The sequence below is a fragment of the Bacillus sp. FSL M8-0025 genome (genome assembly GCF_037975475.1).
Lineage (GTDB): Bacteria > Bacillota > Bacilli > Bacillales > Bacillaceae > Bacillus > Bacillus subtilis.
Genome location: NZ_CP150258.1, coordinates 1,773,432 through 2,004,117 on the forward strand (window position 1 = coordinate 1,773,432; position 230,686 = coordinate 2,004,117).

Annotated in this window: 164 protein-coding genes, 1 tRNA gene, 9 pseudogenes and 1 riboswitch (2 of these 175 only partly in view); of the genes and pseudogenes, 96 read left to right on the forward strand and 78 right to left on the reverse strand. The window is 42.8% G+C overall.

Annotation, left to right across the window (positions count from 1 at the left end; all coding sequences use genetic code 11):
• From pksL to MKX38_RS09125, 4 genes are all read left to right on the forward strand, one after another.
• Window positions 1-7,192, forward strand: the 3' portion of a protein-coding gene (pksL, locus tag MKX38_RS09110; RefSeq protein WP_339189225.1) for a polyketide synthase PksL. The gene continues 6,437 nt to the left of window position 1, outside the view; 7,192 of the gene's 13,629 nt are visible here — the last part of the coding sequence; the start codon falls outside the window, past its left edge; it ends in the stop codon at window positions 7,190-7,192.
• A gap of 15 nt (window positions 7,193-7,207) precedes the next feature.
• The gene (pksM, locus tag MKX38_RS09115) at window positions 7,208-20,002 is read left to right on the forward strand and encodes a polyketide synthase PksM (RefSeq protein ID WP_339189227.1); all 12,795 of its coding nucleotides are present in this window, start codon (window positions 7,208-7,210) and stop codon (window positions 20,000-20,002) included.
• Between the two features lie 67 nt (window positions 20,003-20,069).
• Window positions 20,070-36,536, forward strand: coding sequence for an amino acid adenylation domain-containing protein (locus MKX38_RS09120; protein WP_339189406.1), 16,467 nt, complete (start codon window positions 20,070-20,072; stop codon window positions 36,534-36,536).
• A 14-nt stretch (window positions 36,537-36,550) separates the two neighbouring features.
• Window positions 36,551-44,188, forward strand: coding sequence for a beta-ketoacyl synthase N-terminal-like domain-containing protein (locus tag MKX38_RS09125; protein ID WP_339189229.1), 7,638 nt, complete (start codon window positions 36,551-36,553; stop codon window positions 44,186-44,188).
• 44 nt (window positions 44,189-44,232) lie between these two features.
• Here MKX38_RS09125 and MKX38_RS09130 read toward each other — a convergent pair whose 3' ends face one another.
• The 4 genes from MKX38_RS09130 to aprX all read right to left on the reverse strand — a co-directional run bounded on the left by MKX38_RS09130 (window position 44,233) and on the right by aprX (window position 48,379).
• Window positions 44,233-45,450 carry a cytochrome P450 gene (locus MKX38_RS09130; RefSeq protein ID WP_167408166.1) on the reverse strand — a complete coding sequence of 406 codons (1,218 nt, stop codon included), beginning with the start codon at window positions 45,448-45,450 and terminating at the stop codon, window positions 44,233-44,235.
• Window positions 45,451-45,680: 230 nt separating this feature from the next.
• A complete protein-coding gene (locus MKX38_RS09135; protein ID WP_003231786.1) occupies window positions 45,681-46,037 on the reverse strand; it encodes a hypothetical protein in 357 nt (118 codons plus the stop codon).
• Between the two features lie 78 nt (window positions 46,038-46,115).
• Window positions 46,116-46,940, reverse strand: a complete 825-nt coding sequence (locus MKX38_RS09140) for an MBL fold metallo-hydrolase (RefSeq protein ID WP_080481022.1) — start codon at window positions 46,938-46,940, stop codon at window positions 46,116-46,118.
• Window positions 46,941-47,050: 110 nt separating this feature from the next.
• The gene (aprX, locus tag MKX38_RS09145; protein ID WP_009967303.1) at window positions 47,051-48,379 is read right to left on the reverse strand and encodes a serine protease AprX; all 1,329 of its coding nucleotides are present in this window, start codon (window positions 48,377-48,379) and stop codon (window positions 47,051-47,053) included.
• A 224-nt stretch (window positions 48,380-48,603) separates the two neighbouring features.
• Here aprX and MKX38_RS09150 point away from each other — a divergent pair, with 224 nt between their 5' ends.
• The 3 genes from MKX38_RS09150 (at window position 48,604) to MKX38_RS09160 (ending at window position 50,346) form a co-directional block, all read left to right on the forward strand.
• Window positions 48,604-48,837: a hypothetical protein gene (locus tag MKX38_RS09150; RefSeq protein WP_014476869.1), complete on the forward strand. Its 234-nt coding sequence runs from the start codon at window positions 48,604-48,606 to the stop codon at window positions 48,835-48,837.
• A gap of 279 nt (window positions 48,838-49,116) precedes the next feature.
• Entirely contained in the window at window positions 49,117-49,824 is a 708-nt protein-coding gene (locus MKX38_RS09155) for a poly-gamma-glutamate hydrolase family protein (RefSeq protein ID WP_003245758.1), read from the forward strand.
• A 69-nt stretch (window positions 49,825-49,893) separates the two neighbouring features.
• A complete protein-coding gene (locus MKX38_RS09160) occupies window positions 49,894-50,346 on the forward strand; it encodes an OsmC family protein (protein WP_339189234.1) in 453 nt (150 codons plus the stop codon).
• A 13-nt stretch (window positions 50,347-50,359) separates the two neighbouring features.
• On the opposite strand, the gene ebrB is transcribed toward MKX38_RS09160, so the two are convergent.
• From ebrB to MKX38_RS09175, 3 genes are all read right to left on the reverse strand, one after another.
• Entirely contained in the window at window positions 50,360-50,713 is a 354-nt protein-coding gene (gene ebrB, locus MKX38_RS09165) for a multidrug efflux SMR transporter subunit EbrB (RefSeq protein WP_003245163.1), read from the reverse strand.
• A 13-nt stretch (window positions 50,714-50,726) separates the two neighbouring features.
• Entirely contained in the window at window positions 50,727-51,044 is a 318-nt protein-coding gene (gene ebrA, locus MKX38_RS09170; protein WP_009967307.1) for a multidrug efflux SMR transporter subunit EbrA, read from the reverse strand.
• Window positions 51,045-51,180: 136 nt separating this feature from the next.
• Window positions 51,181-51,456: a hypothetical protein gene (locus tag MKX38_RS09175; protein WP_029317825.1), complete on the reverse strand. Its 276-nt coding sequence runs from the start codon at window positions 51,454-51,456 to the stop codon at window positions 51,181-51,183.
• An 88-nt stretch (window positions 51,457-51,544) separates the two neighbouring features.
• On the opposite strand from MKX38_RS09175, the gene MKX38_RS09180 reads away from it, so the two are divergent.
• From MKX38_RS09180 to MKX38_RS09220, 9 genes are all read left to right on the forward strand, one after another.
• A complete protein-coding gene (locus MKX38_RS09180; RefSeq protein ID WP_003231769.1) occupies window positions 51,545-51,958 on the forward strand; it encodes a YmaF family protein in 414 nt (137 codons plus the stop codon).
• Window positions 51,959-52,057: 99 nt separating this feature from the next.
• The gene (gene miaA / locus MKX38_RS09185) at window positions 52,058-53,002 is read left to right on the forward strand and encodes a tRNA (adenosine(37)-N6)-dimethylallyltransferase MiaA (protein WP_003245569.1); all 945 of its coding nucleotides are present in this window, start codon (window positions 52,058-52,060) and stop codon (window positions 53,000-53,002) included.
• 39 nt (window positions 53,003-53,041) lie between these two features.
• Window positions 53,042-53,263 carry an RNA chaperone Hfq gene (hfq, locus tag MKX38_RS09190; RefSeq protein ID WP_003221097.1) on the forward strand — a complete coding sequence of 74 codons (222 nt, stop codon included), beginning with the start codon at window positions 53,042-53,044 and terminating at the stop codon, window positions 53,261-53,263.
• A 195-nt stretch (window positions 53,264-53,458) separates the two neighbouring features.
• Entirely contained in the window at window positions 53,459-53,731 is a 273-nt protein-coding gene (locus MKX38_RS09195) for a YmzC family protein (protein ID WP_014479841.1), read from the forward strand.
• A gap of 81 nt (window positions 53,732-53,812) precedes the next feature.
• On the forward strand, window positions 53,813-54,043 hold the full coding sequence (locus MKX38_RS09200; RefSeq protein WP_003245262.1) for a hypothetical protein: 231 nt from the start codon (window positions 53,813-53,815) through the stop codon (window positions 54,041-54,043).
• A gap of 243 nt (window positions 54,044-54,286) precedes the next feature.
• Window positions 54,287-54,679, forward strand: coding sequence for a class Ib ribonucleoside-diphosphate reductase assembly flavoprotein NrdI (nrdI, locus tag MKX38_RS09205; protein WP_003231758.1), 393 nt, complete (start codon window positions 54,287-54,289; stop codon window positions 54,677-54,679).
• On the forward strand, window positions 54,639-56,741 hold the full coding sequence (gene nrdE / locus MKX38_RS09210; RefSeq protein WP_014479842.1) for a class 1b ribonucleoside-diphosphate reductase subunit alpha: 2,103 nt from the start codon (window positions 54,639-54,641) through the stop codon (window positions 56,739-56,741). The genes nrdI and nrdE overlap by 41 nt, the downstream gene beginning before the upstream one ends.
• 17 nt (window positions 56,742-56,758) lie before the next feature.
• Complete coding sequence (nrdF, locus tag MKX38_RS09215) at window positions 56,759-57,748, forward strand: class 1b ribonucleoside-diphosphate reductase subunit beta (protein ID WP_003231754.1); 990 nt, start codon at window positions 56,759-56,761, stop codon at window positions 57,746-57,748.
• Between the two features lie 49 nt (window positions 57,749-57,797).
• The gene (locus tag MKX38_RS09220; protein ID WP_003245105.1) at window positions 57,798-58,418 is read left to right on the forward strand and encodes a hypothetical protein; all 621 of its coding nucleotides are present in this window, start codon (window positions 57,798-57,800) and stop codon (window positions 58,416-58,418) included.
• 63 nt (window positions 58,419-58,481) lie between these two features.
• Here the strand turns inward: MKX38_RS09220 and cwlC are convergent, their stop codons facing one another.
• Window positions 58,482-59,249: a sporulation-specific N-acetylmuramoyl-L-alanine amidase gene (cwlC, locus tag MKX38_RS09225; protein ID WP_326248383.1), complete on the reverse strand. Its 768-nt coding sequence runs from the start codon at window positions 59,247-59,249 to the stop codon at window positions 58,482-58,484.
• Window positions 59,250-59,889: 640 nt separating this feature from the next.
• On the opposite strand from cwlC, the gene spoVK reads away from it, so the two are divergent.
• The 10 genes and pseudogenes from spoVK (at window position 59,890) to MKX38_RS09275 (ending at window position 68,495) form a co-directional block, all read left to right on the forward strand.
• On the forward strand, window positions 59,890-60,858 hold the full coding sequence (spoVK, locus tag MKX38_RS09230; RefSeq protein WP_339189237.1) for a stage V sporulation protein K: 969 nt from the start codon (window positions 59,890-59,892) through the stop codon (window positions 60,856-60,858).
• A gap of 132 nt (window positions 60,859-60,990) precedes the next feature.
• A complete protein-coding gene (gene hflX / locus MKX38_RS09235; RefSeq protein WP_029317828.1) occupies window positions 60,991-62,253 on the forward strand; it encodes a GTPase HflX in 1,263 nt (420 codons plus the stop codon).
• 17 nt (window positions 62,254-62,270) lie between these two features.
• Window positions 62,271-63,536: an aminotransferase class I/II-fold pyridoxal phosphate-dependent enzyme gene (locus MKX38_RS09240; RefSeq protein WP_029317829.1), complete on the forward strand. Its 1,266-nt coding sequence runs from the start codon at window positions 62,271-62,273 to the stop codon at window positions 63,534-63,536.
• Between the two features lie 109 nt (window positions 63,537-63,645).
• Entirely contained in the window at window positions 63,646-64,053 is a 408-nt protein-coding gene (gene glnR, locus MKX38_RS09245) for a transcriptional repressor GlnR (RefSeq protein ID WP_041351964.1), read from the forward strand.
• A 58-nt stretch (window positions 64,054-64,111) separates the two neighbouring features.
• Window positions 64,112-65,446: a type I glutamate--ammonia ligase gene (glnA, locus tag MKX38_RS09250; RefSeq protein ID WP_003231737.1), complete on the forward strand. Its 1,335-nt coding sequence runs from the start codon at window positions 64,112-64,114 to the stop codon at window positions 65,444-65,446.
• A gap of 323 nt (window positions 65,447-65,769) precedes the next feature.
• A complete protein-coding gene (locus MKX38_RS09255; RefSeq protein WP_229762308.1) occupies window positions 65,770-66,063 on the forward strand; it encodes a hypothetical protein in 294 nt (97 codons plus the stop codon).
• A 226-nt stretch (window positions 66,064-66,289) separates the two neighbouring features.
• A pseudogene (locus MKX38_RS09260) lies at window positions 66,290-66,634 on the forward strand (hypothetical protein).
• 130 nt (window positions 66,635-66,764) lie between these two features.
• The gene (locus tag MKX38_RS09265) at window positions 66,765-67,016 is read left to right on the forward strand and encodes a hypothetical protein (RefSeq protein WP_181217086.1); all 252 of its coding nucleotides are present in this window, start codon (window positions 66,765-66,767) and stop codon (window positions 67,014-67,016) included.
• A gap of 183 nt (window positions 67,017-67,199) precedes the next feature.
• On the forward strand, window positions 67,200-67,634 hold the full coding sequence (locus MKX38_RS09270) for an SMI1/KNR4 family protein (RefSeq protein WP_080262658.1): 435 nt from the start codon (window positions 67,200-67,202) through the stop codon (window positions 67,632-67,634).
• Between the two features lie 69 nt (window positions 67,635-67,703).
• A complete protein-coding gene (locus tag MKX38_RS09275; RefSeq protein WP_339189244.1) occupies window positions 67,704-68,495 on the forward strand; it encodes a hypothetical protein in 792 nt (263 codons plus the stop codon).
• A gap of 53 nt (window positions 68,496-68,548) precedes the next feature.
• On the opposite strand, the pseudogene MKX38_RS09280 reads toward MKX38_RS09275, so the two are convergent.
• A pseudogene (locus MKX38_RS09280) lies at window positions 68,549-68,837 on the reverse strand (hypothetical protein).
• Between the two features lie 186 nt (window positions 68,838-69,023).
• On the opposite strand from MKX38_RS09280, the gene MKX38_RS09285 reads away from it, so the two are divergent.
• From MKX38_RS09285 to xynB, 9 genes are all read left to right on the forward strand, one after another.
• Complete coding sequence (locus tag MKX38_RS09285) at window positions 69,024-69,560, forward strand: GNAT family protein (protein WP_080529355.1); 537 nt, start codon at window positions 69,024-69,026, stop codon at window positions 69,558-69,560.
• Between the two features lie 78 nt (window positions 69,561-69,638).
• The gene (locus MKX38_RS09290; RefSeq protein ID WP_339189248.1) at window positions 69,639-70,541 is read left to right on the forward strand and encodes a CPBP family intramembrane glutamic endopeptidase; all 903 of its coding nucleotides are present in this window, start codon (window positions 69,639-69,641) and stop codon (window positions 70,539-70,541) included.
• 193 nt (window positions 70,542-70,734) lie between these two features.
• Entirely contained in the window at window positions 70,735-70,980 is a 246-nt protein-coding gene (locus tag MKX38_RS09295; RefSeq protein ID WP_236833398.1) for a UPF0715 family protein, read from the forward strand.
• 542 nt (window positions 70,981-71,522) lie between these two features.
• Window positions 71,523-71,753: a helix-turn-helix transcriptional regulator gene (locus tag MKX38_RS09300; protein WP_003231687.1), complete on the forward strand. Its 231-nt coding sequence runs from the start codon at window positions 71,523-71,525 to the stop codon at window positions 71,751-71,753.
• A complete protein-coding gene (locus MKX38_RS09305; protein ID WP_339189251.1) occupies window positions 71,750-72,388 on the forward strand; it encodes a DUF3885 domain-containing protein in 639 nt (212 codons plus the stop codon). The genes MKX38_RS09300 and MKX38_RS09305 overlap by 4 nt, the downstream gene beginning before the upstream one ends.
• Window positions 72,389-72,656: 268 nt before the next feature.
• Entirely contained in the window at window positions 72,657-72,821 is a 165-nt protein-coding gene (locus MKX38_RS09310; protein WP_003231681.1) for a hypothetical protein, read from the forward strand.
• A 129-nt stretch (window positions 72,822-72,950) separates the two neighbouring features.
• Window positions 72,951-73,421 carry a hypothetical protein gene (locus tag MKX38_RS09315; RefSeq protein WP_339189254.1) on the forward strand — a complete coding sequence of 157 codons (471 nt, stop codon included), beginning with the start codon at window positions 72,951-72,953 and terminating at the stop codon, window positions 73,419-73,421.
• An 858-nt stretch (window positions 73,422-74,279) separates the two neighbouring features.
• Complete coding sequence (locus MKX38_RS09320) at window positions 74,280-75,671, forward strand: MFS transporter (protein WP_003245259.1); 1,392 nt, start codon at window positions 74,280-74,282, stop codon at window positions 75,669-75,671.
• 30 nt (window positions 75,672-75,701) lie between these two features.
• Entirely contained in the window at window positions 75,702-77,303 is a 1,602-nt protein-coding gene (xynB, locus tag MKX38_RS09325; RefSeq protein WP_339189257.1) for a xylan 1,4-beta-xylosidase, read from the forward strand.
• A gap of 136 nt (window positions 77,304-77,439) precedes the next feature.
• On the opposite strand, the gene MKX38_RS09330 is transcribed toward xynB, so the two are convergent.
• Window positions 77,440-78,594, reverse strand: a complete 1,155-nt coding sequence (locus MKX38_RS09330) for a xylose repressor (protein ID WP_089172556.1) — start codon at window positions 78,592-78,594, stop codon at window positions 77,440-77,442.
• A gap of 247 nt (window positions 78,595-78,841) precedes the next feature.
• On the opposite strand from MKX38_RS09330, the gene xylA reads away from it, so the two are divergent.
• The 3 genes and pseudogenes from xylA to MKX38_RS09345 form a co-directional block, all read left to right on the forward strand.
• Window positions 78,842-80,179 (forward strand): xylose isomerase, encoded by a 1,338-nt coding sequence (xylA, locus tag MKX38_RS09335; protein WP_185184374.1) that lies wholly within the window; start codon window positions 78,842-78,844, stop codon window positions 80,177-80,179.
• Between the two features lie 150 nt (window positions 80,180-80,329).
• On the forward strand, window positions 80,330-81,829 hold the full coding sequence (gene xylB, locus MKX38_RS09340; protein ID WP_339189260.1) for a xylulokinase: 1,500 nt from the start codon (window positions 80,330-80,332) through the stop codon (window positions 81,827-81,829).
• A 104-nt stretch (window positions 81,830-81,933) separates the two neighbouring features.
• Window positions 81,934-82,099: pseudogene (locus MKX38_RS09345) on the forward strand (glycoside hydrolase family 11 protein); the annotation flags it as partial.
• 213 nt (window positions 82,100-82,312) lie between these two features.
• Here the strand turns inward: MKX38_RS09345 and yncB are convergent.
• Window positions 82,313-82,948 carry an endonuclease YncB gene (gene yncB / locus MKX38_RS09350; protein ID WP_015252020.1) on the reverse strand — a complete coding sequence of 212 codons (636 nt, stop codon included), beginning with the start codon at window positions 82,946-82,948 and terminating at the stop codon, window positions 82,313-82,315.
• Window positions 82,949-83,361: 413 nt separating this feature from the next.
• Here yncB and MKX38_RS09355 point away from each other — a divergent pair, with 413 nt between their 5' ends.
• Window positions 83,362-84,777 carry a sugar porter family MFS transporter gene (locus tag MKX38_RS09355; RefSeq protein WP_339189262.1) on the forward strand — a complete coding sequence of 472 codons (1,416 nt, stop codon included), beginning with the start codon at window positions 83,362-83,364 and terminating at the stop codon, window positions 84,775-84,777.
• Between the two features lie 101 nt (window positions 84,778-84,878).
• Here MKX38_RS09355 and alr read toward each other — a convergent pair whose 3' ends face one another.
• On the reverse strand, window positions 84,879-86,063 hold the full coding sequence (gene alr, locus MKX38_RS09360; RefSeq protein ID WP_015713988.1) for an alanine racemase: 1,185 nt from the start codon (window positions 86,061-86,063) through the stop codon (window positions 84,879-84,881).
• 463 nt (window positions 86,064-86,526) lie between these two features.
• Between alr and MKX38_RS09365 the strand changes: the two genes are divergently transcribed.
• Entirely contained in the window at window positions 86,527-86,988 is a 462-nt protein-coding gene (locus MKX38_RS09365) for a DUF2691 family protein (protein ID WP_029317844.1), read from the forward strand.
• Between the two features lie 29 nt (window positions 86,989-87,017).
• Window positions 87,018-87,452, forward strand: coding sequence for a dUTP diphosphatase DutA (gene dutA, locus MKX38_RS09370; RefSeq protein ID WP_003245820.1), 435 nt, complete (start codon window positions 87,018-87,020; stop codon window positions 87,450-87,452).
• Between the two features lie 641 nt (window positions 87,453-88,093).
• Here the strand turns inward: dutA and cotU are convergent.
• A complete protein-coding gene (cotU, locus tag MKX38_RS09375) occupies window positions 88,094-88,354 on the reverse strand; it encodes a spore coat protein CotU (protein WP_174223660.1) in 261 nt (86 codons plus the stop codon).
• A gap of 402 nt (window positions 88,355-88,756) precedes the next feature.
• On the opposite strand from cotU, the gene MKX38_RS09380 reads away from it, so the two are divergent.
• Window positions 88,757-88,921, forward strand: coding sequence for a hypothetical protein (locus MKX38_RS09380; RefSeq protein WP_326227758.1), 165 nt, complete (start codon window positions 88,757-88,759; stop codon window positions 88,919-88,921).
• A 274-nt stretch (window positions 88,922-89,195) separates the two neighbouring features.
• Window positions 89,196-90,035, forward strand: coding sequence for a thymidylate synthase (locus tag MKX38_RS09385; RefSeq protein WP_339189268.1), 840 nt, complete (start codon window positions 89,196-89,198; stop codon window positions 90,033-90,035).
• A 122-nt stretch (window positions 90,036-90,157) separates the two neighbouring features.
• Here MKX38_RS09385 and MKX38_RS09390 read toward each other — a convergent pair whose 3' ends face one another.
• The 5 genes from MKX38_RS09390 to tatAC all read right to left on the reverse strand — a co-directional run bounded on the left by MKX38_RS09390 (window position 90,158) and on the right by tatAC (window position 92,557).
• Window positions 90,158-90,445 (reverse strand): hypothetical protein, encoded by a 288-nt coding sequence (locus MKX38_RS09390; protein ID WP_327842773.1) that lies wholly within the window; start codon window positions 90,443-90,445, stop codon window positions 90,158-90,160.
• Between the two features lie 42 nt (window positions 90,446-90,487).
• The gene (locus MKX38_RS09395) at window positions 90,488-91,207 is read right to left on the reverse strand and encodes a YrpD family protein (protein WP_339189273.1); all 720 of its coding nucleotides are present in this window, start codon (window positions 91,205-91,207) and stop codon (window positions 90,488-90,490) included.
• A 159-nt stretch (window positions 91,208-91,366) separates the two neighbouring features.
• Window positions 91,367-91,723 carry a YoqO family protein gene (locus MKX38_RS09400; protein WP_017697367.1) on the reverse strand — a complete coding sequence of 119 codons (357 nt, stop codon included), beginning with the start codon at window positions 91,721-91,723 and terminating at the stop codon, window positions 91,367-91,369.
• Window positions 91,724-91,968: 245 nt separating this feature from the next.
• The gene (locus tag MKX38_RS09405) at window positions 91,969-92,193 is read right to left on the reverse strand and encodes a hypothetical protein (protein ID WP_014476919.1); all 225 of its coding nucleotides are present in this window, start codon (window positions 92,191-92,193) and stop codon (window positions 91,969-91,971) included.
• Between the two features lie 175 nt (window positions 92,194-92,368).
• Window positions 92,369-92,557, reverse strand: coding sequence for a twin-arginine translocase TatAC (gene tatAC, locus MKX38_RS09410; protein ID WP_003231634.1), 189 nt, complete (start codon window positions 92,555-92,557; stop codon window positions 92,369-92,371).
• A 78-nt stretch (window positions 92,558-92,635) separates the two neighbouring features.
• Between tatAC and MKX38_RS09415 the strand changes: the two are divergent.
• Window positions 92,636-92,795 (forward strand): annotated as a pseudogene (locus MKX38_RS09415) (hypothetical protein).
• A gap of 16 nt (window positions 92,796-92,811) precedes the next feature.
• On the forward strand, window positions 92,812-93,210 hold the full coding sequence (locus MKX38_RS09420) for a hypothetical protein (RefSeq protein ID WP_327842776.1): 399 nt from the start codon (window positions 92,812-92,814) through the stop codon (window positions 93,208-93,210).
• A gap of 64 nt (window positions 93,211-93,274) precedes the next feature.
• On the opposite strand, the gene MKX38_RS09425 is transcribed toward MKX38_RS09420, so the two are convergent.
• Window positions 93,275-93,709, reverse strand: a complete 435-nt coding sequence (locus MKX38_RS09425) for an SRPBCC domain-containing protein (protein ID WP_327842777.1) — start codon at window positions 93,707-93,709, stop codon at window positions 93,275-93,277.
• A gap of 149 nt (window positions 93,710-93,858) precedes the next feature.
• On the opposite strand from MKX38_RS09425, the gene MKX38_RS09430 reads away from it, so the two are divergent.
• The 10 genes from MKX38_RS09430 (at window position 93,859) to pghL (ending at window position 102,984) form a co-directional block, all read left to right on the forward strand.
• The gene (locus MKX38_RS09430) at window positions 93,859-93,981 is read left to right on the forward strand and encodes a hypothetical protein (protein ID WP_327842778.1); all 123 of its coding nucleotides are present in this window, start codon (window positions 93,859-93,861) and stop codon (window positions 93,979-93,981) included.
• A gap of 37 nt (window positions 93,982-94,018) precedes the next feature.
• Entirely contained in the window at window positions 94,019-94,207 is a 189-nt protein-coding gene (locus MKX38_RS09435) for a hypothetical protein (RefSeq protein WP_327842779.1), read from the forward strand.
• 295 nt (window positions 94,208-94,502) lie between these two features.
• Window positions 94,503-96,062, forward strand: a complete 1,560-nt coding sequence (locus tag MKX38_RS09440; RefSeq protein WP_327842780.1) for a spore germination protein — start codon at window positions 94,503-94,505, stop codon at window positions 96,060-96,062.
• Between the two features lie 29 nt (window positions 96,063-96,091).
• The gene (locus MKX38_RS09445) at window positions 96,092-97,183 is read left to right on the forward strand and encodes a spore germination protein (protein WP_327842781.1); all 1,092 of its coding nucleotides are present in this window, start codon (window positions 96,092-96,094) and stop codon (window positions 97,181-97,183) included.
• Entirely contained in the window at window positions 97,173-98,387 is a 1,215-nt protein-coding gene (locus tag MKX38_RS09450) for a Ger(x)C family spore germination protein (RefSeq protein WP_003245832.1), read from the forward strand. Before MKX38_RS09445 ends, MKX38_RS09450 begins: the two co-directional genes overlap by 11 nt.
• Window positions 98,388-98,533: 146 nt before the next feature.
• The gene (locus MKX38_RS09455) at window positions 98,534-99,340 is read left to right on the forward strand and encodes a hypothetical protein (protein WP_339189279.1); all 807 of its coding nucleotides are present in this window, start codon (window positions 98,534-98,536) and stop codon (window positions 99,338-99,340) included.
• Between the two features lie 4 nt (window positions 99,341-99,344).
• Window positions 99,345-99,962 carry a DUF4166 domain-containing protein gene (locus MKX38_RS09460; protein ID WP_015252008.1) on the forward strand — a complete coding sequence of 206 codons (618 nt, stop codon included), beginning with the start codon at window positions 99,345-99,347 and terminating at the stop codon, window positions 99,960-99,962.
• Window positions 99,959-101,599, forward strand: a complete 1,641-nt coding sequence (locus tag MKX38_RS09465; RefSeq protein WP_339189282.1) for a YndJ family protein — start codon at window positions 99,959-99,961, stop codon at window positions 101,597-101,599. The genes MKX38_RS09460 and MKX38_RS09465 overlap by 4 nt, the downstream gene beginning before the upstream one ends.
• A gap of 87 nt (window positions 101,600-101,686) precedes the next feature.
• Window positions 101,687-102,001, forward strand: a complete 315-nt coding sequence (locus MKX38_RS09470) for a hypothetical protein (protein WP_026113726.1) — start codon at window positions 101,687-101,689, stop codon at window positions 101,999-102,001.
• 224 nt (window positions 102,002-102,225) lie between these two features.
• Complete coding sequence (gene pghL, locus MKX38_RS09475; RefSeq protein ID WP_024573198.1) at window positions 102,226-102,984, forward strand: gamma-polyglutamate hydrolase PghL; 759 nt, start codon at window positions 102,226-102,228, stop codon at window positions 102,982-102,984.
• Between the two features lie 26 nt (window positions 102,985-103,010).
• Here the strand turns inward: pghL and MKX38_RS09480 are convergent, their stop codons facing one another.
• Complete coding sequence (locus tag MKX38_RS09480) at window positions 103,011-103,460, reverse strand: YndM family protein (protein WP_003245454.1); 450 nt, start codon at window positions 103,458-103,460, stop codon at window positions 103,011-103,013.
• A 207-nt stretch (window positions 103,461-103,667) separates the two neighbouring features.
• Between MKX38_RS09480 and fosM the strand changes: the two genes are divergently transcribed.
• Window positions 103,668-104,087 (forward strand): FosM family fosfomycin resistance protein, encoded by a 420-nt coding sequence (fosM, locus tag MKX38_RS09485; RefSeq protein WP_014479937.1) that lies wholly within the window; start codon window positions 103,668-103,670, stop codon window positions 104,085-104,087.
• A pseudogene (locus MKX38_RS09490) lies at window positions 104,011-104,350 on the forward strand (hypothetical protein). The gene fosM and the pseudogene MKX38_RS09490 overlap by 77 nt, the downstream one beginning before the upstream one ends.
• Before the next feature lie 286 nt (window positions 104,351-104,636).
• On the opposite strand, the gene lexA reads toward MKX38_RS09490, so the two are convergent.
• Window positions 104,637-105,254, reverse strand: a complete 618-nt coding sequence (lexA, locus tag MKX38_RS09495; RefSeq protein ID WP_003238209.1) for a transcriptional repressor LexA — start codon at window positions 105,252-105,254, stop codon at window positions 104,637-104,639.
• A 149-nt stretch (window positions 105,255-105,403) separates the two neighbouring features.
• On the opposite strand from lexA, the gene yneA reads away from it, so the two are divergent.
• The 6 genes from yneA (at window position 105,404) to MKX38_RS09525 (ending at window position 109,765) form a co-directional block, all read left to right on the forward strand.
• Window positions 105,404-105,721 (forward strand): cell division suppressor protein YneA, encoded by a 318-nt coding sequence (gene yneA, locus MKX38_RS09500; protein ID WP_015252003.1) that lies wholly within the window; start codon window positions 105,404-105,406, stop codon window positions 105,719-105,721.
• Between the two features lie 18 nt (window positions 105,722-105,739).
• Window positions 105,740-106,393, forward strand: coding sequence for a recombinase family protein (locus MKX38_RS09505; RefSeq protein ID WP_015383764.1), 654 nt, complete (start codon window positions 105,740-105,742; stop codon window positions 106,391-106,393).
• A 63-nt stretch (window positions 106,394-106,456) separates the two neighbouring features.
• On the forward strand, window positions 106,457-106,690 hold the full coding sequence (locus MKX38_RS09510) for a DUF896 domain-containing protein (protein WP_003231595.1): 234 nt from the start codon (window positions 106,457-106,459) through the stop codon (window positions 106,688-106,690).
• A gap of 168 nt (window positions 106,691-106,858) precedes the next feature.
• Window positions 106,859-108,862: a transketolase gene (gene tkt, locus MKX38_RS09515; RefSeq protein ID WP_014476936.1), complete on the forward strand. Its 2,004-nt coding sequence runs from the start codon at window positions 106,859-106,861 to the stop codon at window positions 108,860-108,862.
• Between the two features lie 152 nt (window positions 108,863-109,014).
• Window positions 109,015-109,461 carry a sporulation inhibitor of replication protein SirA gene (gene sirA / locus MKX38_RS09520; RefSeq protein WP_003231591.1) on the forward strand — a complete coding sequence of 149 codons (447 nt, stop codon included), beginning with the start codon at window positions 109,015-109,017 and terminating at the stop codon, window positions 109,459-109,461.
• Window positions 109,462-109,546: 85 nt separating this feature from the next.
• Entirely contained in the window at window positions 109,547-109,765 is a 219-nt protein-coding gene (locus MKX38_RS09525; protein ID WP_003221221.1) for a YneF family protein, read from the forward strand.
• A 73-nt stretch (window positions 109,766-109,838) separates the two neighbouring features.
• Here the strand turns inward: MKX38_RS09525 and ynzD are convergent, their stop codons facing one another.
• Complete coding sequence (gene ynzD / locus MKX38_RS09530; protein WP_010886518.1) at window positions 109,839-110,012, reverse strand: aspartyl-phosphate phosphatase YnzD; 174 nt, start codon at window positions 110,010-110,012, stop codon at window positions 109,839-109,841.
• 219 nt (window positions 110,013-110,231) lie between these two features.
• On the opposite strand from ynzD, the gene ccdA reads away from it, so the two are divergent.
• From ccdA to MKX38_RS09545, 3 genes are all read left to right on the forward strand, one after another.
• Window positions 110,232-110,939 carry a cytochrome c-type biogenesis protein CcdA gene (gene ccdA, locus MKX38_RS09535; protein ID WP_003231585.1) on the forward strand — a complete coding sequence of 236 codons (708 nt, stop codon included), beginning with the start codon at window positions 110,232-110,234 and terminating at the stop codon, window positions 110,937-110,939.
• Between the two features lie 88 nt (window positions 110,940-111,027).
• Window positions 111,028-111,390: a response regulator gene (locus MKX38_RS09540; protein ID WP_003245707.1), complete on the forward strand. Its 363-nt coding sequence runs from the start codon at window positions 111,028-111,030 to the stop codon at window positions 111,388-111,390.
• A 78-nt stretch (window positions 111,391-111,468) separates the two neighbouring features.
• Window positions 111,469-111,960 carry a CcdC family protein gene (locus MKX38_RS09545; RefSeq protein ID WP_010886519.1) on the forward strand — a complete coding sequence of 164 codons (492 nt, stop codon included), beginning with the start codon at window positions 111,469-111,471 and terminating at the stop codon, window positions 111,958-111,960.
• Between the two features lie 30 nt (window positions 111,961-111,990).
• On the opposite strand, the gene yneK is transcribed toward MKX38_RS09545, so the two are convergent.
• From yneK to sspO, 4 genes are all read right to left on the reverse strand, one after another.
• The gene (yneK, locus tag MKX38_RS09550) at window positions 111,991-112,419 is read right to left on the reverse strand and encodes a DynA interaction protein YneK (RefSeq protein WP_003231580.1); all 429 of its coding nucleotides are present in this window, start codon (window positions 112,417-112,419) and stop codon (window positions 111,991-111,993) included.
• Window positions 112,420-112,653: 234 nt separating this feature from the next.
• On the reverse strand, window positions 112,654-113,046 hold the full coding sequence (gene cotM / locus MKX38_RS09555) for an outer spore coat protein CotM (RefSeq protein WP_015251997.1): 393 nt from the start codon (window positions 113,044-113,046) through the stop codon (window positions 112,654-112,656).
• 80 nt (window positions 113,047-113,126) lie between these two features.
• Window positions 113,127-113,273, reverse strand: a complete 147-nt coding sequence (locus tag MKX38_RS09560; protein WP_003221237.1) for a small acid-soluble spore protein P — start codon at window positions 113,271-113,273, stop codon at window positions 113,127-113,129.
• Between the two features lie 31 nt (window positions 113,274-113,304).
• Window positions 113,305-113,451, reverse strand: coding sequence for an acid-soluble spore protein SspO (gene sspO, locus MKX38_RS09565; protein ID WP_003244839.1), 147 nt, complete (start codon window positions 113,449-113,451; stop codon window positions 113,305-113,307).
• A gap of 227 nt (window positions 113,452-113,678) precedes the next feature.
• Between sspO and acnA the strand changes: the two genes are divergently transcribed.
• The 7 genes from acnA to MKX38_RS09600 all read left to right on the forward strand — a co-directional run bounded on the left by acnA (window position 113,679) and on the right by MKX38_RS09600 (window position 118,513).
• Window positions 113,679-116,408, forward strand: coding sequence for an aconitate hydratase AcnA (gene acnA / locus MKX38_RS09570; RefSeq protein WP_003231573.1), 2,730 nt, complete (start codon window positions 113,679-113,681; stop codon window positions 116,406-116,408).
• Window positions 116,409-116,479: 71 nt separating this feature from the next.
• Complete coding sequence (locus MKX38_RS09575; RefSeq protein WP_029726674.1) at window positions 116,480-116,992, forward strand: redoxin domain-containing protein; 513 nt, start codon at window positions 116,480-116,482, stop codon at window positions 116,990-116,992.
• 80 nt (window positions 116,993-117,072) lie between these two features.
• Entirely contained in the window at window positions 117,073-117,198 is a 126-nt protein-coding gene (locus tag MKX38_RS09580) for an FbpB family small basic protein (protein WP_003244964.1), read from the forward strand.
• 64 nt (window positions 117,199-117,262) lie between these two features.
• Complete coding sequence (gene sspN, locus MKX38_RS09585; protein WP_003231569.1) at window positions 117,263-117,409, forward strand: acid-soluble spore protein SspN; 147 nt, start codon at window positions 117,263-117,265, stop codon at window positions 117,407-117,409.
• Window positions 117,410-117,445: 36 nt separating this feature from the next.
• On the forward strand, window positions 117,446-117,697 hold the full coding sequence (gene tlp, locus MKX38_RS09590) for a small acid-soluble spore protein Tlp (RefSeq protein WP_003231568.1): 252 nt from the start codon (window positions 117,446-117,448) through the stop codon (window positions 117,695-117,697).
• Between the two features lie 84 nt (window positions 117,698-117,781).
• Window positions 117,782-118,198 carry a YbgC/FadM family acyl-CoA thioesterase gene (locus MKX38_RS09595; RefSeq protein WP_003231566.1) on the forward strand — a complete coding sequence of 139 codons (417 nt, stop codon included), beginning with the start codon at window positions 117,782-117,784 and terminating at the stop codon, window positions 118,196-118,198.
• 15 nt (window positions 118,199-118,213) lie between these two features.
• A complete protein-coding gene (locus tag MKX38_RS09600; RefSeq protein ID WP_003231564.1) occupies window positions 118,214-118,513 on the forward strand; it encodes a hypothetical protein in 300 nt (99 codons plus the stop codon).
• Between the two features lie 30 nt (window positions 118,514-118,543).
• Here the strand turns inward: MKX38_RS09600 and MKX38_RS09605 are convergent, their stop codons facing one another.
• Entirely contained in the window at window positions 118,544-118,831 is a 288-nt protein-coding gene (locus tag MKX38_RS09605; protein ID WP_003231562.1) for a HesB/YadR/YfhF family protein, read from the reverse strand.
• 87 nt (window positions 118,832-118,918) lie between these two features.
• Window positions 118,919-119,500, reverse strand: a complete 582-nt coding sequence (gene plsY, locus MKX38_RS09610; protein ID WP_003231560.1) for a glycerol-3-phosphate 1-O-acyltransferase PlsY — start codon at window positions 119,498-119,500, stop codon at window positions 118,919-118,921.
• A 169-nt stretch (window positions 119,501-119,669) separates the two neighbouring features.
• Between plsY and MKX38_RS09615 the strand changes: the two genes are divergently transcribed.
• The 3 genes from MKX38_RS09615 (at window position 119,670) to parC (ending at window position 124,868) form a co-directional block, all read left to right on the forward strand.
• Window positions 119,670-120,077 (forward strand): CoA-binding protein, encoded by a 408-nt coding sequence (locus MKX38_RS09615; RefSeq protein WP_003245606.1) that lies wholly within the window; start codon window positions 119,670-119,672, stop codon window positions 120,075-120,077.
• A 399-nt stretch (window positions 120,078-120,476) separates the two neighbouring features.
• Window positions 120,477-122,444 carry a DNA topoisomerase IV subunit B gene (gene parE, locus MKX38_RS09620; RefSeq protein ID WP_095843723.1) on the forward strand — a complete coding sequence of 656 codons (1,968 nt, stop codon included), beginning with the start codon at window positions 120,477-120,479 and terminating at the stop codon, window positions 122,442-122,444.
• Between the two features lie 3 nt (window positions 122,445-122,447).
• Window positions 122,448-124,868 (forward strand): DNA topoisomerase IV subunit A, encoded by a 2,421-nt coding sequence (gene parC, locus MKX38_RS09625; RefSeq protein WP_029317859.1) that lies wholly within the window; start codon window positions 122,448-122,450, stop codon window positions 124,866-124,868.
• A gap of 45 nt (window positions 124,869-124,913) precedes the next feature.
• Here the strand turns inward: parC and MKX38_RS09630 are convergent, their stop codons facing one another.
• Window positions 124,914-125,039 (reverse strand): hypothetical protein, encoded by a 126-nt coding sequence (locus MKX38_RS09630; RefSeq protein WP_003231548.1) that lies wholly within the window; start codon window positions 125,037-125,039, stop codon window positions 124,914-124,916.
• Window positions 125,040-125,064: 25 nt separating this feature from the next.
• A complete protein-coding gene (locus MKX38_RS09635; RefSeq protein ID WP_003245190.1) occupies window positions 125,065-125,418 on the reverse strand; it encodes a hypothetical protein in 354 nt (117 codons plus the stop codon).
• A 510-nt stretch (window positions 125,419-125,928) separates the two neighbouring features.
• Here MKX38_RS09635 and MKX38_RS09640 point away from each other — a divergent pair.
• The 3 genes from MKX38_RS09640 (at window position 125,929) to MKX38_RS09650 (ending at window position 129,460) form a co-directional block, all read left to right on the forward strand.
• A complete protein-coding gene (locus MKX38_RS09640; protein ID WP_021479777.1) occupies window positions 125,929-127,326 on the forward strand; it encodes an alanine/glycine:cation symporter family protein in 1,398 nt (465 codons plus the stop codon).
• A 302-nt stretch (window positions 127,327-127,628) separates the two neighbouring features.
• Window positions 127,629-129,128, forward strand: a complete 1,500-nt coding sequence (gene eglS / locus MKX38_RS09645; protein WP_338381960.1) for an endo-1,4-beta-glucanase EglS — start codon at window positions 127,629-127,631, stop codon at window positions 129,126-129,128.
• A 68-nt stretch (window positions 129,129-129,196) separates the two neighbouring features.
• Complete coding sequence (locus MKX38_RS09650; protein WP_003231535.1) at window positions 129,197-129,460, forward strand: YnfE family protein; 264 nt, start codon at window positions 129,197-129,199, stop codon at window positions 129,458-129,460.
• A 258-nt stretch (window positions 129,461-129,718) separates the two neighbouring features.
• Here the strand turns inward: MKX38_RS09650 and xynC are convergent, their stop codons facing one another.
• Both xynC and xynD read right to left on the reverse strand, forming a co-directional pair.
• Window positions 129,719-130,987: a glucuronoarabinoxylan endo-1,4-beta-xylanase XynC gene (gene xynC, locus MKX38_RS09655; RefSeq protein WP_038827855.1), complete on the reverse strand. Its 1,269-nt coding sequence runs from the start codon at window positions 130,985-130,987 to the stop codon at window positions 129,719-129,721.
• 130 nt (window positions 130,988-131,117) lie between these two features.
• The gene (gene xynD, locus MKX38_RS09660) at window positions 131,118-132,659 is read right to left on the reverse strand and encodes an alpha-L-arabinofuranosidase (protein ID WP_339189293.1); all 1,542 of its coding nucleotides are present in this window, start codon (window positions 132,657-132,659) and stop codon (window positions 131,118-131,120) included.
• A gap of 594 nt (window positions 132,660-133,253) precedes the next feature.
• Between xynD and MKX38_RS09665 the strand changes: the two genes are divergently transcribed.
• From MKX38_RS09665 to MKX38_RS09675, 3 genes are all read left to right on the forward strand, one after another.
• The gene (locus MKX38_RS09665) at window positions 133,254-133,700 is read left to right on the forward strand and encodes a GtrA family protein (RefSeq protein ID WP_167408187.1); all 447 of its coding nucleotides are present in this window, start codon (window positions 133,254-133,256) and stop codon (window positions 133,698-133,700) included.
• 6 nt (window positions 133,701-133,706) lie between these two features.
• Window positions 133,707-134,600 carry a UTP--glucose-1-phosphate uridylyltransferase GalU gene (gene galU, locus MKX38_RS09670; RefSeq protein WP_014479952.1) on the forward strand — a complete coding sequence of 298 codons (894 nt, stop codon included), beginning with the start codon at window positions 133,707-133,709 and terminating at the stop codon, window positions 134,598-134,600.
• Between the two features lie 72 nt (window positions 134,601-134,672).
• Entirely contained in the window at window positions 134,673-135,269 is a 597-nt protein-coding gene (locus tag MKX38_RS09675) for a DedA family protein (RefSeq protein WP_003231529.1), read from the forward strand.
• A 49-nt stretch (window positions 135,270-135,318) separates the two neighbouring features.
• Here MKX38_RS09675 and nrnB read toward each other — a convergent pair whose 3' ends face one another.
• The 20 genes and pseudogenes from nrnB to MKX38_RS09775 all read right to left on the reverse strand — a co-directional run bounded on the left by nrnB (window position 135,319) and on the right by MKX38_RS09775 (window position 189,299).
• A complete protein-coding gene (nrnB, locus tag MKX38_RS09680) occupies window positions 135,319-136,518 on the reverse strand; it encodes an oligoribonuclease NrnB (protein WP_015251991.1) in 1,200 nt (399 codons plus the stop codon).
• A gap of 169 nt (window positions 136,519-136,687) precedes the next feature.
• Complete coding sequence (locus MKX38_RS09685) at window positions 136,688-138,223, reverse strand: acyl-CoA carboxylase subunit beta (RefSeq protein WP_339189297.1); 1,536 nt, start codon at window positions 138,221-138,223, stop codon at window positions 136,688-136,690.
• Window positions 138,224-138,233: 10 nt separating this feature from the next.
• On the reverse strand, window positions 138,234-139,016 hold the full coding sequence (locus MKX38_RS09690; protein WP_029317866.1) for an enoyl-CoA hydratase: 783 nt from the start codon (window positions 139,014-139,016) through the stop codon (window positions 138,234-138,236).
• A 20-nt stretch (window positions 139,017-139,036) separates the two neighbouring features.
• A complete protein-coding gene (gene ldeG / locus MKX38_RS09695) occupies window positions 139,037-139,936 on the reverse strand; it encodes a hydroxymethylglutaryl-CoA lyase (protein ID WP_029317867.1) in 900 nt (299 codons plus the stop codon).
• 14 nt (window positions 139,937-139,950) lie between these two features.
• A complete protein-coding gene (locus MKX38_RS09700; protein ID WP_014479957.1) occupies window positions 139,951-140,172 on the reverse strand; it encodes an acetyl-CoA carboxylase biotin carboxyl carrier protein subunit in 222 nt (73 codons plus the stop codon).
• 14 nt (window positions 140,173-140,186) lie between these two features.
• Window positions 140,187-141,521, reverse strand: a complete 1,335-nt coding sequence (locus tag MKX38_RS09705; RefSeq protein WP_003231523.1) for an acetyl-CoA carboxylase biotin carboxylase subunit — start codon at window positions 141,519-141,521, stop codon at window positions 140,187-140,189.
• A gap of 9 nt (window positions 141,522-141,530) precedes the next feature.
• Window positions 141,531-143,180: an AMP-binding protein gene (locus MKX38_RS09710; protein WP_338381955.1), complete on the reverse strand. Its 1,650-nt coding sequence runs from the start codon at window positions 143,178-143,180 to the stop codon at window positions 141,531-141,533.
• A 43-nt stretch (window positions 143,181-143,223) separates the two neighbouring features.
• Window positions 143,224-144,366, reverse strand: coding sequence for an acyl-CoA dehydrogenase (locus MKX38_RS09715; RefSeq protein ID WP_014479960.1), 1,143 nt, complete (start codon window positions 144,364-144,366; stop codon window positions 143,224-143,226).
• A 90-nt stretch (window positions 144,367-144,456) separates the two neighbouring features.
• Window positions 144,457-144,762, reverse strand: a complete 306-nt coding sequence (locus MKX38_RS09720) for a DUF5367 family protein (protein ID WP_014479961.1) — start codon at window positions 144,760-144,762, stop codon at window positions 144,457-144,459.
• Window positions 144,752-144,903 (reverse strand): annotated as a pseudogene (locus tag MKX38_RS09725) (hypothetical protein). Before MKX38_RS09725 ends, MKX38_RS09720 begins: the two are co-directional and overlap by 11 nt.
• Before the next feature lie 84 nt (window positions 144,904-144,987).
• On the reverse strand, window positions 144,988-146,520 hold the full coding sequence (locus MKX38_RS09730) for a glycoside hydrolase family 10 protein (protein ID WP_339189300.1): 1,533 nt from the start codon (window positions 146,518-146,520) through the stop codon (window positions 144,988-144,990).
• 135 nt (window positions 146,521-146,655) lie between these two features.
• Window positions 146,656-147,048 carry a DUF1360 domain-containing protein gene (locus tag MKX38_RS09735; RefSeq protein ID WP_014476970.1) on the reverse strand — a complete coding sequence of 131 codons (393 nt, stop codon included), beginning with the start codon at window positions 147,046-147,048 and terminating at the stop codon, window positions 146,656-146,658.
• A 107-nt stretch (window positions 147,049-147,155) separates the two neighbouring features.
• Entirely contained in the window at window positions 147,156-150,995 is a 3,840-nt protein-coding gene (gene ppsE, locus MKX38_RS09740) for a plipastatin non-ribosomal peptide synthetase PpsE (RefSeq protein WP_339189412.1), read from the reverse strand.
• Between the two features lie 7 nt (window positions 150,996-151,002).
• A complete protein-coding gene (ppsD, locus tag MKX38_RS09745; protein ID WP_339189302.1) occupies window positions 151,003-161,805 on the reverse strand; it encodes a plipastatin non-ribosomal peptide synthetase PpsD in 10,803 nt (3,600 codons plus the stop codon).
• A 24-nt stretch (window positions 161,806-161,829) separates the two neighbouring features.
• Window positions 161,830-169,497, reverse strand: coding sequence for a plipastatin non-ribosomal peptide synthetase PpsC (gene ppsC / locus MKX38_RS09750; protein ID WP_339189304.1), 7,668 nt, complete (start codon window positions 169,495-169,497; stop codon window positions 161,830-161,832).
• Between the two features lie 16 nt (window positions 169,498-169,513).
• Window positions 169,514-177,196 carry a plipastatin non-ribosomal peptide synthetase PpsB gene (gene ppsB / locus MKX38_RS09755; RefSeq protein WP_339189305.1) on the reverse strand — a complete coding sequence of 2,561 codons (7,683 nt, stop codon included), beginning with the start codon at window positions 177,194-177,196 and terminating at the stop codon, window positions 169,514-169,516.
• 24 nt (window positions 177,197-177,220) lie between these two features.
• Window positions 177,221-184,906 (reverse strand): plipastatin non-ribosomal peptide synthetase PpsA, encoded by a 7,686-nt coding sequence (gene ppsA / locus MKX38_RS09760; RefSeq protein WP_339189307.1) that lies wholly within the window; start codon window positions 184,904-184,906, stop codon window positions 177,221-177,223.
• A gap of 381 nt (window positions 184,907-185,287) precedes the next feature.
• The gene (gene dacB, locus MKX38_RS09765; protein ID WP_339176614.1) at window positions 185,288-186,763 is read right to left on the reverse strand and encodes a D-alanyl-D-alanine carboxypeptidase/D-alanyl-D-alanine-endopeptidase; all 1,476 of its coding nucleotides are present in this window, start codon (window positions 186,761-186,763) and stop codon (window positions 185,288-185,290) included.
• A 33-nt stretch (window positions 186,764-186,796) separates the two neighbouring features.
• Window positions 186,797-187,774: an aldose 1-epimerase gene (gene galM / locus MKX38_RS09770; RefSeq protein WP_029727240.1), complete on the reverse strand. Its 978-nt coding sequence runs from the start codon at window positions 187,772-187,774 to the stop codon at window positions 186,797-186,799.
• Between the two features lie 133 nt (window positions 187,775-187,907).
• The gene (locus MKX38_RS09775; RefSeq protein ID WP_339189310.1) at window positions 187,908-189,299 is read right to left on the reverse strand and encodes an MATE family efflux transporter; all 1,392 of its coding nucleotides are present in this window, start codon (window positions 189,297-189,299) and stop codon (window positions 187,908-187,910) included.
• 285 nt (window positions 189,300-189,584) lie between these two features.
• Between MKX38_RS09775 and iseA the strand changes: the two genes are divergently transcribed.
• A complete protein-coding gene (iseA, locus tag MKX38_RS09780) occupies window positions 189,585-190,130 on the forward strand; it encodes a DL-endopeptidase inhibitor IseA (RefSeq protein ID WP_004399558.1) in 546 nt (181 codons plus the stop codon).
• A 93-nt stretch (window positions 190,131-190,223) separates the two neighbouring features.
• Here the strand turns inward: iseA and MKX38_RS09785 are convergent.
• The 3 genes from MKX38_RS09785 to MKX38_RS09795 all read right to left on the reverse strand — a co-directional run bounded on the left by MKX38_RS09785 (window position 190,224) and on the right by MKX38_RS09795 (window position 191,440).
• Window positions 190,224-190,296, reverse strand: a tRNA-Arg gene (locus tag MKX38_RS09785).
• A gap of 52 nt (window positions 190,297-190,348) precedes the next feature.
• The gene (locus MKX38_RS09790; protein WP_003231473.1) at window positions 190,349-190,894 is read right to left on the reverse strand and encodes a site-specific integrase; all 546 of its coding nucleotides are present in this window, start codon (window positions 190,892-190,894) and stop codon (window positions 190,349-190,351) included.
• A 315-nt stretch (window positions 190,895-191,209) separates the two neighbouring features.
• Window positions 191,210-191,440, reverse strand: a complete 231-nt coding sequence (locus MKX38_RS09795) for an excisionase family DNA-binding protein (protein ID WP_003231472.1) — start codon at window positions 191,438-191,440, stop codon at window positions 191,210-191,212.
• 184 nt (window positions 191,441-191,624) lie between these two features.
• Between MKX38_RS09795 and ggt the strand changes: the two genes are divergently transcribed.
• Complete coding sequence (gene ggt, locus MKX38_RS09800; protein ID WP_339189311.1) at window positions 191,625-193,388, forward strand: gamma-glutamyltransferase; 1,764 nt, start codon at window positions 191,625-191,627, stop codon at window positions 193,386-193,388.
• Between the two features lie 101 nt (window positions 193,389-193,489).
• Here ggt and yofA read toward each other — a convergent pair whose 3' ends face one another.
• On the reverse strand, window positions 193,490-194,347 hold the full coding sequence (gene yofA / locus MKX38_RS09805; RefSeq protein WP_339189313.1) for a LysR family transcriptional regulator YofA: 858 nt from the start codon (window positions 194,345-194,347) through the stop codon (window positions 193,490-193,492).
• A gap of 127 nt (window positions 194,348-194,474) precedes the next feature.
• On the opposite strand from yofA, the gene MKX38_RS09810 reads away from it, so the two are divergent.
• A complete protein-coding gene (locus MKX38_RS09810) occupies window positions 194,475-195,464 on the forward strand; it encodes a zinc-binding dehydrogenase (protein ID WP_069322618.1) in 990 nt (329 codons plus the stop codon).
• Between the two features lie 56 nt (window positions 195,465-195,520).
• Here MKX38_RS09810 and gltD read toward each other — a convergent pair whose 3' ends face one another.
• Together gltD and gltB are read right to left on the reverse strand one after the other, a co-directional pair.
• On the reverse strand, window positions 195,521-197,002 hold the full coding sequence (gene gltD / locus MKX38_RS09815; RefSeq protein ID WP_014479972.1) for a glutamate synthase small subunit: 1,482 nt from the start codon (window positions 197,000-197,002) through the stop codon (window positions 195,521-195,523).
• A gap of 16 nt (window positions 197,003-197,018) precedes the next feature.
• On the reverse strand, window positions 197,019-201,581 hold the full coding sequence (gltB, locus tag MKX38_RS09820; RefSeq protein ID WP_339189317.1) for a glutamate synthase large subunit: 4,563 nt from the start codon (window positions 201,579-201,581) through the stop codon (window positions 197,019-197,021).
• Window positions 201,582-201,727: 146 nt separating this feature from the next.
• Between gltB and gltC the strand changes: the two genes are divergently transcribed.
• Entirely contained in the window at window positions 201,728-202,630 is a 903-nt protein-coding gene (gene gltC / locus MKX38_RS09825; protein ID WP_004399246.1) for a glutamate biosynthesis transcriptional regulator GltC, read from the forward strand.
• A 50-nt stretch (window positions 202,631-202,680) separates the two neighbouring features.
• On the opposite strand, the gene proB is transcribed toward gltC, so the two are convergent.
• The 4 genes from proB to MKX38_RS09845 all read right to left on the reverse strand — a co-directional run bounded on the left by proB (window position 202,681) and on the right by MKX38_RS09845 (window position 206,210).
• Window positions 202,681-203,796 carry a glutamate 5-kinase gene (gene proB / locus MKX38_RS09830; RefSeq protein ID WP_317680679.1) on the reverse strand — a complete coding sequence of 372 codons (1,116 nt, stop codon included), beginning with the start codon at window positions 203,794-203,796 and terminating at the stop codon, window positions 202,681-202,683.
• Window positions 203,793-204,686, reverse strand: a complete 894-nt coding sequence (gene proC, locus MKX38_RS09835) for a pyrroline-5-carboxylate reductase (protein ID WP_080530059.1) — start codon at window positions 204,684-204,686, stop codon at window positions 203,793-203,795. Before proC ends, proB begins: the two co-directional genes overlap by 4 nt.
• Before the next feature lie 147 nt (window positions 204,687-204,833).
• Complete coding sequence (rtp, locus tag MKX38_RS09840) at window positions 204,834-205,202, reverse strand: replication termination protein (protein ID WP_003220337.1); 369 nt, start codon at window positions 205,200-205,202, stop codon at window positions 204,834-204,836.
• A gap of 291 nt (window positions 205,203-205,493) precedes the next feature.
• Window positions 205,494-206,210, reverse strand: a complete 717-nt coding sequence (locus MKX38_RS09845; protein WP_032721974.1) for a 3-ketoacyl-ACP reductase — start codon at window positions 206,208-206,210, stop codon at window positions 205,494-205,496.
• 152 nt (window positions 206,211-206,362) lie between these two features.
• Between MKX38_RS09845 and MKX38_RS09850 the strand changes: the two genes are divergently transcribed.
• The 3 genes from MKX38_RS09850 (at window position 206,363) to MKX38_RS09860 (ending at window position 208,086) form a co-directional block, all read left to right on the forward strand.
• Window positions 206,363-206,668, forward strand: coding sequence for a DUF948 domain-containing protein (locus tag MKX38_RS09850; protein ID WP_032721975.1), 306 nt, complete (start codon window positions 206,363-206,365; stop codon window positions 206,666-206,668).
• A gap of 70 nt (window positions 206,669-206,738) precedes the next feature.
• Window positions 206,739-207,509, forward strand: a complete 771-nt coding sequence (locus MKX38_RS09855) for a hypothetical protein (protein WP_339189325.1) — start codon at window positions 206,739-206,741, stop codon at window positions 207,507-207,509.
• Between the two features lie 43 nt (window positions 207,510-207,552).
• Window positions 207,553-208,086 (forward strand): GNAT family protein, encoded by a 534-nt coding sequence (locus MKX38_RS09860; RefSeq protein WP_339189328.1) that lies wholly within the window; start codon window positions 207,553-207,555, stop codon window positions 208,084-208,086.
• A gap of 156 nt (window positions 208,087-208,242) precedes the next feature.
• Here the strand turns inward: MKX38_RS09860 and MKX38_RS09865 are convergent, their stop codons facing one another.
• The 6 genes and pseudogenes from MKX38_RS09865 to MKX38_RS09890 form a co-directional block, all read right to left on the reverse strand.
• Entirely contained in the window at window positions 208,243-209,748 is a 1,506-nt protein-coding gene (locus MKX38_RS09865) for an arylsulfotransferase family protein (protein WP_339189414.1), read from the reverse strand.
• A pseudogene (locus MKX38_RS09870) lies at window positions 209,737-210,564 on the reverse strand (lipase family protein); the annotation flags it as partial. The gene MKX38_RS09865 and the pseudogene MKX38_RS09870, both read right to left, overlap by 12 nt.
• A 24-nt stretch (window positions 210,565-210,588) precedes the next feature.
• Window positions 210,589-211,419, reverse strand: coding sequence for a lipase family protein (locus MKX38_RS09875; protein ID WP_029318086.1), 831 nt, complete (start codon window positions 211,417-211,419; stop codon window positions 210,589-210,591).
• A gap of 189 nt (window positions 211,420-211,608) precedes the next feature.
• Window positions 211,609-212,853: an MFS transporter gene (locus tag MKX38_RS09880; RefSeq protein WP_110109404.1), complete on the reverse strand. Its 1,245-nt coding sequence runs from the start codon at window positions 212,851-212,853 to the stop codon at window positions 211,609-211,611.
• A 93-nt stretch (window positions 212,854-212,946) separates the two neighbouring features.
• Window positions 212,947-214,410 (reverse strand): FGGY-family carbohydrate kinase, encoded by a 1,464-nt coding sequence (locus tag MKX38_RS09885; RefSeq protein WP_339189330.1) that lies wholly within the window; start codon window positions 214,408-214,410, stop codon window positions 212,947-212,949.
• Between the two features lie 17 nt (window positions 214,411-214,427).
• Complete coding sequence (locus MKX38_RS09890; protein ID WP_251232975.1) at window positions 214,428-215,462, reverse strand: 2-hydroxyacid dehydrogenase; 1,035 nt, start codon at window positions 215,460-215,462, stop codon at window positions 214,428-214,430.
• 84 nt (window positions 215,463-215,546) lie between these two features.
• Window positions 215,547-215,638, reverse strand: a riboswitch (SAM riboswitch).
• Window positions 215,639-215,785: 147 nt separating this feature from the next.
• Between MKX38_RS09890 and MKX38_RS09895 the strand changes: the two genes are divergently transcribed.
• A complete protein-coding gene (locus MKX38_RS09895) occupies window positions 215,786-217,828 on the forward strand; it encodes a molybdopterin oxidoreductase family protein (RefSeq protein WP_339189331.1) in 2,043 nt (680 codons plus the stop codon).
• Window positions 217,829-217,894: 66 nt separating this feature from the next.
• Window positions 217,895-218,189, forward strand: a pseudogene (locus MKX38_RS09900) (hypothetical protein).
• A 374-nt stretch (window positions 218,190-218,563) separates the two neighbouring features.
• Here MKX38_RS09900 and MKX38_RS09905 read toward each other — a convergent pair.
• Together MKX38_RS09905 and MKX38_RS09910 are read right to left on the reverse strand one after the other, a co-directional pair.
• Complete coding sequence (locus MKX38_RS09905) at window positions 218,564-218,968, reverse strand: UPF0715 family protein (protein WP_339189332.1); 405 nt, start codon at window positions 218,966-218,968, stop codon at window positions 218,564-218,566.
• Window positions 218,969-219,056: 88 nt separating this feature from the next.
• A pseudogene (locus MKX38_RS09910) lies at window positions 219,057-219,174 on the reverse strand (hypothetical protein); the annotation flags it as partial.
• A gap of 68 nt (window positions 219,175-219,242) precedes the next feature.
• On the opposite strand from MKX38_RS09910, the gene MKX38_RS09915 reads away from it, so the two are divergent.
• Window positions 219,243-219,365, forward strand: a complete 123-nt coding sequence (locus MKX38_RS09915) for a hypothetical protein (protein ID WP_014477000.1) — start codon at window positions 219,243-219,245, stop codon at window positions 219,363-219,365.
• A gap of 42 nt (window positions 219,366-219,407) precedes the next feature.
• The gene (locus MKX38_RS09920) at window positions 219,408-219,701 is read left to right on the forward strand and encodes a YozQ family protein (protein WP_212059604.1); all 294 of its coding nucleotides are present in this window, start codon (window positions 219,408-219,410) and stop codon (window positions 219,699-219,701) included.
• Window positions 219,702-219,816: 115 nt separating this feature from the next.
• Here the strand turns inward: MKX38_RS09920 and MKX38_RS09925 are convergent, their stop codons facing one another.
• Window positions 219,817-221,502, reverse strand: coding sequence for a methyl-accepting chemotaxis protein (locus MKX38_RS09925; protein WP_339189333.1), 1,686 nt, complete (start codon window positions 221,500-221,502; stop codon window positions 219,817-219,819).
• 324 nt (window positions 221,503-221,826) lie between these two features.
• On the opposite strand from MKX38_RS09925, the gene hpaB reads away from it, so the two are divergent.
• Entirely contained in the window at window positions 221,827-223,278 is a 1,452-nt protein-coding gene (gene hpaB, locus MKX38_RS09930) for a 4-hydroxyphenylacetate 3-monooxygenase, oxygenase component (RefSeq protein WP_021481406.1), read from the forward strand.
• Window positions 223,279-223,314: 36 nt separating this feature from the next.
• Here the strand turns inward: hpaB and exlX are convergent, their stop codons facing one another.
• Window positions 223,315-224,013, reverse strand: coding sequence for an expansin ExlX (gene exlX / locus MKX38_RS09935; protein ID WP_003231419.1), 699 nt, complete (start codon window positions 224,011-224,013; stop codon window positions 223,315-223,317).
• Window positions 224,014-224,282: 269 nt separating this feature from the next.
• On the reverse strand, window positions 224,283-224,960 hold the full coding sequence (locus MKX38_RS09940) for a YoaK family protein (protein ID WP_038429085.1): 678 nt from the start codon (window positions 224,958-224,960) through the stop codon (window positions 224,283-224,285).
• A 172-nt stretch (window positions 224,961-225,132) separates the two neighbouring features.
• Between MKX38_RS09940 and MKX38_RS09945 the strand changes: the two genes are divergently transcribed.
• Window positions 225,133-226,170: a polysaccharide lyase family 1 protein gene (locus MKX38_RS09945; RefSeq protein ID WP_339189335.1), complete on the forward strand. Its 1,038-nt coding sequence runs from the start codon at window positions 225,133-225,135 to the stop codon at window positions 226,168-226,170.
• Between the two features lie 255 nt (window positions 226,171-226,425).
• A complete protein-coding gene (locus MKX38_RS09950; RefSeq protein WP_151262286.1) occupies window positions 226,426-227,106 on the forward strand; it encodes an SOS response-associated peptidase in 681 nt (226 codons plus the stop codon).
• A gap of 332 nt (window positions 227,107-227,438) precedes the next feature.
• Here MKX38_RS09950 and MKX38_RS09955 read toward each other — a convergent pair whose 3' ends face one another.
• From MKX38_RS09955 to MKX38_RS09975, 5 genes are all read right to left on the reverse strand, one after another.
• Window positions 227,439-227,744, reverse strand: a complete 306-nt coding sequence (locus tag MKX38_RS09955; RefSeq protein WP_004399414.1) for a membrane protein — start codon at window positions 227,742-227,744, stop codon at window positions 227,439-227,441.
• A 214-nt stretch (window positions 227,745-227,958) separates the two neighbouring features.
• A complete protein-coding gene (gene oxdD, locus MKX38_RS09960; protein WP_003231409.1) occupies window positions 227,959-229,137 on the reverse strand; it encodes an oxalate decarboxylase in 1,179 nt (392 codons plus the stop codon).
• Between the two features lie 122 nt (window positions 229,138-229,259).
• Window positions 229,260-229,748 (reverse strand): YdhH/YoaO family protein, encoded by a 489-nt coding sequence (locus MKX38_RS09965; protein WP_004399262.1) that lies wholly within the window; start codon window positions 229,746-229,748, stop codon window positions 229,260-229,262.
• A 24-nt stretch (window positions 229,749-229,772) separates the two neighbouring features.
• Complete coding sequence (locus MKX38_RS09970) at window positions 229,773-229,928, reverse strand: hypothetical protein (protein ID WP_119123063.1); 156 nt, start codon at window positions 229,926-229,928, stop codon at window positions 229,773-229,775.
• Window positions 229,929-229,967: 39 nt separating this feature from the next.
• Window positions 229,968-230,686, reverse strand: the 3' portion of a protein-coding gene (locus tag MKX38_RS09975) for an N-acetyltransferase (RefSeq protein WP_003231406.1). It continues 37 nt past the right edge of the window; the window shows 719 of its 756 coding nt (coding positions 38-756); the start codon falls outside the window, past its right edge; it ends in the stop codon at window positions 229,968-229,970.

Genomic DNA, 230,686 nt, shown 5'->3' on the forward strand with positions numbered 1-230,686 from the left:
CGGGCAGAACAAATTTATGTCCAGCAAAGGCCGATGTGAAAGCTTCGGACAGGGCGGAGACGGCTATGTGCCGGGGGAAGGCGTTGGAGCAGTGCTTTTGAAGCCATTGTCTAAAGCAGTTGAAGATGGTGATCACATTTATGGAATCATTAAGGGGACAGCCATCAACCACGGGGGAAAAACAAACGGGTACTCAATTCCCAATCCGAATGCCCAAGCAGATGTCATCAAAAAGGCGTTTGTGGAAGCGAAGGTTGATCCGCGGACAGTCAGTTACATCGAAGCCCACGGCACGGGAACCTCTCTCGGTGATCCTATTGAAATCACAGGGCTGTCCAAAGTGTTTACGCAAGAAACCGATGACAAACAATTTTGTGCAATAGGGTCAGCCAAATCAAATATCGGGCACTGTGAGAGTGCGGCAGGTATCGCAGGAGTAACGAAGGTATTGCTCCAAATGAAATACAGGCAGCTTGCGCCTTCCCTGCATTCAAACGTGCTGAACCCGAATATTGATTTCCTTAACTCGCCGTTTAAAGTACAGCAAGAGCTAGAAGAGTGGAAGAGGCCGATCATCAGTGTCAATGGCAAAGACATCGAATTACCGAGAATCGCAGGAGTCTCTTCATTTGGTGCCGGAGGTGTGAACGCCCATATTTTAATAGAAGAGTATGCTCCGGAACCTGTGGAGGAGCGTTTACCAGCGAGGAAACAGCCGGCTGTCATTGTGCTCTCAGCAAAAAATGAGGAAAGACTTCAGAAACGCGCGGAGCGATTGCTGCATGCCATTCGTGAACAAACATATGCTGAAGCAGATTTACACCGAATTGCCTATACACTGCAAGTCGGACGGGAAGCGATGAACGAACGGCTGGCGTTCGTTGCGGAATCGATGCGGGAGCTTGAAGAAAAGCTGAATGAATGTATCTCCGGAACAGAAAATCGTGAATATGTCTATCGCGGACAAGTAAAGCGCAACAAAGAGGCCATTGCTGCTTTTGCTGCTGATGAGGATATGTCAAAAACAATTGAGGCATGGCTGCAAAAAGGAAAATATGCGAAGGTTTTAGACCTGTGGGTAAGAGGTTTGCGAATCGACTGGAGCACGCTATATCAGAATCAAAAACCGCGGCGCATCAGTTTACCTGTCTATCCTTTCGCAAGAGATCGCTATTGGATAGACGTACATGCAATGGCTGAGGAAAAAAGAACGGAGGAGCCATTCGTTCCGGTACAGCCTGTCCTTCCAAAGCCGTCTGTAACCAGAGAAGCCAGCAGCAAGCCTGCCAATATTACGTTACAGCCTTTAATGACCAATCAGGATCGTTTAGAGCGTGTTCCATCAGATACAGAAACAGAGACGATCACTGCGGAAGCCTTGTGCGATGAACTGACAGCGGGCTTAGCGGAAGTGCTGTACATGGACCAAAACGAGATTGATCCAGACGAAGCATTCATAGATATCGGTATGGACTCGATTACCGGGCTCGAATGGATAAAAGCAATAAATAAACAGTATGGCACATCACTAAATGTCACAAAGGTATATGATTATCCGACCACACGTGATTTCGCTGTTTACTTAGCACACGAGTTAAGCACACAAGCTGGGGAGAAAAAACAAACGGAGACGTACACGCCGATCAGACAAAAAACAGCGGTACCTGCTGCTAAACCGGCTAATATATCTCTGCAGCCGTTAGAACATCATCAGCCAGTGCAAGAGGAAGCTGAAGAAACGATTCAATATGCAGCGGCAGAAATATCTGCATCAAGACAATATGCTGTAGCAATTGAAACGCTGCATGAAAACTTGAGGGAAAGCATAGCAGACGTGTTATACATGGAGCCATACGAGGTGGATATTGACGAAGCGTTCATAGATATCGGAATGGACTCGATTACCGGACTCGAATGGATAAAAGCGGTGAACAAGCAATACGGAACGTCTTTTACGGTAACCAGGGTATATGATTATCCAACGATACGTGATTTTGCTGAAATGCTAAAGTCCGAGCTTGGAACTCATCTTGATAGAAAGATAGAGCATACTGACTCTTTCGAAGCAGCCCAGCAAAAGCCAGCAGCACCATCTCATCCAAAGCCGGCAGAACGGCCCCTTCAGCCTGTTCAACATCCAATAAAGAAAGAACATGAGAAGAAAACGGTTCCTGTTCATCAAGACCGCCCGGAGGATGCGATAGCGATTGTCGGGATGTCGGGAAGATATCCGGGCGCTCGTAATGTAAGAGAGTACTGGGATAACCTGGTTCATGCGAGAAATGCCATTCGGGACATTCCAACATCACGGTGGGATGTTGACAAATACTATGATCCTGTCCTCAACAAAAAAGGGAAAGTCTATTGCAAATCAATGGGGATGCTTGATGATATTGAACATTTTGATCCGTTGTTTTTTAATATTCCGCCGTCAGAAGCTGAACTGATGGACCCGCAGCATCGAATCTTTTTGCAGGAAGGCTATAAAGCCTTTGAGGACGCTGGGTACAACGCCCGAACTTTAAATGAGAAAAAATGCGGTGTATATCTCGGCATTATGAGCAATGAATACGGGGTCATACTGAACCGGCAGGCAAGAGCAAATGCCACCGGGAACAGCTTTGCGATCGCTGCGGCGCGTATTCCATATTTTCTTAATTTAAAAGGGCCTGCGATTCCTATTGACACCGCTTGTTCATCTTCATTGGTCGGCACACATTTAGCGCGGCAGGCACTTATAAACAAAGAAATTGATATGGCGCTGGTCGGCGGGGTCAGCTTATACCTGACGCCGGAATCTTACATCAGTATGTGTGAGGCCGGCATGCTTTCACCTGATGGACAATGTAAAGCATTTGACAATGGCGCGAATGGTTTTGTGCCCGGCGAGGGTGCGGGTGCGCTGGTTCTGAAAAGGCTGAAAGATGCAGAAGCGGACCGTGACCATATTTATGGCATCATCATTGGCTCGGGTATTAATCAGGACGGGAAAACAAACGGAATCACGGCACCGAGTGCAAAAAGCCAAATGGACCTGGAAAGAGACATATATGAAACATACGGCATACATCCTGAGAGTATCAGTTATGTCGAGATGCATGGCACAGGAACAAAACAAGGCGATCCAATTGAATTAGAAGCTCTGTCCACCGTATTTCAAGAAAAAACAGACAAAAAGCAGTTTTGCGCAATCGGTTCCGTCAAAAGCAATATTGGCCATACATCCGCGGCGGCAGGAGTAGCCGGGGTTCAAAAAGTGTTATTATGCATGAATCATAAAACACTTGTGCCGACATTGAACTTCACGACACCGAATGAGCATTTTGAATTTGAGCATTCTCCTTTATACGTAAATACGGAGCTTAAGCCTTGGGAAACGGGTGATGGAAAACCGCGGAGAGCATGTGTGAGCTCTTTCGGATATAGCGGAACGAATGCCCATATCGTGATAGAGGAATATCAGCCTGAAAAGAGGAGCGATCCATTAACAAAGCAGCACCGCTCAGCATTATTTGTACTTTCAGCGAAAAAAGAGAAGCAATTGAAGGCCTATGCGGAAGCAATGAAAGATTTCGTAACTTCCAATGAAGATATCGATCTGGAGGATATGGCATACACACTTCAGACGGGCCGGGAAGCAATGGATTATCGCATGGCGTTTTTGGCGGATTCGAGAGAAATGCTGATCAAAGCTTTAGATGATTATTTGGCTGAAATGCCGAACGGCAGCATATTTGCTGCTCACGTGAAAACGAAGAAGAGCGAAATCAAGCTGTTTGAAACGGATCATGATGCCAAAGCATTGCTGCAAACATGGATAGAGAAAAAAAGGCTGGAGAAAGTAGCAGAGCTATGGGTGAAAGGGCTGCAGATAGATTGGAACAAGCTTTATGGGGAATACACGCCTCGCCGAATCAGCCTGCCTGCTTATCCGTTCGCGGAAGAGTATTACTGGCTGCCAACTCAAGAAGGCGAACCCGAAACCATTGCTACAGCAATGCCTCAATTCGAACTGATGCCAAAGCGCTGCTTTCTGCGTAAACAGTGGCAGCCTTGTCCGATTGAACCGGCAGAAATGACGAATCAAACCGTCGCCATTTTGGCAAATGAGGAGACAATGGCATTAGCGGAAGAGCTTTCGACGTATTTCTCGACATACCGTATATTTGACAGCCAAGAGCTGGATCGGGTATCTGCTGCTGACTATGAACACGTTGCTGGAGCAATCGATCTGATCGGGTGCGGAACGAGCCATGAGCATTCTATGGGCTGGATAAACTGGCTCCAAAAGCTGATCGAGCAAGGACGTGCAAGCAAGCATCATTTGACGGTCTTGGGTGTAACAAAGGGGCTGGAGGCCTACGCAAATGAGGGTGTTATTTTGTCTGGTGCTTCACGGGCCGGTTTATACCGCATGCTTCAAAGTGAGTACAGCCATCTTACTTCAAGACATGCAGATATGGAATGCGAAGCCTCTCATGAGGAGCTGGCCAGACTGATTGCAGTTGAATATTATGCCAAGAGCACAGAATCAGAAGTCTGTTATCGAAACGGACAGCGATATCGCGCATATTTGACAGAGCAGCCAGCAGAAGCCGCTCTAAGTCATAAGCAAGTATCGTTTTCAACAGACAAAGTCCTGCTCATTACAGGCGGGACAAGAGGTCTCGGCTTGCTGTGTGCGCGGCATTTTGTGAAAACATACGGCGTTAAGCGGCTGGTCCTTATCGGCCGTGAAGAGCTTCCACCGCGTGACCAGTGGAATTCGGTAAAAATTTCCTCGCTTGCCGAGAAAATAAAAGCCGTTCAAGAGCTAGAAGACATGGGTGCGCAAGTTCAGGTGCTGTCTCTGGATCTCACAGACAGGGTTGCTGTCGAACAGAGCCTGAAGACAATACACGAAACAATGGGGGCGATTGGCGGAGTCATCCATTGTGCCGGGATGGTGAACAAACAAAACCCGGCTTTTATCAGAAAATCACTAGAAGAGATCGGACAGGTGCTTGAACCGAAAGTCGAAGGTCTGCAAACGTTGTTTGACCTGCTTCAAGATGAACCATTGGCGTTTTTCACCTTGTTTTCATCAGTATCAGCGGCCATCCCTGCACTAGCAGCAGGACAAGCTGATTACGCGATGGCAAATGCTTTTATGGATTATTTTGCGGAGGCTCATCAAGATAAATGTCCCATTGTAAGCATTCAGTGGCCAAACTGGAAGGAGACCGGTTTAGGCGAGGTGCGAAGCAAAGCTTTAGAACAAACTGGATTGATCAGTTTGACAAACGACGAGGGATTACAGCTGCTTGACCAGATTCTATCAGACAGACAGTATGCTGTCGTGCTGCCGGCAGTACCAGATACAAACGTTTGGAAGCCGGATAAGCTGATGCAGCCGTCAATGCCTGTCGAAGCTCTCTCGCATCCTGAGACGAAAGAGCAAACCAGCACTCGCAACCTGTTCCCTGAAACAGTCGACTGGCTCGTAACTCTTTTTTCAGATGAACTGAAAATAGCTGCAGAAGACTTTGAAACGGATGAACCTTTCCAAGAATACGGAATCGACTCGATTATATTGGCCCAGCTGGTACAGCAGATGAACCAACAATTAAATGGAGATATTGATCCGTCAATTTTGTTTGAATACCCGACAATAGAATCCTTTGCACACTGGCTCATTTCGAAATATGACATATCAGCTGTTTTACAGCCATCTGTTCCTGAGAAACAGACACCTTTCAAGCCGCAATCAGCAATGAAACAGAAGCCGGTGCCAGAACAGCGGCCGCAACAGATAAGCCATGAAAAAACGGCACTTCTTGCTGAGGACATCGCTATCATCGGTCTTAGTTGCAGGTTCCCAGGAGCGGAAACCCTAGAGGAATACTGGGAACTAATACGTGATGGACGGTCTGCGATTGCGCCTGTTCCGCCTGAACGATTCGGGAACTCCAGCTCAAATTACGCGGGCCTCATTGATGAAATGAACCAATTTGATCATGATTTCTTCATGATGTCCGAAAACGATGTCAGAGCGATGGACCCTCAAGCTTTGGCTGTATTGGAGGAAAGCTTGAAGCTGTGGTATCACGCCGGTTATACAGAGAAAGAAGTGAAAGGCATGAGGGCTGGTGTTTATATAGGAGGCCGCAGCCAGCACAAGCCTGATCCGGCCAGTCTTTCAAAAGCAAAAAATCCGATAGTCGCTGGCGGACAAAACTATTTAGCGGCTAACATCTCACAATTTTTTGACTTGAAGGGACCGAGTATTGTCCTGGATACCGCTTGTTCCTCTGCACTGGTGGGGCTGAATATGGCCATTCAGGCTCTGCGAAGCGGAGATATTGAGGCAGCGGTTGTAGGCGGCGTCAGTTTGCTTGATGCTGATGCGCATCGAATGTTTCATGAGCGCGGACTTTTATGTGACAAACCGTCATTCCATATTTTTGATAAGCGGGCAGACGGTGTCATTTTAGGAGAAGGCGTGGGCATGGTTCTCGTCAAAACCGTCAGCCAAGCGCTTGAAGACGGAGATTCCATATATGCAGTCATTAAGGCTGCAGCAATTAATAATGATGGAAGAACGGCTGGCCCATCATCTCCGAATCTCGAGGCACAAAAGGACGTCATGCTGTCAGCGCTTGAAAAAAGCGGCAAAAAGACTGAAGAGATCAGCTATCTCGAAGCGAACGGATCGGGGTCGGCAGTAACAGATTTACTTGAATTAAAGGCAATCCAGTCCATTTACCGTTCTGAATCAAAGGCTCCGTTAGGGCTGGGATCGGTGAAACCTAACATCGGCCATCCATTATGTGCAGAGGGGATTGCGAGCCTGATTAAAGTAGCTTTAATGCTGAAGCATAGACAATTGGTTCCATTCCTGTCAGGTAATGAAAATATGCCGTATTTTGATATAGAAAAGACAGATTTGTATTTCAGCAGATCGCAAGCCGAGTGGAAGGAGACAACGCCGGCTGCGGCAATTAATTGTTTTGCAGATGGCGGAACGAACGCCCATCTCATTATAGAAGCCTGGAATGAATCGGTTGCTCGTCCAATTAGAAGAAAACCTCTGCCTTTGCCGGAATTAAATAGGCAGCCCGTTTTAATCAAACCATCAGCTCAAAACGTGCAGGAAAAAGTGCATTCAGACACAGGGGCTTCTAAAGATATGTTTTGGAAAACTTTCAAATAAGAGAGGAGTGGGAAAATGATAACTGAACAACTGCACATTTCATTAAATAATCCAATCATGTCCAACCACAAGGTATATGGACAAGCGTTATTACCCGGCCTTGCTTATATAGATTTAATCTACCAAGTATTCCAGGAACATGGTTATGCATACCAAGAGCTTGAATTAAAAAACCTGACCATTTTTTACCCTTTGATCGCAGATGAGTCATATGACATTGCCCTGACCATTCACGTGTCTGAAAGAAAGGAAGGGACATGGTCCATCATCATCGACGGACAAAAACAGCATGGAGAATCACTATCTGACAAGAGACAATATGTGACTGCTGACATGCATCGTAATGAGCAAACCGCTTTTGCCGAATCAATAGACCTTAATCAGTGGAAAAGTACAGCTGACAGGATTCTGAATTTAGATGAAATCTATGAACAATGCCGTTCTCAGGAGTTAGTCCATACCGGCATGATGAAGGCAAAAGGGCGGATTTATGAAACCAAAGAGGGTGCTTTAATTGATTTAGCAGTTGGACAGGAAGCCCTGCGCCATTCTGAAGCTTTTCTGTTTCATCCGACGCTTATTGACGGCAGCGGCATAGGTTCAAGCTGCCTGATCTCAGATCAAACGATGTACCTGCCATTGTATTATGAATCGTTTTCTGCTTCAGAACGATTGCAAAAAGGATGTACAGCACGGATCCTCTCCTCATCTGTGCGCCAAAAGAAAGAACTCACTTATATGACGATTGAATATTTTAATTCATCAGGACAAAAAGTGGCCGAGCTGAAACAATTTGCAGGCAAGTCTGTACGGAATATGTCAGCCTTTCATTCTCCAAAAGAAATTCAAGAAAAAAGAGCTGCTGTCTCTCAGAACATCAGTCGGGACTATCCCGCATTTGAAATGTATTTGCGTCAGCTGCTTGCTAAGCAGCTTGAAAGGCCGGCAGAACAAATGGATATCCACGCTGGGTACTATGAGCTAGGCTTGGATTCTCCGTCATTGCTTACCGTGGTTCAGGAAATTGGAGATAAGGTTGGAGCGGATCTTGCTCCGACACTGCTGTTTGAATTTACAACAATTGCAGAACTAGCTGCTCATCTTGCTGATCAATATTCAATTGGAGAGGCGGACGATGCTGTCCGCCAATCTCCTTCACCAATGAAGGATTCTCCTGATGGTGTTACCTCTTCACCAGAGATCGGTGAGGACATTGCCATTATCGGAATGGCGGGACGCTATCCTAAGGCAAAAAACATACAGGAATTTTGGGAACATCTTAAAGCGGGTACCGACTGCATCACAGAGATTCCAAACTCACGCTGGGAATGGAAAGAAAACAATGGACTGGATTCACCTGCAGGCAAGCCACTCTCGAAATGGGGCGGGTTTATCGAGGAGGCTGATTGCTTTGATCCTCAATTTTTCAGAATCTCTCCGCGTGAAGCGGAAATGATGGACCCTCAGGAACGGTTATTTTTAGAGACATGCTGGGAAGCTATTGAAGATGCGGGTTATACACCAGAGACAATTGCTGCACCGCAGGGAGAAAATAAAAGACAGCATGTCGGTGTGTTTGCCGGCGTAATGCATAAGGACTATTCCCTTATAGGGGCTGAAGCTCTATCAGAACACAATCCATTTCCTTTATCGCTGAATTATGCGCAAATCGCCAACAGGGTCTCTTACTATTGTAATTTCCACGGCCCAAGCATGGCGGTGGACACGGTCTGCTCTTCCTCATTAACTGCGGTTCATCTGGCAATAGAGAGCATCCGGAATGGAGAATGCGAGGCCGCGCTTGCCGGAGGCGTCAATTTGTCACTGCATCCGGCTAAATATATCAGCTATGGCAGTGTAGGGATGCACTCAAGTGACGGCTATTGCCATACTTTCGGCAAAGGCGGGGATGGCTACGTATCTGGAGAAGGTGTCGGCACAGTATTGCTAAAACCGCTGCGAAAAGCTGAACAGGACGGTGACCGAATCTATGCTGTCATCAAAGGCAGTGCGATAAATCATGTAGGAAAAGTAAGCGGAATTACAGTACCGAGCCCGGTAGCTCAAGCTGATGTAATCGAAGCATGTCTAGAAAAAACAGGAATTGATCCGCGCACCATCAGCTATGTTGAAGCCCATGGCACTGGCACCTCATTGGGAGATCCGATTGAAGTACAGGGGTTAGTAAAAGCTTTCAGCCGCAATACGCAGGACAAGCAATTCTGTTCAATCGGTTCTGTGAAATCAAATATTGGCCATGCTGAAGCTGCAGCCGGCATTAGCGGCTTAACGAAGACTGTCCTGCAGCTGCATCATAAAACCTTGGTGCCGTCATTACATTCAGAAGAGCTGAATCCTTATTTGAAGCTTGATCAAACCCCATTTTTTGTCCAGCATGAAACAAAGGAATGGGAGCAGCCATCTTTTACAGAAAACGGGGTGGACGTCACATATCCCCGCCGTGCCGGTTTAAGTTCGTTTGGCGCTTCAGGATCAAATGCGCATCTTATTTTGGAAGAATATATTCCGGCAGAGAGCCATTCAGAGACGATTTTAACGAAAAATGAAGAAATAGTGATACCTTTGTCTGCGAGAAACAAAGATCGTCTGCAGGCTTACGCTCTTAAACTTCTTGATTTTCTTAGCGAGGACGTCAATCTTTTAGCGTTAGCTTATACCATGCAGGCAGGACGGGTTGAAATGGAGGAGCGTGCGGCCTTCATTGTAAAAGACATAAAAGATTTAACGGCTAAACTTCGGGCGTTTGCCAATGGAGAAGAAGAGATCGAGGGCTGCTGGACCGGACAAGCCAAGGAGAATCAGGAGGCGGCTGGGCTAGCATCGGTAAATGCGCTGAATAACAATTTGACAACAGACAGTGAAATGATGGAAATGGCGAAAGCATGGGTTCAAGGACAGCGGGTCACCTGGGACGACCTATACGGCGATCGCAAGCCGCTTAAAATCAGTGTTCCGACCTATCCGTTTGCAAGGGAGCGCTACTGGATCCCGGTTCCTGAAATGAAAACCAGCACTGTGAATCATATCTTACATCCGCTGGTGCACCGCAATACATCAGACTTTACTGAGCAGCGCTTTAGCTCTGTATTTACAGGCACGGAATTTTTCCTGTCAGATCATGTTGTACAGGGACAGAAGATTTTGCCGGGCGTTGCCTATTTAGAAATGGCAAGGGAAGCAGCGGAAAAAGCTGCAGGCGATCTGGACGGCGAACAAAGAGTGGTGTCGCTTAAAGACATTGTGTGGGTGCGTCCTATCACGATAGAAAGTGAACCAAAAGAAATACATATTGGCCTTTTTCCTGAGGATAACGGGGACATTTCCTTTGACATTTATAGCAGCTCTGAACATAAAGAAGAAGCCCTGACGATACACTGCCAAGGCCGCGCTGTCATTTCAGATGAAGCGAACACTTCCATTTTAAACCTTTCATCAATACAGACAGAATGCAGCCTGGACACAGTGACGTCAGAACAATGCTATGCAGCGTTTCGAAAGATTGGGCTTGACTATGGAGAGGGCTATCAAGGGATTGAAAAAGTCTATGTCGGCAAAGATCAATTGCTTGCAAAAATCTCGTTACCCGCTTTTCTAAAAAACGACAAGCAGCATTTTGCGCTCCACCCGAGTTTGATGGATTCCGCGTTCCATGCCACAGTCGGTTTTATCGTTAGCTCAGTCAATGCCGCTGGACAAGCTCAGACGCTGTCTCTTCCATTTGCGTTACAGGAGGTTGATATTTTCAGCCCATGTCCAGAGAAGATATGGTCTTATATTCGATACAGTTCAGACAGTAAAGCGGAGGACAAAGTCAGAAAGTATGATATTGATTTATGTGATGAGAACGGACATGTTTGTGTGCGAATGAAGGGTGCCTCGATGCGGGCACTTGATGGAGAGCAGCATTCAAAGCCGCAACTATTAACTGATTCTCAGCTGACCGGGCATACGATGATGATCCCTGTCTGGGAACCAGTCTCTTCAGATACGGAGGATAATGCTTCGTTTGCTGGTACACGAGTTGTTTTATGCGGTGCTGCTGAAGCTGATCGGGCATTAATAAAGCATCATTATCCGCAAGTATCCTTTATCGATATCCGGCCTGCAGATGACATTGAGGGAATAGCGGACAAACTGCAAGCGTACGGAAGCATTGACCATGTCTTGTGGATTGCCCCGTCAGACCTGGAGAATAGTGATAGACAAGGAGAAGCTGTTCTTCACTTATTTAAGCTTGTGAAAGCATGCCTGCAATTAGGCTATGGCGAGAAACAACTTGAATGGTCTCTTGTGACCGTCCAAGCGCAGCCGGTTACGCAACATGAAGCAGTACAACCCGCTCATGCAAGCATTCATGGGCTTGCCGGCACAATGGCAAAGGAATATCCACACTGGAAAATCCGTCTTCTCGATCTTGAAAAAGGCTGCACATGGCCGGTAAATCACATGTTTTCGCTCCCAGCTGACCGCCTTGGCCATGCTTGGGCCTATCGTAATCAGCAATGGCATCAGCAGCAATTGATCCCATATCGGCACTCACTGTCAGGCGACACGCTGTATAGGAAAGGCGGAGTCTATGTGGTCATCGGAGGAGCCGGGTATATCGGAGAGGCGTGGAGTGAGTACATGATCCGCCGCTACCAAGCGCAAATCGTTTGGATTGGGCGAAGTCAACTTAATGCTGCCATCCAGTCAAAAATAGACCGACTTTCGGCGCTTGGCCCTGAGCCTTTCTACATTGCAGCCGATGCAGCCGATAAGCATTCATTGCAGCAGGCTTATGATCAAGTGAAAAAACGCCATCCTCATATTCACGGGATTGTTCACTCTGCGATGGTTTTATTTGAGCAAAGCCTGGAAAAAATGAAGCCGGAAGAATTCACCGCTGGACTGGCGGCGAAGATCGATGTCAGTATTCGGATGGCCCAAGTGTTCCGCCAGGAGAATGTAGATTTTGTTTTATTCTTCTCTTCGCTTGTAGCCCATATCAAAAATGTGAAGCAAAGCCATTATGCCTCTGGCTGTACATTTGCAGATGCTTTTGCTCACCGGCTTTCTCAGAGCTGGGCATGCCCTGTAAAAGTCATGAACTGGGGATATTGGGGGAATAGTGAAGCGGCTGAGGATGAACATTATGTACAACTCATGAATCAAATCGGCTTAGGTTTAATTGAGCCTGCGGAGGCTATGAAGGCGCTGGAAGCACTGCTTTCTGGGCCAGTCAGCCAAACAGCTTTCATTCATACGACAAAGCCTGTAGCAGTCGAAGGCGTGAATCAGAATGAATTCATCACTCTTTATCCAGAGCAACCTTCAGCAGATGCAGAGAGCCTGATGGAGCGTCTGCCGACTACGGGACGATTTCAAAGAGTGACACATGAAGAGCTTGATGATCTTCTTTACAGGCTGTTGTTAGGACAGCTGCAAACAGCCGGGCTGTTTGATGGTTATACATTATCGGTTGAACGTCTTCAACAATATAAGACTCGTGAATTTTATGGAAAATGGATTCGGCAAAGCAGCGAATTTCTCTTGCAGCATGGCTATCTTAAGAAAGTTGGAGATTCATTGGTGAGGAAGGACCAAGCAGAGGATATCGAGCTGCTTTGGCTAGAATGGAACGCGAAAAAAGAAAAGTGGCTTAAAGACAGCGAGACAAAGGCGATGGTTGTATTAGCAGAGGCCATGCTGAAAGCATTACCGGATATTTTGACAGGGAAAGTCCCTGCAACAGATATCATGTTCCCGCATTCCTCGATGGAACTTGTGGAAGGCATTTATAAGCATAACCAAGTGGCAGACTATTTTAATAAAGTGCTTGCCGATACATTATTAGCTTATCTGGATGAACGTCTGAAGCACGACCCTGAGGCATCGATTCGCATTATGGAAATAGGCGCAGGCACAGGCGGCACGAGTGCCGGAATCTTTGAAAAACTGAAACCATATCAAAAGCACATCAATGAATATTGCTATACAGATCTGTCTAAAGCATTTTTGCTGCATGCAGAAAAGGAATATGGGGCGGAAAATCCGTACCTGACATATCAGCTTTTTGATGTGGAAAAACCGATTGATCAGCAGGAATTTGAAGCGGGAGGCTATGATGTCGTCATTGCCGCTAATGTCCTTCACGCAACAAAAAATATCCGTCAAACACTGCGGCATACAAAAGCGGTAATGAAAAACAACGGAATGCTGCTGCTGAATGAAATGGCGGGAAACAGCCTGTTCCCTCACATCACCTTTGGTCTTTTGGAAGGCTGGTGGCTGTATGAAGATCCTGCAGTGCGGATTCCCGGCTGTCCAGGCTTACATCCTGACAGCTGGAAAGCGGCACTTGAAAGCGAAGGCTTTGAATCTGTCTTTTTCCCGGCCGAGGCGGCACATGATCTGAGTCACCAAATCGTCGCAGCCTCAAGCAACGGGCTGGTTCGACGTATGATGAAAAATGTGATCTTGCCGGAGAAGGTTGTTTTACAAGCATCTAATCAGGAGCCAGCCTACATTCATACCATAGATTCAGAGGAAGCTGGACAATCAAAACATGCTCTCCTAAGAGAAAAAAGCACAGAATATATGAAAAAACTAATCGGGGAAACGTTGAAAATTCCTGCAAGCAAAATTGAGTCAGCTGAACCGCTTGAAAAGTACGGGATTGATTCTATCGTCGTTGTCCAGCTGACAAATACATTGCGTAAAGAATTTGACCATGTAAGCAGCACTTTATTTTTCGAGTACCAGACCATTGACGCATTAGTTGATCATTTCATCAAAACAAAAACAGAAGCGCTGATGAAATTAACAGGTCTTGACCGTCAAGTTCAACAACAGACACCGGCCGAAAGCAGAACCCAATCCTCACAGAAACCTGATCAGGCCGCTAAAAGAACACGGCGCTATCGCAAGCTTGGCTTCAGCGGGGAGAAAGAAACACCGACAAACACTCTTGCAAGTCGTGACGTTGCCATTATCGGCATTTCTGGACGCTATCCTCAGGCGGAAACAGCAGAAGACTTTTGGAACAACCTAAAAGAAGGAAGAAATTGTATTGAGGAAATTCCGAAAGATCGCTGGGATTGGAAAGCTTATTACGATAAAGAAAAAGGAAAAGAAGGATCAATTTATACGAAATGGGGCGGATTTATCAAGGATATGGACAAGTTTGACCCATTATTCTTTCAGATTTCTCCGCTTGAGGCAGAAAGAATGGACCCTCAGGAGCGATTATTTCTGCAAACCGCTTATGCAAGTATTGAAGACGCGGGATACACGCCTGACTCGCTCTGTTCAAGCAGAAAAATCGGCGTCTTTGCCGGAGTCATGAACAAAAATTATCCGACCGGCTACGGCTATTGGTCTATCGCCAACAGAATATCCTATTTACTGAATTTCCAAGGCCCGAGTCTTGCAGTCGATACAGCCTGCTCATCCTCCCTGACAGCGATTCATTTAGCGCTGGAAAGCATTTATAGCGGATCGAGTGATTGTGCCATTGCCGGCGGTGTCAATTTAGTTGTCGACCCGGTTCACTATCAGAATTTATCTGTCATGAATATGCTCTCTGCTAGTGATACATGTAAATCATTCGGCGATGATGCAGATGGATTTGTCGACGGTGAAGGCGTAGGCGCCATTGTGTTAAAGCCGCTGCAGCAAGCAATAGCGGACGGTGACCATATTTACGGTGTGATAAAGGCAAGTGCCATTAATAGCGGAGGAAAAACAAATGGATACACGGTTCCAAATCCTCATGCACAGGCACAGGTAATTAAAGAAGCAATGGAGCGCGCCGACATTCCTGCCCGAACCATCAGTTATTTAGAGGCGCATGGAACAGGCACTGCATTAGGAGATCCGATTGAGATAGCGGGGTTAACAAAAGCATTTGAGAAAGATACGCAGGAGAAACAGTTTTGTGCGATCGGCTCCAGCAAATCAAATATCGGCCATTGTGAAAGTGCAGCCGGAATTGCAGGGCTGACAAAAATACTTTTTCAGTTTAAATATGGCCAAATTGCACCGTCATTGCATGCTCAGCGGTTGAATCCGAACATCGAGTTCAGCCATACGCCATTTGTCGTTCAGCAGCAACTTGGTGAATGGAAACGCCCGGTGATTGGCGGGCAAGAGGTGCCTAGGCGCGCTGGCTTGAGCAGTTTTGGCGCCGGAGGGTCCAATGCCCATATCATCCTGGAAGAATATATTCCAAGAACGGGGGCGCAAACGCCGAAAGACCATCCTCCAACGCTGATTGTGCTGTCGGCCAAAAACATGGAACGCTTGCAAGAAAAAGCGGAACAGCTGCTTACAGCCATCAAACAAAAAAGGTACCGCGAAACAGACCTGATCAGGATTGCCTATACCTTGCAAACAGGCCGTGAAGCAATGGAGGAACGGATGGCCTTTATAGCAGAATCACTAGAGGATCTTGAGAGAAAGCTGAACGATTTTATCGAAAACAAAGCAGACAGCCTGTATCTGGATCGCATCGATGATAACAAAAAAGCGTTAGCAGTCTTATCAGCGGATGAGGATACGGAAAAAATCATAGAAGCATGGATGAGCAAAGGGAAATACACGAAACTGCTGGACCTTTGGGTGAAAGGCTTGTCTTTCGACTGGGGCATGCTGTACGGCACCCAAACGCCTGTCCGGATCAGTCTTCCGGCATATCCATTTGCAAAAGAACGTTACTGGGCACCAGGCGCGGCAAAGGCTCCGGCGTCTATAGAACAGGATCATGATCAGCAAACAGAAGAACCTTTCAAGGTTATGACTTTTCAAGAAGTGTGGAAAGAAGAGCCGGCGACTCTCACATCGAAACGTATCAAAACGCTCATCTGTTTTCTGACTGAAAGAGAAAAGCAAAACGCATTTGCTTCAGCCTTGAAAAACGTTGATCAAGACACTAAGGTCATTTTTATATCACAGGGCGAAGTGTACAGCAAACAGTCTGAATATAGCTACCAGATTGTGCGGCAAGAACCCGTTACTTTTGAAAAGGCCTTCCAGAGCATTAAAGAAGAACTTGGAGAGCCAGATGCAATCCTCTATATGTGGCCTATGGAAGACAAGCGCTGTATAAAGGACCATTCCTGTATTGTTTACCTATTACAAGGTATGTCCGCAGCAAAGCTTCATCCTTCACGGCTGCTGCTGGCAGGATGTTTTGAAGATAGTCTTGACCGAAGTTATCTGGAATCATGGATTGGCTTCGAACGTTCACTCGGGCTTGTCCTTCCGCACACAAAAGTGACTGGAATCTTTCAGCCCGCGGAACAAGGATCGATGGATGATTGGACACGTAAAGTCTGGGCAGAATTACAGGCTTCAACTGAACAAACGGTTTTGTATCAGAATCTGAAACGATATGTAAATCACATTGAACAGACAACGATACAACCGGACAACAGCAAATTGAAGTCTGGCGGTACTTACCTGATTACAGGCGGTGTAGGAGGGCTTGGTTATTTATTTGCCAAGCATTTGGCCAAAAACTATGCCGCAAACCTGATTTTGACAGGGAGGTCGCCTTTTAATGATGAGAAGCAAAAGCAAATAAAAGAATTAAAGGATCTAGGCGGCGAAGCGATGTATGCAGAAGCAGATGTGTCTGATCCTATCGCAATGGGAGACTGCGTAAAAAGAGGGAAAGACCGATTCGGTGCCATCAACGGTGTTATTCATGCAGCCGGAATCGAGAGCGACTCTGCTATTTTTGACAAAAAGATCGAAAGCTTCCAGCGCATCATTGAACCGAAAATCAACGGCACGATAGCGCTTGATGAATGGCTTAAAAATGAAGACCTTGATTTTATGTGTTATTTTTCTTCTTCTTCTGCGGTTTTAGGGGATTTTGGATGTTGTGATTATGCGATTGGCAATAGGTTTCAGATGGCTTACGCACAATACAGAAATGAGCTGCATAACGGTAAAACGTTTGTCATCAACTGGCCTGTGTGGAAGGATGGCGGAATGAAGATCGGTGATGAGGAAACAACGGATATGTACCTGAAATCAAGCGGCCAACGCTTCCTAGAAGCCGAGGAAGGTATCCGTATGTTTGAGCACATCCTAGCTCAGCAGGATGCTCAGCATCTCGTGATAGCCGGTCAGCCCAGCCGTGTCAGCAGATTTTTAGGAATGACTGAACCAGCTATTCCAGAACCGGCCACTCAAGCCCCTCTAGCACAAGAAAACAAGGATGAGGTAAAAACACTAAGCATTGAAAAGCGTTTAGAACACGACTTGAAAGAGCATATTCACACATTGCTTAAGATTTCAAAGGACAAGCTGAATTTGAACAAAAATTGGGCCGACTTCGGATTTGATTCGATCTATTTGGCTAAATTCTCGAACGTGTTATCAAAGCATTTCAACATCGAAGTGACACCGGCTTTATTTTTCGGCTATTCAACTTTACAAGAATTGATCAGCTTTTTCTTAACCGATCATAAAGAGCTGATTGAAGCATTTTACCGGGATGATGCATCAGAGGCGCAAAAGCCCCCTGAAGCTTATGCAGTAATTCCTGTAGCTCCAGAACCGGAAACCAGTAAACAAAGCATTCGGCAGGTTCACGATGAGCCTATTGCCATTATCGGCATGAGCGGCAGGTTCCCTCAAGCTGATTCGGTCCATGAGCTGTGGGATAATCTGAAAAACGGTAAATCGTGTATCTCTGACATTCCGGGCGAACGCCGGGACTGGGGGAGAGCTAACAGAGATCCAGAAAAAGCAGTGCCAAGGTGGGGTGCATTTTTGAAGGACATAGACCGGTTTGATCCGCTGTTTTTTCAAATATCGCCTAAAGAAGCCGAAAGCATGGATCCGCGCCAGCGCATTTTTCTAGAGGAAGCATGGCACACGTTTGAAGACGCCGGCTATATGGGAGATCGGATAAAAGGAAAATCCTGCGGTGTTTATGTAGGTGTGGAAGAAGGGGAATATGCGCATCTAACCGGAGATACGGATTACATTAACGGAACACAAAACGCCACATTGTCTGCGAGAATCGCATACACATTGGATTTAAAAGGGCCTAATATGGCTTTGACAGCAGCATGTTCATCTGGACTGGTGGCGATTCACCAGGCATGTTCAGCTCTGCGTCAGGGGGATTGTGAAATGGCTTTAGCCGGCGGCGTCAGCTTGAATATTTCTCACATGTCTTTTGAGGCGCTGACAAGGGCCGAAATGCTGTCTCCGAACGGACAATGCAAAGTGTTTGACCAGGATGCCAATGGTCTTGTGCCAGGTGAAGCGGTGGCTGCTGTTCTCTTGAAACCATTATCAAAGGCAATTGAAGATAAAGATCATATTTATGGCTGCATCAAAGCCAGCGGCGTGAATTACGATGGCAAAACCAACGGCATTACTGCGCCAAATCCTTTTAGCCAGGCAGAATTGATCGAAAACATTTATGAAAAAAATGAAATCAATCCGCTCGATATTCAATATGTGATGGCGCACAGTACCGGCTCGAATCTTGGTGATCCGCTTGAGGTCCAAGCGTTAACGAGCGTGTTCAGCAAATATACGAAGCAGAAGCAATTCTGTATGATCAGCTCAATTAAACCTTTAATCGGACATACATTTGCAGCGTCAGGAACGGTTGCTTTAATCAGTATGCTGATGGCTATGAAAAACCAGATCATTCCGGCCACTCATCACTGTGAATCGGAAAACCCGTATATTCCGTTTAAAGAAAGCCCATTTGTGCTTTGCAAAGAAAACCGTTCGTGGATCAGGAAAAATCAGAAGCCGAGGATGGGAACGATCAGCACGACTGGAATCAGCGGCACCAATGCACATGCAGTCATTGAAGAATACATTCCGGAAGATCAGCCGTCCACACAGCGGCATCAAGGGTCACCGCAGGTAATCATGCTTTCAGCCCAAAATGACGATCGGCTTCAGGATGCTGCCTGCCGCATGATTGCGTATCTGGAGCAGAATCATAACCTTTCTTTACCTGATATGGCATATACGCTTCAGGTTGGGAGAAAAGCCATGGAAGCAAGGCTCGCGATCGTTGCAAACAATCAGAAGCAATTGGTGCGAAAATTGAAGGAATATGTGGAAGCAATGAAGAATGGTGGGGTATCAGGCCAACAGAGATCCCTTTATACAGGATATACAGAAGGGATATTAGAAGAACAAGATGAAGCAGTTCTGCAGGCTCTCGCAAAGGAAAGAAATTTGGAAAACATCGCGGAATGCTGGGTGAAAGGATATCAGATTCCTTGGGAACTCCTTCATGATGGCGATCACGTTCGAATGGTTTCTTTACCTGGTTATCCATTTGCAAGGGAGCGGTATTGGGTTTCGTCAGGCACCCAGCAATCAGTGGCCGTTAAACAGCATTCACAAGATATGAAAACAGAGATTGACGAGCCGAATGGCAAAACCCATATTCAAAAGATCATTGTTCAATTTTTAGCACGAGAATTGGGCATATCTGAGGATCGAATCAATTTCAAAAGAAACTTTTTGGATTATGGGATGGATTCAATTCTTGGCCGGAAATTGATGCGGCATATCGAAAAAACCACGCAGCTGAAGATGGCCGGTCGGGAAATCCTTGAATGTCAGACAGTCCAAGCTCTATCTGACCATTTGGCCTTAAAAGCGGAAAAACAAAATCATAGCGCAGCAGCACATCAAATAAAGGACACGTATACAGACGAGCAAATCATCGGATTAATGCAAGAGGTGGCGCTAGGGAAATTGGATTTTAAGAGTGTGCAAAACATCATAGAAGGGAGTAAATCGTATGAATCATAAAGAAATTCTCGATGCCTTCAGATCAGGAGAATTAACCATTTCTGAGGTGGAAGAACATCTTAAAGGCATGAAGCGGCAGTTGAAAAGCCCGCTTTCAGAAGGGCAAAAAGGGCTGTGGATGCTTCAAAAAATGTCTCCTGGGATGAGTGCATATCATATTCCTTTATGCTTTCGCTTCAGCAAACCAATACATGCAGAGACGTTCAAGAAAGCCCTTCTGTTTGTACAGAGACAATATCCGATCTTAGCCAGTGTGATTCAAGAAGAAAATGGCATTCCATTTCAATCGGTTCAGTTATCAAAGGATCTTTATTTTGTGGAAGAGGATATATCAGCAAAGAAATCAGCAGATATCTTTCCTTTTCTAAAAGAAAAAGCAAAAGAACCTTTCCAGTTGGAAGCTGGTCCGTTATGGCGCACACACCTTTTTCATCGGTTAGAAGAATGCATTGTTCTTATAACAATTCACCATATCATATTTGATGGTGTGTCGATGCTGACATTGATATCGGCGCTATTCGAAGCGTATCAACAATTGCTGAATGGGATTGAGCCCTTGCAGCAGCCATTAACAGCTGATTATTACGATTTTGTCGATTGGGAAAAACGGATGCTGACTGGCAGAGAAGGGGAAGAGCATCTCGCTTACTGGAAAGAACAGTTGTCTGGGAGTCTGCCAGTTCTTGATTTGCCTGCTGACCGTCCGCGGTCTTCAGCACGAAAATTCAAGGGGCAAGCTTATAAAAGCTTGCTCCCCCATCACCTGAGCAATCAAATTAAATCGTTTGCCCGCACCAATCATGTGAATGAATCGGTTGTGTTTCTCTCCATTTACAAAGTGTTGCTGCATCATTATACAAAACAAAAGGATATCATTGTTGGCGTTCCGACAATGGGTCGGCAAGAAGACAGATTTGAAACCCTAATCGGTTATTTTATCAATATGATGGCTGTTCGGAGCAAGAATATCGGATCTCAGCCATTAACAGCATTTATTCGGGAACTGCAGCTGACAGTGGCTGACGGCCTGGATCATGCGGCGTTTCCGTTCCCTGCATTGGTAAGAGAGCTGAATGTAGACCGCTCGGCCGCGGATTCTCCGGTTTTTCAAACAGCTTTTCTGTACCAAAACTTTTTTCAGGCAACAGGCTTGCAAAAAGTGCTCGAACCGTATCAAACGCTTGGCATCGAATATATTGAAGACATTCGGCAAGAGGGTGAATTTGAGCTGGTGCTCGAAATATATGAGCAAGAAAATGAAACAGTGCTTCATCTTCTGTACAACCCTGATTTGTACGAACTGTCCTCCATTGAAAGCATGATGGAGAACTATATGAAGCTCGCGCAGCACATGATGGAGGACCCGTCTTTGCCGCTTGAAGCTTACTCTTTGCAATTAAATCAAGAACAAACTAGTTTGCTGGAACAATGGAATGCGACAGGGACAAACATCGCAAATGAAAAGTGTATACATGAGGTGTTTGAGGAAAAAGCGAAACAAACCCCTGATGCGGTTGCTGTGATGTTTGAAGACAGATCACTTACATATAAAGAAGTAGATGAAAAAAGCACATCTGTGGCAGTCTACCTTCAACATCAGGGTGTTGGACCTGAACAGCCCGTTGGCATTTGTGCAGAGCGTTCGTTTGATATGATCATCGGAATTTTAGGAATACTGAAAGCTGGCGGAGCGTATGTGCCGTTAGATCCAAGTTTTCCGCAAGAACGATTAAAGTACATGCTCAAAGACAGTCAGGCATCCATTGTCCTCACCCAACCTAACGTTCATGATAGGATCAGCGGATTAACTGGCAGCCATGTAAAAGCGATCAATATCGAGTTAGCTTGCCGAAACGGTTATACAGACCAGCAAAGCAGCGGTTTAAAGCGGGAAGTAAAACCGGAACACCTCGCTTATATTATTTATACATCGGGAAGCACCGGAGAGCCTAAAGGGGTTATGGTAGAGCATCGGAGCATTATGAATACCCTGAATTTTCTTGAATCTCACTATCCTGTAACGGCTGAGGATGCATATTTATTGAAGACGAACTATGTGTTTGATGTATCGATCTCAGAATTATTCGGATGGTTTATTGGAGATGGCCGTCTAGTGATTCTTCCGCCTAATGGGGAGAAATCACCGCAGCTTTGCATGGATTATATTGAAACATATAAAGTGACTCACATTAATTTTGTGCCGGCCATGCTGCATGTTTTTTTAGAAATGGCGAAAGACAACAAGCGATTCACAGAGGATGGTCCGCTGAAGTATATGATGGTTGCAGGTGAAGCCTTCCCTAAAGAATTAGTGAAAAAGGCGGTATCGCTCTTTACAAACTGCCGTGTTGAAAATATATACGGACCGACGGAAGCCTCCATTTACGCTGCGTATTTTGGATGCGGAAAAGCAGATATCGCAAGTCACCATACACCGATTGGAAAGCCTGTCTCCAACACGAAAATTTACATTGTGGACCAGCATTTGAAGCCTGTCCCGATCGGAAAGCCTGGTGAGATTTGCATCGCTGGAGCCGGTTTGGCAAGAGGCTACTTTAAAAAGCCGGGGCTTACGGCTGAAAAATTTATTGATAATCCCTTTGAACCAGGGACGAAGCTATATAAATCGGGTGATTCAGCAAGGTGGCTTCCTGACGGCAACATAGAATACTTGGGACGGATTGACAGCCAAGTCAAAATACGCGGTTTTCGCGTCGAGCTGGGCGCAATAGAAACAAAGCTGAGTGAATTTCCGGGCATTTTAGATCAGGCGGTAGTAGTGAAGCAGCTTGAGGGCCATCAACAGCTCGCTGCTTATTATACAGAGGAAAGCGGACATGCCTCTGCCAATCCAAAAGATTTGCGCCTTCATCTAAAATCGAGTCTGCCTGAATATATGATACCTTCACACTTTATCCGCTTAGATGAGCTTCCATTATCGCCCAGCGGAAAAGTGAACCGTAAAGAATTAGAAAAACGCGAGATCGTGTTCAACAGAAGGAAACCAAATCACTTGCAATTAACGGAAATAGAGGATCAGGTGCTGCGCATTTGGGAGGAAACGCTCAAGGTCAGCGGATTTGGGCCGGAAGACGGATTTTTCGATGCGGGCGGCGATTCGCTTCTGGCTGTAGCTGTGGCTGAACGAATCAAAAAAGAATTCGATTGTGAGTTTCATGTTACTGAGCTGTTTGAGTATTCCACGATCCGTGCAATCAGTGAATACATTTTGGAGATGAAAAACTCAGATCTAGCCGGGACACAAAATGAAGATGATCATGATGACAAAAAAGATGGAAAATACCCGAAACAGAAGATTCCCCCTTATTTTGACGACAGTGTTGCGATTGTGGGGATATCTTGCCAGTTCCCGGGTGCGAAAAATCATCATGACTTCTGGAACCACATCAAAGAAGGCAAAGAAAGCATACGATTCTTTTCTGAAGAAGAGCTTCGCGCAAATGGAGTTCCCGAAGAATTGATACAGCATCCTGACTATGTGCCTGTGCAATCTGTGATCGAAGGGAAAGACTTATTCGATCCCGGTTTCTTTCAAATCTCGCCAAAAGATGCTGAGTATATGGACCCTCAGCTTCGCCTCTTATTGCTGCACTCCTGGAAAGCGATTGAAGATGCAGGATATGTGGCTAAGGAGATTCCGGCAACAAGTGTATATATGTCTGCAAGCAGCAATTCATATAGAACGTTATTGCCGAAGGAGACAACAGAAGGACATGAATCACCGGATGGCTATGTCTCTTGGGTTTTAGCCCAAAGCGGAACCATTCCCACAATGATCTCACATAAGCTCGGATTAAAAGGGCCAAGCTATTTTGTTCATTCTAACTGTTCTTCATCACTAGTCGGTTTATATCAAGCATACAAAAGCCTGACATCGGGCGAATCACAATATGCGCTTGTCGGAGGCGCAACATTGCACGCACAATCAGCGATCGGCTACGTGCACCAAAACGGGTTGAATTTTTCAAGCGACGGGCATGTGAAGGCGTTCGATGCTTCGGCGGACGGAATGGCCGGAGGTGAAGGCGTAGCAGTCATCCTGCTGAAAAAAGCTGTGGATGCCGTAAAAGACGGAGACCATATTTATGCCATTATGCGCGGAATAGGCATCAATAATGATGGGGCAGAGAAGGCAGGCTTCTATGCGCCAAGTGTAAAAGGCCAAACAGAAGTGATACAGCATGTATTGGATACAACCAAGATCCATCCTGAAACGGTCAGTTATATTGAAGCGCACGGGACGGGAACGAAATTAGGCGATCCTATTGAAATGTCTGCTCTAAATAAAGTGTACAAGCAATACACCGACAAAACACAATTTTGCGGAATTGGTTCAGTGAAAACGAATATCGGCCATTTGGATACAGCTGCGGGGTTAGCCGGATGTATTAAAGTTGCGATGAGTTTATACCATAATGAACTTGCACCGACCATCAACTGTACGGAGCCGAATCCGGATATAAAGTTTGAAAGCTCTCCTTTTTATGTTGTCCGTGAACGAAAATCGTTAGAGAAACACGCAGGTGTCCATCGGGCGGCTCTGAGCTCATTCGGCCTTGGCGGAACTAACGCCCATGCAATATTTGAGCAATATGAAAACATTTCTGATGCAGGTGCCGAAAACGAAGGCAATCAGCCTTACATCATTCCTATATCAGCAAAAAATAGTGAACGGCTCCAAGTATACGCGAAGGAAATGCTGTCCTATATCAGTCAAGACGAGCAAAGGCATTTCTCTTTAAGAGATATTGCATATACCTTCCAAGTCGGCCGTGAAGCAATGGATAACAGGATCGTTTTTATAGTGAACGATCTGGAAGAGTGGAAACATCAGCTGGAAGCTTTTGTGACTGGAAAGCCGCTCGCAGAAGGCTGTATTCAAGGAGAAAAAACGAGAATGACATCCGCTGAACAGCTGCTTGGAAATGCTGAAGCAGATGATATGGCTTCATCGCGGATATCAAAAGAAGAATTGAGAAAGCTTGCCGAGATGTGGGCAAATGGCTTTCACGTTGAATGGCGCAGGCTCTATCCAAATATAAAGCCACGCCGCATCAGCTTGCCGACATACCCTTTTGCCGAAGAACGATACTGGCCTGAAAGCAGCACCGGCGCTATCACAACAATTGAACCATCTCGTTTGCATCCTTTGGTGCACCATAATACATCGGTTCTGTCAGAGCAGCGTTTCAGCTCCATTTTCACAGGACAAGAGTATTTTATTGCCGAGCATATCATTAAAGGCATGGCGATTTTGCCGGCGGCGGTCACGCTTGAAATGGCAAGAGCCGCTATAGAACAAGGAATTGGCGGATTGGAGGATCATGAAACTGGAATCAGGCTGAAAAATGTCGTGTGGGTTCGCCCGGTTGTAGCAGGAAGTGAGCCGGTTCAGGTAAATATCGGACTTTACGATGAAGATGGCGGACATATTGCTTATCGGATGTATGGTGATCCGGAATCCGCTGATGCAGAACCAGTTGTATATAACCAAGGTAAAGCGGAATTGATTCAGTTAAAGCGAGAAAAAGCACTGGATCTTTCTAAGATCAAGAAACAATGTGATCAAAGCAAAATGGATGCTGCCTCGTTTTATGAAGGGATGATCGGCGCCGATTACGGTCCAGGTTACAAGAGTGTAGAGGCCGTATATAAAGGCGACGGCCAGCTGCTTGCCAAATTATCACTGCCAGAATCTGTTGCACATACGTTGGGCGATTATGTTCTTCATCCAAGTGTAATGGACGGGGCGTTACAGGCGGCTGAATATTTGCAAAATGTCGTCAGAGCGGAACTTTCAGACACTGAAGACTTTAAGGCAGCACTGCCATTTGCACTGGAGGAACTTGAGGTTTTTCGTCAGTGCGTTTCTGACATGTGGGTTTATGTTCAATTCAACTCGAAAAACAAACCAGGAGATTTGATACAGAAAGTCGATATTCACCTATGTGATGAGCATGGCATGATCTGTGTGCGGCTGAAAGGATTTTCGACGAGAGTGATGGAGGCAGATATACAAACCGAACCATCAAAAATCAACGCTGAAACTTTATTGCTTCAGCCCGTTTGGCAAGAACAAAAGGCTGCTAACAGCTTAGCTGCAAAAAAATATGCAGAGCATCTCGTATTCCTATGTGAATATGATCATGAGACGAGAAAACAAATTGAAGCAGCCATCGAGGATGTCCATGTATACAGCCTGGAAGCAAGGCCTTCTTCAGTAGATGGGCGTTTCCATTCTTATACAGAACAAGTGTTTAAAAAGGTACAAGAGATCATTCGTACGAAACCGAAAGACGGCATTCTCGTTCAGATCGTGACCTCTGCCGAGGGAGAACAGCAATTGTTTTCAGGGTTGACAGGACTGCTGAAAACAGCTTGTCAGGAAAATGCCAAACTAACCGGCCAAATGATTGAAGTCAGCAGTGAAGAAAGTGGAGAAAGCATTGCTGGCAAACTGTTAGAAAATCAAATGAGCAGCGATTCATATGTCAAATATCAAAACGGGACACGGTATATTGCTGATTGGCGTGAAATCAAACAGGCAAAAGGAGACGGCAGCAAACCGTGGAAAGACAATGGCGTTTATCTCATTACAGGAGGTGCCGGCGGACTAGGTCATATTTTTGCAAAGGAAATTGCGGAACAAACGAAAAATGCGACAGTCATTCTGGCGGGCCGCTCACCTCTTAGCGAAAGCAAAAGCAAAAAGCTGAAAGAGCTTCATAGCAAGGGGGCTGACATCACCTACCGGCAAACAGATGTTACCAATAAAATTGAAGTCTATCAGCTCATTGACGACATTCAAAAAAGATATGGCCGTCTGAACGGTATTCTTCATAGCGCCGGAATCATCAAGGACAGCTACCTGGTTAATAAACAGGTAAAAGATCTGCACGATGTACTGGCGCCTAAAGTAAAAGGGCTTGTTTATCTAGACGAAGCGAGCAAGGATTTGCCTTTAGACTTCTTTATTCTCTTTTCATCTCTTTCAGGAAGTTTAGGGAGCATTGGCCAGTCTGACTATGCGGCAGCCAATGTATTTATGGATATGTATGCAGGCTATCGAAATAGGCTTGCCGACCTCAGCCAGCGGCATGGGAAGACGCTTTCTGTAAACTGGCCTTTATGGAGAGATGGAGGCATGCAGGTCGATCAAGAAACTGAGAAAAGGCTTGTACAACTTGCCGGTATTGTTCCTATGAGGGCAGAAAAAGGAATTCAGGCATTATATCAAGCACTTCATTCAGAAGCAAACCAAGTAATGGTGATCGAAGGCGATGTGCAGAAAATAAAACAAAACATGCTGGCCAAAAACGCCTCAGCACCTATGGAAAAGAAGGAAGCAGAACACATGACTGAACAAATAAATAGCATTGATACAGACAGTTTGCTGGATAAAGTAAAGGCGATGTTAAAGCGAGAGATCGCCAAGCTGTTAAAGGTCAAGCTTGAAACGATTGATGATCATGCCGAGATGACGGTGTATGGTTTTGATTCTATCTCCATGACTGAATTCACCAACCATATCAATCGCGCCTATCAGTTAGAGCTGACGCCAACCGTATTTTTTGACCACCCGACGATTCATGCGTTTGGCAAGCATTTGTCAGAAGAATATCAATCGGTATTTGCGAAGACATTTGCTGTGCGCGCTGTATCGGCTCAGATTCAGCCTGCCGCGAAACAGGAACAAGCCGTGCGTGCCAAAGCTAAAAGACGCAGAAAGCAGCAAGTCATGCTGCCAAACGCCATACAGAGTGATGCTGGGCCTGAGCCAATTGCCATTGTGGGCATAAGCGGGATTTTCCCTATGGCGAAAGACGTTGAGGCGTACTGGAACATCTTAAAAGAGGGCAAAGACTGCATGACGGAAATCCCGAAAGATCGCTGGGATTGGCGTGAATATGAAGGTGATCCGGCGAAGGAAGTCAATAAAACGAACGTGAAATGGGGCGGCTTTATTGACGGTATTGCAGATTTTGACCCATTATTCTTTGGCATTTCCCCGCGTGAAGCTGAACAAATGGAACCACAGCAGCGCTTACTGCTGACTTACGCCTGGAAAGCGATCGAAGATGCAGGATATTCGGCGAAAAGGTTGTCAGGCACAAAGACCGGCGTCTTCATCGGAACGGGAAATACAGGATACAGCTCTCTTCTATCTAAAGCGAACTCGGCAATAGAAGGATCAGCGGCAGCCAATACGAGCCCATCGGTCGGTCCGAACCGGGTCAGTTATTTCCTTAATCTGCACGGGCCGAGCGAACCGATTGATACAGCGTGCTCAAGTTCACTAGTGGCGATCCACCATGCCATCTCTTCAATTGAGGAAGGCACTTGTGACATGGCATTAGCCGGCGGTGTAAATACGATTATCCTTCCTGAGGTGTATATCAGCTTTGATAAGGCGGGAGCACTGAGCAAAGAAGGAAAATGCAAGACGTTTTCAAATCAAGCCGATGGTTTTGCGCATGGGGAAGGTGCCGGCATACTGTTCCTGAAAAAATTAAAAGCGGCTGAAGAAGCGGGAGACCACATTTACGGAGTCATAAAAGGCAGTGCAATCAATCACGGCGGCCGTGCAGCCTCTTTAACGACTCCCAATCCGAAGGCGCAGGCTGATGTTATTCAGTCGGCATATCAAAAAGCGGGAATCGATCCGAAAACCGTGACCTACATTGAAGCCCACGGAACCGGGACGGAGCTTGGAGACCCGGTTGAAATTAACGGTTTGAAATCAGCTTTTAAAGCATTGGGTGTAAATGAGGGAGACACATCAGCCAATCCTTACTGCGGTTTAGGTTCTGTAAAGACAAACATTGGCCACTTATCGCTGGCAGCCGGTGCAGCAGGAGTTATTAAAATATTATTGCAGCTTAAGCATAAAACCTTAGTGAAAAGTCTGCATTGCGAAACCGTGAATCCATACATTCAGCTGAAAAACAGTCCGTTCTATATCGTACGGGAAACGGAAGAATGGAAAGCGCTGAAAAATGAACGGGGAGAAGAGCTTCCTCGCCGGGCAGGTGTCAGTTCATTTGGAATCGGCGGGGTAAACGCCCACGTGATTATCGAGGAATATATTCCGGAAGCATCCGATGAGAATATACCATCCATCACGCCGGAACATCCGGGTATCTTCGTTTTATCGGCTAAAAATAAAGCGCGGCTAAAAGAACATGCACAGCAACTGGCAGATGCGCTTGATAAGCAAACATATAGTGACGTAAATCTCGCCCGAATCGCTTATACACTGCAAGCCGGACGGGATGCGATGGAAGAACGTCTCGGGATTATTTCCGGTTCCATTGAGGATTTACAGCAAAAGTTAAAAGACTTTGCAGCGGAGAAAAGCGGTGTGGAGGATGTATTTAAAGGCAGGATTGATAAAGGCACACTCCAAATGCTGACAGAGGACGAAGAGATTCAAGAAGCCGTCGAGAAATGGATGGAACGGGGAAAGTATGCAAAATTGCTTGAATTATGGGTAAAAGGGCTTGATGTAGACTGGACGAAATTGTATGGCGAGAATCTGCCAAAGCGCATCAGCTTGCCGACGTATCCTTTCGCAAAAGACCGTTATTGGACCTCTGATCATATTGAAAAAAGCGGCAGCATTGATGCAAATAAAGCAGCCTCCCGCCTTGGCGGAGCCGTGCTGCATCCATTAATGCATCAAAACACATCGAATCTCTCGGAACAAAGGTTTAGCTCTATTTATACGGGAGAAGAGTTTTTCCTTGCTGATCATGTTGTGAAAGGCCAACGGATTTTGCCGGGAGTGGCTCATCTTGAATTGGCGCGGGCAGCTGTTGAGCAGGCCGCAGAGGTACAAGGTGTACCGTGTACCATGAAGCTAAAGAATGCGGTGTGGGTGCGGCCTATTGTTGTAGAGGATCAGCCGCAACAAGTACACATTAGGCTTTTACCGGGGGAAAATGGTGAGATCTCTTATGAAATCTATGGTCATTCAGACGTTACTGGCGAACAGTCAATCGTCTACAGTCAAGGCAGCGCGATATTGAATCCTGCTGAAAATCTGCCGACGGTTGATTTGCAATCTCTGCGGGAACAGTGTCAGGAAAGCCATTTCAGCGTAAACGAAGTATACGACACCTATCGAATGATTGGATTTGAATATGGTCCTGCTTATCGCGGAGTGAAAAAAATCTATACAGCTGAACAATTTGTTTTGGCAAAATTGTCATTGCATCCGTCAGCTGCAGATACGCTCAGCCAATACAAAATGCACCCTGGGCTGATGGATTCTGCTTTGCAGGCGTCAAGCATTTTGACAGGCGCCGGGGATAACCAGCTGACACTGCCTTTTGCGGTCCAGGAGCTTGAAGTCTTCGGAGCATGTTCGTCAGAAATGTGGGTATACGCAAGATACAGCCAAGGCAGCAAGGCAACTGATAAGGTGCAAAAACGCGATATTGATATTTTAGATGAGAGCGGCAATGTTTGCGTACGGATGAAAGGATTATCTTTCAGAGCAGCAGAAGGCGGCTCTGGATCGGCGGAATCTGATCAAACGCTGGCAACCCTGATGTTTGAAGAAAAATGGGTGCCTAAGGATTTTAAAAAAGATAGTCCTGAGCCTCATTACGAACGGCACATTGTCATGCTTTGCGACATGAATGGCCTCTCAAAAGATCGCATTGAATCAAGAATGACAGGAGCGGAATGCATCGTTTTGGAGTCATTCCGCGAAGGACTTGCAGAGAGGTTCCAAGATTATGCCGAACAAGCGCTTGAGACGGTCCAGGGTCTTCTCAAAAGCAGACCTCAGGGCAATGTTCTGATCCAGCTGCTTACCTCTGCACAAAGAAAGCAGTACTCATTCTCAGGGCTATCGGCGCTCCTTAAAACCGCCGGCCTGGAGAATAAAAAACTAATCGGCCAGACGATTGAAATCGATTCACATGAAAATGTTGAAAGTGTAATAGAAAAACTGAAAGAGAATAAAAGGCACACAGAAGATCAGCACATCAAATATGAAAAAGGCAAACGGTACATCAATGATCTGGATGAAATGCAAATAGATGATCGGGAAATAAGCATGCCGTGGAGAGATAAAGGTGTATACCTCATCACGGGCGGCGCAGGAGGACTTGGGTTTATTTTTGCAAAAGAGATTGCTCGCCAAGCCGAACAGCCTGTGCTCATTCTGACAGGCAGATCCGCGTTGAATGCGGATCAGCAGGCGGAGCTTAACGAACTTCAGCAATTAGGGGCTCGCGCAGAATACAGGCAGGTTGACGTGACACAAACGGAAGCAGCCTCCGAGCTTATCACAAGCATTACGTCTGATTACGAAGACTTGAATGGTGTCATTCACAGCGCTGGGCTGATTAAAGATAACTATCTTATGAGCAAAACCAATGAAGAGCTGACACAAGTTCTCGCTCCTAAGGTGAAAGGGCTTGTGAATGTGGATGAGGCAACCGAGCATCTTGCGTTAGATTTCTTTATCCTCTTTTCTTCAATATCAAGTGTTGCCGGCAGTGCGGGACAGGCCGATTATGCAATGGCTAATGCATTTATGGACAGTTATGCTGCTTATCGGAATGCGCTTGTAACCGCCATGTACAGGCACGGACAAACGTTGTCAATCAATTGGCCGCTCTGGAAAGAAGGCGGCATGCGCGCGAATAAAGAAATTGAAAACATGACGTTGAAAAACACAGGTGTGACTCCAATGCGGACCGAGACCGGCATTCAAGCGCTGTATAAAGGTTTGGTATTTGGCAAAGATCAAGTCATCGTCATGGAAGGATTCAAAGACATGATGAGGGAAAAGCTGACTCAAAAGCCGTCTTCTGATGATGTACCAATGAAAACAGTGCAAGTACCGGTGACATCTGAAGCAAGAATGGATCAAGGGAATATGTTCGATCACATTCAAGAAGTTTTAAAGCAAACAATCTCTCAATTGCTCAAAATCAAACCTGAAGAGATTGACCAGGACATGGAGTTTAATCAATATGGATTTGATTCGATTACGTTAACTGAATTCGCAAATACACTGAATGAGAAGTACAAGCTGGATCTTACGCCTACGATCTTCTTTGAGCACGCAACTGTTTATGCATTTGCAGGGTATCTGTCAGAAGAATATCCAAATGCTTTTACAGCTCAAACGCCTGCCAAAGCTGAGGTGCTGATGCAGCCTGTCGAACAGAATATAAAAAATATGACGTTTTCGACTGAAAACCGCTTTGTAAAACCTTCGGTAACACCAATGCAAAAGGAAGCTGATCACAAGCCTGAGCCTATTGCGATTGTGGGAATGAGCGGCGTTTTCCCAAAGGCAAAAGACGTTGAGGAATATTGGAAGAACCTGTCATCGGGCACAGATTGTATTACAGAGGTTCCAAAAGACCGCTGGGATTGGCAGGAGTATTACGGAGACCCTCTGAAAGAAGCGAATAAAACAAACGTCAAATGGGGCGGTTTTATTGATGAAGTAGCTGACTTTGATCCATTGTTCTTCGGCATATCTCCGCTGGAGGCTGAGCAGATGGAGCCTCAGCAGCGCCTGTTAATGACCTATGCGTGGAAGGCGGTAGAAGAAGCGGGACACTCAGCGAGAAGCCTGGCAGGAACTAAAACGGGCATCTTCATCGGGACAGGAAACACAGGGTACAGTTCACTTCTGTCAAATGTAGACATCGAAGGCTCAGCGGCTGCGAATATGAGTCCTTCTGCAGGACCGAATAGAGTCAGTTATTTCCTGAACATTCATGGACCGAGTGAACCGATCGACACTGCGTGCTCAAGCTCTTTGGTCGCCATTCATCATGCGGTTTGCGCCATTGAAAATGGAAACTGTGAAATGGCGATTGCGGGAGGGGTCAACACGGTCGTAACTCCGCAAGGCCATATCGCCTATGATAAGGCCGGGGCGCTGAGCAAAGAAGGAAGATGCAAAACATTTTCTGACAAAGCCGATGGATTCGCAGTCAGTGAAGGTGCCGGCATTCTCTTTCTGAAAAAGCTGACAGCGGCTGAACGAGACGGTGATCATATTTACGGTGTCATTAAAGGAAGTGCGGTAAACCACGGTGGCCGCGCAAATTCTCTAACGACTCCTAATCCGAAAGCTCAGGCGGATGTCGTAAAAACAGCATATGAAAAAGCGGGAATTGATCCAAGAACCGTAACTTATATTGAAGCGCATGGGACTGGAACCGAGCTGGGCGATCCAGTAGAAATCAACGGCTTAAAAGCGGCATTTAAAGAGCTGTATGAAAAAACGGGGGACCCGGCTGTTCATGGCAGCCATTGCGGACTTGGATCAGCGAAAACAAACATCGGTCACTTATCGCTTGCGGCCGGTGTGGCGGGTGTCATTAAAGTGTTATTGCAGCTCAAGCATAAAACGCTTGTCAAAAGTCTGTACAGTGAAACTGTTAATCCATATATCAGACTGGATGACAGCCCGTTTTATATTGTGCAGGAATCGAGAGAGTGGCAGGCGCTTCGGGATGAAGCCGGCCGAGAGCTGCCGCGCCGCGCAGGCATCAGTTCGTTCGGGATAGGCGGCGTCAATGCCCACGTGGTCATTGAGGAATATATTCCGAAAGAAACAACCCATCCTGCAACAGCATCAGCTGTGACAGCACAGCACCCGGGCATCTTTATTTTGTCGGCAAAGGATGAAGATCGTCTGAAAGACCAAGCCCGTGAATTAGCAGACTTTATCAGCAAGCGATCTATCACTGCTCGTGACCTCACTGATATTGCTTATACACTCCAAGAGGGGCGTGATGCAATGGAGGAGAGATTAGGGATCATCGCTGTCTCGACTGGGGACTTGCTGGAAAAACTGAACCTCTTTATAGAAGGGGGCACCAATGCGAAGTACATGTACAGAGGCAGAGCAGAAAAAGGTATCGCACAAACATTGAGATCAGATGACGAAGTACAGAAAACGCTCAACAATAGCTGGGAGCCTCACATATATGAAAGACTGCTTGATTTATGGGTAAAAGGCATGGAAATAGGCTGGAGTAAACTGTATGACGGCAAACAGCCGAAACGCATCAGCCTCCCTACCTATCCATTTGCGAAAGAACGCTACTGGATAACGGATACGAAAGAGGAGGCAGCCGCCCATCAAACAGCTTTAAAAACAGTCGAATCAGCAGCTTTGCATCCATTGATACATGTCAACACATCTGATTTGTCAGAGCAGCGTTTCAGCTCGGCCTTTACAGGTGCTGAGTTCTTTTTCGCCGATCATAAGGTGAAGGGAAAACCGGTTATGCCGGGCGTGGCATATCTTGAGATGGTTCATGCTGCCGTTACAAGAGCAGTGAGAAGAACCGAAGATCAACAATCTGTTATTCACATCAAAAATGTTGTGTGGGTGCAGCCGATTGTGGCGGATGGCCAGCCTGTTCAAGTGGATATCAGTCTAAATCCCCAGCAGGACGGCGAGATTGCTTTTAACGTCTATACAGAGGCTGCACACAATGATCGAAAGATACATTGTCAAGGCAGTGCTTCAATCCGTGGGGCAGGAGACATTCCAGTCCAGGATATCAGCGCGCTTCAAGACCAATGCAGTTTAAGCACACTCTCACACGACCAGTGTTATGAATTGTTTAAGGCGATCGGCATTGACTACGGACCTGGTTTTCAAGGGATAGATCGGCTTTACATCGGCCGCAATCAAGCCTTGGCAGAGCTTTCTCTGCCTGCTGGTGTAACTCACACACTGAATGAATTCGTTCTTCATCCAAGTATGGCCGACTCTGCTTTACAAGCGTCGATCGGGCTAAAGCTGAATTCCGGTGACGAGCAGCTTTCTCTGCCTTTTGCGCTGCAAGAGCTAGAAATATTCAGCCCGTGTACAAATAAAATGTGGGTGTCTGTGACATCTCGTCCTAATGAGGACAAAATACAGAGACTGGATATTGATTTGTGTGATGAACAAGGCCGAGTGTGTGTAAGAATCAAGGGGATTACCTCAAGGCTGCTGGAAGAAGGCATACAATCGCCAGACGGGCCGACATCACTAGGAAACTCCAAAGCAACTCTTAACGGAGCGCTTCTTATGGCGCCGATATGGGATCGAGTGCAGCTGGAGAAGAGGAGCATTTCGCCTGCTGATGAGCGTGTTGTCATCCTCGGAGGGGATGACAACAGCAGAAAAGCTGTTCAAAGGGAGTTTCCGTTTGCCAAGGAGCTGTACATTGAGCCGTACGCATCAATTCATAGAATTACAGGCCAGCTTGAAGCACTCGGATCGTTTGACCACATCGTGTGGATGTCTCCTTCTCGTGTGACAGAGTGCGAAGTCGGCGATGAAATGATTGAAGCCCAAGATCAAGGCGTCATTCAAATGTATAGGCTCATTAAGGCAATGCTTTCTTTAGGCTATGGACAGAAGGAGATAAGCTGGACGATCGTGACGGTGAACACACAATATGTTGATCAGCATGATATTGTCGACCCGGTCGATGCCGGGGTGCACGGCCTGATCGGTTCAATGTCAAAAGAATATCCAAATTGGCAGACAAAGCTGATCGATGTTAAAAAATACGAAGACCTGCCGTTATCTCAACTCCTTTCCTTGCCTGCCGATCAAGAAGGGAATACGTGGGCCTATCGAAACAAGATTTGGCATAAGCTTCGTCTAATTCCAGTACACAACAATCAACCGGTGCACACGAAGTATAAGCACGGAGGTGTTTATGTTGTCATAGGCGGAGCTGGCGGTATTGGTGAGGCGTGGAGTGAATATATGATCAGAACATATCAGGCGCAGATCGTTTGGATTGGCAGAAGGAAAAAGGATGCAGCCATTCAAAGCAAGCTGGACAGACTTGCACGTCTAGGGCCAGCCCCGTATTACATTCAAGCAGATTCGGCTAACCGAGAGGAATTAGAACGCGCGTATGAAACAATGAAACAAACGCATCGTGAAATCAACGGCATCATCCATTCTGCGATTGTCTTACAAGACCGAAGCCTGATGAATATGAGTGAGGAATGTTTCAGAAACGTTCTTGCTGCAAAGGTTGATGTAAGCGTGCGAATGGCCCAAGTTTTCCGGCATGAACCACTGGATTTTGTTTTGTTTTTCTCTTCCGTACAATCGTTTGCAAGAGCTTCCGGACAAAGCAATTACGCTGCGGGCTGCAGTTTTAAGGATGCTTTTGCACAGCGGCTTTCTCAAGTATGGCCTTGTACAGTAGCCGTGATGAATTGGAGTTATTGGGGAAGCATTGGTGTTGTTTCATCACCGGATTACCAAAAGAGAATGGCTCAGGCAGGCATAGGCTCAATTGAAGCCCCTGAAGCAATGGAAGCTTTGGAATTGCTGCTCGGGGGACCGCTGAAGCAGCTAGTAATGATGAAAATGGCAAACGAAACGAATGATGAAGCGGAACAGACAGACGAAACGATTGAAGTGTACCCGGAAACTCACGGCTCCGCCATTCAAAAGCTGCGAAGCTATCACCCGGGTGACAGCACAAAGATTCAACAACTGTTATAGGAGGGGAAGCGCCAATGCTGAACACAGAAGACATTCTCTGTAAAATGCTTTTCGCACAATTACAGTCCATAGGGTTTTTCACAGAAAGTAAATCCCAGCCGGTATTGGAGAATTTCTATGGCAGATGGTTTGAAGAAAGCCAATCGATTTTAGAACGGCATCAATTTCTCAAGCGAACGGAGAACGGATATGTTCCAACACGCTCAATAGGCACCATGAGCGAGCTGTGGAAAGAATGGAATGAACAAAAATTTGACCTGCTTCAAGACAATAATATGAAAGCCATGGTGACATTGGTGGAGACAGCACTTAAAGCCTTGCCGGAGATTCTGACCGGCAAGGCGTCAGCCACCGATATCCTGTTTCCGAATTCATCTATGGATTTAGTAGAAGGGGTCTATAAAAACAATCAAGTCGCAGACTATTTTAATGATGTTCTTGCAGATACGTTAACAGCCTATCTGCAAGAACGCCTGAAGCAAGAGCCTGAGGCGAAGATTCGAATATTAGAAATCGGAGCTGGGACCGGCGGGACAAGCGCGGCTGTTTTTCAAAAATTGAAAGCATGGCAGACACATATAAAAGAATATTGTTATACAGATATGTCTAAAGCTTTTTTAATGCATGCAGAAAATAAGTATGGTCCTGACAATCCATATTTGACATATAAACGATTTAATGTCGAGGAGCCGGCGTCTGAACAGCATATTGATGCGGGAGGCTACGACGCGGTCATCGCGGCAAATGTGCTTCATGCCACAAAAAATATCCGGCAGACATTGCGAAATGCAAAAGCAGTTTTGAAAAAAAACGGGCTGCTCCTTTTAAATGAAATTAGTGATCATAATATATATTCGCATTTGACGTTCGGCCTTTTAGAGGGCTGGTGGCTGTATGAGGATCCTGATCTCCGCATACCGGGCTGCCCGGGCCTGTATCCGGATACTTGGAAAACGGTGCTTGAGAGTGAAGGATTTCGCTATGTTTCCTTTATGGCTGAACAATCGCATCAGCTCGGCCAGCAGATCATTGCCGCTGAAAGTAACGGAGTCGTCCGTCAAAAGAAGAGAACGGGGGCAGAAGAAGATCCAAGCCATATACAAATGAATGCTGAAATCGATCATTCACATGAAAGCGATTCTCTCATCGAACAAACGGCACAATTTGTGAAGCATACGCTGGCAAAATCAATCAAACTATCACCAGAACGTATTCACGAAGATACGACATTTGAGAAGTATGGAATTGATTCGATTTTGCAGGTGAATTTCATTCGTGAATTAGAAAAAGTGACGGGAGAGCTTCCAAAAACCATTTTATTTGAACATAACAACACAAAAGAACTCGTCGAATATTTAGTAAAGGGGCATGAAAATAAGCTCCGGACAGCATTGTTAAAGGAAAAAACGAAGCCTGCAAAAAATGAAGCTCCACTTCAACCAGAGCGTACAGATCCTAATAAGCCATTTACTTTTCATACACGCCGCTTTGTTACAGAGCAGGAAGTCACGGAAACTCAGCTAGCAAATACCGAACCACTAAAAATAGAAAAGACAAGTAATTTGCAAGGAACACATTTTAATGATTCTAGTACAGAAGATATCGCAATAATCGGGGTAAGCGGGCGCTATCCGATGTCTAACAGTTTAGAAGAGCTTTGGGGGCATTTAATCGCCGGAGACAATTGTATTACAGAGGCACCGGAATCCAGATGGCGCACATCTTTATTGAAAACATTATCAAAAGATCCAAAAAAGCCGGCAAATAAGAAACGCTATGGCGGATTTTTACAAGATATAGAGGCATTTGACCATCAGCTTTTTGAGGTGGAGCAAAACCGGGTGATGGAAATGACACCTGAACTCCGTTTATGTTTAGAAACCGTCTGGGAAACGTTTGAGGACGGCGGCTATACGCGAACCCGGCTGGATAAATTGCGGGATGATGACGGAGTAGGTGTTTTTATAGGGAATATGTATAACCAGTATTTTTGGAATATCCCATCTTTAGAGCAGGCAGTCCTCAGCTCAAATGGGGGAGACTGGCACATTGCAAATCGCGTTTCCCACTTTTTTAACCTGACCGGACCGAGTATCGCTGTCAGCTCAGCATGCTCTAGTTCATTAAACGCCATACATCTTGCGTGTGAAAGCCTGAAATTGAAAAACTGCTCAATGGCGATTGCTGGGGGTGTCAATTTAACACTCGATCTCTCTAAATATGATTCTTTGGAGCGTGCCAATCTGCTGGGAAGCGGCAATCAAAGCAAAAGTTTTGGCACAGGAAACGGGCTTATTCCCGGGGAGGGCATTGGAGCTGTCCTGTTAAAACCGCTTTCGAAGGCAATGGAAGATCAGGATCATATTTACGCTGTGATCAAAAGCAGTTTTGCCAACCATAGCGGCGGAAGACAGATGTATACAGCTCCGGACCCCAAGCAGCAAGCAAAGTTAATTGTCAAGTCGATTCAGCAGTCGGGCATTGATCCAGAGACTATCGGCTATATTGAATCGGCGGCAAATGGTTCGGCGCTGGGCGATCCTATTGAAGTAATTGCCTTAACAAACGCGTTTCAACAATATACAAACAAGAAACAGTTTTGTGCGATAGGCTCTGTCAAATCCAATCTGGGGCATTTAGAGGCGGCTTCCGGTATTTCTCAGCTGACAAAAGTGCTGCTGCAGATGAAGAAAGGGACGCTGGTGCCGACAATTAACGCGATGCCTGTCAATCCAAATATTAAGCTGGAGCACACGGCTTTCTATCTTCAGGAACAAACAGAGCCATGGCATCGCTTGAATGATCCTGAAACTGGAAAACAATTGCCGCGCAGAAGCATGATCAATTCCTTCGGAGCGGGGGGAGCCTATGCCAATCTTATTATAGAAGAATATATGGAGATGCCTCCTGAGAAAGAACATATCGCTCCCCGCCAGCAGGAATTCACTGCCGTTTTTTCAGCCAAAACAAAATGGAGCCTGCTTAGCTATCTAGAAAATATGCAATTGTTTTTAGAGAAGGAAGCTTCTCTGGATATTGAACCCGTTGTACAGGCTTTACACAGGAGAAACCATAATTTAGAGCATAGGGCTGCATTTACAGTGACATCGACTCAAGAGCTGATCGAAAAACTAAAGGTGTTCCGAACATCAAGAGAAAGCTCACTCCAGCAAGGCATCTATACATCATTCGATTTACAGCCATGTGCGGAATCAGCATCTAAGGATAGAGAAATAAACGCAGCAGAGCAATGGGCACAAGGGGCATCGATTGCTTTTAAAGAAGCTGATATAGGGAACCGAACAGGCTGGGTTCATCTGCCTCACTATGCATTTGACCATAATACATCATTTCATTTCGATGTATCGTCTATCAATGAGAAATCGTCAGATGTTGAAGACAATATTAATCAGCCGGTCATTCAAGATCAATTCACTTATGATGAGCCTTACGTTCAAGGACACGTCTTCAACAATGAACGGGTGCTTGTCGGTGCCACATATGGCAGTCTGGCCATTGAAGCATTTTTTAACCTGTTCCCTGAGGAAAACAGCGGCCGTATCAGCAAATTAAGTTATACCAGTCCAATTGTCATCAAACAAGGCGAGACCATTGAACTTCAGGCAAAGCCGCTGCAAAAAGATCAAGTCATAGAACTGCAAATCATGTATCGCGAGCCGTCCTCTGGTTTGTGGAAGCCTGCCGCAATCGGACAATGCGGAATCGGTTCTTTTGAGCCGAAAAAAGTCAATATCGAGAACGTTAAGCATTCATTAACTAAGCTTCATCACATCGATCAGATGTATAAAACCGGAAACGGTCCTGAATGGGGAGAGTTATTTAAGACAATTACTCATCTCTACAGAGATCACAAGTCTATACTGGCAAAAATTCGCCTGCCCCAAAGCGGGCTGGCAAACGGGCACCATTACACTGTAAGCCCATTGATGACAAACAGCGCGTACTTGGCTATCCTCAGTTTCTTAGAGCAGTTTGACATGACAGGCGGCTTCCTGCCGTTTGGAATCAATGATATCCAGTTTACAAAGCAAACGATAAAAGGGGATTGCTGGCTTTTGATTACATTGGTTAAGAATACAGGTGACATGCTGCTGTTTGATGTAGATGTGATCAATGAGTCGTCAGAAACAGTGCTGCACTACTCGGGCTACTCGCTTAAACAGCTTCGTATTTCGAATCAAAGAGGAAATCAAAATAAGGCCATCAAAGCCAGCAATCTGAAAGATCGTATCAGAAGCTATGTAACAGATAAACTGGCAGTATACATGGCCGATCCGTCAAAATTGTCAATTGCAAAAGCGCATATCATGGATTTTGGAATTGATTCTTCTCAATTGGTTGCACTGACAAGGGAGATGGAAACAGAGACAAAGATCGAATTAAATCCGACTCTGTTTTTTGAATATCCGACTATTCAAGAGTTAATCGACTTTTTTGCGGACAAACATGAAGCATCTTTTGCTCAGCTGTTTGGTGAAGCTCATCAGCAGGAAGAACGCCCAGCTCAAATCGAAAACCAAATGAAACAGATTCCGGCATACGAGACGAACACGGATAAAACAATCGAACACGCGGCAGACGGCATAGCCATTATCGGCATGTCGGGACAGTTTCCGAAAGCAAACAGCGTAACGGAATTTTGGGATAACCTTGTCCAAGGAAAGAACTGTGTCTCTGAAGTGCCGAAAGAACGCTGGGACTGGCGCAAATATGCCGCAGCCGATAAGGAAGGGCAATCAAGCCTTCAATGGGGCGGTTTTATAGAAGGAATAGGTGAGTTTGATCCCCTGTTTTTTGGCATATCGCCTAAAGAAGCGGCGAATATGGACCCACAGGAGTTTCTGCTCTTGATACATGCATGGAAGGCGATGGAAGATGCAGGCTTAACAGGGCAGGTTGTATCCAGCCGCCCGACAGGAGTATTTGTCGCAGCCGGCAATACTGATACAGCTGTAGTTCCTTCCCTAATTCCAAACCGTATATCCTATGCACTTGATGTAAAAGGGCCAAGTGAATATTATGAAGCTGCCTGTTCCTCAGCTCTAGTGGCTTTGCACAGAGCTATACAATCCATTCGAAACGGCGAATGTGAGCAAGCCATTGTCGGGGCTGTGAATTTGCTGCTTTCACCAAAAGGCTTTATTGGCTTCGACTCAATGGGCTATTTGAGTGAGAAAGGACAGGTCAAATCCTTTCAAGCAGATGCAAATGGCTTTGTCAGAAGTGAAGGAGCAGGAGTTCTCATCATTAAACCATTGCAAAAAGCCATTGAAGATTCTGATCATATTTATTCGGTTATTAAAGGTTCAGGTGTATCGCATGGCGGCAGGGGAATGTCACTTCACGCGCCAAATCCGGCCGGCATGAAGGATGCAATGCTGAAGGCTTATCAAGGAGCGCAAATTGATCCCAAAACGGTGACCTATATAGAAGCGCATGGGATCGCCTCTCCATTGGCAGACGCGATAGAAATAGAGGCGTTAAAGTCAAGCTGCAGTCAACTCGAATTGGAACTTCCACAGGAAGTACGGGAGGAAGCGCCATGTTATATCAGCAGCTTAAAGCCGAGCATCGGACACGGTGAACTCGTCTCAGGCATGGCTGCTCTTATGAAGGTCAGCATGGCGATGAAGCATCAAACAATACCAGGCATATCCGGATTTTCGTCTTTGAATGACCAGGTGTCATTAAAGGGCACCCGTTTCCGAGTGACTGCCGAGAATCAGCAATGGAGGGATTTAAGTGACGATGCAGGCAAAAAAATTCCGCGCAAAGCAAGTATCAACAGCTATAGCTTTGGAGGCGTAAATGCGCACGTCATTTTAGAAGAATATATTCCTTTACCAAAACCACCGGTTAGTATGAGTGAGAATGGTGCCCACATTGTAGTTCTTTCTGCAAAGAATCAAGACAGGCTAAAAGCAATTGCTCAACAGCAGCTTGACTATGTGAATAAACAACAAGAACTGTCATTACAAGATTATGCTTATACACTTCAAACCGGCCGAGAGGAAATGGAAGACCGCCTGGCGCTCGTCGTCCGCAGTAAAGAAGAACTGGTAATCGGCTTGCAAGCCTGCTTAGCAGAAAAAGGCGATAAGCCGAAGAGTTCTGTACCTGTCTTTAGCGGAAATGCAGAAAATGGCTCGTCAGATCTCGAAGCCTTGCTGGATGGTCCATTAAGAGAAATGGTGATCGAGACTTTGTTGTCTGAAAATAACCTTGAAAAGATCGCGTTTTGCTGGACAAAAGGGGTGCAAATCCCATGGGAGAAGCTTTATCAAGGAAAAGGTGCCCGCAGAATACCGTTGCCAACCTATCCATTTGAAAAGAGAAGCTGCTGGAACGGCTTTCAAGCAGTAGAGAATACGCCTTCTGTTTCACAGGATGAGCGTATCAACAACAGCAGCGATCATCACATATTAGCAAATGTACTGGGGATGGCTCCGGATGAACTGCAGCCTCATAAGCCATTGCAGCAGTATGGATTTGATTCAATTTCTTGCATACAGTTATTACAGCAATTGCAATCAAAGGTGGACCCTCTCATTGCCTTGACGGAGCTTCAAGCATGCCATACTGTTCAGGACATGATGGACTTGATCGCAAAGAAACAGGAGGATTCATCCTTACAAAATGATCAAGCTCGCACGTTTCCGGAATTGATACCGTTAAATGACGGCAAGCGGGGGCGCCCTGTCTTTTGGTTCCATGGCGGAGTAGGAGGAGTTGAAATCTATCAGCAATTTGCACAAAAGAGCCAGCGCCCTTTTTACGGCATTCAAGCCAGAGGATTCATGACTGTGACTGATTCTGCTCCTTTGCACGGAATTGAACAAATGGCTTCCTATTATATAGAGATCATTCGATCCATACAGCCTGAAGGTCCTTATGATGTAGGCGGATATTCCTTAGGCGGGATGATTGCATATGAAGTCACTCGCCAGCTGCAAAGCCAAGGCCTTGCTGTCAAAAGCATGGTGATGATTGACTCCCCATATCGTTCTGAGACAAAAGAGAATGAGGCCTCTATGAAAACGTCAATGCTGCAAACAATTAATACGATGCTGGCATCGATTGCGAAACGGGAAAAGCTTACGGATGTTCTCATCAGCCGTGAAGAGGTGGACATAAGCTTAGAGGACGAAGAATTCCTGTCTGAGTTGATTGACTTGGCAAAAGAACGAGGGCTAAACAAACCAGATAAGCAAATACGTGCGCAGGCTCAGCAAATGATGAAAACACAGCGCGCCTATGATTTGGAGTCGTACACTGTTAAGCCTCTCCCTGATCCTGAGACAGTAAAATGTTATTATTTCCGCAACAAAAGCAGGTCTTTCTTTGGTGATTTAGACACTTATTTCACTTTATCAAATGAAAAAGAACCGTTTGATCAAGCTGCCTATTGGGAGGAATGGGAGCGGCAAATTCCCCATTTCCACCTGGTGGATGTCGATTCAAGCAACCACTTCATGATATTAACCGAACCGAAAGCGTCAACAGCCATGTTAGAATTTTGCGAAAAGCTCTATTCAAACAGGGGAGTAGTGAATGCGAATTTCCTTAAGGCTTTCCGGAAGAAACATGAAGCGAGGGAAGAAAAAGAAACAGATGAATTGGTGAAGCGCTGAGAAAACACAAACGCCCCCTCTTTTAAAAGGGGGCGTTTTGAATGTTATTTTGAAAGTGAAACAGGGAGACTTTCTAATCCTCTTAAAAAGACATTTTTTCTCCATTGAATGTCATCAGGTGCAACCGCAAGTTCAATATCAGGAAATCTCTTCAAAAGTGCGTTAAATGCAATGTGGCCTTCCAGCCTGGCAAGAGGCGCTCCTAAGCAGAAATGAATGCCAAAACCGAAAGAAATATGTCTGTTAGGCGACCGGTTTATATTTAATATTTCGGGGTTCTCGAAAAAATTCGGGTCGCGATTGGCAGATCCGATGCCTATAAAAATCATGTCTCCTCTTTTGATCGAATGCCCCTTATATGTAAAGTCTTCGATGGCCCACCGATTTGCCATCATAACGACAGGTGAGGTGTATCGCAGCAATTCTTCAACCGCTGTAGCGATCATTTCAGGATGCTGCTTGAGCTTCTCACATTCCTTCTTGTGCTGCAGCAATGCGAGGGTGCCTGAGCCGAGTAAGTTAACAGTCGTCTCAAGGCCGGCTACAACGAGCAAGAACAGCATCGAATAGAGCTCTTTTTCGCTTAACTTGCTGCCGTTTTCCTCAGCATGCACAAGTTTGCTGATTAAATCGTCTTTTGGCTTTATTCTTCTGTCATGGATCAACTTAGCGATATAATCTTTAAATTCACGAAGGGCCTGATTTGTCAGCTCTCTATTACCTTCAGAGGTATCAACCATCGCATTGGTCCAGATTTGAAACTGTGACCGATCTTCTTTTGGGATTCCCATCAATTCAGATATAACAATAAAAGGCAAAGGGGAAGCGAAGGATTTCATGATATCCGCTTTATTTTCTTTTTCCATTTCATCTAAAAGCTGTTCAGCAATTTGTTCAATGCTGCCGCGCAGATTTTCAATGGTTCGGGGAGTAAATGCTTGATGAACAAGTGATCTCAGGCGGGTATGGTCAGGTGTGTCTTTTGCCAGCATATGATCGGATACAAAATCGATATCTTCACTAACGTTGAGCATTTTGATTTGTTCTTGGTTCAGCACATTTTTTACGTCTCTTGTAATTCGATTGTCTTTTAAAAAGGCCATACAATCATCGTATCGGGTAATTAACCAGGCCGGATATGTGGCTCCGAACCGTTTTAATTCAAATCGGTGAATGGGCTCTTCCTCTCTAAATCGTCCTAAAACTGAAAAAGGATTGTGATGAAACTCTTTACCATGCGGATGAAACATCAATTTTTCCATTTGCATTCTCCTCGCCTAATAGGGTAAATAGATGAATCAAATTGCTGAATTAGTTTACAAAAAACAGAATGATTTGAAATGTAATCCTGTCTCTAAAACTATATATCTATCTTAGGCGTCATTCAATAGGGAGAAGAACGAAAAAAGTGAAAAAACGGCTCGATATAAAGCAGCGCCTTTGAACGAAAGCTCAAAGGCGCTACGCTGTATTATTTTGATGAAAGTGGCTGTCAGCTGTGCTGGATATCAATTGTATATACTGCACGATCTGTTACGACCTTCAATCCTTCGTTTTCTTGGTGAATATGAATGTCACCTAATAAAGGAATCTCATAGGCATTTTGCGGAAGCGGTACGTTTCCGTCCTCAGTGAATGTTGTTCCTTCGCCTTCTAAAACAAGCTCTTCTTTCGCAACATAATCATCAGGATGATTCGTACTGCGTATAGCCACTTTTTGAAGGTGGAGAACAATCTGATCCAAGTCTGATATCTCTTCATCATGGGTCAATTCACCTTTTCTAATATCAAGCGTCTGGCCGACTTTTGATTCCAGCCATTGAGAAAGCTGTGTATTCGTGTGTGCCATCAATATTCCTCCTTTTGATCTACACGATACTATTCCCAATTGCTGCATCTTTTACACGGAAAAGAGCCGCCTCACTCTTTATGTATGAAACAATTCCCTGTTGAGAGCCTTGATATAGCGTACGGCAGAACGCTGGACCGCTTCGCCGGCATTTTCTTTGACAACTTTAGAAAAAGCATTGTAAAGCCGGTTGAATTGAAGCGGTTTTACTTTGGCTGCTATTTCTTCAACTTTGGAGGCGGGAAGGGGAATGAGGTTTGGGTAGCTGTACATAAAGCTGACCCAGTTTCGGTCCGCCGCAACCGTAATGATATCTCCGGTCAATAGACAGCCTTTCCCTTCATTTCCCTTGCTCCAATGCAAAACAGCACCGCCTTTAAAATGTCCGCCCAGTCGGTAAAGGTCCAGTCCCGGCTTCACGTTGAGCGTTTCCCCTGACCAGAAGTGAATGTGATTGCTTGGCCTTGTCACCCATTCTTTATCATCCTCATGGATATAGATCGGCGCCTGAAACGCTTCAGCCCACTCAACTTGAGTAGAGTAATAATGTGGATGAGACAAGGCGATGGCTTGAATACCGCCTAATTCGTTGATTTGGTCAATTGTCTTTTGGTCAAGATATGTCATGCAATCCCACAGCACATTGAAGCCCTTATGCTGGATAAGATGGGCTGTTTGTCCAATCGCAAACTCTGGTTCAGTTTTGATGCTGTAAAGATGCTCTTCTTCCTTTTTAAGGATGTTTTGAAGGTTTCCTTTCTCACGCATGTCTTCAAGGGTTGTCCAAGTTTGTCCATCGGGATGAATATACTGTCTTTCATCCTCGCAAATCAGACACGAGTTGGGCGGATCTACAGTCTGTGCATGTTGCACACCGCATGTATTGCAGATATAATATGGCACTTTCTTCACTTCCTTCATCTATTTTCCATTATTTTACCTTATGATTATGAATATTCAAACGAAAAAACCGGCAGTTCTGCTGAGAGAGAATTGCCGGCTTTTGATGATGTTTATTGGCCGGGAACGGAATTTTCTGCGTTGACAGCGCCCGCTCCGTAGATATTCGGATCTTCATCTTTCCATTTGTCCGTGCCGTTTTTCAAAAGCTCTTTTACTTCATCAGGGGTAAGATCCGGGTTTTGCTGAAGAATTAAAGCTGCGATTCCTGCGCAAATCGGTGTTGCCATCGAGGTTCCTGACATTGTAAAGTACTGAGACCCTACACGGCTTGACTTTTGGAGCTTATCAATATAAGAATTCGGAGAGCGAAGGGAAATAATATTAACACCCGGCGCTAAAATATCGGGCTTTTCTTTCCCATATACTGTCGGGCCGCGGCTTGAGAAGGAAGCGACAGTATCATCATCGCTGCTTGCAGTATTGTTATCGTCAAGCGCACCTACTGTAATCACCTTTTCGCTCACGCCCGGGCTTGCAATGGTCTGCGAATCAGGGCCTGAGTTTCCGGCAGCGACACAGACGACAATCCCTGCGCTCCACGCTTCCTCAACCGCTCTGACTAACGGATCTTCCTGTTCATGATCATATCTAAGGGCATCGCCCCCGAGCGACATGCTCATAATATCAATCGGTTCATCGGGGTTGTCCTCATTGTATTGAATACACCACTCAACACCCTCTATAATATCTGCTAACGTTCCTGAACCCTGCTTGTTTAATACCTTTACGCCGATGAGATTGGCTTCCGGTGCAGGTCCGCGGTATTGACCGGAAGAGGATGCACCGCTGCTTGCGACATCACCTGCACAGTGTGTGCCATGACCATTATCATCGTACGGCTCTGTTTTTTGATTGACCATGTCCGCGAATCCGATAATTCTTCCTTCTAGATCAGGATGCGGGTAGATTCCTGTATCGACAACAGCGACAGTAACACCTTTTCCTGTCAGGGTTTGCCCGTTTCTGACGACTTCCTTCGCATGGCTTGCTTCGGTTGCCGTGTCTAAAAGCGCTTTGACTTCGCGGTTTAAATACACTTTACGGATATTGCTGCATTCAGAGAGAAGGGAATGTAATGCTGAAGGAGTAACCTCGGCGCTGCAGCAGTTGATTTTGTTGAAGCGGCTTTTTAGCTTGCTGCGTTTTTCTTTTTGCAGCACCTCTCCAGCCATTTGAAAGCCGGTCTCGTGACAGCCTTCCTCAAATTCGATAATGACTGACATTTTTTTTCTGTTTTGCAATTTGGTTTCGAAAAATTTATGCAAGAAGCAAGGAGTCCATTTGAAGGGCTTGTAAAGTTGCAATACGGTTTCCCGTAACGGCCAATCTAGCTTGTGAGCATTTGCTCTCACCATTTGTACCATAGAGTACCCAAACATGTATTTTCCTCCTATTATAAGGTTCTCTGTATACTCTATGAACAGATGATAGGTTTGGTAAGTTTGTTTGTCCTCTGTAAGAGACAGACAAGAGTTTGTTTTTCTGAATCTTTCGCATTAGATACGATAGATTCAGAAGCTGAGGAAATCATTGGGGATTGAAAAAGAACGTTTGTTCGTATTATAATGTGATCATATCAAACTGGGAAGGGGAGAGCAACCGTATGAATTTCTACTTGCACCGATCTTTGGAAAGCCAAATGCCAATCAGCATTATATATATGAAGAAAGACGGAACGATTAGTAAAAGAACGATTATTGTGAGACAGAAAAGCAAAACGAAAATCAAAGCATTTTGTTTTTCGAAACAACAGATCAGAACATTTTTATTGGACTCTATCCTCTCCTGTGACTTTGTGAGAACAAATAAGCAAAATCTCTATTCTGCAGGCCGGTAACAGCTGTCCGTCTCAGCAACCGGGCAGCCTGTTACTAAAACCCTCCTTAAACCTATATACATTTATTTGCCAAGTGAGGTTGTTCCTACCTTTTTTGTCTTTCCTCTCAACCTTTTTTCACTCTTATTTGAAATGAACCGCTAATAACCGTGACAATCAATTGATTTTTTGAAACCGGGAACTTTTTCACTGATGATATTGTGTATACAATGGTAAGATAAAACCTATTGGCTAAACCTCATATAATGAACCGCGCCATTCTTATGAAAGGAGTTAAACATGAGAAGATTTTTACTAAATGTCATATTAGTCTTAGCCATTGTCTTGTTCTTGAGATATGTTCATTACTCATTGGAACCAGAACCATCAAATCAGCCAGATACATATTCAAATTTCAGCAGCTTGGCAGAGAATGAGAGCCCAGCCGATTACGATATTTCATATAATGAGAAAAAAGGAAGCAAAGTCTTAATTATGTCTCCGCATGGCGGAAGAATTGAAGGCGGAGTAAGTGAGCTTGTGCGTTATTTCAATAATGAATACTCTACATACCTATTTGAAGGGTTGAAGTCCCATGATAACCAAACACTGCACATTACAAGCACCAACTTTGATGAGCCATTGGCAAAAAAGAAAATCAAGGAGCATCAATATGTGGTGGCTTTTCACGGATATAAAGGAGAGAACAAGAATACCCTTGTAGGGGGAACAGACCGAAAGCGGGCGAAAATGATTGTGAGAGCCCTTGAGCGGAGAGGGTTTTCCGCTGAGTTAGCGTCGTCTAAAAGCGGTCTTGCTGGATTGAATGCCGAAAACATTAATAACCAAGGGGAAACGGGGCTAAGTATCCAGCTGGAAATCAGCCGTGAGCAGAGAGAAGCATTTTTTGATGATTTTTATTATAAAAATAGAAAATACACAAAGAACAGTGAATTTTATGCTTATGTCAGTGCGATCAAAGGTGTCCTGGAAAAAGAGTATTCGTAACAAGCAGATCAGAAGACAAAATAAGAGAAGATCAGTAGACTGAAATAGGATAAAAAAGGAGGCAAAACAATGGCAGATCATCATTTTTATTTAAAAGCGAACTGGCCGGGTAACCGTAATGATGTCGGTACGATCGAAAGCGGAAACCTGATCACATCGATTTCCATTCCTAAAGAAATGGATGGCCCGGGAGAAGGGACCAACCCAGATGAAATGCTTCTCGGGGCGGCAGCGACCTGTTACATTATTACACTTGCAGCGATGATGGAGAGAAGCGGGCTGGAAAAAGAAGACTTACAGATGGAGTCAGAAGGCATTGTCGACGTCACAAAAGGAGTCTTTACATACAAAAAGATCATTCACCGTCCCTCTGTCGTGCTTAAACATGATGCTTCACAAGACGACGTCGCATTGGCGCACAAGCTTTGTAAAAAAGCGGAGTCGTCATGCATGATTTCGCGTGCAATTCAAGGAAATGTCGAGCTGCAGCTTGAAACCTCTGTGAAACTGGGTGGAGAATAAAGAAAACAGACGGTCACTCACAGGCCGTCTGTTTTTTATCTTCAGCGTGGGCTTTCGATTGATTTAGCACGACCACGCCTGCAATGACAAGCGTGAGACCGAATACACCTTTTAAACTGATGGTTTCGCCAAAAAGCAAAAACCCGACAATTGCTGTAAGCGCGGTACCAACGCCCGACCATGTTGCATACGCGCTTGATAAGTCAATTGTTTTTAAAGAAAAGCTTAGAAACGTAAAAGCAGAAAGAAATCCGACTATGACTCCGGCAATGGGCCAGGCTTGTGTAAATCCTTCTGAAAGCTTCAACATCGTGCTCCCAAACACTTCAGATACAATGGCGAGAGCCAAATAAAGCAATCCTCTCATCTTCATCACTCCTTTACGGCCAATTAAGTAACACGACCCCTGATAGTAATAAAAGAATCCCGATAAGCCCTTTGGCATTCAGATCTTCCTTGAACCATTTTACTCCGATCACTGTCGTCAGCACCGTGCCTGCCCCGCTCCAAGTCGCATAGGAGAGGCTCAGGGGAATATGGTTTAAAGTCAGGGACAGCATATAAAAGGCGAGGGAATAGCCAATAACGACCAAAGCACTTGGCTTCCACTTTTTGAAGCCATCAGATACTTTCAGCATGGCTGCTCCTATCGATTCCGAACATATGGCAATCGTGAGGAATATATATCCTATCAACATCATGAATTCTCCTCACTATATTTTTAGATTAGAAAAAAAACTTCAGCTAGAAAAATATTAGTGTATGCCTATGTATGAGTCAAGAGATTCATTTTCACACACTTAAAAAGACCCCTTTTTAAGGGGCCTTTTGCGTTTAATAATAATAAGGGAACGGGGCATACGGATAATAGGGGTATCCGCCATAAAAATAAGGATTAAATAAAGCGCTTCCTATAAGCCCGCCTGCAAGGCCGCCGATAAACGGTCCTCCAAAAAATCCGAATGGCCGGCCAAACCCATAACCAAATCCGGGTCTTCCAAACCCGTAACCGAACCCGAACGGTCTTCCAAACCCAAATGGTCTCCCGAATCCGAACGGTCTTCCAAATATTCTTGTATCTTCAGGGCTGAAATGCTCTAACTCGTTCATGTTTTCTTTCCTCCTGTAATAAAGTGTAGATGATGCAGTGTATTCACCCTGCCCGGATTTGATTGGGCGAATCGAGAAAAAGGAGGATGTGAACACATTGGGCCTGTATCAGTCTGACTGGTCAAAAGCACCGCCCCACGCACATGCCTATCATGTCAAAACAACGAGAGAACAGGGCCATTATCATCTCATTGAAGGGTTTACTCAGCCGGCAAACGGATCAAATACCGATCAGCATACACATTACTATACAGGGATCACTTCATTTGAAAACGGCCATTTTCATCGGTATTACGGAATCTCAGGGCCGGCGATTCCCTTAGCAGATGGCACACATTATCATGAAATCGAAGAAACGACATATCTGGCCTATAACGAGCCGATTGAGATCCAGTACGGAGGGGTTGTGTACGATCCCGGAGATGACAGAAGAAAAACGCATCGTCATACCCTGAAAGGAAAGACAAGGGAAATTGTCGGCAATGAGCCGCTCGGCTGGTAGAAGGATGTTTACCGATGCAAAAAAAGGGCAAAATGGATAGGTGGTTGTCCATGTTGAATGCTATAATGGGGGGAGATTTATAAAAGAGAGTGATACATATTGAATAATACGAAGCAGCCCGTTGTCATTTTAGTCGGACCGACGGCAGTGGGGAAAACCAATTTAAGTATTCAGCTAGCCAAATCCTTAAACGCGGAAATTATCAGCGGAGATTCGATGCAGATTTATAAAGGGATGGATATTGGAACAGCTAAAATTACCGAACAGGAGATGGAGGGAGTGCCCCATCATCTGATTGACATTTTAGATCCCCAAGACTCTTTCTCTACTGCCGATTATCAAAGCTTAGTAAGAAATAAAATCAGCGAGATTGCAAATAGAGGAAAGCTTCCGATGATTGTCGGCGGTACAGGGCTTTATATACAATCTGTGCTTTACGATTATACATTTACGGAAGAAGCAAATGATCCCGTGTTTCGAGAGAGCATGCAAATGGCCGCTGAGCGGGAAGGCGCTGACTTTCTTCATGCCAAACTTGCTGCAGCAGATCCCGAGGCAGCAGCTGCGATTCATCCGAATAATACAAGAAGAGTCATTCGCGCACTGGAAATTTTACATACGTCCGGAAAAACGATGTCCCAGCATTTGAAGGAACAAAAACGAGAACTTCTGTACAATGCAGTGTTAATTGGCTTGACAATGGATAGAGACACGCTTTACGAAAGAATTAATCAGCGGGTCGATTTGATGATGCAGTCAGGCCTTCTTCCGGAAGTGAAACGCTTATACGACAAGAACGTGAGAGACTGTCAATCAATACAGGCGATAGGCTATAAAGAGCTGTATGCATATTTTGACGGTTTTGTGACACTTTCCGATGCTGTCGAACAGCTAAAGCAGAACTCGAGGCGGTATGCGAAACGCCAGCTGACGTGGTTTCGCAACAAAATGCAGGTCACATGGTTCGATATGACACCGCCTGTTGATATGGAGCTGAAAAAAAAGGAAATTTTCACACATATAGCAGGAAAACTCGAACTTTAATCGAAACTGTATGATATAGAGAATCAAGGAGGACGAAACATGAAACCGATTAATATTCAGGATCAGTTTTTGAATCAAATCCGGAAAGAAAATACGTATGTCACTGTTTTTTTGCTGAACGGCTTTCAGTTGCGGGGCCAGGTGAAAGGCTTTGATAACTTTACCGTATTGTTGGAATCGGAAGGTAAGCAGCAGCTTATATATAAACATGCGATCTCAACGTTTGCGCCGCAAAAAAACGTCCAGCTTGAACTCGAATAGATCAAAAAATGCCATGTCAAGACATGAGGAAAGGCTGCCGGGGGTTCCCGGCGGCCATTTTTAACATTCATCCACTTTTGCTCCAAGCTTTTTGTGTAAGCTGACCATGCCAAGGCACGGTCTTTTTTTATGAGAACAACATACGGAAGTGAAAATGGTATATTATGTATAAAATGAATTTGGGGGTGATCGACCTTGTTTGAAAGTGAAGCAGAACTGAGACGAATCAGGATTGCACTTGTATGGATAGCTGTCTTTTTACTGTTCGGGGCGTGCGGGAATCAAGATACCATTATTGAAACAGACAGCGGCAATTCAGACTATGAAACGCCTCAGCCCACCTCGTTTCCACTTGAACATAACCATTTTGGCGTTATGGAGGACGGCTATATCAAAATTTATGAGTATAATGAGTCCCGCAATGAGGTAAAGCTGAAGAAAGAATACGCGGATGATGAGCTTGAATAAAATTCACAAGCATTCGAATTTACAAAGCGGATGCCAGCCGCTAAACTAAATACAGACACAGATCAAACAGAGGGTGAAAACATGAAGCATAAAGTGATCGTGAATCATTGGGAAGAAATTTGCGAAGATGATTCTTGCTATGAATACGGAACAAGTATCATTGTGAACGGAAAAGAATTAATCAGAGAAGCGTCAATTATCACTGCTTTGAAGGCGGTTTTAGAAGAGATCGGCGCGGATGTTGAAATAGAAGAAACAGTAGAGAGCGAAAAATGCTGTGATAGCTTAAGAAAAAAAAATCTAGACTACTAAGCAGTTTTTTTTCATGTTATGATAAACATCGGCTAAAAAACGACACCCCGAGTAGGACGAGAGATGATTCTCGTTCTGCTCTCTTTTTTGGGCCCTAATGAGTCTGCCCATTTGCCTGATTTGATCAAAATATGAATTTTTCATAAAAACGAATCTATATATTGTGTTTTTGCTAGAGGGTAGTATACTATATATAGTGTTAGTGATGAGAGATTCATATTTTTTGATAGGTCGTGATAAAACGTGGTACAAATCATATTTGATTCGAAAACAGGGAATGTTCAGCGGTTTGTGAATAAAACAGGCTTTCAGCAGATACGCAAGGTGGACGAAATGGACCACGTGGACACTCCGTTTGTTTTGGTCACCTACACGACAAACTTCGGCCAGGTACCGGCATCAACACAATCATTTCTCGAAAAATACGCCCATCTCTTATTAGGAGTCGCTGCGAGCGGCAACAAAGTATGGGGCGATAACTTTGCAAAAAGCGCCGATACCATTTCAAGACAATATCAGGTGCCGATCTTGCACAAATTTGAACTCAGCGGCACATCTAAAGACGTTGAATTGTTTACTCAGGAGGTAGAAAGAGTTGTCACAAAATCAAGTGCCAAAATGGATCCAGTTAAATAACGAAATCATGATCCAAAAAGATGGGAAATTCCAGTTTGATAAGGATAAAGAGGCTGTACATAGCTATTTTGTAGATTATATCAATCAAAACACAGTCTTCTTTCACGATTTAAAAGAGAAGCTGGATTATTTGGTTGAAAATCAATACTACGAAGAGGAATTCTTAAGCCTTTATTCTTTTGAAGACATTAAAGAAGTGTTTAAGACAGCTTACGCTAAGAAGTTTCGTTTTCCTTCCTTCATGAGTGCGTTTAAATTCTATAATGACTATGCTTTGAAAACGAATGACAAGAAAAAAATCCTCGAGCGTTATGAGGACCGGATCTCAATTGTTGCGCTGTTCTTCGCTAACGGCGACACTGAGAAAGCAAAAGAATATGTAAACCTGATGATCAATCAAGAATATCAGCCGAGCACACCGACATTTCTGAACGCCGGCAGAAAACGCCGCGGTGAACTTGTGAGCTGCTTCTTGCTGGAAGTCAATGATTCCTTAAATGACATTTCAAGAGCGATCGATATCTCCATGCAGCTTTCTAAGCTTGGCGGCGGGGTTTCTCTTAACCTGTCCAAGCTTCGCGCGAAAGGTGAAGCCATTAAAGATGTTGAGAATGCGACAAAAGGCGTTGTAGGCGTCATGAAGCTTCTTGATAACGCGTTCCGTTACGCTGACCAAATGGGACAAAGACAAGGGTCCGGCGCGGCGTATTTAAACATTTTCCACCGCGATATCAATGATTTTCTTGATACGAAAAAGATTTCTGCGGATGAAGATGTGCGTGTCAAAACGCTTTCGATCGGTGTTGTCATTCCGGATAAGTTCGTTGAGCTTGCACGCGAGGACAAAGCGGCTTATGTATTCTATCCGCACACGATTTATAAAGAGTACGGCCAGCATATGGATGAGATGGACATGAACGAAATGTACGACAAGTTTGTCGACAACCCTCGGGTGAAAAAGGAAAAAATCAACCCGCGGAAACTGCTTGAAAAATTGGCGATGCTTCGTTCTGAATCAGGCTATCCATACATCATGTTCCAAGATAACGTCAATAAAGTGCATGCGAATAACCATATTTCCAAGGTCAAATTTTCTAACCTTTGCTCTGAAGTGCTGCAGGCATCTCAAGTTTCTTCATACACAGACTATGATGAAGAAGATGAAATCGGTCTGGATATTTCCTGCAACCTGGGTTCGCTTAACATTCTCAATGTCATGGAGCATAAATCAATCGAAAAGACAGTCAAGCTTGCGACAGACTCTTTAACACACGTGTCTGAAACAACTGACATCCGTAATGCGCCTGCTGTAAGACGGGCAAACAAGGCGATGAAATCAATCGGCCTCGGTGCTATGAACCTTCACGGCTACCTTGCGCAAAACGGCATTGCGTATGAAAGTCCGGAAGCGCGTGATTTTGCAAACACGTTCTTTATGATGGTGAACTTCTACTCCATCCAGCGTTCTGCGGAAATCGCAAAAGAGAAGGGCGAAACGTTTGATCAATATGAAGGCTCAACCTATGCGACAGGTGAATACTTTGACAAATACGTTTCTACTGATTTCTCACCGAAATATGAAAAAATAGCTAATCTGTTTGAAGGTATGCATATCCCGACGACAGAGGACTGGAAAAAGCTAAAAGCATTTGTGGCTGAACACGGTATGTATCACAGCTACAGATTATGCATTGCGCCGACAGGCTCTATCTCATACGTTCAATCAAGTACGGCGTCTGTTATGCCGATTATGGAACGCATTGAAGAACGAACATACGGCAACTCAAAAACGTACTACCCAATGCCTGGGCTTGCATCTAATAACTGGTTCTTCTATAAAGAAGCCTACGATATGGACATGTTCAAGGTTGTGGATATGATCGCCACTATCCAGCAGCACATTGATCAGGGAATCAGCTTTACATTGTTCTTAAAAGACACAATGACGACCCGTGATTTAAACCGAATCGATCTGTATGCACATCATAGAGGTATTAAAACCATTTACTATGCAAGAACGAAAGATACTGGGCAAGACAGCTGCCTTTCTTGTGTTGTTTGATTAAAGGAGAGTTTATAGTGACAAAAATTTATGACGCAGCAAACTGGTCAAAGCATGAAGACGATTTTACCCAAATGTTCTATAACCAAAACGTGAAACAGTTCTGGCTTCCGGAAGAGATTGCTTTAAACGGCGATCTCCTCACATGGAAGTACCTCGGAAAAAATGAGCAGGACACTTATATGAAGGTACTGGCCGGACTTACGCTTCTTGACACAGAGCAGGGGAATACGGGGATGCCGATCGTGGCTGAACACGTAGACGGCCACCAGCGGAAAGCGGTGCTGAACTTTATGGCGATGATGGAGAACGCTGTCCATGCGAAGTCGTACTCTAATATTTTCATGACCCTTGCACCGACTGAAACGATTAATGAAGTATTTGAATGGGTTAAACAAAATAAATATTTGCAGAAAAAAGCGCAAATGATTGTCGGGCTTTACAAAGCCATTCAAAAAGATGATGAAATTTCACTGTTCAAAGCGATGGTTGCTTCCGTCTATCTGGAAAGTTTCCTTTTCTACAGCGGTTTCTATTATCCGTTATATTTCTACGGACAAGGAAAACTGATGCAAAGCGGTGAGATCATTAACCTGATCCTTCGTGACGAAGCGATTCACGGCGTGTATGTCGGTCTCCTTGCTCAGGAAATTTATAATAAACAGACAGAAGAGAAAAAAGCAGAGCTTCGTGAATTTGCGATTGACCTTCTGAATCAGTTATATGAAAATGAGCTTGAGTATACAGAGGACTTGTACGATCAAGTCGGACTCTCACACGATGTAAAGAAATTCATCCGCTATAATGCGAATAAAGCGCTGATGAATCTTGGATTTGATCCATACTTCGAAGAGGAAGATATTAATCCGATCGTATTAAACGGATTAAACACAAAAACAAAATCGCATGACTTCTTCTCTATGAAGGGGAATGGTTATAAAAAAGCGACAGTTGAGCCGCTCAAAGATGATGACTTTTATTTTGAAGATGAAAAAGAGCAGATATAATATCTGCTCTTTTCGGCTTGAAGATTCAAATGAGGAGGACGCAGTACCCATGGGAAAAATGGACGAAATGATTTTAGTTGCCCCGCGCGATGATGTGTTTAAGAAAGAAAGCTTAACCTTCCAGGGCGTGTACAGTGAAGATAGCAGAGTAGCCGAAATCATGGCTCAGATTGAAGCGGCCTATCGTGAAATGAGAAGAGGGGACGCAGAAGAAGATCCGCGTTTCAAGCAGCCGATACCTTATGTCGTCATTAAGCGTGAAGATGAAGTTTTTCTTTACGAGCGGCTGGCTGGCGGCGGTGAATCACGACTGCACAACAAGCTTTCTCTCGGCTTTGGCGGTCATATGAACGCCATCGAAGGGGCAGCTTCATTTGCTGAAGTCTTAAAGCTGAACACAGACCGTGAGCTTGAGGAAGAACTGCAAATAAATGAAGAAGATAAACAGGCGATTGTCACACTGGGATTGATCAATGATGATGAAAACAGTGTTGGCAAAGTGCATATCGGTATTCTTTCTGCGCTTCAATTAAAGCCTGGCGCACAAGTGGAAGTGAAGGAGAAAGAACAAATTGCGGGTAAATGGATGAAAGTTTCTGAATTAAAACAGGATGACATCTACAACCGTCTGGAAACATGGTCACAGTTTGTTGTTGATATTCTTGAATAAAAAAACCCGGTTTCTCGCGATGAGGAGCCGGGTTTTTTTATGAGACGCTCGTCCCCGTCTCGGCTATGATTCTAGGATCACAATAGCGTCAAAGCCGGCATTTTTCGCTCTGGCAGCGAGGGTGTCTGCATTGTCTTTGGATGAAAATGCGCCAATCTGCACTTTGTATAATCCGTCCTTTAAAAGGACAATCGAGTCAAAACCTTTGGCTTCGGCTTTACTTGCGAGCGAGTCGGCATTCGCTTTGACTTTAAATGCGCCGATTTGAACCTTATATAACCCTGAGCTGGAAGTCTTTTTAAGATTAAAGGCTTGCTCCAGCCCGTTTGCATGTCCTCTCGCTAAGCTTTGAATAAAACTGCTCGTTTTCAGCTTATTTGCATCGGAAACGGTATCAATGAAGCCGTTCTCGGTCAAGAGGGCAGGCATTGCCGACTCCCTTAGGACGTGGAAGTTCGCTGTTTTTTTGCCGCGATCGGCAAAGTCGACAGCTTGTATCACTTCAGAGTGAATTGCCGATTGATAAGTCGTCGTCGGGGCTCCTACATCTGGATAAATATAGCTTTCAAAACCTGTGCCTCCCCCGGAATTAACGTGAATGGACAAAAAGAAATCTGCTCCCCAGTTATTTGCGGCATTTGTCCGGTCGTTTAAGCTGACATATTGGTCGCTTGTCCGGCTCAGCAGCAGAGAAACGCCTTCATATTCATTAGTTAATATCGTACGTAAGGCTAAAGCGATTTGCAGGGTTAACGTTTTTTCCTGAAGGCCATTACCTGTTGCGCCTGGATCAGACCCGCCATGGCCAGGATCAATAAAAATTTTAACCATTTTTCATCACCTCATTACAGGATATGAAAAAACACGGCTTCTGCTTGTACGATTATCATTCAACTGAAAAATGAGGAAATAACCCTTTCACATCCGGAAATTATTTCTCGGGAAAGCGCACAATTCAACATGAAGCGACAACAGATACGGTCTGAAATGAAATATGTACATATACCATATGTTTGTATGTACTTTGAGTTCGGTTAACCTGCACTGATTCCTGCTGGTTTTAAGCTTTGCGTTCATATTAAATCAAGCATTTGAAACGTAAATTGATGAGAAAAGCTCCTTTCATTAAAGACACCCCTTTATAAATCGAAAAAAAGAAAAACACTTCAGTTATCTTAGGGCGGGTAATACGCTTCGTACAAAAAACAGCCCGTTGCATGAAAAAAGGATTGGCGAATGGAGAAAATAATGAGAAAGAAGCTCACTATAATACTTTGACAAAATGATTAAAAACAAAATCTCATGGTTTGTCCACCCCATGTCCGTGAATACAATAAGAAATAAAGTATTTCTCGGGAAAGCGCAGGATTCCTTATTGTTCCCGAAAAAAGCAATTGTTTCGACACATGATAGGCGTTTGTCACAATCGGCATCCGCTTGAATATCATATAGAGAGAACAGAGAGGTGAAGATGTTGGAGCGCGCTGTGACTTATAAAAACAACGGACAGATCAACATTATTCTGAACGGGCAAAAGCAGGTGCTGACGAATGCTGAGGCAGAGGCGGAATATCAGGCTGCATTGCAAAAAAACGAAGCAAAGCACGGCATTTTGAAGGAAATCGAAAAAGAGATGAGCGCATTAGTTGGGATGGAGGAAATGAAACGCAACATCAAGGAAATATACGCCTGGATTTTTGTGAACCAAAAACGCGCGGAGCAAGGCTTGAAGGTTGGAAAGCAAGCGCTGCACATGATGTTTAAAGGAAATCCGGGAACGGGAAAAACGACGGTTGCACGGCTCATCGGCAAGCTGTTCTTTGAAATGAATGTCCTGTCAAAAGGCCACTTAATAGAAGCGGAGCGGGCTGACCTGGTCGGGGAGTATATCGGACACACCGCCCAAAAGACGAGAGATTTAATCAAAAAGTCATTAGGTGGCATTTTGTTTATAGACGAAGCCTACTCGCTGGCAAGAGGCGGCGAAAAGGACTTTGGGAAAGAAGCGATCGACACACTTGTAAAGCATATGGAAGACAAACAGCATGAGTTTATTTTGATACTCGCCGGATATTCACTGGAAATGGATCATTTTCTCTCGTTAAATCCCGGTCTCCAATCAAGATTTCCCATCTCCATTGATTTTCCGGATTACTCTGTGACCCAGCTCATGGAGATTGCGAAACGAATGATCGATGAAAGGGAATACCAGCTCAGTCAAGAAGCGGAATGGAAATTGAAAGATTACTTAATGACAGTGAAAAGCACGACAAGCCCCATTAAATTCAGCAATGGACGTTTTGTCAGAAATGTGATCGAAAAATCGATCAGAGCACAAGCCATGAGGCTTTTAATGGGAGACCAATACTTAAAAAGCGACTTGATGACCATCAAAAGCCAAGATCTTTCCATTAAAGAAGAAGCATCTGGATCTGCATAGACCTCTCAGTTTTTGAGAGGTCTGTTTTTTGCTCGTATTTCCGCTTTTCAAAGCAATCGATTTGTGGTATACACATGCAGGGTTTGGTATGATAATACTACTGCCCAATATGCAAAAGAAAGGAACATCCATTTGAACGAACAAGAAACGATTCAGGAGAAAGCCATTTTAGTCGGATGTCAGCTGCCGCATATCACGGATGAGCATTTTGAAAATTCTATGGAAGAGCTAGCATCTCTGACGAAAACAGCAGACGGAAAAGTACTGACCAGCGTCACACAAAAACGGAACAGGGCTGACGCCGCTACATATATAGGAAAAGGGAAGGTAGAAGAGCTGAAGGCACTGGTGGAAGAGCTTGAAGCTGATCTCCTCATCTTTAATGATGAACTGTCGCCAAGTCAGCTGAAGTCATTGGCAACAGCAATTGAAGTGAAGATGATTGACCGCACGCAATTGATATTAGATATTTTTGCAAAGCGGGCGAGAACGAGAGAAGGCAAACTTCAAATTGAGCTGGCTCAGCTGCAATATGCACTGCCGCGTCTGACGGGACAAGGGATCAACCTTTCCCGGCAAGGCGGAGGAATTGGGGCAAGAGGTCCCGGGGAAACGAAACTGGAAACCGACCGCCGCCATATCAGAAATCGCATTCATGAAATCAACACACAGCTTTCCACTGTCATTCGCCATAGAAGCCGATACCGTGAAAGAAGAAAGAAAAACGGTGTGCTTCAAATTGCGCTTGTCGGCTATACAAACGCAGGGAAATCAACATGGTTCAACCGCCTGACGAGTGCTGACAGCTATGAAGAAGACCTCCTGTTTGCCACGCTCGATCCAATGACCAGAAAAATGGTCCTGCCAAGCGGCTACAGTGTTCTTCTTTCAGATACAGTAGGATTTATTCAGGATCTTCCGACGACATTGATTGCTGCATTCCGCTCAACGCTTGAGGAAGTAAAAGAAGCGGATTTGATCCTGCATTTAATTGATTCTTCAAATGAGGATTATGCGGGACATGAAAAAACAGTGCTTGGGCTTCTCGAGGAGCTTGAAGCAGATGATATCCCGATGCTGACGGCTTACAATAAACGTGATCAAAAACTGCCTGATTTTATACCGTCCGCCGGAAGGGATCACATTATGGTCAGTGCGAAATTTGAGGACGACGCTGCAGCCTTTAAAGAAGCGATTCAGCGCTATTTGCGCCAAGAACTGTTAACGTCTTTTGAAGCACATGTGCCGGCAAGTGAAGGGAAGCTCCTTTCCAGAATCAAATCGGAAACGATGGTAGACCGCTTCTATTTTAATGAAGAAAATGAACAGTATGACATATCCGGCTATGTCCAAGAAGAGCAAAGTATCATCGGTGAATTAAAGAAGTATATGTAGGAAGGAAAAATAAAGACATGTTTGACACATTAACACACGGAGAATTATTGAAGAAAACGGCAATGGAAGTGGAAGCGGACATTGCCGGCATTCATAAACAAATAGAAGAAATCAGCGAGCGAAATGAGTGGAGAGTGCTTCAAAGCTATAGAAAACACAAAGTAAGCGACACTCATTTCACGCCGTCTACTGGATACGGCTATGATGATATCGGAAGAGACACGCTTGAAAGCATATATGCGGATGTGTTTGGCGGAGAAGCGGGGCTTGTAAGGCCGCAAATCATTTCAGGCACACATGCCATCTCAATTGCTTTGTTCGGTGTCCTCAGACCGGGGGACGAGCTCCTTTATATCACGGGCAAGCCGTATGATACACTCGAGGAAATTGTGGGCGTCAGGGGTGGAGAAAACGCTGGTTCGTTAAAGGATTTTCAAATCGGCTATAATGCGGTTGATCTGACGAAAGACGGAAAGATAGACTATGATGCAGTCGCCGCTGCGATCAATCCGAAGACAAAAGTAATCGGCATTCAGCGCTCAAAAGGATATGCGAATCGCCCTTCTTTCTTAATTAGTGAAATAAAAGAAATGATCCGTTTTGTAAAAGAAATCAATGAAAATCTGATCGTCTTTGTGGACAACTGTTACGGAGAATTTGTGGAAGAGCTTGAGCCTTGCCATGTCGGAGCCGACCTGATGGCGGGATCTCTCATTAAAAATCCCGGCGGCGGCCTTGCGAAAACAGGCGGCTACCTCGTCGGAAAAGCGAAATGGATTGAAGCTTGCTCATACCGTATGACGTCACCCGGCATCGGCAGAGAAGCGGGGGCATCTCTTTACTCGCTCCAAGAAATGTACCAAGGCTTCTTTTTGGCGCCTCATGTTGTGTCTCAAAGTCTAAAGGGAGCGGTGTTTACAGCGAGATTCCTTGAAAAACTCGGCTTCACTTCAAACCCGAAATGGGATGCGAAAAGAACGGATTTAATACAATCCGTTGAGTTTTCTGACAGAGAAAAGATGATTGCTTTTTGCCAGGCTATTCAATTTGCATCGCCAATCAATGCTCATGTGACGCCTTATCCAGCCTACATGCCTGGATACGAGGATGATGTCATTATGGCAGCAGGCACGTTTATTCAAGGAGCAAGCATCGAATTATCAGCTGATGGCCCTATCCGCCCGCCGTATGTAGCGTATGTTCAGGGAGGATTAACCTATTCGCATGTGAAGAATGCCATATGCAGTGCAGTGGATTCATTGATGGAAAAGCAATTAATTTAAATTTTTTAAAAATTTCTCTGGATTTGATGTTAAGAATCCTTACATCGTATTGACACATAATATAACATCACCTATAATGAAACTAAGTTAAGAAAAGGAGGAAATTGAGATGAGTGATAATATTCGCCGCTCAATGCCTTTATTTCCAATAGGAATTGTCATGCAGTTAACTGAGTTATCAGCAAGACAAATTCGATATTATGAGGAAAATGGACTGATATTTCCAGCCAGAAGTGAAGGGAATAGACGATTATTTTCATTTCATGATGTAGATAAACTGTTAGAAATCAAGCACCTGATAGAACAAGGTGTAAACATGGCAGGAATTAAACAAATTCTGGCGAAAGCCGAAGCCGAGCCAGCACAAAAACAAAACGAGAAGACGAAAAAACCAATGAAACATGATCTGTCCGATGACGAACTGAGACAGCTCCTGAAAAACGAGCTCATGCAAGCCGGCCGTTTTCAAAGAGGGAATACATTCCGTCAAGGCGACATGTCCCGCTTCTTTCATTAATCCGTTAGCAACTGTTTTGCTATATACATTTACCTTTTAAGAGGAGGAATTTTACCAAATGGCAAAGTACACTAGAGAAGATATCGAAAAATTAGTAAAAGAAGAAAACGTGAAGTATATCCGTCTTCAATTTACTGACATTCTTGGAACAATCAAGAATGTTGAGATTCCTGTAAGCCAGCTTGGAAAAGCGCTTGATAATAAAGTCATGTTTGACGGTTCTTCTATTGAGGGATTCGTTCGTATTGAAGAGTCAGACATGTACCTGTATCCAGATCTAAATACATTTGTTATCTTCCCATGGACAGCTGAAAAAGGTAAAGTAGCACGTTTCATCTGTGATATTTACAATCCGGATGGCACACCTTTTGAAGGTGACCCGCGAAACAACTTAAAACGGATTTTGAAAGAAATGGAAGACCTCGGATTCAGTGATTTTAACCTTGGGCCTGAGCCTGAATTCTTCTTATTCAAATTGGACGAAAAAGGCGAGCCGACGCTTGAACTAAACGACAAAGGCGGATATTTCGACTTAGCTCCAACTGATTTAGGAGAAAACTGCCGCCGCGATATCGTACTTGAGCTTGAAGAGATGGGCTTTGAAATCGAAGCGTCTCACCACGAAGTAGCACCTGGTCAGCACGAAATCGACTTTAAATATGCTGGAGCAGTCCGCTCTTGTGATGACATCCAAACTTTTAAACTAGTTGTCAAAACAATTGCCCGCAAACACGGCCTGCATGCGACATTTATGCCAAAACCATTGTTCGGTGTGAACGGTTCAGGTATGCACTGCAATCTATCACTCTTCAAAAATGGTGTTAACGCATTCTTTGACGAAAACGCAGATCTTCAGTTAAGTGAAACAGCGAAACACTTCATTGCAGGTATCGTGAAGCACGCAACAAGCTTTACAGCAGTAACAAACCCGACAGTAAACTCTTACAAACGTCTTGTTCCTGGCTATGAAGCACCTTGCTATGTAGCATGGAGCGCGCAAAACAGAAGCCCGCTTATCCGTATCCCGGCTTCTCGCGGCATCAGCACACGTGTTGAAGTACGCAGCGTAGACCCAGCTGCAAACCCATACCTTGCACTTAGCGTATTGCTTGCTGCAGGATTAGACGGAATCAAAAACAAACTGGAAGCGCCGGCTCCAATCGACCGCAACATCTATGTGATGAGCAAAGAAGAGCGCATGGAAAACGGAATCGTTGACCTTCCAGCAACACTTGCGGAAGCGCTAGAAGAATTCAAATCAAACGAAGTCATGGTCAAAGCGCTGGGCGAGCACCTATTCGAACACTTCATCGAAGCAAAAGAAATCGAATGGGATATGTTCCGCACGCAAGTACATCCTTGGGAACGCGAACAATATATGTCTCAGTATTAATCTCTCAATCCCTTGGCACTATTGGTGTCAGGGGATTTTTATGTTAATAGGTAATAAATTATAGAGCGGCACTGCTAAAAGCAGGTCGCTTTTATTTATGTCACTGATAAGACTATGTACTAAATTTTCAAGAAGGAAAATAATACTATGCTTAAGGAATGCAATACGCATAAATATTCGACAAATTCTGTGACGGTTCCATTGTTCAATACTTCTACCAGCAATAATAAGATGAGTAAGATGGATGTTTATCATTGACATCATAACCAAATAAATCCATAATTACGTTGAAATCTAAATCAATTTTCAAAAAGGAGATTTCTATGAAAAAATTGACTATCTTCTCCGGGGGATTAGGAGCGGTTTTTTCTGTACTGGCTCAACTGTTTGCGGTTATAGATGACTCTTACACTTTGGGGAACTTATGGTTTTTAGGTGCTTTGGCGGGAATTATAACCATGCTTGCTTCAATCCAGACAAATAATAAACCAATCTTCAGCATTTTATTAATTGCTAGTTCAGTAATAGGTCTACTTGGAACTGGTCTTGTATACATCATACCAACACTGTTCAATATAATAATAATTTATAAATTTTTAAAAGTAAGCCAATGGTAAAATAAAGGTTCTTTTTTTATTTAGTATTCCTTTGACAAGGTCAGTAATGATGTTTATGCTTGCAACTGGTCCACACAGCTGGGACTTCCGTGGGGATGATTATCGAACGCCATGTTTCTAGGATACCGGAATTGAAACATTTGCTGAGGCATTTCGTGAAGCTGATCACTAAATGACCATTTTCATAGAGGCACGTCTAAAGAAGCTATCATAGGAGGACAATACTGTGTGGAAAGCTTTAAGTCAATTACTCAAGAAACAGAAAAATCAAAGTCCAAGCGATGAAGATTATATACAGATTCCAGAATTAGAAGTAAAAGTTTTGGGGATGCTTCACAGTATCAATATAGACTTGGTTAATTTAATAGCTCAAGCAGAAAAGTCTAAGGAGTTTATAGGATAAATCGAAGGCATCTGGCATTCTATAGAAAATCAATTTTATTCACTCGCCCAAGGGTTTGAGAATGAGGATATCAATAAGCTTTCTGCGGATCTTGATCATGCTGCCGCCACTTGGGAAACTGTTGCTAATAAAGCAAAAGAGTTTGTAACAAATTCATACCAAGGGTAAAAGAAAAATAAGGGCCTGAAAGGGCTCTTTTGCTTATAGTCATATTTCCCGTAAGTATAACTTTTTGGATTTATTAAATTTTAAAGCGTGTTTGTTTCACTGAATTCATAGTCAAAAGGGGAATGTTTTTATGCTTGGAATCAACGTTGAAAAATCAAATGAAAACTTAATTATCAATTGGCAGCTATCCAAAATTGAAATTCCAATCAAAGAAATCAATGATGTATTTCTTGATCCAAACTATGGGGGAGAGGAGAAAAGCGCAGTAAGGATTGGGTTTCCTTATGGCTCAAAAGATAGGGTAGTAATTAAAACAGCATATAACACTTACATTTTGTTCACCACTAATCCTGCTTTAATTATGAGTAAAATTGTTTCTTAATAAACAGTTTATGTCCCTTTTAAATTTATCTTAATGTTCTGTATGGTAAAATTTAGTGAGGTGATTTAAGGAGGAGGAGCATTTATGGAAGAAGGAAAGTTAGTTCACATGACATTAGATGGTATTAAGAAAGCAGTTACTAAATATGGTACATTTCCTGTGTTCCATCATGGGGGCTATGTCTTGGAAGATGCTACTTTTCATTTCAAAAATCCAGCAACTCCTCAAGAAATTAGCGGCTTAGAAAAGAAATTAGGTGTTACTTTTCCTAATGACTTTAAAGAGTTTTTGTTACAACACAATGGGATGGAAATGTTTGATGGCATTGAAATACTTAGCTTAGAGGGAATCGTTGAATATAATGAGGTTCAAGATTTCCCAGAGGGATACTTATTAATAGGATATCATTTTGATGGAAGGTATGTCATAGACACAAACAAATCAAAAAAAGGATTAGGTTATATGTTATATCTAGACTCAATTGACGATATTGAAGATGCGATTAACTTAAATTCTAATTTCGAGATATGGTTTGATATGCTAGTGTCTTCTAATGGAACGAAATATTGGGAAGTAAATCCGAATCTCCAAGAGTATTATAAACTGGTTTCAGAATAACACTTCGGCAAAAGAAAAAATTATGACTAATTTCAACAACCAAAGAATCTGCTATTTGAGGGAAGTATAATGACAATTTACGAGCAAATTAAAGATGCTTTGAAAAATAAGATCAATGAGTTGGTTTCACCTCAAGAAGTAAAGAAAACCCTTCAAGAAAAATACGGAACTAATCCGGATAGCATTATTTTATCAGATTATTGTTATAACCGGTATAATAAGGGGATTTCTTTTAATAAGCACCTCTTTGAATATGTGAATAGAAGTTCTTACAAATACTTAGGTGAAAACTCTCTTTATACAGGACTTATTTTCAGAAAATCAAAAGGGGAAGATAAGGAAGTTATCGTAGGCAAATGGGTAAACGGTGTTAAATCACTCCGAGAAGCTTCTGTTACTAATAACCAAATAAATGATCAAGCCGAAATCATTAGTAAAGAACAACTTGTAAACCTTTATAATGAATATAACCAAATCCTGAGATATGAAATGAATGTATTGAACTGTAAGCCTACAGAATTGAGGCATTTAATTGGCAGAATCGGTGAATTCATTTGTGCAATCCAAACCAACGGCACTCTGGCACGTCAAACTAATCAGCATGGATTTGATGTTGTGAGTGATGGCAGACGGATTAGTGTAAAAACAACAGCTCAATCAAGTGGTTTTATTTCGATAAATAAAAATACATTTCATGATTTTGATGGTTTTTTTGTAGTTCAATACGTAAATGATGATTTTAAAGTTATTTTCTTCGGATCAAAGGAAGAAGTGCAAAAAATAAGCAGAGTTTATGGAAGTCAATACGAAGTTGAAATTTCACATCTTAAAAAGATTAACAAGGAATACCAATTAAATTAAACAATCTTGTTGATAACAAAACATCCCCTTACTTATTGTAAGGGGACGTTTGTTTAATCCTCATATATTTTATCTTCGCACTCTGGCTTACGAGTTGCATCCACAGTAAATGATCTTACTTCGTCTTTAGTTTTGTCCTAAATTCCCCGTATTACTTTTTTCTATTTAGATAACAACCATTGATTTCAATGCCGCCCATTGGATTTACCTCATAATCATCAGTGTAATCAATTGATTCAAAATCTTTATCGTTTGTTTTAATAAAGTCATTAGCCAAAGAATACAACTCTTCTTTTTACAGAACTACTCGAACTTCCGTTTTTTACCATATTGTTCCTTCATAATTATCCCTCAGGGAAAGGTAAGGGAATTATTTTTGAGAATCATATTCCATTGCTTGTTCACAGTCAGAAATCCTTGAGTTGTTCTAGCAAGAGGCAATATTGTTGAATAAGGATAGTTTTAAAGAGGTTATTGTTGTCTTAATATCGAAATAAAGATCAAGTAAACATGAGGGGAGTTACTTTAATGCATATCACAACAAAAAGGTTATTGATACGTGAATTTGAATTCAAAGATTGGCAAGCTGTATATGAGTATACATCTGATAGTAATGTAATGAAGTATATACCTGAAGGGGTTTTTACTGAAGAAGATGCAAAGGCATTTGTAAATAAAAACAAAGGTGATAACGCTGAAAAATACCCTGTCATACTAAGAGATGAAGACTGTCTTATAGGCCATATTGTTTTTTATAAGTATTTTGGTGAACATACATATGAAATTGGGTGGGTGTTTAATCCCAATTATCAAAATAAAGGGTATGCTTCTGAGGCAGCCCAAGCTATCTTGGAATATGGATTTAAAGAAATGAACTTACATAGGATTATAGCTACGTGTCAACCTGAGAATATTCCCTCATACCGAGTTATGGAGAAGATTGGAATGAGAAGAGAAGGCTTTTTTAAAAAATGTATTCCAAAAGGCAATGAATGGTGGGATGAATATTATTACGCTATTTTAGAGGAAGAGTGGAATTGTAAGAGGGGTAATGCAGGAAATTGAAACCATAACAGCTATAGAACGTATAGTGATAGTAGGGCTTATAGTGCTTAATATGAATGATGTGAGAGGGGTATCCAAATGCAAATTCATCTCACCAAAAGGGGAAAACAAGACAATCATCATAAATGGTTAGGAACTGTCTTGCTCAGTTGGGGAACATTCGTATTTGCTTTGTTTTTTGCTACTTTAGTCGGTTCAATGGCTAGCCAAGCAGGAGCTTCCAAGCTTTTGAAGCAAGGCATCCAAGCAGGTTTAGTCACATTAATAACTGTCCCGTTGCTCTACATTCTTCTTAAACGGATGTCTAGTAGACCCTTTTATTCTATAGGACTGTCTGGGTGGCGGCAAGCCATTCCGAAAGCCTTAATAGGAGCAATATATGTGATTGTATTATCCGGGTCTGGTTTCGCTATCGCCCATTTATTATGCTGGATCAAAATTACACAATTTCACTTCTCTGTCCATTTAGTGACAGCATTGCTCTTAAATATGATTATCGCTTTCTTTTATGAAGCTTTTCCAGAGGAATTAACTTTTCGGGGGACGGTGTACTATGCTCTAAATAAGCGTTGGAACTGTTTTATGGCCTTACTCCTACAACCAATCCTGTTTGTGCTTGCACCAATAATTGTAAGTGGTTTACAATATATAGCTGGAATTGAATCATCTGCTATCACATTAGATTACATTGTTTTATTGTTGGGTTTTGGATTCATCCTTCAACTCCTCCGTATTGTAACAGGAAGCTTATGGACGTCTATCGCTTTTCATCTAGCCTTTCTTGAAAATTCTCGGTTCTTCGTCCTGCAGGGGGAGGAGCGCTTTATTACCTATGAAGAAATTGTTCCGGGAACAGGTTCGCTGTTTGTGATCTTTTTTATGTTGCTTATTGTCGGTACTCTACTATTAATACCTGTTGCAATAACTCGCCGAAATACTATTCAATGGCGGAAGAATGAGAAATGCGACCAAGATGTTTAATTTCTAAGTAGAACAGTAGTTTTAAGGAGGATCTAGACAATGTTTAAGAAGCATTCATTAAGAAAGAGGTTATAAACATGCAAGTTTTAAGGATCATATTTGTTCATGTCTTGTCCGCGTTATCAGCTGCTGTTGTTTATGTTTTTGGCATTGGTTATGACGGCTACATACCATACTTCCTAATAAGTGTTTAATCTTTGCTGCACCTGTTCAATATTTCTTAAATCGCAATCCAAAAAGGTTTAACGCGAAATATTTACTCATATACATATTCTTTTCCTTCTTAGTATGGTTATTCTTCGCTTTCATTACTGATCCAAAAAACACCTTAAACTTTCTGATGGGATATGAAATATACTTGTTTAGCGTCTCATTTGCCGTAATATTTTGGATCTGGGACTCGGTTTTTCTGCAAAACATTGGGAGGGTAGCAGCGTAGCTTAAATCATCACAATCCTTTTCCTTATGCACGGTCAAAAAGCCCTTTTATTTACCGGATTATGCCATAAATAGGTAAGGGAGAGAGGGATGAAAAGGGTTAATCGTTTAACTTTGGTTTGCTTAGGCTTAGTCTCAAGTTTTACTCTTCCGAATGCTGAAGCAAAGCTAACGGTGGATTAAACAAATGTAGACTTTGTTTTGATCGACCGGAATTTTGACCTCACTTGGTTATAAATTCACAATACACAATAATAAAGACTGTACTCTAAATATGAAACTTAGCAGAATAGCTCTAACTGATGGATATTATCAAGGAGCGAGAAAGAATTCACAGGAAGTTATTTGGACTACAGTGCAGCAGACCGAGTAGAAGGTGATCAGTTGGAAATAACAAAAAGTCCAGGCTGCGGCGATGTGTGGATAAAAGGTACTTATGGATTTGAACATGAAGAGCGGGATTATTAAATTCAGCGAGGTCAAGGATCCATTATAAACTTAATGATCATTTTAAGTGATCAAAAATAACTAAAAGGTGAGAATATGATTAAATCAAAGTTAAAAACGATTATAGACCAAAGAAAGATCAGTATCCGGAAACTTTCCAGAGATATTGATCATGAGTATCCAACTGTCAGAAAGCTATATAATAACGAAATGGAGCGGTATCCGAGAGAGCTGTTTGATAAAGTCTGGCCCTATCAAAACATCGAACTGCATGAGTTGTTGATATTCCAAAAAGATCATATTCCTAAAGTGAGAATGTCTAAATGAAGATAATGAAGTATATGGAGGAAAGGTTTCAAAACCTCGAATTCATTCCTAGCATCTATAATCAATGGGGCATAGGAATCCATTTTTGTCTTGGGAAAAATATCTATCAACTCAAAGAAAATGAAGAATTGAATCTTAAGAGGTTCCAAGTTGTATATGAGCAAATAACAATCCTTTTTAATGAATTATTTGAACAAAATGATGACATATTCCTCGTAACGAATATGTATAAGCACAAGAAAGAGAAATGTATAAGAAAATTAAAGGTCTATCAACCGTTTCTAAAGTGTAAAAATCATTTGAATCAAATTCTGGTGAAGACATATCCCTACCCTTTCGAAATCAATAAAGCTGAAGAATACGAGATGCAACAATTTTCCTTGTTATGCAAACCTCGAGACTTACGTGTAACTGAATTACTTAAAGCAGCCAGTAACGAGGATTTTCCATTAAAACCGAAATTCGGAGGTTACTCTATTGATTACCCTGATGTTTTCTTTGTGAACATTACAAAAGACATTATTTTCTTTATCTATGATGATCGTGGATGTGAAGTCATAGCTCTTGATTTCAAACGAATACGTTCACTTTATGAAAAATATCACGACTGGGTAGAAGAGTATAAGTACATGTAATACTCTTTTTTAATAGAAACTGAAAAAATCTAAGTTTTATATGGCTCTAGTTCAGTTCGACAAGCCATGGGACAACAGTTAAAATGGTTTTACGTAATTAGGGAAGGATTCTAAAGGTCGGGCTGAGAAATGAATGATTCAATTAGTTGTCCATTTCAAAAAACCATATGCTGATGATGAGGATTGGATTAAATTAAGTGTCAACAGAAAGGGATGGGAAATTTCAGAATTGCTTGACTTTACTTTATGATGAAAGGGGTCGAGTAAGATGGATAAAAAAAAGGATGAAATACAAAGAAAGTATAGGGAGCAAATGAGGGAGAAGAAAGAACGAGAAAAAGAAGATGGCAGTTCACATACTTTTGAAATTGTTGTTGTGCTAGCCATTATCATATTGATGTTTTTCTTTAATTCAGTATTTAAGGCTTTTTAGATATTGTACAGATGACTTTCAGGATTATTGAAAAAATAACCCTTTGAGGTATTAGTATTGAAGGACTTATGAAAATTCAAGAGGCAGTTGAATCTTAAATAATTAATTACCAAATATCGGGGATGGAAAATGAAATTGTATAATGAATTTATCAATATAGCTAAAACGTTTAATAAAGAGTTAGGCATAATTCCATTATTATATGGCTCTTTAGGTCTTGAAAGGGTAACTGGGTTGGACTTTTCCCCAGAAGATATTGATATCCTTATTCCTTTAATTTTTTTAGAGGAAAAGTGGGGAAAACTAAAAAAAGTGATGGAACTGCATGGATACAAAATGGTTGATTTACATGAGCATGAATTTAAGAAAACTAATACCAAAATAGGCATTGCTTACATTGAGGATTTAAAACCATTTGCAGATGTAGACTATAATAACCTAGAGGTTTTTGAAGATGACGGAGCGAAATATCATTTGCTAACGATTGATGATTACCTCAAGGTTTATAAAAAGTCTTTATTAGATGGCTATAGAAGAAGGAAGAAGAATCATAAAGACCAAAGTAAAATTAACATATTGAATAAATTAATACAGAATTAATTTCTGTATTCTCTTTTGTTTTCACCCTCAATTAAATTTTTAAGATTAAAATAAGTTTGGATAAATCATAGTGTTTAACACAGTCTTTAATCCTCAGACAGTCAAATAGCCATTTCTACTCCTGTTGAAAGCTTCTCTATTTTTGCTTCTTATTTATTCCTGTATTGATATAAGTATGTAGGGTTGGACTTACTAACATAAACTACTCTGGCCATTCCTTTTCTTTCTACTCATGACCAAGTTTGCCATCAGCATAAATCTACGATAACAGTCTCCATACATCCTGTTATCACCTTTATCAAACTGTTAATGCAGCTTACCACTAACCAATTCCTTATTTCGCATAGATCATCTTTGTCATGTGGTTACACAAGAATCTGTTTTCGGACTGATCGTTGTTAAATGATACATGACATTCGCAAATATTTGAAACACTGAATATAACGAAACATTCAAAAATCAATATTTAATTCATTCTGTTTAAACTTTCTGAAAAAGATGTTGAAAAAGTTGAAAGGATTTTATAATATTAAATCAAGTTAGTTTGTTCGATCAACAAACTAATAAGATGAACTTTCATTGTCCACAAGATAAGGTCTTACTGAATATGGATGGAAGGAGGATAAGAGGATCGATTTAATGGAGCTAAACAATATAAGAAACGAAAGAATGAGGCTTTTATCCTTTTCCAGGTATATAAGGTATGACGAGAAAAGATGAATTTTTTGCTTGCTGATCACCATATTTTTTCGCACTGTTTTGAAAGCGCTTTTATAAAAGTTTACTGACCGTAAATTCGAGAAATTGTTATACCGTTTCACACTGTTCCATATTAAAGGATCGAAAAGGGGAGAAATCATGCTCAGTGAAAATGTAAAGAAGATTAGCATGGTTGAAAAAGTTGGATATGCGTCTGGAGATTTTGCTTGTAATTTAATTTATGCAACAGTGTCTACGTATCTTTTGTTCTTCTATACAGATGTTTTTGGTTTATCGGCAGCAGCAGCCGGTACTATGTTTTTAGTGGTTAGAATAATCGACGCTCTCGCTGATCCTTTTATCGGAACAATAGTTGACAGAACGAACAGCAGATTTGGACGCTTTAGACCGTATCTTTTATTCGGAGCTTTTCCATTTGTCATACTGGCAATACTCTGTTTTACAACACCAGACTTTTCGGATATGGGGAAATTAATATATGCCTATATAACCTATGTTGGCTTGTCGCTTACATACACAACGATAAACGTTCCATATGGCGCGTTAACTTCTGCAATGACTAGAAATAATCAAGAAGTGGTTAGTATAACTTCTGTTCGCATGTTATTTGCGAATCTTGGGGGACTTGTCGTTGCATTTTTTGTTCCCTTACTGGCTGCTTATTTAAGCGATACTTCCGGCAACGAGTCTCTTGGCTGGCAACTAACCATGGGTATTTTGGGAATGATAGGCGGGTGCCTTTTAATCTTTTGTTTTAAAAGCACAAAAGAGCGGGTCACTCTTCAAAAATCCGAAGAAAAAATTAAATTTACGGATATATTTGAGCAGTTTCGTGTTAATCGTCCACTTGTTGTATTAAGTATTTTCTTTATTATTATTTTTGGAGTGAATTCCATCAGTAATTCGGTTGGCATTTACTACGTAACGTATAACTTAGAAAGAGAGGATTTGGTGAAGTGGTACGGTTTGATAGGAAGTTTGCCCGCTTTGGTCATTTTACCGTTTATTCCAAGGCTTCATCAATTTTTGGGGAAAAAGAAATTACTAAACTATGCATTATTACTGAATATTATCGGCCTCTTAGCTTTACTGTTTGTTCCGCCAAGTAATGTTTACCTCATACTTGTCTGTCGATTAATCGCTGCTGCTGGAAGTCTCACTGCCGGGGGATATATGTGGGCGCTTATTCCTGAAACAATTGAATATGGAGAGTACAGGACTGGGAAAAGAATGGGTGGGCTCATTTACGCTATAATCGGATTTTTCTTTAAGTTTGGTATGGCCTTAGGAGGAGTTGTTCCGGGTCTGGTTCTTGATAAGTTTGGATATGTGGCAAATCAGGCACAAACCCCGGCGGCATTAATGGGGATTTTAATTACAACAACCATTATTCCCGTGTTCTTGCTTGTTCTAGCTTTAATTGATATTAATTTCTATAACTTAGATGAGAAAAAATATAAAAACATGGTTCGAGAATTAGAGAATAGAGACAAAGTTTATTTGGATCATATTGATGATTTCAAGGCTTAAAAAAGAAAATAAACTGAGGAGGAGTCCCAAATGAAGATTACCAATCCAGTACTTAAAGGATTCAATCCCGATCCAAGTATTTGTAGGGTAGGAGAGGATTATTATATCGCTGTATCTACATTTGAGTGGTTTCCGGGAGTCCAGATACACCACTCAAAAGATTTAGTAAATTGGCACTTAGTTGCACATCCATTACAGAGAGTTTCACAATTAGACATGAAAGGAAATCCAAATTCAGGTGGGGTTTGGGCACCATGTTTAAGCTATAGTGATGGGAAGTTTTGGCTTATCTATACGGATGTTAAGGTAGTAGATGGCGCATGGAAAGATTGTCACAATTATTTAGTTACTTGTGAAACGATTAATGGTGATTGGAGTGAGCCGATTACATTAAATAGCTCGGGATTTGATGCTTCTTTGTTCCATGATAAGGATGGAAAAAAGTATTTATTAAATATGTTATGGGATCACCGTATTGATCGGCACTCATTTGGAGGAATTGTTATACAGGAATATTCTGATAAAGAGCAAAAATTAATCGGTAAACCAAAAGTTATATTTGAAGGAACGGATAGAAAACTGACAGAAGCTCCGCACCTTTATCATATCGGGAACTATTATTATTTATTAACTGCAGAAGGAGGAACACGGTACGAACATGCTGCTACAATTGCCCGTTCTGCAAATATTGAGGGGCCATATGAAGTTCATCCCGATAATCCAATCTTAACGTCATGGCATGACCCAGGAAATCCATTGCAAAAATGTGGTCATGCATCCATTGTTCAAACACATACAGATGAGTGGTATTTAGCTCATTTAACGGGACGTCCTATTCATCCTGACGATGATTCAATTTTTCAGCAGAGAGGATACTGTCCTTTGGGCAGAGAAACAGCTATTCAAAAACTTTACTGGAAAGATGAATGGCCCTATGTAGTAGGTGGAAAAGAAGGAAGCTTGGAGGTAGATGCACCTTCTATACCCGAAACAATATTTGAAGCAACGTACCCGGAAGTTGATGAATTTGAGGATTCAACATTAAATATAAATTTTCAAACTTTAAGGATTCCATTCACGAATGAATTAGGTTCATTGACTCAAGCGCCAAATCATTTACGATTATTCGGTCATGAATCATTGACCTCGACATTTACTCAGGCATTTGTAGCCAGACGCTGGCAAAGTCTCCATTTTGAAGCCGAAACTGCTGTTGAGTTTTATCCGGAAAATTTTCAACAAGCCGCTGGATTGGTGAATTACTACAATACAGAGAACTGGACGGCTCTTCAAGTCACGCATGATGAAGAACTTGGCCGCATTCTTGAATTAACAATATGTGACAACTTTTCTTTTTCACAGCCATTACACAATAAAATTGTTATTCCTCGTGAAGTAAAGTATGTATATTTAAGAGTAAATATTGAAAAGGACAAATATTATTATTTCTATTCTTTTAACAAAGAAGATTGGCACAAAATTGACATTGCACTGGAATCGAAAAAATTATCAGATGATTACATCCATGGGGGAGGATTCTTCACAGGGGCCTTTGTAGGGATGCAATGCCAAGATACCAGTGGTAATCATATTCCGGCCGACTTTAGATATTTTCGTTATAAAGAAAAATAATTTGCACATGAAAAAGGAGATTTCTATTTTAGAACTCCTTTTTCATACGAGAAGGTGCCTATATCAATATTGCTTCAGAAATATTCCTAGAATAAAAAAGCTCATCTTTAAAGATGAGCTGTACATTCCATAAAAATTACATTGTAACCATGTCCAGAAAATGATCAATCACAATGGAGGACATTCCTAATGCCGGCGCATTCTGTCCTAAGGAAGATGGCAATAATTCATAGCTATTGCCTAATTGGGAATAAACCCTTGACGATACTTCACTTCTCATTGAATTTAAAACCATAGGATGCGATTCAATTATGCTATTTCTTAAAATTACGGCCTGTGGGTTGAAAGTATTCAAAATATTGGTAAGGCCTATTCCTAAATAGAATCCAAAATTCTGTAATGCGTTTAAGGTTCCGATATCATTCAGATGGGCGAGGTCTATGATATCTTGATAGGACAGTTTTTTCTCTTTGGTCTGAAGAGATTTTAATAAAGCCTTCTCTGAAGCATACAATTCCCAGCAGCCTCGGTTTCCGCAACTGCATTTAGGACCATTAAAGTCTATTGTCATATGTCCCATTTCTCCAGAGAAGCCGCTTACTCCTCTATATAAATGATTGTTGATAATAACACCGATCCCTATCCCTGTGCTGATACTTACGTAAATAATGTTATCGTGATTTTTTGCAGCTCCAAATACTTTCTCTCCATATGCGCCAGCGTTTGCCTCATTTTCAATAAAAACAGGCACATTGTACTTCTCTTGTATCGAAGATTTTAAGTCAATATCTCTCCAGTTGGAGTTCGGAGTGAAAACAATTTTTTGATCTTTATCAATGAGTCCAGGCACGCAAATACCTATACCAATAAGCCCGTACGGAGATTGGGGCATATGCGTAATAAAGTGATGAATCATATCAATCAAAATGTCTTTCGTTATTTCTGGAGAATTGGATTCCAAATGGCGGTATTGATCAAGAACGATCGTTCCTTCAAGGTCTGTTAAAATGCCATTGATATAATCCACACCAACATCTATTCCAACGGAGTATCCTGCCTTTTTATTAAAAACAAGCATGACAGGTCTTCTTCCGCCACTTGATTGTCCTTGACCTATTTCAAATACCAGATTTTCTTTCATTAACGTGTTTACCTGTGATGAAACAGTTGATTTATTTAATCCAGTCATTTCAGATAATTTTGCTCTTGAAATAGGTGAATTTTTAAGAATTTCTTTTAATAATAACTTTTGATTTACTTTTTTGACAAAGGTTTGATCAGCGATATCCACTTCATCCACTCCATTTGTTTAATCTTTAAATTAAGTATGAACATAGTACATAGCGAATCTTCCCTTTATTATATCTAATGTGTTCATAAAAAACTAAAAAAATATTGAAAATACTGATGAGGTTATATAAGATGAAAATAAGTTAGTTTGTTTAAACAACAAACTAATAGGTAACTTACAATATGAAATAAAATGCATTTGTATTTGAATGATCATGTTTTGAATTTATTTTTAAGGGGGAAATCACATGGCTCAATCTCATTCCAGTTCAACCAACTATTTTGGAAGCGCAAACAAAGTGGTTTACGAAGGGAAAGATTCGACTAATCCTTTAGCATTTAAATATTATAATCCTCAAGAAGTAATCGGCGGAAAAACGATGAAAGAGCATTTGCGATTTTCTATTGCCTATTGGCATACATTTACTGCTGATGGTACAGACGTTTTTGGAGCAGCTACGATGCAAAGACCATGGGATCACTATAAAGGCATGGATCTAGCGAAGATGAGAGTAGAAGCAGCATTTGAGATGTTTGAAAAACTAGATGCACCATTCTTTGCTTTTCATGACCGGGATATTGCACCAGAAGGCAGTACGCTAAAAGAGACAAACCAAAATTTAGATATGATCGTGGGCATGATTAAAGATTACATGAGAAATAGCGGCGTTAAGCTATTATGGAATACCGCAAACATGTTTACGAATCCCCGTTTCGTCCATGGTGCCGCGACTTCTTGCAATGCAGATGTGTTTGCGTATGCTGCAGCACAAGTGAAAAAAGGGTTAGAAACAGCAAAAGAGCTTGGCGCTGAGAACTATGTATTTTGGGGCGGGCGTGAAGGATATGAAACATTGTTAAATACTGATTTAAAATTTGAGCTTGATAATTTGGCTAGATTTATGCATATGGCAGTGGATTATGCGAAGGAAATCGGGTACACAGGGCAGTTTTTGATTGAGCCAAAACCAAAAGAGCCGACCACCCATCAATACGATACAGATGCAGCAACAACCATTGCCTTTTTGAAGCAATATGGCTTAGACAATCATTTTAAATTAAATCTTGAAGCCAATCATGCCACATTAGCTGGGCATACATTCGAACATGAATTACGCATGGCAAGAGTACATGGTCTGCTTGGCTCTGTTGACGCAAACCAGGGTCATCCTCTTTTAGGCTGGGACACGGATGAATTTCCGACGGATTTATATTCTACGACATTAGCAATGTACGAAATCCTGCAAAATGGCGGCCTAGGAAGCGGCGGATTAAACTTTGACGCGAAGGTCAGAAGATCTTCTTTTGAGCCTGATGATCTAATATATGCCCATATTGCAGGGATGGATGCGTTTGCAAGAGGATTGAAAGTTGCCCACAAATTAATCGAAGATCGTGTGTTTGAAGATGTGATTCAACATCGTTACCGCAGCTTTACTGAAGGGATTGGTCTTGAAATTATAGAAGGAAGAGCTAATTTCCACACACTTGAGCAATATGCGCTAAATCATAAATCAATTAAAAACGAATCTGGAAGACAGGAGAAATTAAAAGCGATATTGAACCAATACATTTTAGAAGTATAACAGGATAAGCTCCAGATCCTGCTATCAATACCAAGTCACTGAATTACCCGTCATGATTCCTTTCCTATTGCTTGTTGTTATGACGGGTAACTTCTATAATTAGGATTTATTTAGAGTGAATGGTTTTTTAAAAGGGCAAGGAGTGAAAAAATGAAGTATGTCATTGGAATAGATATTGGAACGAGTGCTGTTAAAACCATTTTAGTTAATCAAAACGGCAAGGTTTGTGCAGAAACGTCCAAAAGGTACCCGCTCATCCAAGAGAGGGCGGGATATAGTGAGCAAAATCCTGAAGACTGGGTACAGCAAACAATTGAAGCATTGGCTGAATTGGTTTCTATATCCAATGTTCAAGCCAAGGATATTGACGGGATAAGCTATTCGGGACAAATGCATGGATTAGTACTGCTTGACCAAGATCGTCAGGTGTTACGTAATGCAATTCTTTGGAATGATACCAGAACAACGCCTCAATGTATAAGGATGACCGAGAAATTTGGCGATCATCTTCTTGACATCACAAAAAACCGTGTTTTAGAAGGGTTTACATTACCTAAAATGTTATGGGTAAAGGAACATGAACCTGAACTTTTTAAAAAAACTGCTGTGTTTTTGCTTCCGAAAGACTACGTGCGATTCCGTATGACCGGTGCCATTCACACCGAATACTCCGATGCAGCAGGAACTTTACTTTTACATATTACTCGCAAGGAGTGGAGCAATGATATTTGCAATCAAATTGGTATTTCTGCAGATATTTGTCCTCCGCTTGTTGAATCTCATGATTGTGTAGGGTCGCTGCTTCCGCACGTTGCCGCCAAGACCGGGCTATTAGAAAAAACAAAAGTGTACGCTGGGGGAGCAGATAATGCTTGCGGCGCTATTGGAGCAGGTATCCTTTCTTCCGGAAAAACATTATGCAGTATTGGGACGTCAGGAGTCATACTTTCCTACGAAGAAGAAAAAGAAAGAGACTTTAAAGGGAAAGTCCACTTTTTTAATCATGGAAAAAAGGATTCTTTTTATACGATGGGCGTCACGCTCGCTGCAGGATACAGCTTGGACTGGTTTAAAAGAACGTTTGCACCAAACGAATCGTTTGAGCAATTATTGCAGGGGGTGGAAGCTATTCCGATAGGAGCCAATGGACTGCTATACACTCCTTATTTGGTTGGTGAAAGAACGCCGCATGCTGATTCTTCTATTCGGGGAAGCTTGATCGGAATGGATGGAGCCCATAATAGAAAGCATTTTTTGAGGGCAATAATGGAAGGTATCACATTCTCTTTACATGAATCAATTGAGCTATTCCGCGAAGCGGGAAAATCAGTTCATACTGTTGTTTCTATTGGTGGGGGAGCTAAAAATGATACGTGGCTGCAAATGCAAGCTGATATTTTCAATACGAGGGTAATTAAGTTAGAAAATGAACAAGGGCCAGCTATGGGGGCTGCAATGCTGGCTGCCTTTGGAAGCGGTTGGTTTGAATCACTTGAAGAATGTGCAGAGCAGTTCATTCGTGAGGCTGCTGTATTTTATCCAAAGGCGCAAAATGTTCAAAAATATAAAACACTATTTGATTTATATAAGAACATTTACACTCACACAAAGGATCTCAATACAGCTTTGAAGAGCTTTCGAAAAAACTAATGATGTTATTGTCCGGAGATCAACCGAAAAACAATTAATGATCAATCATCATCAAAGGCCTTTGATGACATGGCTGCCTTCTTTTGAAAAGATGGTGAGAATAAGGTATCGCAACCTTTAAACAGTATTGGAGTGTCCAGCAGACAAAACGAACGAGCGGAACCGTATTCTGTCAGCGAACACTTCAAGAAGTGGGGAAGCTTAGGAGTGCCAATGGGTAAGATGTATGAAACCGCGCTAACGACGGTAGAGGGATCTCTTGATTTATGATGAAATAGGAAGGATGTTTACACACAAATAACCCCCTCACATTGACGTGAAGGGGTGTTTTTTATTGTTACTATACAGCGGAAATTTTACAGGCTAGTTGCATGATTTTAGCTTGATAAGCAGAATGGAACTAGACACGCCATCATCTCTTTCTCATTCTTTGGAAACTGCATTCTGCTAGGTTTGCTGCTTTTTTTAACAAACAGTGTTTTTCTATTTCACACAGCCATTAAATCCTCTGTTCGTCACATAACCGCTCTTACTCCAAATTGACAGTTTATCTGATTTTGCTTCTTGCTCATCTAGTCTGAATTGGTCTATGTATTTTGTGTTAGGCTCATATACATATGCTACTCTGGCCAATCCCTCTTTCAATAATGTCTCTTGAACAGATTTGCCGTCAACATAAACGTATGCTAACAGTCTTCCATACTTATCTCTGCGATCGCCTTTATCAAATTCCAGCTGTAGCTTACCGCTGTTGACCAATTCTTTATTTCGTTTCGACGCATCCTCACCGTATGGTTGAACACAAGAATTTGGTTTCTTCGTCTCAGGTGTATCAACGAGCAAGTAGCGCACTGTGTCTTCCTTTCCGTTGTAAATAACCTTAATCGTATCTCCATCTATTGCTCTATCTAATGTAACATCGACCAATTTCTTCTGATTTTTTGAATGAGGCGTGCCAGCCTTTTGTTCTGTCTGATTATATTTATTAGATTGAGTATCTTGAGAGACTTGCTCCGTCCCATTAGAATCTGAATGGTTTTTGGCTGCGTGATTTGATCCGCAAGCTGCCAAAGTAATACTTAAAACGATTGCGATCATACTGATCAAAATCTTCTTCATATTGATTCCCTCTTTATCATTTTCTCTTTTTGCGTTTAAACATCATCATTATAACGATATGGACATTTTTTGTGAATGGAAAACTTCAAGGGAACTTATAACACTCCAAATTGCCAATAGTTAACTTTACAACGAGATGATCAAAACATCACCATCACATAGCGGAAATAAATAATCCTGAAAATAATATTGACTGAAAATGCTTTTGGAATTATGATAATATGAGAAATGACAATAATGTAACAAAAACATTACTACAACATAACAACTGATAGCTTAGGTTTATTCTATTGGCTAAAAATGTAAACGGTTACAAATCCAGAGGCGAAAATCTAAGATAGAGATGACTTTAGTTTTGACTCAATATCCACACTGAAAGAGCTTATTAAGTATTCTTAATAAAGGCAGGGGAAATGGATATGAATGAACATCGAAATCGAAGGTTGAAATTAATAATGATTTCAGCAACTTTTGGAGGGCTTCTCTTTGGATATGACACCGGAGTTATAAATGGAGCTTTACCTTTTATGGCAAGGCCAGATCAGCTTGATTTAACACCGGTTACAGAAGGGCTTGTTACGAGTATTCTTTTATTAGGTGCCGCATTTGGAGCGTTGTTATGCGGAAGATTGGCTGATCGATATGGCCGACGTAAAATGATCCTTAATCTTTCCTTTTTATTTTTCCTGGCATCACTGGGAACAGCGTTAGCACCTAATGTTTTCATCATGGCGGCCTTTCGTTTTTTACTGGGGCTGGCTGTTGGAGGAGCCTCGGCGATGGTGCCGGCCTTTTTAGCAGAAATGGCACCGCATGAAAAGAGAGGGCGTATGGTAACCCAAAATGAACTAATGATTGTTGGCGGGCAATTTTTAGCATATGTTTTTAATGCGATCCTCGGTGTAACAATGGCAAATACGGGACATGTTTGGAGATACATGCTAGTCATTTGTGCTGTTCCGGCTATCATGTTATTTGCCAGTATGCTTAAGGTCCCAGAAAGCCCCCGATGGCTAATCACCAAAGGCAAAAACAGTGAGGCGCTGCGAGTTCTTAAACAAATTCGAGAAGATAAACGTGCAGAAGCTGAATGTAGAGAAATTCAAGAAGCGGTAGAAAAAGATACAGCACTAGAAAAGGCATCACTCAAGGACTTTTCTACACCATGGCTGCGCCGTCTTTTATGGATTGGAATCGGTGTTGCCATAGTGAATCAAATTACAGGTGTGAACTCGATTATGTATTATGGCACACAAATCCTTAAAGAATCTGGTTTTGGTACAAAAGCGGCTTTAATCGCTAATATTGGAAATGGGCTGATATCAGTTATTGCAGTTATATTTGGGATTTGGCTGGTCGGAAAAGTGAGACGGCGTCCAATATTATTGATTGGTTTGGCGGGGACGACTACAGCGCTCCTATTGATTGCGATTTTCTCAATTGTGCTTGATGGATCTATGGCACTTCCTTATGTAGTGCTTTCTTTGACCGTTTTATTTCTTGCCTTTATGCAAGGGTGTGTAGGACCTGTGACTTGGCTTGTCATAGCGGAAATATTCCCTCAAAGGTTAAGAGGGCTTGGTTCTGGGATAAGTGTTTTTTTCCTTTGGATATTAAACTTTGTGATCGGTTTTGCTTTCCCGATCTTGCTTAGCTCTGTAGGTTTGTCTTTTACATTCTTTATATTTGTGGCTTTAGGTGTATTGGCAATCGGTTTTGTGTACAAATTCATGCCGGAAACAAAAGGGCGTACACTTGAAGAATTAGAAGAGCATTTTCGTTCTCGACACGATCATAATACTCCTGAACAATCAGTTATTGAGTTATAAATATGTTGAAAATCTCTCTTCTTATAGGAGGGATTTTTTTAGTTTCAGAAAAAACAAAATCCCTCTGGTAGAGGGATTTTGATTCAGCATTTTAAGATGTTCTACACGTATAATACTGGAGTTGATACTTTAAAAATCTCGCCATCTCTTATATAAAAACGAGGGATGCGGCGGCTTAATGTAGACACGACTTCATAGTTAATCGTATTGAGCATTTCAGCCACTTCATCAACGGAAATCTCGGCTCCTTTTTGCTTACCGTAAATCACGACTTCTTCTCCTTGTTTACCTTCACCGTTTTCTCCTAAACTGACCATGATCATATCCATTGTTACTCTTCCCGCCACTGGCACTCGTTTTCCGCGATGAAGAACAAATCCGCGATTGGAAAGGGCACGAGAATAGCCGTCAGCATAGCCAATCGGGAGTGTAGCAATTACTTCATTAGGTTCTGCGATGTATGTAGCACCATAGCTAACGGTTCGGGGTTCTGTCCGCATGGTTTTCACATAAGCGATGCGTGCCTTTAAACTTAACGCAGGTTCAAGCTTAACGAGATTTAGTTGTTTAATATAGGCTGAAGGATATAAACCATATAAGCCGATACCTAAACGGATCATATCAGCGCTAAATTCCGGAAATGCGATAGCTGCAGCCGTGTTGCACATATGCACGGTGGGCAGCTCAATCCCCTGTTTTTTTAAAAAGCTGAGAAAACTGATGAATTTTTCATGCTGCAGCTTTGTGAGTGTGGTGTCCGGTTCATCAGCTGTCGAAAAATGTGTGAAAATCCCTGTCCATCTGAGGAATTTACTTGCCTTTAAGGCTTTCACTACTTCTAAAAGTTCTTCCTTTGTGCGTACACCTAATCGTCCCATGCCGGTATCCACGTTAATATGAATGGCCAGCCGGTTAGCACTCGCTTCTTTTTCCAATATCTCGTTTGCTTCTTTCATCCAATCAACCTGAAATGCTGATAATGTTATATTCCAAGCTGCTGACTTCTTTACACAACTAAGGGATGTAAAACCAAGCACAAGGATAGGTGCTGTAATCCCAGCTTTACGTAAAACGATTCCTTCCTCCACACTGGCAACAGCGAGCTCACTCGCCCCGTGTTCCAGTGCATGGCGTGCCACTTCTATAGACCCGTGGCCATAACCGTTCGCTTTTACAACAGCCATAATTTTGCTCTTATGTGGAATATGACGGCGGATCGCTCGCAAATTCTTTTTAACGGCATCAAGATTGACTTCGATCCAAACTTCTCGGCAAAGCTTTATCATCAACGCTTCCTTCCTTCTTATGGATTGTAAATACCACCTATTGCCGCAAGAATAAATGTTAATTGTTGGATGATTCGATCTTATTTTATTCAACTTTATTTGAAATCATTCAACAGCAAATCCATGTGATACGAGAAGGTGCCTATCAATGTTCGAATAATAGCAAGTACGGGATACATGAGGCTTGTAAGTGGGGTGTTAATGGATGCGGCGACCGAGGATTACAAAAATGATTATTTGTTTTGGGACATTTTTTTCTAAGGGTAGATGATAACGAGAAATCTAATCAGGAAATACTTACCGTTGTTATGAACATTGAAGAACCTTTTAAATGAGAAGGGCTGAGGAAATTCTGTAAAAGATAATCGGTTGAAAAGGCAGTCGATTCCTTGTTCCATAAACCTAACATCAGAGTATATAATTATACTCGTATTCACAAAAATCGTTTAAGTAAGGGGTATACATGAATAGGGGAGTTAGTTTTCAAATACCGAATGAATATGGAAATTTTCTATGGAGAATACTGCAGCCGGTAGAAATAGCTAATTATAGGTGGCAAACGAGTGGGGAATCTTATTTTGTTGTAGAAGGAGAGCTCGATGATGAGGAGCTTTTTCATGACTACGCAATTGTTGAGGGGGCAGTTTTTGAGCAACAATTAAAAACGAATCAGTACTATACCATTTTCGTTGAACTGAAAGCATTTCCATATGGAAAAATGGTTAATCAAGTCAATACATATGAAGAGTTTGCTGACAGTGATTGCGAACTTGTCCTTTTGATAGCAGATAATAGCTACGTTTCGATTTACTGTAAAAACAAAAATATCATTGAAAAACTTTACTTCAATGCTTTACAGAATGATTTTGAAGACGTTCAATTTATAACTGATGAAAATGACACAAGAACAAGCCTTACTGTATGATACTCAATAAAAATTAAAGGAGCTAGTACATGACAATGCAAATTAAAATCAAGTATCTAGATGAAACACAAACAAGAATCAGCAAAATTGAGCAGGGAGACTGGATTGATCTTCGGGCAGCTGAAGATGTAACAATCAAAAAAGATGAATTTAAGCTTGTCCCATTAGGTGTTGCAATGGAGCTGCCTGAAGGTTACGAAGCACATGTCGTCCCTCGTTCAAGTACATATAAGAACTTTGGCGTTATTCAAACAAATTCAATGGGTGTTATCGATGAGTCATATAAGGGAGACAACGATTTCTGGTTCTTTCCTGCTTATGCATTGCGTGATACTGAAATTAAGAAGGGTGATCGTATCTGCCAGTTTAGAATCATGAAGAAAATGCCGGCGGTTGAATTGGTTGAAGTCGAGCATTTGGGAAACGAGGATAGAGGAGGACTCGGTTCAACAGGTACGAAGTAAACAAAATAAATCCTTGGCTGTCTTCATGCTGTGTGATTGATCAATGGAGGTTTCAGCCAAGGTACATATAAATATTATGTATAAAATGAATATTTTAATACGAAGGATTTAATTAAAAACAAAGTTTAAAAAGGGAAGTTTTGAAAAAGTGAAATAGTAATAACTAAAGTCGATAAAGAACCTAAAGATGTCAAAGAAACAATTTTTCTGGTGCTTTGCTTTTTTGAAGGTTTACTTAGCTCGTGGATAACTGCCCCCCATAAAAGCATGGATGCTAAAATTATAATACTTATATACATAAAGATGCTCCTTTTATTATATTTACAGTTTTTACATTTTTATCGATTTTACCACATTTAGGATTGAGTTGTCGATGAAACAAGCATCTCTATAAAGAAATACTTTTATCTAAATTTTTATAAATAGGGGAAGGCAACTAAAAACTAGTAATGCCACTAATAATAAACCAAGTTAAATGGCTTGTGTTCATTAATAATTGAATTTACAGCAGCCTTGAGACAAGTTCAAAATATAAGATGAAATGAGACATAAGACTTCACAAAAAAATCTGAGTATCGTCGATAAATATCATAAAAAAGCCCCCGGTATGTCGCCGGGGAATTAATAGACGTTTAAGAGATTTAGTGATGTTTTTTATATGATTCGACAAAATCATAATAATGATCATCGTCATCATGATACTTTTTTTCGTAATGATAATCGTGATCATCGTAATACTTTTTATCATGGTCATCATACTTTTTGTCGTAATCATAATGTTTTTTATCATGATCATAATACTTGTCGCAATCATAATGCTTCTTATCATTGTCGTAATACTTTTTGTAATATGTTTTTTTCCAAGTGTAATACTCTTCTTTATATTTTTTATAATAACCCAATTAAATTCCTCCTTTATTTTATTCGAATTTAATTTATGAAGTTTAAATGATATGGTATGGTCAAATGAAATAAGAATAGTAAAAAGAGGCTGTTTAAAACACTTTCTGAAAAACAAAACGGATAGCTGTTTATTAAAACAAGAGCGAGAGAAAGCACTCAATCACTGTAAAATAATAGTAAAGTGTATAGAGAGGATTAATATACGTAAAAAGGGACTTTCTCATTGAAGAATATTTGAACGTTATGGTTAAGATTCAAGAGCTCTATGATGTGATTTTTTAATACTGCTTCTGAAGGATTTAAAGTTAGACGTCAACAAACAGCAAAACCGGTTAGAAACAGATCATATAAGGAATGAACAGCTGCCAAATATCATAAAAAAGTTGTTAATGATCAAATGAATGAAATTAGTGAGAATTTATTTTAAAGAAAGCCCAATTGCACATGGACGAATGACAATTGATATTGAGGTAAAATACAATGCATTAAATCAGAAAAAGCTATTGGAGGATTTAATGTGTTTAGACAATTTCCAATTTGGTATACACAAACACCTAACTATTTGAATTTTTATGTGCCGCAATATCAAACCATTTCTTATAATCCTCAACAATGTTATCAACGGTGTATGTACCAAACTGGCGGTAACTATGAGCTATGTGACAGACTATGTTATGGAGAAATACAGGTGTAAAAGAGGGGGGATTAACTCCTCTTTAAACACACAGTGATTGGAATAAGAATCTCATTTTATCTGCGAGTGCTTAGTATTTGCGATAATATTGCATTCGTAATAAATTATGCTTAGCAACTGAAAATGAAAGAAGGATATGAATAGTCATGACGCAATTCGATAAACAATACAATTCAATTATAAAGGATATCATCAATAATGGAATCTCAGACGAAGAGTTTGATGTAAGAACCAAGTGGGACTCAGATGGAACACCGGCACATACTCTAAGTGTAATGAGTAAGCAAATGAGATTCGACAACTCAGAGGTTCCGATTTTAACGACAAAAAAGGTTGCCTGGAAAACAGCCATTAAAGAGTTGCTCTGGATTTGGCAGCTGAAATCTAATGATGTTAATGATTTAAACAAGATGGGCGTACATATTTGGGATCAGTGGAAACAAGAAGACGGCACCATCGGACATGCATATGGATTCCAGCTGGGGAAGAAAAACAGAAATCTAAATGGAGAAAAAGTGGATCAGGTAGACTATCTTCTTCATCAATTGCAAAACAATCCGTCTTCACGCAGACACATTACAATGCTGTGGAATCCTGATGATTTAGACGCAATGGCCTTAACGCCATGTGTATATGAAACTCAATGGTATGTGAAGCAAGGTAAGCTCCACCTCGAGGTAAGAGCACGGAGCAATGATATGGCGTTGGGGAATCCATTCAATGTATTCCAGTACAATGTGTTGCAGCGCATGATTGCTCAAGTGACTGGTTATGAGCTTGGTGAATATATCTTTAACATTGGGGATTGCCATGTGTACACACGTCATATAGACAATTTGAAAATTCAAATGGAAAGAGAACAGTTTGAAGCACCTGAACTATGGATCAATCCTGAAGTGAAAGATTTTTATAACTTTACCATTGATGATTTCAAGTTAATCAACTATAAACATGGGGACAAGCTTTTATTTGAGGTAGCGGTTTAATGCTGCCTTTTTATTGTGCAGTGAATAGATAGCAGGTATCCTAATTTCATTAAGCAATCTGGAAGATGAATAAAAATTGAAGGACAAACACGTATAATACATAAAAAAGATTAACTCTACAGTTAATCTTTTTTATTCAGAAGAAAATATCCTAACTTTGAAACTAAATACAAAGTAAAAGCAATCATTACAGTTCTAGATATTACAATTCCATGAATAGCTAGATCATATCCAGCAGGTACCAACGCATTTGTATTACACATAAAATATATAGATATTAGAAGTGCTACAATAACTAAAATAATTCCAAAAAGACTTGTTTTTTCATATTTCATACCAATTTCCACCCTTATTAAAGTTAGGTTTAAACAAAAGAGCTGAAGAAACGAACTATGACCAGTATTCTCCAATGAAAACCGCCAGACAATGCTGGCGGCTTTTTGCTGCTTCGTTTATTTATGAACAGAGATCGTAACGTTATTTCCTGCAACAGAAACCTTTGCGAAATCCTGTGTATCTACCACAGGAGTGACGGCTTTATTGTCGATTGTGATGTTGTTAAAAGATGTCGAAAAGGTTGTTTTGATCGCATCACGCTGGCTTCCATACGAAACAGCCGCGGTAGCAAGGGTTTTCCATTTTGAAATCGTGCCGATGTTGGTTCCTTGAATTTCTGTGATAATCCGTCCGGTGTAGCCGTCATTGTTCGTTCCCCAAAGGGTCATGCGCGTATTGCCGCTTAAATTTTTATAGATTGTCATTTGGACTGTGCTTCCAGGGCGGAAGCCTTTATTGTATGTGAATTTGTCTTTTCCTTCGATGTACGTTTCTTCATTTTTGGACCCAACCTTCATGAGGGGCTTCCAGACGTTGTATTGTTTGCTGTACTGAAGCCCGATATCGGCTTCAGTTCCGCTTGTTGCCCTAAATCCTGAATAAATATAAGGAGTAGAGACCGTATCATATTTTACAGTGTCAGGAAGCGTGATTTTAGCTGTAAAAATGGCGCCCGTACTGTTCAGGTAGACACGGCCGCCGATTCCGTTAGGCAGCTCGGATGCTGCTTTTGCGACTTGAGCGTCTGCCGCGGGTAAACCTGGTATACCTGATGAAAGGGTTCCGAAAAGAACTGCTGTTCCTACTGCACCTGCAATCAATACTTTTTTCACCAAAATTCCCCCTTTTGATAGTGGTTTCGCCATTTATTATACCTTATTTTGGAACTGGATTTACGTATATAAATCGACAAAATATTTCATTTTGAATGATGTAAGGTCGAAACGCTTCGCCAATCTGAAAGCTATATACCTTTATCAGAGGAAAGAATGAGATCACATTCGTTTTAACCGATTTGAAATTTTCCTCAAAATAAAAGTACAAATGCTTAAAGAAACGATTATTAAAAGAATGCCCGCTATCGTTTCCCAGCCTGTAAAAAAGAGGTGACGTTTCATCAATGTCTGTCCTTGTAAAATGATAAAAGCACAGATACCGACTAAGAAAAGAAAACAAATACTTAGGATTGCTAACGCTTTACGTGAGTATGTTTTCATTTCATCTTTAAAATACAGCAATACGAAAATAAAGCAGATAACATTGGCTATTGTTCTAATCACCTCAAAGCTTTTCATGACAACTGATATAAATAGACAAAGTAAAATGAGATAAAATACGATGTTTCTATACAAAAAACCTCTCCTTTTATGTAGGATCCTCAAAGAGTTTATAAAAGTTTCTTTGTAACTGCAATAAATTGAATGCGCTCACTTATGAACTAACTAAACTATGTACTAAATATTCACTATTCTTTTTCAGATTCAGTCACCAAGGTTTTCATAGAAAGGGAAGCTTCAGAAATATACATATAGTGCACAAACAAAAAAGACCCGGCAATAGCCGGGGGAAAGTAAAAACGAGGAGATGTGAATGGCGTTTAGTAGTGTTTTTTATGCTTTTTATACTCTACAACATAATCATAGTCTTTTTTATCGTGATCATAATATTTTTTATCATAGTCATCATATTTTTTGTCGTAATCACAGTCATAATCTTTTTTATCATGATGGTCATAATATTTTTTATCATATTCGTAATACTTCTTATAATACGTTTTTTTGACCGTATAATACTCTTCTTTGTATTTTTTGTAATAACCCATATATACTCCTCCTTTATTTTTACTACGCTTTATTATACGGCGAGTAGATTTTGCGGCTTGGACAGTTAAAATCATAGAATGAAAAAAGGGCTGTCCAAATGATAAAAAAAAGTCAGATGACACAGAAACAAATCAAAATAAAGAGCCGATTTTTCATCGGCCCAAACGATTTATCCTACATTTGTTTATCTTCTTTGTTTTCTGAGTCATTTTTTCTGATATCCTGAGTCAGTCCGCTTGTTGCTTGTTTAAATTCTGATAAGGCTTTTCCTGCTGCACGGCCAAGCGCCGGCAGTTTATCAGGCCCAAATACTAAAAAACCCACAAACAAAATAACGAGTATTTTTGTGAAGCTTAATTCCATATCCTTTTCCCCCTGATTGAAGTACAACCTTTTAAACAAATTATAAGAGATAGCAGTACAAATGGGAATGCATTTATTTTGAACATTTTAAAACCAGCACAAAGACGGATTCATAAAACGGCTGCTGCTGAATATAATGTCCAATGCCACCTGCCTAAGAAGCAGGGAGGCAGGCTGGATCAATTATGTAGCTCTGCCGGAAATGATACAAACGTATCTGAGGCTATCATTGAAATAGAGGAGTGGTGTAGCTGATGAGATTCACTAAGGTAGTTGGATTTTTGTCTGTTATGGGGTTGGCTGCGGTTTTTCCATTAACGGCACAAGCAGAAAAAGCCGGAACTGCGGGGGCTGGAGAGTGGGATAAGTTGGGGAATTACACATATACTTACTCAAGTCCGACGGTATACTCGACCGGAGGAGATTTTAGAGTGTGCCTTTCAGGAAGCACTCCTTTTTCTGTTTCACTGCACTTATATGAGGATGATCCCGGTGACAATCCTGATGATTATGTAGGGGCAAACTATTTTTCACCCGGAGAATGCCACACATTTGGCAGTATTGGAAAATTTGTAGATGGAAGCAATAACAAGGCCGAGTTCTTTGTTACCGATTACTCTGGTAAATCTAAAACTGTTACGTTTTATGATTGATGGACTCAAATTGTGAAGTATAACCCTTGGGAAAGAACAAAAAAGAGAGATACCTCTCTCTTTTTTATTCTTCGACAGCCTTACGAAGCCGTTCATTTACAATGCCAGTCCAGCCGCCATCCATCTTACCGCGAACGACGGAGCTTTTCTCGTTTGCTTTGCCGATCACTTCATTCGGCTCTTTCCAGCCGCTGTGAATAAGGGTAAACCCTGTCTTTTCCCCCAAGTCTTCTAATTGAAAGGTAACGACCCATCCTTCTGTATCCCATTCAAAAGAAAGTTCAGTTGGAGCTTGAACAGCCAAAACTTTACAAGGGGACGGCCCAAACGGCGATTGTAAGTGAAATTCTTGTCCTTCTTTGAGCTGAAAGTCATTGGGCATAAACCACTTGGCAATGCCTTCTGAAGTAGAGACTGTCTCCCAGACTTTCTGAATGGGAGCCTTCAGGGTAATGCTTTTTGTAATATCCGGTAATGCATTTTCGTTGTTTTGAGCCATTTCGTTTACCTCTTGACATATGATGTTTTTTTCAATTCAATCATATAATAACTAATAAGATCATGTCCATAGCGTGCATTAATTATGCTAGAGCTGCTGTTGAACAGCGTGTCAGTCGCCAGTCTGATCTGTGAATGGGAGAATTCTGCATGCACGAAAAAGAGAGAGATGTGTATATTGTCATTTCGTTCATTCTTGTTTGCTCAGCCGCAACTGCTATGTTTGAACCGGAATTCCTGTTCAGGCAATTTATTTTGCGATTTTTGTTTTAATAGTAAATGTGCCATTTTCTAAAACAGGAGGTTTTTTATGCTTGGAAAAATCAAAGCAGCCATTGATAACAGTCCAGGGAAGCCGGCCAGAATTATAGTTAGTAAAAAAGTGTTTCAGCAATTAGAGGAAGAAATGCGCTTTGTTTACGTTTCCAAACCGAAAACGATAATGGGGATTCCTGTGGAAGTTTCAGATCAGGCAGAAAGCTTCAAGCTGGAATTGTAGTTTATCCCAGACTGCTAAAAGGCTCATTTTGTGTTTAATTATGCAAAATGGTCAGGTTGATTTCTTTAAAAGCATGATGAAATGTTCATCATGCTTTTTTTATTGAGAAAAAAGACGAACATAAAAAATAGGTATACGGGAAAAATAATCCTATTAGAGAGAGGGGAACTGACAGATGGATAACATGATATCAACACTTACTGACTGGAATGTGTGGTTTCAAGCGTTAGTAGTATTTCTCGTTCCATATGCAATCTATAAAGTGTTTACTTGGATTCATGTATAAGAAGGTGCAATGATGAGGTGGCGGAGCAATCAGTACAAAACACAGAAGCAGCATAAATCAGATCATTCAACAGCTGAAAAGGATCAGGATGTGTTAACCGGTAACATCGGATACGATTTAGAACATGTAAAAAGAAAAATAGGACATAACGGGGACGTTCACTTCCGTGAGCTTGAAATCACTCATTTACATGTGAAAGCGGCATTGATCTTTGTTGAAGGACTGTCTGATCAGGATTTGATTAATAAAGGATTATCAGTGTTATTCATGAATCAACCTAATCAGGTAAACGATGAAATTTCTCAATCCGGCAAAGGTATTTTAACTTCGAAACAGATAAAAAATCAAATCGTATCAATCGGTGATGTCATAGAATCAGAGAAAATCAGTGATATCGTGTTGAATGTTTTCATGGGTTCGACAGCGCTTCTCATCGATGGAATACCGCAGGCCTTTCTTCTGGGAACTGTAAAAAAACAAAATCGAAGTATCGAGGAGCCGCTTTCAGAAGCGCTTGTCAGAGGGCCGCGCACAGGCTTTACAGAAGAGTTGAGTACGAATACAGCTCTTTTGAGACAGCAAGGAAAAAATGATCAATTAACATTGCAGAGATTTGAAGTAGGAACACGATTAAAAAAGGATTTAATTATCGCTTATATGAATGACATTGCAGATCCAAAAGTAGTCGAGGAAGTAAGAAAAAGAGTGAGAGGGATTGAGATCGATCATTTGCCGGAGTCAGGCTACGTTGAACAGTTAATTGAGGATAATTATTTGAGCCCGTTCCCGCAAGTACAGAGTACAGAACGTCCTGATCGCGTCATAAGCGGATTAATGGAAGGAAGAGTAGCTATTCTGCTTGACGGCACTCCGTTTGCTTTGATTGTTCCAGTCACTTTCAGCATGATGCTTCAATCGCCTGAAGATTATTATGAACGGTGGTTCCCGAGCTCGCTCATCAGATTGCTGAGGTTCATCGCAGCAATGATAACGTTATTTGCACCCGCTTTATATATATCATTTATTTCTTTTCATCCTGGGTTAATTCCGACCAAGCTGGCGATTTCAATTTCCGGGACGCGCCAGGGTGTTCCGTTCCCATCCCTCATTGAAGCCTTATTTATGGAAGTCGCGATCGAAATTTTAAGAGAAGCGGGGCTTCGTCTGCCAAAACCGATTGGACCCGCAATTGGCATAGTTGGCGGATTAATCATCGGGGAAGCAGCTGTGCAGGCGGGGATTGTCAGTCCAATCATGGTCATTGTTGTTGCGCTCACAGCAATTTCTTCATTTGCCATCCCGCATTATAGCACAGGTATAGCACTTCGGATGCTTCGGTTTGGCGCGATGTTTTGTGCGGCGGTGTTTGGATTGTTTGGAGTCATTATGTATTATCTGCTGCTAAGCAGCCATGTCGTAAAGCTAAAGAGCTTTGGTGTGCCATACGCAAGTCCGGCAGTGCCCTATCACTTAAAAGATTGGAAAGACTTTGTTATCAGAATGCCTCTTTTAGTCATGAAGCGCCGGCCTAAAATGATGAATACAGATAATACAAAACGGGTGAAGTGATGAACTCGACAGGATGGTGATAAAGTCTCATGTTCAGCCCAACCAGTAAAATCACAACCGCTCAGGCAACGATTATCATCATTAATTATATGCTTGCTGCCGGAGTTCTTACGCTCCCTCGGACAGTAACAGAACAAACACAATCTCCTGATGGATGGATTTCAGTTTTATTAGGCGGGTTCCTAGCGGTAATAGCCGGGATGATTATAGTTAAATTAAGCCAGCAGTATCCTAAGGAGACCTTTTATGAATACTCCCGACATATTGTAGGAAAATGGCTCGGGCATCTGATCAGTATTGTTTTTATTACTTATTTTCTGGCACTCGGTGCATTTGAAGTCAGAGTCATGTCCGAAATCGTGGATTTTTTTCTCCTCGAAGGGACACCGTCTTGGGCCATCATTATGACAGTTCTTTGGATTGGGCTTTATTCAATTACACAAGGCCTAGATCCGATTGCACGGCTTTTTGAAATGATTTTTCCGATTACGGTCATCATCTTTTTAACGATAGCCCTCATGAGTTTAGGCATATTTGAAATCAACAATTTGCGCCCTGTATTAGGAGATGGAATCATGCCGGTTCTCAGAGGAGTAAAGACAACGAACCTTTCATTTACATGTTCAGAAATTATGCTCATTTTAGTAGCATTTATGAAAAAGCCGAAAAATGCGGTGAAAGCGGTTGTGATCGGGACAGGCGTTGTGACCAGTTTTTATATGATTACGATGATTATGGTCATCGGTGCACTATCAGTTGAGGGAGTTGTGACGAGAACATGGCCGGGGCTTGACCTGATGAGAAGTTTTGAAATACCTGGTTTAATATTTGAACGGTTTGAATCATTTCTGCTTGTGATTTGGATTATGCAGCTTTTTGCCACGTTTATTATCACTTTTTATGCAGCTTCCCTGGGAGTCTCACAAGTTTTTAAAAAGAAACCCCTTTCATGTATGTTTGGGCTGCTTCCTGTTATATATATCCTCTCTTGCATGCCGAAAAATGAAAATGACGTCTTTATATTGGGCGATACGGTCAGTCATATCGCTTTGTATATATTTGGCGCTTTGCCGATTTTGCTGTTAGTCATTTCGAAATGGAGGAAAAGAGGTGAAAAGTAAACTAAAACGTCAATTGCCTGCTATGGTCATAGTATGTCTGCTGATGATTTGCGTAACAGGATGCTGGAGCAGTCGGGAAATAGAAGATCTGGGTCTCACATTCGCTATCGCAATTGATAAAGGAAAAGAAACGAACACTGAAAAAGAGTTAAAAGAAGAGGGCGGGAGCTATCCGAAAAAAGACAACATTACGCTGACCTATCAATTTGTTAATGAAAAAGCGGCAGGCGCGGGCACAAGCGGGGGAGGCGGTAGCGGACAAGGAGCGCAAAAAGCGTACATTAATATAAGTGAAACAGGGGATTCATTACAGCAGATCGGAAGTGAGGTTGCATTAAGACGGGACCGAGAAGTGTTTAGCCCGCATTTAAAAGTTGTTGTCATGAGTGAAGATGTGCTGCACACATTTCCTATCGACGAAATGCTGGATCAATTTTTTCGTGATAATGAAATCAGGCTGAGCTGTCTTGTTTTATCTGCTAAAGGGGAAGCAAGAGACGCTCTCCAGCTGAAAGAGAACGGAGAAATTCCGGCATTTCGGCTGATTGGATTAGGTGAAAATGAACATAAAGTTTCCAGAATTCTTCCCCCTATGACACTCGCGAAACTAATTGGAAAACTGCATTCTGGCAGCAGCTTTTTACTGCAAAATGTGGTTGCGGCGAATGGAGCGGTCAAGTATTCCGGAGCAGCTGTAATCAACGGAAAATCGAAAAAAATGATCGGCACCTTAAATGAATATGAAACTGAGGGGATTACATGGATTAGAGGAGAAGGGAAAGGCGGAGTTGTCAAAAGTCATGATAAAAAGAGCCAACAGACGTTAGCGTACGATATCAATAAAATCAAAAGCAGAATTCAGCCAATCGTAAAAGGGAAAGATATTTCATTCCATGTCGATATTGAATCAGAAGGCGATTTGGTTGAAAACTGGAACACAAAAGAGGCGTTGGACACCCAGTTTATAGATCGTCTCGAAACGACTATTGAAAACGAGGTAAAGAAAATAGTTGGTCAGGTATTAAAAAAAATTCAGCATGATTATAAAGCAGATGTTGCGGGTTTTGATGAATCTTTTAGACTTACATATCCTCACTTATGGAAAAGGGTGAAAAATAACTGGGATGACACCTTCAGTAAAGCCGACATCACATACAGTGTGAACGTCACAATTACTCATTTCGGCACGGTTAAAACTCAGTAATGAATCCCAAGGAAGAGAAGGAAACCTCTCTTCTCTTTTTTATGCATTTATTAGGATAAAGATACTTTTTTTGGAGAGATATACACTTTTCAAATCGACCAATATGCTAATATAGGAATTGCTTGAAATAGAAGGGAGAAGGGGCTGTGAGGCAGAAACCGATTTATGTAGAAATCGAAATGAAATCTGATCTGGATACACTCTGGGAATATACACAAAACCCATCACTGCATAAGGAATGGGATCTCCGGTTTTCAAATATTACGTATTTGAATAGTCAGCCATGCGAAAAACAGAAGTTTCTTTACGAAACAAGGGTAGGCTTTGGATTAAAGGTGTCAGGTACAGGAGAAACCGTCGGTGTTTTCAACAAATGTTCATCTGAAAGGTCTTCTTCACTGGCTTTTGGCTCTAATCATCCGTTATCTCTGATTCGGCATGGAAGCGGCTACTGGAAGTATATACAGAGAGAAAATGGTAAAATGACGTTTTTAACACAGTACCAATACAAAACAACCTACGGACTGCTGGGAAGATGGATCGATCGTTTATTATTTCGGCCGCTGCTTGGCTGGGCGACTGCCTGGAGCTTTGATGCATTAAGGCTTTGGGTAGAGCAAAATAAACATCCGAAGCGCTTCATTCGATCTGCTATCATCTATGTGTTCATGTGTCTGTTTTTCAGCCTGTTTTGGTTCTATCAAGGCTTTGCAGGTGTTAAGACAAGCATATTGACAGGAACAGCGGAGATAGGCTTAGCTATTTTGTGGCTGCTTCCTTTAAAAAGAAAATGGATCATTCATGGTGTCCAGGCTTGTATTTTTGCTGGGTTTGCTTGTCTAGGTTCCGAAATATTCATGTGGGTTCTGTTGAGTGTGTTTTCTGCTGCAAGCGGCGCTCTTAGCCTGCAGCTCCCCAGTGCCAGGCGCACAAAACGAAAGAGAAAGAAGTGACATTGTGAGTTCGATTTATGAAAAATCAATTATTAACTATCATTTGCTGCATCCCAAGCTGCGGAAACGGTACCAATTAGACGGGTCTCAAACATTCAGCGGGACGGGAACGATGTCAGAAATAAGCGGAGGCTCTTTTCTGGTTAGAATGCTGTTAAAACTGGGTGTTTTTTTCAGATGCTTCTTTTCAGAAAGAGGCAAAGACATTCCATTTACAATACAAAATAGAACTTGTCTTTTGAAATCGCAACATACAGGAATAGAATGGAATCGTACATTTTTCTTTAAAGGCAAAAAACGTTTCTTTGACGCGATAATGATATATGACAAGAAAGAAAATAGAATACTTGATTTCTTCGGCAAACCTCATCTGCTGCTGTCTGTTTTGACGTTCGAGGCATCTCTTGACGGCTCTCTTACGATCACATCGGGAAAGCAATGGCTATTGATATGCGGAAAAAGAATCCCGCTGCCGAAATGGCTGACCGGTACATCCGAAGTTTGCGAAACGTTTGATGAAAAAAAGAATTGTTTCACCATTGAAGTGCATGTGCAAAATACAATTCTTGGCACTCTTTTCTTTTATAAGGGAACGTTTCAGGAGGAAGAGAGAGAATCATGAAACGAAATGGCATAGTCAGTGCGCTTTGTTTTATTGGATTTCTTGCAGCAGAAGCACCGGATATTTCAGTGGCAGAGGCACTCGTTTTGTTATCCATTCTATTTTTCGTGCCGGGAATTTTTCCTTTTGTTTTTCGTCAATCTCCGGTTCGTGCTGCTCAGTTTATGGAAAACGGGCTAATCCAGTGCTATCCTGTAGCCGCATTCTTTGCGGTGCTGGCTCTAGTGACGGAGGTTGGGGGTTTCGCACTTATCTGGTGGATGTACACAGTTTTTAATGCATTGTATGCGATCCTCCGCCTTTGGGAAACAAAGATACATAGAATCGAAGAGACATCAGTTTTGTTCGGTCTTATTTATTTGGCGGGAGGAGGATTTTGGTTTTTTGCTTATGCTGCCCATTTGCAGATCATGCAATTTGGCCCTCTCATCATTTTGCTGACTGCTGTCCACTTTCACTATTCTGCTTTTCTGATCCCGATCTTCAACGGTTTACTCGGCAGAACCATTAGAAAACATCGGATGTTGTACAGTTGGATAACATGGGTGATTTTGCTTTCGCCCCTTCTTATCGCACTGGGCATCACATATTCAAAAACACTTGATGTCATTGCGGTTAGCATTTATATGGCGGCGATTTATCTTCATGCATTTTTGGTGTTCACGGCAGCTTTTCGCACCAAGACGGGGACATTTCTTATTCGGCTTTCTTCCGCTGTTTTAATGATAACGATTGCTTTCTCGATGATTTATTCATTTGGTGTATTTCGGCAAGAAGTTACATTGACCATCAATCAGATGATTTGGATTCACGGTTTTGTCAATGCGTTTGGTGTTATCTTGCCCGCTCTCATAGGGTGGAGAATAGAGGATGCGAAACCTTTTGATGCAGACAGTGTAAAGACATTCAGCCGTATCTACGGAAAAAGAAAGATTGGAGAAGAATTTTTAGCTAGTATTCAAGCTGAAAATAACGCTCGGTACAGCGGACTTGTGGATGATATGGGCAGCCTGCGTTCAAAAGATTTTTCACCAGAAAAACTGGAGCCGCTCATTCTTTCGTTTTATGAACAAACCATCGAATACAATATTAAAGCAAAAGTAACATGGAGCACGTGGTTTCGGCCGCTTGCAATTATTTACGAATGGTTCAGCAGAAGAATCGGCCAAATACATCTTTCGACGAACCCTGACTGGTATAGAATGTACAGCAAGATAAGAGGTGTTCATTCTAAAAAAGACGGAAGGGAAAGAGTACGTGCCTGGATTAGAACAAATGAAAAAAACGAAACCATTTTTACCGCTCTTTATTCAGTGTATCATTCAAATGGAGAGGGGTATATGAATATTTCTTTACCGCTTCCATTCAGCAGCATGACAGGTATTTTAAAACCATATCATCATCAGGAGAAGCTGGTTTTAACAAGCAGGCGGAGAAAAAGCAGAGCGGGGGATGAGGGAATTTATCTGCAAACAAGAGCGGGAACTTGTCCGCTTCCTTTATCTGAAACCTTTCTGATAGAAGCTGCACATGACAACAAATTAACCGCTGTTCATCATATGTGGCTGTTTGGAATAAAATTTCTAACTGTTCATTACAGCATTACACATATTAACCAGCCTATTGAAAGAACCTAACACAAAGAAGAAGCTTCGTCTGCCAGTTGTAATGAGATGAACTGTTTTAAAATTCTGCGCCGCATCAAGACAGGAAAGGAAGGGTTTATGGTGTTTTATATCAGTTTATTTCTGATTCTTTGGCTGGCTGCTGGGTTTGCAGTGGGAATGAAACAAGTGTATGTCGATCAGCTGTTTGATAAAGCTGTGATCGAAAGACTGGAAAAAGAAGCGAATGATCATGGACACGCTGACCGGATGATCAAACAGCGCGTCCTTTATATTGCAGCAGTGACATTAAGCGGGTTTATTTCTGTTTATTATGAAATGAAAACAATCCCGCAAAGGCGAAACATAAGAAAAATTGAAAAAAACATCATGAAATTAAATCAAGCAAAAAAACGAAGAATGAAGAGAAAATAAAAAGTGCACAGGCCAAAGGGCAGGTGCATTTTTGTTTTGTATGGAAATGGGGGAGGTGGTGCCAGCTTACTTTTCATAAATTCAAAAATGAGAAGAACAGCGCCCGGGCTAATGGTATATAATATTGTGAATTTAACAAAAATTTAACAAGGAGGACGAGAGAATTCGTGCTAAAGCCTCAAAGAGACCTACATCCTGTTGATTTGGACTTAGAGGCGGAGTAGATGAAACCGGCCAAAGTATCCCTGCTCCGCCGTTTGCTCCATTCCTTGAAGCATGTTGATTGTAACATAGCCAAACGTTTTCCATCAACTATTAAAATTGTAAAATTATTGTTGATTTTTATGGTGTTTACTCCGATTTCTTCAATTTATGCTGAAGATGTATATCAGAATTTTGAGGAATTAAAAAACAATGAAGATCCTTCTGATTACGGCGTTGTTACGAAAGAAACCGGAAGCCCTGTTCTTGTTTTAGCTATTCACGGAGGAGGTATTGAAGGCGGGACAAGTGAAGTAGCGAGAGAGCTCAGCAAAGAGTACTCGATGTATTTATTTGAAGGCTTAAAATCGGCAGGAAACTCAGTCCTGCACATTACGAGCACACACTTTGATGAACCTCGGGCCCTTAAAATGACGGGAAATCATGAATATGTCATTTCATTACACGGGTACGCAGAAGAAGATCAGCAGATCGAAGTCGGCGGTACAGATCGCGTAAGAGCGGCAGATTTAGTTGAGAAATTGCAGCATGCCGGTTTTCCTGCTGTATTGCTCAATACGGACCATCCGCATGCGGGCGTTAGTCCGAATAACATTGCAAATAAATCAAAAACAGGTTTAAGTATCCAGATAGAAATGAGCACAGGCTTTAGAAAGTCTTTGTTCGGCATCTTTTCTTTAAAAAGCAGAGCTGTTACTCAAAATGAGAGGTTTTATGAGTTTACAGAAGTGATGTTCCGTTTTCTCAAAAATAGCTACTGAAAAATAGGAGGCGATAAGACAGCCTCCTATTCCTTATGCTTCTCTTTCGTTTCGGGAAACAGCTCGTCCGCGGCTTCCGTTTGATACTGCAACGTGTTATCTCTCGCTGACAGTTCATTTCGGAAATTTTCATCAAGCACATTTTTCAGTAAATACCGATGAAAAAAGTATTCAAAAACAGTAAGACAGGCAGCGGAAAGGAGAGCTGCTCCAAATGGTGAGAAATCGTTTCTTGTTTGGGTTAAAACAAATACCCAAAGAATAACGAATGAAAGGCCAAAGTCAGCCAATGAAGCTGTAATATTGTTTGTTCTGGGTAAGACGAGCATGTCACCAGAAAGATAGGAAACAAAACCTAAGAAAAGTGCAATAAACATCACACTTAAGAAGGATGCGTGATAGACTCTGTCCAAAATCACATATAAAAGGGCGAGAGTGAAAGCAATCTTTGAAGCAAGCGCAATGATATGTTTCATTTGACCACCTAAATTGTTATTTTTTGAAGAAAATTCTTGGGCGTAAACAAATGATAAATAATGCAATTCAAAACCATTCATAATGGTCATGTTACTATTTTAAACAGTCCGTTTTTGTTTACACTGGTATTTTTTTCAGCAGTATGAAACTTTCTTATGAAAAAAGACGTATATGTGGATGATCAGCTTTCAAGGGGGGAATGATTTGTGGAGATAAAAGGAATCAATCACTTGCTATTTTCAGTTTCGCATTTGGATACATCGATTGATTTTTATCAAAAAGTGTTTGATGCAAAGCTTTTAGTAAAGGGAAGAACAACTGCATATTTTGATATGAACGGCATCTGGCTAGCGCTTAATGAAGAACCAGACATCCCGAGAAATGACATTAAGCTTTCTTATACCCATATTGCTTTTACAATTGAAGATCATGAATTTGAGGAGGTATCAGCTAAATTAAAAAGACTTCATGTCAATATTCTGCCTGGCAGAGAACGAGATGAACGCGATCGAAAATCAATTTATTTTACCGACCCTGACGGCCACAAATTTGAATTTCATACCGGAACCCTTCAAGACAGGCTTCGATATTACAAACAAGAAAAAACGCATATGCACTTTTTATGATGAAACTTTTGATATCACAACCATATTTCATATAAGGTTAAATTTAAAGAAGGGTGTTGGTGGAGACTTTATGTTTGGGGAAGGTTTCTACCCGACTTGTTCAACGATGCCATATCTTTTGAACTGCACAAGTGATTGGGTGAAGGTGAAATTGAAATACATATTACATTTTATATGAAGAAAGCGAGCTGTTTTATCAGAATGTTGAACTAATTAAACTATGTACTAAATTTTCAGTATATTTCAATTGCTTCGCCCCTTAAGAAATATGAAACCGTATCCTTCCACGACCTAAAAAATGAAACGTTTTTAAGAAGATGGCGTCTAATATTTTAAATGTTCATATTTTGATAAAAGTTTCCTAAAGGAAAGAAAATTTCTTGACTTCAACAATCTTTTGGTGGATAATTATGGTGTAAACATGATGTTCTTTTTCCTCCTATTCAGGCTCGCACCCAAAAGTCAGGGCGAGCCTGCTTTTTTTGAACAACAAACCCCCTCTCCGTAAAGGAAGAGGGGGTTATTTTATGCATCTGATAGATCAATAGATTAATGGACGGTTCTGAACACGCCAATCACTTTCCCTAGAATGCTGACATTCTGCAAAATGATAGGTTCCATCGTTGGGTTCTCAGGCTGCAAGCGAATGTGGGTATCCTCTTTATAGAATCGTTTTACAGTTGCTTCATCATCTTCTGTCATCGCAACTACAATTTCCCCATTGTTCGCTGTGTTTTGCTGTTTAACGATGACATAGTCCTTATCGAGAATACCAGCATCTATCATACTGTCTCCCATAATCTCCAGCATAAATACATGCTCGTCTGGAGGAACCATGCGGTCTGGGAGCGGAAAATATTCTTCAATATTTTCTACTGCTGTAATAGGAGATCCCGCCGTGACTTTCCCGATGACCGGTACATTAACGACCTGGCTTTGCGGAATGTCTACTTCTTCATCAAGAATTTCTATTGCTCTTGGTTTTGTCGGATCCCGTCTGATCAGCCCTTTTGTTTCCAAGCGGGCCAAATGGCCGTGGACAGTAGAGCTGGACGCAAGCCCGACAGCCTCTCCGATCTCTCTCACGGAAGGCGGATATCCTTTTGATTTAACCTCTGCTTTAATAAAACGGAGGATATCAAGTTGCCTTTTTGATAGCTTCGTCATTTTTCGCACCTCAAAACGTCGATTTTAAGAAGATTATAGCATGATTTTCCTTACAGTACAAACATAGGTTCGAAAAAACAATTGACAGAAACGTTTGTTCGTATATACTGAAATTATAAAAATGCGAACAAACATTCCTGTTGGAGGTTATGATCATGAGTAAAGAATCTATTATTTTTGTCGGTCTGTTCACAGTGATTTTGAGCGCGGTTATCCTTATGCTGTCATATACAAGCAGCGGCCAAGAGCTTAATCAGTATGTTAAAATAGAAGTCCAGCAAGGCGACACACTCTGGTCAATTGCTGATCAGGTAGCAGATACAAAAAAGATAAACAAAAATGATTTTATTGAATGGGTAGCTGATAAAAATCAACTTCAAACCTCTGATATCCAGCCGGGTGATGAGTTAGTGATCCCATTGAAAAAGAAGCATCAGGATGCATATGAATTAGCAACTGTAAAATAGAGAGGAAAGAGAGATAAAATGAAAGCACTCATTTATGCCCGTGTAAGCACAAATAAAGAACAGCAGGAAACGTCATTAAAGCGGCAGGAGGAGGAGCTTACGGCCATTGCAGCGGAGAACGGCATGGAAGTGGTCAAAGTGATTTCAGAAAAAGCCAGCGGATATGAAATGGATCGGGATGGTGTATTTGAGCTGCTTGATGAGATTAAGAACGCTGGAATTGATGTCATTTTGGTTCAGGATGAGACAAGGCTCGGACGGGGAAACGCAAAAATCGCACTGCTTCATTGTATTTATAGAGAAGGTGTGAAAGTCTATACAACGGCTCATAGAGGTGAACTGGAGTTATCGGAGGCTGACTCAATGGTCTTGGAAATCGTCAGCATTGTGGAAGAGTATCAGCGAAAGATTCACAACATGAAAATCAGACGGGGAATGAAACGTGCAGTAAAAAACGGTTTTAAACCGCAAAAAAACTTAAAAAACCAACATGAGAACAGTGGAAAAGAAAAAATAGAGGTGCCAATCTCTGAGATCGTCCGCCTGAGAGCGAATAAACTGACGTTTGCTGAAATCGCGGCTACTCTAAGAGGGTTTGGCTATGATGTCTCTAAAGCAACCGTTCACCGGCGTTTTCAGGAATACATAGAGAATGAAGAGACAGCAGAGTGAATCAGTTGTAAAACTTTTTTTGATCTAGTACTATATAGACAAAATGCAATAAAGGAGTTTAACATGATTTCAAACGCGAAAATTGCCAGAATTAATGAACTTGCTGCCAAAGCTAAAGCTGGCGTTATTACAGAAGAAGAAAAAGCCGAACAGCAAAAGCTCCGTCAAGAGTACTTGAAAGGTTTTCGTTCTTCTATGAAGAACACGTTAAAAAGTGTGAAAATCATTGACCCAGAAGGCAATGATGTTACACCAGAAAAGCTAAAAAGAGAACAAAGAAATAACAAACTTCACTAATATAAGAGGAATACGGCAATATCGTATTCCTCTTTTGCATATACTATAATCAAAACTCTTATGTGACAAAATTCAACAAGTTTCTCTCAAATTTAAGCTGAAACAGTTGAGAAAAAGTCATCAGACATTTATGATGTAAGGGTACAACACATAAGGAAGGGGATTTTTATGGATACAATTGAAAAGAAATCAGTTGCTACCATTCGCACACTGTCAATAGACGCTATTGAAAAAGCAAATTCTGGTCACCCAGGGATGCCGATGGGAGCCGCTCCAATGGCATACACGCTGTGGACAAAATTTATGAACGTAAGTCCGGCAAACCCTGGCTGGTTTAACCGTGACCGTTTTGTTTTATCTGCTGGACACGGGTCAGCACTATTATACAGCATGCTTCATTTAAGCGGGTTTGATCTTAGTATTGAAGATCTTAAGGGATTCCGCCAGTGGGGCAGCAAAACACCAGGACATCCGGAATTCGGACATACTGCCGGTGTTGATGCTACAACAGGTCCGCTTGGCCAAGGAATTGCCATGGCAGTCGGTATGGCAATTGCTGAACGCCATTTAGCGGAAACATACAACCGCGATTCATTTAACGTAGTCGATCATTATACATACAGTATTTGCGGTGATGGTGATTTAATGGAAGGTATTTCTTCTGAAGCCGCTTCACTCGCAGGCCATCTTCAGCTTGGCCGTCTGATCGTACTATACGATTCTAATGACATCTCTCTTGATGGAGACCTCGACCGTTCATTCTCTGAAAACGTGAAACAGCGTTTTGAAGCAATGAATTGGGAAGTTCTTTATGTTGAGGATGGAAACAATATTGAAGAATTAACAGCGGCTATCGAAAAAGCACGCCAAAATGAAAAGAAACCTACATTAATTGAAGTGAAAACTACAATCGGATTCGGTTCACCTAACCGTGCCGGTACATCCGGTGTTCACGGTGCGCCGCTTGGTAAAGAGGAAAGCAAATTAACAAAAGAAGCTTACGCGTGGACATATGAAGAAGACTTCTACGTTCCGTCAGAAGTTTATGAGCATTTCGCTGCAGCTGTTAAAGAATCAGGTGAGAAAAAAGAACAAGAATGGAATGCTCAATTCGCTAAATATAAAGAAGTTTATCCTGAACTTGCTGAACAGCTTGAACTGGCAATCAAAGGAGAGCTTCCGAAGGACTGGGATCAAGAGGTTCCTGTGTATGAAAAAGGAAGCAGCCTGGCATCCCGTGCATCTTCCGGTGAAGTTCTCAACGGACTTGCGAAAAAAATTCCTTTCTTTGTCGGAGGTTCTGCTGACCTAGCGGGATCGAACAAAACGACTATTAAAAATGCCGGTGATTTTACAGCGGTTGATTACTCAGGCAAAAACTTCTGGTTTGGTGTACGTGAATTTGCGATGGGTGCAGCCTTAAACGGTATGGCGCTTCATGGCGGTCTTCGTGTATTCGGCGGAACTTTCTTTGTCTTCTCTGATTACCTGCGTCCTGCGATTCGCCTTGCAGCGTTAATGGGCCTTCCTGTGACATATGTCTTCACACATGACAGTATTGCGGTTGGTGAAGACGGTCCGACGCACGAGCCTGTTGAACAGCTTGCTTCACTCCGTGCGATGCCTAACCTTTCTTTGATCCGTCCAGCAGACGGCAATGAGACAGCAGCAGCATGGAAGCTTGCAGTGCAAAGCACTGACCACCCAACAGCGCTAGTGCTTACACGTCAAAACCTTCCTACCATCGATCAAACAGCTGAAGAAGCATTGGCAGGAGTAGAAAAAGGTGCATATGTCGTTTCTAAATCTAAAAACGAAACACCTGACGCTCTTCTCATTGCCTCCGGATCAGAGGTAGGTCTTGCAATTGAAGCGCAGGCTGAATTGGCAAAAGAAAATATCGATGTTTCTGTTGTCAGCATGCCTTCAATGGACCGTTTTGAGAAACAATCTGATGAATACAAAAACGAAGTCCTTCCTGCAGATGTGAAAAAACGTCTTGCAATTGAAATGGGCTCATCATTTGGATGGGGCAAATACACAGGGCTTGAAGGTGACGTTCTCGGCATAGACCGATTCGGTGCATCTGCTCCAGGTGAAACCATCATTAACGAATACGGCTTCTCAGTTCCGAACGTAGTGAATCGAGTTAAGGCATTAATCAATAAGTAAGCTTTTGAAAGAGGATGAGTCAAATCATCCTCTTTTTCTTGTTTATCCGACAAAAATAGTATTGGCTGTTTAACAGTAATAGACAATTCTTTCTTTTCTTCTTTTGTATAATAGAGAGCAAATGAAATGCTGCTGGAAAAGGGGATGAAAAGATGGAACGTCACTACTATACGTACCTGATCAAAGAGGAATTTGCCAATCACTATTTCGGCCGGGAATCGGTTATGTTTGAGCTGTTTCAAGACTATCATTGGACAAGCCTTGAAAAGCAGCAGTATGAAATGACAGAGAAACAGATTCAATATATTACACAACCAATCCCGATTTTACATATGCATCAGCGGTTAAAAATGAATTTAAACAAGACGGATTACAGGCAGCTGGATTATATTTATAGAATAGCTTTGCCGAAAGCAAAAGGCCACGCGACGTTTATGATGAAGGAGCACATGATAGAAATTGTGGCTTCGGGAGATTACGAGGCAGAAACGATATTCTTTGAAGTGTTAAGAAAAGTAAGCCCTTGCTTTTTAGCAATGGATTTCAATTCGAAGCGTTACGGATGGCTAAATCCGGTGAAAGAAAGAAATTTTGTCTAAAACCGAAGAAAAAGAGATGTAAATGTTGTATAATAGCTTTTGGTTTAGTACACTTTAAACTAGACAACATGAAGGAGGAAATAAAATGACTTTATGGGTTGGCATCCTAGTGGGCGTTGTTGCATTGCTCATAGGTGTTGCACTCGGGTTTTTTATTGCTCGTAAATATATGATGAGCTACCTGAAAAAGAATCCGCCTATTAATGAACAAATGTTACGCATGATGATGATGCAAATGGGAATGAAACCTTCTCAAAAGAAAATCAATCAAATGATGAAAGCCATGAATAATCAAACGAAATAATACGTAAAGATTATGATATAGAGAAACATGGTTATAAAATAAAAAACCCTTATACGGGTTTTTTATTTTGCAATCATTCATCACCCGCTACTGCTCGAAGGCGCTGCTTTTGATATTGTATGAGAAGATGGTCAAGCTCCTGACTGAGCTCTATCGTAATATGAGATGTCATTCCGTTCGCCATGACAATTTGCAGCAGCTCTGCTCTTTTTTTTTCAATTTCTTTTAATAGATGCTCTCTAATCACAGGGATGTATCCTTTCATACATTAGATCTTCAAAGTGAATGTTTATATTATATCCATATTTATACTAATTTTCAAATGAGAAGGAGTATAATGTCTCAATGTCAAATTAAATTATATAAGTTTTTTCTGAAAATAGAAATCCTTCAAGTGAAAGTGTTAAAAAAATGAAATGATTTTGTCATAACTTGAAGGAATGTCAAATCATGAAGGGATGATGACATGGGAGACGTGAATTATTTTTTGACATTCGGTGCGGGTTTTTTATCCTTTATTTCGCCTTGCTGCCTGCCGCTTTACCCAGCTTTTTTGTCATATATTACAGGGGTCAGCATGGACGATGTAAAAACAGAAAAGCTGCTGCTGCAGAAAAGAAGCCTGTTTCATACTTTGTGTTTTTTGCTTGGCTTTTCAGTCATTTTTATTGCTTTAGGCTATGGAACATCTTTTATTGGCAGCCTGTTTAGGGATTATCACGATGCGATTCGGCAAATTGGCGCGTTGCTTATTATTTTGTTCGGTTTCATTACACTCGGTGTGTTCCGGCCTGAGGCTATGATGAAAGAGCGGAGAATCCATTTTAAGCATAAACCAAGCGGGTTTTTAGGGTCGGTCTTAATCGGAATGGCATTTGCAGCTGGATGGACACCATGTACCGGTCCGATATTAGCTGCTGTTATCACACTTGCAGGCACCAATCCGGGCTCAGCGGTGCCATACATGATGTTATATGTACTCGGTTTTGCGGTACCGTTTCTTTTATTGTCTTTTTTTATCACAAAGCTGAAGTGGATAAGGAAGAACCAGCTTTTCATTATGAAAGCTGGCGGCGTTTTGATGATTGTGATTGGTGTGCTGTTATTCTTTAATTGGATGAGCCTGATCATTATTTTGCTGTCAGATCTTTTTGGAGGCTTTACTGGTTTTTGACGGTAAATTACTTTCGTACTACTACTAATCCTTTTGTTTTTGGTACAATAAGACTATTATCTGTGGAAATCGATTGTTGGAGGGGAATATGACAAGAGTTTTAGTTGTAGACGACGCCAAGTTCATGAGAGTGAAAATCAGAGAGATCTTGGAAGAGGCAAATTACATAATCGCAGGCGAAGCGGCGGACGGTGAACAAGCAGCGGACCTGTATAAAAAACTGCGCCCGGACCTTGTGACAATGGATATTACAATGCCGGTGAAAAACGGCATAAAAGCGCTTCGTGATATCTTAACCTTTGATCCTAAAGCGAAGGTCATCATGTGCACCGCCATGCGCCAGCAAAGAATTGTAACGGAAGCAATTGAGCTGGGGGCAAAGGATTTTATTGTTAAGCCGTTTGAGGAAACAAAAGTGCTGGAAGCTGTAAGCCGCGTTATGGGACATTAAAGTCATTTCTTTTCAAAATGGTTTTTTTTATTGTTTTGGAGTATAGTATATAGTATCAACACTCCGAGAAACAAAGGAATGATAAGTATGATGATTATAGTTTCATCGATTATTGCTGTGTTAATGGCTGTAGCTGTGATGGTGGTCAGAATAAAGTCCTCTGACAAGCCTGTTTCACCAAAAAAAATCATTCTTCCGCCGATTTTTATGAGTACGGGAGCGTTAATGTTTTTATTTCCGGTATTTTGGGTAACTGGTGCAGAGTTTTTGGAAGCATTCACTTTAGGTGTGATTTTCTCTATTTTTCTAATCAAAACTTCTAAGTTCGAAATTAAAAATAATGAAATTTACATGAAACGCTCTAAAGCATTTGTTTTTATATTAGTCGGTCTTTTGGTGATCAGAATCGTGATGAAATCGATCTTGAGCACATCAATTGATTATGGTGCACTGAGCGGAATGTTTTGGATTCTGGCTTTCGGTATGATTGTGCCTTGGAGAATCGCCATGTATTTATCATATCGAAAACTTCATAACGAGCTGCAGTCATCTAATATTCAAATGAATTAAAAAACCTTTCCTCTTGTCAGGAAAGGTTTTTTATTTGAGAAGGGTCTGATAAGGTTCCAAATCGATTTTTTTGTCCCGCAGATGCCTTTTTAAGAAGGTATGGTCTCTTTTAGGAGTTGCGAGAATATAGCCTTTGATCATAAGTTGCTGATCAATCTTTGCTACCTTTTCTTTTAATGCAAGCTCACCGATTTTGCCTGCGATTTTAGCTTTTGCTGCATCTCTGAACAGCTCTGGCACGGGCGCAGTCAATTCATCTAGAAACTGTTTGTTTTCATCGTTCCATAAATGTCTGCTGTTTTCAATATAGTAATCCTGCCAATCAAGCTCTGATCTGCCGTCCTCTTTTGGTAAACGCTTTAAAAACTTTCGAAACATGAAAAAACCGCCGATTGATAATAAGACTACCATCATGATCACCCAAAACAGAATAAACCATAAAAACCATCCTTCCAGCATCAATCATTCCCCCTTATTCTAACCATATTGTATACGAAGAGAGATTAGAAGAACACAGTAAAAAAAGAATAGAAAAAAGTGATAGACGTCTAGTCAAAAGAGATAGTAGATCATATTCTATTGTATAGTGAATCTGCTATTTGGCCATGGGAGAGTCACTAGAGGGTATTTGACGATAAATGGACGGAAAAAAAAGTCACTTTCATAATAGGGGATGAAAGTGACTTTTTATGTTTAGCTGAGAGGAAATTGAAGAGAAAAAGAAGAGCCATCTTCTGTTTCTTTATTGACGGCGACTGTGAGTATTTGATTTTCGCATTCGGCTTGAATGGTTTTGTCATTAAAATAAAAAGGAAGCATCATTTGTTTTTCAAAAGTCTGTCCTGACGATTTGACTGTTAAGATGAACTCGCATCCAGAAAGGGTAACTGTTACTTGTGTAGGCTGTAAAAAAGTCAGATCCGCTTCTATAATATACTGCTGACTTGTTTCATATAAATCAATAGGCAATGTTTCGTCGTACCAGGCGAAGGGGTCTTCAAAAAATTGCCGAAGCCATTCATCCATACTATCGAAATCATTCGCATCGTTGCGTTTTGAATGGTTCATGGAAGCATTCCTCCACATATCAACCTTGCTTTACATCATATGCGGTGGATTATAAATGGGTGAACGCATAAAAAAACAGACACTAAGGTCTGCTTTTCTTACATATCATGGCTTGAGTTGTGCTTTTGTCTTGTATGGTTTCGGTTCTTTACTTTTTTGCTTCCGCTTAGAGGCTCAGGTTGGCCGGGATTGTGTCCTTTAGGGGCGTTTTTATGCATATCTTTACTTGTATTCTTATTGGTCATAAAATGAGAACCTCCTTAAAAGAGTTCGGTGTTATTGATTGGTTTTTCTTTTTTTGTTATTTTGGCGTTCTGCTTCAGTCAGTACAAGCTGGTCGTTTTCAATATAGCCGGCGCCTTTGCCTTGGCTTTTTGCGTCATTCATTCCGTTAATGACGTGATTCGCTTTTCTTTTGACCATCATTATCACCTCAATCATAATATGGCTTCTTTTATTGTGTTATATGAGAGAGCGTAAACAGTAAAAATTACCGGTACATTTTTCTCATAAGTCGAACTTATTGTATTTAATAAAAACATTGATATTTACTTATGTATGATTTTGTTTTAATATGAAATTGTGAGAAAATTGTGATGGAATGTAATGTTCATCTGAGAATGATCTGATCTGAAGGGGGATTTTGGAGAATGGCAAACGAGCAAAAAACTGCAGCAAAAGACGTTTTCCAAGCGAGAAAAACGTTTACTACAAATGGGAAAACATATCATTACTACTCTTTAAAAGCGTTAGAAGATTCAGGTATAGGAAAGGTTTCGAAGCTTCCTTATTCCATCAAAGTTCTTTTAGAATCAGTATTGCGTCAAGTTGACGGCTTCGTTATCAAAAAAGAACACGTGGAAAATTTGGCAAAATGGGGAACTGCCGAATTAAAGGATATCGACGTTCCGTTCAAACCGTCTCGTGTTATTTTACAAGACTTCACAGGGGTTCCGGCAGTAGTAGATCTGGCTTCACTGCGTAAAGCAATGGCAGCTGTCGGCGGAGATCCTGATAAAATCAACCCCGAAATTCCTGTTGATCTTGTTATCGACCACTCTGTACAGGTAGATAAAGCGGGTACAGAAGATGCATTAGCAGTAAATATGGACTTGGAATTCGAAAGAAATGCAGAGCGCTACAAATTTTTAAGCTGGGCAAAGAAAGCGTTTAACAATTATCAGGCAGTACCGCCTGCAACAGGTATTGTGCACCAGGTCAACCTTGAGTTCTTGGCAAGTGTTGTCCATGCCATTGAAGAAGACGGCGAGCTTGTAACGTATCCTGATACGCTTGTCGGAACAGACTCACACACAACAATGATTAACGGTATCGGTGTTCTCGGCTGGGGTGTCGGTGGAATTGAAGCTGAAGCGGGAATGCTTGGACAGCCTTCTTACTTCCCAGTTCCAGAGGTAATCGGCGCGAAACTTGTCGGCAAGCTTCCGAACGGAACAACAGCTACTGACTTGGCGTTAAAAGTAACACAAGTGCTGCGTGAAAAAGGCGTTGTCGGTAAATTTGTTGAATTCTTCGGACCGGGAATTGCTGAACTGCCGCTTGCAGATCGCGCAACAATTGCGAATATGGCTCCGGAATACGGTGCTACATGCGGATTCTTCCCAGTAGATGAAGAAGCGCTTAACTACCTGCGTCTGACTGGCCGTGATCCTGAACATATTGATGTTGTTGAAGCATACTGCAGAAGCAATGGCTTGTTCTACACTCCAGATGCGGAAGACCCTCAATTTACTGATGTGGTTGAAATTGACCTGTCTCAAATTGAAGCAAACTTATCGGGTCCAAAGCGTCCTCAGGATTTGATCCCGCTATCTGCTATGCAGGAAACGTTTAAAAAGCAATTAGTCAGCCCTGCAGGTAACCAAGGATTCGGTTTAAATGCTGAGGAAGAAAATAAAGAAATTAAGTTTAAACTCCTTAACGGCGAAGAAACAGTTATGAAAACGGGTGCGATCGCCATTGCTGCGATTACAAGCTGTACAAATACATCAAACCCATACGTTCTGATCGGCGCCGGACTGGTAGCGAAAAAAGCGGTTGAGTTAGGGCTTAAGGTGCCTAATTACGTGAAAACGTCACTTGCACCGGGTTCTAAAGTTGTTACAGGATATCTTGTGAATTCAGGCCTTCTTCCATACATGAAAGAGCTTGGCTTTAACCTCGTTGGGTACGGCTGTACAACATGTATCGGGAACTCAGGCCCGCTTTCACCGGAAATCGAAGAAGCGGTTGCGAAAAATGATCTTCTGATTACGTCTGTCCTTTCCGGAAACCGTAACTTTGAAGGACGTATTCACCCGCTTGTTAAAGGCAACTATCTTGCTTCACCGCCGCTTGTTGTGGCATATGCGCTGGCTGGAACGGTAAACATTAACTTGAAAACCGATCCAATCGGTGTGGGCAAGGATGGTCAAAACGTATACTTTAATGATATTTGGCCGTCAATGGACGAAATCAATGCACTTGTTAAGCAAACTGTTACGCCAGAGCTATTCCGCAAAGAGTATGAAACAGTATTTGATGACAACAAGCGCTGGAACGAAATTGAAACAACAGATGAAGCTTTATATAAATGGGATAGCGAGTCAACTTACATTCAAAATCCGCCATTCTTCGAAGAAATGTCTGTTGAGCCAGGCAAGGTTGAACCATTAAAAGGTTTGCGTGTTGTCGGTAAATTCGGTGATTCAGTCACAACTGACCATATTTCTCCTGCGGGGGCAATCGGAAAAGATACGCCTGCCGGAAAGTACTTGCAAGAAAAAGGTGTTTCTCCTCGTGACTTTAACTCCTACGGTTCCCGCCGCGGAAACCATGAAGTCATGATGAGAGGAACATTTGCAAACATTCGCATCAAAAACCAAATTGCACCGGGTACAGAAGGCGGATTTACAACGTACTGGCCGACTGGTGAAGTAACATCCATCTATGATGCGTGCATGAAATACAAAGAAGATAAAACTGGTCTTGTTGTATTAGCAGGAAAAGACTATGGTATGGGATCTTCACGTGACTGGGCTGCAAAAGGAACAAACCTTCTCGGCATCAGAACGGTCATTGCAGAGAGCTTCGAAAGAATTCACAGAAGCAACCTTGTATTCATGGGTGTGCTGCCGCTTCAGTTTAAACAAGGTGAAAATGCGGATACACTCGGCTTAACGGGTAAAGAAGTCATTGAGGTAGATGTTGATGAAACAGTTCGTCCTCGTGACCTTGTGACTGTAAGAGCAATCAATGAAGACGGCAATGTAACAACTTTTGAAGCAGTCGTCCGCTTTGATAGTGAAGTTGAAATTGATTACTACCGCCATGGCGGCATCCTTCAAATGGTGCTTCGTGAAAAAATGAAGCAGTCCTGATGAATCAATAGGAAGAGAAGGCATTTCGCTTTCTCTTCTTTTTATGACACAATGTGCTGCGGAGGTGGCATATGCTGAAAAAATGGCTCGCAGGGATCCTGCTTATCATGCTTGCCGGTTATACGGGATGGAATTTATATCAAACATACAGCAAAAAAGAAGTCGGAATTCAAGAGGGGAAACAAGCACCTGATTTTTCTTTGAAAACGCTGTCAGGAGAGAAAAGCTCTTTACAGGATGCAAAAGGCAAAAAAGTGCTGCTCAATTTTTGGGCAACTTGGTGTAAGCCGTGCCGTCAGGAAATGCCTGCGATGGAAAAGCTGCAAAAAGAGTACGCCGACAAACTTGCGGTTGTTGCGGTAAATTTCACTTCAGCTGAGAAAAGTGAGAAACAGGTCCGAGCGTTTGCTGATACTTATGACTTAACATTCCCCATTCTGATTGATAAAAAAGGGATCAATGCTGACTATAACGTGATGTCATATCCAACGACATATATCTTAGATGAAAAAGGTGTTATCCAAGACATACACGTTGGCACCATGACAAAAAAAGAAATGGAACGAAAACTGGATCTTGATTAGATTCAGTTTTTTTTATGCTCAGATATGCTTACAAGTTTTCAGAATTGGAAAAAATAAAAGAATATGCGGAGGTGAGAAGCGTGAAGAAGATGAGAAAACGTTCTTTTCATGAGCTCGTCATGGAAAACAAAAAAGAGCTGATGACCAATACAGAGTATTTAAATCAGCTTGAGGAAAAGCTTGAACAGCGATTTAAGCAAAAATAACCTTTAATTTGTATTCATGTTTACCCCTCCTTTTGAGAAACCTATCTGTTGAGGAGGGATAAACATGGGAAACAACAAGAAAAACGGTCAGCCTCAATATGCTCCAAGCCACTTGGGTACAAAGCCTGTAAAATATAAAGCCAATAAAGGGGAAAAAATGCATGATACTTCAGGACAGCGGCCGATTATCATGCAGACAAAAGGCGAGTAGCGAAAATTCGAGTTTATTTCTAGGAGGTACATCCGAATGACAAAGAACCAAAATCAATATCAGCAGCCTAATCCTGATGATCGTTCTGACAATGTGGAAAAATTGCAGGATATGGTTCAAAATACAATTGAAAATATAGAAGAAGCAGAAGCATCAATGGAGTTTGCTTCAGGAGAAGATAAACAGCGTATCAAAGAAAAAAATGCAAGGCGCGAACAGAGCATTGAAGCGTTTCGTAATGAAATACAGGACGAATCTGCAGCGAGACAAAACGGATACCGTTCTTAAAAAACCAGGGAAACCTGGTTTTTTTCTTTCTGATTTGATTATGGTAAAATGGGGCTAAATTGACGTTAAGGGAGCAGAGTAATCTTGCATGTATCAAAAAAAGAAATAGAAGTGCGTTATGCAGAAACAGATCAAATGGGGATTGTCTATCACGCAAATTATCTTGTGTGGATGGAGGTCGGCAGAACGGCCTTGATTAAGGACTTAGGCTTTTTATATAGTGATATGGAAAAAAAAGGCGTTCTGTCCCCAGTCGTTGATATCAATATTTCCTATAAAAAGCCGCTTCATTACGGAGAAACCGCGGTTGTACATACATGGATAGAGGACTATAACGGATTTAAAACCGTCTATGGTTACCACATTTATAATCCGGCCGGTGAGCTTTCCATCAAAGCCACCTCATCTCATATTTGTGTGGATAAAGAAAGCTTTAAGCCAATTCAATTCCGCAAAGCTTTTCCTGATTGGCACACAGCATATGAAAAGGCCAAAAAATAGGGAAGTGAACGGGATATGGCGTTTGGTGTGAAACGGGAGGAACTTAACCGGTGGAAACAAGCAGTGAAAAGAGGAGAAATCGCATTTTTAACACATTACTGGCTGGATGACCGATTTCCAGAAGCAAAGACCGTGACAAAAGCCGGCTGTGCAGACATTGATAAGCTGGTTCAGTGGGGAGCGGCGTACGGGTTAAAAAAAGAATGGATCCATAAGAAAAGTGAATTTCCCCACTTTGATCTGCTGGGGGAAACACAAAAATATATTTTGGAACAAGAAAACCTAACCGATCATCTTATACGATTTCATTTGTAAAAAAAGAACGCACATGATGTGCGTTCTTTTTTATTGGTATTCAAAAACCGGTTCATCAGCGTCTTCTGAATAGCTGACGAGAAGGTCGTGGTTATCAAAGTACCATAAATCACTTTCTTCAATAAAGAAGGTAATGCCGTCAGCTTCTGCAGTGACTCCAGCCTCTTGTGGGGCATCTTTCGCTACACCGAGAGAAAAACCCTTTTGAACGTTGCTGCAGCCTCCATAGCGGACGAAAAAGCGAACCTGGTCTCCGCTTTCCAAATCGAGTTCTTCTTTATACCAGTTCAATGCGTCTTCGTTAATTGTCATATTCATAACAGAACACCCCTTTGTTCTTCATTTGAATTTTCTCTATTATAAACGTATTAGGCTATTCTGTGTCAAAAGAGAAGTTTTTTAAGCTTATAACCATTTTACTTTAGGTTCTGTTTTATTGATAATTCGTTTAATGTTCGCTCGGTGTCTGTATATCACAAAAATAGTGAGCAGGGTAACGACAATCAATAAATACGTATCATGGACAAAGAAACTATATATAACAGTATAGATCCCTGTTAACATCGATGAGAGAGAAACAAATTTAGTCAAGTATAAAAAGATGAAGAATACCGCAACCATCGTGATAAATAACAGGGGTGCGTAAAATAGCAAAACGCCTCCTGATGTCGCCACGGCTTTACCGCCTTTAAATTTGGCGAAGATGGGAAACACGTGGCCTAAAACCGCAAAGACTCCTGCAAGAAGCGGGTGAATATCAACATGCATGAGAAAAGGCAATGCAGTTGCCAGTGTCCCTTTCAAAATATCTCCGGCTATGACGACCGAACCAGCTTTTACACCCAATGTACGGAATGCATTGGTAGCGCCTAAGTTGCCGCTTCCGTGCTCCCGAATATCAATTCCCTTGGCAAGCTTGCCCACAATTAAGCCAGATGGAATGCTGCCTATCAAGTAGGCCAAAATAATCAATAAAGCAATTAACATCTACATTTCTCCTTTTTCAAATTCCCTTCTTTTTATTTTAACATGAGATGTCATGATCTGATGATAAGTTTTTTTGTAAAGTTTGCTTACAAATCCAATCAAACATGCATCATATTTTGATTTCTCCTGTTTTGATCGTGTAAAATAAGTGAAAAAGGAGTGACACACGATGCAAAACCCTTCTAAAGCGGAAATTAAAGAGATTCTTCAAAGAAGCAAACGTATAGCGGTAGTAGGGCTTTCAGACCGTCCGGATAGAACGTCACATATGGTTTCAAAAGCAATGCAGGACGCGGGTTATGAAATTATCCCTGTGAATCCTACAATTGATGAGGCGCTAGGTGTCAAAGCCGTTTCATCTTTAAAAGAGATAGACGGTCCGATTGACATCGTAAATGTATTCCGGCGCTCAGAACAGCTTCCTGGAGTGGCGGAAGAGTTTTTAGAGACAGATGCGCCAGTATTTTGGGCACAGCAAGGGCTAGTTAATGAGGAAGCATACCAGATGCTAAAAGAAAAAGGCAGAACGGTTATCATGGATCTGTGCATAAAAGTGGCACACGCTGTAACAAAATAGGTGCAGAACTGCAAAAATCCTTGTAAATTCAAGGATTTTTGCTTTTTAATTTTAAGATATTGTTTGCGTATTACGGTGAAACAGATACAATAAAGCTTGAACAGCTTTTTTTGAATACCTTGTCCAGCTGGGTTTCGGCCGTTCGATTTGCGAAGGTCTGCTGCTTTATATATAATAAACAAACATACGTTCTCATGGTGTAAAAACAGCACTAGCCGATGTTTTGAGAAGAACTGATTCGTTAGCTCTATGTTGCGATTGCAAACATATTGGTTATAATGAGGAGTCCAAGGCAGCACTGGCTCGAGGCGAGGTTTATAAAAAATATCTTATATACAAATGATGTGTAACACTGAAAAAGAGAAAGACAATGTTAGTTTTTGAAAGGGGTTTGTACGTTTGGCTAGAAAACAGCAATTTGATTACAACGAAGATGCCATACAGGTGCTCGAAGGCCTTGAGGCTGTCAGGAAAAGGCCGGGTATGTATATTGGCTCTACTGACGCGCGGGGTTTGCACCACTTGGTTTATGAAATTGTAGATAACTCTGTCGACGAGGTGCTTGCCGGCCATGGAGATCACATAATCGTCAAAATACATAAAGACAATAGTATTTCTGTACAGGATAGAGGCCGCGGCATGCCGACCGGAATGCATAAGCTCGGCAAACCAACCCCTGAAGTGATTTTAACGGTGCTTCATGCCGGAGGAAAATTCGGCCAAGGCGGCTATAAGACAAGCGGTGGGCTCCACGGGGTTGGTGCATCAGTCGTGAATGCTTTATCTGAATGGCTGACGGTTACCATTGAGCGGGACGGTTTTGTCTATCAGCAGCGATTTGAAAATGGAGGAAAACCGGTTACATCTCTCGAAAAGATCGGCAAAACAAAAAAGACGGGAACTCTTACACACTTTAAGCCAGATCCAACGATGTTCAGCACAATCACTTATAATTTTGAAACGCTCTCTGAGCGCTTAAGAGAGTCTGCGTTTTTGTTAAAAGGACTGAAAATTGAGCTGATTGATGAACGCAATGACCAGCATGAGGTCTTTTATTATGAAAACGGCATAGAAGCGTTTGTTGCTTACTTAAATGAAGAAAAAGACGTCTTGTCTGAAGTGGTCTCGTTTGAGGGTGAGCATCATTCTATAGAAGTGGACTTTGCGTTCCAGTTTAACGATGGTTATTCTGAAAATATTTTGTCGTTTGTCAACAATGTCAGAACAAAAGACGGCGGGACGCATGAGTCAGGTGCAAAAACTGCGATGACGCGTGCTTTTAATGAATATGCGCGAAAAGTGGCTTTGCTGAAAGAAAAGGATAAGAATCTTGAAGGCACCGATATAAGGGAAGGGCTTTCAGCCATTATTTCTGTCCGCATACCTGAGGAGCTTCTTCAATTTGAGGGACAAACAAAAGGAAAGCTCGGTACTAGTGAAGCAAGATCAGCGGTGGATGCGATTGTTTCAGAGCAGCTTGCTTACTTTTTAGAGGAAAATCGGGACACCGCAACGCTTCTTGTCAAAAAAGCAATCAAGGCGAGCCAGGCGCGCGAAGCGGCACGCAAAGCCCGTGAAGAAGCAAGAAGCGGCAAAAAACGAAAAAAATCAGAAGCGACTTTAAGCGGAAAGCTGACGCCTGCGGGTTCAAGAAACCCGGCAAAAAATGAATTGTATCTCGTTGAGGGAGATTCAGCAGGCGGGTCAGCCAAGCAGGGAAGAGACCGCAGATTCCAGGCGGTTCTGCCTTTACGCGGTAAAGTCATTAATACAGAAAAAGCTAAGCTTGCTGATATCTTTAAAAATGAAGAGATCAATACGATCATTCATGCGATCGGCGGGGGAGTCGGGGCAGATTTCTCAATCGATGACATCAACTACGACAAAATCATCATTATGACCGATGCCGATACTGACGGTGCCCATATTCAAGTGCTGCTTCTTACCTTTTTCTATCGCTATATGAAACCGCTCATTGAGCATGGCAAGGTGTTCATTGCGCTGCCACCTTTATATAAGGTCAGTAAAGGAAGCGGGAAGAAGGAAATCATTGAATATGCATGGTCTGATGAAGAGATGGGTGATGTCCTGAAAAAAGTCGGCAAAGGCTATACCATTCAACGATATAAGGGTCTTGGAGAGATGAACGCAGACCAGCTGTGGGAAACGACGATGAATCCGGAGTCCCGCACACTTGTTAGGGTCAAAATTGACGATGCGGCACGTGTAGAAAGACGTGTGACGACGTTAATGGGAGACAAAGTAGAGCCGCGCAGAAAGTGGATTGAGAAAAACGTCGCTTTCGGCTTAGATGAAGAAAGCAATATTTTAGAAAATGAAAACTTATCGGTCGCTGAGGAGGTTTAATGATTGTCACAGCCAGAATTATTTCATGATTTACCATTAGAAGAGGTGATCGGCGACCGTTTTGGACGCTACAGTAAATATATTATTCAAGACAGGGCGCTGCCCGATGCGAGAGACGGATTAAAGCCGGTACAGCGCAGAATTCTGTATGCAATGCATACAGATGGAAACACGTTTGATAAAAACTTCAGAAAAGCGGCCAAAACGGTCGGTAACGTCATCGGTAACTATCATCCGCACGGTGACAGCTCGGTTTATGAAGCAATGGTGCGGATGAGCCAGGATTGGAAAGTTCGTAATGTGTTAATCGAAATGCATGGAAACAATGGAAGTATCGACGGAGATCCCCCGGCAGCCATGCGTTATACAGAGGCACGATTATCTCCGATTGCATCTGAGCTTCTTCGGGATATTGACAAAAACACGGTTGAATTTGTGCCGAACTTCGATGACACAAGCAAGGAGCCTGTCGTACTCCCGGCGATGTTTCCTAACCTATTGGTCAACGGATCTACCGGTATTTCAGCAGGATACGCGACCGACATTCCCCCTCATCATCTGGGAGAAGTCATTGATGCTGTCATTAAGCGTATTCAAATGCCATCTTGCTCTGTTGATGAACTCATGGAAGTCATTAAAGGGCCTGATTTTCCGACAGGCGGTATTATTCAGGGCGTTGACGGGATAAGAAAAGCTTACGAAACCGGAAAAGGAAAAATCATTATCCGCGGAAAGGCTGAAATTGAAACAATCAGAGGCGGACGAGAACAAATTGTCATTACTGAAATTCCATTTGAAGTAAATAAAGCAAACCTTGTAAAAAAAATGGACGAGTTCCGTATTGATAAAAAGGTTGAAGGCATCTCAGAGGTTCGTGATGAAACGGATCGAACAGGGCTGAGAGTGGTCATTGAACTGAAAAAAGAAGCTGATGCCAAAGGCATTTTGAATTTCTTATATAAAAATACTGATTTGCAGATCACATATAACTTCAATATGGTGGCTATCCATAACCGCCGTCCGATGCTGATGAGCCTACCGTCTATTTTGGATGCATATATCGGACACCAAAAGGAAGTTGTCACAAACCGGTCCGTTTACGAGCTTCAAAAAGCAAAAGACAGACATCATATCGTAGAAGGGCTCATGAAAGCTTTGTCTATTTTGGATGAAGTGATTGCAACAATCCGTTCTTCTAGCGATAAACGTGACGCTAAAAACAATTTGATCGCCAAATATGAATTTACGGAGCCTCAGGCTGAAGCCATTGTGTCATTGCAGCTATATCGTTTAACCAATACAGATATTACAGCGCTTAAGGAAGAGGCAGAAGAGCTCGGTAAAAAAATTGAAGAGCTCGAATCTATTCTGAGCAATGATAAAAAACTGCTAAAAGTGATTACAAACAGCTTAAAAGCACTGAAAAAGAAATATGCAGATACGAGACGCTCCGTGATTGAAGAAAAAATTGAAGAAATTAAAATCAATCTCGAAGTCATGGTTGCATCTGAGGATGTATATGTAACCGTTACGAAGGATGGTTACCTAAAACGGACGAGCCAGCGCTCATTTGCCGCTTCCAACGGTCAGGACTTCGGAATGAAAGATACGGACAGGATGCTGCATCAGTTTGAAATGAATACGACAGACGTGCTGCTGCTCTTTACGAACAAAGGAAGCTACATCTATTGTCCTGTTCACCAGCTGCCTGATATCAGATGGAAGGACATGGGCCAGCATTTTTCAAATCTGATCACTATTGACCGTGATGAAACGATTGTAAAGGCCATACCGATAAAAGAATTTGATCCGTCGGCATATCTTCTATTCTTTACGAAAAACGGCATGGTGAAAAAGACAGAGCTCACCCATTATAAAGCACAGCGTTATTCTAAGGCGCTTGTAGCCTTAAATCTGAAGGGTGAAGATGAACTGATTGATGTACATGTAACAAATGGGGAAAGCCAGATCTTTATGGCCACTCACTTAGGGTACGGTCTATGGTTTGGAGAAGATGAAGTGAATGTAGTTGGCGCGCGTGCGGCAGGTGTCAAAGGGATTAACTTAAAAGAGGATGACTTTGTTGTCTCCGGTGAGATCCTTCAGCAATCTGATTCAATTGTCTTGTTCACACAGCGGGGAGCGGTAAAACGCATGAGTCTTTCTGAGTTCGAGAAGACATCCCGCGCAAAACGCGGTGTCGTAATGCTAAGGGAACTGAAAAAGAATCCTCACCGAGTTGTAGCACTGTTCGCTTGCGGTCTTGAACAGCGACTAGTGGCAGAAACAGAAAAAGGCGACAGAAAAGAACTGCAGGCAAAAGAGTTGCGGACAAACGACAGATACAGCAATGGCTCTTTCTTTTTTGATGAAGAGGAATCAGGCAAGGTTACAGCTGTTTGGCGCCTTCATACAGAACAATAATAAAAAACCCGCTCATACTATATGAGCGGGTTTCGTTTGTTTTTATCAGCTTTCATGGTTGGTGAATAGATCTGTTACAGCATGAATGACTTCAATCCCCTGCCATACAAATAAATTCAGCGCTGTGAAAGAAAATAAGCCTAAAATCACCATTCTTAAGATAAACAACATGTTTAACAGCCTCCTCATATTTTCGTTACATAATCGGGTGATGTTGAACATGAAGTTTGCCGAAATAAGACGATTGATAAAATTTGGCCAGTATAAAGCTTTTTTTCCGCTGACGTCTGCGGGAGTATCCCGTACTTTTGCTTTCAGCGGTCAGCAGCAGAACAGCCATTGCCCATAAAGCGGTCAGCGTAAATGCCCCTGTGATGGATTTCTTCTCATCATCAGCATTTTGGCCGGCTTTCATCTCATGCATTTCCTGCTGGTCGGCTACGGCTTTATAATGATGGCCGATATCAAAGGCGTGGGGAATTGAGAACAAATGAAAACTGGCAATCGCCAAGAATAAGATGGACGCTTTCAATATCGTTACTTTTTTCAAATGATCTCCCCCTCCTTTAATATTACTGAATATTTTTATAATAATACCCCAATCCATCCTAAAAGTAAACGTGATTTATTAAATTTAAAAATAAATTTAACCTTGTTAAGTATATATCTTTTTGCTTATTTTTGAAAGAGAAAACTTCTTTTATTAGCGTATGTATACCCGGTTTATGGTGTGAATAAAAACATATTTTAAATGATATGTTTGTTGTTTAGGGTTTATTACTTTATTTATGTGTTAAATCAAAGGGAAAGGCAAGAGAATGGGAAGAAATGATTACATTGTTAATAGGGCACTCTTTTTTAAAAGCCAGCTTGCAAGGAATGTTTTTATTCGTAGGAAAATAATAGAGAAGGGGTCGACAGAGTAACATCTGGCTACGACAATATTCTTCTCGAAAAAACTTCCTAATTCGTCATATTGTGATATAATAAAACTCGTTATGTTAAAAAATCTAACATCAAAATCGAATTCGTATTGAATTGATGAAAACGGGAGGTAAATATGGAGTCTTTTTTCAATAGTTTGATTAATATTCCAAGTGATTTCATCTGGAAATACCTATTTTATATTTTAATAGGGCTTGGATTATTTTTTACCATACGTTTTGGTTTTATCCAATTCCGTTATTTTATTGAAATGTTCAGAATAGTAGGGGAGAAGCCGGAAGGAAATAAAGGTGTTTCATCTATGCAGGCATTCTTTATTTCGGCCGCATCCCGAGTCGGTACAGGGAATTTGACTGGTGTAGCCTTAGCAATTGCGACAGGCGGACCAGGCGCTGTATTTTGGATGTGGGTAGTGGCTGCAGTAGGCATGGCTTCAAGCTTTGTTGAGAGTACGTTAGCGCAGCTTTATAAGGTGAGAGACGGGGAGGATTTCCGCGGAGGCCCGGCTTACTATATTCAAAAGGGTCTTGGTGCCAGATGGCTTGGCATCGTTTTTGCAATCTTAATTACCGTCTCATTCGGCTTGATTTTTAACGCTGTTCAAACAAATACAATTGCTGGAGCATTGGATGGCGCATTCCATGTGAATAAAATAGTTGTAGCCATAGTTCTGGCGGTTTTAACTGCGTTTATCATTTTCGGCGGTTTAAAACGTGTTGTCGCTGTTTCACAGCTAATTGTGCCGGTTATGGCAGGCATTTATATTCTTATCGCTTTATTTGTTGTCATCACGAATATTACGGCTTTCCCTGGCGTTATCGCTACAATTGTTAAAAATGCTTTAGGTTTTGAACAAGTCGTCGGCGGCGGAATAGGCGGCATCATCGTTATCGGTGCGCAACGCGGACTTTTTTCAAACGAAGCAGGAATGGGGAGCGCACCAAACGCGGCTGCGACGGCTCATGTATCCCATCCGGCAAAGCAAGGCTTTATTCAAACATTAGGCGTATTTTTCGATACATTTATCATATGTACGTCCACAGCATTTATTATTTTGCTGTACAGTGTAACGCCAAAAGGCGACGGCATCCAAGTCACACAGGCTGCTCTTAACCATCATATTGGAGGCTGGGCGCCGACTTTCATCGCAGTCGCAATGTTCTTGTTTGCATTCAGTTCAGTTGTCGGCAACTATTATTATGGCGAGACAAACATTGAATTTATTAAAACAAGCAAAACATGGCTGAACATTTACCGTATCGCTGTAATTGCTATGGTTGTGTATGGATCTTTATCAGGCTTCCAAATCGTTTGGGATATGGCGGACCTCTTTATGGGTATCATGGCGCTGATCAACTTAATTGTGATTACGCTGCTGTCAAACGTTGCTTACAAAGTGTATAAAGATTACGCGAAACAACGTAAGCAAGGACTTGATCCTGTGTTTAAAGCGAAAAACATCCCAGGGCTGAAAAACGCTGAAACATGGGAAGATGAGAAACAAGAAGCATAATTTAAATATAAAACAAAGCTGCATTCAATAGTTGAATGCAGCTTTTTCATTATTGGAAATAAATTTAATTTTTCGACTCGAATGAAAAATGACGTGTAAAGTCCCAATTCAGTCCAGTTTTCTTTGTTCTATATGTGTCATGTGTGTCTTATTCAATGGAGATAGAGCAAATTGACAGGCTTTTAAACCTCCCAAAAACAAGAAATTAGGTTGATAGACAATCATGAGAAAGATTTTTACAATGAGTTCGTGCTCATAAGAAGTGAAGAGCCAAAATGATGCGAAGGAGGAAAAGATCAGATATGAAACGGTCAATCTCTATTTTTATTACGTGTTTATTGATTACGTTATTGACAATGGGCGGCATGTTGGCTTCGCCGGCATCAGCAGCAGGGACAAAAACGCCAGTAGCCAAGAATGGCCAGCTTAGCATAAAAGGTACACAGCTCGTTAACCGAGACGGTAAAGCGGTACAGCTGAAGGGGATCAGTTCACACGGATTGCAATGGTATGGAGAATATGTCAATAAAGACAGCTTAAAATGGCTGAGGGACGATTGGGGTATCACCGTTTTCCGTGCAGCGATGTATACGGCAGATGGCGGTTATATTGACAACCCGTCCGTGAAAAATAAAGTAAAAGAAGCGGTTGAAGCGGCAAAAGAGCTTGGGATATATGTCATCATTGACTGGCATATCTTAAATGACGGTAATCCAAACCAAAATAAAGAGAAGGCAAAAGAATTCTTCAAGGAAATGTCAAGTCTTTACGGAAACACGCCAAACGTCATTTATGAAATTGCAAACGAACCAAACGGTGATGTGAACTGGAAGCGTGATATTAAACCATATGCGGAAGAAGTGATTTCCGTTATCCGCAAAAATGATCCAGACAACATCATCATTGTCGGAACCGGTACATGGAGCCAGGATGTAAATGATGCTGCTGATGACCAGCTAAAAGATGCAAACGTTATGTACGCACTTCATTTTTATGCCGGTACTCACGGCCAGTTTTTACGGGATAAAGCAAACTATGCACTCAGCAAAGGAGCACCTATTTTTGTGACAGAGTGGGGAACAAGCGACGCGTCTGGCAATGGCGGTGTATTCCTTGATCAATCGAGGGAATGGCTGAAATATCTCGACAGCAAGACCATCAGCTGGGTGAACTGGAATCTTTCTGATAAGCAGGAATCATCCTCAGCTTTAAAGCCGGGGGCATCTAAAACAGGCGGCTGGCGGTTGTCAGATTTATCTGCTTCAGGAACATTCGTTAGAGAAAACATTCTCGGCACCAAAGATTCGACGAAGGACATTCCTGAAACGCCAGCACAAGATAAACCCACACAGGAAAATGGTATTTCTGTACAGTACAGAGCAGGGGATGGGAGTATGAACAGCAACCAAATCCGTCCGCAGCTTCAAATAAAAAATAACGGCAATACCACGGTTGATTTAAAAGATGTCACTGCCCGTTACTGGTATAAAGCGAAAAACAAAGGCCAAAACTTTGACTGTGACTACGCGCAGATTGGATGCGGCAATGTGACACACAAGTTTGTGACGTTGCATAAACCAAAGCAAGGTGCAGATACCTATCTGGAACTTGGATTTAAAAACGGAACGTTGGCACCGGGAGCAAGCACAGGGAATATTCAGCTCCGTCTTCACAATGATGACTGGAGCAATTATGCACAAAGCGGCGATTATTCCTTTTTCAAATCAAATACGTTTAAAACAACGAAAAAAATCACATTATATGATCAAGGAAAACTGATTTGGGGAACAGAACCAAATTAGTTAAGCTTTTTTTTTGGCGGACATCAGTAACGATGTCCGTTTTTATCATCTAATAGGAGGTTTGCGTTGTGGATGAAATACTGAAACAGTATATGGTGCTGTATAAAAAAATGAGTAATATGATAAATGGTCCCGACTATCCAGGTAAGGAAAAAGACATCCAGCATCAAAAAGATCAGATCGAAGTTTACGAAAAACAGCTGCAGCAAGGATTTTCTACAGATTATGACTATGATGTGTTTGCTGATTCTGTTATCAAATGCGCATATGGCGATATGACGCTGGAAGATTTAGAAGCCGTTTATTATGGATTGACAACACCATTTTTTTGATTTGTCATTCAGCAGTAAAATTTCAATTTCTGTCTCACTAACTTAAGTATACTTTGATATTGAGACAGAAATTTATTTATTTTGTTTACTTCCTAGAATATATATTATGTAAACTAGAAAAGATGAAGATTAAAGCTTTGCTGTTTTTATGTACATCCTTTCTTCTTCCTGGAATTCAGCAACAAAATAAAAAAGCGATTTCCCAATCGGAAAATCGCCAATTCAGACACTCTATTATTTATGTGTGTCTTTGTGCTCTTAACGATTTACAACAAATGTTGTCACGCTTTGAGCTGGAAGATGAGCCCAAAAATGATTGCCTGATACAGTGAGATTCGTTCCAGGTTGTAGATTGCTGCTGCTGCTCGTGATCCATCTAGATACGTTTGAAGCAGATCCATTCTGCAAAACAAAGTTTTGGTTGACTCCTGTGTTGCTTTTATTGATGGCAACAATAACGACCTTGTTGTCACCTTTATAGGCTGACACGTAAACGTTCGCATTAGGGTTTTTCGTTGCATCAATCCTTACATAGCCGGGACGCACAAACTTTGAGAAATGAGCCATATTGTAGCCGCGTTTGCTGATCGTACCATCTTCTTTCATAGGTCCATATGATCTTCGGATGTACCACCATACATAAGCTTGAAAGTCCCCCTCTACCATCGCATTGTGAATATGCTGTGAAACATCCAATGCCTCAGGCCATCGATCCGCCGAGTTGTTATCACTGTTTGGATAGTATACTTCCGTCATCCAAAGGTCCTTCCCCGCTCCTTTTTGTTTGAAAAGAGGATAAGGGAATTGGCTGACCTGTGTGCCGTACAGGTGAGTTCCGAGAATATCCATATTGGCAAGAGCCTGCGGATCGTTCAAAATCGGGTCCGACAAATTCTTCAAGTATTGAAATGACTCAGGCGCAATGACGCGGGCATTGATTGAGCCGGCGTTTTCTCTCATAAAGCGAAGTATTTCTTGCGGCGTCCACCACGTCCACTCGTGAGCGTAATCAGGCTCGTTTTGTACCGAAATCGCGTAAAGATTCACACCATTATTCTTCATGAAGGTAACAAAATCGTTAAGATGCTGCGCGTATGCGGCGTACTTATCGTATTTCAGCCGCTTAGCTGATGTGTCACCATTCCGATTGAAGGTCTCAACCATATCACTTGGAGGATTCCAGGGAGATGCAAAAACGATTGCCCCATGTTTGACCGCACTCTTGGCAGTCTCCACCTCTTTATACCAATTATTTCGATTTTCATCTACATGAATTCTTAAGATTGAAAATCCTAACTGGTTCTGTCCATTGCCAAAAGCAGTTTCTCTTTGAGCTGCTGTAAGATCCCCAGCCCAAGCCGGATGGTTCATCCCTCCAAAACCGCGAATCACTTGTTTCTCTGCAGATACATTAACTGTTACATCACTGGCTGCCAAAACTTCAGTAGCGCCTGGCCCTAACATGACTGACAGCATAGTGAAACATACTAATAGTACACAAATTGTTTTTTTTATGCGTGGAATCATTTATTCCTCTCCTTCGTCATGTGTCTTTTACGGTATTAAAAAATCTGTATGGCATATCCATAATGGCGGGCTGTTCCGGTGATGGCCCGTACTTCACCCGCCTCGTTTTTAAGCGGTCCCATTACGAGTCCTATCTTTGCGTAAACTGCCAGTAATCAAAATTAAACAAGTTTCCTGTACCTGTTCCGGTAAATACAAAGAATACTTTGTGCACACCGGTTGCCCCGCTTACTGCAGTTTCTATTTCTCTCCAGGTTTGCGCTCCGCCTGTTGAAGGCACATTCAGAGTTCCAACAAGCTTACCATCAGCACTGTCGAGGCGCACTTCTATTTTCCCGCCTGAAGTGGATGCTACATTTGCTTTAAATGACCTGGCACCGCCCGCTCCGAAGTCTGCATTTCCTACAGCAATCCAGTCTCCATTTTGAATGCTTGTTACATGCTGATTATTTACTGGCCCGCCGGGTGCTGTGGACTTCTCTGTCAAAATGCGTCCATTCCAAGCAAACGTTTCAGCTTCTACCCGGTTATAAGGATTCAAATTGGAAAGCTGTGTTACACCTGCATAATTTGCTGCTACCTCTTGGATGGATCCATCTGGGTTATGCACCAGCTTATTAATATGGGGAGAACGGTATCCTTTGCCGGCCCCGAACAGAGCGGAACTGACAGTTTGCGCGTGGTACACCACATACCACTCGTTTTTAAAATTGAAAACAGCATGATGGTTGTTTCCGCCACCTCCGAAAAATGCACCCGGATTTTTCAGGAAATGCCCTCTATATGTAAAGGGACCCATGGGATTTGAACTGGTCATGTAGCCGATCTCACCCGGGGGTTTATCGGCCGGGTGCGTGCCGCCGAAATTAATGCAATAGGAGTAATAATATGTTCCGTTATACTTGTGCAATTCCGAATCTTCAAACATGAAAGGCGCATCAATTGTAGATGCACTTCCCTCAACACTCGTCATATCAGGCCCTAATTTTATGACCCTTGCCGTTTTAGGATTGGCCCATTGTCCCTGCGTTGGATTTGAACCGCCAGGAACGCCTCCCCCGGCATACAGGTAACCGGTGCCGTCATCATCTACAAATACTGCCGGATCAAAAAGCCATACAACACCAGACATTCCTGGCGTACTTGGCGTTACGAGCGGTTTTCCGATTGGGTCGGTCCATGGACCAATCGGGCTGTCTGCGGTGAGAACCCCGATACCTCCACCGCTGTTTGCGAAATAAAGGAAGAATTTATCCTTGCCATTAATTTTTTTAACTGCGATTGACGGTGCCCATGACGCACCTGCCCATTTTGCAATTCCACGGCCTCCATTAGCTCCATTGGCACCTGCTACCGGAATGGCTCCGTGGTCTGTCCAGTTCACCATATCCGCTGAAGATATGATGAATACTCTATTCAAATTGGCAAATGAATTATCTTTAATTGTTCCGTTGCTATTATATTCATAGTCATCACTTGACATATAGATGTAGACTCTTCCGTTATAGGTCAGCGCAACCGGATCCGCTCCCAAATGATGGTCGATAAGCGGGTTTGAATTCCCTATATGTTTTGCAATTGTAGTACCTGTGGCAGCATACGCAGACTTCCCAGCTAAGCAGCTCAAAAGTAAAACAAGAATCCATAAACATACGCTACACTTTTTCCTCATCACTTCACATCCTCCTTTTTCCTTAAAATGGGGGATTTTCTTTTGGAATTTGATGACAACAGGTCATGAAGATCGCACGCATAAATTAGCCGGAAGCTGTTTAGCAATGTTCCCAGTTGTTCTGAAAGCTCATCTTCATGTGTCTCCATTCTCTCCTTTCTTCGAGGAGATCGCACCACTCCTTCAAAATTGTTCAAAAAAACTTCCCCATTCCTAGCGACCATTGTCCAGAAAATAAAAAGACAGGATTGTTCATGGCCTCCCACTAATCACATTGAACGGAGATTACATCATTATCCAAGATATCCCTTTATCTAACATCCTACATCATTAAAAAAATTGTGTATAGAAACTTTTGGAGGAGTTAGTGTTCGATTCTACAAAGGAACTGGATACATTTATTCATTGATAAGATGGGGCTAACACTCCGTTTATATTTGTATGTTTTCAGACACAAAAAACAGCCGTTCAATGCGGCTGTTTTTTTCAAGAGTATAAGACTATTGAGCGGTATACCCGCTTTTTCATGTTTTGTTCATATTTTATTAATTGTTTATTCAACACTGTCCGCTATAGTAATCCATATCAACAAATATGACTGCCACTCGCATCTTTTATGAAGGGAGGTCCGTTACGCTGAAAGAAAAAATAAAGACCTTAGGCCGTTTTTGCACCGTAGGCGTCGGCAATACGCTGATAGATTTTGGTGTCTTCTTTCTTCTTACCGCTTGTCATGTCTCTTATCTGCCGGCGCAGATCTGCTCCTATACTGCAGGTATCGCCAACAGCTATGTGTGGAACCGGAATTGGACGTTTTGTGTGAAACGTAAGGCTGACGGGAAAGAGGTCGTGCGTTTTCTCATGATTAATATTGCCGCGTCGGGGATCACCTTTTTGCTGCTTTATTTGTTTCAAAATTGCGGCTGCTCGCTTTTGGTGAGTAAGCTCGCCGCCACTATCGGCGGAATGATGATGAATTTTATCGGAAACCGAATCTGGGTATTTGGAGATTCGCTGAAAAACATACAGGATCAGGAGTGAAGATGAATGAGAAAAAAAGTGAGAAAAGCGGTTATACCCGCAGCGGGTTTAGGAACGAGATTTCTGCCGGCGACAAAGGCGCAGCCTAAAGAAATGCTCCCAATCGTCGACAAACCAGCAATCCAATATATTGTAGAAGAGGCCGCAGAGTCAGGAATTGAAGATATACTGATTATTACAGGGAGAAACAAACGCTCGATTGAAGATCATTTTGATCGGTCGGCGGAATTGGAATTCAATCTCCGGGAAAAAGGCAAGACGGAGACACTTAAGGAAATGCAGCAGATTGCCGATTTGGCCAACATTCATTACATCCGCCAGAAAGAACCGCTCGGATTAGGCCATGCGGTGCTGTGTGCGGAGCATTTTATCGGAGATGAGCCTTTTGCTGTTCTCTTAGGTGATGATATTATGGTGTCTGAAACACCGGCTCTTCGGCAATTAATGGATGTATATGACGTTTATGGCACAGAGGTTGTCGGTGTACAGTCAGTTCTCCCTGAGGATGTCAGCAAATATGGTATTATAAATACATCAGGGTCTCAAGGGCATGTATATGAAGTGAACGATTTAGTGGAAAAGCCTTCTCCTGAAGAAGCACCTTCGGAAATCGCAGTAATGGGACGTTATGTGCTGAATTCTTCGATCTTCTCCGTTTTGAAGACAATTGGCAGAGGCGCGGGCAACGAAATTCAGCTGACAGATGCGCTTCGTGAGGTTTGCCGTAAGGAGCCGATCCATGCCCGGCTGCTGGAAGGAAATCGATATGACATTGGCGATAAGCTAGGCTGTTTTAAAGCGAGCACCGAAATCGGCTTAATGCGTTCCGAAATGAGATCTCAGCTTTTGGCCTATTTAGAAGATGTGATCAAACGGGAAACGAAAGAAATGCTGCGGTAAAAAAATTGTAACCATCTTGCCCGTCAATCAGTCATATAATAGTGAAAAAGATTAGGACAGGTTGTGAAGAATGTGGGCAGTTTGATAAGCGAAATTTTAACATGGCTGACGAACATGGGATATGCGGGTATTGCGATTGGGTTAATGATTGAAATCATTCCGAGTGAGATTGTATTAGCTTATGGCGGCTATATGGTATCGGAAGGCACGATTGGATTTATTGGCGCAATTATTGCGGGTGTTATCGGGGGTACCATTGCCCAGATCTTTATTTACTGGATCGGTCGCTATGGCGGCAGGCCATTTCTGGACAAATACGGGAAGTATTTATTGATTAAAAAGCATCATATCGACATGTCGGAAAACTGGTTTCAGAAATACGGCGCCGGAGTTGTCTTCTCGGCTCGTTTTATACCGGTTGTCAGACATGCCATATCCATTCCGGCAGGTATTGCCAGAATGCCTTTTCTCAAATTTGTGGTACTGACTGTGCTTGCTATCATTCCATGGTCTATTCTGTTTGTTTATTTAGGCATACAGCTAGGAAGCCAGTGGGATGATGTTGAGAATATAGCGGGCACTTATACAACACCGATTATGATATTGGCTGTTGTCGTGATAGCCCTTTATTTTGTGATTAAGAAACGTACAGCCATATTTAAACGATAGCTAGCGGATATGCATAGGGGGTGACTGACGCTCCCCTATGCATATTTTTTTACTTGCGATGTTGATTTGCCAGCTTCAGATTCTCCGCTAAAAATGCGACAAACACTTCATCCCGCACGAGCGATGCGGCATAATTTCTCTTAATAAACCATTCTGCCTCTTCAAACGCTGCGAATGTTTCGTCTTGGGTTTCTCCGTTAATTTGAATATTCCATTCGTTGTCTAAAGGGAAAAGAAAAAATCTCATTTGTGCGCGATTTTCATATAATGATCCATTCGCAGATCCCTTTAGATTATAGATGTTACGGAAGGCATCCGGCCGTACAGGATCAATACGGAAAGCTTCAGCTACAAACAACTCGTATACTTCATCGGTTATTGAACAGCCGGACGCTTTTGCATGCCCTCCGCCGCCATATCGGCCGGCGATTTCTGACACATCGATGTAATCATGAATGGTGCGGAGACTGACTCGTTTTGACCCCATGCTCAAAATCGCAATGTAATCGAGGTGCGGGTTATCTTTCCCTAGCCTGTTCCCCAGCTCTGAATGGTACGATTCAGCGTGAACGATGCCTACACAGTGTTCGTGAACAAAGGTTTGTACCATTTCCCTTTTCTTTCTGCGGAGGTAGCGCTCGATTTTTTCGTCTTCTAAATCAAGCAGTTTTTCTTCAAAATCATCGAAGAAAAATTCGTCATGCGTGGAAAGGCGCTGGATCATTTTTGCTTCAAATTCATCGATTGACAGCAAAAAGAAAAGATCATTAAGCCGCTTCGCCTGTTTTTGATCGTACCGCTCCCACTCCCATGTATCGTATTGGCGGACGAGCTCTGTGAATTGATCTAAGGCGTTTGTCGGTTTCATGAAGCCATTTTCAACGAGATAGCCATATAAAAGCGATGTCGCGGATGTGAGCCTTCCATCATCGTATTCCACCTGGACAAATCCCCATTCATGCTCATTCAAATGAAGGGCTGTTTTATGATGGTCAATGAGCTTCACTTTGCCCCCTGCATGAACATACTCATTCAATCTCTCTTCGTTTTCTTCATTGACGGCGAGATCGGTGATGAATAACGCGTCCTGTCTGTTGCTCTCCTTCGCTTTTTCTAAAAAGTACTGCACCTGTGCGTTTAAGCCGTTAACAGAGTTATACCGGACCTCTATGTCTTTTCCGAACGCCAATTTTGCTACGATTCCGCATCCTACTCCGTCCAAGTCGTTATGTGAATATAAATGATACATAATGTAGGCCCCTTTTTATGATAAACTGACAATTGCCGCTAGAGGTGCGGCAGCCTTTATTTACTATTCTAAAAAACCAAGCGTTTTATGCAATGGTAATTAGTTGACATAATGTTGTTATTGTAAATATATAAAGGAGCGCTTTTTTTGCGCTCCTAAGTTCTTGCTTTTACACCGGATAAACCGGATGCTTTCGATTGGTAAATGTCATTTCCTTTGTCATGTATGCCTTGAGCCGTTTGGCCAGCTCATCACGCAGCGAATTGGCTGGGATAACAGCATCAATGATCATTTCTGAAGCCAGACGGTAGATATTGATGTCCTCTTTGTATTCCTCCCGTTTGCTGCTGATAAATGCGGCTCTCTCTTCTTCTGGCAGCTCGGCGATTTTTTTAGCGTAGACAGCGTTTACAGCGGCCTCAGGGCCCATGACGGCGATTTGGGCGGTTGGGAGCGCTAGACAGCAATCCGGTTCAAATGCCGGCCCTGCCATTGCATACAACCCCGCCCCGTAAGCTTTTCGGACAATGACAGAGAGTTTTGGAACAGTTGCCTCCGACATCGCAGAAATCATTTTCGCTCCGTGTCTGATAATCCCAGCCTGTTCTACTTTTGTGCCAATCATAAAACCGGGGATATCGGCTAAGAACAGCAATGGGATATGAAAAGCGTCACATAAGGTAATGAACTTAGCCGCTTTGTCTGCTGAATCGTGGAATAAGACGCCTCCTTTTACCTTCGGCTGGTTTGCAACAATGCCGATAGGCTGTCCGTGGATTCGTGCGAGGCCCGTCAATAATTCCGGTGCAAATAAGGCTTTGATCTCAAAAAATGAGTCTTCATCTATGACCCGCTCAATCAGCTCATGCATATCAAAAGGTGCGTTTTGATTTTGCGGAATGACGTCGGCAAGCGGAGTGTCGAAGTGTTTTGGCGGGCGATTCTTATGAATGGGCGCTTTTTCTTGAAAATTTGCCGGAAAGTAAGACAAATAAGCCCGCGCCAGCTGTATGGCTTCTTCTTCAGTTTCTGCAAGAATATCTCCGCAGCCGGAGATTGAGCAATGCATACGGGCGCCACCCATTTCTTCAAGAGACACTTTTTCGCCAATAACCATTTCCGCCATCCTTGGCGAGCCTAAATACATGGAGGCGTTACCGTCTACCATAACGACGATATCACAGAAGGCCGGAATATAAGCCCCACCTGCTGCAGATGGTCCGAAAAGCAGACAGATTTGCGGAATGCGTCCCGATAATTTGACTTGATTGTAAAAAATTCTTCCTGCACCGCGTCTCCCTGGAAAGACATTGATTTGGTCGGTAATTCGGGCGCCTGCCGAATCGACTAAATAAATGAGCGGACAGTTTAATTTTTCGGCGGTTTCTTGAATTCTGATGATTTTTTCAACTGTTTTAGCTCCCCATGACCCCGCTTTCACTGTTGAATCATTCGCCATGACGCAAACAGTTTGGCCGCCGATTTTGCCGATAGCGGTTACAACTCCGTCAGCGGGAAGCCCGTCTGACATACATTCCGCAAAAAAAGCGTCTTCTAGCTCAATGTCATCGTCAAAGAGAAGGGAAAGCCGCTCTCTGACAAAGAGCTTGCCTTTTTCCCGATTGCTTTGATGATACTTTTCCGCTCCGCCTTTTCGAATCCGTTCAGCCCGTTCTGTTCGTTCCTTTTCATAATCCATCAGCATTGCCTCCCTTTTATATTCCCTTGTATACGGCCCGTCTTTTTTCTTGAAAGGCCTGAAGCCCTTCTCTCCTGTCTTTTGTCGGGATGGTTTGTTCATACGCTTTTTGTTCAATCGCAAGGCCTGTAGCGAGATCTGTCTCCAATCCTTTATTGATTGCAAATTTAGCCTGACGGACAGCGATCGGTCCGTTGGCAGAAATGGCTGCGGCCAGTTCCTCTGCTTTTGGCATAAGGTCACAAGGAGCCGTGACATGCTCTACAAGGCCGATTTCTTTTGCTTCGTGTGCGGTCACGCGTCTGCCTGTATAAATGAATTCTTTTGCTTTTCCTCTGCCAATCAGCCGGGGCAGCCTTTGGGTCCCTCCAGCGCCCGGGATAATAGCTAACCCTGTTTCCGGAAGTCCCAGCACAGCTGATTCAGTTGCGATTCGAAGGTCGCATGCCAATGTCAATTCTAGTCCGCCGCCTAATGCGCTTCCATTTATCGCAGCTATGACCGGCTGCGGCAAGGCATCAAGTAAAGCCGCCGTTCTTTGAATGAGAGATACACTTTCCAGAACCTGATCTTCTTTCAGTTTTATCCGTTCCTTCAGGTCTGCCCCTGCACAAAACGCTTTTTCACCGGTGCCTGTGAGGATGACACAGCGGATGTTTGAGTTGAATTCAATTTCCTGAAGAATCATTTGCAGGTTTCTAAGCATTTCCGCTGAAAGAGCATTTGCTGCCTGAGGCCTGTTTAAGGTGATCAACGCAATATGTTCATTTTTAACAGTAAAAAGAATAGAGTCTCCCATTGTTTGCGTCCTCCCTTTTATCAAGATGATTTAAACACCTGTAAATTTCTGCTCGGCAGCGGTTTGCCCATTTTTTCTTCTATCCATTTGGCCGCAGATAGCAGTTTTTCTAGCTTTACATTTGTTTTGATATCCATCTGTTCAAGCATGTACACGATATCCTCAGTTGCGGCGTTTCCTGATGAACCTGGCGCATATGGGCATCCCCCAAGCCCGCCTGCCGAGCCATCGAACACCGTGATGCCCATTTGGAGTGCTGTGACCATGTTGGCCAGAGCGGTTCCTCTCGTATCATGAAAATGCAGGGCAATTTGATTAGCCGGGAATCGTGCCAAAAGAGCTTCAAGTACAGTTTCCACTTGGGCGGGATTAGCCGCTCCAATCGTATCTCCAAGCGACAGTTCAGAAATCCCGAATTCAAATAGAGCTTCTGAAAGGCGAATGACTTGTTCAATGGGGACATCTTTTTCGTACGGACAGCCGAAAACAGTCGAGAGGTAGGCTCTTGTTGTGAGGTTTGCTTTTTTTGCGTCGTTGTTTACTTGTTTGAGTATATGAAGGGATTCAGAAGTGGATTTATTGATGTTTTTTCTGTTGTGCGTCTCGCTGGCGGACATAAAAACGCAAGCTTCGTTAATGCCTCCTTCAAGCGCATTCTCCAGTCCTCTTTGATTCGGGACAAGTGCCGCGTACGTTACCCCTTTTTCTCGGTCGATGCCTTTTGCTACATCGATAGCATCTCGAAGCGCCGGAATCCATTTCGGGTGAACGAAGGATGTGATTTCAATATACGACAGCCCTGTCCGGGAAAGCTGGTTGATCCAGGTTATTTTATCCTCTGTTGCGATCCAAACGGGCTCGTTTTGTAAGCCATCACGCGGGCCGACTTCTTTGATTGTCACTTTTTTAGGATATGGCATGGTCTTCCTCCAAATTATTGAGTGGAATTGCTCAGTTCGAGCAGTACGTCTCCTTCATTTACAAAGTCGCCTTCATTTTTTTTGACTTCTTTTACGATTCCGCTTCTATCTGCAACGATCGGGATTTCCATTTTCATCGATTCCAAAATGGCTACCTCCTGGCCCTTTTCGATTTGGTCGCCGGCTTTGACGTGGACTTTCCACAGGTTTCCTGCCATTTGTATGCTAACCGTCATGACAACTGCCTCCTTTATAGGTGTTGTTTCAAAAAGTCAGTCGTGACATCCCCTTCTTTAAATGCCTTTGTTGCCGCAGCCTGTATGAGAAGCGGAAGATTTGTTTTGATTCCCTCTACACGATAGTCGCGAAGCGCTGTCTCTAGTTTTTCAATTGCTTCTGTTCTGGTTTGGCCTTTGACAATCATCTTAGCGATCATCGGGTCATAAAAAGGGGTAACGGTGCTGTCTTTTGCTACCGCACATTCGTGTCTGACTCCTTTTTGGTCAGGAAGTGAAAACGCAGTGATTGTACCTGGTGACGGGAAGAAGGTTTTTGGATCTTCCGCGTATATTCGAACCTCTATCGCATGCCCGTTCCGTTGGATGTCTTTTTGGGAGAATGTGAGTGTATGGCCCGCAGCAATCCGCAGCTGCTGCTCAACTAAGTCCAGGCCTGTTATTTCTTCAGTCACGGGGTGTTCAACTTGCAGTCTCGTATTCATTTCGAGGAAATAAAAATTTTGCTTCTGGTCAACTATAAATTCGATGGTGCCTGCGTTCGTATAGCCGATTGCCTTCGCTGCTTTTACCGCTGTTTGCCCGATCTTCATTCTTAGTTCATCGTCTACAAATGGAGACGGTGCTTCTTCTATGACTTTTTGGTGGCGCCTCTGAACAGAGCAATCACGTTCAAACAGATGTACTGTATGGCCGTGTTGATCGGCCAAAAGCTGAACCTCGATGTGGCGCGCATGTTCAATAACTTTTTCTATATACATCGACCCGTCACCGAAAAAATCTGCTGCGCGCTTTTTGTTTCCCTCGTACGCTTTTTTTAATGCTTCTTCATTTTCAACACGCTGCATTCCGATGCCGCCTCCGCCCGCTGAAGCTTTCAGCATGACAGGATAGCCGATTTGACTTGCGGTGCGGCAGGCTGCCTCTATATCTCCGAGGGATTCAGAAACGCCCGGCACCACAGGGACACCTGCAGCCTCCATTGCTTTTCGCGCTTCAATTTTGCTGCCCATCTTTGCGATGATATCAGGGGAAGGTCCGATAAACACGATGTTTTCTTGCTTGCAGCGTTCAGCGAACCGGCTGTTTTCTGATAACAATCCATATCCCGGGTGGATCGCGTCGGCTTTTGCTTTTTTCGCCGTCTTTATGATTCTCTCTATATTTAAATAACTTTCACTGACTCTCGATTCCCCGATCAAATATGCCTCTGTAGCGGCTTTTGTATGGGGCGCGTCCTTGTCTGCTTCTGAATAAACAGCGACCGTTTTAATGCCGAGACGGCTGCATGTTCGGATAATTCTCATTGCAATTTCTCCGCGGTTGGCGATCAGTACTTTTGTAAACATGATTTCACCTCATTGACTTGATGATAGGTTGAACATTTCAATCGTTTTTTCTCGCAGTTTATATTTTTGAATTTTGCCTGAGGCCGTCATCGGATAGTCATCCGTAAAAATAACATAACGCGGAATTTTGTGGCGGGCGATTTTCCCTTTGCAATAGGCTTTAAGCTCATCAGGTGAAACGCTTTTACCGTCTTTCAGTTTAATCCAGGCTGCAGCTTCCTCCCCGAATTTGGCGTCAGGCACACCAACGACCTGTACATCTAAAATAGCGGGATGCCGGTATAAAAATTCTTCAATTTCCCGCGGATAAATGTTCTCGCCGCCTCTGATGAGCATATCTTTTAATCTTCCGGTGATGCGGCAGTACCCGTCTTCATCCATGACAGCAAGATCTCCGGTAAACAGCCATCCGTCATGATTGATTGCTTTTCTGGTCGCTTCTTTGTCTTTATAATAGCCTTTCATGACGTGATAGCCGCGGGTGCACAGCTCTCCCTGCATGCCTCTTTGAACTTCTTGACATGTCCCAGGTTCTACAATTTTCACCTCAGTATGTGGCAGGGCGCGGCCGGTTGTTTCGACTCTTCTTATGAAGGAATCATTTGCTCTCGTTTGCGTAATGACTGGCGAGGCTTCGGTTTGTCCATAGGCGATCGTAATGTCTTTCATGCCCATTCTTTCAATCACAGCTTTCATCACTTCACTTGGACAGGGAGAGCCGGCCATGATTCCTGTTCGGAGCGTCGATAGATCATATGCATCAAAATCCGGATGATACAGCTCGGCGATAAACATGGTAGGCACACCATGGAGCGCTGTGCATCTCTCTTTTTCTACCGTTTTAAGGACGGTAACGGGATCAAATTCTTGCACGGGTATCATGGCTGCCCCGACGGATACACATGCCAAAACCCCAAGGACGCATCCAAAGCAGTGAAAAAACGGAACAGGGATGCACATGCGGTCTTGAGAAGTTAAAACCATACATTCAGCGATATTGGCAGCGTTATTAATGACATTAAAATGGGTTAGCATCACGCCTTTTGGAAACCCTGTCGTTCCTGATGTGTATTGCATATTAATCACATCGTCTTTATCCAGGCTGTTCATTCTCTCTTCAAGCTCAGCATCTGTCACTGTTTTCGCCAATATCTCTGTATCGTCCCAATGATACATGCCAGCCAACCGTTTATTGCCAATATAGATCAGCGTTTTTAAAAAGGGATAGCGTTCAGATTTCAGTTGGCCGGGCTTTGCTTCTTGCAGTTCTGGAATTAAACTGTTTACGATGTCTGGATAAGAAGTGCCCCTGTATGAATCCATGATAATAAGCGCGGCGGCATCCGATTGCTTTAACAAGTAGTCTAGCTCGTGTGCTTGATAATTGGTATTGACGGTTACGAGCACGGCTCCGATCTTCGCAGTTGCGAACTGGACGGCAAGCCATTCAGGGATATTAGAAGCCCATATGGCGACGTGGTCTCCTTTTCCAATCCCCATCCGCATAAGGCCTTTAGCGGTTTGACGGCACAGGCTGTCAAATTGAGCGTACGTATAGCGGATATTTCGGTCTGGATACACAACAGCATCTCGATCGGGATACGCATCAGCTGTTTGTTCCAGCAGCCTGCCGATTGTGGAATGGATGAGTTCAGCCATTCATTGTTCCTCCTTTCTTAATGATAGGAAAGCGTTTACATTTTTATTTTAAAAGCTGTCTGGCGATCACGAGACGCTGAATTTCAGATGTGCCTTCACCGATTTCCATTAATTTTGCGTCCCGCAGCATCCGTTCCACCCCATACTCTTTCATATAGCCTGAACCTCCATGGATTTGAATGGCTTGATTGCAAGCTCTTGTCGCCATTTCAGATGCGAATAGCTTGGCGTACGCCGCTTCTTTGGTGAACGGGTGGTTATGGTCTTTCAGCCAGGCGGCTTTTAACACCATTTGCCGTGCCAGATCAATTTCCATCGCCATGTCAGCAAGCTTAAATTGAATCGCTTGAAAGGAAGAAATCGGCTGTCCAAACTGCTTTCGTTCTTTCGCATATGCCAATGATGCATCAAGGGCCGCTTGGGCAATGCCGACTGCAAGAGCAGCGATGGAGATTCGACCTCCGTCCAGCGTATATAGAAACTGTTTAAACCCTTTTGTTGGATCGCCAAGTAAGTTGGCCGCAGGCACTCTTACATCCTCAAGCAAAATTTCCGCTGTATTCGAACCGCGGACGCCCATTTTATCGTACGGGCTCGTAATCGTAAGTCCTGGTGTGTCAGTTGGCACGATTAATGCGGAGATGATGTTTTTTCCGTCTTTGTTTTTGCCTGTTACGGCGGTTACAATAACTGTGCGTGCGTAGCTTGCATTAGTGATCCAGCACTTTTCGCCGTTGATTACATACTCGTCACCATTTGAAATCGCTTTTGTTTGAGTGCCTCCTGCATCTGAGCCGGCATTTGGCTCCGTCAGGCCGAATGATCCGAGTGCTGTGCCTGAAGCCAGCGGCGTCAAATGCGTCTGTTTTTGCTCTTCTGTTCCGAAGTAGTAAAGGGGGCTTGCGCCTAGCGAGACCGCTGCAGCATAGCTTAATCCAGTACTGCCGCAGGCTTTGCCGACTTCTTCAACCGCTAAGGCATATGAAATCGTATCACCGCCAGATCCGCCGTATTCTTCTGGAAATGGAATACCCATCAGGCCGAGTTCACCCATTTTTTCGAATGTTTGCATCGGGAACTCGCCTGTTTGATCTACATGTTCAGCGTGAGGAGCAATTTCTTTTTTCGCAAAATCTTTTACCATTTCACGCACCATTTGTTGTTCTTTTGTCAGCTCAAAATTCACATCGTTTCCTCCTTCACATCTTTGTAACATCCTATTAGGCGAGTTCTATAATCATTCCCTGACAAGAAAAGTCTGAAAATTAAAACTGAATCATTTTTTATGTGATAATTTCAGCGGAATGAGCAAATACATGCAGTAGGCGCATACCATCCATATCGCAAACGCAATAACTTGGCCCTTTGATAAAGCCGGGAGGATGAGGGGATGATTCCAAAGGGAAATCGTATCAATCAATAAACCGACCGCTGATCCCCATATACCTAGCTTGATCACCGCGAACTGTGATTGATCGAGTTTTTGATAGAGAAAGAACACAAGGCATAAAACAAGAGCGGTGTCCGCTCCCAAGAGAAGAAAGTTCGGCAAAAAGGCCTCTTCAGCCGGATCAGTCAACACAGCATCTTCGAACAGCACAAAAAATAATGTGGCACCTAACCAGACTAGAAATGAAAACGAAAAACACGTCCTGTACGTGTTTCTCTTCGTTTTATTTAGTACTAGTTTCTCAGATTCCAATAATGGAAAATGTCCAAACACCGCCTACAGCGGTTTACCATCGTTTCCTGTCTCCAAAATCACTTTTTAAAAAAAGACGACTTAGAAAGCCGTCCTTCTCATTTCTTATTTTGTTGTTCGTTTGGAAGCCTTGCTTTCGTTATGAAGCCGGTCTGCTGAAGTGACATAATACGTATATTTCTTGTTAGGATCTGCCGTGTTATCTAAGAAGGTTTGCTGCTCATGTGTTTTTCTTTGCGTTGCCAGCAATGTTCTCTGCTTTTTCCCTTCGGCTCTGTATATCGCATAATAGGCTGTTTCTTTCGTTTTTTGATTTGATGGGTGATCTTTAATCTGCAGAAGATTGCCGTTTTTGTCTTCGGTGACTTTCGTAAGCTTCGGTTTTTTTGGGGCGGTATTGTCAAGCCAAGGCATTTGCGGAACCAGTGCCGGCTTGCTGTAAAGATCGGTGCTGAACCTGTCTTTGATGCCAAGCGGATTTTTGTTGAGGTCCTTGAGGCTGAAATGCATGCTTCCTTTCACCAGTTCAAGCTGGCGGTTCAAAGTGATTTGCCGCACATATTCCTCAGGATCGGACCAAGGCGGATCAAAATTGTTATTGATTTTATATGCTGCCTGGCCAATATATAAGTGAACAGGCCTATTTTTGACTTCATTGCTCCACCAATCAGCCAGCACGTCGTAAGCCGCTGCGTTAAAGCCGATACTCCAATAAATTTGCGGAGCAATATAATCGATGTCGCCTTCTTGGATCCAATGCCTTGTGTCTGCATATAGATCGTCATAATTTCTGACGCCTGCTTTTGTATTCGATCCGGTCGGGTCATCTGCGGCGTTTCTCCATACTCCAAAGGGACTGATGCCGAATTTGACATACGGTTTTGCAGCTTTAATTGTTTGGTTGATTTGTTTGACAAGCTGGTTCACATTGTCCCGCCGCCAGTCATCGATATTAGAAAAAGCGTTTTTTCCGTATTGTTCATACTGTGCTTGATCAGGAAATTCCTGTCCCGCTATTTTATAAGGGTAAAAATAATCATCCATATGAACAGCATCGATATCATAATGTTTTACGACTTCTTCAATGCCTTTGACGATAAAATCTCTCGCTTCTGGAATGCCTGGATGATAATACAGCTGGTTTCCATAGGCGGCAACCCAATCTGGATGTTTTCTTGCCGGGTGATCCTCAGACAATTTAGTAAGATCTGTATGATTCATTGTAATACGGTAAGGATTAAACCACGCGTGAAATTCCAAATTTCGTTTATGGGTTTCTTCAATCATAAATGCAAGAGGATCATAGCCGGGGTCCTTCCCTTGGACACCGGTTAAGTATTCCGACCAAGGCCCGTAAGCTGACGGATAAAAGGCATCAGCCGTCGGTTTAATCTGAACAATAACGGCATTCATTCCCATTTTCTGCACATCGTCCAGCAGTTTGATATACTCCTGTTTTTGCTCTTTCACAGATAACCCTTTTTTGGACGGCCAATCAATATTTAATACGGAAGCAATCCATACGGCTCTCAGCTCCCTGTCAGACTGCGCATTGGCCATAAACGGAACGGAAATGACAAACGTTCCGATGATCAAGCTGACAAGGAAACGGACAATCGACTTTTGGCAAACCTTCATTCTGTTTCTTCTCCCCCATTACATCACTTTCACTATTCGCTATTACGGTATTCCCGGGCTATAAAAGGGTGATTAACAGAATGTCTATCTCACTAAATAAACGAAAAAAGTCCTAAAGCATGTTGTGAACCGCTTTTAGGACTTTTTATCATTCATCATGGTTTGCAGACTTTTTAACACGTCAATAAGTTTTACGCCGACACCGACAGCCGTTTCAAGGATCGCTTGTGCTCCGGCAATGGCTAAAATAAAGATCAGCGGTATTGCAATACGAGGCAAAAATAGATAGCCAAGTCCGATCAAGATGGCACACCAAACACCGGCACACCAGTAGCAGTTGAGCATGTATCCAAAGTTAGAAGCCGGCACGCTTTTTTCATCTACATGCCCGTTTTGATCAACAATCCTTTTCTTTTTCATAAAAGGTTTTCGGATAAATTCTGTGATTTTGTCGAATACAATCAAATGTGTCAGCCTGTAACTGGCTAGAATCAGCATGATAAACGTAAGAAAAGATAGATGATCCATGACAAGCCTCCAAGAAAAAGGATGATGTTATCATTCCCTAGTGTCATCGATCCATTCTTTGATACAAAAAGAAGCGGACAGAAGATGCCTCTGTCCGCGAATCCGCTCTATTGTTTGTGCGGGATTGCTTTATTTGAAGTGATCTTTTCTAAAATGTCGAGGATGATGTCAGCATTCTTTTCAGCATATGTTCCTTCCAGCATGTCTTTATGAGCGCCAAAACCCGTGTACTCACTATAGTTTCCGCAGGCGCCTTCCCATTTCGTTAAGCCTGTATTCTTGCTGGTTTCGGGATGGATTCCAGCTTCGATGAAATGAATGCTTGCTTTGATGTGCCCTTCATTCAGCAATTGTGCCCAATATTCCTGATAGTTTCTTTTTTTCTTCATCACCTTTTCTCTGACTGCTTCAGGCAGATATGCTGCAGATTCGTCATTACCGGTATCGATAGGCAAAGGCTGTTCTTTTAGATAAGCGTCCACGATAATGAAGTCGCTGACTTCTAATCCTTTGCGCTCCATAGCCTGTGCCACTTCAAAAGCCAGGTTTCCGCCTGCAGAGTAGCCTAATAAAACGTATGGGCCCTCAGGCTGTATGTCCGTCATGCAATTAACATATTGTTCAATGCGGGTGTCTTGTTCAATAAAGTGAAACCCGTATACGGCTGCCTTCTCATTCAGCAATAAAGCAAGGTCTTTAAAATAAATGCCAAATCCCGATATCGGCGGGAAGCAGAAAAGATTTTGCGCGCCGTGCTGGTTCAGTTTGATCACATGCTGTTCATTTGCTGCTGTCAGCTGTTTAGAATAAAGTTTTTCGGCAAGCTGAGCGATTGTCGGATGTTCGAACAAGAAATCAATCGGTATGTCAATGTTCTGCTGATGTTTTAGTGTATGTATGACTTGCAGTGCTTTTAGTGAATGTCCGCCAATAGCAAAGAAGTCATCATCAATACTGATTGTGTTAACACCGAGGACTTGCTTCCAAATGTTCGCCAATTCTTCTTCAACCAAGTTTCTTGGCAATATGATGTTCTGTCGTTTGGCAGGCTTATTTTCTGGAATAGGCAGCGCGCTGCGGTCTATTTTTCCGTTTCCGGTAAGCGGCATCCGCTCCACACGCACCCAGTGCTGCGGGATCATATAGTCTGGAAGCACACGCGCCAAATCGGCGCGAAAATCCGTATCTGTTTTTTTGTGATCACCGACGTAATGAGTGTACAGCTGCGCCTCTCCATCTTTTTCTCTCAATGTCACTGCTGCTTCTTGAACGCCTTCCATTTCTAACAGGCGCGCTTCTATTTCGGCAGGCTCAATTCGTTTTCCGCGGATTTTCATTTGCCTGTCAATTCTGCTGATGTATTCTAAGTTTCCATCAGGCAGCCAGCGCGCCAAATCACCGGTACGGTATATTCTTTCTCCAGGCAAGAAAGGATGAGGAGAAAAAACAGTATTTGTCAGGTCATCTCTGTTCAAATAGCCTTTAGCGACCCCATCACCGCCAACACAAAGCTCGCCGGGAACGCCTATTGGCAAAAGACGTCCTTTTGTATCTAAGATGTAAGCGGTGCTATTGCTGATTGGTTTTCCAATCGGAATCGGCCCCGCATAGTCTCTCTTTATTTCAAAAAAGGTTGAAAAAGTCGTGTTTTCCGTAGGCCCGTAAATATTATGAAGCGCGAGATCTGGACAGGCGTGTCTGACAGCATTCATCAGAGCAGGAGAGAGTGCTTCTCCTCCGACATATAACGTATAGAGTCCGCGAAACATGTCAGCTCGTACCTGTGCCAGCTGATTAAAAAGAGCTGTCGTTAAAAATAGCACTGTAATGTCATTTTCAAGCAAATACGCTCCAAACTGATCAGGTGTCAGCATTGTCGATTTATCAATGATATGAAGGCTTGCGCCATTTAAAAGTGCCCCGAACATTTCAAAGGTGACGGCGTCAAAGCTGATAGATCCAGTCATAATAAACCGGTCATCACCGGACGCAGACGTGTAATTGCTGTTTCTGACAAGGGACACGACATTGCGATTCGTGATCATGACCCCTTTCGGCCGGCCTGTTGATCCTGAGGTATACATGATGTACGCAAGATCATCCGGGCTGGAGCTGATATTAATAGGGATATCGTTCTCTTCCATCAATCCCTGCGCATCTGAAATGATACATGTTCCTGAGAACGCAGCGTTTTGCTCCAATCCCTTTTGAACAATCAGCATTTTTGCCTGCGTTTCCTCAAGCATAAAGCTGACTCGTTCAGGCGGAAGCTCCGCATCAAGCGGGAGGTATGCTCCCCCTGCTTTTAATACGGCAAGCACACTGATCATGAATTCGGGAGAATGTGCAGCCAATATTCCGGCTGTCTCGTTTTTCCGAAATCCCTTTTGAATTAACTCTCTGGCGAGCGCATTAGAGCGTTTATCAAGCTCTTTATACGAAATAGACATATTGCCATACACAAGTGCGGTATGGTCTGGCGTCTTTTCTGCTTGTTCGCGAAATAAATCAATAATTGTATGATTCTTTGGATACTCCGTTTTTGTATTGTTGAACTGTGTGACAATCTGCTCTTTTTCTGTTGCATCAAGAAAAGAAAAATCAGCAATTGGCATATGAGGGTGCTGTGCAGCTGTGCTAAGCGCTTGCGTAAATTGCCTCTTGATACAGCTGATCCAGGCAGCATCGTAAACGAATGCATTATAGCTGAACTTGATGACAAGCTCTTCGCCGGGAGCAACGACAAGATTAAAGTTATATCCTGATTGCTCGGATACTTGAACTTGATCGATTTGCAGCGGTGAATCGGTTTGATCAGCGGAATCGGCGATTTTCTGCTGTAACGGATAGTTTTCAAAGACGATAATGTGATCAATCAGTTCCTGTTTTAATGCGGTGTTTGCCTGAATATCAAATAAAGGCTGGCAGGTAAACGGCTCAGCTTCCAGCATTTCTTTCTGGCAGCGTATGAGCAGTTCGTGAAACGTTTCGTCTTGATGTGTTTTAATTCGAATCGGTATGGTATTGATAAACAATCCTATCATTTGCTCCACGCCCGGGATTTCTGACGGTCTTCCTGATACAACTGCGCCAAACACAACGTCGTCTGTGCGGTTATATTGCTGCAGCATTACACCCCAGACCGCCTGAATAAGGGTAGCGAGCGTGACGCCGTGTTGTTTTGCAGTCTCTTTCAGCTTGTCTGTCAGTGGTTTATTTAATGAAAATATCAAATCTTCACGGTGATAACCTTCTTTTGTTGCTTTATCAGACACACGAGGCAGAGGTGATGGAGTACTGTAGTTTTTTAAATAGGTATCCCAGTAGGCCGCTGCTTTTTCTTTGTCTCGGTTTGTCAGCCAGGAAATATAGGTGCTGTACGGACGGACAGGGTCTAATGAAAGCGGTTTTCCTGCATGAATCGATTGATAAATTTGCATAAATTCCTGCATAACAATACCTAGGCACCATCCGTCCATTAAAATGTGATGGTGACTCCAAAGACAGACATGCTCATCTTCAGCTGTTTTGAATAGAGAAATCCGCATCAGCATGTCTTTTTGCAGATCAAAGCCTTTTTGCTTGTCCTTCTCTTTAAAGCGTTCAATATACTCATTCTGATCATTTGTTGGCAGATGGGAAATGTCTTCGCTGCACAAATGGAATTCACGTTCTGTCATCACGACTTGCCGAGGTCCCGACAAATGCGGGACGTGCGGCAAAAACACGGTTCTGAAAATATCATGGCGGTCGATAATGGCTTGAATGCTGCGCTGAAACCATTTATAGCTGAGGCTTCCTTTAATGGTGAAGAGCGACTGCTCAACGTATGCCCCCTCCTCTTTACGGAGGAAGGAATGAAAGAGCATTCCCTCCTGCATGTGACTCAGAGGATAAATGTTCTTGATTTTTTTAATGGTATCCATAGTGTCTGCACCTTTCTTCACGGTTTCATTAGTGAAAACTGAGCATATCAGCAATCTCTTGCAGGGCATCCTCGGTCAGTTCTTGATCATCATAATCGCTGATCGTTTTTTCTGTTTCGCTTTTGTTCTGGCAGTGTTCGATCAGCTGTAATAAAAATTGACGGCATGTTTCGCTAAGCTGTTCGATGGTTTTGTGCTGAAAACGGGTAGTGTCATAAGTCATATTGACAGTCATTTTCCCTTCTGCAGCGATTGCACTGATATCCAGCGGCTGTTCACGGTTCCATGTTGTGCTGATATCACCCCCGGCACCCAGCGGAGAGAATGAGAAGGCGTCCTCCTCAGGTACTTCAGCTGTGCGGCCGCTTTCAAATTGACCAAGATAATTAAAGCTGATTTCTGGTGCACCTGTGAAATTGATGTCTTTTTTGCCAGGCGGAGTCAAATATTTGATGACACCGTAGCCGAATCCTTTGTCAGGTACACGTCTCAGTGTATCTTTTGTTGTTTTTAGCACATGAACCATGCTTTCTTCCGAATCTGGCAAGTCTGCGTTCAGTTTAATCAATAACGGATAAATGGCGGTAAACCATCCAATCGTCCGGCTCACATCTATTCCTTTTAATACATCCTCTCGCCCGTGGCCCTCTAATGATAGTTTGAAGGCGGATTGATTGGTCCAATGGCGCAGCGCAAGAATGACAGAAGCGAGCAGCATGTCCTGCGTATCAGTGTTATATGCGCTGTTGGCATCTTTTAAGAGTGCTGCTGTCTCTTTCTCGTTTAAGGTAAACGAAATCGTGGACCGTTGTCCCTCGTGTGCTCTAGTTCCATCAATGTGATCAAAAGGCAATGCCTCTGTTTGATACTCTTCGGCCTCGCGCCAATACTTGAGCTGTTTCATGAGCTGCTGGCTTTCAGCGTAGTCAGAGAGCTTTTTCGTGTACGCTTTAAATGAGCTTGTTTTAGGAGGCAGCTGAATCTCTTTCCCGCCGCCTGCAGCTTGGCGATACCCTAAAGCCAAATCTTCAAGCAGAACCCGCCATGAGATGCCGTCAACGACGAGGTGATGAGCCGATAAAAATAAGAAATCACCGTCAATTGTGTGGAAAAGACCGGCTTGCAGCAGCGGACCATTCTTCAAATCCATTTTCTGCTGAATATCAAGTACATGGCGTTTGATAATAGGCTCATACGCTCTATTTCCATCAGTGCATAAATCAATCATCTGAAGGCCGTACAACGCGTCGTCCGAATGACTGAGCGGCCGATTATATTGATCCCACTTTCCTTGTTCATTCTGTGTAAACACCATTCGCAGCGCATCATGATGACACGTTATTGCTTTTAACGTTTTTCGCAGTGCGTCTTCTTGTACAGAGGTGCTTCGATGCAGCATTACGGACTGATTAAAATGGTGTTTTTCTTTTATATCTTGAGAAAGAAACCATTTTTGAACAGGCGACCATTGTACGTCTCCCTCAACCGCAGCTTGGCTGGAACTTGTATCTGAATCACGGATATAAGCTGCCAATTCTTGAATGGTCGGATGGCTAAACAAATCTTTCACTGCCATTTGCTTGCCTATCCGGTGAAGCCGCGCAGATACCTGTAACGCTTTGATTGAATCTCCGCCAAGGTCAAAGAACGAATCAGCTGTTCCGATCTTTTCTGCCCCCAGTACTTCTTTCCATATATCTGCCAGTATTTGTTCCATTTTGCTGGCTGGCGGGAGGAATGGACGTTCACCTTCGTGGTTGTAAACAGGTTTTGGAAGTGCTCCGCGATCCAGCTTGCCGTTTGGTGACAATGGAAGTGAGTCCAGTTTTTCAATAAACGCAGGGTGCATAAACACCGGCAGCTTGTTTTGTAATTCTGAGCGTACAGCATTTGTGCTCAACTCTGGTTTTGTCACCACATAAGCGCTTAATTCGGTTTGTCCTGACGCTGTTACATGAGCAACTACTGCGGCGTCTTTTACACCCTTTATACACCGGATGACCGATTCAATTTCTTTCGTTTCTACACGGTATCCTCTGATTTTGACTTGATCATCGATTCTTCCGAGATATTCGAGTGTACCGTCGGCCATCCATCTGGCGGCGTCTCCTGTTCGGTACATTCGTGCTTCGGGTTTAAATGGATTCTGCGTGAATGCTCTCTCTGTCAGTTCTGGAAGATTAACGTACCCTCTTGCAAGCCCTGTTCCTGCTATACAAAGCTCTCCCGCAACACCGATTGGCTGAAGCTGATGATTGCTATTTAAAATCAGCACTTGAGTTCCGTCAATCGGCTGGCCGATGCTTACGTATGCCTGCTTTTCCATATGTCTCATGACGGTAGTCGCCACGCTGTTTTCTGTCGGTCCATATTCGTTGGCGAGTTCGGTATGCGGACATATAGCTAAGCTGCGGGCGATCAATTCGCGGTCAGCCGCTTCTCCCGCCAGTGTGACGACTCTAAGCGTCTTTACATCTTCCGGCTGCACTACGTCCAAAAGCGCTCGATATAAAACAGGCACAATAATCATATGTGTAATCCGTTGACGAGACAGCTGATGCTTAATGGCCAGAATATCCTTCGCTTCCTCTTCATGAAGCAAAACGGCTTTTGCACCTGACAAAAGTGGTGTAAACATACTAGTTATAAAGCCGTCAAATGAGAAAGAAAAGAGCTGCAGAATGGTATCTGTCTCGTTGAATGCATAAGCGTTTCGCCGCCACTGAAGAGTGTTAGCAATCCCTTTATGCTCGACCATTACCCCTTTTGGACGGCCCGTCGTTCCAGAGGTATAAATGATATAAGCCAAATGATGGGCAGACGACATTTGCGGCAGCGGCGATTTGTCGTCTGCCTCTACGCTTTCTATCGTCAAGATCTCTCCTTCAAAGTCAGCAAGTACTCCCCGATCCGCTTCATTTATTGTCATCAGCAGTTTCGTTCCGCTGTCGCTAAGGATATAGCGTTTGCGTTCTGTCGGGTATTCAGGATCAATGGGAACGTAACAGCCGCCTGCTTTCCACACACCAAGTATGGCTGCTATCATACTGAACGAACGATGCATCATGATGCCTACTGGTGTGTCCGGCTTAACACCTCTGTTGCGCAATGCACGTGCGATTCCATTGGACCACTCGTCCAACTCTTGATACGTCAGTGTTTTGTCTCCGCTGACAAGTGCAGAAGCTTTTGGTGTTCGTGCAGCTTGCTGCTCAAACAATTGACTGATTGTTTGAACTCCGTATTGATTCGCTTGCCCGGTGTTAAACTCATTAAGCAGCTGGTGCCGCTCTTCTTGGGTCAGGATGTCGATATGGTTGAGTGTCACCTCCGGGTTTTTACCAATGATGCTAAGTACATTTGTTAAATGCGATGCCCAGCGTTCAATGGTGGTTTTCTCGAACAATGCGGTTGAATATTCAAAAAGGAAATGAATGTTTCCGTCGCCCTCAGATGCCTGTAGTGTCAAATCGAATTTAGAAACGAGATGAGAAACTTGTGCCGGCTTCATTTGCAAATCATGAAGATGCAATCGCTCGTAATCATTATTTTGAACAACTAACATCGCATCAAACACTGGATTCCGGCTCATATCCCGTGTCAATTCAAGCTTATCGACAAGTTCTTCGAACGGGTAATCCTGGTGCTCAAAGGCTTCCAATGCTGTCTCGCGCACTTCCTGCAAGTACTGTACAAACGGCTTCCCGCCCTCCGGGCGCGTCCGAAGCGCCAGCGTGTTCACAAACATGCCGAGTATCGTCTCAAGATCCTTGTGCGGCCGGCCGGCGATTGGCGAGCCGACGATGATATCCTCCTGTCCGCTTAAGCGTGACAAGAACGCGGTGTAAGCCGCAAGGAGCACCATGTACAGTGTGCTTCCGTTTTCTCGTGCCAGCTTGTGAAGGCCTGATGCAACCTCTTGATCCAGCGTAAATGAGACCTTGTCACCAGCGAAGCTTCGCACCGGCGGGCGGGCATGATCAGCGGGGAGATCCAACACAGGCAGCTCGCCCTCGAGCTGCTTCAGCCAGTACGCCTCTTGCGTTTTGTACGCGTCTCCAGTTTTAAATTCTTCTTGCCATACGGCATAATCTTTATATTGAATGCGCAGCGCCGGAAGCTTCCGATTATTGTACAGCTCGCCGAATTCCCGAATCAGAATGTTGACGGAAACACCGTCTGAAATGATGTGATGCATATCAACCAGCAACAGGTGCCGCTCATCTGATACCTTTACGATTTGGGCACGGAACAGCGGCGCTTGGCTGAGATCAAACGGTTTGATAAATGCGGCTGCGGCCTCCTGTTCGGTTCGTGCGCCGAGAACTGTAGTCTGTAACGTAAACGGCACCTCGTCATGGATGCGCTGAACCGGATCGCCTCCTGCGTCCTGTTCGAAGGAGGTCCGAAGCGACTCGTGGCGCTTGATCAGCTCTTTGAAAGCTCTGTCCATCCTTTCAGGGTTGAGCTTCCCTTCGAGCTCTAATACAGCCGGCATATTGTAGCCTGTCCCTCCGTCCTCCAGCTGCTGAAGGACATAAATCCGCTTTTGGGCAGAGGAAACCGGATACGTTTCCTGCTTTTCAGCCGGTTTTATCGCTTTATATGGACTGTCCGTTCCTTCATGGATAACGGCCGCCAGCCCTTCTACTGTCGGATGGGCAAATACATCTTTTAGCGGCACCTGTACATCGAATTCTTTGGCGATCCGTGAGACAAGCGCCGTTGCTTTTAAGGAATGTCCCCCGCGGTCAAAAAAGTTGTCGTGAATCCCGACAGGGCCATTTTTCAGCACGTCCTCCCACAGCTGAGAAAGCTTCATCTCAGTCACGTTTCTCGGCGCCGTGTAGGTCTCCGCATCTGCCGCTCCGCCAGGAGCTGGCAGGGCGTTTCGGTCAAGCTTTCCGCTTGGTGTAACCGGCCACTGTTCCATCTCTATCATATAGGCTGGGATCATGTAGCCCGGCAACAGTCTTTCAAGCTGTGCCCGCACTTCGTTTCTCCGGAGCCCTTCTATATAAGCGCATAATTCCGGCTCCCCGCTGTCTGTCCGTACGGTAACGGCCGCCTCCCTTACACCTTCTATGCTTATTAGTGCCGCTTCAATTTCTCCCGGCTCAATCCGGTAGCCGCGGATTTTCACCTGATCATCCGTGCGCCCGAGGAATTCAACATTCCCGTCAGGGAGCCAGCGCGCCACATCCCCGGTTTTGTACATGCGTTCCCCCGGGTAAAACGGGTCTTCAAGAAAACGCTCCTCCGTTAATGCCGGCCGATTCAAATAACCTCTGGCAACACCCGCTCCGGCAATGTACAGTTCGCCGATACATCCAGCAGGCAGCATCCGCTGATTCTGATTCAGGATATATAATCTGACATGATGAACAGGTTTTCCAATTGGGATCCGTTCAAGTTTTTCATGCGGCGGACAATCAAAGAATGCAGCTTCTACGGTTGCTTCCGTTGGCCCATAGGAATTGGTTATTGAAACATTTGGAAGCAACTCGTAAAATCGGGAGACAAGATGGGTCCCCAGCTGTTCTCCCCCAGAAAACACTCGCTTGAGTCTGTTTGTCTTAATCGGTACAGAGCGATATTTTATATGTTCTAAAAATGCATGGAGCATTGAAGGCACAAAATGCATAGCTGTGATCTTTTGTTCTTCTATGGCCTTCGCGATCACTTCAGGTTCTTTTTCGCCTCCCTGAGGAAGCAGATAAACAGAAGCTCCGGCATAAGGCCACCAAAACAGCTCCCATATTGAAGCATCGAATGAATATGATGTTTTGTGCATAATCATATCTGAATGCTTTAGCTGATAGCGGGACTGTAGGGAATTCAAAAAATTCACCGCTGATCGATGTTCAATTTCAACACCCTTAGGCATCCCGGTAGAGCCGGATGTATAGATGACATAGGCTAAAGATTGCGGGAGAACATCCACATTCGGATTGGACAAACGATGTGCCAGTCCGCTATTTGTCTGATTGAGATAGACAATCTCTCCTGTAAATGCCGGAATATGAAGGCTGGCAGACTGAAGCAGGAGAATGTTTGTACCGCTGTCCTCCAGCAGAAAGCTGATTCGTTCTTCCGGATAATCCGGGTCGATGGGCAGATAAGCGCCGCCAGCTTTAAGAATGCCATAAATGCCAAGCAGCATTTCAGGTGAACGCTTTCCTATAATGGCAACAGTCGTTTCGGGTTTTACCCCCCGTCCAATTAGCTCCCAGGCGATACGGTTAGCCTGTTCGTTCAATTCTTTATAGGTCATCACTCCATCTTCGAAGATAACGGCCGCCTGATCAGGCGTTTTTGCTGCCTGCTGTTCGAGTGCATAGTGGAGCGTTTGATTCATTGAATAGCCCGTCTCCTCAAACGGCTGGCATGATTCAATGAAATCTCTCTCTTCTTCTTTTGTTAAGATTGGAATATCGTCCAATTCTGTTTCAGGGCTGGCAGCTGTATGTTCCACAAGCGTGGTGAAAAGGCTGGCCCACCTTTGGATGGTTTCTTTCTCAAACAAAGCTGTACTGTATTCAAACTGACAGAAAAGCTCGGAATCATGCTCTGTAACGTATAGGGAAATATCAAATTTTGATATTGGGTGCTCCAAGTCGTTCCACTGAAGCTGTACATCATTCATTTTTAGCTTTTGCTGTTCCATATTCTGAAGGACTAGCGTTGTGTCAAACAAAGGATTCCGGCTCATTTCCCGCTGCACACCGAGTTTGTCCACAAGCTCTTCAAACGGGTAATCCTGATGCTCATACGCTTCTAATGCCGTCTGTCTGACTTCTTTCAGAAATTCCTCAAATGTCTTATTACCCGCTGGGCGTGTGCGGAGAGCCAGTGTATTGACGAACATCCCAAGAACAGCTTCAAGGTCGGCATGGGGCCGTCCGGCGATTGGTGAACCAATCACGATATCATCCTGACCGCTTAACCGAGACAAAAAGGCTGAATACAAAGCGAGAAGCGTCATATAAAGCGTGCTTCTGTTTTTATGGGCGAGCCGCTTTATGCGGGCCGTGATCTCTTTGTCCAATTGAAAGGTTACTTTTCCGCCTATGAATTGCCGTTCTGCCGGACGTCGTTTATCTGTTGGAAGCTCCAGTATAGGAAGATCCCCGCTAAACTGCTGCTGCCAGTAAGTCTCCTGCTTTTGGTACGAGTCTCCCTTTTTAAATTTCTGCTGCCATACGGCGTAATCTTTATATTGGATCCGCAATGGCTTAAGCTGCCGGTTTGCATAAAGATCGGTAAATTCTCGGATTAGGAGCTGAACGGATACGCCATCTGAAATGATATGGTGCATATCCACCAGCAATACATGCTTCTCGTTTGACACTTCTATAAGGCCTGCTCTAAATAATGGCGCCTGGCTGAGATCAAAGGGACGGACAAATCCCTCGATAGTGGTCTCTTTACTTAACGTAAACGGCACTTCGGTGTGGATACGCTGAACCGGCTCGTCATCAGCTCCGGATACAAAGGAAGTTCGAAGCGGCTCATGCCGACTGATCAGTTCTTTACATACAGTAGACAGTTTGGCGACATCCAGTGCACCTTCCAGTTCTAAGACCGCAGGCATGTTATAGGCGACACCCTCATCAAGCTGTTGAAGCACATAGATTCGTTTTTGGGCCGAAGATACAGGATATGTATCCCTTTTTTCTGCTGGTTCAATTGCTGCATACAGATTTTGTTCTGCCTCTCGAATAATTAAAGCTAATCCTTCAACAGTCGGATGAGCAAAGATGTCCTTAAGTGAAACTTGCACATGGAATTCCTTTGCGATCCGTGACATAAGCACTGTTGCTTTTAACGAGTGACCGCCATTGTCAAAAAAGTTGTCTTGGATGCCTATATGCCCATTCTTTAGCACATCTTCAAATAGTTGCGAAAGCTTTGCCTCTAACAGATTTCGAGGGGCAGTATATGGGTTTCCGCTGATTGAAGCATCTGGCTCCGGAAGTGCTGCGCGATCTACTTTTCCGTTTGGGGTAAGAGGTATGCTGTCAACCCATATCCATTTCGCCGGAATCATGTATTCTGGGAGCTCACTAGCCATATAACTGCGTAAATCTATTGCATTCAGCTTTTGTACACTGCAATAGTAAGCGCATAATTCATGTTCACCGTTTTGATCTTGCCAGATGAGAATGGCAGCCTCACTAATGTCCGGATGATTCATTAGCGTGACTTCGATTTCTTGCGGCTCAATTCGATAACCTCTGATTTTCACTTGATTGTCTGCCCGTCCGATATATTCGATGTTGCCGTCTTCAAGCCGTCTGGCCAAATCACCTGTCCGGTACATGATCATATCAGGCTTGAATGGATCGGATGAAAATTTGTCGCTTGTCAGTTTATCGTGATTGACATATCCTCTGGCAACACTTGCGCCGGAAATATAGAGTTCGCCTGGTACGCCGCATGGCTGAAGCTGTTTTTGATGATTCAAAATATATAGATCAGTACAGCCTATCGGTTTACCGATTGGCGGAAGCTCAGGAATAGGGTCTCCGGGATGAATGGTATACGTAGATACCACATGAGTTTCTGAAGGTCCGTAATGATTGTGCAGGTGTATGCCGCGTTCACGCAACACATCTTGGAAAAGGTCTGAAATCATTAATTGTTCCCCGGCTGCGATCAGGTGTTTGACGCCATCAGGAAACGAGTTCGCAAGTTCTCGCTCGCTGAAAATCATTTTGATAAAAGCAGTTGGGAGAAACACAATATTCGTCTGATGCTTGTTTATAAATGCAAACAGCTGAGGCACATCTCTTTTTATGGCTTCTGGCACGATGTGGAGTGTGCCGCCTTTCAGAAGCGCAGAAAATATTTCTTGATAGCAGACGTCGAAGGAAGGTGTCGCAAATTGCAGAACATCTGCTTCAAAGTCAATGCCGGAGTGAGTATATTCGAACTTCAGCAAGTTAGCCATGTTTCGATGCTCAAATTGAACACCCTTTGGTTTACCTGTTGTGCCTGATGTATAAATCATATACAGCAGATCGTCAGCATTGTTGACTGACTTTATGTTACTGCCGTCTACTTTGCTTTCGATATCTTTTGGATGAGTGATAATGTAATTGTCTTCTAACGATGAGGAAAGATGCGCTTGTGAAACAACATGCGAACAGCCGCAATCATGCAGGATATAACGGATTCTGTCAGCCGGGTAATGCGGATCAACCGGAACAATGGCGCCGCCTGCCTTTAAGATTCCAAGAACGCCGGTGATAAACGCCGCAGAGCGATCCATCATAATCGCAACGGGTTCCTGTCTCGCAACGCCTTTCATTCGTAAATGCCGTGCCAATCTGTTAGCCGCTTTATTCAGTTCTCTGTATGTTAATGAGCAGGCTTGATCAATTACAGCATGAGCATCTGGTGTCTTTTCCGCTTGCTTTTCAAACATGGCATGGATGGTTTCGTAAACTGGTGTTCGATCTGTGATTTCTCCAATCAGCTGCCGCTTTTCAGTATCTGTCGTGATATCGATTTCTTCAGGTGGAAGATTCGGATTATTTAAGATTTGTGATACAGCATTCAGAAGATGCTCTTTGACAGAAAGCACAAAAGACCGATCGTGCCGCTCCGCATCATAGTTCATTTTGATATGAATTTCTTCCCCTGGCGCCACCATAAGATAAAAGCTGTAGTTGGTTTCATCTGCGACAGTGAAATTATGAATCTGAAAAAGATCAGAAGCATGTTCCTGTTTGTTCAGCATTTGAATCTCTTGCTGCACCGGATAGTTTTCAAATACGAGAATATGATCAATCAGCCCTTGCTTAACAGCTGAGCGGGATTGAATCTCATATAAAGGGTGGTAGCTGTACGCTTCAGCGGCAAGACGGTCTTTTTGCATATCTTTTATAAGTTGAAGAAATGGCGTTTTTGCCCCTTGCACTCGAACCGGCATCGTATTAATGAAAAGACCTACCATATGTTCAATGCCTTCGATTTCCGCAGGCCTTCCTGAAATGACAGAACCGAATACGGCGTCATCGTTATTATTATATTTTTGTAGCAGAATGCCCCAAATGGTATGGAAAATCGTACTGAGTGTCACTTCTTCTCTAGCAGCAAGCTCTGAAAGCCTGCTGCTTTCTTCCTTAGAGAATGAAAATGTAACGTGTTCCTGCCTGCTTTTTCCCTTTGTTTTTTTCTGCTTAGGGAGCACGGTTTGCTGTTCGTGGCCGGAAAGATAATGGTCCCAATAAGAAACCGCCTGCTCTTTGTCTTGCTCCATCAGCCATTTGATATACTTTCCGTATGGCTGGACCGGCTCCAATGTTATTGGGGATGCATTTACATAAGATGCGTAAATATGCAGAAACTCCTTTAGCACAATGCTGAGGCACCAACCGTCCATCATGATATGATGAAAGGTCCAAATGCAAGAGTACTGGCTCTCTCCTGTTTGAATCAGAGCGATGCGCATGAGCACATCCTTTTGCAAATGAAACCCCCGGTCCCGGTCCTTTTCTTTCCATTGCTCGATAAACTGTGATTGCTCCGCCTCGTTTAAATGAGTAATGTCTTCTTCCAGTACGATGACATTTCGTTCTCTCAGAACAACCTGCTGGGGGGAGGAAACATTTTGGCTGATAAAAATCGTTCTGAAAATATCATGTCTTTCTACAAGAGCGTTGATGCTGTTTTGAAAAAACTGCGGGTTGACTTTTCCTTCTATTGTAAAAGAAGCTTGCTCAACATACGCCTGTGAATCTTTTTGCAGGAGGGAATGGAAAAGCATCCCTTCCTGCATGTAAGACAGCGGATAAATATCCTGAATTGAATTCGCTTTTGTCATGTTCATGTCTCCTGTCACGATTTTCTACAATTCTTCCACCAAGCTGGATATGCTGTCCAAGTCCTCTGCCGTTAATGATTGACTGCTGAAATCGCTCAGTGTCTTTTCTGCTTTCTGTTGACCGGCGCAGTGTTTCATAATGTCCAGCAAAAAGTGTTCAATCCTGTTAATAAGCTGTTCCATTGTGTTTCTGTGAAAGCGGGCTGGCGGATAACTAAGATTGAAATGGAGCTTTTTGTCTGCTGCCATTGCACTCATCTCGATGATTTGCTCACGCTTCCATGTATGAGTGATATCCTTTCCGCTACCAAGGCTTGATGGGCGGAAGGTGTCCTGTCTTTCGATGTCGTTGAACTGGCCCAAATAGTTAAAGCTGATTTCAGGTGTTTTTGAAAACGTAATGCTTTTATTTTCAGGGTGTGTAAGGTATTTCAGCATACCGTAACCTACCCCTTTGTTTGGTATCCGGCCCAGTGTATCTTTAACGGTTTTTACTGAGGTTCCGAGCTCATCCCTATGATTTTCAAAGCTTATGAGGGCCGGGTACATGGATGTAAACCAGCCGACCGTCCTGCTTATATCTAACTCTGGCAGAATGTGTTCTCTCCCGTGTCCTTCCATAGCGATACGGAGCTTGCTTCCTCCTGTCCATTCACAAATCGCCAAGGATGCTGCGGTTAACAGAATATCTTGTGTATCTGTGCCATAGGCGTGATTGACGTTTTGCAGCAAGACGGCGGTGTCTGCTTCAGTCAGTGAAAAGCTTAATGAGTCCCTTTTGCTGAAGTCGATGTTCACATGATGCGGTATTTCATAGGGCAGTTCTGCGGCTTGCTGTTCTTCTACAGTTCGCCAATACGCCTCTTCGCGAATCAGCTTACTGCTTTGGGCATATTCCTGTATGCGTCTTGCGTATTCCTGGTAGGAATCCGTTTTAGGCGGAAGCTGGATCGTCTGGCCTGCAGCAGCTTGTTGATATCCGGCTGACAAATCCTCAAGCAAAATCCGCCATGAGACACCATCAACGACAAGGTGATGGATCGCAAGGAACAAGTAATCTCCGGTCAGTGTTTTAAACAAAGCGGCGTGCAACAATGGTCCTTCCTGCAAATTGATGCTTTGCTGAAGATCTGCAACTTCTTGTTTGATTTGCGTCTCCCAGCCGCTTTCTGACTGTGAAAGATCAGAGGTTCTTAAGCTGTATAGCTGTGACTCATGAATGCCTTGGTTGCTTTGAATCCATCGCCTATCATCGTTGCGATAAACCATCCGAAGCGCATCATGATGCTCCGCCAGTTTTTTCAAGGCTGGTCTAATGGCGTTTTCAGACAAACGTCCAGAATGGAATAGCATGACAGACTGATTGAAATGGTGTCTTTCTTCAATATCTTGTGAAAAAAACCATTGCTGAACAGGCGTCCAAGGAACGTCTCCCTGAACGGGTCCTTGCTCTATGATTCTCTCTGACTTACGGATAAATGGTGATAAGTCCTTTATCTTTGGATGACGGAATAAATCACTTACCTGCAAGCTTAGCCCATAGCGCCCAAGGCGTGCAGAAACTTGAAGCGCTTTGATTGAATCTCCGCCCAATTCAAAAAACGAATCCTCTATTCCGATCCTCTGGATGCCGAGAACCTCCTGCCAGATCAACGCAAGTTGGTCTTCAAGGTCATTTCGAGGCGGAGCGTACGTTTGTTTAGATGTGAAATTTGGTTCAGGAAGTGCTTTTCGGTTCAATTTGCCGTTTGATGTGAGCGGAAGAGTCTCCATTTCAATAATGTACGCCGGGATCATATAGTTTGGCAGCGAACGCGCGAGAAGAGAACGCACTTGTTCAGCATTCGTGCCTGCTTTTACGCTGATATAGCCAAACAGCTCTTTGCTCCCGGTCTGGGCTGTACGTGCTAACACTGCGGCTTCTTTGACTCCGTCTATTTGACGAAGTGCTGTTTCGATTTCACCCAGCTCCACCCGATAGCCTCTGACTTTTACTTGATCATCAATACGGCCAACGTACTCAATTGTGCCATCAGGAAGCCAGCGCGCCAGATCACCTGTGCGATACAGTCGATCGCCAGGTGCAAATGGATGTGGGACAAATTTCTCTTTCGTTAAATCAGGACGGCCCAAATATCCTCTGGCGACGCCATCTCCGCCGACACAAAGTTCACCGACAGCTCCGACCGGCTGCAGCACTCCCCATTGATTTAAGATATAAGCGGTGGAATTACCAACCGGCCGCCCGATCGGAATGGAAAGTTCATATGTTTTTTGAATGTGAAGGCATGTCGAAAAAGTTGTATTTTCGGTAGGGCCATATCCATTCCATATAGATACTTCAGGGCAGACATTTCTGATTCGATTGACGTGGCTCGGCGACAAAGCTTCTCCGCCTATAATCAAATGTTTCAGCTGTGAAAATGTTTGTTCATTTTGTTCTGTCAAATGATTGAATAGAGAAGATGTCAGCCAAATCGTTGTGATTCCTTGATGTTCTATGTACCTCTTAAGCTGATGGGAATCGAGAAATGTTTGTTGATCGGACAGATGCAAAGCGGCACCATTTAGCAGCGGTCCGAAAATTTCAAATGACCCAACGTCGAAACCGATTGATGATGTCATAAGAAGGCGGTCTTCAGGTGTAAATGTAATATAATTGCTGTTTTTAACAAGACGAATGACACTTCGCTGCTCAATCATGACACCCTTTGGTTTACCGGTTGATCCAGAGGTATAAATGATATATGCGAGTGAATGTGGCCCTGCTGAAGAATCAACGTTCTTCGTTTTTCCTTGCTTTTGAATATCTTCGATTATGATTTGTTCACATTCAATGTCTAATAGCTGTTTTTCTGTTTTTTCAGATTGAAGGAGTAATGCCGCCCCGCTGTCTGACAGCATATAAGCTATTCGTTCAACAGGCAGATCAGAAGCAATAGGCAGATAGGCTCCCCCAGCTTTCAGAATGCCCAGCATTCCTGCAATGAGTTCTGGTGTTCTGCCTGTCAACAAGGCTACAACACTATCAGGCCCTACGCCCTTAATCTGTAGAACTGAGGCAATTTGATTTGCCCAGCTGTTCATGTCCTCGTAAGTGAATACTTGGGTGTCGCTGACAATTGCTACAGCATTAGGCGTTTGTTCAGCCTGCATTTCAAAGAGTCTGCTGATGGTTTCATTTCTTGGATAATCTATTTTTGTACGATTGAGCTCGTGGATAAGGTAATGGGTCTCATCCTCATTCAGGATATTTATTGTTCCGAGAGCGGCTTTGTTGTCTTTGATGATGGCGAGTAACATATTGATGAAGTATTGAAGCCACTTTTCTATCGTTTTTTTCTTATATAAGTCAGTACTAAACTCCATTTGGAACATCAGCAAACCGCGGGGCTGTTCCTGGGCATATAGGGTTAAATCAAATTTGGACGTTTGATGCCCATTGTTTGCTGCAGGTTTGAGACAAAGTTCATCCAGCTCCAACGATTCCTGATCCATGTTTTGAAGAACAAACATTACGTCAAACAGCGGATTTCTGCTCATATCTCGTGTCAATTCAAGCTTATCAACAAGCTCTTCGAACGGGTAATCCTGGTGCTCAAAGGCTTCCAATGCTGTCTCACGCACTTCCTGCAAATACTGTACAAACGGCTTCCCGCCCTCCGGGCGCATCCGAAGCGCCAGCGTGTTCACAAACATGCCGAGTATCGGCTCAAGATCCTTGTGCGGTCGGCCGGCAATTGGCGAGCCGACGATGATATCTTCCTGTCCGCTTAAGCGTGACAAGAACGCGGTGTAAGCCGCAAGGAGCACCATGTACAGTGTGCTTCCGTTTTCTCGTGCCAGCTTGTGAAGGCCTGATGCAACCTCTTGATCCAGCGTAAATAAGACCTTGTCACCCGCGAAGCTTCGCACCGGCGGGCGGGCATGATCAGCCGGAAGATCCAGCACAGGCAGCTCGCCCTCGAGCTGCTTCAGCCAGTACGCCTCTTGCGTTGTGTACGCGTCTCCTGTTTTGAATCCTTCTTGCCATACGGCATAATCTTTATATTGAATGCGCAGCGCCGGAAGCTTCCGATTATTGTACAGCTCGCCGAATTCCCGAATCAGAATGTTGACGGAAACACCGTCTGAAATGATGTGATGCATATCAACCAGCAACAGGTGCCGCTCATCTGATACCTTTACGATTTGGGCACGGAACAGCGGCGCTTGGCTGAGATCAAACGGTTTGATAAATGCGGCTGCGGCCTCCTGTTCGGTTCGTTCGCCGAGAACTGTAGTCTGTAACGTAAACGGCACCTCGTCATGGATGCGCTGCACCGGATCGCCTCCTGCGTCCTGTTCGAAGGAGGTACGAAGCGACTCGTGGCGCTTGATCAGCTCTTTGAAAGCTCTGTCCATCCTTTCAGGGTTGAGCTTCCCTTCGAGCTCTAACACAGCCGGCATATTGTAGCCTGTCCCTCCGTCCTCCAGCTGCTGAAGGACATAAATCCGCTTTTGGGCAGAGGAAACCGGATAGGTTTCCTGTTTTTCAGCGGGCTTAATCGCTTCATATGGACTGTCCGTTCCTTCACGGATAACGGTAGCCAGCCCTTCTACTGTCGGATGGGCAAACACCTCTTTTAGCGGCACCTGTACATCGAATTCTTTTGAGATCCGTGAGACAAGCGCCGTTGCTTTTAAGGAATGTCCCCCGCGGTCAAAAAAGTTGTCGTGAATCCCGACAGGGCCATTTTTCAGCACGTCCTCCCACAGCTGAGAAAGCTTCATCTCAGTCACGTTTCTCGGCGCTGTGTAGGTCTCAGCATCTGCCGCTCCGCCAGGAGCTGGCAGGGCGTTTCGGTCAAGCTTTCCGCTTGGCGTAACAGGCCACTGTTCCATCTCTATCATATAGGCTGGGATCATGTAGCCCGGCAACAGTCTCTCAAGCTGTGCCCGCACTTTGTTTCTTTGGAGCCCTTCTATATAAGCGCATAATTCTGGCTCCCCGCTGTCTGTCCGTACGGTAACGGCCGCCTCCCTTACACCTTCTATACTTCTTAGTGCCGCTTCAATCTCTCCCGGCTCAATCCGGTAGCCGCGGATTTTTACCTGATCATCCGTGCGCCCGAGGAATTCAACATTCCCGTCAGGGAGCCAGCGCGCCACATCCCCGGTTTTGTACATGCGTTCCCCCGGGTAAAACGGGTCTTCAAGAAAACGCTCCTCCGTTAATGCCGGCCGATTCAAATAACCTCTGGCAACACCCGCTCCGGCAATGTACAGTTCGCCGGCGACACCGGAAGGCTGTACGGCTAAATGCGGATCTAAAACATACAAACGCGCACCAGGTACGGGCTTCCCAATCGGAATCCGCAAACGGTCTCTGTCCCGTTCTGGATCTAACACGTAAAATGCCGCGTCTACCGTTGCTTCTGTCGGCCCGTAGCCATGGATTAATGATACCTGCGGCAATACAGAAGCAAAACGGGCTGCCGTACGCGGCGCAAGCGGTTCACCTCCGGCGAATACACGCTTTAGGTTTGTCCCGTCACCAAGCGCTAACATTTCTGCTTGATCCAGAAAGCTATTCAGCATAGCCGGAATAAAATGAGCCGTTGTCACTTTTTCCTGATGAATGGCTTTTACGATCAATGCGGAGTCTTTTTCCCAGCCGGGCGGAAGCAGATACGCCGAAGCACCGGAAAGAGCCCACCAAAACAGCTGCCACACAGACGCATCAAAGGAAAAAGAGGTTTTCACCATGACAATGTCATCTTCTGAAAGCGGAAACTGGTGCTGCATGCCGGTCAGAAAGGAAACAGCCTGGCGGTGCTCAACGGCCACTCCTTTCGGCTGCCCGGTAGACCCCGATGTATAGATGACATAGGCGAGAGAACCGCCGTCAGCAGGAGTAAACAGATGGTTTTCTGCTTTTTCGCTCGCAAGAGATGTCATGTCCACTTCAAGCGTTTCGCCAGAAAAGTTCGGTGCGGAGCATCCCGGCTGTGTCAGCAAGAGCGATGCCCCGCTGTCTTTCAGCATGTAGCTCAGCCGCTCCTTTGGATACGCAGGATCAAGCGGCAAATACGCCCCGCCGGCCTTCAGTACAGCAAGGACAGCGATCAGCATGTCAGGTGAGCGTTCAGACAGGATCCCGACGATACTTTCGTTTGTGACGCCGCGTGCCGCAAGGTGAGCAGCCAGCCGGCTGGCGTACATATCAAGCTCAGCGTATGTCAGCGAACCGCCTGAAAAGCGAATCGCTGGCCGCTCCGGTGTGACTGCCGCCTGTCGCTCAAACAGCCCATGCAGGGTTGGGGCTTCAGGTGAAACAGATACTGTCCTGTTATTTTGAGAAACGATTTTCCGTGTTTTGTCCTCATCTAGCAATGTCATCTTTGACACAGGAAGAGATGGATCAGAGATGACGTCAGAGATCATGTGCTGTAAATAATCTTTTATCTCAGACATCATATTTGGTTGATAAGCGCCTGTATGAAAATGAATCCGAACGTACAAAGTACGCCCTGGGATCACTTTGACACTGCATCTATAATTAGTTACCTCTTCCATCTCAAAATCTTTCACGGAGAAATCAAATGATCCAGCTTGATTCAGCTCTTCAATCTCTTGTTGAGTAGGTGTATTTTCAAAGACGATAATATGATCAATCAGCTCTTGTTTAAGAGCGCTCTGCGCCTGAATGTCATATAAAGGGAAGTAACTATACGCTTCTGCTTCAGTCATGTCCTTTTGCATTCCGCTGACTAGGTCAGAAAAAGACAGAAAATCACTTTGGACTCGAATAGGAATGGTATTGATAAAAAGTCCGACCATGTTTTCCACATCTTTTAGCTCAGAAGGTCTGCCTGATATAACTGATCCGAACACAGCATCGTCGCGACGATTGAACTTTTGGAGCATGATTCCCCATAAAGCTTGGAAAACAGTGTTAAGCGTCGCACCACATGCTGCAGCGATTTTCTGTAATTCGGAGGTTTCTTTTTCAGGAATGGTAAACGTGATCTGCTGTAATGTCCCGTCCGACATTTGATCTGTTCTTTTTGGCAGAGGCGAAGCTTTTTCGAAATGCTGAAGCCTTTTTTTCCAATACTCAGCTGCTTCTTCACGCTCTTGCTGCATCAGCCATTTAATATACGTCCCGTACGGCTGTACGGGAGGCAAATCAGGAAATTGCCCTTTTCCAAGCGCTTGATAAATATGGAGAAAGTCTTTAATGACGATGCCTAAACACCAGCCATCCATTAAAATATGATGGTGGCTCCAGATACAGACATAATGATCAGGCGCCCATTTTAAAATAGATATTCTCATCAGTACATCCGTTTGGAGATCAAAGCCTTTTGATTTGTCCTGTTCTTTGAATGCCTCTGTACAATGTTCTTTATCTTTTTCATTGAGATGAGAAATATCTTCAACATGAACATGGCAATGACGTTGCTTGAGCACGACTTGACGAGGTTTGGCTACATTTTTATAGATGAATGCTGTTCGAAAGATATCGTACCTGTCAAAAACAGCATCCATACTTTTCTGGAAACGCTCCAAGTCAAGCTGTCCATTGATCGTAAAAGAAGCCTGTTCAAAATAAGCTCTCGACTGCTCATCATACAATGAGTGAAAAAGCATCCCTTCCTGCATAAATGACAAAGGGTATATATCCTGTATTTCAGGTTGCTGCGGCATCAGTGAATCTCCTCTCCTATAGTTTGTTGACGGCTCCCATGATCTCACTCAATTCATCAAGCGTTAAGTCTTCATCAGTGAAATCAGATGCGCTCCACTCTCGGTTTTCTTTGCCGGTACAATGCTCAATGATGTTTTCCAGAGTCTGTTTAAAATGCCTGGAAAATGTTTGGATTGTTTTTTCCTCAAATTGAACCCTGTTATAGATGATGTGCATGTTCAGGCACCCCGAAGAAACGGCGCCGCTGATATCCAGTGCATAAGGACGCTCCCAGTTCGGGCTGATCTCATTTCCTGGCTTGATGTCAGACACCTCAAAGGCATTTGATTGAATATCCTGATCAAACTGGCCTAAATAATTAAAGCTGATTTCTGGGCTGTTTTTCTGAGAGCCCCATCTTTTGCTGATATATTTCAGCACGCCGTAGCCTGCGCCTTTATGCGGTATACGGTGCAGCATATCTTTTGTCTGTTTAATAAGGTGGCCCAGCCGCTCTTCTTTGTCCTTATGATCGGAATCTCTCATATCAAGCCACACAGGATAAATAGAGGTGAACCAGCCAACAGTTCTGCTAATATCGATGTCCTCAAGATATGATTCCCTTCCGTGGCCCTCCATGCTGATTTTAAATTGGTTATTTCCCGTCCATTTCTGCAAAGCAAGACCTAAAGCTGTCAGAAGGATATCATTCATCTCCGTGCTGTAAGCTTTATGTGCAGCCGTTAGTAGTAATTCTGTGTGATGGCGAGATAGCTCAAAATCAATCACTTCTGTATCTTTGAATGTGTTAGATGCTGCGTCATTGTCTTTTGGAATAGGCTGGATGTGACGGCTCTCGCACTCATCCCAGTACGCTGCTTCGCGCTGCACCTGGCGGCTTTTAGAGTAGTCAACTATTCTTTGTGAATACGTTAAATATGAATCTGTTTTTTGCGGCAGTTTAATAGATTCTCCTGAGACTGCCTGTTTGTAAGCAGCTGAAAAATCCTCGAACAAAATGCGCCAGGAAACCGCATCAACAACTAAGTGATGAATCGTCAGAAATAAATGGTCACCATTCTCGGTTCTAAACAATCCAGCGTGAAGTAAGGGGCCGGTTTCCAAACGAATATGTTCTTGCATCCGGCTGGCTGCTTCCTCAATCGTGTACCGTGCTTCTGTTAGGCTATCCTTTACATCAAACAGTTCAAGTGCATATAGCTCCTCATCTGAAAGATCTATTCCTCTGTTTATCTGCACCTGCCTGCCATCTTCATGCCGGCATACGATTCTCAGTGCATCATGATGAGTCACAAGGCTTTTTAGTACTTTTCTAAGCGCAGCCTCATCAAATCGTTCAGCCCGGTAGATCATAACGGACTGGTTAAAATGATGGCTTTCCAGAGATTGCGAGAAAAACCACTGCTGGATAGGTGTCCAAGTAATCTCGCCTTCGACCGGGCCTTGGTCAATGGCGCGTACGTCTTTTCGAACCCGGGCGGACAGTTCACCAAGAGTCTGATGTTCAAACATCTCACGTACTGTCGTTTCAAATCCGCGCTGCTTCAGTCTGGCACAAACCTGCAGCGCTTTAATAGAGTCTCCGCCAAGCTCAAAGAAATTGGCGCTTACACCCAGCTCATCTACATTAAGAAGCTCCTCCCAAATTTCAGCCATCACCGTTTCAATCTCATTTCTAGGACTGATATCATCAGCTGTATAAGCGTGTTTTTCAGGCTCTGGCAGGGCTTTCTGATCGAGCTTTCCATTAACAGTCACCGGGATGCTGTCAATTTGTATCATACGGGCAGGCAGCATAAAGTCAGGCAAGGCGTTTTTTAGGTAAGTTCGGATGTCTGATATATTCGCAGCCTGTTGATCTTTTATCACCATATATGCATATATAGCTGTTTGCCCTTGCTCGTCTGCTCTGGTAATGACAGCCGCCTCTTTAATCATTGGATACTGAAGAAGTGCCGCTTGGATTTCGCCTAACTCAATACGGTGCCCTCTGACTTTCACCTGCTCATCAATGCGGCCTAAGTATTCCAGCTCGCCATTTGACAGGCGCTTAGCAAGATCTCCTGTTCGGTATAATCTGTCTCCCGGAAGATAAGGATTGGATACAAAACGGTCAGCGGTCAGCTCATCTCTGTTGAGATATCCCCGTGCCACACCTTCGCCGCCTATATACAGCTCCCCTGGAACTCCGATCGGCTGCAGATTCATATGAGCATCCATCACATAAGCCTGCAGAGTTGAAAGCGGCCGTCCGATATTGCTTTTATTTTTTACAATGTCTGCTGCGGACAATTTTTTGAATGTTACATGGACCGTTGTTTCTGTAATACCGTACATATTAATCAAATCAGTATGAGGATATTTTTTATTCCAGCTTTGAAGCATGCCGGGCTGTAAGGCTTCGCCGCCAAAAATCACGTAGCGGATGTTTAAATGATCTGTATGATTTTGATCTTCAAGCATCAAGCCGTAAAAAGCAGTCGGGGTCTGATTGAGTACAGTGACGCGCTCTTTTTTTAACAATAAACGGAATGCATGGGGGTCACGGGCTGTTTCTTTAGAGACCACGACTAATGTACTTCCGTTCAATAACGCACCGAACATCTCCCATACAGAGAAATCAAAGCAATAAGAATGAAATAACGTCCAGATGTCTTCATGGTTAAATTCAAAAGGCAGGTTTTGATGCTTCAAGAGACTGATCACATTGCGGTGCTCGACAATGACTCCCTTTGGCTGGCCAGTCGTTCCAGATGTGTATATCACGTATGCGGGCTGATCTGTTACTATTTCTTGAATGTTTACATCAGCCGGAATTGAGTCGTTTTCACATTCATCGATATACAAAATATGCCCGGTGTAGTCTGCAGGTTTGTTTTGACCGCGCTCTGTCAGCAGCAGTTTTGCTCCGCTGTCATTAAGCATAAAGCTAATACGCTCCTTGGGATATTCAGGATCAATCGGCAAATAGGCCCCGCCAGCTTTTAAAATCGATAAAACGCCAATGATCATATCAGGTGACCGATCCAGCATCAGACAGACGATATCGCCAGTTCTCACCCCTTGTTTGATCAGCATAGCAGCTGCCCGCTCGGCTTTTTCATTCAGGTCTCGATACGTAAGCTGAGAATGGCCGCACACCACTGCGATATGCTCCGGATATTTAGCGGCTTGCTTTTCAAATAAGCTTACTATGTTTTCATTTCTCGGATAAGCCGCATACTGTCCCATTTTTTCAAGGAGCAACCTACGCTCTGCAGCAGGAAGCAATTGCATGTCCGAAATTCTCATCTCGGTATCCGCCGTTACCCCTTTCACCAATTCAATAAAATAGGATGCCCACTGCGTAATGGTTTCTTCTTCAAAAAGAGCAGTGCTGTATTCAAAACGGCAGCGTATTCCACTCGGATGCTCCGCAGCGTGTAATGTTAAATCGAATTTAGATATATCATGTTTAGGAGTGACAGACGAAATCGACAGACCAGGCACTTCGAACCGGAAATCTTCACTGCTTTGAAGCACAAGCATCGCATCGAACAGCGGGTTGCGATTTACCTCTCGATTTGTATCGAGCTTATCTGCCAGCTCCTCAAAAGGATAATCCTGATGCTCGTAAGCGGTCAGAGCCAGGTGGCGAATGTCCTGCAAATAGGAGCTGAACGTTTTGTGGCCCTCGGGCTTGCTGCGCATCGCCAATGTATTGACGAACATCCCGATGACGCGCTCCAGATCAGCGTGCGGTCTTCCGGCAGCAGGCGAACCGACAACAATATCCTCTTGCCCGCTTAGCTTAGATAACAAAATAGAATAGACAGCCAGAAGAATCATATACAATGTTGTTCCCGTTTCAGCCATTAAACGGTGCAGTTCATCAGCCATGTCTTTATCAATGTTGACTTCAATTGTTCCACCGCTGAAATCAGGGAGACGCGGCCTTGTTTTATCAAGCGGTAATTCTAGTGTAGGAAGACTCCCGCCAAGCTGACCGAGCCAGTAGGCCTCCTGCTTTTTGTATAGCTCTTTCGGGTGCTTCTCTTGCTGCCAAACAGCAAAATCCTTATAATGCAGGTTTAAAGCTGGCAACTCTTTTCCGCAATATAAGTCAGTAAATTCTTGGACAAGAGTGCTCATCGAGACACCGTCGGCAATAATATGGTGCATATCGAGCAGCAAAAAGCCGCGATTATTGCCCATTGTAATGACACATGCTCTAAAAAGCGGACCGGATGATAGATCAAACGGTTTGATAAAGGTCTCGATTGCAGACTCAAGCATTTGTTCTGATTCCATTTGAAGCTCTTTTAGATCAAAAGCCATCTCTGGATAAATGATCTGCACAGGCTCGTCTCTGTCAAACACAAAAACAGTCCGTAATGCTTCATGCCGATTCACAAGTTCTGTGAGAACGCTTCTCAACCGCTGGCGATTCAGATTTCCGCGTAATTCAAGTACAGCTGGCATGTTGTAGCCTGTGCTGTCATCTGCCAGCTGATGAAGAGCATATAATCGTTTTTGCGAGAAAGACAGCGGATAGACATCTCTTTGATTCGCAGGTTCAATCTGTGTAAAAGCGTGTTCTTTTAAGCTCATCAATTTGACCGCCATGCTTTCAACTGTCGGATAAGAAAACACCTCACTGAGCGGCAGCTCGACATTAAGCTTTTTATGTATTCTTGATACCAGTGCGGCCGCTTTTAAGGACTGTCCGCCTAACTGAAAGAAATTATCACGAATGCCGATTTGCTGTTTATTCAGCACATCTTCCCAAATATGTGCGAGATCAGCTTCGATTAAGGTTCGGGGCGCCATATATGTGACACTCGTATTGTTTTCTGGTTCAGGAAGCGCAAACCTGTCAAGCTTGCCGCTGGATGTTAATGGCATCCGGCTGATGTTGATAATACTTGCTGGGATCATATAGGACGGCAATGTCCCGGCAAGATGTTGATACAAATCTGGAAGGCTGTTTCCCTTTTCCGGAACGATATAAGCAACGAGCTCCTTTTCCTCGGCAGAAACATCACGGGCCAGTACCGCGGCTTCCTTTACCCCCGGTGCTTGTCGAAGAACTGTTTCAATCTCTCTCAGTTCAATACGGTAACCCCTAATTTTTACTTGATCATCAAAACGCCCAAAATATTCAATCGTTCCATCAGGCAAAAAGCGGCCTGCATCACCTGTTCGATATAAACGCTCCCCTTCAAGGAATGGATGATCGGAGAATGCTTTCTGTGTCAGCTCTTGCTGTTTGTAGTATCCTCTCGCAAGACCCGCGCCGGAAATACACAGTTCACCCGAAGCGCCGATCGGTTGCATTTGATTTCCGTGCAAAACAAATACTTTTGTGTTTCTGATCGGGTGTCCGATCGTGATCCTCTCTTTTTCATTCAGATGCCGCAATATTGTTGTTGCCACACTGTTTTCTGTGGGCCCGTATTCATTTGCCAGTTCAGCAGAAGGACAAATCATTTGACTCAACTCAAGCAGATCAGGCGTGACCGCTTCACCCGCAAATGTCACAATACGAAGACTTTTTGCATCGTCAGCAGTCATCACTTCCAATAATACCCGGTACAGGGAAGGAACAATGATCATGTGGCTGACCTTATAACGGGCTATTTTTCGCTTAAGGGCAAGCACATCCTTCGCTTCGTCATCTGTTGTCAGCAGCACACACGCACCAGACAAAAGCGGGGTAAATAAGCTCGTTACACAGCCGTCAAACACGTACGAAAACAAATGGAGGGATATATCCTGTTCGGCCATGCCATACTCTTCCCGTCTCCATTGCAATGTATTGGCAATACCGTGATGATCAACTAAAACGCCTTTAGGGCGCCCCGTCGTTCCCGACGTATAGATCAAGTAGGCTAGATCACCTGGCGACATATTTGGAGCTTCTGTTTGGTAACTTTCTGTATGTTCTATCGTTATCGTATTTCCTTCATAGGACGGAGGGATCAAGGAAATAAGGTCTTCTTCTATCAGCAATTGAGCCGCTTGACTGTCCTTCAGCAGGAAAGAAAGACGTTCTGCTGGAAAATGTGGATCAAGCGGCATATAAACGCCGCCTGCTTTCCAAATCCCAAGCAGAGCTGCAGGCATTTCCATTGACCGGCCCATCATTACAGCAACGATATCTCCAGATCCAACGCCTTTTTCTATCAGAGCGTGCGCAATCTGATTGGCTCTTACTTGTAACTGGCGATAGGTCCAGCATTCGTCTCCCATTTTCAATGCAGCAGCTTCAGGTGTTTTGTGAGCTTGTTCCTCGAACAATTGGGGTATCGTTTTGTTCACATAAGGACGCTCAGTTTCGTTAAACAATTGGATAACCTGTTGCTCCTCCGGCGGCACGATATTGATGTCACTGACGGCAACATCGGGATTTGTCAAAATGCAATCCAGTGCTTGCTTTAGATGCCCCTGAATCCTCAGCATCTCCTCCCGCTCGTAAACGTCTGCGTTGTAGCTGAATTTGATATAAAATGATTCTCCCGGAACGATAACGATATTAAAGTCGTAATTGGTTTGTTCCGACATTGAAATGTCACTCAGCTTCAGAGCGCCTTCATCATTTTCACTCTCCACGCTTAACGCCTGATGAAGCTGTACAGGGTAATTTTCAAAAACAAAAATATGATCGATCAACCCTTGCTTCAATGGACTATGGTTTTGAATCTCATAAAGCGGATAATACCCATGCTGTTCAGATGATAAAATATCCTCCTGCACGGCTTTGACCAGCGAAGAAAACGTTATGCCTTCCGCAGATCGGATTCGCACTGGAACAGTATTGATAAACAAGCCGACCATTGATTCAATCCCGTCAATCGCTGACGGGCGTCCCGAAATGACGGAGCCAAAAACGGCATCATCTGCAGCATTATATCGATGGAGCAGCACGCCCCAAATACTCATAAACAACGTGTTTAATGTCACTCCCCAGTTTTGGGCAGCCTCTGTCAGTTTCTCAACCATTTCCTGCGCTAATGAAAAGCTGACCTGGTCGGCTTTATAATCCCCGTCTGCCGTGCGGCGCTTTATTCGGGGAATAGAAGCAGTATTGCCGTACTCCTTCAAATATTCGCTCCAGTAGGCAGCAGTCTCTTCTTGATCTTGTTCTCCGAGCCATTCAATATAACGGCTGTACGGCACCGTGCTGCCAAGCTGTACAGGTGAGTTATTTTTGAGCGAATCATACATGCTGAAAAACTCTTTAAGAATAATGCCGAGACACCACCCATCCATGATGATATGGTGATGTGTCCAGACACATGTATATTGGCTGTCTCCTCTATCAAAAAGGGCAAGACGCATTAAAGGATCTTTTTGCAAATCAAATCCTTTTTCCCGATCCTTAGTCATAAAAGCATCAATCAGCGTCTGCTGTTCTTGATCAGCCAGGCGAGAAATATCTTCTCTATATACTGTCAATTCCCGGTTTGATAAGACTACCTGCTGCGGACCTGTAAGATCTGGTACTTCTTTAATGAAAATCGTTCTGAAAATATCATATCTAGAAACAAGAAGGTTTAAGCTCTTTTGAAACGAGTCGACGCATAGATTCCCTGTGATCGTAAACGAGGTCTGTTCGATATATGCTTTCGAGCTGAAATCCATTAATGAATGAAACAGCATTCCTTCCTGCATGTGCGATAACGGATAAATATCTTGAATTTGTGCCGATTGTGCCATCAATTCCACACACCTTTTCAAAAGTTAAAGATCTTTCACGAGATCTTCGATGCTAGATAATGCAGACAACGTTAATTCCTTATTGCTGAAATCGCTCAATGTTTTTTCGCGTGCTTTTTTCTGCGAACAATGCTCAATCGTCTCGATAAGATGCCTGTGAAAACGATCCATAAAGCACTCAATTGAGTGTTTGCTGAACACCTGGGTGTATACCGCTTTTACTTGAAGCTGTCCGTCCGTAATGAGAGCGTTGATGTCCAGCTCATACTCTCGTTCTCTCTCACCCGCTATTTCGTAACGGGGCTGGTAATATGATAATTGAAACGTTTCAGCTTCCTTCTCTTCTCTAAATTGACCGAGATAATTAAAGCTGACCTCAGGCTCTTTATGCCGCAGTTTTCCTATGTGTGTTAACAATCCGTATCCAGTTCCTTTGTTCGGTACTCTTCTCAGCATATCTTTTGTCGTCTTAATTCGGTATGCGAGCTGATCCTCGAAAGGCTCGGAAATACCCATGTCTAGCAGAATAGGATAAATGGAGGTAAACCATCCAACGGTCCTTGAAATATCAATGTTTGGCACATGCCCTTCTCTGCCGTGTCCCTCAGTGCTGATCACGATTTGGTCATGCCCTGTCCATTCAGAAAGCGCCATTCCTAAAGCCGTAAGCAAAAGTTCGTTGGCATCAGTACCATAGGCTTGCTGGGTTTCAAGCAGCAATTTTTCAGTCCAGTCTCCGGATAGTACAAATGCAGCTGCGTCGCTGTTCATTTGGAGTCTGTCCGGCACATTTTCTATGTCCTTAGGAAGAAAAGCAGTGTGAGCGTCTAAAATCGTTTGCCAATACGTTTTCTCTGAAAGCAATTGTTTACTTTCAGCTATTTGGGTAAGACCATCGGCGTAGGATAAATAAGAATCCGTTTTTGGCGGTAATTGGATTTCTTTCTTTTCTAAAGCCTGTTGATATGCTGCAGCTAAATCTTCAAGCAGAATTCTCCAAGAAATGCCATCTATCACAAGATGATGAAGTGCAATCAGCAAATGATCCCCTTCTGCCGTTTTAAACAAACCTGCTTGCAGCAAAGGCCCTTTTTCTACATTCATTTTGCTTTGAATGACGGTTTCCTCAGCGGCAAGTTTTTCATCAAGATGAGCCCTTTCCAGCGATGCTTTTGTCCAATCTGAAATATAAAGGCCAAACAGTTCATGATCCTTGTGATTGATTCCGCGATTAAACTGAATGACATGGCCGTTTTGGTCACGTTGGAAAATCATGCGAATGGCATCATGATGCTCGGTTATTTTACGCAGCGCTAGATGAAGCGCGTTAGCATTGAATCCTTTTTCACTGAAAAGCATGACGGACTGGTTGTAATGATAGTGAAAAGCATGTACCTGTCCGAAAAATCTTCGCTGAATCGGGGTGAGTTCAGCTTCACCTTCCGCAGGTCCCTGGTCCGCTTGAGATGCCAATGGTGTGATATGTCCGCATAGTTCCTGAATCGTTGAATAACGGAATAAGTCGCGTATTGTCATGCTCCAGCCTTCAGCTGCCAGACGTGCTGCCACTTGTAATGCTTTAATTGAGTCTCCGCCAAGCTCAAAAAAGGAATCGTGAATGCCGACTCGTGACATGCTCAGTACATCTTCCCATATATACGCCATCGTTTTTTGTATGTCGTTAACTGGTGCGGTATATGGACGCGATAACACATTATTTGGAGCCGGCAAGGCATTTCTGTCCAGCTTTCCGTTTAGGGTTAGCGGCATGTTTTCTAAAGGAATCAGATATGCAGGAATCATATACGCTGGCAGTTCCTTTGTTAAAGCAGCACGGAGAGCATTCGTATTGACGTCTGAAGGCACAATATATGCTGCCAAACCAGCCTGTCCATTTTTATCATGCTGAACGGCAACAGCAGCTTCTCTGACAAGCCCCGTTTGAAGCAGAACACTTTCAATTTCTTCTGTTTCAATTCTGTATCCATTTATCTTTACTTGATAATCCATTCGGCCAAGAAGCCGGATCGTTCCGTTTGGAAGCCAGCATGCTCGATCACCGGTTCTGTACAGCCTTTCTCCAGAGACAAATGGATTTTCTGTAAATTTCATTTGCGTTAAGTCAGGTTTATGATGATAGCCTTTCGCAACACCTGCCCCGCCGATGCACAGCTCGCCGGCAACACCAATCGGCTGAATTTGATCAGTCTGGCTGAGTACGTACATGTGTACATTCGGCAGCGGGCTGCCGATTGGTACGTTATCTCCCGTACACTCTCCACCCATACTGGTTTCATAGAAACTCGAATCAATGGTTGCCTCTGTGACACCATAGCTATTAATGATGCGCATGCTTTGGCCAAAGCGATCTGTCAATGTTTTGAAATCTTGAGCTTTCACCATGTCGGAACCAAGAATCAGTATGTCTAAGTCAGGAAGCTTGAATTGGTTACGGTATACATACTCCATCACCGGGATAATGAGAGCCGGTGTCGACTCCATCACCGTGATTCTCTGAGAGTTCAAGATTTTATATATTTCAGCAGGTTCCAGCCTCTTTTCATCTGAACAAACGATTAGCGTCCCGCCATTTGTCAATGATCTCGCCAAATCTCCTGAAAAGACATCGAATGAAAAGCTCGCGATTTGAAGCAGTCTGACAGGCTTCCGATCCAGTTCATAAATTTGACGCCAAGCAAGAGCAGCATGAGTAAAGTTCTGATAGGTGACAATAACACCTTTAGGCGCACCCGTCGTTCCTGACGTATAAATGATATATACCGGCTCTTCAGGAGCAGGAGATAAGTTAAGGTTGCAGTTACTTTCTTCAAAAGAGCCCTCATCGTCAAGGAAGATGTGAGACATTTTAGATTCAGGCGAGTTCGAAATCAAATGCTTCAACTCTCTCTGTAAAAGAAGAATATCTGCCCCGCTATCACGAAGAATGTATTCAATACGGGCTTTTGGATAATGTGAATCGATTGGGATATACACTCCGCCAGCTTTCATCACTGCCAGCACCCCAACAATTGCATCAATGGACCGCTTGGCTAAAACAGCCACAGTTGGCTTCGGTCCTTTTCTGTTTTGCAATGTTCGTGCCAGACTATTGGCTCTTTCATTTAGAAGGCGATAGCTAATCTCTGTTTCGTTATCAATAACAGCTATATGTTCTGGAATTTCTTCAGCTTTCGCTTCAAATATGCGATGAAAAGGAACATCTTTTCGAGCAAATTCAACCTGAGTTTTGTTAAATTCAAAAACTATTTTTTGTTTTTCTTTATCACTAAGTATGTTTATTTGTGCAAGGCTTGTTTCAGGGGTTGAAAGTGCCGCATGCAGAAATTCGATAAAATGATCAGCCCACCGTTCAATCGTAGCTTTTAGGAATACTTCTGTACTAAATTCCATTTCGCAGCAAATAGATCCATTTATTTCCGTAGCTATTAATGTGATATCAAATAAGGAAATGTGATGTGCGAAATTGGCAGGCCGGACTTTTATTTCTCTCAGATCTATGTCTTGTTTTTCCACATTTTGAAGGATAAACATCGCATCAAACACTGGATTCCGGCTCATATCCCGTGTCAATTCAAGCTTATCAACAAGCTCTTCGAACGGGTAATCTTGGTGCTCAAAGGCTTCCAATGCTGTCTCACGCACTTCTTGCAAATACTGTACGAATGGCTTCCCGCCCTCCGGGCGTGTCCGAAGCGCCAGCGTGTTCACAAACATGCCGAGTATCGGCTCAAGATCCTTGTGCGGCCGGCCGGCGATTGGCGAGCCGACGATGATATCTTCCTGTCCGCTTAAGCGTGACAAGAACGCGGTGTAAGCCGCAAGGAGCACCATGTACAATGTGCTTCCGTTTTCTCGTGCCAGCTTGTGAAGGCCTGATGCAACCTCTTGATCCAGCGTAAATGAGACCTTGTCACCCGCGAAGCTTCGCACAGGCGGGCGGGCATGATCAGCCGGAAGATCCAGCACAGGCAGCTCGTCCTCGAGCTGCTTCAGCCAGTACGCCCCCTGCGTTTTGTACGCGTCTCCTGTTTTGAATCCTTCTTGCCATACGGCATAATCTTTATATTGAATGCGCAGTTCCGGAAGCTTCCGATTATTGTACAGCTCGCCGAATTCCCGAATCAGAATGTTGACGGAAACACCGTCTGAAATGATGTGATGCATATCAACCAGCAACAGGTGCCGCTCATCTGATACCTTTACGATTTGGGCACGGAACAGCGGCGCTTGGCTGAGATCAAACGGTTTGATAAATGCGGCTGCGGCCTCCTGTTCGGTTCGTTCGCCGAGAACTGTAGTCTGTAACGTAAACGGCACCTCGTCATGGATGCGCTGCACCGGATCGCCTCCTGCGTCCTGTTCGAAGGAGGTCCGAAGCGACTCGTGGCGCTTGATCAGCTCTTTGAAAGCTCTCTCCATCCTTTCAGGGTTGAGCTTCCCTTCGAGCTCTAACACAGCCGGCATATTGTAGCCTGTCCCTCCGTCCTCCAGCTGCTGAAGGACATAAATCCGCTTTTGGGCAGAGGAAACCGGATAGGTTTCCTGTTTTTCAGCGGGCTTAATCGCTTCATATGGACTGTCCGTTCCTTCACGGATAACGGTAGCCAGTCCTTCTACTGTCGGATGGGCAAACACATCTTTTAGCGGCACCTGTACATCGAATTCTTTGGCGATCCGTGAGACAAGCGCCGTTGCTTTTAAGGAATGTCCCCCGCGGTCAAAAAAGTTGTCGTGAATCCCGACAGGGCCATTTTTCAGCACGTCCTCCCACAGCTGAGAAAGCTTCATCTCAGTCACGTTTCTCGGCGCCGTGTAGGTCTCCGCATCTGCCGCTCCGCCAGGAGCTGGCAGGGCGTTTCGGTCGAGCTTTCCGCTTGGCGTAACCGGCCACTGTTCCATCTCTATCATATAGGCTGGGACCATGTAGCCCGGCAACAGTCTCTCAAGCTGTGCACGCACTTCGTTTCTTTGGAGCCCTTCTACATAAGCGCATAATTCCGGCTCCCCGCTGTCTGTCCGTACGGTAACAGCCGCCTCTCTTACGCCTTCTATGCTTCTTAGTGCCGCTTCAATTTCTCCCGGCTCAATCCGGTAGCCGCGGATTTTTACCTGATCATCCGTGCGCCCGAGGAATTCAACATTCCCGTCAGGGAGCCAGCGCGCCACATCCCCGGTTTTGTACATGCGTTCCCCCGGGTAAAACGGGTCTTCAAGAAAACGCTCCTCCGTTAATGCCGGCCGATTCAAATAACCTCTGGCAACACCCGCTCCGGCAATGTACAGTTCGCCGGCGACACCGGAAGGCTGTACGGCTAAATGCGGATCTAAAACATACAAACGCGCACCGGGTACGGGCTTCCCAATCGGAATCCGCAAACGATCCCTGTCCCGTTCTGGATCCAATACGTAAAATGCCGCGTCTACCGTTGCTTCTGTCGGCCCGTAACCATGGATTAATGATACCTGCGGCAATACAGAAGCAAAACGGGCTGCTGTACGCGGCGCAAGCGGTTCACCTCCGGCGAATACACGCTTCAGGCTTGTCCTGTCACTCAGCCTTTCGATTTCCGCTTGATCGAGAAAGCTGTTCAGCATAGCCGGAATAAAATGAGCCGTTGTCACGTTTTCCTGATGAATGGCTTTTACGATCAATGCCGGATCTTTCTCCCAGCCGGGCGGAAGCAGATACGCCGAAGCACCGGAAAGCGACCACCAAAACAGCTGCCACACAGACGCATCAAAGGAAAAAGAGGTTTTCACCATGACAATGTCATCTTCCGAAAGCGGAAACTGGTGCTGCATGCCGGTCAGAAAGGAAACAGCCTGACGGTGCTCAACGGCCACTCCTTTCGGCTGCCCGGTAGAGCCCGATGTATAGATGACATAGGCGAGAGAACCGCCGTCAGCAGGAGTAAACTCATGGTTTTCTGCTTTTTCGCCTGCCAGAGATGTCATGTCAACTTCAAGCGTCTCTCCAGAAAAGCTCGGTGCGGAGCATCCCGGCTGTGTCAGCATGAGCGATGCCCCGCTGTCTTTCAGCATGTAGCTCAACCGCTCCTTTGGATACGCAGGATCAAGCGGCAAATACGCCCCTCCGGCCTTCAATACAGCAAGGACAGCGATCAGCATGTCAGGTGACCGTTCAGACAGGACACCGACGATACTTTCGTTTGTGACGCCGCGTGCCGCAAGGTGCGCAGCCAGCTGGCTGGCGTACATATCAAGCTCAGCGTATGTCAGCGAACCGCCTGAAAAGCGAATGGCCAGCCGCTCCGGTGTGAAAGCTGCCTGTCGCTCAAACAGCCCATGCAGGGTGAAAGCTTTAGGCGAAACAGCTTCCGTCTTGTTAAACTCATACAACAATTTTTGCTTTTCTCTTGTATTCGTCATATCTAATTCTCTTATAAAGCTGTGCGGATGGTGAAGGGCGTTTTCCAGTATGGTAAGCAGATGAGATTGTATTCGTTTAATATCCTCAAGAGAAAACAAGGTATTTTGATAGTCGAAATTTAATTGAATGGTTCCATTGTCTATCCGTTCTTGTATTTGAACTGAAAGCTCGTTCGCGGTGTATCCGCTGAAATAAAGCGCTGTTTCATAGTCAAAATCATCTGCATTATGCCACTGAAGTGGCTGATACTGCATAGATATACCGATAAGGTTGTGTAAATCCTTCTGTTCATTTCTTAATTCATTTACAAGCAAATTATAAGGAAACCGTTGATGACGCATAACAGAAAGCTGTTCCCTGCCTATTGTGCGGACAAAGGAAAGAAAATCTGTGTCAGGATCAACCGTTATTCTGATTGGAAGAGAACTAACGAACATGCCGAGCATTTCTTTTTCAGCCTTTGACCCTCTGTTGCCATAGTAGGTGCCAATGGCAAGATCTTTTTTAGAAGTGATTCGGCTGATGCATATGTAAAATGAAGCCATAAATAAGGAAATGATATTGATCTTGTGTTCTTCGCAGAAGATTCGAATCGTTTGCTCTAGATCAGGTGAAAGAATGATGGTGTCTCTGGATGCAGATGTGCTCTGTTTTTGTAAGGACGTCTGGTTGGCTAACGAGTGGTATTCCAACGGGTGCTCAAAGGTTTGCGTCCAAAATAAACGGTCCTTTGCAAACCGCGGAGATTGTAGATATTGACTCTCTTTTTCGATGTAGCTCAAGTAAGAAGGTTCCGGCTGATCAGGTAAAGGATCTTTCTTTTTCATTTTTTGATAAAGATCTATAATTTGATTTCCCATCACATTTAAAGAGATTCCATCCATTATGATATGATGGAATTTCGCAAATAGCCAAACTTCATGAGAGTCAATTCTAAGGAGGTAAAATTGATAAAGAGGCGAGTTGAACAGTTTAAATGGAATGCTCGCTTGATCCTGAATCCATTGCTCTATTTCTATCATTTCAACATTTGAAAAATCAATTATTCTAAGTGGATAATATTTATATTCAGTAAGGTGCAATCGCGGCTCAAGCTCTTCTCCTTCTAACAGCTGAAATCTGATGGCGTCGTTGCGGGAGATGGAATGATTCAGCGCTCCCTCTAGAGTATCAAGCTCAATATTGCCTTTGAATTTCACACAAGCTGTAAGATTGCAAATGCTGGTATCTGGCTCCAGCAGTTCGGTAAACCACACTCTCCTTTGGGCATGGGTTAAAGAATAAGTATGTTCGCTCAACGGATTCCCTCCAGTTCTCATAATAAGAGGATAAGAAAATGTAGAAAAAAGCAGAAAAATGACAATAAAAGAAATTATATGACTATATAATCCATATATGCACTATATTAACGGATATTTTTTAAAGTACAATAAAAAACATTAAATTTTTATAACATTTTTTTGAATATAGTATTATTTCTTTATTTTTCGTTTCTTTTTTTATCAAATTTCCGGATATAAAGTGATAAAAGTATTGTTTTACATAAGGTCTTATACACTACTTTTTAATCGGACTAATTTTCTTTTGTGCATCATTCTTCTAATTGTTGGAAGGTTCGACAAAGCGTTATTACAGACATAAAAAAACCTGTTTTCTCTTGGAAAACAGGTCTCCCGCTATTATTGATTTGCCAAAATGACAGCGATTTGATCCTCAATATCTTTTCCATCCTCTTCATCAATCAATCCATTTAGAAGAATAGAGAAAACAAGTTTTTTTCCGCTCTTTGTTTCTGCGTACCCCGATAGAGAGCTTACCGTACTGAGCGATCCGGTTTTTGCTCTTACTTTTCCTTGTGCAGGAGTGTCTTTCATGCGGTTTCTCAGCGTTCCGCCCACCATTCTGTCAGGATTGCCCGCAACAGGTAAAGAATTTAGATAAGCCGAGAACCAACTCTGATCCTGAATGTCATATAACAGCTGTGAAAGTTGATCTGAGGATACAGCATCAATATGTGAGATTCCTGATCCGTCCCTTAAGACGAGTGATTTAGAATCAACACCAAATTCCGGAAGCGTACTGTTTAACACTTCGAGCCCCTTTTCCCAGCTCCCTTCTCCTTTTTTCACTTTCCCCATCTCTTTTACGAGCACTTCGGCATGTCCGTTATTACTTAATTTCATGAACGGCACAAAAAGTTTCGATAAAGGCATTGAGCGATGAGAGAGCAGCACATCTGAAGAACTAGGTGCTTCACCCATCTTGATGTCCCCTTTCACAGTAATACCTTGTTTTTTTAGTGACTGCTTAAATAAATCTAAGGCATATCCGGCAGGCTCCCAGACAGAAATCCATTCCTTTGTCTTGTTTGCGTCAACCGGTACGCTCCCTTCAATTGTAATCGTGTTTGTTCCATGCTCTCTTTCGATTGTGAGGTCTTTCTCTGAACCGGCAGCAGTCGTTTTAGCATCGTTCTTTATCGTTATATAATCGGTTTTCGGAGAGACAGACACGGCAGGCTCTTCCCCTTCTTTTTGATTTGGGGTGACCTCAACAATCACAGTGCCTGCATCATAGTCTTCGTTTGGAGACGCTGTTAGAGCGGAGATTGGCGCGCCATAATATGTGTATTCATCGCTCCAAGGCATATCAGGTGATAATCGCATGTCATCATGCCACGTATCATCACCGATCAGATTGCCTTTAATTACTTTTACGCCGGAATGTTTCAATTTCTCAGCCATTTTGTCAAAATCAGATGGTAAAAGTGTCGGATCGCCTTTCCCTTTCAAATAAAGGTTACCATTCAGCTTTTTCCCTTTCAGTGTTCCATCCGTCCGGACCTCGGTTGTAAAAGAATAGTTCTCGCCAAGGACAGAAAGTGCCGCGGCCGCTGTCAAAAGCTTTAGAGAAGAGGCAGGCCTCATTCGGGTGTCTCCTGAATGTTCATATAGAACAGCACCTGTTTCCGCAGAGCGAACGGTGATGCCGGCCATTGCGCCTTCGAGGGCAGGATGATCAGCTAAAATCTTATCGATCTGCCCGGAAAGTGCATCTTGTTTTTCAGCGGCAAGCGCAGCCTGATGCATATAAGGCACCGAAGCAACGACGAAAAGTAGTAAAACAGCAACATAAAGCTTTATGCTTTTTTTCATTAATTTCCCCGCCTCTCTGCGCTTCATCATTGGCTATTGATGATTCAGTTCAATGGTGATACTGCTTTTAGCTGTCGTTTCTTCTCCCGGCTCCAGCACTTGTAAACCAGTGAGTGACGAAGGTAAATCAAGATTCACAGCGTTTGTCACCCATGTGTAAGGCTCAGGGCATAAATACCCTTGTTTTCCGTCCGCATTGTATACAACCCAATGTTTAAACTGTTCATCTGCCTTATAAATAATGCTGATATGTGCATGCTGATGATAAATGACTGCCTGGTTTTCTCCGCCCCTCTTCTGATAAGAAGATAAAAAGACATCATCCAGCTGCTTGTGGCGCAAATCCATTCCTTCATGCAAAGCTTCTTTATTCGGTACATCCATCAGTTTCCCGGTCGGCAGCAGGCGTTCATCCAACTCCCATTGCTGATCTGCTGTCAGGGAGAATAACGAGCTTTCTGCCGGAAACACAAATGTAGTATGATAACCAATTCCCCAAGGAAACGCTTCCTTTCCTTTGTTCATGACCGTCGCATGTTTAAATAGGGTATTCCCCTTGATCGTGTATGTCATCCGAACGACGGCATGATGAGGAAATTGATTCTGCACATGGGGAAGCTCAGAAAGATCAATTTCTGTTTCAACAATCACTCCTTCATCAGTTTTCTTCGTGGTCACGACATTCCACTTTTCATGGTAAAGAAACCCATGAAGATGGTTGTGTTTATCCTTCTCGTTGATATCAAAATGATACGTTCTGCCCCGGAAACTGAATGTACCGTCACTTATGCGGTTAGGCGGGAACAGGATTGGAATGCCATACAATGTTGGTGTGTCGTGAAAACTTTCTACTGTTTCCGGTTCACGCAAAAGCTGGACATTTGTTGTTTTGTCCACGAGAGAAATGACGTTGCTCCCCCACTCAGGGACAACAATCATTTCTAGATGTTCGTTGCCCGCTTTGATGGCCGGCGTTCCCAAATACGTGATTTTCTCAATAAAGTTTGCCATGTTTACTCAACCTCTCCTTGATTCATTGCTAGTATAAGAATTCAATGTACTGTGCCATATTTCCTCCATTTTATATTTTCCCCTATCAAATAAAAAAACACCGTTCAAACTTATGAACGGTGTGATTCGGAGGCTATTGGATGAGACGTGTGATTTGTTTCTTTTTCCAGACGAATTGATAATACCCATAAATCAACAGCAAGCTGACGGCAAACGCAGCTGGATAACCAACCCAGACGCCGAGTATTTCAAGCTTTGTATAGTGAGAAAGGACGAAAGCGACAGGCACCTCTACTCCCCAGATTGCAAAAATACTGATGACGGTCGGCCATAAAACCGTTCCGCTTGCCCGCATCGTTGCAGAAATAATTTGGGCATTTCCAAACAGCAAATAGCTCCACAATGTAATCATCAAAAGACGGTGCGCAATGTAAAGCGTCTCTTGCTCGGTTAAAAATAACGATAAAATCTGATGTGAAAAAACATAGATCAGAATGATCAGTACGCCGCCAATGATATAATTCAGCCAAATCCCAACGCGAATGACCTGCTTTAAGCGGTCAGACTCGTTTGCTCCGATCGATTGCGCAGCGAAAATAGAAACCGCAATACCAAGGCTGACGGCCGGCATCTGTACATAGCTGGCCACCTGGTTGACCACTCCGTATGCAGCTGTTGCATTAGAGCCGTAATGATTGACGAATGAAATAACCGCTATCTCTGATAATGAGACAAGAATCATATTGATGCTTGCTGGGACCCCAAGACGCAGCAGGAGAACCAGCAGTTCCTTATCCATTTTCAAATAACGGCGCACTGTTTTATCAAATTGCAGCGGGTGTTTTCGCTTTCGTAAATACACCATTAACACGAGAAAAGTCGCAATCGTGGAAATGACAGTTGCATATGCCGAGCCGTATATGCCCAGTTTCGGAAAACCAAACATGCCAAGGATTAAAACAGGCAAAAGCGCGATGTTGATAATCGTGCTCACAATCAGCGTATAAAACGGTGTCTTGGAATCTCCTGTTCCGCGCAAAAAGGTAGTATATGCAAAATATAAAAACATAAACGGCATAGCATAAAATAAAATACGTGCATAGTTAGCGCTGACATGAATGACATTTTCAGGTGTTCCCATTAAACGAAGGATATCCAGGGTGAAAATACTGCCGATAACGGCTAACACAACGCCTAATAAAAATGTAAACGTGAGCGTCGTCCCGACAACAGCCTTTAGCCGTTCCTCATTTTTCGCTCCGTAAGCTTGTCCGATCAGAATCGAACTTCCTGAACCGATCCCAATCGTAAATGAGATTAAAAGAAAAAATAACGGGAAAAAGGATGATACAGCTGCCACTGCATCAACACCGAGCCATCTGCCTACAGCCATCATCCCGACTAGCTGGCCGACTGATTGCAGCACATTGCTCAGCAGAAGCGGCACTAAAAAGAGTGACATCGACCGCCAAACTGATGGTTTGCTTTTCTTTTGAGTTACAAGAGGTTCTTGTGATGTTTCCATATTAAAGGACTCCTTTATTTGAAATCGTTTTTAAACATGCCCTCATTTTTTGACAAAAACAGGATATGTAACATGTTATTATTCATCACTTCACATATGAAACCCTTCCCGATTCTTCTAATTTTACACATCTTTTTAGCTTATGAAGAATAAACTAGCAAGTAATGGCGTATTTTTTGTGAGTAAAAGAATAAAAAATAATTTATGCAAAAGTATTGTAATCTATCCGTAATTATTGTAACATTTGTAACATAAGAGAAAGAGATTTTGAAGGAGAGAGCGATAATGAAAAAATGTCTTCTATTTCTAACAACCATTGCACTTATTCTGTCATTAAGCACAAATGCATTTGCGAAAAATACATCAGGCGATTTATCACAAAAACAAGCATTACAGTTGGCATTATCCGCTAGAGAACATTTTTGGAACACCATGAGCGGCCACAATCCGAAGGTGAAAAAAGCTGTTTGCCCATCAGGCACATTCGAGTATCAAAATCTTCAATATGTATACATGTGCAGTGATCTAGGCACTAAAGCAAAAGCGGTGAATTACTTAACTCCTATTTTTACAAAAACAGCAATCGAAAAAGGCTTTAAAGATTATCATTTCACTGTTTCAAAAGGAAAACTTGCTGTTCCAATCGGTGACGGAGACAATCTTTTGAATTGGAAAAAATCAACTGCTAAACTGATCTCTAAAAAAGGCAGCACAATCACATACGAATTTACCGTCCCTACATTAGACGGATCCCCTTCTGCAAAACGGAAAGTGACATTTGTGAAAGAAAATAAAAAATGGAAAGTCAATCAATTTGACGCAGTTATATAAGAAAAACGCCCGGGATAAGCGGGCGTTTTTTATTTGGTCTGCATAAAGAAAGACAACAGGCGAAAAGTGCCTGTTGTCTTTTTGTGAATATAACGCTCTAGGAGAGATTCGAACTCCCGACCTGCAGTTTAGGAAACTGCTGCACTATCCGCTGTGCTACTAGAGCTTTTGGTATTTATATAGTAGCTCTGATGATCAATATTTTCAAGCGATTTGTATTAAAGCCCTCCAAAAACCTTATATGCGGCTCTAGTTGTATCTTCATCAATACCGATATACCGCATTGTAATTGATGGTGATGAATGATTCAGTATTCTCTGCAGCTCGGCGATGTCTTTCGTTCGCTGATAAAAATGATAGCCAAACGTTTTCCGGAGTGTATGCGTCCCTATCTCCTCAAGTCCGCACGCCGCAGCGGCCTCTCTTAAAATTCTGTAGGCCTGAATGCGGGAAATCGGCTTCCTGGTCCGCACTGATTTAAAAAGATATTCGTTTTCCTTCATGTCTTTCGTATACTCGTATATTTCCTGTTTCAGCGATTCTAAAATAAGAATCTTTCTTTTCTTTTTCGTTTTGCTTTCAGTCGCCCATAAATGATCTTTATTTTGAACGTCCTTCACTTGCAGCGGCAGAATATCAGAAATGCGGAGCGCGCTGTTGATGCCGAAAATAAACAGAAAATAATCCCGCTTGTTTTTGTTAAGCAAATACTGTTTGACTTCTTGGATTTTCTCTAGACTGCGAATCGGCTGTACAATATGCATCAAAAAACTCCTTAAAAACCGTTATGTAACGTTTTGAGGTCTATGTTACTATTATAGCTGAAAAACGTTGAATGTCAAAGTGCGGCGGCGTTTATGTAACATAATATACATAGTGTTACATAAGCTTTTAAAAAAGCTTCTTCCAACCTTCACCCTATAAAATAAGCTTTAAAGCCTCTTATAAAGCTTTTAACCTCTTGGATACTTATCCCCCTACTAATCATCAAAAAACCTCTTAAAACGAAATCTGACACTCCTAATTTTCTAGAGCTTCCGCAAAAATATACAAAAAAAGACACAATTTCAAATTGTGTCCTAATCCTCATCCTTTACATCAATATCTTCCGGGATTGGTTCATTTAATATTTCCTGCACAAGTGCTTTGTAATTCTCCAGCTGTTCGAGATGCGTTTTGAACTGCTCTTTATAAATCAAAAATTGCTCTCCGTCATGAACGGCTCTGATTTTCCCTTCGAGCACCAAGCTTTTAATATAATCCTCTGAAAGATTTGTATATTCTGCTGTTTCTTCAATCGTTAAATACATATAGCAGTCCCTTCTTAATCCGTATGCTGATTCTAATATAGCACATGGCTCATATCAATATAATCAATTTTGCACAGAAAAACGGCATTATGCACTATATAATATACCATTTGTCACTTGTGAAAACGCTGTAATTTTTTTACGCTAAGATTGTAACAATACAGCTTCATATAGGAGGGAGAACATGAAAAGAACGTGGAACGTCTGTTTAACAGCTCTGCTTAGTGTTCTGTTAGTCGCTGGAAGTGTCCCTTTTCACGCGGAAGCTAAAAAACCGCCCAAAAGCTACGATGAGTACAAACAAGTAGATGTTGGAAAAGACGGCATGGTTGCGACCGCACATCCTCTTGCTTCTGAAATCGGTGCTGATGTGCTGAAAAAAGGAGGAAATGCTATTGACGCAGCGGTTGCCATTCAATTTGCACTCAATGTAACAGAGCCGATGATGTCAGGTATTGGCGGCGGCGGTTTTATGATGGTGTATGACGGAAAAACGAAGGATACAACGATAATCGACAGCCGTGAGCGTGCTCCAGCAGGCGCAACTCCTGATATGTTTCTGGACGAAAACGGCAAAGCAATTCCTTTCTCTGAACGTGTAACAAAAGGTACTGCCGTTGGTGTTCCAGGCACTCTGAAAGGGCTGGAAGAAGCCTTGGATAAATGGGGAACCCGTTCGATGAAGCAATTAATTACCCCTTCTATTAAACTCGCTGAAAAAGGCTTTCCGATTGATTCGGTGTTGGCAGAGGCCATTTCTGATTATCAGGAAAAGCTTTCACGGACTGCCGCAAAAGATGTATTTTTACCAAATGGCGAACCGCTTAAAGAAGGAGATACCCTTATTCAAAAGGATTTGGCTAAAACATTTAAGCTTATTCGCTCCAAAGGCACTGACGCTTTTTATAAAGGAAAATTCGCCAAGACGCTTTCTGACACTGTCCAGGATTTCGGCGGATCAATGACAGAAAAAGATTTAGAAAATTACGACATTACAATTGATGAACCGATTTGGGGAGACTATCAAGGCTATCAAATCGCTACTACTCCTCCTCCAAGCTCCGGCGGTATTTTCTTATTGCAAATGCTAAAAATCCTTGATGATTTTAACCTTTCACAATACGATGTCCGCTCATGGGAAAAATATCAGCTGCTTGCTGAAACGATGCATTTGTCATATGCCGACCGTGCGTCTTATGCAGGTGATCCCGAATTTGTAAATGTTCCTCTCAAAGGCCTGCTTCACCCCGATTATATTAAAGAACGCCAGCAATTAATCAACCTAGATCAAGTGAATAAAAAACCGAAAGCCGGTGACCCTTGGAAATACCAAGAAGGATCAGCAAACTATAAACAAGTTGAACAGCCGAAAGACAAAGTAGAAGGCCAAACAACCCACTTTACAGTTGCTGATCGATGGGGAAATGTTGTTTCTTATACAACAACAATCGAACAGTTGTTTGGAACGGGTATTATGGTCCCTGATTACGGTGTCATCCTAAACAATGAATTAACGGATTTTGATGCGATACCAGGCGGAGCTAACGAAGTACAGCCAAACAAACGGCCTTTAAGCAGCATGACCCCGACGATTTTATTTAAGGATGACAAGCCTGTCCTCACTGTTGGATCTCCTGGCGGGGCTACAATTATTTCATCCGTTTTGCAAACCATTCTCTACCACATTGAATATGGTATGGAATTAAAAGCAGCTGTTGAAGAGCCGAGAATTTACACAAACAGTATGAGCTCTTACCGTTACGAAGACGGAATTCCTAAAGATGTCCTCAGCAAGCTAAACGGGATGGGCCACAAATTCGGCACAAGTCCGGTGGATATCGGAAACGTGCAAAGCATATCGATCGACCATGAAAACGGCACCTTTAAAGGTGTAGCTGATTCAAGCAGAAACGGAGCGGCGATCGGCATTAATTTAAAACGTAAATAAATTAAAAAACTGTACTCGCTTCAAATGAGTACAGTTTTTTCATGCAGATCTTTAAAATAAAAACTGACAAACGTCTTTATTCTGCTAATGCACGTCTATCTTCATCTTTTCATTTCGTTTATCTCATCAAGAAATGTCTGAAACGCACTCGTAATAAAAAAGTCTTTCCTGTATATAAAGACGATCTCTAAGTCTTGATATGCTGGTGGCAATTGATGAATCCATACATTTGTACGATGCTCGGAGCAGTCAACAGCGGACTTTGGGAGCAGCGCCGTACCCATCCCAGCGGAAACACCTTTTATAATAGCCTCCAATGTGCCAAACTCTATGATTTTTTGATTGTGTATGTCTGCTTCCTCTAGTAATCTTTTGACCCTGTCACGATGAGAACAGCCAGCCCCAAAAAAGAGCATCGGCTGCTGAAGCATGTCTTCTGCCGTCCCTTCTCGTGATGAAATCAAAACTAATTCATCATGGGAGACATGGAGTTGTCTAACTGCAGCGTGCTCAACCGGCCCATATACAAAAGCGCCATCAACTTTATGATCAAGAACCTGTTGAATCAAATGATGCGTATCAGCTGTGTTCACTGATAAATCCACTTCAGGAAAACGCCTGAGGAAGGATGCTGCATGCTCAGGCAGATGCGTTACCGCCATTGTTTCCAGTGATCCGATCCGCAAAGGCCCTTTTGGTTGCCTGCTCATTCGGGTCGATTTTTCAGCTTGGTCTAACAGCGATAATACTTGATCTGCATATTGTAAAAGATTTTCTCCTGCAGCAGTCAGCTTCATTCCCCGATTCGTTCGATGAAAAAGCCTGATATTCAAATCTTCCTCAAGGTTATGCACTCTGGCTGTCACATTCGACTGAACATAATTCAGCATTTGGGCTGCTTTCGTTATGCTTCCTTCGCGAGCAACAGCCTGAAAAATCTTTAAATCTCCGCTTTCCACGCGCTCTCACCTGCTTGCTATGATGAAAAGTGATATTGGCTATCATATTTGTTCATTTTACTCGAAGAAAACCGCTATGTAAAATATGTAAAGATATGAAAATACAATTAATGAGGAGGCAGACAGCATGAAAGCTGTAATTCACAACGGAAAAGCCGGTCTTCTGGGGTTATCAGTTCAGGACGTTCCATCAACAAAGCCTGGATACGGAGAGGTAAAGGTTAAATTAAAATCTGCAGGCCTGAATCATCGTGACTTGTTTCTTATGAAAAACAAATCTGAACAAGATCCTCACATGATACTGGGTTCTGACGGCGCGGGTATCATCGAAGAGATTGGTGAAGGCGTGAAAAATGTTACTGTTCAGACAGAAGTAGTCATTTTCCCGACATTGAACTGGAATTTGACAGAAAATGTTCCACCTGTACCTGAGATTCTGGGAGGTCCTTCGGACGGAACACTTGCTGAATATGTGATCATTCCTTCACAAAATGCAATCAAAAAACCTGCTTATTTATCTTGGGAAGAAGCGGGCGTTTTACCTTTATCCGCTTTAACTGCATATCGGGCTCTGTTTACAAAGGGGCAATTAAAAAAAGGCGAGCATCTATTGATACCCGGCATCGGCAGCGGTGTAGCAACCTACGCTTTATTTATGGCTAAGGCGATTGGGGCAACAGTAAGCGTGACCTCCCGCAGTGAGGAGAAAAGAAAAAAGGCGCTGAAATTAGGTGCTGATTACGCATTTGACAGCTACAGCAATTGGGATGAGCAGTTGCAGGGAAAAAAGGCGGATGTTGTTCTTGACAGCATAGGACCTGCCCTCTTTTCGGAATACTTCCGCCATGTAAAACCAAATGGCCGTATTGTCAGCTTTGGGGCAAGCTCAGGGGATAATCTCAGTTTTCCGGTGCGTTCTCTATTCTTTCCTCAGGTCAATGTTTTGGGAACCTCGATGGGAAGCGGTGAGGAATTTCAAGCTATGCTCGCTTTCATTGACAAACATAAGCTGCGGCCTGTAATTGACCGGATATATCCTTTAGAAAAAGCATGTGAAGCATATAAAAGAATGCAGGAAGGCAGACAGTTTGGAAACATCGGGATCGTAATGGAATAAAAAAAGAAACCGGCTGGCAGCCAGACCGGTTTCTCTTATATGATAATCCCCTTTATTTACGGAAGAACTGAACTCCCCATCAAATATCGATCCACTTCACGCGCCACTTCACGGCCTTCATTAATCGCCCATACGATTAAGCTTTGCCCTCTTCTTGCATCCCCTGCGGCGAATACACCATCGATATTTGTTTGATAATCCCCATATGCTGCACTGATTTTGTTATTTACTGAATCAACACCGAACTGTTTCAACAGCGGCTGTTCTGTGCCTTCAAAGCCGATAGCGATAAAGACAAGCTGAGCAGGCCATACTTTTTCCGTTCCAGGCAGCTCGCGGAACTCGTATTTTCCATGCTCATTTTTCACTTTTTCCATTTGGATGGTATGAAGCTCTTTCAGCTTTCCGTTTTTATCCGCGACCATTTTTGTCGTTTGAATGGAGTATTCTCTCGGATCTCTTCCGAATTTTGCTTCTGCTTCCTCGTATGCATATTCAAGCGTAAAGACGTGTGGCTGTTCAGGCCACATATTGTCATTCGTGCGGGCTGGCGGAAGTTTCGGGTGTTTGCCGAATTGGTGCACGCTTTTGGCTTTTTGACGCAGAGCGGTAGCCACACAGTCAGCTCCTGTATCTCCGCCTCCGATTACGATGACATCTTTCCCTTTGGCATCAATGAATTGCTTGTCTTTAAAATTAGAATCTAAATAGCTTTTTGTTGCAAGTGTGAGGTAGTCCATTGCGTAATGGACTCCTTTTGAGTCGCGTCCTTCAATTAAGAGGTCCCGCTGTTTTTGAGCGCCTGTGCATAAGATCACAGCATCAAATTGCTCCTTTAGCTCATCAGCTGTAATGTCAACACCGATTTCTGTGTTCGTGACAAAATCAATTCCCTCTTGCGTCAGCAATTTAATTCGGCGTTCTACAATGCCCTTCTCAAGCTTCATGTTTGGAATGCCGTATGTTAAAAGGCCGCCCGCTCTGTCTGAGCGCTCAAAAACAGTGACAGAATGCCCCGCTTGATTCAGCTGGTCAGCACTCGCCAGTCCGGCTGGGCCCGACCCGACGATAGCAACTTTTTTGCCTGTTCGTTTTTTTGGAATTCTAGGTTGAATCCAGCCGTTCTCAAATCCTTTATCGATAATGGTCCGCTCGATGTTTTTAATTGATACGGCCGGGTCTGAAATCGCTAAAGTGCATGATCCTTCACAAGGAGCGGGACATACCCGCCCTGTGAATTCAGGAAAGTTGTTTGTTTTCAACAGACGTTCCAATGCTTCCTTCCATCTGCCCCGGTAGACAAGATCATTCCATTCAGGAATTAAGTTGTAAATCGGACAGCCGGATGTAAATCCGTTAATGTCCGCACCGATCTGGCAAAACGGTGTACCGCAATCCATACACCGCGCCCCTTGCCGTTTCGATGCTTCTTCTGAAAAAGGAGCAGAATATTCTTTCCAATCCTTTAAGCGAGTGAGAGGGTCCCGCTCCGCAGGTTTTTCTCGTTTGATCTCCATAAATCCAGTTGGTTTCCCCATGTTCCTCTCCCCTTCCTTACTGTACTACCGCTTGTTTTTGTCCCGATGCTGCTGTATTCTGCTTTGGCTTCGTGTTGGCCTCAAAAGCGAACATGATGGCTTCTTCATCTGATAAACCTGCAGCTTTTTGCTCTTCGATGCTTGCGAGCATTTGTTTATAGTTTTTCGGAATGACTTTGACGAATTTTTTCACACTGTCTTCCCATTGATCTAGCAGATCTTCTGCTTTTTGGCTGTTTGTATACGCAGTATGTCTTTCAAGCATTGCTTTGATTTGCTGGATTTCTTTCTCATCCTCTAATGATTCAAATAAAATCATCTCAAGGTTGCATTTGCGTTTAAACGCTTTGACATCTTCGGTCAGTACATAAGCGATTCCGCCGGACATACCTGCCGCAAAGTTTTTGCCTACATCACCGAGAACGACAACGCTGCCGCCAGTCATGTATTCACAGCCGTGGTCGCCGATGCCTTCTACAACTACGTTCACACCGCTGTTTCGAACGGCAAAGCGTTCACCAGCACGCCCGTTAATATATGCTTCTCCGCTTGTCGCACCGTAAAAAGCCACGTTGCCGATAATGACATTGTCATCCGAAGCAGAGTTGAATCCTTCTGGTGACTTGACGATGATTTTTCCGCCAGAAAGCCCTTTTCCGACGTAATCATTTGAGTCTCCGTCCAAATAAAGCGTCATCCCTTTAGGAACGAAAGCTCCAAAGCTTTGGCCGGCTGATCCGGTAAAGTGCAGCTTGATTGTATCTTCAGGAAGACCTTCTTCTCCGTAACGCTTTGAGATTTCACTGCCGGTTATCGTTCCGGCTACACGATTTGTATTATTGATTTCAATCGAAATATCAGCTTCTTTTCCAGATTCGATGGCTTCTTGTACGGCCGGGAGAATTGTTGTAATATCAAGTGATTGATCAATTTTATGATTTTGCGGCGATTGGAACGTCCGCACCCCTTCAGGCTGATAAAGAAGGGTAGACAAATCAAGCTGGCTTGCTTTCCAGTGCTCCTTTGCCCGTTCACTTACATGAAGTACATCAGTGCGGCCGATCATTTCATCAAATGTCTTGAAGCCTAACGCAGCCATGTACTCACGAACTTCTTCGGCAATGAACAGCATATAGTTCACAATATGGTCAGGATCTCCCATGAACTTTTTGCGAAGCTCTGGATTTTGTGTCGCTACACCGACAGGGCATGTATCCAAATGGCAGGCACGCATCATGACACAGCCGAGTACAACTAACGGAGCCGTTGCGAAACCAAATTCTTCGGCGCCGAGCAAGGCAGCCATCACAACGTCGCGGCCCGTCATGAGCTTTCCGTCTGTTTCTAATACAACACGGTCACGAAGTCCGTTCAGCATTAGTGTTTGATGTGCTTCTGCAAGGCCAAGCTCCCACGGAAGCCCTGTATGTTTAATACTGGTTTTCGGAGAAGCGCCTGTACCTCCGTCATAGCCGCTGATCACAATGACATCTGCAGTCGCTTTGGCAACACCTGCAGCGATTGTTCCTACACCTGCTTTTGACACCAGCTTTACGCTGATTCTTGCGTCACGGTTGGCATTTTTCAAATCGTGGATCAGCTGGGCTAAATCCTCAATCGAATAAATGTCATGGTGTGGCGGAGGTGAGATTAATCCGACACCTGGCGTTGACCCGCGGACATCGGCAACCCATGGATATACCTTGTTGCCAGGAAGCTGCCCGCCTTCACCCGGCTTAGCACCTTGAGCCATTTTAATCTGCAGCTCATCAGCATTGACGAGGTAATGGCTTTTGACACCAAACCGTCCAGATGCAATTTGTTTGATCGCACTTCTTCTATCATCGCCGTTCTCATCTGGAACAAAGCGTTTGGGATCTTCTCCGCCTTCACCGCTGTTGCTTTTTCCTCCAAGACGGTTCATTGCGATTGCTAAAGCTTCGTGCGCTTCCTTACTCAAGGACCCGAATGACATCGCACCCGTTTTAAAACGTTTGACAATCGATTCAGCGGATTCAACCTCCTCCAACTTCAAAGGCTTGCGGTTTCCGTCAAATGCGAACAAGTTCCGCAAAAATCCGATGCGTTCTTCATCAGCCGCTTTTGTATACTGTTTAAACAGATTGTAATCATTTCTGCGGCACGCCCATTGCAAAGTATGAATCGTTTTCGGATTAAACGCATGATGCTCTCCGCCATTTCTCCATTGGAAGTCACTTCCCGGTTCAAGCGTTTTGCTGTAATCATCCTGATACGCTTCCCGGTGGCGGCGCTGTGCCTCTTCTGCAATTGTTTGTAAATCGATGCCGCCTAGCTGTGATGCAGTACCTGTGAAATAGCGGTCGATCACATCGCGGCTGATTCCTACCGCCTCAAAGATTTGTGCGCCTCTGTAGCTTTGCACAGTTGAAATTCCCATCTTGGACATCACTTTTACGACGCCCTCAGTAATGCTTTTTCCATATTTGCTAACCGCTTCTTCATAGCTGATATCCAAACGGCCTTCATCAATTTCCTGCTTGTAGGTCGCATAAGCGAGATAAGGGTTAATCGCATCTGCGCCATAACCGATTAACGCTGCAAAGTGATGCACTTCACGTGCTTCTCCCGATTCCACAATAATGCTGACCTTCGTACGCAGCCCTTTGCGGATTAAGTGCTGGTGCAGTGCGCTTACTGCCAGAAGCGGCGGAATTGGTGTCAGTCGTTCGTTCATCTTTTTGTCTGATAAAATTAACAAACTTACGCCTTGGCTGATGGCTTTCTCTGCCTGTGTGAACATGTCCTTTAAACCGCGTTCAAGATCCTCTGAAAACAGCACATCAATTTTTTGGCTTTTTAAATCAGGATGAACAATCGTTTTCAATGCGTAAAACTGTTCATTGGATAAAACAGGTGTATACAGTTTAATCCGGCGAACATTTCGTTCACTTGGATGAAGAAGATCGCCTTCCGCACCGAGCCAAGTCATCGTTGAAGTGACAAGCTGCTCACGAATCGCGTCGATTGGCGGGTTCGTTACTTGTGCAAACAGCTGTTTAAAGTAGTTAAACAGCGATTGCGCTCGGTCAGAAAGTACAGCAAGCGGAGCGTCATTCCCCATTGAACCAAGGGGATCTTTGCCTTCTTTAATAACAGGAATTAGATACTTTTGGATATCCTCATATGTGTATCCGAATGCCTTCTGGCGAGTAAGAAGATCACTAAATTGTTCTTCTTCTCTTGACTCCGGATCAGGATTTACTTGTACAAGCTCTTCTTCAAGCCATTTTTGGTACGGATACTCAGTTGCAATTTGTGTTTTGACTTCCTCATCGGAGATAATACGGCCTTCTTCCAGGTCGATTAAAAGCATTTTCCCAGGCTCAAGGCGGTTTTTATATAAAACGTTCTCCTGTTCAACTTCAATAACGCCTACTTCAGATGAGAAAATAATATAATCATCTTTTGTGACATAATAACGGGCCGGACGGAGACCGTTCCGGTCAAGGATCGCCCCGATTTGTTTACCGTCAGTAAATGAAATAGCTGTCGGTCCGTCCCAAGGCTCCATCAGGGAGCTATGGTACTCGTAGAACGCCCTTTTTTCCTTGGACATATGCGTATTTTCCGTCCAAGGCTCTGGAATGAGCATCATTGCCGTATGTGCCGGTTTGCGTCCAGCCATCACAAAAAACTCAAATGCGTTATCCAAAATGGAAGAGTCACTGCCATCAGCATTGAGAATCGGCAAAATCTTGTTTAAGTCCTCACCGAAGCTTTCAGAAACAAATTGCTGCTCACGTGCTCTCATCCAGTTGATATTTCCGCGAAGGGTGTTAATTTCACCGTTGTGAACCAAATAGCGGTTAGGATGCGCTCTTTCCCATGTAGGGAATGTATTGGTACTGAAGCGTGAATGAACAAGCGCAAAAGCAGAAACGAATGCTTCGTCTTGCAGATCAGAATAAAATGCATCAACCTGTTCAGGTGTTAAAAGGCCTTTGTAAACAATGGTCTGGCTTGAAAGACTGGCAAAATAAAAATCAAGACCTTCCGTTACTCCCCAATTTTCAGCCTGTTTACGAATGACATACAATTTTCGTTCAAAAGATAAATTGTCCTTTAGATCAGAACTTGCGCCAATAAATACCTGACGGACAAACGGACAGCTTTTTTGCGCCACTGTTCCGATTTTTCCGACATTTACAGGTGCAGTTCTCCATCCAAGAACGACTTGGCCTTCTTGTTCAATTAGTGCATTGATTTGCTTTTCAATTTTTTTTCTTTCATCTTCCTTCTGTGAGAAAAAGACCATTCCTACCCCGTAACGTTCTTTTTCTGGCAGATTGATGTTTTTGCACTCTTTTCTAAAGAAAGCATCAGGGATTTGAACCAGTAAGCCGGCTCCGTCTCCTGTATCCGGATCACTGCCTTGCCCTCCTCTATGATCTAGCTGGCAAAGCATCTTAAGTCCTTGTTTGACAATGTCGTGAGTCTGCTTGCCCTTTAAGTGTGCATATAGGCCGATTCCGCATGCATCATGTTCAAATTCAGGACGGTAGAGACCTTGAGCTTTTGGCATTTGATTGTACGTCATAATTCCTCTCCCCCGATCAATTTCCGATAATACCGGTCATAAAATCTAACAACTCTATAATCATTGTAGGTTTTCAAAACGATATAAACAATATATAATTTAGATCAAAAGAATCTCAAAATGAGATAGATGGATGTGAGACAAACATGGAGCTGCGCCAACTGCGTTATTTCATGGAGGTGGCTGAAAGAGAACACGTTTCAGAAGCCGCTGATCATTTGCATGTGGCCCAATCAGCAATCAGCAGACAAATTGCCAATCTTGAAGAAGAATTAAATGTGACCTTATTTGAGCGTGAAGGGAGAAATATCAAACTCACGCCAATCGGAAAAGAATTTTTGATTCATGTGAAAACGGCGATGAAAGCCATTGATTATGCGAAAGAGCAAATTGATGAGTATCTTGACCCGCATCGCGGAACGGTAAAGATCGGCTTTCCTACAAGCCTCGCCAGCCAGCTTTTGCCGACTGTCATTTCAGCGTTTAAAGAAGAATATCCGCACGTCGAATTTTTGCTGCGCCAAGGCTCCTATAAGTTTCTGATTGAAGCTGTCAGAAACCGCGATATTGATCTGGCCTTATTAGGACCGGTGCCGACGAATTTCTCTGACATAACGGGAAAAATATTATTTACTGAAAAAATTTACGCGCTTGTTCCATTAAATCATCCGCTTGCTAAACAAAAAACGGTTCATTTAATCGATTTGCGCAACGACCAATTTGTATTGTTCCCGGAAGGATTTGTACTTAGAGAGATGGCAATTGATACTTGCAAACAAGCAGGCTTTGCTCCTCTCGTTTCCACGGAGGGTGAGGATTTGGATGCTATCAAAGGGTTAGTGTCCGCAGGAATGGGCGTTACCCTTCTGCCTGAAAGTACTTTTGCTGAAACAACACCTCGTTTTACTGTGAAAATTCCAATTGAGTTCCCTCAAGTAAAACGGACTGTTGGAATCATTAAACCGAAAAATAGAGAGCTTGCGCCTTCTGCGAATGATTTTTATGAGTTTGTCATTCAATTTTTCTCTAAGCTGGAGCAGTATCAATAAAAAAATGAACCCGAGCTTCTATATAGAAGCTTCGGGTTTTTTTCTGCAAATTAATTTACAGGTAAAGAAAAATCCACATGGCAAACAAAGGCTTCTTGATCAATTAGAGCTCTGTTTGTCAGTTCCTTTTTCTTTTCCGGTTCTTGAAGCTGTACAGAAGAGTAATTGACGATTCCAAGGCCGATTTCCATCCCTTTTGAATTCATCAGCCGAACAACTGAACCGCTTTTGAATTTCCCTTTAATCTTCTGTACACCGTCCAGGTATAAACTCGATTGGCCGTTTGTTATTTTTCGTGAACAATCATCTGATAAAATCATTTCACCTTCCGGGCCGGAATTAAAAGCGATCCATTGCTCCTTTTGATTCAACGGAAGCGTTCCTTCTGCTTCAAAATAGGTGCCTTCCGCCTGTTCATGAACGGCGTGGTATAAAATATCGCCAGCATCTGCCTGACCTAGGAAACCTTTAATGCCAGACGCCATTACGATTTTAAACGCATCAAGCTTAGAGCGCATGCCGCCGGTGCCAACGATGCTCCCAGTGTCACCTGCGCATGCTTCGATGTCAGGTGTTATTTCACTCACCCGCTGTATCCTTTTCGCTTCTGGATTAGTGCGCGGATTGCCGTCATATAATCCGTCTATATCTGATAAAATCACAAGCATATCTGCATCAATCAAACCTGCGACTTTTGCCGCGAGCGTATCATTGTCGCCAAACTTGAGCCGATTGACAGTAACTGTGTCATTCTCGTTTATGATCGGGATAATGCCGCGCTCGAGTAGTACATTCATTGTATTCCTGACATTGTTGTATCGATATTCATCAGAAAAATCGCTTCTCGTAATTAAAATTTGGGATGCGACATAGCCGTGTGCCAAGAACAGCTTTGAATAAGCCTCCATCAGCAATCCCTGACCGATTGAAGCTGATGCTTGTTTTTCTGGAAGCTTCTCGGGCCTTTGGATAAATCCGAGCTTCCGATATCCTGCCGCCACTGCGCCTGAGGAAACCAAAATCACTTCATAACCGGCGTCTTTGAGTTTGACGACCTGGTCGACCAACGCTTCTAATTTTCGAATGCTGATTTCTCCATGAAGGCTTGTTAATGAACTGCTTCCAATCTTCACAACGACTCTTTTCATGCTTGTATCAGGCGTCACTTTATCACTCCTGATAGCGGCGCTGCAGTTTTTTCGATATCTTCGCTGATTTCCTTTGAACGCTTAGCCGCATGCTTTATTGCTTGAGAAATCGCTTCTCCGCCGCCGCTTTTTTTCAAGGCTTGCAGCCCCGCTGCTGTCGTTCCGTTCGGTGACGTGATATTATCTCTTAAGATCTCAGGATGTTCTCCTGTTTCCATGAGCATTTTTGCGGCACCTAAAAGTGTCTGTGCGCCGATGCTTCGAGATAACTGTTTATCGAGGCCCGCTTCCTCGCCTGTCTTTTCAATGAATTCCATTAAATAATAAAAATACGCGGGGCCGCTGCCTGCAATTCCGGTGAATATATCCATTTGATTTTCTTGGATTGTATAGACTTCGCCCATGCATCCGAGCAATGCTTCGGCCAGCTTCTTCAGGTCTTCCGACACATATTTGCCAAGGGCAATAGCTGTTGCAGAAGCGCCAATCATACTGGAAGTGTTGGGCATCACTCTGACAACCGGCTGTTCATTAAGCAATGATTGTTCAATAAAAGAGGTAGTTATGCCGGCAAGGACCGACAATATTAATTGATGGGGTTGAATACGTGATTTTAGTGATGACAGAGCGTTTTCGGCGTCTTTTGGCTTCATTGCCAAAATGAGCACATCCATGTCTTCAATACATAGTTGGTTCGGCAAGGTGCCTTTAATGCCATATTGAAGTTCAAGTTCAGTTAATCGCTCTGTATTGCTGCGGTTTGTAACGCAGATGTTTTGTTTCGGGATTTTGTTGGCACGAACGATACCTGATATCATTCCTTCCGCCATAGATCCTGCTCCTATAAAGGCTACTTTCTTTTGATCAAAGATCGGTAACATCTCCTTTGTTCGCTTTTTTGTTCGCATTTTCACACGTTTAAAATGTTACCACGTGAGGAAATGATGTCAAGTTTGAAGGTCATCATTGATTTGTATTGTTTCTTTTCGACAAATATGTATAATGAAAAGCAGAAAACACCCGGTTCACACTGCTGCGCCGGGTGTTTGTTTCTATTAAAAATTATCTGAGAGAGCTTTTTCAATCAGTTTTTTACAGCGATCCAGCTCTACCTTCAGCTGTTTTTTATATAGCTTGGCGGCTTCGTAATCTTTAAATTGATAGAGGACGACTTCCTGGAGCTTAGCCCCTTCTTTTTTTACTTTAATTTGTTTTAGTATCCCGTCATCAAGAAGCTCATGCAAAGACCGGTATACTTCTGTATGATTTGGTTTAAAACCAATCTCTTTAAATTCAGACCGAAGTACTTCAAGCAGCTTTAACCCATAGAGTCTCTCTTGCTCTGTCATCGTTATCATATAAAGCTTCAAAAATGCGCGCTGTTTCACTAAAAAGCCTGTTGAACTCCTTTTTTCTTCTTTCATCATATGCACTCCTTCTTCTGTCACTGACAACACTATGTACTAAATATTCAATTTTCTTTTATTGTTTTCCTTCTTTATATTAAAGACTGATAGTCCAATCATTTCATATTTACTGATTATAGGTGTAGCGGAAAAAATAAATTTCGACTGGACATTTGGTACATAGTTTTCTTAGTTCTATTATAGCCTGCATTCACTGCCAGCTTCAATTTAAAACGATTGTCAGATTTGCATATGCCGGTATGAATTTCATTCAAATAAAAAAACCTGTCGAAAGACAGGTTTTCATTTTTAAGGATTTGTTGACCATAATCCCGCTGTTTTGATGAAAATACGAGGATCTAATTTCAATTGTGCCACCATGTACTCAGCAAGATCCTCAGGCTGCATAACTTTTTCAGGATTACCGTCTGTTAAGTTCAATTCGATAGACATATCACTAGCGACAGTGCTCGGCGTTAACGCGCTGACTCTGATATTATGTTTTCTCACTTCTTGCATAAGAGACTCTGTTAACCCGAGAACGGCAAATTTAGAAGCGCTGTAAGCACTTGTTACAGCAGCTCCTCTTTGGCCCGCTGTAGATGAAATATTAATGATGTCTCCGGCTTTGCGTTCGATCATTTCCGGAAGCACCGCGCGAGTCACATGATACACACCCATTAGGTTGACTTGTATAATATTTTCCCATTCATCGGCTGACAGATCTAAGAAACCGCCAAATTTGCTGATTCCCGCGTTATTAATGAGAATATCGATATCACCAAGCTGTTCTTTCACTTGAGCGACGGCTTGGTTAACCTGCTCGGCATCTTTTACATCTGCAGCAGCAAATGCAGCTTTTACACCAAGCGCTTTGACTTCTTCTGCCACTTTTTCAACATTAGCGGCAGTCCGGCCGATTAACCCAATATTTACGCCTTCTTTCGCAAGAGCAAGAGCTGTAGCACGGCCGATCCCTCTGCCTCCGCCTGTGATTAAAGCGGTTTTATTTTGTAAACTTTGCAATTGAAGCACCCTTTCTTTGTTTACCTATGTACGATATCACATTATAAGTAGAATAAATCCAATACGCAAATCAAACGAACTGTGCAATCATCATTTCTTTGGATTAAAAAAGCGGAAACAGGGTAATGACAAAAGAAAAAAGGAGTGAACATATGGTTATTGTTTATATCAGCCTGGCAGTATTGGCTATTTCTATCATATTTTTAGGGTTTAATGTGATCCAAAACAAGAAAAAAATAGACCCCGCACTAAAGGAGCTCACTTCTGTTACGCAGGCTATGCAAAAACAAATCGAGGGATTAAAAACAGAAGCAGAGCTGCTGACGCAAAAACAAAAGAAGATTCAGCATGATGTCCAAATGAAAAAATACGCGTTTCAGCAGACAGCAGCTGAAGTGAAAGAAGTTCCCCAAGCAGTCAAAGAGGTGTGGCAGGCAGGACATTTTAATAGCAGATAAGGATGAATGAGATCCCGTTGTTACGATCAGAATGGACAAATGGGATCTCATTTTTCGAGGAGGCTTACACATGATTATAAACCGCAGCTGCTTAAAAGAGTTCGCAGAAAAACTACATTCTCTTCCCTCTTCACTTACAAAGTCCGATTTACTTACTGATCCATTTCGTCTCCATCAAGAAAACGAACTTGGCATCTACTATTCACCTCATAATGAATTTATCAATCGGGATGCCTCGCTTGTGATTGCCGGGATCACGCCTGGTTTTTCCCAGATGAAGACAGCGTACGAAACAGCCGCCGAAAGCCTGCGGCAAGGCGGGACTCTTGAGCAAATGGTAGTAGACACAAAAATAGCAGCGGGTTTCTCCGGATCGATGAGACATAACCTTATCACCATGCTGGATTTATGCGGGCTGCCGCAAGCTTTCGGCATTCACAGCGCCGCAAAGCTTTTTGGAGAATTACGGCATATGCTCCATACAACTTCCGTTATTAAATATCCTGTCTTTATCCAGCAAAAAAACTATACCGGATACAAACCGACTATCACTCATTCTCCTATCCTAAGCACTTATGCTTTTGGGCACTTCCCTGCAGAGCTTAACCATGTGACGGGACCAGCTCTTCTCATTCCGTTAGGAAAAGCGGCCGAAACAGTGTGTGAAACATTGATCAGACAGCACAGCCTCCAGAATTTGATTTGCCTTAACGGCTTTCCCCACCCATCAGGCGCGAACGGCCATCGTTTGAAACAATTCAACAAAAACAAAGAGCAACTAGAAAGACAAATTCGTTCCTTTGCTGCATTGGTTGATTTCACTATAGAAAAGAGGAAATAAAAGGGATATGATAAACATAGACACAAACGCGGGGAGTGGTTGAATGTTTCCTATATTAGAAACCGATCGGCTTACACTTAGGCAAATCACAGATCAGGATGCGGAAGCCATTTTTGCTTGTTTCTCAAACGATGAGGTGACACGCTATTATGGGCTTGAAAACATGGAATCTATAGAACAGGCCATTTCAATGATTCAAACGTTTGCTGCCCTCTATCAAGAAAAACGCGGTATACGGTGGGGAATTGAAAGACGGGACTCTAAAGAACTGATCGGAACAATAGGCTTTCACGCTCTGGCCCAAAAGCATAGGCGCGCGGAAATCGGTTATGAAATCATCCCGGAGCATTGGCGAAACGGATTTGCATCAGAAGTCATTTCAAAGGTCGTATCTTACGGATTTTCTGCCCTTGGACTGTCGCGTATTGGCGCAGTTGTATTTACCGATAATGAAGCATCAAATCGTCTGCTTCTAAAAATGGGGTTTCAAAAAGAAGGCGTTTTAAGACAGTACATGTATCAAAATGGAATTCCAAACGATACACATGTATATTCTATTTTAAAATCAAGCAAATGAACGGACGACATTCTCTCAATCTGTATGCACACTCCCTTCCTCTTCTTGGTGACTGCCCAAAATAGAAGGGGCAGCCAGCCTCTGCACCGACTCCAGTATGGAACAGTAAATGCTAAATAGCCTGATAGAACACATCACAAAATATAGTGAAGAGGCTTATTCTTTTTCTTGCCCCGCATGAATGATCTGTGATGTACCAATGGTTTGGCCAGAAGAATTCAATGCTTTCACCTGAAAATATGGCCCAATCGAATGAACAAGAATATCTGTTTCAAATCCGGTTCGGGGAGCATCCGTTCCCACCTCAGACAATTTGTTAGGTGCTGGACCAGCTAACACTTTCCAGGCTACAGTTTCAGTTGAACCGTTCCATGATGCATAAACAATGGCTGCATCTTCACATAATGGATTTACAGCAATACTGGGTGGATAAAACGGCAAGCCTACCCATTTATCCTTAAACGCCCTATAAGAAAGATTTTGACCAGGAAACTGCATATCATATAACAAATTCAACGAAGGATCTTTTTTATTATTACCAGCACTCCTATATTCAGAAAGATACGGTTCCTGTCCCCATCCAACGAATTGATTTCCATTTGATAGTTTCTGAACATTTCCTTGACTTGGAACATACAGCGCTGGATCATGATAATAAGTTCGATCTGCTTTTGCAGTCATGTTATGGAAATCAAGTTGAAGGATTAAACCACGAGCCTCTCCCTCAGGCGGAGAGCTTGAAGAAGCACAACAAGCATCATCAAATAGACTTATCCGTGTTCTAGACCTAAAACGTGCATCATGTTGCCAAGAAAATGTTGCATTTGGCTCAAAAGTAAAATCGCTTTTTTTGCCACCAAGCTGCCAGACAATCTTTCCTGTTGTTTTATCAACCAAATAAATCGCCCACATGTTACGCATGCTTATTAGAAGAGTATTGTTCGGCCCTTCCTCAACTGAATTCACGTGAAAACAGTCCCAAATATTGTTAGCGCTTGTGGCGGATGACGCAGGTAACATCGAGTCATCCGGATTAACATGAGCAAGCACATCCCAGAAGAAAAGAAGCTCTCCTGTCTCAAGATCTACTTCTTGAATGGAATAATTGTCAAAGTACCCATCTGCCGGACCTCCATACATTGTGAGATCCGCTGGCACTTGTTTCACAGCAGTAAACAAAGCCGTATCTTGCTTTGTAATCGTAAACTCGTGAACATCAGAGGTAAATCCTTTTTTGGCGGTGAGTTTCTTAATCACTTTATAATTCTGATTGATGATTTGAAAAAAAGCTCCAGGTTCCGGATCCCCCGCCGGGAGATTAGGATCTTTAGACTGAGTTCCAGATATTGTTCCTTGCCACATGGTAAGAACGGGTTCCCCTTTGTAGGATTGTACCCTAAAGTCCGTATTTTGTGTAAATCTACTATCAAGAGGTCTAAACCATACTGGGTTACCAGCTTGATCTATGATCAATGCACCTGTTTGCCCAATCATAGTCGCGCCGAACACAGTATAGGGTGCAACGAATATTAAGCCGGGTGCTGTCCCTGGCTTGTTGACATTTATAGAAACCTTCATAGGATGCAGGGTAGGAGCCGAAACAAAGTTCCATTCTTGTGAGCTTGAATGATTTGCGGATGCCTTATCACCGCATCCCCCCATAAATGGCACGCATAATTCCGTATCGGGACAGAATCCCGGGTTTTCATCACATAATGATTTGGCAAAGGCAGGATTTTGTTGGCTGAGGTTTTTAAAATAACAGACAATCTCATGATTGCGAACAGGTAAACTGTTCAGCTGAAAAGAGAGCGTTACCTTCTTGTCTACATGCTGATAGAATAATCCTTGCTTTGTAAATGGAGGCGGATATGCTTGATCCGGCAAGGTGGGAATAATGTCATGGATATTGAAAATACGAATACTATTCTTTACCGTTTGGTTGAACCGGGACGCAAAGACAGGGTCAGCGACTCGAGGGCTGCCATAAGTATACACAAAAGGATTTTTAAATCGGGTATTCACCGCAATATCAAAAGCGGCTAACACGGCTAAAGCTCCTCCTAAACTATGGCCTGCGACTAATAATCTTTTTGCTGCATAAAGCTTGGTTAATTCCCCGATCAGCTCATTTCTTGTCGATTGATAAAGACATGTAAATCCACGATGGGTTTTTCCTGCATTTCTGACAAACGGATATGGTACTTGATATAAGTCTTGGTCCGACTCATTGTCCTTAAATGTTCGGGTTCCTCTAAAAATTACAATGATCTGATCTTGTGACTCGGCAATAAAACCAAATACTTCAGCTTCCGGATCCTCAACACCAGCAAGAGCTCGTATGGTATATCGAAGGCTATATCCTTTTGGCAAGACAAGCGGTTCCTTTTCAAAGAGTTGATATGACTGATAGATCATGGCCGATAGCAATATCGAATCCTCACGGTTAAACATATAATATAAGCTTGAGTGATTCATCCGAGCAGCTCCTTTCTTTTATTCCTAGCATGTTCCTCGAAACGGAGTACACATGTCAGGATCGGGACAAAACCCTGGATTTTTATCGCATAATATTTCGGAGAAATCAGGATTCATTTTACTAAGGTATTTAAAATAACAAGCAATCGCATCATTGCGCGGCGTATTATTCAATTGAAAAGAGATTGGATACTTTGTTTTTACATGGTGATAGTATAATCCTTCCTCCGTAAAAGGTGGTGGATACTTTTTTGCTGGGAAAGTTGGAAAAGAGTCATGAATATTTACAATTCGTATACTATTTTTCACCACTTTGTTAAATTGGGAAGCAAAGACAGGGTCACCGATACGCGGACTGCCATACGTATACAAGAAAGGATGATTAAACCCAGTGTTCGCAGCAATATCTAAAGCAGCTAACGTTGCCAAAGCTCCTCCGTAGTTGTGCCCGGTAACAAACAGCTTTTTTGACGTAGAAAGTTTATTTATTTGTCTGATTAAATTGTTTCTTGTTGATTGATAAAGACATGTGAATCCACGAGACGTTTTCCCGCCATTTTTAACATAGGGATAGGGAACTTGAAATATGTCATAGGATGCTAAAAGATCCTTAGGATATGCTGCGTATCCTCTAAACGCTATAACGATTTGATCTTGTGACTCGGCAATAAAACCGAATACCTCTTCCATAGGATTCTCTACGTCAGCAAAAGCACGAATGGTATATCGAAGTTTAAAGCCTTCTGGTAAGGTAAGTTTCCCTTCTAAAAAGAATGGATATGTCTGATAGCTCATTGCTGCAAGAAATATTGCGGCTTTGCTATTAAAAATATTGTTTTTATCTAAAGAAACCATATATACGCAATCCCTTTCTTAATATAGGTAAATATGATGTTAATGGTACAATATGAATGAAAACCCGGAATTGCTAATGATGGTGATATGAACGGGGATATGGGTAAAGAAACGTGGAAGTTACTTAATGACGGAATAAAAGAAAATGTAAAAAGACAAAAAGCGCCCTGTTGCAGGGGCGCTTTCTACTTAAGATGCATATTGAGGAGATGTATCCTCCTTTACTGCTTTTTCTTCAGGTATATGAATGCATTTCGTCATGATTGCACTCGCAACGTAAAGGACCGCAAAGATCCAGACGACGCCTTGCGCACCGACGAGACCGATGAACAGCCAAGCGAGTGCGGGGCCGACAAACGCTGATAAACCTGCAGCCAAATTCAATACAGACATGGCTGCCCCTTTATCTTTTCCTGCCACCGTCGGCACAATTGCACCAATCGGCACATAGCCTGCCAGCAAACCGCCCCAAATAAAGCCGATCACGCTGACAACCGCTAAATTTCCGCTGGAGAAAACAGGTGCGTAGTATAATAAGACGGTGAAAATGCCGCAGCCGACTCCGCCGAACCAAATAACAGTATTTTTCCAGCCGAATTTATCGCCGACAATACCAAAGATAAGGTTAAACACAATGTTCCCCAGAAAAATCGTTCCCCAAATTTGCAGCCACACATTGGTTGAAATTCCATGCTGGGCCATGTGCATCGGCAAAAAGACTGGAAAACCATATGTACCAATGCTGTTGATGATTCTGATGATTCCGCCTGTAAGCACGCGCGGATTTGTAAATAAAATCGTAACCCCTTTTAAAAGCTCCTCGGCTGTTTCTGATCTTTTTCTTTTCTTCTTTTCAAAACGGTCTTTATTGATAAACAATGCAAAGAATGCACCGAGACATACCCAGAAAATAGAGCTCCAAAGCGTATTCAAATAACCGAACGCTTTGATCGCGTAGCTTGAGTACCAAGCGCCGAACACAAACATGCCGAGGCAATATGCTATCCAAAACCAGCCGACAGCAGTGCTCAGTTTGCTTTGCGGTGTTCTGTAAATGATCCATGTCAAGAAAGAGTAAGCAAAAAGCGGGTAACCTAACCCTTTTACGAAGTAAGTCACATACATCACTGGCAGGTTCAGCTGTTCAAATCCAAATACGATAAAAGCAGCTGTACCGATCACATAAAACAACAGCCCCATAAACATCGTCCGTTTTGCGCCAAATGCTTCGAGACATACACCCGAAAACCAGGAAGCTATAGCAAGCGCAATTCCGTATATACTAAAAATGGAAGCGGACTGCTGAACGGTGAGCCCGTTTTCGATCAAAAAAGGACTGAGCCAGCCTTGTTCAAGGCCATCTCCCATCATAAACAAAACAACCCCTAAAAATCCCCAGGCAAGCCGCTTCGGTATTCCTATTTTATCCAACATATCTGTCTCCTCCTTAGATGCTAATATTCATTACCGTATTACCTTATTAAAGTTGAAAATTAAATGATTCCTCAAAACAGCAGAAATGCCGTCTTAAATTAATACTTTGCTTTCTGATCCTGAAAAAAAGCGCTGTGTTTGCTTCCATTCCTCATATAAAGCCAATTCTATCTGACAGTCCTTCGGTTCGATCACCCGGACATTTGCTGACATATCCTCCGTTAATTGAAAGGTTTCATTGCAAATGACTGCAGCACCGACGACAGATGCCTGATGATATCCCTCTTGGACATAGACCTTTTTTTGAAGAAGATCCGCGATATATTGAGTGAGCGCTTTGCTTTGGAATCCCCCTCCGCACACCCAAACATAGTCACGTTCAAACGGAGTAACCTCTGTTAAAATGTCAAAGTTCCATTTGATTGAAAATGCGATCTCTTCTAGCGCTGCACGTACAAAATGTGCCCTCTTTAAATGTGCTGACAGCGGGGCATCAAAAAGAAAACCGCCTCTCGTTAACGCATTCTTTTCAGCCGATAAATAAGAGCCGAGAGCCGCTACACATGCATGGTCTTCTTTTGCAAGTGCAGAAATCTCCTCCTCCATTACTTCGTACGTTTCATTCGGATAAAAAATCTGTTTTAATTTTTGATAATTCAAGCCGGTAATTCCCGGATTCGTTTCCACAAGCCAATGCCCTTGATCCGTATGACAGTTCAGCCAGGCTTTATGTTTTGTGTCGCCATGATCCGCAGTAATTTTGGTTATTGGCGTTGTTGTCCCTGATACAATGACAATGTCCTCAAGTCCAGCTCCGGTGCTTTTGACAGCTAGCTGTGTATCCCCGCCCCCTGCTATAACCTTAGCATTTATTGAAAGGCCTAATTCGGATGCATATTCATTTGCTATCGTTCCAATTGCTGTTCCCGCTCTTACAAGAGGCGGAAGGATAGATGGAGAAAAGCCGAAAATGTCGCACATCTCTTCTGACCAAGTGTTTTGCTTCACATCAAATAGCAGGGTTTCTGTTGCCTGTGATGGTTCATATGTTAATATTCCGCTCAGTTGGTACGTCACCCAATCACTGATGCTTGTAAAGCTTGCAGTCTTTTCCCATAAAGAGGGCTGGCGCTGTTTTAATCCATAAAGCTTGAGCGCAGAAAAAAGTGCGGTTGGCATGCGGCCTGTGCGGCTGTATATCTCTTCCCGATCAGGAATGCCCGCCTCCCACTCTCGGCCGCGGTTATCGATGTTCGGCAGCCCGAGAAAAGGATCGCCGTTTTGATCAATCAAAACAATCCCCTGTCTTTGGCTCGTCGATGTCAAACCAATGATGTCAATATCATGCGAACGGGATAGCGCACGTTTTGCCAAATTCATCACCTGCTTCCACAGCACCTGAGGAGAAAAAAAACGGCTGTCCGGGTAAAGCGTCTCTGTGGAATACACGATGTCCTCCCGTTCAACTGTTAGAACACTGCCAGTTACACTCATGACCGCTACCCTCGCATTGCCTGTGCCAATATCAAAAACGAGATAGCCTTTTTGTTTTTTCATTCTGTTAGCCTCCTTTCTTATCCCCCTGTTTTCAGTGCGTCCTTGTTATACATTGTCGGAATATTAAGAGTTTTTTCACCCTTCCACTTTTTGAGGGCTTTATTCAGTATCGTCACGTGATGATCCTCCACTTCAAATGTTGCTCCAGCGAGATGCGGTGTTGCCAGAACATTAGGCAATGAAATCAATTCATAATCTGATTCCTCTGGAGGTTCATGATAAAAAACGTCTAATATCGCACCTCTGATTTTATGTTCTTTTAATACAGATAAAAGATCTTCACGGTTTACAACAACTGCTCTTGAAGTATTGACGAAAATCGCACTCTGTTTCATCAGATCAAAAAACTTCCGATCAATAAGTCCAAGTGTTTCCTCAGTACGAGGCAGATGTACAGAAACGATATCACTGTCTGAAAACACCGTTTTAAGAGATACTTTTTCATACAGCGGATGATCGTCTTGAATGTATGGATCGTAATACTTTATTTTACAGTCAAACGCAGTCAGCAGTTTTGCAATCCTTTGGCCAACCGCCCCGAACCCAATCATGCCAACCGTTTTTCCTGATAATTCATTTCCTTTAAATTTGACATAAGCCTGCAGGTAATCCCTGTCCCACTTTCCATCCTTCAGCCATTGATTCGAGACGCTGGTATGGCGGAGAAAGGTAATCACATTTCCAATAAACATTTCAGCAACGGCTTGTGCATTCCGCCCTGGTGTATAAAAAACAGGTATGCCTCTTTTTGAAGCAGCTGCCACATCCACATTGGAGGGCATTCCCCTGCAAACACCGACAAATGAAAGTTCGGGAACAGAAGCAAATACGCTGTCTGTTACCTGATCAAGCTCAGTAATCAAGCCTGTCGCATTTGTTGCTTTTAGCAGCTGAATGAGTTCATCTTCCCGATATGCCCGGCCTTGTTCCTTCCAAGATTGATAAGCAACTGAGCCAAACAAGTTTTCTAGCTCTTTTCGTCCTTCTTCGTTGTACGGTGCTGTAACCAAAACCGTCATGGTGCAAAACATCCTTTTCATCGTATTTTTCATAAAAAAAAATCTCTTTCCGAAGATGGAAAGAGATTCATATATAGGCGCGCTCTGTTACAGGCAGACGCCGGTATAAACCTTGCTTTCCTATCTTTCAAGCTGACGCTTGCTGGAATTGGCACAATAATGTTGCCGAGGTTTCATAGGGCCAGTCCCTCCACCTCTCTGGATAGAAAATGTTGAGTATGTAATTTTCAGAATAAAGAATACGTTTATCATAAAGAAGTCTCAGATTGATGTCAATCTCTTTTTTCAGAATTGACGTTATGATCCGAAATGTTATAATTCTTACAAAATATCTAACTAGAGAGAGGAACTGGGCCATGAAATCTTTTGCCACACAACAAAACGGCATTTTCAAATCCGTTTGCTCGCTGGACTGCCCGGATCAGTGCGGATTGTTAATACATAAAAAAGACGGGAAAATCGTAAAAGTGCAAGGAGACCCTGATCATCCTGTCACAGCCGGAAACATATGCAACAAAGTCCGGAATATGACGGAGCGCATATATGATAAAAAGCGGCTTACTACACCGCTCAAACGAACAGGTGCGAAAGGCCAAGCGATATTTGAACCGATTTCTTGGGAAGAGGCAATCGATACGATCACCTCCCGCTGGAAACAGCTGATTGATGAAGAGGGAGCTGAAAGCATACTTCCTTACAGCTTTTACGGAAACATGGGGAAATTGACAGCTGAAGGAATGGACCGCCGCTTTTTTTATCGCATGGGGTCAAGCCAGCTTGAACGGACGATTTGCAGCAAAGCAGGATCTGAAGGCTATAAATATACAATGGGCATAAGCGCGGGAATCGACCCTGAGGAAACCATTCATACAAAACTATTTATTTTTTGGGGAATCAATGCGGTCAGCACAAACATGCATCAAATTACGATCGCCCAAAAAGCGCGAAAACAAGGTGCCAAAATTGTCGTGATCGATGTGCATAAAAATCAAACAGGACGTCTTGCAGATTGGTTTATCCCAATAAAACCGGGAACCGACAGTGCACTTGCTCTTGGCATCATGCACATTTTATTTAAAGAAAACCTTCATGATGAAGCATTTCTGTCCGAGTACACGGTTGGCTATGAAGAGCTCCGTGAACACGTGAAACAATATGATCCTGAAAAGGTATCGACGATCACCGGTGTCAGTACCGAAGATATTTACCGACTGGCAAAAATGTACGGGGAAACCTCCCCTTCTTTTATCAGAATCGGAAACGGACCCCAGCATCACGATAACGGCGGGATGATTGTAAGGACGATTGCCTGTCTTCCGGCGATCACCGGCCAATGGATGCACACAGGGGGCGGCGCAATTAAGCATAACAGCGGAATTTTAGAATATAACACAAATGCCTTGCAGCGGCCCGACTTATTGAAAGGGCGCACCCCGAGGTCGTTTAATATGAATCAGCTTGGCAAGGTGCTTTTGGAAACAGATCCGCCTATTCGCTCGCTTTTTATTTACGGAACGAACCCGGCCGTCGTTGCGCCGGAAGCAAACAAAGTCAGACAGGGCTTGCTGCGGGAAGACTTGTTTACTGTGGTTCATGATTTGTTTTTAACGGAAACGGCTGCATATGCGGACATTGTACTGCCTGCAACATCCGCTTTTGAAAATACTGATTTTTACACCTCCTACTGGCACCATTACATTCAGCTTCAGCAGCCGGTGATTGAGAGATATGGGGAAAGCAAGTCTAACACTGAGGTGTTCCGATTAATGGCTGAAGCAATGGGATTCACAGATCAGGAGCTTAAAGATTCAGATGAAGAATTAATCCGCCAGGCGCTTGACCATCCAGATAATCCGCATTTGGCAGAGATTGATTACGATTCACTTACTAAGCATTCATTTATGAAAGCGAAACGTGAAAAGCCGCTGTTTCCGGGCGAACTTCCAACGCCAAGCGGAAAAATAGAATTATATTCAGAAAAAATGAAACAAGACGGCTTCCCTGCTTTACCGACATATACACCTCTTGTAACCGATAATGAACATCCGTTTATGTATGTCCCGGGGCCAAACCATAATTTCTTAAACTCAACATTTTCCAATAATGAAAAACACATCAAGCTTGAAAAGACGCCAAAGCTCTTTATCAACACAAAAGATGCTGAAGAACACGGAATCGTTGATGGGGCACCTGTACGAATTTGGAACAGCCGGGGAGAATGCCAGCTGACCGCTGCAGTTGGAGAACAAGTGCTGCCAGGTGTCGTTGTCAGCCAAGGATTATGGGCGGATGAACAAGGAAAAAAACAGCTTGTAAACGCGCTAACCCCAGATCGCTTGTCCGATATGGGCGGCGGCGCCACCTTTTTTTCAGGCCGTGTACAGATTGAAAAGGTTTGAAATATAATGAAACCCGGAGTATGCCAAGCCCGTATAACATAACATCGACATAATGGAGGCATACACATGGACGTTTTTTTAGGAATTGGTATTGAGCTTTGGCTGGATATTTTATCGGTGAAGGCTTAAAGCAGAGGAACCAAACCAAAGGTAATGAACAAAATGATATCTTCCTAATAAAAGAACGGGATATTTACTTTTACATTGGACTTTTTTAGGAATAACAACGACTGAAGCAAAACAGTTAGCTGGAGACATGGCAGACCTGCCTTACATCGAAATAAACGAAAAAAAATATGTCCAGAAACATATGTTAAAAGATTGGACATTCACATTAGTTGAAAAACATCAGGGTGAATAAAACAAATCTGAGGAGAGCCAGATTCATTGTCACGCTCTCCTCTGTTTAGCTGTATTGATTGACCGCCACCAAAACTTTGTTCTATAAGCGCTGATAAAACGATAAACCACCATCTATGTTCTTTCCTCAAACAACTCAAGATGCCCGTTCCACAACAATAGTTTTTATATTCCTTTGATGACGTGATGTTCTTGATGAACGTATGTATCGTAAAACACTTAGAAAACCTATTCGGTTCGAATGTGTGCTCTCATTATGCCCCCATACTGCGCCTTTATCCGCGGAGGATTTTTTTAAAAAAATATGAAACCTAAAGCTTTTAGATCCTGAATTTTTATTGAACCTCCATATTTCTCCAATTGGTAAAAATTAGCCTATCCGCCGGAAGCTGTACGTTTATAAAGGATCAGAGAATCCCATAACCAGTAAATCACTGCAGCCGCAATACTTAACATATAATAAAAGTACGATTGCAATGTCCATGCTATTGACGCAGGTTCATTGATAACAAAAAACAGGAAAGCTGCGATAAAAGCAACCACACTGTAAATCAATAGGTACATGACATTGAATGTTCTCGCTTTTTTCTGCAACTTCATTTGGAGCGGAACAGCAAAAAGGCCATACACCACAAAACCGTATAATAAAGCAATTGCTCCCGTAAACAATGCAATTATCATATCGCCATACATAACGAAAGAATAAAACCCTAAAAACAAACCAAATGTAAGGCTGGATAGCCCTAATGTCATTAAATAATATGATGCGATTTTTTTCATTTTTTCACCCCCCTTGTTTGATTTATTCACAGTGCTGTTAGTATAAATTCACAACCTTTGTATTTCTTTTATCGAGATGTCTTCCCCAACGGGCTATACGCAATGCGCTAATAAAAGGTTTCAAAAATGACGTTCTTTTATTAGATAATACGCTGGCATGAAAACGCCTCTCCTGATTGGCGAAAGCGCGAATGAAAAAAGTGAATGAATACCTGATCAACAGACAAAATAAGAAGAGTTGATATTCAACACTTTTCGTAAAGGAGTGAAACCAATGAGTAAAAAGGGAATTCAAAATTCAAGTATTGAACAAATGAGAAATGACCATGAGACTGAAACAGCTTTTAAAGCAGATGATCCTAAAAAACATGGTTCTGATCCTAAAAGAACGAAATAAGTTCTTACCCCACTAAAATATCAATAATCTGGAGGAAGTAAAGTGACTCAAAAAAACGGTGCAGACAGACCTGATGATTATAAAAGATTTTCTTCATTAGACAAGGAATATGATTTTCAGCAATCTATAAGCAGCAATACTGAGACAGAAAGTGTAAACACTGAAACACAAACTCATAACAAAGAAAACAAAAATGACACAACAGATGTTGCCGGGAAATACTTTGAGCCCTCAGCTTATAAAGGAAGCACGCAATTAGAAAAAGGATTGGCTGAAACTCATGAACAGGTCAGCGATGACTATTTTGAAGGGACAATCGATCAAAATTTGGACTAGCCATACAAACGGAACTAACTTAAAAGAAGTCAGTTAACTCTGTTTTTAGAAACAACCACAGTAAAAGTAGCCAACCCCCACCGAATAAGATGGGGGTTGCACGTAAGTAGCCTGTTTAATATTTAAAACGATTAATGACGGTTTGAAGTTCTTCTGCCAACTGAGATAGAGATTCTGCGGCATAGGAGATTTCCCCCATTGAATGAAGCTGTTCCTCTGATGAATTTGCAACCGCTTCTGTATTTGCAGACGTTTCTTTTGTTCCAGCGGCCAATGTATGAACTGTGTGCTGAATCACTTCAACGCCTGATGTAAGCTGTTGAGTTGCCGCTGCGACTTCTTGTATTTGAGAAGTGACCTGTTCCACAAGGTTCAGTATTTCATTGAAATTTCCTGTTGCCTCATGAGAAAGAACAATACCTGAGCTCACATTTTCTTGAACAACCTTAATATTATTTACCGTTTCTATCGATTCATTTTGGATGGTCGCTACCACCGATTGGATGTGGTTTGCAGATTTATTTGTTTCATCCGCCAACTTCCGAACTTCTTCTGCCACCACAGCAAATCCTTTTCCTTGCTCTCCGGCTCTGGCCGCCTCGATCGCTGCATTTAGTGCCAACAAATTTGTCTGCTCTGAAATCGTCGTGATAAGCGAAGAGATATCGCTGATTTCTGCTGTGCTCGCTACCAATGTTTGCAATCCATTGCCGGCTGAATCTACAGATTTATCAATGAATTTCATCTGGTCTAACATCTTGTTGACGGACTTAGAGCCTATTTCAGCCTTGTCTCTCATCGAAGAAGAAAGATCCGCTATGTTCCCGGTATTTGAAGCGACTGATGATATACTGTCTAATAATTCAGTGATGGATTCTGCGCTCTTTTCTGTCATTGAGCTTTGCTTCACATTGCTGTCGGCAGCCATCTGCATGGCTCGTGAAATATGTTCAGATGTTGATTTCGATTCTTCCGCGCTTGCCGATAATTCTTCAGAGGAAGCGGCGACTTGTTCAGATGAGCTGCTGATCTGCTTCACAATTTGAGTTAATGAATGAGTAAAAGAATTAAAAGATTGGGCAAGCTGGCCAAATTCATCTTTATTTTTCACAATGACTTTTTTGGTTAAATCAGCGTCGCCGTGTGCAATTTCCTCCAGCTGCTTATTTATGCTTCTTAGGGGCACCATTATGGACTTTAACAGCATTATGCTTAAAACAACGCCTAATATAACTGATATCCCGGTGACAATGATGATGAGCCATTGACTCATTTTCCCATTGCCTCGTATTTCATCTTTTAGATCCTCCACCTCTTGATCCAGGTGATCAGACAGCTTATTGACAGCCGGATCTACGCCTTCTTTTCTTATTGTTCTTTCTTCTCCAAAATGGATGGTTTCTGCTTTTTTAGGATTTGAAGAGTAGGCTGTTACTACTTGCTGATTCAAAGCTCTATACTGAGTAAAACTTGTCTTAATGTCTTCAATATTGGATTGATACTTCTCTTCATCAATCAAGTCATTAACCCGGTCAAGGCTCTTTAAGACATCGTCTGCTTTTTCCTTCATACCCTCGTCGTATTCTTTGTCTCCGGTAATCAAGAAGCCTCTTTCATCATTTGATAACCCGGTCAATTCATATTGGATGTGTTTTATCTCTTTTTGGAATTCCATTTTGTCTTTAAGTTCTTCATTCTTTTTCACAGTAGAAGAAATCATAAATACTGAGGAGCCTCCAATTCCAATAATTGAAACAACTAATATTGATATAATCCCCAGCAATTTTGTTTTCACTTTCATGTGTCGTTTTCCCTTTCCGCACAATGTAATGGCTGAAATAAAATATGTTCAAGCGCGTTTGAATCCAATTCGCTTACGCTCATGTCCATAATATCGACACGTGTTATCAAGTTTTATAGTGATATTCTTATATGAATAAGCAAATTCTTTACGTCTCTGAACTTACAGAAAAACCTTAAGTAAAATTTGCAGTCTTTTGCGGTATGTAAGTCACTCTTATTCGTTTTTCTAAAAAAGGCTTTTCCCACCTCAAATTGGCTGAACCGGCTGTTTTCTCGAAAATATAATACAATACGCAGCATAATATGAAGGAGCGAAACTTAAATGGGGATCATCAATGGTAAAGAATTCATTGACCGATTGAATAAACTAGAAAACGAAATATGGTATGATGGCGAAAAAATAAAGGGTAACATTTCTGAGCATCCTGCATTTAAAGGAATAATCAAAACAAAAAGCTCACTTTATGAATTGCAAACAAAGGATGAGTTAATACATGAAATGACTTATTGCCTTCCTGGAGATCATAATCGAATCGGCCTTTCCTATCTCCAGCCTAAAACCAAAAATGATTTAAAAAAAAGAAGGAACATGATTGAACATTGGGCTAGACATACTCACGGAATGATGGGGAGAAGTCCGGATTACATGAATACGGTTATGATGAGCTTTGCTTCGTCAGCGGAGCTTCTCAAAGAAAAAGAGAATTGCTTTCCTGAACATATACTAGATATGTATGAACAAGCTGCTAAGCATGACCTTTCCTTTACCCATACATTCATTACTCCGCAAGTGAACCGGTCACAGTCCTATTTTGGGCTAAGTGAAAAACCGATATCTGCTAAAGTCATTGATAGAACCGAAAAAGGTTTAATGATTCATGGAGCACGACTGCTTGCAACACAAGGCGGGTTGACCGATGAAATCTTGGTTTTTTCAGCGCCTAAATTTTTCTTTGAAACAGATGAAGCTTATGCTTTTTCAATCCCTTCTAATACAAAAGGCGTAAAATTCATCACAAGAGAATCATTTGTATTAAGCGACTCTTCCTTTAATCATCCCTTAAGCTCAAGGTATGAAGAAATGGATTCAATTGTGGTTTTTGATCATGTGTTAGTGCCGTGGAATCGTGTGTTTTTTTACGATAATGCGGAAGCAGCTAAAGATTTTATGACAAAAAGCTCTTTTCATGCCTTTACCTTTCACCAGGTTGTCATTAGGCAAATGATAAAAATTGAATTTCTATTAGGTGTTGCACAGCTTCTTGTCGACACCATTAATGTTTCCGAATATCAGCACATCCAAGAAAAGCTCTCAGAAATCATTGTGGGATTGGAAACAATCAAAGCGCTCATTGACAAATCGGAAAATGATGCTCAGTTAGATGAATTCGGCTATATGCGCCCCTGTTTAATTCCTCTTCAAGTCATCAGTACAATCATTCCTAAGCTATATCCTCGATTTACTGAAATCATACAATTAATTGGAGCTAGCGGAATGGTGACACTGCCTACCGAAAATGCATTTGACTCAGAGATACGGGAAGATCTTGACCAATATCTTCAAGCAACCAATACAAATGCTGAAGAACGTGTGAAAATTTTCCGTTTGGCATGGGATTTAACAATGAGTTCATTCGGAACTAGACAAACTCACTACGAAAGATATTTTTTCGGAGATCCTATTCGGATTTCAAGCAGGCTGTATACCAGTTATCCAAAGCAGGAGCAGTTGAACATGATTAAAACATTTTTACATGCAGATGCAGAACAATGAAAAAACAGCGGGAAAAGATCCGCTGTTTCGTATTTTTTATTCAGGAAACTGAACATGGCCCGGTACTGTATAGGCTTTGGACGTTCCGCTTTCAGGCAGCTTTGGAATGGTGTCTTTCACAACTTTTCCGCGGATGTCAGTCATTCTGACTTTGAGAGAGCCAGTACCTAAATTCGTACTCACAAAATGGTTATAGTCCATTTTCTCCATGTTGATCCACTTACCATCCTTTTCATATTCCATTTTCATAACAGGATACTTGTGATTTCTGACTTGGATTGCTGCCCACCACCTGCTGCTGCCTTCTTTGATCCGGTACGTGAAATTGCCGGTGATTGGGGCTTTGACAACACGCCATTTAATATTGATTTTTCCGTCTTTCATATTGCCGATTTTACGGAAGGCATTAGGTGACAGATCAAGAGCTCCCCGAGCGCCTTCGGGATAAAGATCAGTAACATATACGGTTGTTTTCCCTTTTGGCCCTTCAACTTCCAAATAAGAGCCGGCAAGTGCCGCTTTTACTCCTCCGTAATTGAGATCCGCCGGATTTATTGCAGTAATCTCCATATCGGAAGGAATGGGATCCAGCAGGAAAGCTCCTCCTGAATAACCTGACCCTGTATACGTTGCATAACCTTCATGCAGGTCGTCATATGCTGCCGAAGCTTGCGGGGAAAAACAGAAGATCGTCAACAAAACCATACCAACAAATGCACTCATGATCTTTTTCATATTTGGTCCTCCTCAAACCAGACTTCAAATGAGAATCATTATCATTATAAGACTCAATCCATCTGGTTTGAAAGAGGAAATAGATTCATAGATGATTTTAAGGCAAATTCACTATCATTCATATATCAAATGTAGGTAGTTATGAAAAAGCCAATACAAATGAACGAATGTGCACTTCAGCCGAATGTCTTATTTTCCCCTCTCAAAATTCGCATTTCAATAACGAAATGAAACAGGCTGTTGGCCTGATAACAGCTATACAGGAAAAGCTATTTTTCCCGGCTCAGTTTCAACTTAGCTGTCATCATGATGCCAAAGATCAGCACAATCGGAACCCAAATAATGAAGTGATAAAAATCAGGCTCAGCCAGAGCAACAATAATAGCCCCCACACAATATAAAATAATAGCCAGTGCTCTTAACACAGTATCTCTTAAGAAAGTCTTCTTTTGCTTCTTAAAAAACAAACGGCCGGATATATCCTCTAAAAGAGAAGCCAAAGTGCCGGTCAACACAGTTGAAGAAATACCTGCGATCCCCAGTTTTTTTGCTGCTGTAGTTTGAATCCCCATAGAAATGCTCATGAGTATAATTAGAATGTGCACAGGAACAAATGCCCGGTAAAAAGAAAGACAAGCAAAGACAAACAAAATGAATGCTTCAAGTGCGAGGGCTTTTGTCACAGCAGAAGGCCAAAGGGTATTTTCCGCCTTTCCGACCATCAATGTAGCAATGATCACGCCGCATATAAATCCGATTAGCGCAGTCAAGGAATTAAAAACAGTGACCTGAATGGATTTGCCGATAGCTAACCCCAATAATACAATGTTTCCAGTCATATTAGCTGTGAACACATGTCCCAGGCTTAAATACCCGATTACATCCACGATTCCAGCTGTTAAACATAAAAGTGATAGCAAGGTGTTTCGATAAGCTGCTGCAGTCAACGGTGTATCAATCCTTTCTTCTATTTCAATTGTTAGTATGTCTTTTGGCGCAATCTCTATTTTTTAAGTAACCCAACATTAATTAGGAAGATAGAACCTATCATTCCTTTCCATTAACTGTAATAATAATCCCCGCAAGGAAATGATTAAAATTGAAAGGAAGCATATTGTGATGAAACGACTTTGTTTATGGTTCACCGTCTTTAGCTTGTTTTTGGTTCTCTTGCCTGGAAAAGCATTAGGTGCAGTCGATTTTCCGAATACCTCAACAAATGGCATTTTAGGTTTTGCCGGAAATGCCAAAAATGAAAAAGGCATCTCTAAAACGGGCACAACGGGTGGAAAAAACGGGCAGATTGTTTACATTCAAAGCGTAAATGATTTAAAAACCCATCTAGGAGGATCCACTCCGAAAATTTTAGTGCTTCAAAATGATCTTTCCGCATCTGCGAAAACAACAGTTACCATTGGCTCAAATAAAACACTCGTGGGCTCTTACGCGAAAAAAACGCTGAAAAATATTTATTTAACAACTTCATCAGCTTCTGGAAATGTCATTTTTCAAAATTTAACGTTTGAACACAGTCCGCAGATTAACGGAAATAATGATATCCAGCTTTATTTAGATTCCGGTATGAACTATTGGATTGATCACGTCACATTCTCAGGTCATAGCTATAATGCAAGCGGAAGCGATTTGGACAAACTCGTGTATATCGGAAAATCCGCAGATTATATCACGATCAGCAACTCAAAATTTGCGAATCATAAATACGGTTTGATTTTAGGATACCCGGATGATTCTCAGCATCAATATGACGGCTACCCCCACATGACAATCGCCAATAATTATTTTGAGAACTTGTATGTTAGAGGCCCAGGTCTGATGAGATACGGTTACTTTCATGTTAAAAACAATTACAGCAATAATTTTAACCAGGCGATTACAATTGCTACAAAAGCAAAAATATATTCCGAATATAATTACTTTGGGAAAGGCAGTGAAAAAGGCGGCATCCTTGACGACAAGGGCACTGGTTATTTCAAAGACATAGGCAGCTATCCATCACTCAACAAGCAAACCTCTCCGCTGACTTCTTGGAATCCCGGGTCAAACTATAGCTATCGTGTCCAAACGCCGGAATATACAAAAGAATTTGTCACGAAATATGCCGGATCACAAAGTACAACTCTGGTATTTGGCTACTGATATAAAAGAGGCCCTGCGTTAAAAACGCTGTGCCTCATTTTATACTTATAGGCTATTTTTAAGCGATCCTTGTAACTCCTTCAAGATCCAGCGTCGGTCAAACTAAAAAGCATATGTTTTTTCCACATAACTTCTTAAATGGCTTTCTTATTATACCAGTTTATCGCAAGTAAAAAGAAATCATTGTTCTGAACCTGTATTAAATGAACGTTCGTCCCACAAACTATTCAAAAACCCCTAAAAAGGATGATGGATATGTGCGGCAGGTTTACTTTGTACTCTGCATTTGATGATATTATTGACCAGTTTGACATCGATCAATTTTTTCCTAAAGGTGAATACCAGCCAAGCTATAATGTCGCACCATCACAAAACATCCTTGCAATCATCAATGATGGATCAAATAATCGCTTAGGCAAGCTTAGATGGGGACTTATTCCACCTTGGGCAAAAGATGAAAAGATCGGTTATAAAATGATCAATGCTCGAGCCGAAACAATTACCGAGAAACCGACCTTTCGAAGACCGCTTGTCAGCAAACGCTGCATCATACCAGCAGACAGTTTTTATGAATGGAAACGGCTTGATTCCAAAACCAAAATCCCAATGCGGATCAAATTGAAATCATCTGCTCTTTTTGCGTTTGCTGGCTTATATGAAAAGTGGAGCACACATCAAGGATACCCTCTTTATACCTGCACAATCATAACAACTAAGCCTAATGAGCTCATGAAAGATATACACGACCGAATGCCGGTTATATTGGCCCATGATCATGAAAAAGAGTGGCTTAACCCCAAAAATACAAGCCCTGATTATCTGCGAAGCTTGCTGCTGCCTTATGATGCTGATGACATGGAAGCATACCAGGTTTCATCATTAGTAAATTCACCTAAAAATAATTCATCTGAGCTTCTTGCAGAAAATCATATGTAGTGATTGAAATTCTCTAGCAAGAACTTGTCAAATAGCTTTGTTCCTTAGGTGCCAATCCTTCTAGTAATTATGAATTTTTAGTACATAGATCAATTAGTTATTTTCAGTATTAGTTTTAAATAATTTTATTATGTAAACCTAAATAAGCAATGTTATCCCTTTCATATAAAATAGTTTACATTGCTTATAGCTTCACTTTTCTATTTTGTCAGCAAAAAAACTGAACCACATTAAACTTATGAAACCTGCCGCACCTGTGATTGCAAATATGATATAAGCCCATAGAGGTAAATCCATACACTTTCCCTCCTAAGAATTAAATGAAATTTCTTTCATCTTACATGGAGGTCTTCTTTCTTTTGTTTATCCAGTGTAATACTTAATAATATGTTGATGAATGCAGCTGGGAAATATATAAATCCCACTCCAAGAATGCCTAGTATCGTACTTAAACTTACTATGTAATTCTTTGTCATCGTTTGACTATCAATCAATATTAGAAGTGAAATCAATCCAGCTAAAACACCTATAAACCAAGCATCGCCAACAGCATAAGAATCATCCAGCATCCCTAACCATCGCCCCAATATAGAGCTCCCAATGGCAGTCAAACTGGATAAAAATATGAGTGCTTTCATTCTTGTCCTCCTTTAAAGCCAATCAAACTGGTAGAAATCGGCCAATGATTTTTCATTAGCGAATGGTTATCGTTTCCACATCAACATTTTAAAGCTCATTACAATACGATTCAAGCAGAAAAACCCTACATAACGTATATATAGGGATTTGATAAAACACAGGCCAACACCCAGCTCTAGTTACTTTAAGACCACTGTGTGATCGGTTCAGTCTTTACGTACCGGGATATTTCACAACAGGCACTTTCTTCTTACGCAGAGAATCAAGCATGACTGATCCAGCATTCAAGTTGCTTTGCACTAATTCTTTAGGCGTCAATGCCATCCACTGATTGAGTGACACATCTGCATAGCGGTTACTTTTGAACATTTCTAAAAACCATAATGTTTCTGTACCAGTATTTTGTATATAGTGGCCAGCATTAGAAGGTACGTATCCAACGTCGCCTGCTCTATAATCAAATGTGCGGGCAGTCCCATTTCCGATAAATACCGTCATTCGTCCCTGTCCTGTTAGATAATATTGCCACTCATCGCTATTGGGATGCCAATGAAGCTCTCTCATCGCGCCAGGCTCAATCTGAACAAGTGCAGCGGCTATCGTTTTTGAAATTGGGAAGTTAGAAGAATCCACAATTCGTACACTCCCCCCTGGCATTTGAATTGGGGGTTGATTTAACAGCTCGTGTTTAAAGGTCATGGGGACTTTTCCATATGGTGACTGAATGTCTTCACTGGCGACTGATCCCGGCACATTCCCTTGGTAGATATAGACTTGCTCAGACGGAAGAGAGTTGAAAGCATTCTCCGGGACACCGAAATTTGCAGACAGAACATCTTTTGGTGTGTGTGCAAGCCAATCTGAAATGGTTAACGTTGAAAACTCAGAAAAGTTCCCATCATCGAAAACGAGCAGAAACTCGCAGTGTTCCAATCCCTGTATGGAATGCGGAATTCCTGCCGGGAAGTACCAAAGGTCGCCGGGACCAACATCAGCAATGAAATTTCGTCCGTCTTGGTCAACAGCGGTGATACGTGCCCGTCCCAAAAGCATATAAGCCCACTCCGCTTGCTTATGCCAATGAAGCTCGCGGACGCCTCCCGCAGTTAAGCTCATGTTTACACCTGCAATCGCAGTCGAAATCGGAAGCTGTCTTACGGTGATTTCTCTTGACCAGCCGCCGTGATCTAATTTCATGGGAGCGTCTGAGAATGAAAATCTCAAGTTAGGAATCATACCCTCATCTGTAACAGGCGGAACAAATATATTCGGATTTTGAATATCCCGTATTATATTTCGCGGGCCTGTATCAATAGCTCCAGCTCCATCACTTCGAATAGGCTGCGGCACGTTTCTGTCTTCATGATTGATTGGTTGTTGTTCCAACAGCATGCACCTCGTTTTAGAAATGAACAAGATTTTATTTCAGCCTATGCAGAATCTTAGATTGCTGTGCCTAGGAATCCGCAAATAAAAAAGTGACCACCAATGTGATCACAAATACATCAAATAAACTATTTTTTATACCATGGCTTCTTATGTAATTTGATTGCTTCTGTCTGTTTTTTCTGGCCTGTCCTCCACTCCACTTTTACTAATACATCATGACCTATCACTTCATCTTCAGGCATATAATCAAAGGTGGAAATATGGTCCTCCATGCGTCCCCCACCCGGCATTTCATCACCTGTGTACTCCGATAAGTCGTACTCATCTACGTTATCATCTTGATACTTTTCGCCATCTACATACAGAGTAATTCTTTCAACAACAGTCCACTTTTCTTCCTTCTTACTCCCCTGCCAATATAGATTTAGAAAATAATTGGGTCCAATTGAAGTTTTGTCTGATTTTTCAAGGTTAGACATCCACAGTCCGCTTTTCCCGCTGCCCTCATATTTCACTTTGTTCCCTGACACCATTACAAATAATGTGATGATGCAGATGATCAAGAATCCAGCAATGATCAATAGCCATTTCTTAATATTGTTCTTTTTTCTCATGTTTTTCCTCACTTTCCTAACTTTTTAGTAGGAAAATACGATCAAAATGTTACCGAAAAGAAAATAAGAAAGGGCTAATGATCTAACAGATGACTGTCTAAACTTTTGACTTAAATTAAAGTGCTTTCTAAAGACAAGATTAAAACGTATAACAGCTCTTAAATGCATTTTTTGTTTCATTGAGTCAAGAACCTTAAAATGGCTTTTTATTATTAAAAATCAAGCTAGTGTATTAAGTAACTTTTCAAATTTATTTATACTCATGATCTCGTGAGTCACAAATCTCCCATCAAAAAAAACGCTAAAAGTTGTCCAAATAGCTGGTGACTTTTGTGCCTCTTCTTTCGATGATAACTGAATTGACTGAAATTGAACCCCTTTCTTTTCAGTCAATTCCCGCAAATCATTTATCATGCCCACTGCAAACGGACACTGAGCTGTATAGTATATCGTAATCCCCTTTTCATTGATAGAATCACTTTTCACCTGGCTCTTAAATGCAGGAGAATCTGCAAGGCCATTCCAAGTCAAAGCCATTAATTGAAAATAAGGGGCAGCTTCATCTTGTAGAGTAAACCCCATATGCTCAAAGAAATGCTTATCACTTAAATAGGGCAGTTTTTTCTTGCCTGCGATATGGATAATGCCATCCATGCCGCACGCTTTCGCATCTGCTATACATTTGTCCAACAATCGTTTCGCATGACCGTTATTTTTATATCTGCCAGACACCCACAGACAATTAATGTACATAAAATTAGGCGCATTGATAGGCACCCATGCCTCATTCGCAGGTAGGTATTCAATAAAGACTTTTGCCCGTTCATGTAAGCGATAGAACACCAATCCTTCATCCATTCGAGCTTTGAGCCATCTCTTCTTTTCATTAACTGCATGCTCATATTGTTTCGTGCCTAATGCACAGCAAATATGATTGT

Bases quoted from the DNA above. Each gene is read 5' to 3' on its own strand.
- MKX38_RS09950 (WP_151262286.1), top strand. From the start codon at position 226,426: ATGTGCGGCAGGTTTACTTTGTACTCTGCATTTGATGATATTATTGAC.
- MKX38_RS09775 (WP_339189310.1), bottom strand. From the start codon at position 189,299: ATGGAAACATCACAAGAACCTCTTGTAACTCAAAAGAAAAGCAAACCA.
- ebrA (WP_009967307.1), bottom strand. From the start codon at position 51,044: ATGTTGATAGGATATATATTCCTCACGATTGCCATATGTTCGGAATCG.
- sspO (WP_003244839.1), bottom strand. From the start codon at position 113,451: ATGGTCAAAAGAAAAGCGAATCACGTCATTAACGGAATGAATGACGCA.
- alr (WP_015713988.1), bottom strand. From the start codon at position 86,063: ATGATAAAGCTTTGCCGAGAAGTTTGGATCGAAGTCAATCTTGATGCC.
- lexA (WP_003238209.1), bottom strand. From the start codon at position 105,254: ATGACGAAGCTATCAAAAAGGCAACTTGATATCCTCCGTTTTATTAAA.
- MKX38_RS09470 (WP_026113726.1), top strand. From the start codon at position 101,687: ATGGTGTTTTATATCAGTTTATTTCTGATTCTTTGGCTGGCTGCTGGG.
- gltC (WP_004399246.1), top strand. From the start codon at position 201,728: ATGGAGCTGCGCCAACTGCGTTATTTCATGGAGGTGGCTGAAAGAGAA.
- MKX38_RS09285 (WP_080529355.1), top strand. From the start codon at position 69,024: ATGCATATCACAACAAAAAGGTTATTGATACGTGAATTTGAATTCAAA.
- MKX38_RS09560 (WP_003221237.1), bottom strand. From the start codon at position 113,273: ATGACCAATAAGAATACAAGTAAAGATATGCATAAAAACGCCCCTAAA.
- MKX38_RS09790 (WP_003231473.1), bottom strand. From the start codon at position 190,894: ATGCATATTGTACAGCCGATTCGCAGTCTAGAGAAAATCCAAGAAGTC.
- cotM (WP_015251997.1), bottom strand. From the start codon at position 113,046: ATGTGGAGGAATGCTTCCATGAACCATTCAAAACGCAACGATGCGAAT.
- nrnB (WP_015251991.1), bottom strand. From the start codon at position 136,518: ATGTATCATTTATATTCACATAACGACTTGGACGGAGTAGGATGCGGA.
- MKX38_RS09885 (WP_339189330.1), bottom strand. From the start codon at position 214,410: ATGAAAAAACAAAAAGGCTATCTCGTTTTTGATATTGGCACAGGCAAT.
- MKX38_RS09860 (WP_339189328.1), top strand. From the start codon at position 207,553: ATGTTTCCTATATTAGAAACCGATCGGCTTACACTTAGGCAAATCACA.
- MKX38_RS09865 (WP_339189414.1), bottom strand. From the start codon at position 209,748: ATGGGGGGATGCGGTGATAAGGCATCCGCAAATCATTCAAGCTCACAA.
- MKX38_RS09895 (WP_339189331.1), top strand. From the start codon at position 215,786: ATGAAATCTTTTGCCACACAACAAAACGGCATTTTCAAATCCGTTTGC.
- MKX38_RS09435 (WP_327842779.1), top strand. From the start codon at position 94,019: ATGCTTGGAAAAATCAAAGCAGCCATTGATAACAGTCCAGGGAAGCCG.
- MKX38_RS09905 (WP_339189332.1), bottom strand. From the start codon at position 218,968: ATGAAAAAAATCGCATCATATTATTTAATGACATTAGGGCTATCCAGC.
- proC (WP_080530059.1), bottom strand. From the start codon at position 204,686: ATGCGAACAAAAAAGCGAACAAAGGAGATGTTACCGATCTTTGATCAA.
- MKX38_RS09420 (WP_327842776.1), top strand. From the start codon at position 92,812: ATGAGATTCACTAAGGTAGTTGGATTTTTGTCTGTTATGGGGTTGGCT.
- MKX38_RS09155 (WP_003245758.1), top strand. From the start codon at position 49,117: ATGAGAAGATTTTTACTAAATGTCATATTAGTCTTAGCCATTGTCTTG.
- MKX38_RS09665 (WP_167408187.1), top strand. From the start codon at position 133,254: ATGACTGCCACTCGCATCTTTTATGAAGGGAGGTCCGTTACGCTGAAA.
- oxdD (WP_003231409.1), bottom strand. From the start codon at position 229,137: ATGCTGTTGGAACAACAACCAATCAATCATGAAGACAGAAACGTGCCG.
- xylA (WP_185184374.1), top strand. From the start codon at position 78,842: ATGGCTCAATCTCATTCCAGTTCAACCAACTATTTTGGAAGCGCAAAC.
- MKX38_RS09705 (WP_003231523.1), bottom strand. From the start codon at position 141,521: ATGTTTACAAAAGTACTGATCGCCAACCGCGGAGAAATTGCAATGAGA.
- MKX38_RS09130 (WP_167408166.1), bottom strand. From the start codon at position 45,450: ATGGAAAAATTGATGTTTCATCCGCATGGTAAAGAGTTTCATCACAAT.
- MKX38_RS09545 (WP_010886519.1), top strand. From the start codon at position 111,469: ATGATAAGTATGATGATTATAGTTTCATCGATTATTGCTGTGTTAATG.
- MKX38_RS09855 (WP_339189325.1), top strand. From the start codon at position 206,739: ATGATTATAAACCGCAGCTGCTTAAAAGAGTTCGCAGAAAAACTACAT.
- spoVK (WP_339189237.1), top strand. From the start codon at position 59,890: ATGTTGGAGCGCGCTGTGACTTATAAAAACAACGGACAGATCAACATT.
- MKX38_RS09480 (WP_003245454.1), bottom strand. From the start codon at position 103,460: ATGAAACATATCATTGCGCTTGCTTCAAAGATTGCTTTCACTCTCGCC.
- MKX38_RS09600 (WP_003231564.1), top strand. From the start codon at position 118,214: ATGGCGTTTGGTGTGAAACGGGAGGAACTTAACCGGTGGAAACAAGCA.
- MKX38_RS09605 (WP_003231562.1), bottom strand. From the start codon at position 118,831: ATGAATATGACAATTAACGAAGACGCATTGAACTGGTATAAAGAAGAA.
- dacB (WP_339176614.1), bottom strand. From the start codon at position 186,763: ATGAAAAAAAGCATAAAGCTTTATGTTGCTGTTTTACTACTTTTCGTC.
- xynB (WP_339189257.1), top strand. From the start codon at position 75,702: ATGAAGATTACCAATCCAGTACTTAAAGGATTCAATCCCGATCCAAGT.
- ccdA (WP_003231585.1), top strand. From the start codon at position 110,232: ATGGGAGACGTGAATTATTTTTTGACATTCGGTGCGGGTTTTTTATCC.
- galM (WP_029727240.1), bottom strand. From the start codon at position 187,774: ATGGCAAACTTTATTGAGAAAATCACGTATTTGGGAACGCCGGCCATC.
- xynC (WP_038827855.1), bottom strand. From the start codon at position 130,987: ATGATTCCACGCATAAAAAAAACAATTTGTGTACTATTAGTATGTTTC.
- MKX38_RS09575 (WP_029726674.1), top strand. From the start codon at position 116,480: ATGCTGAAAAAATGGCTCGCAGGGATCCTGCTTATCATGCTTGCCGGT.
- hpaB (WP_021481406.1), top strand. From the start codon at position 221,827: ATGGGGATCATCAATGGTAAAGAATTCATTGACCGATTGAATAAACTA.
- yneA (WP_015252003.1), top strand. From the start codon at position 105,404: ATGATCATGAGTAAAGAATCTATTATTTTTGTCGGTCTGTTCACAGTG.
- MKX38_RS09875 (WP_029318086.1), bottom strand. From the start codon at position 211,419: ATGGTTTCTTTAGATAAAAACAATATTTTTAATAGCAAAGCCGCAATA.
- MKX38_RS09505 (WP_015383764.1), top strand. From the start codon at position 105,740: ATGAAAGCACTCATTTATGCCCGTGTAAGCACAAATAAAGAACAGCAG.
- MKX38_RS09795 (WP_003231472.1), bottom strand. From the start codon at position 191,440: ATGTATTTAACGATTGAAGAAACAGCAGAATATACAAATCTTTCAGAG.
- MKX38_RS09945 (WP_339189335.1), top strand. From the start codon at position 225,133: ATGAAACGACTTTGTTTATGGTTCACCGTCTTTAGCTTGTTTTTGGTT.
- MKX38_RS09690 (WP_029317866.1), bottom strand. From the start codon at position 139,016: ATGGGAGACTCTATTCTTTTTACTGTTAAAAATGAACATATTGCGTTG.
- ebrB (WP_003245163.1), bottom strand. From the start codon at position 50,713: ATGAGAGGATTGCTTTATTTGGCTCTCGCCATTGTATCTGAAGTGTTT.
- MKX38_RS09310 (WP_003231681.1), top strand. From the start codon at position 72,657: ATGGATAAAAAAAAGGATGAAATACAAAGAAAGTATAGGGAGCAAATG.
- dutA (WP_003245820.1), top strand. From the start codon at position 87,018: ATGACAATGCAAATTAAAATCAAGTATCTAGATGAAACACAAACAAGA.
- MKX38_RS09465 (WP_339189282.1), top strand. From the start codon at position 99,959: ATGAAACGAAATGGCATAGTCAGTGCGCTTTGTTTTATTGGATTTCTT.
- MKX38_RS09265 (WP_181217086.1), top strand. From the start codon at position 66,765: ATGCTTGGAATCAACGTTGAAAAATCAAATGAAAACTTAATTATCAAT.
- MKX38_RS09365 (WP_029317844.1), top strand. From the start codon at position 86,527: ATGAATAGGGGAGTTAGTTTTCAAATACCGAATGAATATGGAAATTTT.
- sspN (WP_003231569.1), top strand. From the start codon at position 117,263: ATGGGAAACAACAAGAAAAACGGTCAGCCTCAATATGCTCCAAGCCAC.
- MKX38_RS09640 (WP_021479777.1), top strand. From the start codon at position 125,929: ATGGAGTCTTTTTTCAATAGTTTGATTAATATTCCAAGTGATTTCATC.
- MKX38_RS09380 (WP_326227758.1), top strand. From the start codon at position 88,757: ATGAAATTAGTGAGAATTTATTTTAAAGAAAGCCCAATTGCACATGGA.
- MKX38_RS09425 (WP_327842777.1), bottom strand. From the start codon at position 93,709: ATGGCTCAAAACAACGAAAATGCATTACCGGATATTACAAAAAGCATT.
- pksM (WP_339189227.1), top strand. From the start codon at position 7,208: ATGATAACTGAACAACTGCACATTTCATTAAATAATCCAATCATGTCC.
- MKX38_RS09290 (WP_339189248.1), top strand. From the start codon at position 69,639: ATGCAAATTCATCTCACCAAAAGGGGAAAACAAGACAATCATCATAAA.
- pghL (WP_024573198.1), top strand. From the start codon at position 102,226: ATGAAACCGGCCAAAGTATCCCTGCTCCGCCGTTTGCTCCATTCCTTG.
- tatAC (WP_003231634.1), bottom strand. From the start codon at position 92,557: ATGGAATTAAGCTTCACAAAAATACTCGTTATTTTGTTTGTGGGTTTT.
- MKX38_RS09120 (WP_339189406.1), top strand. From the start codon at position 20,070: ATGAAGCGGCAGTTGAAAAGCCCGCTTTCAGAAGGGCAAAAAGGGCTG.
- xynD (WP_339189293.1), bottom strand. From the start codon at position 132,659: ATGAGGAAAAAGTGTAGCGTATGTTTATGGATTCTTGTTTTACTTTTG.
- MKX38_RS09405 (WP_014476919.1), bottom strand. From the start codon at position 92,193: ATGGGTTATTACAAAAAATACAAAGAAGAGTATTATACGGTCAAAAAA.
- cwlC (WP_326248383.1), bottom strand. From the start codon at position 59,249: ATGGTTAAAATTTTTATTGATCCTGGCCATGGCGGGTCTGATCCAGGC.
- MKX38_RS09955 (WP_004399414.1), bottom strand. From the start codon at position 227,744: ATGAAAGCACTCATATTTTTATCCAGTTTGACTGCCATTGGGAGCTCT.
- gltD (WP_014479972.1), bottom strand. From the start codon at position 197,002: ATGGGGAAACCAACTGGATTTATGGAGATCAAACGAGAAAAACCTGCG.
- MKX38_RS09735 (WP_014476970.1), bottom strand. From the start codon at position 147,048: ATGGATCATCTATCTTTTCTTACGTTTATCATGCTGATTCTAGCCAGT.
- MKX38_RS09320 (WP_003245259.1), top strand. From the start codon at position 74,280: ATGCTCAGTGAAAATGTAAAGAAGATTAGCATGGTTGAAAAAGTTGGA.
- glnR (WP_041351964.1), top strand. From the start codon at position 63,646: ATGAGTGATAATATTCGCCGCTCAATGCCTTTATTTCCAATAGGAATT.
- ppsB (WP_339189305.1), bottom strand. From the start codon at position 177,196: ATGGCACAATCGGCACAAATTCAAGATATTTATCCGTTATCGCACATG.
- exlX (WP_003231419.1), bottom strand. From the start codon at position 224,013: ATGAAAAAGATCATGAGTGCATTTGTTGGTATGGTTTTGTTGACGATC.
- aprX (WP_009967303.1), bottom strand. From the start codon at position 48,379: ATGTTTGGGTACTCTATGGTACAAATGGTGAGAGCAAATGCTCACAAG.
- MKX38_RS09430 (WP_327842778.1), top strand. From the start codon at position 93,859: ATGCACGAAAAAGAGAGAGATGTGTATATTGTCATTTCGTTCATTCTT.
- MKX38_RS09160 (WP_339189234.1), top strand. From the start codon at position 49,894: ATGGCAGATCATCATTTTTATTTAAAAGCGAACTGGCCGGGTAACCGT.
- MKX38_RS09810 (WP_069322618.1), top strand. From the start codon at position 194,475: ATGAAAGCTGTAATTCACAACGGAAAAGCCGGTCTTCTGGGGTTATCA.
- MKX38_RS09240 (WP_029317829.1), top strand. From the start codon at position 62,271: ATGTTTGACACATTAACACACGGAGAATTATTGAAGAAAACGGCAATG.
- MKX38_RS09925 (WP_339189333.1), bottom strand. From the start codon at position 221,502: ATGAAAGTGAAAACAAAATTGCTGGGGATTATATCAATATTAGTTGTT.
- MKX38_RS09630 (WP_003231548.1), bottom strand. From the start codon at position 125,039: ATGTTGTTTATCTTAAGAATGGTGATTTTAGGCTTATTTTCTTTCACA.
- acnA (WP_003231573.1), top strand. From the start codon at position 113,679: ATGGCAAACGAGCAAAAAACTGCAGCAAAAGACGTTTTCCAAGCGAGA.
- MKX38_RS09700 (WP_014479957.1), bottom strand. From the start codon at position 140,172: ATGACGGTTAGCATACAAATGGCAGGAAACCTGTGGAAAGTCCACGTC.
- ggt (WP_339189311.1), top strand. From the start codon at position 191,625: ATGAAAAGAACGTGGAACGTCTGTTTAACAGCTCTGCTTAGTGTTCTG.
- MKX38_RS09150 (WP_014476869.1), top strand. From the start codon at position 48,604: ATGAATTTCTACTTGCACCGATCTTTGGAAAGCCAAATGCCAATCAGC.
- ldeG (WP_029317867.1), bottom strand. From the start codon at position 139,936: ATGCCATATCCTAAAAAAGTGACAATCAAAGAAGTCGGCCCGCGTGAT.
- yncB (WP_015252020.1), bottom strand. From the start codon at position 82,948: ATGAAGAAGATTTTGATCAGTATGATCGCAATCGTTTTAAGTATTACT.
- tkt (WP_014476936.1), top strand. From the start codon at position 106,859: ATGGATACAATTGAAAAGAAATCAGTTGCTACCATTCGCACACTGTCA.
- MKX38_RS09510 (WP_003231595.1), top strand. From the start codon at position 106,457: ATGATTTCAAACGCGAAAATTGCCAGAATTAATGAACTTGCTGCCAAA.
- ppsC (WP_339189304.1), bottom strand. From the start codon at position 169,497: ATGCCGCAGCAACCTGAAATACAGGATATATACCCTTTGTCATTTATG.
- MKX38_RS09220 (WP_003245105.1), top strand. From the start codon at position 57,798: ATGGGAAAAATGGACGAAATGATTTTAGTTGCCCCGCGCGATGATGTG.
- MKX38_RS09255 (WP_229762308.1), top strand. From the start codon at position 65,770: ATGAAAAAATTGACTATCTTCTCCGGGGGATTAGGAGCGGTTTTTTCT.
- MKX38_RS09135 (WP_003231786.1), bottom strand. From the start codon at position 46,037: ATGGCACACACGAATACACAGCTTTCTCAATGGCTGGAATCAAAAGTC.
- MKX38_RS09315 (WP_339189254.1), top strand. From the start codon at position 72,951: ATGAAATTGTATAATGAATTTATCAATATAGCTAAAACGTTTAATAAA.
- MKX38_RS09200 (WP_003245262.1), top strand. From the start codon at position 53,813: ATGAAGCATAAAGTGATCGTGAATCATTGGGAAGAAATTTGCGAAGAT.
- MKX38_RS09880 (WP_110109404.1), bottom strand. From the start codon at position 212,853: ATGTTGGATAAAATAGGAATACCGAAGCGGCTTGCCTGGGGATTTTTA.
- MKX38_RS09355 (WP_339189262.1), top strand. From the start codon at position 83,362: ATGGATATGAATGAACATCGAAATCGAAGGTTGAAATTAATAATGATT.
- MKX38_RS09615 (WP_003245606.1), top strand. From the start codon at position 119,670: ATGCAAAACCCTTCTAAAGCGGAAATTAAAGAGATTCTTCAAAGAAGC.
- xylB (WP_339189260.1), top strand. From the start codon at position 80,330: ATGAAGTATGTCATTGGAATAGATATTGGAACGAGTGCTGTTAAAACC.
- hfq (WP_003221097.1), top strand. From the start codon at position 53,042: ATGAAACCGATTAATATTCAGGATCAGTTTTTGAATCAAATCCGGAAA.
- glnA (WP_003231737.1), top strand. From the start codon at position 64,112: ATGGCAAAGTACACTAGAGAAGATATCGAAAAATTAGTAAAAGAAGAA.
- MKX38_RS09300 (WP_003231687.1), top strand. From the start codon at position 71,523: ATGATTAAATCAAAGTTAAAAACGATTATAGACCAAAGAAAGATCAGT.
- MKX38_RS09850 (WP_032721975.1), top strand. From the start codon at position 206,363: ATGGTTATTGTTTATATCAGCCTGGCAGTATTGGCTATTTCTATCATA.
- tlp (WP_003231568.1), top strand. From the start codon at position 117,446: ATGACAAAGAACCAAAATCAATATCAGCAGCCTAATCCTGATGATCGT.
- MKX38_RS09175 (WP_029317825.1), bottom strand. From the start codon at position 51,456: ATGAACGAGTTAGAGCATTTCAGCCCTGAAGATACAAGAATATTTGGA.
- MKX38_RS09385 (WP_339189268.1), top strand. From the start codon at position 89,196: ATGACGCAATTCGATAAACAATACAATTCAATTATAAAGGATATCATC.
- rtp (WP_003220337.1), bottom strand. From the start codon at position 205,202: ATGAAAGAAGAAAAAAGGAGTTCAACAGGCTTTTTAGTGAAACAGCGC.
- eglS (WP_338381960.1), top strand. From the start codon at position 127,629: ATGAAACGGTCAATCTCTATTTTTATTACGTGTTTATTGATTACGTTA.
- iseA (WP_004399558.1), top strand. From the start codon at position 189,585: ATGAAAAAATGTCTTCTATTTCTAACAACCATTGCACTTATTCTGTCA.
- MKX38_RS09305 (WP_339189251.1), top strand. From the start codon at position 71,750: ATGAAGATAATGAAGTATATGGAGGAAAGGTTTCAAAACCTCGAATTC.
- MKX38_RS09445 (WP_327842781.1), top strand. From the start codon at position 96,092: ATGTTCAGCCCAACCAGTAAAATCACAACCGCTCAGGCAACGATTATC.
- sirA (WP_003231591.1), top strand. From the start codon at position 109,015: ATGGAACGTCACTACTATACGTACCTGATCAAAGAGGAATTTGCCAAT.
- yneK (WP_003231580.1), bottom strand. From the start codon at position 112,419: ATGCTGGAAGGATGGTTTTTATGGTTTATTCTGTTTTGGGTGATCATG.
- MKX38_RS09915 (WP_014477000.1), top strand. From the start codon at position 219,243: ATGAGTAAAAAGGGAATTCAAAATTCAAGTATTGAACAAATGAGAAAT.
- galU (WP_014479952.1), top strand. From the start codon at position 133,707: ATGAGAAAAAAAGTGAGAAAAGCGGTTATACCCGCAGCGGGTTTAGGA.
- MKX38_RS09890 (WP_251232975.1), bottom strand. From the start codon at position 215,462: ATGAAAAATACGATGAAAAGGATGTTTTGCACCATGACGGTTTTGGTT.
- MKX38_RS09525 (WP_003221221.1), top strand. From the start codon at position 109,547: ATGACTTTATGGGTTGGCATCCTAGTGGGCGTTGTTGCATTGCTCATA.
- MKX38_RS09540 (WP_003245707.1), top strand. From the start codon at position 111,028: ATGACAAGAGTTTTAGTTGTAGACGACGCCAAGTTCATGAGAGTGAAA.
- MKX38_RS09965 (WP_004399262.1), bottom strand. From the start codon at position 229,748: ATGAGAAAAAAGAACAATATTAAGAAATGGCTATTGATCATTGCTGGA.
- MKX38_RS09275 (WP_339189244.1), top strand. From the start codon at position 67,704: ATGACAATTTACGAGCAAATTAAAGATGCTTTGAAAAATAAGATCAAT.
- MKX38_RS09730 (WP_339189300.1), bottom strand. From the start codon at position 146,520: ATGAAGGTTTGCCAAAAGTCGATTGTCCGTTTCCTTGTCAGCTTGATC.
- ppsD (WP_339189302.1), bottom strand. From the start codon at position 161,805: ATGACAAAAGCGAATTCAATTCAGGATATTTATCCGCTGTCTTACATG.
- MKX38_RS09710 (WP_338381955.1), bottom strand. From the start codon at position 143,180: ATGGCTGAACTCATCCATTCCACAATCGGCAGGCTGCTGGAACAAACA.
- MKX38_RS09125 (WP_339189229.1), top strand. From the start codon at position 36,551: ATGCTGAACACAGAAGACATTCTCTGTAAAATGCTTTTCGCACAATTA.
- plsY (WP_003231560.1), bottom strand. From the start codon at position 119,500: ATGTTAATTGCTTTATTGATTATTTTGGCCTACTTGATAGGCAGCATT.
- gltB (WP_339189317.1), bottom strand. From the start codon at position 201,581: ATGACGTACAATCAAATGCCAAAAGCTCAAGGTCTCTACCGTCCTGAA.
- MKX38_RS09440 (WP_327842780.1), top strand. From the start codon at position 94,503: ATGATGAGGTGGCGGAGCAATCAGTACAAAACACAGAAGCAGCATAAA.
- MKX38_RS09970 (WP_119123063.1), bottom strand. From the start codon at position 229,928: ATGAAACAAAAAATGCATTTAAGAGCTGTTATACGTTTTAATCTTGTC.
- MKX38_RS09685 (WP_339189297.1), bottom strand. From the start codon at position 138,223: ATGCTGATGGATTATGAAAAGGAACGAACAGAACGGGCTGAACGGATT.